The 214790-nt window shown below is 51.1% G+C and carries 208 protein-coding genes, 1 rRNA gene and 4 riboswitches; of the genes, 62 read left to right on the top strand and 147 right to left on the bottom strand.

Annotated features, from left to right (window positions below; translation table 11 throughout):
- The 14 genes from CLV36_RS07370 to CLV36_RS07435 form a co-directional block, all read right to left on the bottom strand.
- Positions 1-73 (bottom strand): 23S ribosomal RNA (locus CLV36_RS07370); the annotation flags it as partial.
- 857 nt (positions 74-930) lie between these two features.
- Entirely contained in the window at positions 931-1971 is a 1041-nt protein-coding gene (locus tag CLV36_RS07375; protein WP_106342221.1) for a cytochrome d ubiquinol oxidase subunit II, read from the bottom strand.
- Positions 1955-3325, bottom strand: coding sequence for a cytochrome ubiquinol oxidase subunit I (locus CLV36_RS07380; RefSeq protein ID WP_106342357.1), 1371 nt, complete (start codon positions 3323-3325; stop codon positions 1955-1957). The genes CLV36_RS07375 and CLV36_RS07380 overlap by 17 nt, the downstream gene beginning before the upstream one ends.
- 345 nt (positions 3326-3670) lie before the next feature.
- Positions 3671-4915 (bottom strand): dihydrolipoamide acetyltransferase family protein, encoded by a 1245-nt coding sequence (locus CLV36_RS07385; protein ID WP_106342222.1) that lies wholly within the window; start codon positions 4913-4915, stop codon positions 3671-3673.
- A 15-nt stretch (positions 4916-4930) separates the two neighbouring features.
- Positions 4931-5911: an alpha-ketoacid dehydrogenase subunit beta gene (locus tag CLV36_RS07390; RefSeq protein ID WP_284724425.1), complete on the bottom strand. Its 981-nt coding sequence runs from the start codon at positions 5909-5911 to the stop codon at positions 4931-4933.
- Entirely contained in the window at positions 5908-6987 is a 1080-nt protein-coding gene (gene pdhA, locus CLV36_RS07395) for a pyruvate dehydrogenase (acetyl-transferring) E1 component subunit alpha (RefSeq protein ID WP_245888313.1), read from the bottom strand. Before pdhA (CLV36_RS07395) ends, CLV36_RS07390 begins: the two co-directional genes overlap by 4 nt.
- Positions 6984-8156, bottom strand: coding sequence for a Leu/Phe/Val dehydrogenase (locus CLV36_RS07400; RefSeq protein ID WP_245888314.1), 1173 nt, complete (start codon positions 8154-8156; stop codon positions 6984-6986). The genes pdhA (CLV36_RS07395) and CLV36_RS07400 overlap by 4 nt, the downstream gene beginning before the upstream one ends.
- A gap of 323 nt (positions 8157-8479) precedes the next feature.
- Positions 8480-9274: an enoyl-CoA hydratase-related protein gene (locus CLV36_RS07405; protein WP_106342223.1), complete on the bottom strand. Its 795-nt coding sequence runs from the start codon at positions 9272-9274 to the stop codon at positions 8480-8482.
- 15 nt (positions 9275-9289) lie between these two features.
- The gene (locus CLV36_RS07410; RefSeq protein ID WP_106342224.1) at positions 9290-10063 is read right to left on the bottom strand and encodes an enoyl-CoA hydratase-related protein; all 774 of its coding nucleotides are present in this window, start codon (positions 10061-10063) and stop codon (positions 9290-9292) included.
- A gap of 242 nt (positions 10064-10305) precedes the next feature.
- Positions 10306-10572, bottom strand: a complete 267-nt coding sequence (locus tag CLV36_RS07415) for an AbrB/MazE/SpoVT family DNA-binding domain-containing protein (protein ID WP_022736964.1) — start codon at positions 10570-10572, stop codon at positions 10306-10308.
- A gap of 105 nt (positions 10573-10677) precedes the next feature.
- Positions 10678-11712, bottom strand: coding sequence for an anti-sigma factor domain-containing protein (locus CLV36_RS07420; protein WP_106342225.1), 1035 nt, complete (start codon positions 11710-11712; stop codon positions 10678-10680).
- 25 nt (positions 11713-11737) lie between these two features.
- Positions 11738-12448 (bottom strand): sigma-70 family RNA polymerase sigma factor, encoded by a 711-nt coding sequence (locus CLV36_RS07425; RefSeq protein ID WP_102993239.1) that lies wholly within the window; start codon positions 12446-12448, stop codon positions 11738-11740.
- Between the two features lie 279 nt (positions 12449-12727).
- Positions 12728-14677 (bottom strand): AMP-binding protein, encoded by a 1950-nt coding sequence (locus tag CLV36_RS07430; RefSeq protein ID WP_106342226.1) that lies wholly within the window; start codon positions 14675-14677, stop codon positions 12728-12730.
- A gap of 174 nt (positions 14678-14851) precedes the next feature.
- Positions 14852-16258, bottom strand: coding sequence for an amino acid permease (locus CLV36_RS07435; RefSeq protein WP_106342227.1), 1407 nt, complete (start codon positions 16256-16258; stop codon positions 14852-14854).
- A 322-nt stretch (positions 16259-16580) separates the two neighbouring features.
- On the opposite strand from CLV36_RS07435, the gene CLV36_RS07440 reads away from it, so the two are divergent.
- Positions 16581-17297: an alpha/beta hydrolase gene (locus CLV36_RS07440; RefSeq protein ID WP_106342228.1), complete on the top strand. Its 717-nt coding sequence runs from the start codon at positions 16581-16583 to the stop codon at positions 17295-17297.
- 45 nt (positions 17298-17342) lie between these two features.
- Here the strand turns inward: CLV36_RS07440 and CLV36_RS07445 are convergent, their stop codons facing one another.
- The 8 genes from CLV36_RS07445 to CLV36_RS17225 form a co-directional block, all read right to left on the bottom strand.
- Positions 17343-18374, bottom strand: a complete 1032-nt coding sequence (locus tag CLV36_RS07445) for a glycine-rich domain-containing protein (RefSeq protein ID WP_106342229.1) — start codon at positions 18372-18374, stop codon at positions 17343-17345.
- A 95-nt stretch (positions 18375-18469) separates the two neighbouring features.
- A complete protein-coding gene (locus tag CLV36_RS07450; protein ID WP_102993901.1) occupies positions 18470-18886 on the bottom strand; it encodes a BrxA/BrxB family bacilliredoxin in 417 nt (138 codons plus the stop codon).
- Positions 18887-18960: 74 nt separating this feature from the next.
- Positions 18961-20388 carry an RtcB family protein gene (locus CLV36_RS07455; protein ID WP_106342230.1) on the bottom strand — a complete coding sequence of 476 codons (1428 nt, stop codon included), beginning with the start codon at positions 20386-20388 and terminating at the stop codon, positions 18961-18963.
- 320 nt (positions 20389-20708) lie between these two features.
- On the bottom strand, positions 20709-21197 hold the full coding sequence (gene queF, locus CLV36_RS07460; protein ID WP_022736973.1) for a preQ(1) synthase: 489 nt from the start codon (positions 21195-21197) through the stop codon (positions 20709-20711).
- Between the two features lie 12 nt (positions 21198-21209).
- Positions 21210-21596, bottom strand: a complete 387-nt coding sequence (locus CLV36_RS07465) for a 6-pyruvoyl trahydropterin synthase family protein (protein WP_022736974.1) — start codon at positions 21594-21596, stop codon at positions 21210-21212.
- A 5-nt stretch (positions 21597-21601) separates the two neighbouring features.
- The gene (queC, locus tag CLV36_RS07470) at positions 21602-22291 is read right to left on the bottom strand and encodes a 7-cyano-7-deazaguanine synthase QueC (protein WP_054096270.1); all 690 of its coding nucleotides are present in this window, start codon (positions 22289-22291) and stop codon (positions 21602-21604) included.
- Between the two features lie 6 nt (positions 22292-22297).
- Positions 22298-22972, bottom strand: a complete 675-nt coding sequence (locus CLV36_RS07475; RefSeq protein WP_106342360.1) for a 7-carboxy-7-deazaguanine synthase QueE — start codon at positions 22970-22972, stop codon at positions 22298-22300.
- Positions 22973-23192: 220 nt separating this feature from the next.
- Positions 23193-23357: a hypothetical protein gene (locus tag CLV36_RS17225; protein ID WP_181352881.1), complete on the bottom strand. Its 165-nt coding sequence runs from the start codon at positions 23355-23357 to the stop codon at positions 23193-23195.
- Between the two features lie 101 nt (positions 23358-23458).
- Here CLV36_RS17225 and CLV36_RS17640 point away from each other — a divergent pair, with 101 nt between their 5' ends.
- Genes CLV36_RS17640 through CLV36_RS07490 form a run of 3 tightly spaced genes read left to right on the top strand, consistent with a single transcriptional unit; the run spans position 23459 to position 24306 of the window.
- On the top strand, positions 23459-23755 hold the full coding sequence (locus CLV36_RS17640; RefSeq protein ID WP_245888315.1) for a pyridoxamine 5'-phosphate oxidase family protein: 297 nt from the start codon (positions 23459-23461) through the stop codon (positions 23753-23755).
- Positions 23756-23761: 6 nt separating this feature from the next.
- Complete coding sequence (locus CLV36_RS17645; protein ID WP_245888316.1) at positions 23762-24070, top strand: hypothetical protein; 309 nt, start codon at positions 23762-23764, stop codon at positions 24068-24070.
- 56 nt (positions 24071-24126) lie between these two features.
- On the top strand, positions 24127-24306 hold the full coding sequence (locus CLV36_RS07490; RefSeq protein ID WP_102993248.1) for a hypothetical protein: 180 nt from the start codon (positions 24127-24129) through the stop codon (positions 24304-24306).
- A gap of 83 nt (positions 24307-24389) precedes the next feature.
- On the opposite strand, the gene CLV36_RS07495 is transcribed toward CLV36_RS07490, so the two are convergent.
- Complete coding sequence (locus CLV36_RS07495) at positions 24390-24740, bottom strand: hypothetical protein (protein ID WP_106342232.1); 351 nt, start codon at positions 24738-24740, stop codon at positions 24390-24392.
- Positions 24741-24872: 132 nt separating this feature from the next.
- A complete protein-coding gene (locus CLV36_RS07500; RefSeq protein WP_106342233.1) occupies positions 24873-25622 on the bottom strand; it encodes an IclR family transcriptional regulator in 750 nt (249 codons plus the stop codon).
- A 324-nt stretch (positions 25623-25946) separates the two neighbouring features.
- Between CLV36_RS07500 and acnA the strand changes: the two genes are divergently transcribed.
- Together acnA and CLV36_RS07510 are read left to right on the top strand one after the other, a co-directional pair.
- On the top strand, positions 25947-28670 hold the full coding sequence (gene acnA / locus CLV36_RS07505; RefSeq protein WP_022736982.1) for an aconitate hydratase AcnA: 2724 nt from the start codon (positions 25947-25949) through the stop codon (positions 28668-28670).
- A 124-nt stretch (positions 28671-28794) separates the two neighbouring features.
- Complete coding sequence (locus CLV36_RS07510; protein WP_106342234.1) at positions 28795-29469, top strand: site-2 protease family protein; 675 nt, start codon at positions 28795-28797, stop codon at positions 29467-29469.
- Between the two features lie 136 nt (positions 29470-29605).
- Here the strand turns inward: CLV36_RS07510 and CLV36_RS07515 are convergent, their stop codons facing one another.
- Positions 29606-30091 carry a GNAT family N-acetyltransferase gene (locus CLV36_RS07515; protein WP_106342235.1) on the bottom strand — a complete coding sequence of 162 codons (486 nt, stop codon included), beginning with the start codon at positions 30089-30091 and terminating at the stop codon, positions 29606-29608.
- Between the two features lie 18 nt (positions 30092-30109).
- Positions 30110-30916 carry an ABC transporter ATP-binding protein gene (locus CLV36_RS07520; RefSeq protein ID WP_106342236.1) on the bottom strand — a complete coding sequence of 269 codons (807 nt, stop codon included), beginning with the start codon at positions 30914-30916 and terminating at the stop codon, positions 30110-30112.
- A gap of 237 nt (positions 30917-31153) precedes the next feature.
- Positions 31154-31267: riboswitch (TPP riboswitch) on the top strand.
- A 289-nt stretch (positions 31268-31556) separates the two neighbouring features.
- Here CLV36_RS07520 and thiC point away from each other — a divergent pair.
- Positions 31557-33305, top strand: a complete 1749-nt coding sequence (gene thiC / locus CLV36_RS07525) for a phosphomethylpyrimidine synthase ThiC (protein ID WP_106342237.1) — start codon at positions 31557-31559, stop codon at positions 33303-33305.
- 29 nt (positions 33306-33334) lie between these two features.
- Here thiC and thpR read toward each other — a convergent pair whose 3' ends face one another.
- Positions 33335-33928 carry an RNA 2',3'-cyclic phosphodiesterase gene (gene thpR, locus CLV36_RS07530; protein WP_054096266.1) on the bottom strand — a complete coding sequence of 198 codons (594 nt, stop codon included), beginning with the start codon at positions 33926-33928 and terminating at the stop codon, positions 33335-33337.
- Between the two features lie 69 nt (positions 33929-33997).
- Positions 33998-34519 carry a thiol peroxidase gene (tpx, locus tag CLV36_RS07535; RefSeq protein ID WP_022736989.1) on the bottom strand — a complete coding sequence of 174 codons (522 nt, stop codon included), beginning with the start codon at positions 34517-34519 and terminating at the stop codon, positions 33998-34000.
- A gap of 215 nt (positions 34520-34734) precedes the next feature.
- Between tpx and CLV36_RS16970 the strand changes: the two genes are divergently transcribed.
- Both CLV36_RS16970 and CLV36_RS07540 read left to right on the top strand, forming a co-directional pair.
- Positions 34735-35046, top strand: coding sequence for a hypothetical protein (locus tag CLV36_RS16970; RefSeq protein ID WP_022736990.1), 312 nt, complete (start codon positions 34735-34737; stop codon positions 35044-35046).
- A gap of 79 nt (positions 35047-35125) precedes the next feature.
- Positions 35126-35704, top strand: coding sequence for a YdcF family protein (locus CLV36_RS07540; protein WP_181352883.1), 579 nt, complete (start codon positions 35126-35128; stop codon positions 35702-35704).
- Positions 35705-35744: 40 nt separating this feature from the next.
- Here CLV36_RS07540 and CLV36_RS07545 read toward each other — a convergent pair whose 3' ends face one another.
- Positions 35745-36146 (bottom strand): DUF309 domain-containing protein, encoded by a 402-nt coding sequence (locus CLV36_RS07545; protein WP_106342239.1) that lies wholly within the window; start codon positions 36144-36146, stop codon positions 35745-35747.
- 102 nt (positions 36147-36248) lie between these two features.
- On the opposite strand from CLV36_RS07545, the gene CLV36_RS07550 reads away from it, so the two are divergent.
- Positions 36249-36479: a DUF1128 domain-containing protein gene (locus CLV36_RS07550; RefSeq protein WP_102993256.1), complete on the top strand. Its 231-nt coding sequence runs from the start codon at positions 36249-36251 to the stop codon at positions 36477-36479.
- A gap of 96 nt (positions 36480-36575) precedes the next feature.
- Here CLV36_RS07550 and CLV36_RS07555 read toward each other — a convergent pair whose 3' ends face one another.
- From CLV36_RS07555 to CLV36_RS07590, 8 genes are all read right to left on the bottom strand, one after another.
- Positions 36576-36968 carry an acyl-CoA thioesterase gene (locus tag CLV36_RS07555; RefSeq protein ID WP_106342240.1) on the bottom strand — a complete coding sequence of 131 codons (393 nt, stop codon included), beginning with the start codon at positions 36966-36968 and terminating at the stop codon, positions 36576-36578.
- 26 nt (positions 36969-36994) lie between these two features.
- Entirely contained in the window at positions 36995-37462 is a 468-nt protein-coding gene (locus tag CLV36_RS07560; RefSeq protein WP_106342241.1) for a hypothetical protein, read from the bottom strand.
- A gap of 383 nt (positions 37463-37845) precedes the next feature.
- Complete coding sequence (gene lpdA, locus CLV36_RS07565; protein WP_106342242.1) at positions 37846-39267, bottom strand: dihydrolipoyl dehydrogenase; 1422 nt, start codon at positions 39265-39267, stop codon at positions 37846-37848.
- A 1-nt stretch (position 39268) separates the two neighbouring features.
- Positions 39269-40558 carry a dihydrolipoamide acetyltransferase family protein gene (locus CLV36_RS07570; protein ID WP_102993260.1) on the bottom strand — a complete coding sequence of 430 codons (1290 nt, stop codon included), beginning with the start codon at positions 40556-40558 and terminating at the stop codon, positions 39269-39271.
- A gap of 165 nt (positions 40559-40723) precedes the next feature.
- Complete coding sequence (locus CLV36_RS07575; RefSeq protein ID WP_022736998.1) at positions 40724-41704, bottom strand: alpha-ketoacid dehydrogenase subunit beta; 981 nt, start codon at positions 41702-41704, stop codon at positions 40724-40726.
- Positions 41705-41707: 3 nt separating this feature from the next.
- Positions 41708-42787: a pyruvate dehydrogenase (acetyl-transferring) E1 component subunit alpha gene (pdhA, locus tag CLV36_RS07580; protein WP_223248120.1), complete on the bottom strand. Its 1080-nt coding sequence runs from the start codon at positions 42785-42787 to the stop codon at positions 41708-41710.
- 713 nt (positions 42788-43500) lie between these two features.
- Positions 43501-44823: a hemolysin family protein gene (locus tag CLV36_RS07585; RefSeq protein WP_342748008.1), complete on the bottom strand. Its 1323-nt coding sequence runs from the start codon at positions 44821-44823 to the stop codon at positions 43501-43503.
- Between the two features lie 80 nt (positions 44824-44903).
- On the bottom strand, positions 44904-45767 hold the full coding sequence (locus tag CLV36_RS07590; protein ID WP_106342243.1) for a Cof-type HAD-IIB family hydrolase: 864 nt from the start codon (positions 45765-45767) through the stop codon (positions 44904-44906).
- A gap of 199 nt (positions 45768-45966) precedes the next feature.
- Between CLV36_RS07590 and mnmL the strand changes: the two genes are divergently transcribed.
- The gene (gene mnmL, locus CLV36_RS07595) at positions 45967-46950 is read left to right on the top strand and encodes a tRNA modification radical SAM protein MnmL/YtqA (RefSeq protein WP_425436573.1); all 984 of its coding nucleotides are present in this window, start codon (positions 45967-45969) and stop codon (positions 46948-46950) included.
- Positions 46951-46956: 6 nt separating this feature from the next.
- Positions 46957-47556, top strand: coding sequence for a tRNA 5-(aminomethyl)-2-thiouridylate-methyltransferase MnmM (mnmM, locus tag CLV36_RS07600; RefSeq protein ID WP_106342245.1), 600 nt, complete (start codon positions 46957-46959; stop codon positions 47554-47556).
- 119 nt (positions 47557-47675) lie between these two features.
- Here the strand turns inward: mnmM and CLV36_RS07605 are convergent, their stop codons facing one another.
- Positions 47676-48125 (bottom strand): S1 RNA-binding domain-containing protein, encoded by a 450-nt coding sequence (locus CLV36_RS07605; RefSeq protein WP_223247977.1) that lies wholly within the window; start codon positions 48123-48125, stop codon positions 47676-47678.
- A 437-nt stretch (positions 48126-48562) separates the two neighbouring features.
- Here CLV36_RS07605 and pckA point away from each other — a divergent pair, with 437 nt between their 5' ends.
- From pckA to CLV36_RS07620, 3 genes are all read left to right on the top strand, one after another.
- Complete coding sequence (gene pckA, locus CLV36_RS07610) at positions 48563-50143, top strand: phosphoenolpyruvate carboxykinase (ATP) (protein ID WP_106342246.1); 1581 nt, start codon at positions 48563-48565, stop codon at positions 50141-50143.
- A 165-nt stretch (positions 50144-50308) separates the two neighbouring features.
- Positions 50309-50938 (top strand): uridine kinase, encoded by a 630-nt coding sequence (udk, locus tag CLV36_RS07615; RefSeq protein ID WP_022737006.1) that lies wholly within the window; start codon positions 50309-50311, stop codon positions 50936-50938.
- Positions 50939-51095: 157 nt separating this feature from the next.
- The gene (locus CLV36_RS07620) at positions 51096-51860 is read left to right on the top strand and encodes a DUF3050 domain-containing protein (RefSeq protein WP_181352885.1); all 765 of its coding nucleotides are present in this window, start codon (positions 51096-51098) and stop codon (positions 51858-51860) included.
- Positions 51861-51907: 47 nt separating this feature from the next.
- Here the strand turns inward: CLV36_RS07620 and CLV36_RS07625 are convergent, their stop codons facing one another.
- From CLV36_RS07625 to CLV36_RS07670, 10 genes are all read right to left on the bottom strand, one after another.
- The gene (locus CLV36_RS07625) at positions 51908-52333 is read right to left on the bottom strand and encodes a hypothetical protein (protein ID WP_022737008.1); all 426 of its coding nucleotides are present in this window, start codon (positions 52331-52333) and stop codon (positions 51908-51910) included.
- 164 nt (positions 52334-52497) lie between these two features.
- Complete coding sequence (locus CLV36_RS07630) at positions 52498-52722, bottom strand: DUF2553 family protein (RefSeq protein WP_181352886.1); 225 nt, start codon at positions 52720-52722, stop codon at positions 52498-52500.
- Positions 52723-52811: 89 nt separating this feature from the next.
- A complete protein-coding gene (gcvH, locus tag CLV36_RS07635; RefSeq protein ID WP_102993268.1) occupies positions 52812-53192 on the bottom strand; it encodes a glycine cleavage system protein GcvH in 381 nt (126 codons plus the stop codon).
- Between the two features lie 18 nt (positions 53193-53210).
- The gene (locus CLV36_RS07640; RefSeq protein WP_102993269.1) at positions 53211-53660 is read right to left on the bottom strand and encodes a TlpA family protein disulfide reductase; all 450 of its coding nucleotides are present in this window, start codon (positions 53658-53660) and stop codon (positions 53211-53213) included.
- 74 nt (positions 53661-53734) lie between these two features.
- A complete protein-coding gene (locus CLV36_RS07645; RefSeq protein WP_102993270.1) occupies positions 53735-54274 on the bottom strand; it encodes a peroxiredoxin in 540 nt (179 codons plus the stop codon).
- A 635-nt stretch (positions 54275-54909) separates the two neighbouring features.
- Positions 54910-55266, bottom strand: coding sequence for an arsenate reductase family protein (locus tag CLV36_RS07650; protein ID WP_106342249.1), 357 nt, complete (start codon positions 55264-55266; stop codon positions 54910-54912).
- 48 nt (positions 55267-55314) lie between these two features.
- Positions 55315-55902, bottom strand: coding sequence for a cob(I)yrinic acid a,c-diamide adenosyltransferase (locus tag CLV36_RS07655; protein WP_106342250.1), 588 nt, complete (start codon positions 55900-55902; stop codon positions 55315-55317).
- Positions 55899-56714 (bottom strand): heme ABC transporter ATP-binding protein, encoded by an 816-nt coding sequence (locus CLV36_RS07660; protein ID WP_106342251.1) that lies wholly within the window; start codon positions 56712-56714, stop codon positions 55899-55901. The genes CLV36_RS07655 and CLV36_RS07660 overlap by 4 nt, the downstream gene beginning before the upstream one ends.
- 10 nt (positions 56715-56724) lie before the next feature.
- Complete coding sequence (locus tag CLV36_RS07665; protein ID WP_106342252.1) at positions 56725-57753, bottom strand: FecCD family ABC transporter permease; 1029 nt, start codon at positions 57751-57753, stop codon at positions 56725-56727.
- Entirely contained in the window at positions 57750-58700 is a 951-nt protein-coding gene (locus CLV36_RS07670; RefSeq protein WP_146130606.1) for an ABC transporter substrate-binding protein, read from the bottom strand. The genes CLV36_RS07665 and CLV36_RS07670 overlap by 4 nt, the downstream gene beginning before the upstream one ends.
- Before the next feature lie 137 nt (positions 58701-58837).
- A riboswitch (cobalamin riboswitch) is annotated at positions 58838-59034 on the bottom strand.
- A 90-nt stretch (positions 59035-59124) separates the two neighbouring features.
- Between CLV36_RS07670 and CLV36_RS07675 the strand changes: the two genes are divergently transcribed.
- Entirely contained in the window at positions 59125-59979 is an 855-nt protein-coding gene (locus tag CLV36_RS07675; RefSeq protein WP_106342254.1) for an alpha/beta hydrolase family protein, read from the top strand.
- A 129-nt stretch (positions 59980-60108) separates the two neighbouring features.
- On the top strand, positions 60109-60435 hold the full coding sequence (locus CLV36_RS07680; RefSeq protein ID WP_102993277.1) for a metal-sensitive transcriptional regulator: 327 nt from the start codon (positions 60109-60111) through the stop codon (positions 60433-60435).
- Positions 60436-60492: 57 nt separating this feature from the next.
- Here CLV36_RS07680 and CLV36_RS07685 read toward each other — a convergent pair whose 3' ends face one another.
- From CLV36_RS07685 to CLV36_RS07705, 5 genes are all read right to left on the bottom strand, one after another.
- A complete protein-coding gene (locus tag CLV36_RS07685; protein ID WP_106342362.1) occupies positions 60493-63036 on the bottom strand; it encodes a polynucleotide kinase-phosphatase in 2544 nt (847 codons plus the stop codon).
- A 32-nt stretch (positions 63037-63068) separates the two neighbouring features.
- Positions 63069-64427 (bottom strand): 3' terminal RNA ribose 2'-O-methyltransferase Hen1, encoded by a 1359-nt coding sequence (locus CLV36_RS07690; protein WP_106342255.1) that lies wholly within the window; start codon positions 64425-64427, stop codon positions 63069-63071.
- 142 nt (positions 64428-64569) lie between these two features.
- Positions 64570-66084: a class I adenylate-forming enzyme family protein gene (locus CLV36_RS07695; RefSeq protein ID WP_106342256.1), complete on the bottom strand. Its 1515-nt coding sequence runs from the start codon at positions 66082-66084 to the stop codon at positions 64570-64572.
- A gap of 215 nt (positions 66085-66299) precedes the next feature.
- Entirely contained in the window at positions 66300-67175 is an 876-nt protein-coding gene (locus CLV36_RS07700) for an SDH family Clp fold serine proteinase (protein ID WP_054096263.1), read from the bottom strand.
- A gap of 29 nt (positions 67176-67204) precedes the next feature.
- Complete coding sequence (locus CLV36_RS07705) at positions 67205-67384, bottom strand: hypothetical protein (protein WP_022737022.1); 180 nt, start codon at positions 67382-67384, stop codon at positions 67205-67207.
- Between the two features lie 364 nt (positions 67385-67748).
- On the opposite strand from CLV36_RS07705, the gene CLV36_RS07710 reads away from it, so the two are divergent.
- Positions 67749-68543 (top strand): DUF2797 domain-containing protein, encoded by a 795-nt coding sequence (locus CLV36_RS07710; RefSeq protein ID WP_245888318.1) that lies wholly within the window; start codon positions 67749-67751, stop codon positions 68541-68543.
- Positions 68544-68637: 94 nt separating this feature from the next.
- Here CLV36_RS07710 and CLV36_RS07715 read toward each other — a convergent pair whose 3' ends face one another.
- The 5 genes from CLV36_RS07715 to CLV36_RS07740 form a co-directional block, all read right to left on the bottom strand.
- Complete coding sequence (locus CLV36_RS07715; protein ID WP_106342258.1) at positions 68638-69198, bottom strand: glycerol-3-phosphate acyltransferase; 561 nt, start codon at positions 69196-69198, stop codon at positions 68638-68640.
- 15 nt (positions 69199-69213) lie between these two features.
- Positions 69214-70251: a YkvI family membrane protein gene (locus CLV36_RS07720; RefSeq protein WP_146130607.1), complete on the bottom strand. Its 1038-nt coding sequence runs from the start codon at positions 70249-70251 to the stop codon at positions 69214-69216.
- 186 nt (positions 70252-70437) lie between these two features.
- Positions 70438-73116 carry a transglycosylase domain-containing protein gene (locus CLV36_RS07725; RefSeq protein ID WP_106342260.1) on the bottom strand — a complete coding sequence of 893 codons (2679 nt, stop codon included), beginning with the start codon at positions 73114-73116 and terminating at the stop codon, positions 70438-70440.
- Positions 73117-74088: 972 nt separating this feature from the next.
- Positions 74089-75702: an esterase/lipase family protein gene (locus CLV36_RS07735; RefSeq protein ID WP_106342261.1), complete on the bottom strand. Its 1614-nt coding sequence runs from the start codon at positions 75700-75702 to the stop codon at positions 74089-74091.
- Positions 75703-76119: 417 nt separating this feature from the next.
- Positions 76120-77052 (bottom strand): RluA family pseudouridine synthase, encoded by a 933-nt coding sequence (locus tag CLV36_RS07740; RefSeq protein ID WP_106342262.1) that lies wholly within the window; start codon positions 77050-77052, stop codon positions 76120-76122.
- A gap of 206 nt (positions 77053-77258) precedes the next feature.
- Positions 77259-77368: riboswitch (TPP riboswitch) on the top strand.
- Between the two features lie 210 nt (positions 77369-77578).
- Between CLV36_RS07740 and CLV36_RS07745 the strand changes: the two genes are divergently transcribed.
- Genes CLV36_RS07745 through CLV36_RS07760 form a run of 4 tightly spaced genes read left to right on the top strand, consistent with a single transcriptional unit; the run spans position 77579 to position 80373 of the window.
- Complete coding sequence (locus CLV36_RS07745) at positions 77579-78589, top strand: ABC transporter substrate-binding protein (RefSeq protein ID WP_106342263.1); 1011 nt, start codon at positions 77579-77581, stop codon at positions 78587-78589.
- A gap of 2 nt (positions 78590-78591) precedes the next feature.
- Complete coding sequence (locus CLV36_RS07750) at positions 78592-78891, top strand: thiamine-binding protein (protein WP_106342264.1); 300 nt, start codon at positions 78592-78594, stop codon at positions 78889-78891.
- Positions 78875-79645 carry an ABC transporter permease gene (locus tag CLV36_RS07755; protein WP_106342265.1) on the top strand — a complete coding sequence of 257 codons (771 nt, stop codon included), beginning with the start codon at positions 78875-78877 and terminating at the stop codon, positions 79643-79645. The genes CLV36_RS07750 and CLV36_RS07755 overlap by 17 nt, the downstream gene beginning before the upstream one ends.
- Entirely contained in the window at positions 79642-80373 is a 732-nt protein-coding gene (locus CLV36_RS07760) for an ABC transporter ATP-binding protein (RefSeq protein WP_106342266.1), read from the top strand. Before CLV36_RS07755 ends, CLV36_RS07760 begins: the two co-directional genes overlap by 4 nt.
- A 146-nt stretch (positions 80374-80519) precedes the next feature.
- Here the strand turns inward: CLV36_RS07760 and CLV36_RS07765 are convergent, their stop codons facing one another.
- The 6 genes from CLV36_RS07765 to CLV36_RS07790 all read right to left on the bottom strand — a co-directional run bounded on the left by CLV36_RS07765 (position 80520) and on the right by CLV36_RS07790 (position 88528).
- Positions 80520-82211 (bottom strand): transglutaminase domain-containing protein, encoded by a 1692-nt coding sequence (locus CLV36_RS07765; RefSeq protein WP_181352888.1) that lies wholly within the window; start codon positions 82209-82211, stop codon positions 80520-80522.
- Positions 82212-82313: 102 nt separating this feature from the next.
- Complete coding sequence (locus tag CLV36_RS07770) at positions 82314-82979, bottom strand: hypothetical protein (protein ID WP_106342268.1); 666 nt, start codon at positions 82977-82979, stop codon at positions 82314-82316.
- 61 nt (positions 82980-83040) lie between these two features.
- Positions 83041-85056 carry an NAD-dependent DNA ligase LigA gene (gene ligA / locus CLV36_RS07775; RefSeq protein ID WP_106342269.1) on the bottom strand — a complete coding sequence of 672 codons (2016 nt, stop codon included), beginning with the start codon at positions 85054-85056 and terminating at the stop codon, positions 83041-83043.
- Between the two features lie 64 nt (positions 85057-85120).
- Positions 85121-87298 (bottom strand): DNA helicase PcrA, encoded by a 2178-nt coding sequence (gene pcrA / locus CLV36_RS07780; RefSeq protein ID WP_281257244.1) that lies wholly within the window; start codon positions 87296-87298, stop codon positions 85121-85123.
- Complete coding sequence (gene pcrB / locus CLV36_RS07785) at positions 87282-88016, bottom strand: heptaprenylglyceryl phosphate synthase (RefSeq protein WP_106342270.1); 735 nt, start codon at positions 88014-88016, stop codon at positions 87282-87284. Before pcrB ends, pcrA begins: the two co-directional genes overlap by 17 nt.
- Before the next feature lie 203 nt (positions 88017-88219).
- Positions 88220-88528, bottom strand: coding sequence for a YerC/YecD family TrpR-related protein (locus CLV36_RS07790; RefSeq protein WP_102993293.1), 309 nt, complete (start codon positions 88526-88528; stop codon positions 88220-88222).
- A gap of 583 nt (positions 88529-89111) precedes the next feature.
- Between CLV36_RS07790 and CLV36_RS07795 the strand changes: the two genes are divergently transcribed.
- The 3 genes from CLV36_RS07795 (at position 89112) to CLV36_RS07805 (ending at position 91317) form a co-directional block, all read left to right on the top strand.
- Entirely contained in the window at positions 89112-89399 is a 288-nt protein-coding gene (locus CLV36_RS07795; RefSeq protein ID WP_106342271.1) for a hypothetical protein, read from the top strand.
- 115 nt (positions 89400-89514) lie between these two features.
- Complete coding sequence (locus tag CLV36_RS07800; protein ID WP_181352890.1) at positions 89515-90843, top strand: UDP-glucose dehydrogenase family protein; 1329 nt, start codon at positions 89515-89517, stop codon at positions 90841-90843.
- Positions 90844-90879: 36 nt separating this feature from the next.
- On the top strand, positions 90880-91317 hold the full coding sequence (locus CLV36_RS07805; protein WP_022737042.1) for a peptidylprolyl isomerase: 438 nt from the start codon (positions 90880-90882) through the stop codon (positions 91315-91317).
- 68 nt (positions 91318-91385) lie between these two features.
- Here CLV36_RS07805 and CLV36_RS07810 read toward each other — a convergent pair whose 3' ends face one another.
- The 13 genes from CLV36_RS07810 to CLV36_RS07870 form a co-directional block, all read right to left on the bottom strand.
- A complete protein-coding gene (locus tag CLV36_RS07810; protein ID WP_181352891.1) occupies positions 91386-91973 on the bottom strand; it encodes an N-acetylmuramoyl-L-alanine amidase family protein in 588 nt (195 codons plus the stop codon).
- Between the two features lie 183 nt (positions 91974-92156).
- Complete coding sequence (locus CLV36_RS07815; RefSeq protein WP_106342274.1) at positions 92157-92789, bottom strand: nitroreductase family protein; 633 nt, start codon at positions 92787-92789, stop codon at positions 92157-92159.
- A 130-nt stretch (positions 92790-92919) separates the two neighbouring features.
- Positions 92920-94281 (bottom strand): 23S rRNA (uracil(1939)-C(5))-methyltransferase RlmD, encoded by a 1362-nt coding sequence (rlmD, locus tag CLV36_RS07820; protein ID WP_342748009.1) that lies wholly within the window; start codon positions 94279-94281, stop codon positions 92920-92922.
- Positions 94282-94406: 125 nt separating this feature from the next.
- Entirely contained in the window at positions 94407-95291 is an 885-nt protein-coding gene (locus CLV36_RS07825; RefSeq protein WP_106342276.1) for a diacylglycerol kinase, read from the bottom strand.
- A gap of 203 nt (positions 95292-95494) precedes the next feature.
- The gene (locus CLV36_RS07830) at positions 95495-96796 is read right to left on the bottom strand and encodes an NCS2 family permease (protein ID WP_106342277.1); all 1302 of its coding nucleotides are present in this window, start codon (positions 96794-96796) and stop codon (positions 95495-95497) included.
- A gap of 206 nt (positions 96797-97002) precedes the next feature.
- On the bottom strand, positions 97003-98418 hold the full coding sequence (gene gndA, locus CLV36_RS07835; protein ID WP_106342278.1) for an NADP-dependent phosphogluconate dehydrogenase: 1416 nt from the start codon (positions 98416-98418) through the stop codon (positions 97003-97005).
- Positions 98419-98478: 60 nt separating this feature from the next.
- Positions 98479-99573: a HupE/UreJ family protein gene (locus CLV36_RS07840; RefSeq protein ID WP_181352893.1), complete on the bottom strand. Its 1095-nt coding sequence runs from the start codon at positions 99571-99573 to the stop codon at positions 98479-98481.
- Positions 99574-99731: 158 nt separating this feature from the next.
- A complete protein-coding gene (locus CLV36_RS07845; protein ID WP_106342280.1) occupies positions 99732-100499 on the bottom strand; it encodes a sirohydrochlorin chelatase in 768 nt (255 codons plus the stop codon).
- Positions 100500-100531: 32 nt separating this feature from the next.
- Positions 100532-100843, bottom strand: a complete 312-nt coding sequence (locus tag CLV36_RS07850; RefSeq protein WP_106342281.1) for a hypothetical protein — start codon at positions 100841-100843, stop codon at positions 100532-100534.
- A 59-nt stretch (positions 100844-100902) separates the two neighbouring features.
- A complete protein-coding gene (gene gatB, locus CLV36_RS07855) occupies positions 100903-102336 on the bottom strand; it encodes an Asp-tRNA(Asn)/Glu-tRNA(Gln) amidotransferase subunit GatB (protein WP_106342282.1) in 1434 nt (477 codons plus the stop codon).
- Positions 102333-103799: an Asp-tRNA(Asn)/Glu-tRNA(Gln) amidotransferase subunit GatA gene (gene gatA, locus CLV36_RS07860; protein ID WP_106342283.1), complete on the bottom strand. Its 1467-nt coding sequence runs from the start codon at positions 103797-103799 to the stop codon at positions 102333-102335. The genes gatB and gatA overlap by 4 nt, the downstream gene beginning before the upstream one ends.
- A gap of 15 nt (positions 103800-103814) precedes the next feature.
- Complete coding sequence (gene gatC, locus CLV36_RS07865) at positions 103815-104102, bottom strand: Asp-tRNA(Asn)/Glu-tRNA(Gln) amidotransferase subunit GatC (protein ID WP_102993308.1); 288 nt, start codon at positions 104100-104102, stop codon at positions 103815-103817.
- A 331-nt stretch (positions 104103-104433) separates the two neighbouring features.
- Positions 104434-105309, bottom strand: a complete 876-nt coding sequence (locus CLV36_RS07870; protein WP_106342284.1) for a LysR family transcriptional regulator — start codon at positions 105307-105309, stop codon at positions 104434-104436.
- A 133-nt stretch (positions 105310-105442) separates the two neighbouring features.
- On the opposite strand from CLV36_RS07870, the gene CLV36_RS07875 reads away from it, so the two are divergent.
- The 3 genes from CLV36_RS07875 to CLV36_RS07885 all read left to right on the top strand — a co-directional run bounded on the left by CLV36_RS07875 (position 105443) and on the right by CLV36_RS07885 (position 108248).
- Positions 105443-105664, top strand: coding sequence for a hypothetical protein (locus tag CLV36_RS07875; RefSeq protein ID WP_106342285.1), 222 nt, complete (start codon positions 105443-105445; stop codon positions 105662-105664).
- A 282-nt stretch (positions 105665-105946) separates the two neighbouring features.
- Complete coding sequence (locus CLV36_RS07880) at positions 105947-108022, top strand: carbon starvation CstA family protein (RefSeq protein WP_106342286.1); 2076 nt, start codon at positions 105947-105949, stop codon at positions 108020-108022.
- A 13-nt stretch (positions 108023-108035) separates the two neighbouring features.
- Positions 108036-108248 carry a YbdD/YjiX family protein gene (locus CLV36_RS07885; protein ID WP_022737057.1) on the top strand — a complete coding sequence of 71 codons (213 nt, stop codon included), beginning with the start codon at positions 108036-108038 and terminating at the stop codon, positions 108246-108248.
- 60 nt (positions 108249-108308) lie between these two features.
- Here the strand turns inward: CLV36_RS07885 and CLV36_RS07890 are convergent, their stop codons facing one another.
- The 7 genes from CLV36_RS07890 to CLV36_RS07920 form a co-directional block, all read right to left on the bottom strand.
- Positions 108309-108557: a twin-arginine translocase TatA/TatE family subunit gene (locus tag CLV36_RS07890; RefSeq protein ID WP_106342287.1), complete on the bottom strand. Its 249-nt coding sequence runs from the start codon at positions 108555-108557 to the stop codon at positions 108309-108311.
- Positions 108558-108720: 163 nt separating this feature from the next.
- Positions 108721-109065 carry a hypothetical protein gene (locus tag CLV36_RS07895; protein ID WP_106342288.1) on the bottom strand — a complete coding sequence of 115 codons (345 nt, stop codon included), beginning with the start codon at positions 109063-109065 and terminating at the stop codon, positions 108721-108723.
- Between the two features lie 145 nt (positions 109066-109210).
- Positions 109211-109864, bottom strand: coding sequence for an amino acid ABC transporter permease (locus tag CLV36_RS07900; RefSeq protein ID WP_102993907.1), 654 nt, complete (start codon positions 109862-109864; stop codon positions 109211-109213).
- Between the two features lie 15 nt (positions 109865-109879).
- Entirely contained in the window at positions 109880-110539 is a 660-nt protein-coding gene (locus CLV36_RS07905; protein WP_029071915.1) for an amino acid ABC transporter permease, read from the bottom strand.
- A gap of 143 nt (positions 110540-110682) precedes the next feature.
- Positions 110683-111528: a transporter substrate-binding domain-containing protein gene (locus CLV36_RS07910; protein ID WP_106342289.1), complete on the bottom strand. Its 846-nt coding sequence runs from the start codon at positions 111526-111528 to the stop codon at positions 110683-110685.
- 72 nt (positions 111529-111600) lie between these two features.
- Positions 111601-112329: an amino acid ABC transporter ATP-binding protein gene (locus tag CLV36_RS07915; RefSeq protein WP_106342290.1), complete on the bottom strand. Its 729-nt coding sequence runs from the start codon at positions 112327-112329 to the stop codon at positions 111601-111603.
- Between the two features lie 364 nt (positions 112330-112693).
- Positions 112694-113362 (bottom strand): TetR/AcrR family transcriptional regulator, encoded by a 669-nt coding sequence (locus CLV36_RS07920; protein ID WP_106342291.1) that lies wholly within the window; start codon positions 113360-113362, stop codon positions 112694-112696.
- Between the two features lie 104 nt (positions 113363-113466).
- Here CLV36_RS07920 and CLV36_RS07925 point away from each other — a divergent pair, with 104 nt between their 5' ends.
- Positions 113467-114633: a DUF418 domain-containing protein gene (locus CLV36_RS07925; RefSeq protein ID WP_106342292.1), complete on the top strand. Its 1167-nt coding sequence runs from the start codon at positions 113467-113469 to the stop codon at positions 114631-114633.
- Between the two features lie 64 nt (positions 114634-114697).
- On the opposite strand, the gene pruA is transcribed toward CLV36_RS07925, so the two are convergent.
- A complete protein-coding gene (gene pruA, locus CLV36_RS07930; protein WP_106342293.1) occupies positions 114698-116242 on the bottom strand; it encodes an L-glutamate gamma-semialdehyde dehydrogenase in 1545 nt (514 codons plus the stop codon).
- A gap of 444 nt (positions 116243-116686) precedes the next feature.
- Here pruA and CLV36_RS07935 point away from each other — a divergent pair, with 444 nt between their 5' ends.
- The 3 genes from CLV36_RS07935 (at position 116687) to CLV36_RS07945 (ending at position 118911) form a co-directional block, all read left to right on the top strand.
- Positions 116687-117454 carry a DUF2935 domain-containing protein gene (locus CLV36_RS07935; RefSeq protein WP_106342294.1) on the top strand — a complete coding sequence of 256 codons (768 nt, stop codon included), beginning with the start codon at positions 116687-116689 and terminating at the stop codon, positions 117452-117454.
- 93 nt (positions 117455-117547) lie between these two features.
- On the top strand, positions 117548-118288 hold the full coding sequence (locus CLV36_RS07940) for a YheC/YheD family protein (protein WP_106342295.1): 741 nt from the start codon (positions 117548-117550) through the stop codon (positions 118286-118288).
- A gap of 233 nt (positions 118289-118521) precedes the next feature.
- On the top strand, positions 118522-118911 hold the full coding sequence (locus CLV36_RS07945; RefSeq protein WP_022737070.1) for a DUF2512 family protein: 390 nt from the start codon (positions 118522-118524) through the stop codon (positions 118909-118911).
- A gap of 51 nt (positions 118912-118962) precedes the next feature.
- Here the strand turns inward: CLV36_RS07945 and CLV36_RS07950 are convergent, their stop codons facing one another.
- The 3 genes from CLV36_RS07950 to CLV36_RS07960 form a co-directional block, all read right to left on the bottom strand.
- Positions 118963-120744 carry an acyl-CoA dehydrogenase family protein gene (locus tag CLV36_RS07950; RefSeq protein ID WP_181352894.1) on the bottom strand — a complete coding sequence of 594 codons (1782 nt, stop codon included), beginning with the start codon at positions 120742-120744 and terminating at the stop codon, positions 118963-118965.
- Positions 120745-120822: 78 nt separating this feature from the next.
- Positions 120823-122004, bottom strand: a complete 1182-nt coding sequence (locus tag CLV36_RS07955; RefSeq protein WP_106342298.1) for an acetyl-CoA C-acyltransferase — start codon at positions 122002-122004, stop codon at positions 120823-120825.
- Between the two features lie 20 nt (positions 122005-122024).
- Positions 122025-124400, bottom strand: coding sequence for a 3-hydroxyacyl-CoA dehydrogenase/enoyl-CoA hydratase family protein (locus tag CLV36_RS07960; protein ID WP_106342299.1), 2376 nt, complete (start codon positions 124398-124400; stop codon positions 122025-122027).
- A 529-nt stretch (positions 124401-124929) separates the two neighbouring features.
- On the opposite strand from CLV36_RS07960, the gene CLV36_RS07965 reads away from it, so the two are divergent.
- On the top strand, positions 124930-125928 hold the full coding sequence (locus CLV36_RS07965) for a ketoacyl-ACP synthase III (protein ID WP_106342300.1): 999 nt from the start codon (positions 124930-124932) through the stop codon (positions 125926-125928).
- Positions 125929-126019: 91 nt separating this feature from the next.
- Here the strand turns inward: CLV36_RS07965 and CLV36_RS07970 are convergent, their stop codons facing one another.
- The 13 genes from CLV36_RS07970 to CLV36_RS08025 form a co-directional block, all read right to left on the bottom strand.
- Positions 126020-126406, bottom strand: a complete 387-nt coding sequence (locus CLV36_RS07970; protein WP_106342301.1) for a hypothetical protein — start codon at positions 126404-126406, stop codon at positions 126020-126022.
- A 241-nt stretch (positions 126407-126647) separates the two neighbouring features.
- Complete coding sequence (bioC, locus tag CLV36_RS07975; protein WP_106342302.1) at positions 126648-127484, bottom strand: malonyl-ACP O-methyltransferase BioC; 837 nt, start codon at positions 127482-127484, stop codon at positions 126648-126650.
- Entirely contained in the window at positions 127477-128169 is a 693-nt protein-coding gene (locus tag CLV36_RS07980; RefSeq protein WP_106342303.1) for an alpha/beta fold hydrolase, read from the bottom strand. The genes bioC and CLV36_RS07980 overlap by 8 nt, the downstream gene beginning before the upstream one ends.
- The gene (gene bioF / locus CLV36_RS07985; protein ID WP_106342304.1) at positions 128166-129350 is read right to left on the bottom strand and encodes an 8-amino-7-oxononanoate synthase; all 1185 of its coding nucleotides are present in this window, start codon (positions 129348-129350) and stop codon (positions 128166-128168) included. Before bioF ends, CLV36_RS07980 begins: the two co-directional genes overlap by 4 nt.
- Entirely contained in the window at positions 129347-130327 is a 981-nt protein-coding gene (gene bioB / locus CLV36_RS07990) for a biotin synthase BioB (protein WP_102993328.1), read from the bottom strand. The genes bioF and bioB overlap by 4 nt, the downstream gene beginning before the upstream one ends.
- Positions 130320-131045, bottom strand: a complete 726-nt coding sequence (gene bioD, locus CLV36_RS07995) for a dethiobiotin synthase (RefSeq protein ID WP_102993329.1) — start codon at positions 131043-131045, stop codon at positions 130320-130322. The genes bioB and bioD overlap by 8 nt, the downstream gene beginning before the upstream one ends.
- Complete coding sequence (gene bioA / locus CLV36_RS08000) at positions 131042-132391, bottom strand: adenosylmethionine--8-amino-7-oxononanoate transaminase (protein ID WP_245888319.1); 1350 nt, start codon at positions 132389-132391, stop codon at positions 131042-131044. Before bioA ends, bioD begins: the two co-directional genes overlap by 4 nt.
- 243 nt (positions 132392-132634) lie before the next feature.
- Positions 132635-133549, bottom strand: coding sequence for an ATP-binding protein (locus CLV36_RS08005; RefSeq protein WP_106342305.1), 915 nt, complete (start codon positions 133547-133549; stop codon positions 132635-132637).
- A 293-nt stretch (positions 133550-133842) separates the two neighbouring features.
- Positions 133843-134616: a sporulation protein gene (locus tag CLV36_RS08010; protein WP_022737082.1), complete on the bottom strand. Its 774-nt coding sequence runs from the start codon at positions 134614-134616 to the stop codon at positions 133843-133845.
- 51 nt (positions 134617-134667) lie between these two features.
- Positions 134668-135543, bottom strand: a complete 876-nt coding sequence (locus CLV36_RS08015; protein WP_181352896.1) for a methyltransferase domain-containing protein — start codon at positions 135541-135543, stop codon at positions 134668-134670.
- On the bottom strand, positions 135512-135667 hold the full coding sequence (locus CLV36_RS17230) for a hypothetical protein (protein WP_181352897.1): 156 nt from the start codon (positions 135665-135667) through the stop codon (positions 135512-135514). The genes CLV36_RS08015 and CLV36_RS17230 overlap by 32 nt, the downstream gene beginning before the upstream one ends.
- Before the next feature lie 75 nt (positions 135668-135742).
- Entirely contained in the window at positions 135743-136381 is a 639-nt protein-coding gene (locus tag CLV36_RS08020; RefSeq protein WP_022737085.1) for a lytic transglycosylase domain-containing protein, read from the bottom strand.
- A 226-nt stretch (positions 136382-136607) separates the two neighbouring features.
- Positions 136608-138107, bottom strand: coding sequence for a carboxypeptidase M32 (locus CLV36_RS08025; protein WP_106342307.1), 1500 nt, complete (start codon positions 138105-138107; stop codon positions 136608-136610).
- 214 nt (positions 138108-138321) lie between these two features.
- On the opposite strand from CLV36_RS08025, the gene CLV36_RS08030 reads away from it, so the two are divergent.
- From CLV36_RS08030 to ptsP, 4 genes are all read left to right on the top strand, one after another.
- Positions 138322-140544 carry a sigma 54-interacting transcriptional regulator gene (locus tag CLV36_RS08030; RefSeq protein ID WP_106342308.1) on the top strand — a complete coding sequence of 741 codons (2223 nt, stop codon included), beginning with the start codon at positions 138322-138324 and terminating at the stop codon, positions 140542-140544.
- A 171-nt stretch (positions 140545-140715) separates the two neighbouring features.
- Positions 140716-141045 (top strand): PTS sugar transporter subunit IIB, encoded by a 330-nt coding sequence (locus CLV36_RS08035; protein WP_106342309.1) that lies wholly within the window; start codon positions 140716-140718, stop codon positions 141043-141045.
- A gap of 222 nt (positions 141046-141267) precedes the next feature.
- Positions 141268-141522 (top strand): HPr family phosphocarrier protein, encoded by a 255-nt coding sequence (locus tag CLV36_RS08040; protein WP_022737089.1) that lies wholly within the window; start codon positions 141268-141270, stop codon positions 141520-141522.
- Positions 141523-141542: 20 nt separating this feature from the next.
- Complete coding sequence (gene ptsP, locus CLV36_RS08045) at positions 141543-143246, top strand: phosphoenolpyruvate--protein phosphotransferase (protein WP_181352899.1); 1704 nt, start codon at positions 141543-141545, stop codon at positions 143244-143246.
- Between the two features lie 121 nt (positions 143247-143367).
- Here ptsP and speD read toward each other — a convergent pair whose 3' ends face one another.
- The gene (speD, locus tag CLV36_RS08050; protein ID WP_022737091.1) at positions 143368-143778 is read right to left on the bottom strand and encodes an adenosylmethionine decarboxylase; all 411 of its coding nucleotides are present in this window, start codon (positions 143776-143778) and stop codon (positions 143368-143370) included.
- 371 nt (positions 143779-144149) lie between these two features.
- Here speD and CLV36_RS08055 point away from each other — a divergent pair, with 371 nt between their 5' ends.
- From CLV36_RS08055 to CLV36_RS08060, 4 genes are all read left to right on the top strand, one after another.
- Positions 144150-144632 (top strand): DinB family protein, encoded by a 483-nt coding sequence (locus CLV36_RS08055; protein WP_106342311.1) that lies wholly within the window; start codon positions 144150-144152, stop codon positions 144630-144632.
- A gap of 16 nt (positions 144633-144648) precedes the next feature.
- Positions 144649-144771: a hypothetical protein gene (locus CLV36_RS17845; protein WP_281257245.1), complete on the top strand. Its 123-nt coding sequence runs from the start codon at positions 144649-144651 to the stop codon at positions 144769-144771.
- Positions 144772-144877: 106 nt separating this feature from the next.
- Complete coding sequence (locus CLV36_RS17235) at positions 144878-145054, top strand: hypothetical protein (RefSeq protein WP_022737093.1); 177 nt, start codon at positions 144878-144880, stop codon at positions 145052-145054.
- A gap of 61 nt (positions 145055-145115) precedes the next feature.
- On the top strand, positions 145116-145466 hold the full coding sequence (locus CLV36_RS08060; protein WP_106342312.1) for a L,D-transpeptidase: 351 nt from the start codon (positions 145116-145118) through the stop codon (positions 145464-145466).
- 1 nt (position 145467) lies between these two features.
- Here CLV36_RS08060 and CLV36_RS08065 read toward each other — a convergent pair whose 3' ends face one another.
- A complete protein-coding gene (locus CLV36_RS08065) occupies positions 145468-145851 on the bottom strand; it encodes a hypothetical protein (RefSeq protein WP_022737095.1) in 384 nt (127 codons plus the stop codon).
- 1 nt (position 145852) lies between these two features.
- The gene (locus CLV36_RS08070; RefSeq protein ID WP_181352901.1) at positions 145853-146764 is read right to left on the bottom strand and encodes an alkaline phosphatase family protein; all 912 of its coding nucleotides are present in this window, start codon (positions 146762-146764) and stop codon (positions 145853-145855) included.
- Between the two features lie 74 nt (positions 146765-146838).
- Here CLV36_RS08070 and CLV36_RS08075 point away from each other — a divergent pair, with 74 nt between their 5' ends.
- Positions 146839-147138 (top strand): DUF1811 family protein, encoded by a 300-nt coding sequence (locus CLV36_RS08075; RefSeq protein ID WP_106342314.1) that lies wholly within the window; start codon positions 146839-146841, stop codon positions 147136-147138.
- Between the two features lie 101 nt (positions 147139-147239).
- On the opposite strand, the gene CLV36_RS17240 is transcribed toward CLV36_RS08075, so the two are convergent.
- From CLV36_RS17240 to CLV36_RS17250, 9 genes are all read right to left on the bottom strand, one after another.
- Positions 147240-147377: a hypothetical protein gene (locus CLV36_RS17240; protein ID WP_181352903.1), complete on the bottom strand. Its 138-nt coding sequence runs from the start codon at positions 147375-147377 to the stop codon at positions 147240-147242.
- A gap of 73 nt (positions 147378-147450) precedes the next feature.
- Entirely contained in the window at positions 147451-148410 is a 960-nt protein-coding gene (locus CLV36_RS08080; protein WP_106342315.1) for a 4-hydroxy-3-methylbut-2-enyl diphosphate reductase, read from the bottom strand.
- Positions 148411-148574: 164 nt separating this feature from the next.
- Positions 148575-149036: a hypothetical protein gene (locus tag CLV36_RS16975; RefSeq protein WP_146130609.1), complete on the bottom strand. Its 462-nt coding sequence runs from the start codon at positions 149034-149036 to the stop codon at positions 148575-148577.
- A 736-nt stretch (positions 149037-149772) separates the two neighbouring features.
- On the bottom strand, positions 149773-151629 hold the full coding sequence (locus tag CLV36_RS08085; RefSeq protein ID WP_106342316.1) for a bifunctional homocysteine S-methyltransferase/methylenetetrahydrofolate reductase: 1857 nt from the start codon (positions 151627-151629) through the stop codon (positions 149773-149775).
- Positions 151630-151641: 12 nt separating this feature from the next.
- Positions 151642-155085, bottom strand: a complete 3444-nt coding sequence (gene metH, locus CLV36_RS08090; protein ID WP_106342317.1) for a methionine synthase — start codon at positions 155083-155085, stop codon at positions 151642-151644.
- An 80-nt stretch (positions 155086-155165) separates the two neighbouring features.
- Positions 155166-155275: riboswitch (SAM riboswitch) on the bottom strand.
- 54 nt (positions 155276-155329) lie between these two features.
- Complete coding sequence (locus tag CLV36_RS08095; RefSeq protein ID WP_106342318.1) at positions 155330-156655, bottom strand: tetratricopeptide repeat protein; 1326 nt, start codon at positions 156653-156655, stop codon at positions 155330-155332.
- Positions 156656-156948: 293 nt separating this feature from the next.
- Positions 156949-157287 carry a DUF2085 domain-containing protein gene (locus tag CLV36_RS08100; protein ID WP_181352905.1) on the bottom strand — a complete coding sequence of 113 codons (339 nt, stop codon included), beginning with the start codon at positions 157285-157287 and terminating at the stop codon, positions 156949-156951.
- 16 nt (positions 157288-157303) lie between these two features.
- Positions 157304-157645, bottom strand: coding sequence for a hypothetical protein (locus CLV36_RS17245; protein WP_181352906.1), 342 nt, complete (start codon positions 157643-157645; stop codon positions 157304-157306).
- A 77-nt stretch (positions 157646-157722) separates the two neighbouring features.
- Positions 157723-157863, bottom strand: a complete 141-nt coding sequence (locus CLV36_RS17250; RefSeq protein ID WP_181352908.1) for a hypothetical protein — start codon at positions 157861-157863, stop codon at positions 157723-157725.
- Between the two features lie 250 nt (positions 157864-158113).
- Here CLV36_RS17250 and CLV36_RS08105 point away from each other — a divergent pair, with 250 nt between their 5' ends.
- The 4 genes from CLV36_RS08105 (at position 158114) to CLV36_RS08120 (ending at position 162351) form a co-directional block, all read left to right on the top strand.
- Entirely contained in the window at positions 158114-158857 is a 744-nt protein-coding gene (locus CLV36_RS08105) for a DeoR/GlpR family DNA-binding transcription regulator (protein WP_106342320.1), read from the top strand.
- Positions 158854-159768 carry a 1-phosphofructokinase gene (gene pfkB / locus CLV36_RS08110; protein WP_106342321.1) on the top strand — a complete coding sequence of 305 codons (915 nt, stop codon included), beginning with the start codon at positions 158854-158856 and terminating at the stop codon, positions 159766-159768. Before CLV36_RS08105 ends, pfkB begins: the two co-directional genes overlap by 4 nt.
- An 11-nt stretch (positions 159769-159779) precedes the next feature.
- On the top strand, positions 159780-161624 hold the full coding sequence (locus CLV36_RS08115) for a PTS fructose transporter subunit IIABC (protein ID WP_106342322.1): 1845 nt from the start codon (positions 159780-159782) through the stop codon (positions 161622-161624).
- Between the two features lie 250 nt (positions 161625-161874).
- Positions 161875-162351: a DinB family protein gene (locus CLV36_RS08120; RefSeq protein ID WP_106342323.1), complete on the top strand. Its 477-nt coding sequence runs from the start codon at positions 161875-161877 to the stop codon at positions 162349-162351.
- Between the two features lie 84 nt (positions 162352-162435).
- Here CLV36_RS08120 and CLV36_RS08125 read toward each other — a convergent pair whose 3' ends face one another.
- The 8 genes from CLV36_RS08125 to CLV36_RS08160 all read right to left on the bottom strand — a co-directional run bounded on the left by CLV36_RS08125 (position 162436) and on the right by CLV36_RS08160 (position 172480).
- Entirely contained in the window at positions 162436-163671 is a 1236-nt protein-coding gene (locus CLV36_RS08125) for a tetratricopeptide repeat protein (RefSeq protein WP_181352910.1), read from the bottom strand.
- Positions 163672-163816: 145 nt separating this feature from the next.
- Complete coding sequence (locus CLV36_RS08130) at positions 163817-164563, bottom strand: thioesterase II family protein (protein WP_106342325.1); 747 nt, start codon at positions 164561-164563, stop codon at positions 163817-163819.
- Positions 164564-164718: 155 nt separating this feature from the next.
- Positions 164719-165345 carry a tetratricopeptide repeat protein gene (locus tag CLV36_RS08135; protein ID WP_102993354.1) on the bottom strand — a complete coding sequence of 209 codons (627 nt, stop codon included), beginning with the start codon at positions 165343-165345 and terminating at the stop codon, positions 164719-164721.
- 216 nt (positions 165346-165561) lie between these two features.
- Positions 165562-166344, bottom strand: a complete 783-nt coding sequence (locus CLV36_RS08140) for an SGNH/GDSL hydrolase family protein (RefSeq protein WP_106342326.1) — start codon at positions 166342-166344, stop codon at positions 165562-165564.
- Between the two features lie 135 nt (positions 166345-166479).
- Positions 166480-168519: a hypothetical protein gene (locus CLV36_RS08145; protein WP_146130611.1), complete on the bottom strand. Its 2040-nt coding sequence runs from the start codon at positions 168517-168519 to the stop codon at positions 166480-166482.
- Positions 168520-168572: 53 nt separating this feature from the next.
- Positions 168573-170708 carry a HelD family protein gene (locus CLV36_RS08150; RefSeq protein ID WP_425436574.1) on the bottom strand — a complete coding sequence of 712 codons (2136 nt, stop codon included), beginning with the start codon at positions 170706-170708 and terminating at the stop codon, positions 168573-168575.
- Between the two features lie 139 nt (positions 170709-170847).
- Complete coding sequence (lepB, locus tag CLV36_RS08155) at positions 170848-171312, bottom strand: signal peptidase I (protein WP_102993357.1); 465 nt, start codon at positions 171310-171312, stop codon at positions 170848-170850.
- Positions 171313-171640: 328 nt separating this feature from the next.
- Positions 171641-172480 (bottom strand): hypothetical protein, encoded by an 840-nt coding sequence (locus CLV36_RS08160; RefSeq protein WP_146130612.1) that lies wholly within the window; start codon positions 172478-172480, stop codon positions 171641-171643.
- Positions 172481-172608: 128 nt separating this feature from the next.
- On the opposite strand from CLV36_RS08160, the gene CLV36_RS08165 reads away from it, so the two are divergent.
- The gene (locus CLV36_RS08165; protein WP_106342329.1) at positions 172609-173316 is read left to right on the top strand and encodes an endonuclease/exonuclease/phosphatase family protein; all 708 of its coding nucleotides are present in this window, start codon (positions 172609-172611) and stop codon (positions 173314-173316) included.
- Here CLV36_RS08165 and CLV36_RS08170 read toward each other — a convergent pair.
- The 5 genes from CLV36_RS08170 to CLV36_RS08190 all read right to left on the bottom strand — a co-directional run bounded on the left by CLV36_RS08170 (position 173313) and on the right by CLV36_RS08190 (position 179569).
- On the bottom strand, positions 173313-173513 hold the full coding sequence (locus CLV36_RS08170; protein WP_106342330.1) for a YwbE family protein: 201 nt from the start codon (positions 173511-173513) through the stop codon (positions 173313-173315). The two genes, CLV36_RS08165 and CLV36_RS08170, sit on opposite strands and share 4 nt — an antisense overlap.
- A 135-nt stretch (positions 173514-173648) precedes the next feature.
- The gene (locus CLV36_RS08175; protein WP_106342331.1) at positions 173649-174404 is read right to left on the bottom strand and encodes a hypothetical protein; all 756 of its coding nucleotides are present in this window, start codon (positions 174402-174404) and stop codon (positions 173649-173651) included.
- Between the two features lie 189 nt (positions 174405-174593).
- Positions 174594-176150 (bottom strand): ABC-F family ATP-binding cassette domain-containing protein, encoded by a 1557-nt coding sequence (locus CLV36_RS08180; RefSeq protein WP_106342332.1) that lies wholly within the window; start codon positions 176148-176150, stop codon positions 174594-174596.
- Positions 176151-176419: 269 nt separating this feature from the next.
- Complete coding sequence (locus tag CLV36_RS08185) at positions 176420-178381, bottom strand: glycoside hydrolase family 15 protein (RefSeq protein WP_106342333.1); 1962 nt, start codon at positions 178379-178381, stop codon at positions 176420-176422.
- A 147-nt stretch (positions 178382-178528) separates the two neighbouring features.
- Positions 178529-179569: a LacI family DNA-binding transcriptional regulator gene (locus CLV36_RS08190; RefSeq protein WP_106342366.1), complete on the bottom strand. Its 1041-nt coding sequence runs from the start codon at positions 179567-179569 to the stop codon at positions 178529-178531.
- A 460-nt stretch (positions 179570-180029) separates the two neighbouring features.
- On the opposite strand from CLV36_RS08190, the gene CLV36_RS08195 reads away from it, so the two are divergent.
- The 4 genes from CLV36_RS08195 to CLV36_RS08210 all read left to right on the top strand — a co-directional run bounded on the left by CLV36_RS08195 (position 180030) and on the right by CLV36_RS08210 (position 183542).
- Positions 180030-181280 carry an extracellular solute-binding protein gene (locus CLV36_RS08195; RefSeq protein WP_102993366.1) on the top strand — a complete coding sequence of 417 codons (1251 nt, stop codon included), beginning with the start codon at positions 180030-180032 and terminating at the stop codon, positions 181278-181280.
- A gap of 114 nt (positions 181281-181394) precedes the next feature.
- Positions 181395-182315 (top strand): carbohydrate ABC transporter permease, encoded by a 921-nt coding sequence (locus CLV36_RS08200; protein WP_223247984.1) that lies wholly within the window; start codon positions 181395-181397, stop codon positions 182313-182315.
- Between the two features lies 1 nt (position 182316).
- Positions 182317-183144, top strand: a complete 828-nt coding sequence (locus CLV36_RS08205) for a carbohydrate ABC transporter permease (protein ID WP_102993367.1) — start codon at positions 182317-182319, stop codon at positions 183142-183144.
- Between the two features lie 173 nt (positions 183145-183317).
- Positions 183318-183542, top strand: coding sequence for a hypothetical protein (locus CLV36_RS08210; RefSeq protein ID WP_102993368.1), 225 nt, complete (start codon positions 183318-183320; stop codon positions 183540-183542).
- Between the two features lie 67 nt (positions 183543-183609).
- Here the strand turns inward: CLV36_RS08210 and CLV36_RS08215 are convergent, their stop codons facing one another.
- The 4 genes from CLV36_RS08215 to CLV36_RS08235 all read right to left on the bottom strand — a co-directional run bounded on the left by CLV36_RS08215 (position 183610) and on the right by CLV36_RS08235 (position 188639).
- The gene (locus tag CLV36_RS08215; protein ID WP_181352919.1) at positions 183610-184425 is read right to left on the bottom strand and encodes an undecaprenyl-diphosphate phosphatase; all 816 of its coding nucleotides are present in this window, start codon (positions 184423-184425) and stop codon (positions 183610-183612) included.
- A 485-nt stretch (positions 184426-184910) separates the two neighbouring features.
- A complete protein-coding gene (gene murQ / locus CLV36_RS08225; protein ID WP_281257246.1) occupies positions 184911-185816 on the bottom strand; it encodes an N-acetylmuramic acid 6-phosphate etherase in 906 nt (301 codons plus the stop codon).
- 58 nt (positions 185817-185874) lie between these two features.
- Positions 185875-187116 (bottom strand): (Fe-S)-binding protein, encoded by a 1242-nt coding sequence (locus tag CLV36_RS08230; RefSeq protein ID WP_245888325.1) that lies wholly within the window; start codon positions 187114-187116, stop codon positions 185875-185877.
- 86 nt (positions 187117-187202) lie between these two features.
- Positions 187203-188639 carry an FAD-binding oxidoreductase gene (locus CLV36_RS08235; protein ID WP_106342339.1) on the bottom strand — a complete coding sequence of 479 codons (1437 nt, stop codon included), beginning with the start codon at positions 188637-188639 and terminating at the stop codon, positions 187203-187205.
- Between the two features lie 303 nt (positions 188640-188942).
- Here CLV36_RS08235 and CLV36_RS08240 point away from each other — a divergent pair, with 303 nt between their 5' ends.
- Complete coding sequence (locus tag CLV36_RS08240) at positions 188943-189560, top strand: LysE/ArgO family amino acid transporter (protein ID WP_102993374.1); 618 nt, start codon at positions 188943-188945, stop codon at positions 189558-189560.
- A gap of 48 nt (positions 189561-189608) precedes the next feature.
- On the opposite strand, the gene CLV36_RS17850 is transcribed toward CLV36_RS08240, so the two are convergent.
- A complete protein-coding gene (locus tag CLV36_RS17850; RefSeq protein WP_102993375.1) occupies positions 189609-190379 on the bottom strand; it encodes a M23 family metallopeptidase in 771 nt (256 codons plus the stop codon).
- Positions 190380-190723: 344 nt separating this feature from the next.
- On the opposite strand from CLV36_RS17850, the gene CLV36_RS08250 reads away from it, so the two are divergent.
- Together CLV36_RS08250 and trxA are read left to right on the top strand one after the other, a co-directional pair.
- Positions 190724-191149, top strand: coding sequence for an RrF2 family transcriptional regulator (locus tag CLV36_RS08250; RefSeq protein ID WP_102993376.1), 426 nt, complete (start codon positions 190724-190726; stop codon positions 191147-191149).
- Positions 191150-191339: 190 nt separating this feature from the next.
- Positions 191340-191657, top strand: a complete 318-nt coding sequence (trxA, locus tag CLV36_RS08255; protein WP_106342340.1) for a thioredoxin — start codon at positions 191340-191342, stop codon at positions 191655-191657.
- A 379-nt stretch (positions 191658-192036) separates the two neighbouring features.
- Here the strand turns inward: trxA and CLV36_RS08260 are convergent, their stop codons facing one another.
- The 8 genes from CLV36_RS08260 to CLV36_RS08295 form a co-directional block, all read right to left on the bottom strand.
- Positions 192037-192804 (bottom strand): CAP domain-containing protein, encoded by a 768-nt coding sequence (locus tag CLV36_RS08260; RefSeq protein WP_245888321.1) that lies wholly within the window; start codon positions 192802-192804, stop codon positions 192037-192039.
- A gap of 245 nt (positions 192805-193049) precedes the next feature.
- Positions 193050-193322, bottom strand: coding sequence for a hypothetical protein (locus tag CLV36_RS08265; RefSeq protein ID WP_106342342.1), 273 nt, complete (start codon positions 193320-193322; stop codon positions 193050-193052).
- A 91-nt stretch (positions 193323-193413) separates the two neighbouring features.
- The gene (locus tag CLV36_RS08270; protein ID WP_022737138.1) at positions 193414-194046 is read right to left on the bottom strand and encodes a response regulator transcription factor; all 633 of its coding nucleotides are present in this window, start codon (positions 194044-194046) and stop codon (positions 193414-193416) included.
- Complete coding sequence (locus CLV36_RS08275) at positions 194043-195107, bottom strand: HAMP domain-containing sensor histidine kinase (RefSeq protein ID WP_106342343.1); 1065 nt, start codon at positions 195105-195107, stop codon at positions 194043-194045. Before CLV36_RS08275 ends, CLV36_RS08270 begins: the two co-directional genes overlap by 4 nt.
- Positions 195104-195814, bottom strand: coding sequence for a cell wall-active antibiotics response protein LiaF (liaF, locus tag CLV36_RS08280; protein ID WP_181352911.1), 711 nt, complete (start codon positions 195812-195814; stop codon positions 195104-195106). Before liaF ends, CLV36_RS08275 begins: the two co-directional genes overlap by 4 nt.
- Before the next feature lie 259 nt (positions 195815-196073).
- Entirely contained in the window at positions 196074-196361 is a 288-nt protein-coding gene (locus CLV36_RS08285) for a hypothetical protein (protein WP_022737141.1), read from the bottom strand.
- A gap of 166 nt (positions 196362-196527) precedes the next feature.
- Positions 196528-197157, bottom strand: a complete 630-nt coding sequence (locus tag CLV36_RS08290) for a PspA/IM30 family protein (protein WP_181352913.1) — start codon at positions 197155-197157, stop codon at positions 196528-196530.
- 34 nt (positions 197158-197191) lie between these two features.
- Entirely contained in the window at positions 197192-197569 is a 378-nt protein-coding gene (locus CLV36_RS08295) for a hypothetical protein (RefSeq protein WP_106342346.1), read from the bottom strand.
- A gap of 371 nt (positions 197570-197940) precedes the next feature.
- Here CLV36_RS08295 and CLV36_RS08300 point away from each other — a divergent pair, with 371 nt between their 5' ends.
- The 8 genes from CLV36_RS08300 to CLV36_RS08340 all read left to right on the top strand — a co-directional run bounded on the left by CLV36_RS08300 (position 197941) and on the right by CLV36_RS08340 (position 207329).
- Positions 197941-199026: a nitric oxide synthase oxygenase gene (locus CLV36_RS08300; protein ID WP_106342347.1), complete on the top strand. Its 1086-nt coding sequence runs from the start codon at positions 197941-197943 to the stop codon at positions 199024-199026.
- Between the two features lie 487 nt (positions 199027-199513).
- The gene (locus CLV36_RS08305; protein ID WP_219904894.1) at positions 199514-200209 is read left to right on the top strand and encodes an iron-containing redox enzyme family protein; all 696 of its coding nucleotides are present in this window, start codon (positions 199514-199516) and stop codon (positions 200207-200209) included.
- Between the two features lie 78 nt (positions 200210-200287).
- Complete coding sequence (locus CLV36_RS08310) at positions 200288-201523, top strand: ATP-grasp domain-containing protein (RefSeq protein ID WP_181352915.1); 1236 nt, start codon at positions 200288-200290, stop codon at positions 201521-201523.
- 9 nt (positions 201524-201532) lie between these two features.
- Positions 201533-202747: an ATP-grasp domain-containing protein gene (locus CLV36_RS08315; protein WP_106342349.1), complete on the top strand. Its 1215-nt coding sequence runs from the start codon at positions 201533-201535 to the stop codon at positions 202745-202747.
- 22 nt (positions 202748-202769) lie between these two features.
- Positions 202770-204023, top strand: coding sequence for an MFS transporter (locus tag CLV36_RS08320; protein ID WP_106342350.1), 1254 nt, complete (start codon positions 202770-202772; stop codon positions 204021-204023).
- A gap of 687 nt (positions 204024-204710) precedes the next feature.
- Positions 204711-205265: a DJ-1/PfpI family protein gene (locus CLV36_RS08330; protein WP_102993390.1), complete on the top strand. Its 555-nt coding sequence runs from the start codon at positions 204711-204713 to the stop codon at positions 205263-205265.
- A 341-nt stretch (positions 205266-205606) separates the two neighbouring features.
- The gene (locus CLV36_RS08335; RefSeq protein WP_106342352.1) at positions 205607-206770 is read left to right on the top strand and encodes a S8 family peptidase; all 1164 of its coding nucleotides are present in this window, start codon (positions 205607-205609) and stop codon (positions 206768-206770) included.
- A 304-nt stretch (positions 206771-207074) separates the two neighbouring features.
- Positions 207075-207329, top strand: coding sequence for a hypothetical protein (locus CLV36_RS08340; protein ID WP_106342353.1), 255 nt, complete (start codon positions 207075-207077; stop codon positions 207327-207329).
- A gap of 120 nt (positions 207330-207449) precedes the next feature.
- On the opposite strand, the gene CLV36_RS08345 is transcribed toward CLV36_RS08340, so the two are convergent.
- From CLV36_RS08345 to CLV36_RS17255, 8 genes are all read right to left on the bottom strand, one after another.
- The gene (locus CLV36_RS08345) at positions 207450-208082 is read right to left on the bottom strand and encodes a DedA family protein (protein WP_102993393.1); all 633 of its coding nucleotides are present in this window, start codon (positions 208080-208082) and stop codon (positions 207450-207452) included.
- 998 nt (positions 208083-209080) lie between these two features.
- Entirely contained in the window at positions 209081-209446 is a 366-nt protein-coding gene (locus tag CLV36_RS08350) for a beta/gamma crystallin-related protein (protein ID WP_106342354.1), read from the bottom strand.
- Positions 209447-210431: 985 nt separating this feature from the next.
- A complete protein-coding gene (locus tag CLV36_RS08355) occupies positions 210432-210896 on the bottom strand; it encodes a hypothetical protein (protein WP_102993396.1) in 465 nt (154 codons plus the stop codon).
- A gap of 326 nt (positions 210897-211222) precedes the next feature.
- Entirely contained in the window at positions 211223-211915 is a 693-nt protein-coding gene (locus CLV36_RS08360) for a hypothetical protein (RefSeq protein ID WP_102993397.1), read from the bottom strand.
- A gap of 212 nt (positions 211916-212127) precedes the next feature.
- Complete coding sequence (cdiI, locus tag CLV36_RS08365) at positions 212128-212514, bottom strand: ribonuclease toxin immunity protein CdiI (RefSeq protein ID WP_102993398.1); 387 nt, start codon at positions 212512-212514, stop codon at positions 212128-212130.
- A gap of 22 nt (positions 212515-212536) precedes the next feature.
- Complete coding sequence (locus CLV36_RS08370) at positions 212537-212941, bottom strand: CdiA family toxin C-terminal domain-containing protein (RefSeq protein ID WP_106342355.1); 405 nt, start codon at positions 212939-212941, stop codon at positions 212537-212539.
- The gene (locus tag CLV36_RS08375; RefSeq protein ID WP_106342356.1) at positions 212902-214035 is read right to left on the bottom strand and encodes a hypothetical protein; all 1134 of its coding nucleotides are present in this window, start codon (positions 214033-214035) and stop codon (positions 212902-212904) included. Before CLV36_RS08375 ends, CLV36_RS08370 begins: the two co-directional genes overlap by 40 nt.
- Before the next feature lie 410 nt (positions 214036-214445).
- Positions 214446-214790: hypothetical protein (locus tag CLV36_RS17255; protein ID WP_181352917.1), on the bottom strand; the 345-nt coding region annotated here is incomplete at its 5' end.

The following is a 214790-nucleotide window of genomic DNA, read 5'->3' on the forward strand; positions in this document are numbered from 1 at the left end:
TATCGGAGTTCGTCCCGTCCTTCATCGGCTCCTAGCGCCAAGGCATCCACCGTGTGCCCTTAGTAGCTTAACCTACTAGGTTTATTCGGCATATCGCTATGCCGCTCGGTATCTCCTCGGTGATTTGCAACATCGACGGTCAAAGAAGGATCTCCTTCTTAACCTCGTTGCTTTATTCCATATCTAATTTTCAAGGTGCGTTTTCTATTTGTGATCACCGCATCGCGGCGACAAGGATTAATTTATCACATACATAAAAAAACTGCAAGCTTTTTTTTATAAATTTTTTCTGGGTACAAAGCAATGGGACTTCCGCAAGCTCACCCCGTCGCAATGCATACTCTGCGCATGATAAAAGCCACAACCTTTGAAACGGAAAAGGCTGTGGCCCGCCCACCTGACTGAACCGCGCTTAGATGTTATTCGCCACACTATTGGCTCCGCCACTTTCGATGAGTCTACCTCTTCCGCCTCTTCCCCTTCTTCTACACACCAAAATAACGGATTCCCCTCGGTTTAACCGAATTGTTCGGGTGGACCCGCTTCCGCGTCCGCAAGTGACATTGGCGGAGCTGTTTCCACATTGGACCCTCACTGTGTCCCCACGCTGCAATCCAACGATTCTTGGACGGAACCTCAATCGACCGCATCTTACAAACGCGATTTCGCCACGGCGCAAACGAACGTCAAATTCCTCTCTCCGGTTTGGACGCAAAAGAATATGCCTCACTTGGGAGTGAGTCAGCTCAGAAGTTCTGATCATTTCACTTTGGCCTCCTATTTATTTGCTATACCATACTCTATAAAAGGAAGCAGGAATTTGACTCCGCCATACGTCTAGTTTAATGGAGAAAACTTAAAAATGGGTCACTGCAACCTATTTTCAAGCATCAGACACTATCAGACAAACAAGGCGCCGCCAACTCCAAGTCAGGGCCGCCTCTCTCCCTGCAAATAGCGCTTGTCTTTCATAAAGAGCCTCCAGAAAATGATAAATCCGGGTAACAAAATGGCCAGCCCCATCGCAAACACTTTTAGCAACGAATAAAAAGTGTTGATTTGGGTGAATGCCTCGTTAACAGTCAAATACGGATAAATGATATAGGGCAAATGTGCCGCTCCATAAGCGAAAGTGGCAATAGCATATTGGATGGCAACGGCGATGACCGCCACTCTCGGCCGGCCCACCTTTCCCCCCGGCGTCTTCCACCATAGCGCCAAGTACCCGATCAAAAATGCGAGAATCGACCACACATACCATACCTTAAATTCTTGCAGGCGCTTCAGCAGCCAAAATGCTTCCGGCTCCAATGTGTACAGCGTGAAGACAGCCACCAACAACGTGATCGGCCCGAACACAATCGCATGCTTGCGGTACGCGGCATAAGCTTCCTCATCTCCCGATTCTCTCGAGTAGTCGGCCAAAAAGAGCGCCGCCAGGAACAATTCCGAAGTCAAACCGAACAGGATATACAGATATACAGACGGGCTGGTTACCAATTTGTCAAACAAAAGCAGTTCCCGCCCATCTGCCCTTTGGACAAAACCGCCTTGCGTGACAGGCAACGCACTGATTAACAAGGCGGGGATGAACAGCGCGGTGATCCCAGACACCGCTTGGAGCAGCCGTTGATATCCTTCTACATAATAAGCGAAGACCATAAAGGAACTGCGGATGGTGATCAATAGCAATATGACACTGACCGGAACAATCAAAACGTTGCCTAGCATGTAGGCCGCGCGAGGAAAAAAGCCAACGCTCATGACCACCAACAAAACCAAGATGGTGTTGGTCACTTCCCATGTCGGCGACAGGAATCGATTGGCGATTTTGCCCGCTTGCGTTTGTTGGTTTCCGTATACCATCGCCCAAAAACTGGCGCCAAAATCAATGGAGCCTGCCATGCTGTAGATATAAAGTACAACCCAAACAGCAAGAATGGCGACAGAGGGTTCAATGGGTTGGACCATGGGCATTCACTCCTAACTCTCGGTTAAGCCGATGTAAATCTTGTGCCAAGGGATGGCGACGGAAATAGCGAATCATTACCACCGCCACGATCGTGGCCAAGAAGAGATAGACCAAGGTGAAGAGAACAAACAACACGCCTAAATTTTCCGCTTTGGTAGCTGCTTCGGCCGTGGTTTGAATGCCGTAAATGGTCCATGGCTGTCGGCCACTGCAACTGAAAATCCAACCGAATTCGATCGCGAGCATGGACAGTGGACCAGCCGCGACTAAACACCTGAGCAACCACTCCGGCCAATTCCTTGTACCGCGTTTCCGACGCCAATAAACATACAATCCCAACGCGGCCAACACTAGCAACAACATGCCTAATCCCACCATCACATTGAACAGGGTGTGCGTGTAAGCCGGCGGCCATGTCTCACGTGGAAAATCATTTAATCCCTTCACTTCCGTATCAAAACGATCGCCCGCCAGCACGCTCAGCATGTAAGGAATCTCCACTCCATAACGAATTTCTTTCTTTTGATAATCGACATACCCACCCACAGCCAACGGCGCATAGCGCTGGGTTTCAAACAAACCCTCAGCTGCGGCCAGCTTTTCCGGGCTATAACGGTGCAAATTTTGTGCTGAACCGTGTCCGGACATAGCCGTAAGAAAAGAGAAAATGAAGGCGACGACAAGTGACAAGAGCAACGCCTTGTGATGAACGCTCTGCTCCTCTTCCCGCCTGTCTTTCAACAAACGATACGCGGCGACCGACACCACGACAAATGCCCCGGTCATCAGGGCGCTGACCACGACATGATAGGCGCTACCGAAAAAGCTGGGGTTGAAAAATGCTTTCCACGGATTGACATCCGTAATCGTGCCGTCCGCTCGCATGGTAAAACCGGCGGGCGTGTTCATCCACGTATTGGCTGAAGTGATCAACACGGCAGAAGCAGTGGCTCCCAATGCGACTAGGAACACGGAGACCACTCGAAACGCCGGGGGCAAGCGATCAGCTGCGTACACATAGATGGATAAAGCCAATGCCTCTAGGAAAAAGGCGAAAATCTCCACCTGAAACGGTACCGAGATGACCTGGCCCACGATCTTCATAAATCCGGGCCACAACAAGCTAAGCTGCACAGCTACGATGGTTCCGCTGGGGATAGCCACGCCTAACAAAATGGCGACCGATTTGGTCCAGCGTTTAGCCATGACACTGTAATGAATATCTTTTTTCCACCAATAAAGAAATTCGCTAAGAAACACCATCGCCGAAATCCCGATTCCCAATGTGGCGAAAATGATGTGAAATGCGAGGGATGTCCCAAAAAAAGCGCGCGCCAGCGTAACTGTATCCATTGGCATAACCGCCCTTCCTGCCAAATAATGTAACCTTATTCTTGGCAGTCCGCTCGTTTTTATGCAAAAGCGGACGGCAATTCATGTCCTTTCTGATGGAGTTGACTGGCGCGCCTTGGAAGTCACCTTGCAGTCACCTCGCCCGCGTAGAAACTAGACGGAGAAATGCGACCGCATTGTCTCAATGCCCGGATCGATGACATGGTTCGTACAATACGCGAGGAGTGTAGAAGTAGGCATTCCCTTTGCTCCTTCGTTGCCCACGCGATTGCACAACGCATCATGCATGCAAAAAACACCGCCTTCGCAGATAAGGCGATGTCCACACGATAACAAATTCGATTGTCATATCAGCTCTTGCAACAACCGTCCGGGGTCTTTCGTAAACGTTTCAAGAGTCTGGATGAACCGGATGGCATCGGCCCCATCGACCACACGATGGTCAAAGCTCAAGGATATGTTCATCCGCCAGCCCACGGTCAATTGCCCCTCTTTCACAAACGGCTTTTGTTCAATCGGATGAAGCGCCAAAATCGCCACTTCTGGGGGATTAATAATGGGAGTGGCCCAAGTCCCTCCTAGCGCCCCTGCATTGCTGATCGTGAAAGTGCTCCCTTTCATCTGCTCCGGCAACAGCTTCCCTGCCCGTGCTGCTTGAGTCAATTCATCAAGCTCCCGCGCCAATTGCTCCATCGTTTTCCGTTCGACCTGTCGCAATACGGGAACCAGCAACCCTTTGGGCGTGTCGGCCGCAATACCCAAATGAACGGTATGGTGCTGCCGAACCATTTGCGTCTCTTCTATGAAGTGGGCGTTAAATTGAGGATGGCGCTTTAGAGTGTGCGCGACCAACTTGCTGATGATGGCTAGATAGGAAAGACGAGGTGAGCCCTCTTCTCGCTCTGTCATGCGGCGCTGGCGCCACTCCACCAAGCCATCCACCGCCAATTCGGCGAAGTGCGTCGCATGCGGCTTGCGAGTCACAGAAAACAGCAAGCGCTCCGCGATCACCTTTCGCACCGGAGACAAGCCGGATTCGCTCCACTCGCCGGTTTCCGCTGGGGTCGGCATGATGGATGGTGGCACCATCAACGAACTCTCCGCCTGTGCGACCTTCACGCTTGGTTGTTCGCCATGCATAGCAGCATGGTTGCGCACATCCGCGGCAGTAATCCTCCCATGGGCTCCCGTCCCTTTGACTTCAGTCAGATCAACACCCAGCTCACGGGCAAGCCGGCGTGTCGAAGGAGCAGCCAACACGCGCTTTTTCTTTTGCGGTACGGGTGGCGATGCGTTGGCGTGGGAATCATTCGGTTGGTGCGGAACTTCCTTCGGTTCCTGTTCTCGGCCCGCTTCCGTCCCGATCACATACAGCACCTCCCCGACAGGGACGACATCGCCTTCTTTCCATTTTAATTCCGCCATTTTGCCGCTTGCGGGTGCCGGCAATTCTACCACAGCTTTGTCAGTCTGAACTTCTATGACAGGTTGGTTTTCTTCCACTTCGTCTCCTTGTTTGACCAGCCAGCGGACCACCTCGGCTTCAGCCACACCTTCACCGATGTCCGGCAAGCGAAAGGCTAACGACATCCAAGCTCCCTCCTTCTATTCAAACGCCAACACTTGTTCAATCGCTTGGGAAACACGTTTCACATCAGGGCGGAATGCATCTTCCAACGCATACATCGGCACCGGAACATCATAGCCTGTCACCCGCGCAACAGGAGCTTCCAGATAGAGAAAGGCCTGTTCATTGATTAAAGCGGTCAATTCCGCTCCCAGACCCGCCGTTTTCGGTGCCTCGTGCACGATCACTACCCGGCCCGTCTTTTTGACCGATTCAATGATGGTTTCTTCATCTAGCGGATACAAAGAACGCAGATCAATCACGTCACAGGAGACACCTTGTCTCTCCCACTGTAGAGCCGCTTCGGAAGCGACTGGCACCATCGCACCCCAGGCGATCACGGTGAGCTCATCACCTTCGCGCACTTTGCGTGCTTTGCCCAGCGGCACTTCAACCCACCCCTCGGGCACTTCTTCCCGCACCGACCGATACAGCCTCATCGGTTCCAGATAAATGACCGGATCTGGATCGTTGATCGCCGCCAGCAACAATCCTTTGGCATCTCTCGGAGTGGCAGGAGTCACCACTTTCAATCCCGGAATATGAACAAAGAGGCTCTCTGTAGAATCGCAATGTAATTCCGGAGCGCGAATCCCACCGCCATACGGAGCGCGAATCACCAACGAAGCCGGATGGTTTCCTTGCGTGCGGGTACGAAGCCGGGCGGCATGGGTGATGATTTGTTCAATCCCCGGATAGATAAAACTCAGAAACTGGATTTCAGCCACTGGCTTTAGCCCGTTGATGGCCATGCCGATCGATGTGCCGACAATGCCCGCTTCAGCCAGCGGCGTATCGATAACGCGATCATCGCCAAATGTTTCCCATAGCCCTTCCGTCGCTCGGAACACTCCTCCGTTGCGACCCACATCTTCGCCGAGCACGATCACCCGCGGGTCATGCTCCAAGGCCACTCGCAACGCATCGTTGATCGCCTGCACCAATGTTAATTGCTTCATCCCACTTGCCCACCGCCTTGCTCGCATTGTTGCCGTTGCCGCCACTCATTGGGACCCATCTGGGCGTAAACATGCTCAAACATATGGGTTGCTGGGGGTGGGGTAGCCGATTCCGCCTCACGAATGCCCAAGTCGATGCGCTCTTTGCATTCCGCCTCCCAGGCCGACTCGTCCGCATCGGACAACAACCCTTCCGCCTTGAGTAACCGCACATAACGCTGGAGCGGGTCTTTTTGCTCAACCCATTCTTTCACTTCGGCTTCAGGCCGATATCGTTTGGCATCATCCGCCGTGGTATGGGAGCCTTTGCGATATGTGACCGCTTCGATGAGCGTTGGCCCACCCCCCGTTTTCGCTTTCGCCACAGCTTGCCGCATCGCGTCATAAACGGCCAAAACATCATTGCCATCCACACGGACGCCTTCAAATGCATAGGCTGCCGTTTTTTCTGCTACGGTTTCGGTCGCTGATTGCCTGGAGAAAGGCACGCTGATGGCATACCCATTGTTTTGGCAAAACAAGATGACTGGCACTTGAAACACACCCGCAAAATTGCACCCCTCATGAAAATCCCCTTCAGAGGTTGCCCCATCGCCGAAGTAAGCCACAGCCACACTTTCTTCACCTCTGAGCTTGGCGGCCCAAGCTGCACCAACCGCCTGCGGAATCTGGGTCGCAATCGGAACATACGGCGGCATCAAACGGACTCCTTCCGGCGCTTCACATCCCTCTACCCGCCCCATCCAGTACAGGAAGATTTGGGATAAGGGCATGCCGGCAACCATCGCCACCCCATGCTCACGATAACTGGGAAATATCCAATCAGCTTGGGAAAGGGCCAAGGCGCTACCCACTTGGGCCGCCTCCTGCCCTTCCAATGGGGCGTAGGTTCCGATCCGGCCTTGTCGTTGCAACAGGACGGCGCGGCGGTCAAACAGTCTCACCATTGTCATCCAACGGTAAAATTGAAGCTTGCTTTCATCAGGAAGCGCCCGCCAGCAGGAGCGGCCCTGCTCGGTTAAATACCCTTCCGGTGTCACATACTGCACCATCTCTTTATTCAATTGACCGATCACCCGCGTCCCACCTTTCTGTTTTGATTGCGGTCATAGCCGAGGATCATTCTGCGCAAATCCGCGATGTTTTCCATCCGCTCCACGACGATACGGTCGGCAGCACGACATGTTGGAATATTCTCTCTTTTGGAACGTTCGCATATTTCAAGCACCATGTCGTAAATCGCTTTGGTTTTAGCCAGGACGCGCTCCGCCTGGTAGCCTTCCAACTCATCGGCCACTTGGATCAAGCCTCCCGCGTTCACCAGATAATCGGGGGCGTACAAAATACCCCGCGCATGCAGAAGATCACCATGTCGATCCGCCTCCAGCTGGTTGTTGGCGGAACCGACCACAGCTCTACACTGCAATTCGTCAAGGGTGCGATCGTTGATGATCCCGCCCCGGGCGCAAGGCGCGAAAATATCACAGTCCACCTGATGGATGACATCAACCTGACTGATCTCAACCTGTTCTGGCGCCCGCTGTTTCCACTCCGCACAACGCTCTTCGCATAAATCGGCGACAACCACCGACGCGCCTTCCTCCAACAACATCTCCACCAGCTTGCTCCCAACTTTGCCGATTCCCTGCACAGCCACTTTCTTCCCTGCCAGCGACGACGTTCCCCACAGATGCGTCGCAATGGCCCGCATGCCCTGCAACACGCCCAACGCAGTCGGTATCGAAGTGTCTCCGCTCCCCCCATGGGACTGAGGCAGGCCGACAAAAGATGCTGATTCTCTGGCAGCATGAATAAAATCTTCCGGTTCGGTACCCATATCCGTTCCCGTGAAAAACCGGCCGTTTAACCCCCCGACAAACCTGCCGACCGCTCGGAACATCTCCGGAGACTTATCTTCTGCCGGATCACCGATAATCACCATTTTACCCCCGCCAAAGTCCACATCTGCCAAGCCGCATTTATAAGTCATTCCTTTAGAAAGACGCAGGACATCCTCCAGCGCCTCATCTGTTGTTTCATAAGGAATCATCCGACATCCGCCAATGGCCGGCCCCAATGTCGTGTTGTGAATGGCGACAATCGCTTTCAATCCCGTACGCGCATGCCGGCAAAATACCACCTGCTCATGGCCGTGTTCCTCCATCAGAGCGAAAACATCACGCATCTGGGCGATTTCTGCCCGTTTCTCTTTTAGCTCGAGGTGATCCATTTTCAGACTCCCCATGATCAACCATCTCCACTTTATTATTCAAAGTCATGCATGTTGATTAGCCAGTGAAACAGAAGGCGGTTTCCCATGCGAAAATGACCGGGAGCGCTTTATTCAAGCGGCATTGCTGAAGGCTAGGAGAAAGCGGGACAAAATTCTTCTACCCCTGGTTGCCCGCTTTCTCCGCCCAGTAAGCGATACGACTCCCAGACAAAGGCTTAGAAATGCAAACGCAAAACCCGCCTCCGTCAGTATGTTGAATATGGATATGGGTAATCAACACGCCCCTTCAAAAGTTTCTTGTTGATCCATCATATGACACTGTGCTAGCAAAGGGTTTATTTTCCCTTGAATTGTGGCTTTCTTTTTTCCGCAAATGCCTGCACACCCTCCAGGAAATCGTGTGTGCGCCCGGCCAATTCTTGCACCTTGGCCTCAAACTCCAGTGCCTCGCTAAGGCTAGACTCCATCCCGCGGATGATCGCCCGCTTTGTCAAACCGATTGCCACTGTGGGACCTTCAGCCAATTGCCGAGCAAACGCGAACGCCTCATCAAACAATTTTCCCTCTTCGACCATCCGCTCGGCCAAGCCAATGGCAATCGCTTCTTCCGCTTCCACGTCACGGCCACTCATCGCCAGTTCCAACGCCTTGCCCAAGCCTACCAAACGCGGCAGAAAATAGCTTGACCCACTGTCAACCGCCAAGCCGATGCGTACAAACGCTTCAACAAATCGGGTTGATGGAGTGATAAAACGAATATCGCAAGCCAAAGCCAAACTGCAACCGGCTCCCGCCGCCACGCCGTTCACTGCCGCAATCACCGGCTTGTCCAGTCCCGATAGCGTTTCAATCAAAGGGTTGTACCGCTCACGCACACTGTCCCCCAAGGCGAAATGGTCTCCCTTTTTCTGCATGGCGGACCGATCCCCTAGGTCTTGTCCCGAACAAAACGCTTTGCCAGCCCCAGTGATCAGAACGGAACGGATGTCGTCATCTTGGGCCACTTGTTGTAGCACTTCCACCAGCTCCTGGCTCAATTGCTGGTTGATCGCATTGTACACCTTCGGCCGGTTGAGGGTGATCACCCCTACGCCGTCTTGTTTATTCAGTAACACCGTCGCTTCACTCATGATTTGGTTCCTCCCTCATTTCCCTTTGAATTGGGGCTTTCGCTTCTCCATGAAAGCTTTCATTCCTTCCTGCTGGTCTTCCGAAGAAAACAGCAAGTAAAACGCGTGCTGCTCAAACTGCAATCCTTGCTCTACGGTCAATTCTTGCGCTCGGTTGACCGCCTGCTTAGCCAATCGGACGGCGATGGGAGGCTTTTGGGCAATCTCCCCGGCTAAAGCCAATGCTTCTTCCTCCACCTGCCCATCCGGCACAACGCGATTGACCAAGCCCCAAGCTAGCGCCTCGTCTGCCGTCAACATCCGGCCGGTGAGAATCAGCTCCATGGCCTTCGCTTTGCCAATCGCCTTGGTTAACCGCTGAGTACCGCCCGCTCCCGGCATCACGCCGATGTTGATTTCCGGTTGGCCGAACTTGGCCGACTCTCCAGCGATAATCATGTCACAGCACATGGCGAGTTCATTCCCACCGCCTAAGGCATATCCCTTGACTGCGGCGATGATCGGCTTAGCGACCCGACGAATGCGCTCCCAATCGGCAAAATAAGGCCGGTTGACAAAGTCGACCGCATCCATGCCGGCCAACTCCTGAATGTCAGCGCCAGCAGCAAACGCTTTGTCTCCGCCGGTCAAGACAATCGCGCGCACCCCGTCTTCCCGATCCAACTCTTCCAACAGATCGGCCAGCCGTTTCACCAATGCTTGGTTCAAGGCGTTTAGCACATGCGGCCGGTGCAAACGGAGCAATGCAACATGGTCTTTGGTTTCAACCATTATGCGCGCTTCGCTCATTTTGTCCCTCCTCCATCTTCCATTCATCCTAATCTGGTGTTTACTCAGCTTAGATATGTTGGAAGCGATTACAAATAAACTATTTTAAAAAAACTCTCTTTTCTGATGATACGATTTTATTTTACCAAACAAGCGATTGTTTGTCAGTTTGTTACACAACAGCTGTCCAGCATCACAGTACAAAAGCCTAGCGCTTCTAGGCACCATGAAAAAAGGCACCCCTTTCAAGGGTGCCTTGCCATTTATCTTTGCTCTCCGGATGCCAACACATATTTGGCGGTTTCTTCAACGCATTCTTCGCAAATGATTTTTTCTCGGAAATAAAAGAGTTTATCGGCGTTTCCGCATAAGACGCATGTGGGGTTATATTTTTTTAAGACAATACTATTATTGTCAACATATATTTCCACCCCGTCATGGGGATTGATGTTCATCATATCCCTCAATTCTTTGGGCAAAACGATGCGTCCTAGGTGGTCTACTTTCCGAACGATCCCGATTCCCTTCATAGGTTGGCCCCTCTCTTTTCTGTTGAAGCTGGTGGGAGGTGTCAGCTTGCAACTGAAAATGCGAGCCTTGCCGTGGACTAGGCTGGTATCGGACGGTGTAATGTACTATGGCGTCTTTTGCGTCGATCCAGTGTTCGTGTCGGTGCTTTGTGATGTGTCCGTATTGGTATTGTTATCCGTTGGCGGTTGATTTGTCCCGCCTGTGTCACCCGTACCCGAATGATCTTGCTCAGGATGCTCGTTATTCGGCTCAGGTTGCGGTTCTTGTGTTGGTTCATCCTGATTGTTCGGCGTTGTGGCCGGTGGCTTCGGCTCATCTGTCGTGCGCGGTTCCTGTTTAGGTTCGGTTGCCTTCGGATGCTCTTTCTCTATGATGTCCACAAGCTCCGGCAACACCTCTGGTTTATTCAACATCTCAGAAACAGGCGGCACTTCCAACGCCAGCTCTGTCAATGGCGTTTCTTCCATCTCTTCAGCTTCCAATTGTTTGCCTTCTTTTTTAGCTATCAGCCAAGCGGTGTACTTCACAGGAGACAAGCCAAATTGGCTTGCTTTGCTTTTCACTTTTTTGGGAACGACTAACGAACGCACTTCCAATTGCAAATTTTCCTGCTTGCTTTTGTTGTCCAGGATCGTTTTGAGATGATCCAGCGTTTCTTCACTATTTTTCTCTTCTTTATAACCGGACAACACCACTTGGTCTTTTTGTTGCACATAGCCGTGTTGCTTGGCTTTTCCCAAGAAGTCGATGACGAATTGGTTGAGGCTCTCTTTTTTCCATTCTTCCCCATCCAATAATTGTTTAGCTGCCTTGTTCAGCGGATGGAGTTCCACTATATTGCGCTCTTCATCTATGCCGATTTCCACACTCGGATTCACATCAACATAAATGTATGTTTGAGCATCGACCCGATCCGGAGCCATCTGCGGCAAAATGAAAAACATCCCCAGTACGGCGGCGGCTGCAACGGAGACAAATGCCGGGACAAGCCTCCGGCGATTGCGCTTCGTCGCTTGGAAAGTGATTTCCTCCCCAACCACTAAGGAAGGATTGGTTCTTGGTACTTTGATAAAATCGCCTTCTGGGGTGAGCACAATCCAATGCCGTGATTGCACTTCCATTATAATTCCTCTGTGCATAGGTCCGCCCCCCCTTTCTTCCCCGTCACAATCCAATATAACTTCGCAACAAACCAAGATCCTCCACTCGAACAATCGTCAACGCGATCAAATAATCGCGGTGCCTGCTCAGCGTTCGGCGATGCATGCCTAAAGCTTTAGCCAATTCTTTGTCAGGTCTTTTCTGTGTATAAAATTTATGTAGCAAGCTTTGATCCGCTACAAGCTGTCTGGCTATCTGGAAGAGATTTTCACGCGTGTCACGATGCTTGGGCTTTTTCTTGGCCAAATCATTCAAGCTGATGTCGAATTTGGCTAGAGCTTTGATGAAAATTTCAATTTCCATCCTGCGCATGCGATCCAACTCTTCATTGTTATGCCTTTCAAAGGATACGGATACAAGTTCTTGATTTTGGTTTTCATCAGCCCGTGTGCCAGTCCCGCCCATCGGCAACACTCGATGATGCTTGCCCTCTTGACGGAAATAATCGACTAGGCGGCGCTGGATTACTTTGTAAGCGAAGGATAAAAATGAAGCGTTAAAATCAGGTTTAAATTTCTCCAACGCTTCATCCAACGCCCGATAAGCAATCATATACTCATCATCTTGCTGCGTTATCACTCTCCGGCATACCCGGGAAGCGATTCGACGAACGTGAGGTTCCAATTCACGCAACAAATCGTCTCTCTGTTCAGGAGAGTGAGCAGTTTGCACCTGTAACACACGTGCTTCTAAATCTGTAGTTCCCCGGAACATGCAATACCGACACCTCTCCCTATCTATTTATTCGCATCGTCTCCCTTTTTTTGTGTCTCTCTTCGCGGAAGCAAAATCATTTTACCATGTTTGCCCACATATTTGACTAATTAAAAGTAAGATTTTTTAAAAACATAAAATAATCAACCCGTTTATTTTCGGGCATGCTAAAAGAAATTGGTTCCCTTTAATAGGAAACCAACGATTTTTACAAATTATTTAAAAATGAGTCGAAAAAGCACCCCAGTGTCCAAACATTCTGCCCCTATAGATCGATCTTCAGTCTATGTGATTATCTCCCATTTTTCGTATGATTTCAACAGCTGTATGATTCTCCAAAGACGATAAATCCCCAGTCTCCCGCCCCAGATAGGCGCTTCGGATGACGCGGCGCAAGATCTTACCGTTTCGTGTCTTCGGCAACTCGTCGACGAAAAGAACGCGTTTCGGCTTCAATGCTTTCCCCATCTTCTCGCCAACAAAGTGAATCAACTCCCGTTCCATCTCCTCTCCCGTGTCCGGCTCCGCTTTCAACACGACAAAACACACCGCGCATTCGCCTTTGACCGAATCTGGAACACCGATGGTGGCCGCTTCTAAAACAGCTGGATGATCCACCAGTACCGACTCCATTTCCGCAGGTCCCATTCGTTTGCCGGCGATGTTGAGGGTGTCGTCTGAACGCCCCGTGATAAACCACTGCCCTTCTTCATCAATGGCCACCCAATCCCCATGCACCCATGTTTGGGGCCAACGCCGCCAATACGCCTCTTCATAACGGTCGTCATCCTGCCAAAAGCCGCTGGTCATGCCGACCCAAGGCTGGCGCAACACCAACTCGCCCACTTCGCCGCGCACCGGTTTTCCCTGTTCATCCCACACATCGGCATCCATCCCTGGCAAAGGGCCGGCAAAACCGCACGGTGCAATCGGCTTGAAAAAGTGATTGCCCAAGATGCCCCCTGACACCTCTGTTCCGCCTGAGTAGTTGAAAATGGGGATCCGCTTTCGCCCCACTTGTTCAAACAGCCACATCCACGGCTCTGGATTCCATGGTTCGCCAGTGGAACCGAACACCCGGAGCGAGCTCAAGTCGTTCCCTTCCAGCCACGATTCCCCTTCTTTCATCAAAGAACGGATCAAGGTTGGGGATATGCCCAAGTGCGTCACCCCATGCCGCTCGACTAATTGCCACAACCGATTTGGCTGGGGATAGTCAGGAGTGCCTTCGTACAACAGCATGGTGCTACCCATCAGCAATGAGCCAAACACCATCCACGGCCCCATCATCCAACCCATATCCGTCACCCAGAACAGCACATCTCCAGGCCCCACATCAAAAGCGTACCCCGCATCAAATGCGGCTTTGAGCGGGAAACCGCTGTGGGTGTGAACCGTTCCTTTCGGTTTGCCCGTGGTGCCAGAAGTATAGATGATCATTAACGGCTCACTGGCATCGGTATCGACGGGTGGAAGCGGTTCCATCTTTTTCATCAACTCATCCCAACTTACATCCCGGGAATCATGCCAAGGACACGCTCTCCCCAGCCTCCGCACCACAATCACCTTTTCAATCGATGGAGACAATTGCGCAGCCCGGTCAGCTTCTTCTTTCATCGCCACCATCTTGCCGCGGCGCTTGTAACCGTCCGCCGTAATGAGCCACTTCGCTTCACAGCCTTGAATTCGAGTCGCCACCGCTTCCGCGCCGTAACCAGAAAAACACGGGGTGAAAATCGCGCCGAGCCGGGCAATCGCCAGCATCGCCACCACATTCTCCACGATCATGGGCAGATACAACGCGACCCGGTCACCCCGTCGGACGCCCAATTCACGTAACCCGCGAGCGCAACAGTTCACCTCACGCAACAATTCGCGGTACGTCAGTTTCTCCGTCGAGCCGTCGTCGCCTTCCCAGATCAGGGCAAGCTGGTTGCGTCTAGCTGGATCTTCCGCAAACCGATCTAGCGCGTTGGCAGAGATATTCAACCTCCCCCCGACAAACCAGCGCGGCCAAGCGATGCCTCGCTCCAAATCGACTGCTTTTGTGTAAGGTACCGTCCAAGCAAGCGACATGTCTTTGGCTACTTCATTCCAAAACCAACCAATATCCTTAATTGACGCTTGGTAAAATGCATCATAATCTTCATACCCCAACTTCTGCATCAGACGATAAAGCCTTGTCTGCTCGATCATCTCCCGCTTGGGAAACCAAACCGGTTTATACATGGTACCACTCCATTTCCCACATGAAATATCAGGGCTCGTTGTACATTCATTTTAACTTTCCAATTGAAAAATCACAATATTGAATGATTTTAGTCTTTAATTACACAAAAAAAACACCCCCTGTCTGTATGCCAGGGAGTGTTACGCACTGGAAAGGTGATTTGCCTAATCAATTTATTCGGTTACTCGCTTCTCTTGCAATGCGGCGAATTTTTTTCTGAAGAACAAGAAATACACAATGTAGCAGATGATGATCGCCGGCACGCCGAAGGTAATCGCACTGCGGGTGGCAGGATCAAACCACTGGCTCACCAAGACCACCAAGTTGATCACAAAGGCCAAGATCGGCACAATCGGGAACAGCGGAGTCTTAAATTTCAGATCTTCCACTTTCCCACCTTCTTTCACATATTTGATGCGGAAGAAGAATTGGGATGCGGCAATCGACATCCAAGCTAGCACCGCCGTCACTCCGGCGATGGAAAGCAAGCTCATGTAAATGGTGTCTTCTGCGAAACGGTAGGACAACAGGGACAGACAGGCAAAGCCCATGCTGAGGATCAACGCATTAAGCGGCACACCCTTCTTGGTCACTTTGCCGAATATCGGGCTCGCCATGCCATTGTGTGACAAGGAGTACAACATCCGGGTCGTCGCGTATAATCCGGAGTTGGCAACAGACAACAGCGCCATCAAGATGACGAAGTTCATTACGTCCGCAGCGTAAGGAATGCCCAGCTTCTCAAATGCTACGACAAAGGGGCTTTCCATCACACCGGCTTCTTTCCATGGAATCAAGCCAGCCAACACAAAAATCGCTAAACCGAAGAAAAGAATCGTACGCCAGACGGTTTGATTGATTGCCCGTGGGATGGTCTTATCGGGATTCTCACTCTCTCCCGATGCGATCCCGATCAATTCAGTTCCTTGGAATGAAAAGTTTACCGCCAGCATGGTCATCAAGACCGCACCAAATCCATTGGGGAACAAGCCGTCTTTCGTAAAGTTATTCAGCATCGGAGCAGCTTCTCCGCCTTTCAACGTGATCAAGCCGAACATTGCCGCTCCACCCAGGATGATAAAGACAATAATCGTTAACACTTTAATGCTGGAAAACCAAAATTCCGTCTCCGCGAAGCCCCTTGCAGAGAAAGCGTTTACAACGAACAGAATAATTCCGAACACCAAACACCATACCCATAGGGAAACATCAGGAAACCAACGATCCATCAACATTCCGATTGAGATCAATTCGAGCGCCACAGTTACCGCCCAGCCGAGCCAATACAGCCAGCCGATGGTGAAACCAGTCGCTGGATTGATAAATCTTGTCGTATAATCTTGGAATGATCCCGCAACAGGATAAGCGACGGCCAACTCCCCCAAACACAGCATGATCAGGTACATGCTCAAACCACCGATGAGGTAAGATAATACCGCGCCAAATGGACCGGCTTGCCCCACGGTATATCCCGTGCTCAAAAAGAACCCGGTTCCAATCACGCCCCCAAGGGCAATCATAAACAAGTGGCGGCTTTTCATTGTCCTTTTCAATTCTTGCTGCTGATTAATTTCGTGCATTAATCCTCCTCCTCGTCACTGCAACGCAATCTATCATATGTCGATATTATAATTTTTTTCAAAAAAAGAAAAGGTTCATTTTTATCCAACTCCAATAATTCCTTCATTTTGCCGTTATTATACCCTTTCGTAAGGAATATATTATATTAAAACTTTATTGCTTCGTAGTATAAATATACACGACAACCAAATAAATAATCAATAGGAAATCACTTCAAAAATAGGGTATAGTATTGAATACATATAGCGATTAAAGCTATTTTGACACGATTTATTGGATAAGAACCTGTATAAAATCAATGCAGAAAAGGGCGGAGACAACATGGCAAAACGCACCATTAAGAAAGAATTGGTAACGAGCCGCTGGCTGAATGAAACCAAAGAAATCCTCATCTATCTGCCTCCCGGCCACGAAACATTGACCGACTTGCCGCTGTTGGTGCTACACGACGGGCCCGATTATTTCAACTTGGGCCGCATCGTCACCCAAGCGACGCCATTGATCGAAGCCGGAGAACTTACACCCTTCGCCATGATGGCGATTCCGGTGAACAAAGAGCGCCGCACCAGCGAATATTCACCGATCGGAGAGCGGCAAGCGTCGCATATGAGCATGGTGGTTGAAGAATTGCTTCCCTTGGTGCGGAGCCGTTACCCCATCAGTCCGAAACGGGATGACCTGGTAGTAGGCGGCTCCTCTCTTGGCGGCACCGTCTCATTGCATTTGGCGCTTCAATATCCTGATGTCTGTTCCCGCGTTTTATCCCAGTCAGGAGCATTCCTGCAACAAACCATTGATGAAGTGATGCGGCAACCCAGCCTCTCACACCTTCAGATCTATCAATCGATCGGCTTGTCGGAGACTGCGGTTCCTACACATATGGGCACCCTTGACTTGGTTGCGCGCAATCGCGAAATGAAACGCCATTTGCTTGAAAAAAATGCAAAAGTGGCCTATTACGAGGAAGAGGGAGACCATACATGGGGGTTCTGGCAACGTGAACTTCCCCGTGCCTTGCGCCTATTTTTCGGGCAATAACCAAAAAAGCCATGACAAGTGAGTAAACTTGTCATGGCTTTTTGTTTATGATGAGCTACCGCAACTAGAGCTGGAACAGCTGGAACTGGAGCAACTGGAGTTCCCGGAATCAGAATCACCAGAACCACCAGAATCTCCCCCGTCGTCGATGCTGGCACATCCAAACTCATCCGAGCCGGAGCTCGAATGATTGGCTTTCGCGGACTGTGATTGGAGCCGTGCCAGTTGCGTTGCAAAGTCTTCATCATGATAAGCGGATAAAAACAAAACGCTTGTCAACATGAGCAACGCCTCATTCGATTGCGGTACCAAGCTCTTTCGGTAGCGCTTGAATTTCGTCACAGTGTGTCCTTCTTTGGCGACCGCCCCATCAATTTTGGCCAATTGCCCTTTCAGATACGCGATCAAACATGAAACCAGCTTGGCCACATGCGGTACCTGTTCTTGGGTGCGAGTATTGAAATAGCGGCTCGCAATCTCTTCTACATCATCTTCCTTCAACGCCCAGATCAGCTCACGGCGAAGCGGGTGACGCAAAAAGGCGCCCCATGTCTGCGAACTGTATTTGGTCGGTTTGAACAGGCAGACATAGATCACATCAAACCATGCCCGCTCGTAGGGGTCAGGCGCTTGATCACCATCATTTGGGGAGTGATGCAAGGTGGTTCTTAAGAAACGGCGTGAGAAATCTTCGTATTCGCGGGTAAACATCAGCATCTCATGCCATACTTCATCCACTTCCCGGCTGTACATAGGAACACTCTTCAACAGCGCGGTCATCACCAAGTACCGTTTCCACTCAAACCAGCGGTTTTCCCATTCGGTCAAACCCACTTTATGCTCGCGGAAAACGCGTTCCTTTACGCGCGCCACATAGGTTTCATCTAACGCGTTATCCAAGTGATCGATGAGCGCTTTCAATTCTTGCGCAAACTCTTCACTGTGCTCTTGCATCCCCAAGTCGGGCAAAATATACGACTGGCTGGGGCGGGGCTTTTTGGCTGAGCGGTACAGCGCATTGACCAAAATGATAATCGCAATGAAAAAGGCCAGTAAAATAAACGCTACTACCTCCACGTAAACCACCCTTTCGCTTTCACTGTCAAAGGCTCCCTCGTCCTGGGGCTTTCAAAAAAGAGAGCACTCCCCGGAAAAACAGGGGAGTCCTCACATCAATCGCAATATTTGTCGTAAGCGTTGGTCAGATTGGCCGCAATCTGTTCAAGCGGCACATTCTCAATCTCATGCCGGTGAACCATATGTACCAGTTGGCCGTCTTTCAACAACGCAAACGACGGAGATGACGGCGGTTGACCTACCAAATAGGAACGGGCCCGCTCCGTCGCTTCGCGGTCTTGGCCGGCAAACACCGTATACCAATGATCGGGAACTTTATCATGTTTCAACGACAGCGCGACGGCAGGACGAGCCAAACCGGCAGCACAGCCGCACACCGAGTTGATCACGAGCAAGGTGGTTCCTTTGGCACCTTCCCCTTTCAGCGCCTCATCCACTTCTTCAGGGGTGCGCAACTCCTTCACACCGATTGAAGTCAACTCATCGCGCATATGTTGAACCATTGTCTGCATTTGTTGCAAGTAGAAGTTTTCAGTCACTTGCTCTTCCCTCCTTTGCCCTTATTGTATCCCATCCCAGCTGGAACTTAAATCCCTTTGATCACTGCCATGGGATGACATTTGGCCACGACCGAAGCTAAACCTGCGCCAACGACGGAATCGATGATTTGATCTACATCTTTGTACGCCTGCGGGCATTCATCCAAGATGTCGCGCAACGTGCGTTGATTCACCATAATCTCCTCTTCCGTACCTACTCTCATCGACTGGGCAAATTGGTCGACCGTAACCACCTGTTTGGTCGCTTTGCGTGAGCGGACACGGCCCGCTCCATGGCAAATCGAATAGAAATTCTTTTCACCCGCTTTTTCTCCGACCATAATGTAAGAAGCCGTTCCCATCGACCCGGGTATGAGTGCAGGATGACCCGTCTCTTTGTACGGTTTGGCGTTGAGGAAATGACCGGCCGGCAAAGCGCGGGTCGTCCCCTTGCGATGTACCAGCATCGCTCTGTTGCGATGAAACTCTTGCAAGGCATAATTGTGCATCAAGTCATACAGAACCGGCATCTCAAGTGCGGAGCCAAACACATCTTTCAAACCTTGACGCACACCAAACGCGATCATGTGACGGTTGACGACTGCATAATTCAAAGCCGAATACATCAGGTTGATGTAGCGTTGCCCCTCAGCGCTCTGGATCGGTGCGTATACCAAGGTAGGATCAGGATTTTCAATTCCCCATAAATCCATCGCGTTGCGGAAGTCGCGGGTGTACTGTTTCCCCATCATCCCACCCCAGGCACGAGAACCGGAATGGATCATCACCACCACTTGCCCATCAAACATCCCCCACTTGGCGGCGATGTCACGCTTCGCTTCATTGATTTCCAAGGTTTGAATTTCGACGAAATGGTTGCCGCCCCCTAATGTCCCAATCGTTTGCCAAGCGCGTGCCCACACCTTGTCCGAGACGTCGGACAAGTAATCTTTGTCAAACTTGAACTTGGCATGTTCCACATGGGTGAGGGATCTGCTTTTTTTCGACGGCTTTTCGTCGGGGATGTAGGAGACCGGCAGGCCTTCAATCCCCTCGGTTACCACTTTTTCCACCTCTATATCGCTATAGGACGAAGATTGCCGTTCGTTGACGGGTACGTATTTCTCGATCGACTCAATCATTTCACGCCGCAACGACTTCGACTGGATGTCGGCCTTGGTGAGCGGTGTCAGATGCACCCTCATGCCGCAACCGATATCGGACCCGACGATGGACGGAGAGACAAATCCATCCTTCATGTTCCAGACCGCCGTTGTTCCGATGCACGTGCCCACCCCCACGTGGGCATCGGGGGTGTAGCTCATATAGACATTGCGCGGAATGCGCAAATTGTTATCGGCCATGTCGTAGACGCGTTGTTCCAAGGATGCGAATACTTCATCATTGGCAAACACATGTAATGTACCGTGCGCCAATGACAGTTCACGATGATTGTTTCCATGATCTTTAATCATACCTTTTCCCCTTTGCACCCGTTGCCGCTACGACCAGGCGGGGGAGAAATCCCTGAGCCCTGCTTGGTACGTAAGGGGCAACCGGTGATTTGAATAATTATACGAGAGCTTTTGTAAAGAACGATATTTTCCGATGATTTTTTTAAAAGTAAAATGGCCGGCGAGTCAAAAAAATTTTTTTTCAAAAACTACGATTGCCTATGAAGAACGTCCACATGTTCCCCTCTGATTTTCCACGCATATCCACTTTTGAAACGTCTAAAGCAAAAACAAAATCACACAAAAACCCCCGGAGCTGGCTCGCTCCGAGGGTGACATCCTCACCGGTTATCCACGCGTTCAGGATAGAGATCATGTTGCGCCAATCGCTGTTCGGCGATCCGTTCCCACCGCGTCCCCGGTTTGCCGTAATTGGCATACGGATCGATGCTGATCCCGCCGCGCGGCAGGAATTTTCCCCACACCTCGATATATTTGGGGTCCATTTTCTCGATCAAGTCTTTCATGATCGTCACGATGCAATTTTCATGAAAGTCTCCATGGTTGCGATAACTGAATAGATACAGCTTAAGCGATTTGCTTTCAACCAATTTCTGGTCCGGCACGTAACTAATATAAATCGTGGCGAAATCCGGCTGGTTGGTAATGGGGCACAAGCTGGTGAATTCCGGGCAATTGAATTTCACGAAATAATCCGTGCCCGGATGCTTGTTGTCGAAGGTTTCCAACACATCCGGATTGTATTGGAACACATAATCGGTTTTAGCGCCGAGGGCATGGAGCTGGAGCTCCTGTCGCTTCTCACTCATCTAGTTGCCTCCTTACACCCGTTCATAACGGGCAAACGCTTCATTGGTTTCTTCTACTTCCACCCATTTCACAATGGGGCGGTTTGATTTTTGCTCGCATAATTCTTCAATCGCTAAAAAGAACACTTCCGCCACTTTCTCCGTGGTCGGGGCATGTCCCCCTTGCGCGGGGTCAAACTCAGGGAATTCATTTAACAGATGATGATCATATTTCTTCTCGATGGCGTGTTTCACTTGACGAAAGTCGATCAACATCTGCTGTTCATCCAATTGCGTCCCTTCTACGCAAAAAGTGATTTTGTAATTGTGCCCGTGCAATCGATCGCATTTGCCCGCACCAGGCACGCGGTGGGCGCAAGAAATCCAAAAGTGCTTGACCAACGTATATTTCCCAGGCATGATTCTCACCCGATCTTTGTTTTATATGGGATAGGATCTTGTACGCCGTTCTCCTTGAAGCCCTTCAATCGCAAGAGACAGCTGTCACACTCCCCGCAAGCCTCCGCTTCCCCTTGGTAGCAGGAGGTGGTCAATTCATATGGGACGCCCAGTTCCAGGCCCCGCGCGATGATTTCACCTTTGGTCAGCGAAATGAGCGGCGTCGCGATCCGCAATTTCGCATCCGAGGTGACGCCCAGCTTAGTGGCCAGGTTAATGGTTTCTTCCATCGATTTGATGAATTCCGGACGGCAATCGGGATAGCCGCTATAATCGACGGCCGTGACGCCGGTGTACAGCACTTGCGCACCGATCACTTCCGCATAAGCCGTCGCCAACGACAAGAAGATCAAATTGCGGGCAGGCACATAGGTGGACGGAATCCCCTCACCCACTCCCTCCGTGGGCACTTCCATCGCCGTGTCGGTCAGGCTACTTCCGCCGATCTGGCCGAGGAAGGAAACATCCACCACCTTGTGGCGTTCTGCCACCCCATAGTGCGCCGCAACTTTGCGGGCATGCTCCACTTCCTTGTCATGGCGTTGGTTGTAATGAAACGTGATGGGGTACAGCTCATACCCTTCTGCCAAGGCTATCCCCATGCAAGTGGTGCTGTCTAACCCTCCGCTCAACACGATGACCGCTTTTTTGCTCATTCCTGCTCACACTCCTCTAGCATTTGGGTCCCAAATCACTTTATGCAATTGCAAATTCAACTTCACATGCGTCAAACGCTCTGCTAACATCCGCTCTACCAAGCGAGCCGGCGGCATGCTCTCCCACACCGGGCTGAACAGTGGGACGCCCCGTTCTATCCGCTGTCTCACCACTTCAACCGCCACGTCAAAATCCGTATCGTCGGCGATCACAAACTTCACTTCGTCCGTATCGCGCAAAAAAGTGAAGTTCTCTTCGATCATCTTGTCCTGTTCCCCGCTGGCTGGCAGTTTATAGTCGAGGACAAACCGCACCTTTTGCCCCCATTCGGGATTGGCTTCCCGCCAGGCATGAAACGGAGCCAAATGAATGGCGCCATTGGTCTCAATGTGGATGTCCGCCACTTCTTCCAGCTGCGCCAACGCCTCAATGAGCAAAAGCGATTTCTCCCCGTGGATGAGCGGCTCCCCGCCCGTCAAGCAAATACGGGGGTGACCGTACCTTTTCACTTCTGCCACAATCTCAGCGATGGTAGCAAAAAACTCCGGCTTAGCCGGCGCATAACTGTAAGGCGTATCACACCACGTACAGCGCAGGTTGCAGTTGAACACCCGCACAAACGTCGTCGGATACCCAGCCTGTGTCCCTTCCCCCTCTACGGTCTCAAACAATTCCACCATAGGGATTTTCACTTCATCTATCGTTTGATGCGCTTGTGGCACGAATGCACCTCTTCTCTTTTACAACAAAATGGGGCAACACCCTGCGGTCGCCGCTATGAAAAACATCTACTAGCCATGCTAGCAAAAGGGCTTCCCTCTTAGCAATAGGAAGATGATTGGCAATGCCAAAAAAGAAAAACAGCGGGCCGTAGCGATCTCTCGTCATACATTAAGCAAACTATACCACTTGCTTCAACACGCGAGCGATCTCTTCCTCCGGTGGTGTGGAAATACCGGACAGGAGAAACATCCCTGGCACACGGGTAGCCGCTCGGATGCGCTCCAACAGTTGAAATCGATTTTGCTCGCGCCTGGGGGAAACGAGCGGCACATGAACCGACAATCGCGGATTAACCACCGTACCATGGCGGGGGGCGGCTGATGATCCAATCTTCCTCTTGCAAGATGCGGTAGGCTTTTTGCACCGCTAGAGGAGGAAAGCACATGAATCCCAATCGGTCTACTTGCCCCTTTCACGCGTTGCTCAACAAAGAAACAAGCCGCCCGATCCGCCGCAAAACCAAACGTTTGCATGACGAAGAGCGGGTGCGGCAACTTCTTCATTCCACCCGCGTCGGCTATCTGGGCCTCGTCGATGCGGAAGGGACGTATGTCGTTCCGCTCAACTATGTCTGGTATCAAGATGCGATTTATTTTCATGGAAGCGAAATCGGTCGGAAGGCGGATGCGCTAAGCACCGCCGCCGGCCCGCTCTGTTTCACCGTAGCCCAAGAGTACTGAACCATCGTGTCCACCGTCCCGGCCAAGACCGGCACGTCTTACACCAGCGTCATGTTGTTTGGAAACGTTGCTCCCGGCATCGATCTCGCCAAAGCCACCGCGGCGCTGAATGCCATGCTAGCCAAATACGTGCCGGGGTATTTCCCAACTCCCTTGCGTGAAGCCCATGTGGAAAGATACCGTTCGACCATGGGTAGCAAAACCATCGTCTACCGCCTCGTACCAGACAAAATCATAGCCAAGCAAGACGTCGCAGAACCGGAAGCGCTTTTCTACGGCGGTCGTACCCAGCGAGATGACCTGAAAAAATCTTGACCGGCTTGGCTAACTGCCCACTTCCTTGTCCAGACTGAAAAAGAGGAGGGAGTCAGGTGGAAAAAACGACCGATGATATGTATACATGGACTTTTACCGCCGATGAGGCTGAAGTGATCAAGTTCGCCTTGGACCAAACTTACAAACAACTAAAAGACCATCGTGATGAATGGCACCAGCAACAGTGCCAGCGCATAAAGCAATTACTGTTAAACCGGTTTGAAGCCGAGCTGTAACGATGATAGGAACGCCGCTTTGCCAGGCGTTCTTCTTTTATTTTTACGTGGAATCGCGCCATGCCCATGGCTATCTTCCTCAGTCAATCGTCGTTGTCATGCTTGCGCTTTTTTTTATTCTCATCTTTATCGTGCTTGTCGTCATCCTCAAGATCATCGCTAGCCGACGTCCCTTTTGCGTCGATATCCGACTGGGAAGCGGGTGGATCAGAAACAGCCGGTTTTGCTTTGCCGTCATCCATCCCTTTGGCCGCTAGCAACGCGATAATGAAAATACCAAGAAACACAAAAGATGAGACATACATTTTACGGTATTTGGCCTTGCTCAAGGAAGGAAGTTTCCCATGTTTCGCTTTTTCCACTTGGGACCTGTACAAAGTGAAAAGAAAAGTGAAGATAAATCCCAAAAAGCATCCCATCGCCGCCACTTTCATAACGCCATGTTCCCCTTTCCCTTTTGCTCTCTAGTTTTTATATCACAATCGAAGCGCCTCTCTTCCCATTTTTCACGAACCCTCACCACACTGTCACAAGTGCGTGAGGCCCCTTTGTGTTTTTAAGGGGCCTCACGCACGCACCAACTTGCCCATCCGCTGGGCTGACTCTTTGAGACGGGGAACACACTGCACCATTTTTTTGACATTCATGCGGGAAACAGGGCCGGACACCGCCAGCGCCGCCACCAATCTCCCTTGCCGTGAAAATACAGGCACACTGACCGCCGCGGTGCCCGCTTCCCGCTCTTCAACACTGATGGCGTAGCCGTCGTCGTGGATGCGCTGCAATTGTTCCAAATACACTTCCTTGTTGACGCTGTCGGGCCAATCGGGATCGGCCAGCAACTCCTGTAGCTCTTCCTCGCTGGCGTAAGCCATCAGCACTTTGCTGGAAGCCCCCACATACAATGGCAACCGCGCCCCGACCGGCGCCACGCGGCGAATGGCTTGTTTGCTCTCGATCGCCTGGACGCGGACTCGCTCTTTGCCGATACGGTAATACAGGCTAACCGTTTCATCCAACTCATCTCGCAACCGTTCCATCTCCGGTAAAAACAGAACGGCCGGCTCGTCTGATTGGTTGAGGCTAGTGGCTAGTTCCCACACGCGGAAACCGAGCTGATACTTGTCCGTCTCCGAATCCCGCTTCACAAACCCCTTACCTTCCAGCGTCGCCAGCAAGCGAAATACTGTGCTTTTATTCAATCCGGTACGCTCGGCGATCTCCATCATGCCCAGGCTCCCTTCATCCACAAAGCAGAGAAGGATATCCAAAGCTCGTTCCGCCGCGCGCACGGTTGACTTTTTCTCATCACTCACCGTTTACCCCTCCGGTTTCACTCTACGAAACAACTTTTCACCCATTATACCAAAAACGCGGGATAAACCTACAAGCATGTTTAAGACCGCAAACAATCTCCTCAAACGGGCAGGATAATTGCGAAAACCCTTGTCAATACTGCATTCCGACCTTCTGAAAATAAAGGCCGCTCGTCGCTTGCACAAAGATTCCGGGATTTTTCAATGAAAGCACTCTATACAACTTTTCAAAACCGTTGTATAATGAAAGCGAATTTAGAAACTGAGTTTCACTAGATGAAACTCGCCTGCATCATTTTGCGTTCGCTAAAAGGAGGTTCCACGATGACAAACGACCTGTTTCACGTTCGTTCCAAACTGAAAGTCGGGGAGCAAGAGTATGTTTACTATCGTCTGAACGGATTGGAAGAGCAAGGAATCGGCCCTGTCTCCCGCTTGCCTTTCTCCATCAAAGTGTTGCTGGAAGCGGCCGTGCGTCAATACGACGGCAAAGCTGTAACCAAAGAGCACATCGAACAATTGGCCACTTGGGCTGACAAGCGCTCCGACAAGGAGATCGCATTTAAGCCTGCCCGCATCGTATTGCAAGACTTCACCGGTGTTCCGGCCGTGGTGGACTTGGCCGCGCTCCGTTCGGCTATGGCGCGCGTCGGCGGCGACCCAGAACGCATTAATCCGCTTATTCCCGTTGACCTGGTGATCGACCACTCTGTCATGGTTGACAAAGCGGGAACCCAAGACGCACTTGAGTACAACATGAATTTGGAGTTTGAGCGCAACGAAGAACGTTACCGCCTGCTCAGATGGGCAGCTGAATCTCTTGACAACTTCCGTGCCGTACCGCCGGCAACCGGGATCGTGCATCAGGTCAACTTGGAATACTTGGCCAATGTAGCAGCTACCCGCGAAGTCGACGGTGAAACTGTCGTTTTCCCTGATTCCCTTGTCGGAACCGACTCCCATACGACAATGATCAACGGCTTGGGCGTCGTCGGTTGGGGTGTAGGCGGAATCGAAGCAGAAGCTTGTATGTTGGGGCAACCGCTGTACTTCATCACTCCGGAAGTCATCGGTTTCAAACTGACCGGACAATTGCCAGATGGTGCCACCGCCACTGACTTGGCACTCACAGTAACCGAAATGCTGCGTAAAAAAGGAGTCGTTGGTAAGTTTGTCGAGTTCTACGGACCGGGACTTTCCAATCTCAGCCTAGCAGACCGGGCCACCGTCGCTAACATGGCTCCTGAGTATGGTGCGACCATCGGCTTCTTCCCCGTCGATGACGAAGCGTTGAACTACCTCCGCAACACCGGCCGGGATGAAGAATTGGTCACCTTGGTGAAAGAATATTACCAAGCGCAAGGCTTGTTCCGCACCGACGATACGCCAGACCCAGTCTTCACCGACACCGTGGAACTGGATCTCAGTACCGTCGTCCCCAGCTTGTCTGGACCAAAACGCCCGCAAGACCGCATTGAACTTACCGCTATGAAAGAAGCTTGGAATGAAACATTGCGCAAGCCTATCGATCAACGCGGCTTCGGCTTGAGCGAAGAAGAATGCGCCAAATCAGCGCAAGTCAGCCTGCCGGACGGTTCCACCTATCAATTGGATCAAGGCGCAGTTGTGATCGCTGCGATCACCAGCTGTACCAACACCTCCAACCCGTCCGTAATGGTCGGCGCCGGCTTGGTGGCGAAAAAAGCGGTTGAAAAAGGACTCACTGTTAAACCATTCGTCAAAAGCAGTTTGACACCTGGTTCCAAAGTGGTAACCGATTACCTCGATAAGGCCGGTTTGATCGAACCATTGGCCAAATTGGGCTTCACTGTCGCTGGTTACGGTTGCGCCACTTGCATCGGCAACAGCGGCCCGCTGTCTGATGAAGTGAGCAAAGCGATTGAAGAAAACGACTTAACTGTGGCATCGGTCCTGTCCGGAAACCGGAACTTTGAAGGACGGATTCATCCGCTGGTCAAAGCCAACTATCTGGCATCCCCACCACTGGTAGTTGCTTACGCGCTCGCGGGAACGGTCAACATCGACTTCGCTACGGAGCCCATCGGCCACAATGACGCGGGTGAAGCCATCTATCTGAAAGACATCTGGCCAAGTTCGCACGAGATCAGTCAAGTGATGAACTCCGCTATCAGCGCCGAGCAGTTCCGCAAACAATACGCGCAAGTCTTTGACGCCAACGAACGTTGGAACCAGTTGCCAACCCCCAAAGGCGTGCTGTATGAATGGGATCAAGATTCAACTTATATCCAAGAGCCCCCATTCTTTGTCGACATGTCCGCCGATGTGGAAGAAATCAAGCCGATCACGGGTGCGCACATCCTGGCGCTGCTCAACGATTCCGTGACCACCGACCATATTTCTCCCGCCGGCAGCATCGCACCGACCAGCCCAGCTGGACGCTACTTGCAAGATAAAGGCGTGGCCATCAAAGATTTCAACTCGTACGGTTCCCGTCGCGGTAATGACCGGGTAATGACACGCGGAACCTTCGCCAACATCCGCATTCGCAACCAAATGGTACCGGGGTCGGAAGGTGGCGTAACCAAACACGTGCCATCCCAACAAGTCATGTCCATCTACGATGCAGCGATGGAGTACAAAAAGTCAGGCACGCCATTGGTCGTGATCGCGGGCAAAGAATACGGTACTGGCTCTTCCCGTGACTGGGCCGCCAAAGGTACCAACTTGCTCGGGGTAAAAGCCGTCATCGCGGAAAGCTTTGAGCGGATCCACCGCAGCAACCTCGTCGGCATGGGCGTGTTGCCGTTGCAGTTTGCCAACGGAGCTAACTGGCAATCGCTCGGCCTTGACGGCACAGAGAAAATCGATATCGCCGGCTTGAACGACGAAGTGACTCCGGGTCAAACGCTCACCGTGACCGCAACCAAACCGGATGGCTCTTCCGTCCAATTTGATGTGACTGTGCGCCTGGACAGTGTTGTGGATATTGAGTACTACCGCAATGGAGGCATTTTGCAAACGGTATTGCGCCAAATCCTGGCCAACCAAGAAGGAAGCAAAGCGTAACCATGGAGATTCGCGATCCATTTGGGAATCGCGTTGAGATGATACAAATGCTATGATAAAAGCAGTGCCAACATGGCACTGCTTTTTTCTATATGCAATCCATTTGAGATGACAGGTGATAACCATGGATTTTTTGTCTTATTTCTCAGCCACGCTCAATCAATTGCCGTTTTTGCTGACAGCGGTATTGATCGGGTTAACCGTGCATGAGTTCGCTCACGCTTTTGTAGCGACCCGCTTCGGGGACCCAACCCCCCGAAACGATGGACGCCTAACTCTGAATCCAGCCGCCCATCTCGACCTGATGGGAACCTTATTCTTTATCTTCTTCCATTTTGGTTGGGCTAGGCCCGTCTTGGTCGACCGCCGTCACTTTCGTCGACCGCGACTATACAGCATTCTCGTCACCTTTGCAGGCCCATTCAGCAATCTTCTTGTCGCCTTGGTCACCATGGCGCTCTGGATGGTAGCCACCGCCGCGGGCTTAATGGAAGGGATGTCTTCTCAAGCCGGTTATATCGTCAACACCCTGTTCGGCACCATTGTCCATATCAATGTGTTGTTGTTCTTCTTTAATCTATACCCGTTCCCACCGCTGGATGGCTATCGCATCGTGGAAGACTTGGTCTCTCCCCGCCTACGAGCCAAGATGGGACAATATGAACAGTGGGGCATCTTTGTATTCCTTATCTTGGCCATCACACCGCTAGGTCAATTTGTCTTCGGACCTATGTTCAACTATGCGATCCCCATGACCATCGAGGCGATGAGTAGTCTCCTCTCATTCCTGTTCACGTGAATAACCTTCGCTATGGAAATCCGGATTGCTTTCTAAAAAAACCTTGTGCGAGACAAGTCTCCAGTCAAAAAGGCAACCCTCCTCCCTTCACGCACACCGTCAAGAGGGGGCGTTGCCAACCCTTGCATATTCACCGTCACCATGCCTTCGCCAACTCTAACTCATCGCGTAAAGGAATTCCATGGTGCCCGATGACCGGAATGGTCGGCTTCAGCCGGCGTGCGGCATCAACAGCCCCTGGAAAGAGGCGCACCAACCGATAGCCCCGCTTTTGATAAAAAGCAAGCGCATGTAGATTGTCATTGGTAGTGATCAGGTACAGGCGCGTCGTCCCCATGGCTTTCACTTCCTGCTCAGCGCGCGCCAGCAAAGCCCCACCGATGCCTTGACCTTCCCGCAAGGCATTGAGACTCATCAGTTCGGCATCTTGTTCATCCATGCGCCAAGTGACCGCTCCCACGGGTTCCCCGCCACTGTAGGCGATCACTGCCTGTACATCCGCCAAAGCGGTGCTGCGGCCGCGGGTGATCATCGTTGTTCCGCCCCATTCCTTTTGCCATAACGCTTCCAGCCACTGTCTTTCCTCATCCGTCTCTGCCAGCCTTAATTCCAATTCTGCCATGCTGATTCCCTCATCCCATTATCGTTCTTGTTGATAGGAAAAAGTCTGCATCGTCCGATACCATGCACTAACCGTGCCTTCCTTAACACCAGCAGTCAGCCATTTGCGCTTGCCGTGACGCCGGCATTGCCCACATTCCATCAAAATCAATTGATCAGCCAGTTCAGCCAAGGCCATATCCCGTTCTGTGGCGATCAGCGTAATCCGGCCTTTGGACGGGTACCGCAACTCTTGCCACAACAAAGCCCGCCCCAATGGGTCCAACCCCTCTGTAGGCTCGTCCAAAATCCATATGCGCGGCTTGCCGATCAATCCGTGCGCCAATAAAAAGCGCTTCAGCGCCCCACCGCGCAGTTGGTACAACGGTGTATGGCGCACACCGGCCAATCCCCAACGCGTCAGCAATTCCATCGCCCGTTTGCGAGACCGCAACACTCGCTTGCTCCGCGCTTGCAAGATCAGCGACTGTTCCACGGTCATATCATTGTCAAGTTGCTTAGCATGCGGAATATAGCTAATGATTTGTTTGAGCGGCGACACACTGGATATTCCCGATGCCATCAAGCATCCCCGCGACCATTCCACCGTTTCTTTGTCCGTCAGTTGATACAGCACATTGCCGTCATCCGGCACCATCACTGTCGCCGTCACCCGGAGCAAAGTGGACTTGCCCGCTCCCCGTGGCCCTAGAACCACTGTGATCCCTTCACTGACTGATGCTGAAAAATCAAGTAAGCCGATGTTCTTCATTTGGTTCCGAGCTGGGCGGGTCCGCGCATCAGATATTTCATAACATTTTCTGATATGAGACCATTCAATCCGCATGATTCACCCATCCCTTCCTAACCCAATTACGCTGAAATTCCATGTATGATTGTGTATGTTAATGTTCTAATCTCAGAATAAATTTCACTCTCCAACTACTTACAATTTAAGTATAGCTTGATAAAATCAGGCACCAACCCGCTTTTTTCGCAAAATAATGACAAATATGTGAACGGCATACCTATTCTTTGTTGACAGAAAATTATTGTCATGATACTTTAATTCTGGACACCTTCATATGTGAAAGACGGGAGCTTGGAGTAAGCCAGGCTGAGAGGGCGGAGCACTCTGCCGCCGACCGGTTAACCTGATCTGGGTAATGCCAGCGTAGGGATGGGTTGGAACCGCTTCATTGTGGGAACCTTGTCGGACAAGACCGCTTGTCGACGGATTTTCTGCTATGATGCGCTCCTTCACACTTTGACCATTCAAGTCATACGCGCTGGGCGTATGGCTTTTTCTATGCACACATACACACCACCGCATTCTCCTCACGGCGCATCGACTCGCCGCACATATCGGTTGCGCTTGCACGCGCCGCCATTTCCAATCGCCCCCCGACCATCGCCTCCGTTTGCCCCTGCGCGCCAAACTCCTGTCCATATGACCGTCCGAACAAGAGCGCAAGGAGTGTTGTGATATGGAACGATATTTTTTTCCAAATAGCCGCAAGGTATATGTGCCCGGTTCACGCCCGGACATTCAGGTGCCCATGCGGGAGATCCAATTGTCTCCGACCACCCATGCTCAGGGAGAAACCCCAAATGAACCGGTGCGCGTCTACGATACCAGCGGCCCGTACACCGATCCAGACGCTTCGATCAATTTGGAGCAAGGTTTGCCCAAACTGCGGCGGCAATGGATTCTGGAACGCGGGGATGTGGAGGAATACGAAGGCCGCAAGGTGCAACCGATCGACAATGGGTTCAAATCAGAGGAAAAAGCGAATCTCTTCCGCACCTTTCCCCAAACGGGTTCACGCCCATTGCGCGCGCGCCCTGGCCGAAGCGTAACCCAGATGCATTACGCGCGTAAGGGCATCATCACGCCGGAAATGGAATTCATCGCTATCCGTGAAAATGTGACGCCTGAATTCGTTCGGGAAGAAGTGGCCAGCGGACGCGCAATCATTCCGAGCAACATCAACCATCCAGAAGCGGAACCGATGATTATCGGCAAAAATTTTCACGTCAAAATCAATGCAAACATCGGTAACTCCGCCGTAACTTCTTCCATTGAAGAAGAAGTGGAAAAAATGACTTGGGCTACCCTTTGGGGTGCTGACACGATCATGGATCTGTCCACAGGGAAAAACATCCACAACACCCGGGAATGGATCATCCGCAACTCACCCGTACCAGTGGGCACCGTGCCTATTTACCAAGCACTTGAAAAAGCGGGTGGCGATCCGGCCAAGCTCACTTGGGAAATGTACCGCGACACGCTGATTGAACAAGCCGAGCAAGGTGTTGACTATTTCACCATTCATGCGGGTGTATTGTTGCGATACATTCCGCTCACTGCCAACCGTACAACAGGTATTGTGTCTCGCGGCGGTTCGATTATGGCAGCTTGGTGTCTCGCCCATCACCAAGAAAACTTCTTGTACACGCATTTCCGGGAAATCTGCGAGATCCTGCGGAGCTATGATATTTCCGTTTCTCTCGGAGATGGATTGCGTCCTGGATCGATTGCAGATGCCAATGATGAAGCGCAGATGGCTGAACTGTATACCCTGGGCGAACTAACCAAGATCGCTTGGGAATACGATGTGCAAGTGATGATTGAAGGGCCTGGCCACGTGCCGATGCATAAAATCAAAGAAAACGTGGACATTCAACAAGAAGTGTGCCAAGAAGCTCCCTTCTACACCCTAGGCCCATTGACGACCGACATCGCGCCAGGCTACGACCACATCACTTCAGCCATCGGCGCGGCAATGATCGGTTGGTTCGGGACAGCCATGCTTTGTTATGTCACCCCGAAAGAGCATCTGGGGTTACCTAATAAAGAAGACGTCAAAGAAGGGGTAATCGCGTACAAAATCGCCGCTCATGCCGCCGATCTGGCGAAAGGCCACCCTGGCGCCCAAAAACGGGACGATGCCTTGTCCAAAGCGCGGTTTGAGTTCCGCTGGCGCGACCAGTTCAACCTCTCTCTCGATCCCGTACGGGCGCAGGAATACCATGATGAAACCTTGCCAGCGGAACCGGCCAAGACGGCCCATTTCTGCTCCATGTGCGGCCCCAAGTTCTGCAGCATGCGGATTACGCAAGATATTCGCGAATATGCCGAGCAAAACGGGTTAAGTATGGCCGAAGCAGCGGAAGTAGGCTTGAAGGAAAAAGCGGAGGAATTTAAAGAGAAAGGTTCCTCTTTATACCAGTAACCCTGCCAACAACAAAGAAGAAACGCTGATCACGGCGTTTCTTCTTTTTTATGTTCAAATGGATACCAGCCGATTGCCTCATACATGGGAATGCGACCCAAGTGGGAGCGGTACAAGACCACGCCCTCTACCAACCAAGGCTCTTCAATCTCTGGCGACAAGCTTATTTCGTTCAGGCGATCATAGGGAAACCGACTTTGTCGGTATTTACGGGCCAAGGTGATGTGTGGGCGGTATGGACGATCATCGGGCTTAAAGCCGAGTGGACGCATTCTAGCTGTCACCAGCGATTGCAGAGCATGCAAGCGCTCCAGCTCACCTGTTGCACCTACCCATAAAATGTGGGGGCGATCTGGACGCCCAAACGTTCCGATCCCCTCCATTGCCAGCCGAAACGGAACCGTTTCCCGTGCCAACAGCGTTAACGCTTCTTTGACTTGATTTAGTTGCTGCGCAGCAACATTCCCCAAAAACTGAAGGGTGAGATGATAATCCGCCTCGTGCACCCATTTGGTAAACGGCCATTCTTCCTTCTTTTCGTATACCCACGCCTTCAATCCGGCTCGTTGTGCCGCCGGGATGGGCAAAGCCACAAAATACCGCTCAGTGGATGCTTCCTTCATCGCTCTTCCCTCCTGTTTAAAAACAAAGCCCAGCTATGCGGGTAGCTGGACTTTGGGTGCATATGTAGATTATGCATTTAATGCTTTTTTAGCCGCCAACACAGGCGCCTCATAATCAGGATGGTTGGTCACTTCTGGTACATACTCCACATAAACGATCTGATCGTTGCGGTCAACGACAAATACCGCGCGAGCCAACAGGCGCAGTTCTTTAATCGCTACACCATATGCGGTACCAAAAGAGAGGTCGCGATGGTCAGACAGGGTTTGGACGTTTTCCACTCCAGCCGCACCGCACCAACGCTTTTGGGCAAATGGCAAATCAACGCTGACGGTCAGCACTTTTACCCCATCCAATTTGGCGGCTTCTTCATTGAAACGGCGTGTTTGCATATCGCACACGCCCGTGTCCACAGAGGGAACGACGCTGATGATGCGCACAGAACCCTTGCTGCTGTCCAGCGTCACCGGGCTCAGATCATTGGCCAACACCGTGAAGTCCGGCGCTTTGTCACCCACTTTTAATTCCGGTCCCAACAGGGTCACCGGGTTTCCTTTAAAGGTCACTGCTGCTTGGCGTTCAATCGTCATGGTATATAGCCTCCTTTTTTTTGGCTCGTCTCCATCTTACCATGAGGCCGAGATCAGGAAAATCCCCCACCCAGGCGGATAAGCCCACCCCACTTGAATTCATCTACAGGATACCCACTTTTCCTTTGAACATGCCTATTGCGCCCCCATTTTTCATTCTTCTTCATCCATGCTATAGTGACAAAGAAAATGATCTAAAGGGGAGCGATACCGGAATGAATATCCAAGTGAGTGAATTGGCATTGGCAAAGATGAAATGGCTGATCTGGCAAGAACAAAGCACGGCGCCGCTGGCGTTCCGGGTCATTTCCCTGACCTCGGGTTGCGGTGCACCAACGTTTGCCTTGGAAATGACCGAACCCACACCTGCCTTTCACACCAAACGCATCGACGGCGTCCTGTTCGCATGGTTGCCGCAAGACGCCAAGTGGATGGATGGCTTGGTCATTGACCTCAATCGGGAAAACGGCAAATTTTCCATTTATCATCCCCACCCTTCATTCATGTCTTCGTGCCCATTTGAATGAAATAAATAGAAAGGGAAGCGGCCTAGTCAACGGATCGCTATTCCCCGTCAACAGATGTCAAATAGGAGTGGATAAAAAGATGCTGGCCAATAAATGGATGATCAGCGGAGCGATTACGCTCATCGTCTTACTCATCCCATTTTGCACTTTGTGGAACCTCGTCTCGCGTTATGACCATGCAGAACCTAGTGCAGAGCATCACCGCATCGCCATTGTCCTAGGAGCCGCCCTTTGGGATCAACAGCCCAGCCCCGCCCTCAAAGAACGGTTGAACCTGGCACTTCGCTTGTACAAAGAAAAACGGGTGGATTATCTCTTGCTATCTGGAGGATTGGGCGTGGGCGGGATCACTGAGGCGGAAGGCATGAAGCGTTACCTAATCGCACGCGGAGTGCACGCTGACCACCTCATATTGGAAGACCGATCTAACAACACCAAGGAAAACTTGAAGTACGCCGCCGAATTACTGAAACAATCAAATGGGGAAAAAGTCGCCCTCATCACCCACGATTACCACATGTACCGAGCCCTCAATTATGCACGGCAAGCGGGGGTGCGCGCCACTCCTGCACCGGTTCATTCCCAAGTGCTGTTCACACCTTACCACAAAGCGCGTGAATGCCTGGCCTTAATTAAGCAGAAACTGCTGCGGATGTGAGCTTGGCGCGGGTTCCACCCCCGCGTTTTTCCACATTCCGTCACTCGCCTTCCTCCGCCATGGAGCGTTGTCTTACTGCGGTCCACAACCTCTCATCAACGATGCGGATTTGCATCGTACCACATGTGTCAGGACGTCCTTCTTTGATTGCCGCCAACCGCGCTTCGGTCTCTTTTATCACCCCGGCCATATCAATTCCCATCCACTCCGGCTCAGGGTACGCCGCCAGCTTTTCCAGCGCCGCCGTCCACAACTTAACCGCCCCTCCCAAATTTCCGTTGCGTTGGTGGTACAAACCGACAGCCACTTGCAACAACCCTTGGTAAAAACGTTCCCGTCCTTCCTCTAGCCAAAGCTCTTCCAACACTTCATGACACTCATAATAATCTTGTTCCACGTTAAAATAATAAAGAAAATCAACATACAATCGCGGATAAGCCATCTGTTCACCTCTCGTGGGAGCAACCACCAATTGCTCCTATGTTTTTGCCCACGCTTCCGCTAGAATAGATAATAAGCGAACGACAGAAAGGATGGCGTCTACGTGAATTTGGAAACAGCCACGCGCGAAAATCTCGAACACATCGTTAAGGAGATCAAAGACAGCCTGAAAATCGTCAACGCCGCAATCATCACCGCGGATGACTTTAAGCTGGAACAATACGAGGAATTGCTAGACATCTATCGCATGATTGAAAAAAAACAGGGCCGTTTAACCATGATGGAAATCGAAGGCGTCTTGGACGAATTGCGAGATCTCAAACAAAACGGATAGCCCTGCTTTTCACACCATTGGCGCGCGAGCCGTTAAGAAAAGCCCCTCTCCAACCGCTGACCGGTTTGGGAGAGGGGTTTATTTCATCTATTTCATTTAGGCAAAGCATTGCGCCAAGGCATCCGGCAACGGCACTGCCTTACGCTCTTTCAAGTCGATGGTGCAACTGATCACTTCCGCATCAGCAACCAATTCTTCACGCTCATTCACAATCTCGTGCTTCAGCACAAAGCTGGTGCGCCCTTTGCGGATCGGCTCAGTGCTGACAGTCAGTTTCTGGCCCAACCGCGCCTCTTTTCGATAATTGATGTTGATGTTGACCGTGACCGTGCCCACGTTCTGCTCCGACAAAAGATCAAAGGGCAAGCCCGCCCGGTTGTACCAATCTTCCCGGCTCCACTCCATGTATTCCAGGTATTTGGCATTGTTCACATGCCCCATCACATCAATCTCCGTTGGACGAACTTCGATTTGAATCGCCGTTTTCATATCGCATGCCTCCGCTTTCTCGCTTCTCACTCGTAGCCGGCCTGTTCCAACGCATCCAGCAAATCAAGCAATTCCACCCATCCTTGCCGGTCGCGATGGGCACCCATCTTTTCCGTCAGGTGTTCTTGGTTCCACAAAAAAGCCCGCAAAGTGAAAATGTTCATTTCCAACCCCACTTCATGGTACTCCTCATGGAAACAAGCCTCAAATAGGCCGGCCAACTCCGCATACGCATCATGCGGAGCCAGACGCTCCAAGTAGAAAGCCATTCGAATCTTGCGCCAACCATGCAGTAGCCGTTGCTTCAAAAAGCTTTGCCGATAGCGCGACCATTCTCCATGCAACAACATGTCCGTCTCAGGTTGGTGGTCTGCGATTTCATTGATGATGTGAAAAACGGTATGCATTTGGTCAGGATTTAATTCCATTGTGCTGATGGATTGTACTTTAATATTCAACTTCTTCAACGATGGAATCAATTCCCTCATTTTCATTATGGATGCCCCCTATAATAAGACCGAAAACCATGTCACCATTTGCTTCATCTCTTTGCGAATGAAATGTGCGGCTGCCAAGTCGGCCCCGGATGAATGAAAATGACAAATGCAAGGGACGCCGACAGCAACCGCTTTATTCGCCCTGTCTTTTTGCCTCAATATCCGCTTCGCTTATTCGTTCCGATGTATTCGTTGTTTTCGTTGATTTGCGTTAAGTTAAAACGAACAGGGAGGCTGAATTTTTTCCCTGTTCAATTTATTATTATATCTGAAAACCTTTCCAATAAGAGGAACGGGGGATTATTTTTAAATTTTCGTCAAATGTGCAAAGGAAAAAGCCCCCAAGACGGGTTGGGGGCTTGGTTTGGCGCGTGTGTGTGTTACTTCTTGTTCACCATATGAATAGCGTGTCCCAACACACCTTCCGCCGCTTCCATGATCGTCTCTGGCAGAGTCGGATGAGCATGGATGGTCATTGCGATGTCTTCGGCGTTTGCACCCATCTCCACCGCAAACACAGCCTCGCCGATCAAAGTGGACGCTTCTGGACCGACAATTTGCACACCCAAGACTTGCTTGGTTTCTTTGTCCGCCACGATTTGCACGAAGCCGTCCGCATGGTTCATGGACAGAGCCCGACCGTTAGCCGCAAAGGCGAAACGGCTTACCACCGGATCATACCCTTCCTCCTTGGCTTGTGCCTCGGTGAGACCGGTATAAGCGATTTCCGGATCGCTGAAAATGACAAACGGCATCGCTTGATAATCGATCACGCTGTTCATTCCGCACATCACTTCCGCCGCGATTTTCGCTTCATAGCTCGCTTTGTGAGCCAACAGCGCGCCACCTGCGCAATCGCCAATCGCGTAAATGTGCTCTACGTTAGTGCGGCATTGTTTGTCGATTTTGATGAAGCCGCGTTCGTCCGTCTCTACTCCCGCGAATTCCAAACCTAATTCATCGGTGTTGGGTTTGCGGCCGACGGCAACCAAGCAATAGTCAGCAGAGAATGTTTTTTCTTCTCCATTTACGGTTGCGCGGACAACAACTTCGTCACCAGTGTTTTCCCCACCTTGCACCATCGCTTCGGTGATCACGGTAACACCCAGCTTTTTCAGCTTGCGGGTAACCATTTTGGTCAAGGCTTCATCCGTGCCAGGCAACAACGATTTGGTTCCTTCCAGAATCGTTACCTCTGCGCCAAGTTTGGCATAAGCGGTACCCAGCTCCAAACCGATGTAGCCGCCACCCACCACGATAAAGCGTTTTGGCACTTCTTGCAGGTTGAGCGCTTCGGTGGAGGAAAGAATCCGCTTGCCGTCAAAAGGCAGGATTTTCAGTTCGGCTGGACGGGAACCGGTAGCGATGATCACATCATTAAACTTGTATGTTTGGCTAGCATCTTCGCTCACCACGCGCAGGGAGTTAGGTCCGCTGAAATAAGCTTCCCCGCTGATGATCTCCACTCCGTTGCCTTTGAGCAGGCTGTTCACGCCGCCGGTCAATTTTTTGACCACGCCGTTTTTCCACTCGATCAATTTCGGCATGTTGACGTTGACGTCGCCGGACACCTCAATGCCCATCTCACCTGCTTCTTTGATCCCCATATACCGCTCAGACGCGGAAATGATCGCTTTGGAAGGGATACAACCGCGGTTGAGGCAAACGCCGCCAACCGTATCTTTATCTACAATCGCTACGGAACGTCCCAGCTGGGCCGCACGAATGGCCGCAACATATCCTCCTGGGCCGGAACCGATGACGAGAACATCCACTTCTTGTGCCAAATCACCTACTACCATCTTATCTCATCTCCATCATCAAGAGTTTTGGATTTTCCAAGAGCTGTTTCAAGCGGCTTAAGAACCGGGCAGCGACATCTCCGTCGATCAGGCGGTGGTCAAAGCCCAAGGAAACGTGCAGTTGCGGACGGATAACGATTTCTCCGTTATGCACAACCGGCTTTTCTTTGATCGCTCCGACACCCAAGATGGCCACTTCCGGATAGTTGATAATCGGGGTGAACAATTGGCCCCCAAGATTACCCAAGCTGGAAATGGTGAAGGTGCTTCCTTTCATCTCACTTGCATCCAGCTTCATTTGGCGCGCGCGGCTCGCTTTGTCAGCCGTTTCTTCCGCCAAGTCAAACATGGATTTGCGATCCACATCTTTGATGACTGGCACCAGCAACCCATTGTCGGTCGCCGCAGCCATACCGATGTGATAGTAATGCTTAATGACGATCTCTTGGTTTTCATCATCGATAGAAGCATTTAAGGTCGGGAACTCGCGCAGGGCCGCAACGACCGCTTTCATGATAAACGGCAGATATGTCAATTTGATGTTGCGCTCTTGCGCGATGCTTTTGCCCCAGCTGCGCAACTCAACCAGTTCGGTCACATCAAATTCATCCATGATGTGCACATGCGGTGCGGTGTGCTTGCTTTCCACCATGCGTGTCGCGATGGTGCGACGAATACCACGCAATGGGATGCGCTCTTCTGTGCCGACGGTTTCGATGGCTGTTTTGGACGGTGCCACACCAGATGCCGCTTTGGTCGCAGGCGCTTCAGCAACTGTTTCCGCCGGAGCAGCTGCTTGTTTGCCGCCAGCCGCAAAGTTGCGCACATCTTCAGCCGAGATACGTCCATGTTTGCCCGTTCCCGGCACTTGTGTGATGTCTACGCCCAATTCGCGCGCCAGCTTACGCACGGACGGCATAGCCGACACATTGCCGCGTTTAGCCGGTGTTTCCGTTTTGGCCGACTCCACTTGAACCGGTTCAGCCGGAGCTTTTTCCGCTTGCGCCGCTTCCTCTTTAGCAGGCGCTTCGGTTGCCGGAGCCGGTTCGGCGCCTTCCACATCGATCAGAGCGATGGTAGAGTGAACGAGGGCAATATCCCCTTCTTTCACTTTCAGTTCACGAACCGTGCCCGTAACTGGTGAAGTGATTTCCACTACCGCCTTGTCGGTTTGCACCTCTGCGAACACGTCAAACTCTTCGATTTTGTCTCCCACATTGACATGAAGCTTTACTATCTCACCTTCGTGGATTCCTTCACCAACATCAGGCAATTGAAATTCGTATGCCACGAGAGCAACCTCCTATCTGACTCAAGCTACTTAGTTTTGTTCAGTCTCGTCATGAAAAAGAAGGCGGTGACCCGACCACCGTTTTCGTGGCGGGTATGACCACCGCTCATTGCTATGTACCATGCCAAACATGCAACAGTACACAGGTTGTCCGTTCCAATCTCATCAGAAGTCGAGCACTTCGTTGATCGCCTTCACAACGCGCGCGGCATCCGGCACCCACTGATCTTCGATCAATTGGTAAGCCAAATGCGTATCCGGCGGTGTCACGCGTTTTACCGGCGCTTCCAATTTGAGAATAGCGTGCTCGTTGATCAGCGCAATCACATCTGCGGCCACGCCAGCAGAGTATGGCGCCTCTTGCAAGACGATGGCACGGCCGGTTTTTTCAACCGAGCTGACGATGGTTTCAACATCCAGCGGGCTCAGGGTGCGCAAGTCAATCACTTCTACTTTCGTGCCACGCTCTTTTTCCGCTTGCTCTGCTGCTTTCATCGCCGTATGCACCATCGCACCGTACGTGATCACGGTGATATCTGAACCTTCCCGCACAACGTTGGCTTTGCCGATCGGTACCGTGTATTCGCCTTCTGGCACTTCACCTTTCAATGCGAAGTACAATTTCAAATGCTCCATGAAGAAGACCGGGTCGTTGTCGCGGATCGCCGAGATCAACAATCCTTTGGCATCATAAGGGTTGGATGGGCAAACCACTTTGATCCCCGGCGTTTTGGTCAACCACGCTTCCAAGCTGTCGGCATGCAACTCTGGCGCCTTCACACCCGCGCCAAATGGCGTGCGGAATACGATTGGGGCGGAATAACGGCCACCGGAGCGGTAACGCATCCGCGGAGCTTGCACCGCGATAGAGTCAAACGCTTCTGGAGTAAAACCGATGAACTGAATCTCAGCAATCGGACGGAAACCTTGGACAGCCAGGCCTACAGCCAGACCGCCGATGCCAGACTCCGCCAGCGGGGTGTCAAGCACGCGGTGTTCACCAAACTCTTTTTGCAAACCGTCGGTTGCACGGAAAACGCCGCCGTTGGTTCCCACATCTTCACCAAATACCATGACGTTTGGGTCGCGCTTCAGTTCCACGCGCATGGCATCATTGATCGCTTTCACCATTGTCATTTGTGGCATGGTTTATTTACCCTCCTTTGCGAACTCTGCTTTCTGTTTTTCCAGATGCGGAGGAGTAACTTCGTACATCGCATCGATCAATTGATCCACCGTCATCTTCTCATAAGACTCGGCTTTCTTGATCGCATCTGTCACAGCTTGTTTCGCTTCTTCAATCACTTGGTTTTCATCCGCTTCCGTCCACAGACCTTTGGATTCGAGGTAACGGCGGAAACGAACCAACGGTTCTTTCTCGTCGTACTCAGATGGCTCATCTTTGGCGCGGTAGCGGGTTGGGTCGTCACCCGACATCGAGTGCGGTCCAAGGCGGTAGTTGATCGCTTCAATCAATGTTGGACCTTCGCCGTTGCGGGCGCGTTCTGCTGCATCGTGCACAGCTTGGTACACAGCCAGCACGTCAAACCCGTCTACTTGAATACTACGAACGCCGGCGGCTACCCCTTTTTGCGCGATAGAAGCAGCATTCGTTTGCTTCTTGAACGGTGTGGAGATCGCATAACCGTTGTTTTGCACCACGAAGATAGCAGGCAGTTTATAGACGCCAGCAAAGTTCATTGCTTCATAGAAATCCCCTTGCGAGCTACCGCCGTCTCCGGTGAAGGTGATGGCAACACGTTTCTCACCGCGTTGTTTGAAAGCCATCGCTACGCCGGAGGTTTGCACGTATTGTGCACCGATGATGATTTGCGGCATCAGCACATGCACATCTTCAGGGATTTGTCCGCCGTGGATGTGCCCTTTGGACCACAGGAACGCCTGGTACATCGGATAACCGTGCCAGTACAATTGCGGAATGTCACGATAGCCCGGCAGGATGAAATCGTCTTTGTTAAGCGCGAATTCACTACCGATCATCGTCGCCTCTTGACCCGACACAGGCGCATAGAAACCAAGACGCCCTTGGCGAGCCAGGTTGACCGCGCGCTGATCCCAGACGCGGGTAAACACCATGCGTCTCATCAATTCCCGCAGTTGCTCGTCGCTCAACTTTGGCATTGCATCTTTATTCACCACTTTACCTTCTACAGACAGAACGGCAAACGGCTCAATCGGTTGTAACCGAACTTCAGCATTTCCAAACATGTTGCGTTGTTTGGTCTTCGCCATGGTATCACCCCATTTTATAAGTCTCAGTGAAAACGTTTCACTGTTATAACTATAACCGCAATCTGTTTTAGTACAGGATGAGGATCACTCCGGAAATCAATTGCTATTCTTCAATTTCCCCTGTTGAAACAAACGCTCATAATTCAATAATACAACTGATAAAAAATTTGTCAATCAACCTCTCTCCTTTAAGATGTACATTAAACTTTTAAATCATGACCTGACTGTTTTCTGTTTCACCCTCTTGAATAAATTTACCAACCATAAAAGATTCCCTGCTCTTTTATTCTTCCTTAAACCGCTTCGCTATTTTCGCATAAACACAGAGAAAAATAAATACAGAATAATCATAATAATACAATTGCATTTGCACGATAAAGTAATAATTAGAAAAATGGATTGTCGCTATATAAAATGCATTTACTAATTATATTGAAAATTTGTTTCGAATTGAAGTACAATTACATAACAAAGACATAATGGATGTATTTCGCAGCAAAAGAGGTGACGTTAGATGAATTTTATTTTAGAAGCAGACCCTCCAAGCAGTTAAAACAATAAATGAACGGGTGTAGCCAATCAGCGCCATCTCCCTAATAATTACCAAGCCAAACTCAGGAGCCCTTTCCTGAGTTTATTATTTTATGGGATATAAAAAAAGGAACCCAAACTGGGTTCCAAACATCCCCCTAGGAAGAAGTCGGCAACAACTTCTCATCGGGCGCTTGATCCTCTTGCGTCAGCGGTGACGCCATAATTCGGGAGATCCGCAACTGATCCATTTCTTCCACAGTGAACAGCCATTCTCCAAAAGCGACCTGGTCACCCACGCTCGGCACCTTCTCCAATTCCGAAAACAACCAACCACCGATCGTGTCATTATCCTGGTCTTCAATCTGAATGTGAAGCAATTCATTCACATCTTCAATCAACAACCCCGCATCAATGGACGCATTACGTCCCTTCCGCAGGATATGAGGCCGTTCATTGTCAAACTCGTCTTGGATCTCACCGAAAATCTCCTCTATGATATCTTCGGTAGTCAAAATGCCGGCCGTTCCGCCATATTCATCAACGACAATCGCCATCCCCGCGCGATTTTTTTGCAATTGGCGCAAGATGTCCTTCACTTCCATCGTTTCTGGCACAACTGTAGCCGGCCGGGCCAACTCCAAGAGATTCGGCTCTATTCCTTCTGTCATCAGCTGATACACGTCGCGAATGTGCACAATCCCCTTGATGTCATCCTTGTCCCGGCCGCATAATGGGAATCGCGTATGCGGCGTCTGTTTGATCCGCTCCAGATTGGCATGAAACGGCTCATTCTCATACAGACAGACGATTTTGACGCGCGGTACCATCACTTCCCGGGCAACCCGTTCTGTGAAATCAAACACGTTGTCAAACAGGGTCAACTCGGTTTGATCAATCACGCCGCTCTTATGGCTTTGCGCGATCAGCATCCGAATTTCCTCTTCGGTGTGCGCCTGGTGGGTTTCATTGGATTCGACGCCAAACCACCGCAAACACAAGTTGGCCGCATTGTTCAGGACGTAGATAAAGGGGCGGAAAACGACATAAAACCAGTTGAGCGGCATGGCCGTCCACAAGGTGACGGATTCCGCTTGGCGAATCGCCCAGGACTTTGGCGCCATCTCACCCAAGACAATGTGCAGAAAAGTAATGAGGGTGAAGGCAATGATCACCGCCACCGCATGAATCATCCATTCGGGCATGCCCAGATAGATGAACAGCGGCGAGATCAATTTGACGATGGCTGGTTCCCCAATCCAACCCAACGCCAAGGAAGCCAGTGTAATCCCTAGTTGCGTCGCCGACAGATAGGCGTCCAGATTGGCCAGGATTTTCTGCGCGACCCGGCCGCGCCGGTCTTCCAATTGGGCGATCCGTGTCGATCGCACCTTGACTATGGCGAATTCGGCCGCGACAAAAAATCCATTAAGGAATACAAAAAACACTACCAAAGACATCATAAGAAGCGGTTCTATCACGTCTTCCAATCAAATTCTCCTCCTAAGAGCGCGAAAAGATATGTTTTCTCTGTATTATATCACCTTTTCCCAAGGTATGTTCAGTCCCCAACAAACTTACGAATCGCATGCGCCACACCGTTTTCCGTGTTGGTTTTAGTCACGAAACGGCAGATCTGTTTCACTTTGTCCTCAGCATTGCCCATCGCCACCGAAACACCTGCCACTTTCATCATGGATCGGTCATTCTGGTTGTCACCGATCACCATGACTTCTTGCATGGGCACACCGTAACGCTCCGCCAGCTTTTGCACCGCGATCCCTTTTTGCGCCTTTTGATCGTTCACTTCAAAGTTGTAGACAGAAGAAGCAGAAACCGCTACACCTGAAACGGCTTCGGCACGCTGCCTGACTCGCTTCAATTTAGGTAAGTCACTCGACAGCGCCACTGCTTTGTAGATGCCGATCGAGGGATCAGCCAGAATGTCTTCGGCGTACCGCCCTTTCACCCGATCTTCGATCCGATTACGCCTGCGTTCAGTGAAACTCTCCAACCATTGGTGCAATGAAGTGTCAACATGTTCAAGCTTGTCCATTTCCGCTTTGATGATCTCAATCCCGTCACGGTTGCGATAAATTCCATCTCGAGTGTAAAACTCATAATATGTCCCACCGTCTTTAAGCAAGTGCGCCAGTTCGTCTACTTTGCCCGGGGGCATGAAGATCTCTTCAACCAATTCACCATCTGGCAACTGAGTGCAGGCGCCATTCAAATAAATGAGCGGTCCCATAAATTCGATTTCATCCAACACCCTGCGGGCACCATGATACGAACGGCCCGTCGCGATGGCCACCACCACGCCTTTGGCCTGCGCCGCGGCGATTGCTTGCCGATTGGCCTCACTTACCCGCCCTTCATGGTCCAACAGGGTTCCATCCATATCGATGGCGATTAACTTCACCATACCATCCACCCTTTCCCTTTTTTATAACAAGCGTTTCATTCCCTTGTTTCATTCCGACTAAACAGCTTTAACGCACAGCGCGTCGCTGTTTAATCTTTCCATTCTGTCAGGAGCCGATGTGCTTCATGGTTTTAAACCGCATGGGCCGGGCAAATTGTGTATAATAGGGACAGACCTTTAATGGACAAGGATGAGTGCAATGCAAACGACAGAACAACAAACTCCCCGCCTGTGGGGAGATAAACGTTTTCATACATGGAACCACCATCTGCGCCAAGTATTCGGCGAAAAGATCTTCAAGGTGTCCTTAGATGGCGGGTTCACCTGCCCCAACCGCGACGGCAAAGCCGCTATCGGAGGATGCACCTTTTGTAGCGCCCGCGGTTCGGGTGACTTCGCGGGGAATCGCCGCGATGACTTGCTCAAACAATTTCACGATGTAAAAGAGCGCATGCACACCAAGTGGCCCGACGCCAAGTACATCGGATATTTCCAAGCATTTAGCAACACGTACGCGCCGGTGGAAGAACTACGGGAGATGTACGAAGTGATTCTGGAGCAAGAAGGAGTGGTCGGCTTATCGATTGCCACGCGCCCCGATTGCTTGCCGGACGAAGTGGTCGAATATCTGGCCGAACTGAATCAGCGCACTTACCTGTGGGTTGAGCTGGGCCTGCAATCGATCCACGAAGAGACATCTAAACTCGTCAACCGCGGGCATGATTACGAATGTTTCCTAGAAGGCGTGGCAAAGTTGCGCAAGCACGGCATCCGCACATGCGCCCACATCATTCACGGCTTGCCGGGCGAAACAGAAGAAATGATGCTCCAGACAGTGGAAGCTTGCGCCAACATGGATATTCAGGGCATGAAAATCCACTTGTTGCACCTGTTGAAAAACACCCCTATGGTCAAGCAGTACGAAGCGGGGCTAGTCCAATTTTTGGAGCAAGACCAATATGTCCGGCTGGTAGCTGACTCCTTGGAAATGCTGCCTCCCGACGTGGTGATCCATCGCGTGACTGGGGATGGCCCGCCTGATTTGTTGATCGGCCCGATGTGGAGCCGCAAAAAGTGGGAAGTGCTCAATGCGATCGATGCCGAGCTGGTGCGGCGTAACTCCTGGCAAGGCAAAAACGCCCAACCCCGCAACGCTGAGCGTCTCCATCCGAATAGGGTGTGATGAGCTATGATCCTACCTTCCATCTTGGCCAGCGCCCATGCCGCGGTGAAAGCCGCCTGCCCGCCTGGCTCCATCGCCGTGGACGGCACGATTGGCAATGGCCATGATACCTTATTCCTGGCTGAATGCGTGGGCCCAACCGGCCATGTTTACGGATTTGATATCCAACAGGCGGCGATCGACCGCACCCACACCCGGTTGCAACAAGCCGGCCGACGCGAGCGGGTAACTTTATTCCACACCAGCCACCACTTATTGGCGGAACAGCTGCCCGATGATACACGCGGACTTGTTCGCGCCTTCATGTTTAACTTAGGGTATCTCCCGCACGGAGATGAACAGGTGATCACCCAACCGCACACCACCTTACACGCGCTGGAAGCAGCGACCTCGTGGATGGCAACAGGGGGCATTCTCAGCGTAGCCCTGTACACCGGCCATCCCGGTGGGGCGGAAGAGGCACGCGCTGTCATCGATTGGGCCCGTTCCCTCCCCGCCCACGCCTATCAAGTGATGTGGCAACAAACCATCAACCGAAACCAAGCACCTTCCCTGCTATTGATCGAAAAGAAGCACGTGAAAAAAAAGGGTAACGGTCTTTCTTGACCGTCACCCTTTTTTTCCTGCCGGTGCTCACTTCACGCAGGCTTTTCATGCCACTGAATGCACAAAAAAACATCTCCCATCCGGAAGATGTTATGTTCAAATATTGAACTGCCGTCGCGTTAACGATTCCGTTTTTGTTTTGCCGCAAGTGCACTCAAGCGCTCTTCGCTGCTCTTCATCCATTTTTTCATCATGTCCTCGAAATCGCCCGAGTTTTTGTTGCGGCCGCCACCTCGACGGTCCCCGCCCCTTTTCTCGCGCGGCCGATCATCGCTCAGTGCTTTGATCGACAAGGAGATTTTGCCTGACGGATCAATGGACAACACTTTCGTTTTTACTGTAGCACCTACTTGCAATACATCTTCAACTTTTTCTACATACTTTGTCGAAATTTGAGAGATGTGAACTAAACCTGTTTCTCCTGATTCTAATTTAATAAAGGCTCCGAAAGGTTTAGTGGAAATCACTTCTCCCTGTACGACGGCCCCTTCCTTTAACTCGCTCATTATAACACTCCCGAAGTGGAATTCATTCTGTACAAAAGTACCATTTATTTTTTGAAAAGTCAACGGGTATTTATCCCAGCAAAGAATATGACTCGTAGAGTTATCAAGGCTTCGCGTCCTCTCCCCTATCAACAATATATGGAGAAATAGGCGGGAAATATGCCTCCACTCTCGGCCTTCCTTTAGTGTAACCCGTTTTCTCCAGCGCCATGAACCATTGATCGATGTTTGCAAATCACTCAATTTTCATAATGAATCCTGCATATTTAATCATTTATACCAACCTCCTTCACGAACGACAATCAATTATGTTATACTTTTTAACGATTGATACACCACATATGAACGAAAAATTAATTCGGGGTTTGAATGAGTTTCTTTACAATCGGGTCGTGTTTGCTTTAGCCACCAGTGAAACCTACCATTTCATCCCATTTGTATGGTTACCAGACACCCCTTTTGTAAGCTCACTCCCCAGAAAAAAAGGTGGATGCTTAAGAATGAGTATCGTCATTCCTACAGAGAAACCGGCACTTCAACTGTTGCGTAGCCAACAAGTGCACATGAATCTGTCCGTCGCGGAACTGGTTGAACACGCCGTCACCCGCGGAGAAGCCATCTTGACCAAAGAAGGAGCCTTGCGGGCGACCACGGGTTCATTCACTGGACGTTCCCCCAAAGATAAATACATTGTCAACGAGCCTACCATCACGGATAAGATTGACTGGGGCACGGTCAATCAGGCGATGGCGCCGGAACAATTTGCCCACATTCTAAAACGCTTACAATCTTATTTGAAAGAAAAAGAGCTTTTCATCTTTGATGGATTCGCCGGAGCCGATTCGACCTACCGCCTGCCAATCCGCGTGATCAATGAATATGCATGGCACAACCTGTTTGTGCGCCAATTGTTCATTCGTCCCGAGAAGGAAGAATTGGCCAACCACCAACCGGAATTCACCGTCGTCTGCGTGCCGCATTTCGAAATCGATCCCGTACAAGACGGCACCCGCTCCAGCACGCTGATCGCCATCAGCTTCGAGCATAAGATGGTTATCATCGCCGGCACTGAATACGCTGGTGAAATGAAAAAATCGATCTTCAGCGTGATGAACCACTTATTGCCAGAATACGGTGTTATGCCGATGCACTGCTCCGCCAATGTGGGCGAAGATGGGGATGTCGCCTTGTTCTTCGGTCTGTCCGGCACCGGTAAAACCACGTTATCAGCTGACCCTGAACGCCGCCTGATCGGTGATGACGAGCATGGCTGGTCCGACCATGGGGTGTTCAACTTCGAGGGTGGATGCTACGCGAAATGCATCGGCTTAACCAAAGAAAAAGAGCCGCAAATTTGGGAAGCGATCCGGTTTGGCACCGTTTTGGAAAACGTGGTGCTGGATGAGACGCGCCAAGCGGATTTCAAAGACAACAGCCTGACGGAAAACACCCGGGCCGCCTATCCGATCGATTACATTCCTGGAGCGGTGATTCCTGGAGTGGCCGGGCATCCTAACGTCATCCTCTTTTTGACTGCGGATGCGTTTGGCGTCTTGCCACCGATCGCCAAATTGACACCAGAACAAGCCATGTATCACTTCCTGGCTGGTTACACCAGTAAGCTCGCCGGTACGGAACGCGGCGTCACCGAGCCGGAAGCGACCTTCTCCACTTGCTTCGGTGCTCCATTCTTGCCACGTCCGGCCCATATCTATGCTGACATGCTCGGTAAGAAGATCGAGCAACACGGAGTGGACGTCTACTTGGTCAACACCGGTTGGACCGGGGGCCCTTACGGTGTGGGTCAACGCATGAACCTGGCCTATACCCGCGCCATGGTGCGTGCAGCGATTAATGGTTCGCTCAAACAAGCCGACTTCGAGACCGATCCCATCTTTGGCTTGCATATCCCGACCTCTTGCCCCGATGTGCCTGCTGAACTTTTAAATCCGCGGCACACTTGGCAAGATCCCGCTGCTTATGACCAAGCGGCGCGCGAGTTGGCCGAACGTTTCCACCAACACTTCGACAAGTTCACTGGCGTCAGCGAAGCAATCAAGCAAGCAGGCCCCATCCGCTAAGCCTGACACTTCTATCCTCATCCCAAGCCCGGCTCCATGAGCCGGGCTTCTTCTTTGCAAGAAGCCATTTCCATGATGTTTCACTTGAAAACGACCAATAATATTGGTATCATCACGAAAGTGAAACCGCACGGAGCAATGACAGCATGAAGGGAAGCATATGCCATGAACAAACCTGTAGTGATCGGCGTGGCGGGCGGATCGGGTTCCGGCAAAACCACTGTCGCGCGCAAACTGGTGGAGCAATTCGCCGATTCTGTCGTCTATCTAGAACAAGATTCCTATTACAAAGACCAATCGCATTTAACCTTAGAGGAGCGCCAAAAGACAAACTACGATCATCCGCTCTCCTTTGACACCGACCTGTTGATCGAACAATTGTCGCAACTGCTCCAATACAAATCCATCGACAAGCCGGTCTATGATTACACCGAGCATACGAGAGCACCGGAAACGGTTAGGCTTGAACCGAAGGACGTCATCATCTTGGAAGGGATTCTCATCTTAGACGATGAGCGTTTGCGTAACATGATGGACATCAAAATCTTCGTCGACACGGATGCCGATGTACGCATTTTGCGCCGGATTGAAAGGGATATCAAAGAACGGGGGCGCACGTTCCAATCGGTGATGGATCAATATCTTAACGTGGTTCGTCCCATGCACTTGCAGTTTATCGAACCCAGCAAACGTTACGCCGACTTAATCATTCCCGAAGGCGGACACAACCAAGTCGCCATCAATCTTTTGATCAACCACATCCGTATGTATTTGCACACAGCCAACACCCGTTGACCGGTCTTCCAGGAGCCGATGCCCTGGAAGATTTTTCTTGTTTTCGGCCTCCTGTTTTCAAAAATTTAAGAATAATGTTCTTGTTTTCAGCAGGGGAATGCAGTAAAATAAGCGATAGTTTATTTTATAATTCTTTCCAAAACAGGAGGAATTTATGGTGAATGCCATATATTCAGAAACGATTCAAACCACACGGGAAGATCTTCTTACCCACCCGGTTTATACGATGGTCAATTCGCCCGAACGTATTAAAATCTTCATGAAACACCATGTTTTTGCCGTTTGGGATTATATGAATGTGCTCAAACGGCTCCAACGACAGCTTACTTCCCTCACCATCCCTTGGATCCCGCGGGCGCACGCCGAGTATGTCCGCTATATCAACGAGATGGTGCTGACGGAAGAAGCCGACGAGGACGGGCAAGGAGGCTACGCCAGCCACTTTGAAATGTACATACAAGCCATGGATGAAGCTGGAGCCGACATCACCCCGATTCAGCAGTATGTGGAAATGGTTATCGCAGGATACCATCCGATTGAATCTCTATATTCCAGCGAAATCCCCCCCACCGTTGCCGACTTCGTCAGACAGAGCCTGGAATTATCGCTGAACGGTAAACCCCATGAAGTCGCCGCTTGGTTTATTTTCGGGCGTGATGATCTGATCCCCGACATGTTCGCAGCCTTATTGCGTTCTCTGGAACAGCAGGGAATCCACAACCTGTTTACCTCTTATTTGCGACGCCATCTCGCCGTTAACGGCATGCGCAACGGCCCGCTCGCCGAAAAACTGCTGCAATCCTTGTGCGGCAACGACCCCTTGAAACGCGAACAAGCCTACCGGATTGCGCAATCGGCGTTGGAAGCGCGCCTCCGCCTATGGGACGGCATCACCGACGAGATCAAGCGCACCGGAGTCTAACTACCGCACAAAAAAGCCCGGGCAGCGAAACTGTGCCGGGCCAACATTTATCGGCTTTCTTCTTTTTGTTGTTCCAATTTTTTGAGTTGTGTGGTTAGCACGCTGAGGCGGTGCTTCAATTCTTCGCCCCACTCTTTATCATTTAACACTTTGGATACTCTCAAGAGATCGAGTGAATGGTCGATTTGTTCGCGTAGGATCGGCTCCAGATCATCCGTTTCTTGGAAACTGATCCCAGCCTCTTTCCATTCTGCGATCATTTCCGGAGTGATCGTTTCACGGAGGGTGACCTCTCTCACACGGTCTTCCAGCGCATATTCAATCACCAATTCAAACTCTTCCTTAACCGCAGGATGCACTTCCATCGAATGACAGACTGGACAAAACATTAACGGAACCTGATGCACCATGATGGACTGCTGCCGATAAGATCCAATTAATCCAATCATGGAGGCGCCACAGCAGTAACCCATGGGCTTTCCCTCCTCTTCCCACTCATAATCGACCACATGTTTTAGGACATTTGATGGAAAAACAAAGAAGCTTGTGTATATATTTTACCACAAATCTGAGTAATCCAAACCATAAGACCAAAAGAAAAAAACATAGCGAATCTTACTCCGCTATGTTTTTTCTCTCACTGGCACCAATCCACATCACAGTCATCAGCATATCGCGGTTGTAATTTTGTTTTATTATCTGCGGCAAAAATTTGCGCGCCATCTATCATGTACCCCTCGCGCATGCTCATCTCTTTGGTTCGCAAATCCATTTCGCCTACCGGTTGGTGGTTGTGATAAAAGACCAACCGACCATCTTCCAAGCGACCCGTCACTTTGTCGCTGATATCAGCCCATCCCATAAAAAACATCCCCCTCCTTGCACCTTTTGGTTGTCCATAGTCTGTCTCGCACCGAAAGGCGATATGCAAGGAGGGGGATCGGCATCACTTTACTCGCTTATCATTTCTTCATACTTTTCTGCTGACAGAAGCTTTTCCAATTCAGCCTCATTGGACATTTCGACAACGATCATCCAGCCTTCTTCGTACGGCGAATCGTTCACGTTCTCCGGAGAATCGGTCAGCTCTCCATTGACTTCCACGACTTTTCCGCTGACTGGAGCATACAGCTCCGAAACGGTTTTCACAGACTCAACACTGCCGAATGGTTCATCGACGACAAGTTCTGTTCCTACTTCTGGCAATTCCACGAATACGATGTCACCCAATTCGGATTGCGCGAAGTCGGTGATCCCGATACGGGCCAAGTTGCCCTCCGTTTTTACCCATTCATGTTCTTTGGAATAACGTAGCTCTTTTGGCAAGTTCATGTCGATTCCCTCCGGATCTTAAGCTTCTGTTTCAGCCAGCACCCGTTCCAGCGGGCGTTTCAGCATCGAGAGCGCTTTCTCGCCAGCTGAACGGTGACGCAGCAGGCCATTTGCATCGAATAAGTAGAATGCAGGCACAAATTCGTTTTCGAACGCATCCACCACACGATGTTCGTTGTCGATGCCTTGTGGATGTTTCAGTTCGTATTTTACTATGGTTTCTTTCACCGCGTCCACATCTGTATCTTTCTCCGAGCGAGGCATATGAATTCCGACCAGTTTCAGATTAGGGATTTCCTCCCTCATTTTGTTGAGTTCAGGCAAACTTTCTTTGCACATGTGGCAACTGATCGACCAAAAATGAACGAGCACAGGGCTTCCTTTCAACTCTTCCTTCGTCACCTCTTGATTGACCCATTCCGTCACACCATTGATTTCAGGCATTTCTGTGCGTAAACGAAGCGCCATGTTCTCCATCCTCCTGTCATATATGGAAAGAAAGGACCTAACGCGACTGACGTTAGGCCCTCTACTCACTTATCTTAAAGCGTTTTTTGCCCCGGTTTCCAGTTGGCCGGGCACAAGCCGCCGGTTTGCAGAGCTTGCAGTACGCGCAGAGTTTCATCCACGTCACGACCGATGTTGTTGTCGTTTACCACTTGGTAACGCAAAATGCCGTCCGGATCGATGATGAACAAACCGCGCAGGGCAATGCCTTCCTCCTCAATCAGCACGCCGTAGTCACGGCTTACTTTATGAGTGGTGTCAGCAGCCAATGGGAAGTTGATGTCACCCAAACCGTTTTCGCTGCGAGGCGTGTTGATCCAAGCGCGGTGGGAGAATTTGCTGTCGGTGCTCACACCGAGGATCTCTGCATCGAGATCTTGGAACTCTTCATAACGGTCAGACAAAGCTGTAATCTCGGTTGGACAGACAAATGTAAAATCAAGTGGGTAGAAAAACAGAACCAGCCATTTTCCTTTGTAATCGGAAAGAGAAACTTTCTCATCCAATGTTTCCAGATTTTTGGTACTCTCCATTTCAAAATCTGGAGCTGGCAATCCTACAAGACGTTGAGCCACTTGAACAACCTCCTCAAGTTATGAAACTAGCCATTGCTATTTCATGCCACATTCTTTACCTTGCCCATCATAAAAGGGTCTTAAACAATAGGTGGCAATGCTTGGCACATATTTAACATACCATGCCCTTAGATTATAGTCAATACTATTTTATATTAATTATAAAATGAAAACAATTTTCAATTACGCACCTTGGTTTCCCATCTATTTATTTCCTATTCTTACCGATTTATCCTGCTGCCGCGCGAATCAGCACACACACCACAGAACCACAGACCCTTGCCACTCTATGCTTTCTATGAGGAGAAAGGGCTAAAGAACCAGGCAAAGGCTACCGCTATGCCATTAACCGACGCTTGCACTAACAACTTGAGCAAGCTCCCTGACTAGGGCGTGTCTGGTGAATCAAGTTGGTAGGGAAGAAGCGGCGGAAAAACCTTTCCTCGAGGAGCGTCGATGCACAAGTGAAGCAAATGAGAAAATGGTTTTGAGCCGATAGCCTATTCATCAGAGACGCTCTAAGCAAGAAGTTGGGACGTCTGCCTCCACATATCATCTTAATTTTCTGTCATCCCTTACACGAACAAACCGACCTCCCCCACCTGTGCAGAAGGGAAGGTCGGTGTTCTACCTATTCACACCCACGTCTCTTTAAATTGCTCTTCCTTAAAGCCGACGGTCACTTTCTCCCCATCGGTGACGATCGGGCGCTTGATCAGCATCCCGTCGGAAGCGAGCAAGTCTAGCTTCTCATCGTCGCTCATCTCTTTCAATTTCTTCGACAAGCCCAACTCGCGGTACTTTTGGCCGCTGGTGTTAAAAAACTTTTGGATCGGCAATCCACTTTTCTTAACCAGATCTGCCAACTCTTCTTTGGACGGCGGCGTTTCGACGATATGTTTCTCTGTCACCGCCACTCCGTGTTCCTCAAAAAACTTTTTCGCTTTGCGGCAAGTTCCGCATTTGGGATACCAATACATCACTAACGCCATACCTGTGTCCTCCTCACATCTCACTTTCGCGCACTCCGCAGTTTAACATCACGTTGTGCCCTGATCCTTTTTCTTGTCCGTGTGAAACACCCGCACGCCGCGCTTATATTCCACATCCGCCGTTCCTGCCCGCACATTGGCCACCCGAGCCACGGTGAAGAAGAAGTCCGACAACCGGTTCAGATAACGCCGCACTTCGACGTTTGTTTCTTGCTCCCGGCACAAGCTGACAACCAACCGCTCTGCCCGGCGCGTCAACACGCGGCACACGTGCAAAGCAGCCGACAGCGGGGAACCCCCAGGCAAAATAAATCGTTCCAGTGGTGGGCATTCCTGCTCATACCGATCAATCAACGCCTCCAACCGGGTCACCATCTCCGCTGTCACCATATAGCGACGATTTTTACCCGCTTGGGCCAAGTCTCCCCCGGCATCAAACAATTCATGCTGAATTTCGGTCAAATCTTGGAGCAAATCAGCATGGATCGCTGGGTCCAACCTGACGATAGCCTCACCGACAAACGCATTTACCTCATCCACCGTACCATACGCTTCCACGCGGATATCATCCTTCGACACACGTCCGCCAATGACTCCTGTCTTGCCTTCATCACCCGTCCGGGTATAGATTTTCATCGCTCGCGCTCCTCCCCGTTCTCCTGTGCTTGCATCGCTGTCAACAACACTTGCGGAACCCCGAGCAACGGATGTTCCACCACAATAGGAGACATGCCATAAACCGCTTCGACCATCTCCGGCACAATCACCTCGTGCGGAGTACCCTGGCGCACGATTCGTCCGTGCTTCAACACTAGCAGGCGGTCACAATATTGCGCGGCCAGATTTAAATCATGCAAGACCATGATCACGGTCAACCCGCATGACGCCTGCCACTGTTTAATCCAATTCAACAAGGCGAATTGGTATTTCAGATCGAGATAGGCGGTGGGCTCATCCAGCACGAGCAACACCGGCTCCTGTGCCAGCGCCCGCGCTAAGGACACCCGTTGTTTCTCGCCGCCGCTAAGGCCTGCAAAAATCCGCTCGGCCAAATGCTGGCTATCGGTCTGACGCAACACATCAGCCACGATACGCTCATCCCGCTCCCCGAGCCACGGCCAGTGTCCCAGATGGGGATGTCGCCCCATCTCCACTATTCCTTTGACAGTAAAATAGATTTCCCCTACCTCTTCTTGGGCCAAAACTGCAATTTGCCGCGCCCGCTCCTTGGCTCCCATCTCCGCCAATGGCCGGTCTCGCAGCCACACCTGTCCGGTGTCAGCTTTTTTCTCCCCCACCAAGCACGAAAGGAGGGTGCTTTTGCCGCTTCCATTGGGGCCAATGATGCCGACCATCTCCCCTGACGCCACTTCTAAGCTGATTTCATGGAGCACCCAGCGGCCGCCCAAGCGCTTGCCAAGCCCTTCCGCCCGCAACAACACGGTCATCCCTCCTCTCTTAGCCATGCCATTTATGTTGATGCTTGCGCAGAATCACCGCAAAAAATGGGGCTCCCACAAATGCTGTGATGACACCCAACGGCAATTCGCGCGGCTCCAGAACCACCCGGGCCAACGCATCAGCCCAAATGAGGAAAATGGCCCCCGCCAGCAGGGAGAGCGGAATCAGTGTCCGATGATCCCCTCCGGTCAGCATCCGCATGATATGGGGGATCACCAGTCCAACAAACCCAATCATACCCGCCACTGACACCGCCGCTCCTGTCATCAGCGACGCGAGCAAAATCAGCCCCAAACGAACTTGACTGACAGACAGTCCCAAATGCGTGGCCGAACGATCGCCCAGCGCAAATAAGTTCAACTCCCTGCTGAACAGCCAACACAGTGCAAAACCACCAACACAAAACGGCAAGACTGCTTCTACATGTTGCCACTCACGGAGCGCCAAACTCCCCATCAACCAAAATTGAATCCGGTTGAGCTCTTCTGGGGACAGCGAGATGATCAAGGTGAGCACCGCCCCGAAAAACGCCTGCACCACCACTCCCGCCAAAATCAACGAAGTCACCTGAAGATGCTTTCGAATCTGCGCCAAGCGCAACACAAGCAAAACAGAGACTGCGGCTCCGGCAAATGCGGCCAGCGGCAACGACCAACTGCCCAACAAGGACAGCCCCCAGCCCGTGATCACAATGAGCGCGCTACCAACCGCAGCTCCAGACGAAACGCCCAAGACATAGGGATCAGCCAGCGGGTTGCGCAAAATCCCTTGAAAAACGGTGCCGGCAACAGCGAGCGTTCCACCGATCAACGCAACCAAAATCACCCGAGGCAACCGCAATTCCCATATAATCACCGCATCCGGGTTCATACCTGCTCCATTTCCTGTTAGGACATGATCGACGATCACCCGCCAGACCGTGCCGATTCCGATCTCCGCGCTTCCCACCGACACGGCGGCGGCCAAAGAAAAAAGAAGGCAGAGGAACAATCCTCCGCCCCAAACAAACGCTTGCCCCTTACTCACTTCTGTTCACCGAATCTTTCAGGGTAAAATTGCTCGGCCATTTCCTTCACCCCTTGGAAGATCCGCGGACCGGGGCGGTTGGTCAGATTCGGGTCAACCACATAGACGCGTTTTCCCTTGATGGCATTCACCGTCGACCAGCCTTGGCGTTTCAGGATTTGGTCTGTGCTTCCATAAGAAGAAATGATAATATCAGGATTCCATTTGACCACTTGTTCGGCCGACACTTGGGGCCATCCTTTCAACCCGGCCGCCACATTCACGCCACCCGCGGTTGTGACCAATTCATTCATAAATGTGTCACCGCCAACAGTGTACAGTGTCGGGTCCAACTCCACAAACACTTTCACCCGTTGATCCTTGGGCACATTGACCACTTTGGCGTAAATGTCGCGATGCTCTTTCTGCATTTTGGCGATCAACAAGTCTGCTTCGCGCGCCGTATTGGTCGCTGTGGCGATGATTGCGATCGAACGGTAAATGTCTTTAAAACTCTTAGCGTCCAATACAAGAACAGGAATGCCCAGTTTTTTCAACTGCTCCAGCGTCGCTTTGTCATTGGCGCCGTTGGCCAGCACCAAATCCGGCTTCAAGCTAACCACTTTCTCCACATTGATCTTAAAGTCGCCTACTTTGGGCAATTTCTTCACTGCGGCCGGATAATCATCATTGGTCGTAACACCGACCATTTTTTGATCAAGGCCGAGCGCGTAAGCGATTTCCGTGTTGCTGGGCATCAGTGAAACAATGCGTTTGGGCTCTTGCTTGATAGTCACCTTGTTGCCCGCTTGGTCGGTCACCTCTACCGGGTATTTCACCGCTGCTGGTTTAACCGGCGTGTTGAGGCGTCCCTCCGTCCCTCCGGATGGCGCGCAACCCACTGCGCCAATCACCAGCAACAGGCTCAGGCACAGCAGTCCCCATCGTTTTTTCCACTTCACACTCATGACTTCCGCTCCTTTCTTGATGCACACATAAAAACCTGTGCTTCTTGAGGGCACAGGCTGGAGAAAGGCATGCGAAACAACGCGGGACACTGACCCGCCACGCACGCGGTTCTCCTTAACCCGCGAAGGAGAACGCAAGTGGACGTCTGGAAAAGGCAGGTCTCCTGGCTTAGGGTTCATCGTCCAACTGCGCCTTCCCATCGACGAAGCGACAGTGGCCAGCATACGCTTGCAGTTTTCCTCTCCCTTCACAGTGGCGGGACCGCGCCGGATTCACACCGGTCTTCCCTCTTCGCTCTCTTATATAAGAAAGACCTTTTCCCCTATTCACTTCGTTCGTTATCATTATAATGGAAAGGGAAATCCGTTGCAATTTTGCAATTTCAGGCATCTTATCTCATTCGACCATCACAGGAGGAATGTTATGAACCGCATATCATTTGCACTCGACCTGGGCAAAGAAGAACGCGTCATCCGCGGAGACTTGTTTCTGCCGGAAGACACCGGTCGGCCCGTTCCTACCGTGCTCGTCTGTCATGGATTTAAAGGGTTCAAAGATTGGGGCTTTTTTCCTGAGTTGGGGCGAAAACTGGCGGAAGCCGGATTGGCGGCCATCACGTTCAACTTCTCCATGAATGGCGTTGGAAAAGACCTCGAACATTTCACTGAGTTGGATAAATTCTCACGGAACACCTTTAGCCGCGAACAGGAGGATTTGGCCCGCCTTGTGCAAGCCCTGCGGCAAGGAGAAATCCCACAGGCAACATGGTGCGACCTGACGCGGTTGGGTATCATGGGCCACAGCCGTGGCGGCGGCAATAGTTTGCTGTACGCATTGGACCATCCCGAGGAGGTGAAAGCAGCTGTCGTCTGGAACAGCATTCACCGCGTTGACTTCTTCCAACCTGAACTGCTGGTAGAATTGCGAAACAAAGGCATTACCCATGTCATTAATGCCCGGACTGGCCAACGCTTGCCGATTCGGCGCGAAGTCTTGGATGACATTGAAACGAACCGCGACCGTTTTGATCTATTGGGACGATTGCCTCAACTCACCCAACCGCTGTTGCTGGTGCAAGGAGGCCAAGATCTGCCCGGCTTATATGAGGGAGCCGTGCGGATGGCTGAAGCCGCACCACAAGCCACACTGCATGTGATCCAAGAGGCCAACCACACCATGGGCGCTGTACATCCGTTTGCTGGAATGACCCCCGCGCTGGAAGAAGCGATCCGGGTCACCACCGAATTCTTCACGCACCAATTGGGGAAACAAGGATGAGTTGGGATTTCCAAGCCCGCAAAATTGCGCTTGCCAAGCAGGACGGGTAGACTAATATATAGGAAGGGCCATGGACTCACCACCGTGAAGACGGCCCAACGGCTTAACTACAGGAAGCGGGTGATATGAATGGAACCGCGTCAACCGGAAGAGCATCCCGCCTGTGCCAACCCAACCGAACGGAAAAGCCATCATTCCGAGAAAGTGAAAACCAACCTCACTTCCCGCCTAAATCGGATCGAAGGACAAGTGCGTGGGATCAAAAAAATGATTGAAAATGATACGTATTGCGATGATGTGCTTAATCAGATCTCCGCTGTACAATCTGCATTGAACAGTGTCGGCAAAATCCTCTTGGAAGGGCATTTGCGCAGTTGCGTCACAGAACGTCTCCAAGAAGGAGACACGGAAGTGATTGAGGAACTGCTCACCACCGTAAAAAAACTGATGAAATGAACGAAGCGGCTTGCTCCCAAAGAAGCAAGCCGCTTTCGTTTGCATCCATGCAATATATCACAACCGCGGATCGACCGGTTCCGATTCCAGCGCCATAACGCCAAATGCGCACGCATGGACGCGATGGAGCGGTTCCCGGTCAACAAAGCGCATCAACCCCTCCAAGCCAAGTGCGAATTCGCGTAAAGCGAGGGAACGCTTCTGTTTCAAGCTCCGGTTTCTCAATCGAGTCAGATTGGCTTCTTCTGTATAGTCCGGGCCATAAATAAGCCGCAGATATTCCCGACCCCGGCATTTGACGGCGGGCTGTAGCAACCCTTTGCCATTGGCGGCGATAAAGGAGAGCGGCTTGACCACCATCCCTTCTCCGCCCGATTCAGTCATCTCCAACCACCAAGCGGTCGCCGCTTCCACTTCATCCGAATTTTCAACATTGACCACCAGGTAACGGGTGGCCATCAACACCCCCGTATCCTCGCGACAAATCCGCCCGATTGTCTCCATATGCCACAAGTGGTCGCGATCAGTGTAAACCCGCCCCTCTGTTGCCAACAGGTGGAACGGCGCCAATTTATAATCGTTCAGATCATTGACCCGCCAGGAGTAGCGTCGGTACGCCGCCACAAACTCTCGGCTGTTCTCCTGTTTCTCTTGAAAACGAGACAACAGCTCCTCGACACCCCGCCCGGCGGCAGCCGCCTGTTTCAGCAGGGAGACAGCTCCTGCCAACGCCTGGCGGCTAGCGGCTCCGACCAGGGCGTACTGTTGTCGGATCAACTCCTGCGCTTTGGCGGACCACGGCATCAATTCACAATCCAAGCACATCCAATCCGTCTGCAATTCGTCCCACAAACCAGCACGGGTGATCGCTTGCTGTAACCGCTCAAGTATTGCCTGCTCCACCGAAGCATCCTCAAAAAAACGGCGCCCGGTTCGGGTATAGATGACACCCCAACCTGCGTCGGCCACATCAAAACGATTCACGGCCGTTTCTTTGTCGCGACACGCAATCACCACCGCGCGCGATCCCATATGCTTCTCCTCACATATGACCTGCTTCACGCCTCGTTGCGCATAGTAACCAAAAGCTTCTTCAGGGTGTTCTAGATACCCAGGCTGTTCCGATGTTTCCGACGGGGACATCGTCGGTGGAAGATAAATCAGCCATTTGGGATCGATCGCAAACCGGCTCATCGTCTCCAAGGCGGCCGCAGACTGCTCTTTGCGAATGTGTACTGGGCGTCGCAACAATCGGGTTTGAATCCGATCAGTCAGCACGTCCTGTACATCGATGCGCATTTCATCCCGATGTGAATTTGAAACCGCCGGGGACGCTTCCAGAGGACGCACCGGCTCCGCGTACACTTGTTTCGCCGCAACAGACACCAGCTCATTCTCAGGATAGCGGAGCGCCGTCAGCTTTCCGCCAAACACGCACCCTGTGTCGATGTTGAGCGTCCGATTGAGCCACGTTGGTTCTGGAATCGGGGTGTGCCCATATACGACCGTGGCCGATCCTCGGTACGATTCGGCCCAATTCAGCCGCACAGGCAGGCCGAACGCATCGATTTCGCCCGTCGTTTCGCCATACAAAGCAAAATCGCGAATCACGCCGGAAGCCCGTCCTTGATACTCTTCTTTCATTCCGGCATGGGCGACCACCAAGCGACCTTCATCCAGCACATAATGGCTAACCAAACCACGCAGGAAATTCCGCACCTCTTCAATCCATTCCGGCGGTTCCTTGTCCAATTGGGCCAATGTCACTTCCAAGCCGTGCTTAACTTGCACATTTCGTCCGTCCAACTTTTTCAACAGCTTCACATCATGGTTGCCCGGCACACACAATGCTGCTCCGCTCTCCACCATACTCATCACGAGCCGCAACACTGACGGGCTATCAGGACCGCGGTCGACCAAATCACCTAAGAAGATCGCCTTCCGCCCCACCGGCGGCTCCACGTGCACCTTGTCCTCCTTGTCTACCACACGGTAACCCAGTTGTGTGAGCAACTCCACCAATTCCGCATAGCAACCGTGCACATCGCCAATGATATCGAACGGCCCCGTCTCATCGCGTTTATCGACCCATAGCCGCTCCCTGACGATCTCCACCTGCATCAGCTCTTTCGGCTCATGCGCTTTATAAATGTAGCGGAACCCTTCCTTTTTTAAATTGCGCAACGAACGCTTTAACGCCTGATGTTGCCGCTTGATTACATGCGAGGGCAACTTCCGTTCTCGCATCGCATTATGTTCGTAGCAGACGCTTTCCGCCATATTCATCACAAACGCCACTGGGATCATGTGATATTTTTTGGCCAGCGCAATCAGTTCTTTGCGCCCGTCGGCGTGTACATTCGTCGCGTCGATCACAGTGAGCCGCTTTCGCTCCAGTCGCTTGGCCGCCACTTGGTGCAACAATTCAAACGCAGCGCTGGATGCCGACTGATCCCCTTCATCATCGCTCACCATGGCACGAAAGAAGTCCGACGACAACACCTCTGTCTCTTTAAACACCCGTCTGGCAAACGTAGATTTCCCCGACCCCGATGCACCGATCAACACGACCAGCGCACACTCTGGGATTTTCCATTGCATTCTGGTCACCTCCTCGCCTTCCCGGCTTTTCATCATGCTTCAATCTCCTTTCGAAATAGAGCCAGCTGAGTTGGGGCGCCCACAGCTTCGTCAAGCGGCCCGACCGGATGAAAAGACACCGTATAGCCGTTCCGTTTTGCAAGCGGTTCAGCCCACTCCGCAAACTGTGCCCGCGTCCACTCAAACCGATGGTCATGATGACGAAATTTCCCTTCCTCCAACCCCTCAAACAGGTCGTTGTACTCACGATTGGGCGTCGTCACGATCACGGTGGCTGGCCCCAACTCACCAAACACCAACTGTTCCAGCAGAGGCAGACGGTCCGGTTCGATATGCTCAATCACTTCCACGAGACTAACCGCCTCAAAGCCTTGCAACCGCTCATCCCGGTAAAGAAGTGAACCCTGAAACAGCTCCACCTCTTCTGGCAACCGCTCCCTGGCCCGTCGCAAAGCTTCAATGGACACATCCATTCCCGCCAGCTTAGCGAATCGCCGCTCCGAAGCGAGCAACCGCAACAACTTCCCTTCACCACATCCGAGATCCAAGATGCGAGATGCCCCAGATTCACGCAACAGCTGGGCCACTGTTTGCAGACGGATGTCATTTAAGCGCTGGGGTTTTTCGACTTGCTCTTCCCCACCTTCCTCCAGCGCGGACGATTCCGACCACTTAGCCAAGGCTTGGTCTGCCAACCTGCGCTGATATTTCAGATAGCGCATCGTAATCCATTCCCGCTCCGGATGTTGCGGCAACCACTCTTCGCCGTGACGCAACAGTTTAGCTACCTCATCTTCCCCCACCCAATAATGCTTTTCATGGTCAATGGCCGGGATCAGCACGTAAAGGTGGGACAACAAATCCTTTAGCCGAACCGTGCCACGCAAAGTCAATTGGACATAAGGACTGTTCCCCCACTCCGGGTATGCCTCATCCAATGGCAGAGGAGCAACTTCCACTTCATACCCCAATGGCGCGAACAACCGGCGCACGCGTTCGCATCCTCCAGAAGCGGACAATACCGGCAAGCGTGCTTCCAACGGAACCGCTTGCTCCACCAACTCTGGTCGCTCACTGGAGCGCCCCGCCAGCGCCGAAGAATACACCTGGCTCAAGGCTACACTGAAGAAAGAAGAGGCGACATATGGCCGGTCATTCACATACTGGTCCAAAGCGAAGCCGGAACCATGCGGGCCCCGACCACGAACCAATTTCACCGGGTCCAATTCCATCAACAGCACGGCCGTGCAACGTGTTTCGCTCACTTCAGGGTAAAACACATGCGCATGCCCATACGAAAGCGCAAAGGTGTGCACGCGTTCGGGATGCTTGTGAAGCAAGTAGCCCAAATCAGTGGCCGGCTCCCTTTGATATGTAATTTCCAGATACATATTACCAAATCTCCTAAAATTCAATCTATAAATAAGATAAACTATTCACTTAATCATCTTATATCCTTAAATATATCAATACAACACTTTATATCCAGAAAACGACAAACCGCCCTCCCGCGAGGACGGTTTGCTTTACCCATTATGAACGGCGCAACACCTGTTCTTTTAATCGATGCTTCATTACTTTACCCAAGCCGTTTTTGGGCAACTGATCCACAAACATCACTTCCGGTACTTTGTAAGCCGCCAACCGCTCGCGGCACAGATGAATCACCTGCTCTGCTGCAAGCGTGCTACCCGTTTTTTTGATAATGCATGCGCATGGCGCTTCTCCCATCACTTCATGCGGAATGCCAATCACCGCCACTTCTAACACATCTGGCAACTGATGAATCACTTCTTCGATTTCACCGGGATACACATTGTCCCCACCATACACGATCACATCTTTATAGCGGCTCGATATGTACAAGAACCCCTCTTCATCCACATAACCAGCATCGCCCGTATGAAACCAGCCATCGCGCAACACCTTAGCCGTCGCCTCTGGATTGCGCCAATACCCTTGGAACAGATACGGACTTCTGACCACGACCTCCCCAATCTCACCTGGCGGCAATGGCGCACCCGTTTCAGGATCGGCAATTTTCAGTTCCACGCCTGGAGCCAGTTTGCCGACCGAATCGGCTTTGTTCAGGCCCATGGTCGGATTCCACCCGCTGATGGCCCATGCTTCTGTGCTACCATAACCTTGCCCCATCACCAACCCCAGCTGGCAATACTCTTTGATAAGCGAAGCCGGCACATGCGTCCCACCGGAGGAAAGAAAGCGCAAGGAGGACAAATCCCAGTGCCCGTGCTTCAACTCCTCCAGCATGAAGCGGTATATTGCCGGAAAAGCGAACATGACGTTGATCTTCTCTCGCTCGATCGTATCCAAGATAGCAATGGGTCGATCATCGGCCAAAAATACCATGGTGACGCCATTCTTAACATTGCTGACCATCATCATGGTGCTACTCATGTGAAACAACGGATGCACGGCCAAAAACTTCATTCCCGGTGGAAAGGTCTGCCGAATCGACTCGACGCTAAAGTAAGCGTCCACTCCCTTATGTGAAATCATGCAGCCTTTAGGCAATCCCGTCGTTCCCGACGTGAACAGCATAAATGCGAGATCATCATCAGCCAGCAAGACATCACGTGGTTCCGTAACCGGATACTTGGTGAACACGGCTGCAAAACTCTCCACCAACGACAAGCCCTCACCCACCGGCAACACATGCGGCACGGTGGCTTTCTCTTTCACAAACTGCAACGCATCTGCATACTCTTCATCATAAAATAAAACCTTTGGCTCAGCGCTCTCCATAATGTTAGACAGTTCATATGCCGTCAATCGCCAATTCAGTGGGATCACTACCGCCCCCACCCGAATGGCTGCAAACAGAATCGTTGGAAACGGATGATGGTTTTTGCACAAGATACCGATCCGATCCCCTTTTTCCACACCCAGTTCGAGCAAGTAGTGCACCAATTGGTTAACCCGCTCATAAAATTGCCGATAGGTAAACCGTTCTGCTCCTCCGACTACCGCTTCCACTTCCGGTGTGAGCTCAGCGCGTTCCCTTAAGTATGATTGAATGGTTCCCATCGCCCATGTTCCCCCTTTATCTAATCTACTCCCTGTTCTATTTTAATAAACGAACCTCTGTATGTATATTTTAGATTACCGAAATAAATGCAAAACAAAAGACCGGCCAGGAAAGCGCCGGTCTCTTATGCGATAGGGTGTTATGGCGTATTCACATGCGTGTGCATCTCCACCTCACTATAACATAAAACTCTCATTATAAAAATGTATTTTCATTAAAACATCACTGAAGAGCTGGTACTTTCAAAAATTTTGATCGCCGTTTTCTCCCGCATGTAAACAAGGTACCTCGTGTACAAACGCCAAATGGCCTGCCACACTTCATCATTGTACGGCATGTAAGTGATCTTCAGCCCGATCGCCCTGGCTTCTTGGTAATTGATCACCGACCCGTGATTGGGGTACTTTTCGATGTTGGTCAGTGTTTCGGCAATCCGCTTAGCGGCGAGCGGGTTGTTTTTGTACATGGACCGGGACAGCCACTTGACGGCCAAACGTTTTGAATGTTCAATCGATTTATAACAAAAATCGATCAGGGCGGCATCGACGCCTTGCAAAAACGGTAGATACGCCGCATTGAGAGGTTGTCCGGCCGCATGCTCCCGCTTGATCATTTCCAGTCCGTTCAAAAAAGCTTGAGCCGGTCGATACTGATACCCAAAAGCAGTGGGTATGGAAATCTGTGGATCGATCGGCCCCAATTCCGAAGTGTTGCTCATCACGATCTCATCACCGGCGAGGCTGATCAACGTCGCTGCGCTTTTTGCCGCTTGCGGCACGATCACGCGCAAATGGCTCGTCTTGGACAACAACGTATGCACCAGCGTCTCCGCCGCATTCGGGTCCCCGCCCGGACTTTCAATAAGCAAATCCACATTGCAATCATCTTCCAAAGAAGCAACAATTTCATGAAACGGCGCAATATCCTCCCGGGTGATGGCACTTTCCGGATGTGTGATATTCGCGATGTACACCAACAGCCTGCGCCCCGTCACCGTCTCGATCTCTTTGATCAGCTCCTGCCGCTCATAGCGATCGCGATGGATAGCATGGAACAAAGGCGTTTGCTTCGGCATATGAAGTTGACTCATAGATTGGTAGTCTCCTTCACTTCGATAATCTATTCCCCTCTAAAAGGTCTGCCATATAACTTCTCCTTACTGGGCTTGATCCCCAGCACTTCCATGTCCTTCTTCAGCTTCTGTACGGACTTAGCGAACATCTCGTACTCGTTCTCTTGGTTGTTATGGCGTTTGGACAACAGCTCATCTCTGGCTGCCAACAGGGCGTGAAACATCATCATCTACCCTCCTTACCTCGTGAGCAACACTAATTACATTATACTATATGCGCACCATATCCAAAAGATACAGACAGTTGACATGGAGGATCAGCATGAACTTTTCCTTTCGCGCCATATCCGGGATCAATGCTAACCTCCCTACGATTGATCAAACAAAGTGTCACAAAAAAATGAATCTTTCATTCTATTATCACTTCCAAGTTATCCCAACCTTGCACCTTACAATAGCCTTCTGCTAGACTTGATGAATGATAGAGTCAAACCTGTCGCAATTTCTGAAGGCCTCCACTCTATAAGTAGCACATCCCAATGCGACGGCCACATTTTGCATACAGATGAAAAGCACAAAGGAGACATTCCCTTGAAACATATCGGATTTTTGCAAGCACTGGAACACGAGCCGGCTGATCCGATCGAATATCAGTTGCGGCTCGACGATGAAAAGATCGCCCTTAACGAACTGTTGGGGCAATCCATTGAGCTCTCCTTCTTGGACGAGCTTCAATGCATTTACTGCGGGCGCATAACCAAAAAGTTTTACGGCAAAAACAATTCCTGCTATCCTTGTTACCGCGATCTGCCAGAAAACGACTTGTGCATCGTCAAGCCGGAGTTGTGCCACTACCATCATGGCACCTGCCGAGACGCAGCTTTTGGCGAACTCCATTGCCTGCAACCCCACATTGTATATCTGGCTTTGAGCAGTGACGTCAAGGTCGGTATCACCCGCAAAACCAACATGATGAAGCGTTGGATTGATCAGGGTGCTTCCCAAGCCATGGCTATCATGGAAGTACCCAGCCGCAAAGACGCTGGAGACATCGAGATCATCCTCGCCCAATACGTCAAAGACAAAACGAATTGGCGCAAAATGTTAAAGAACGAAATCGCCGATTGCGATTTGCTCGCCATCCGGGAGGATCTTATCACCAAGTTGCCCGAACCATACCATGCTTATCTTATTCCCGATCCTGAAATTGTCCCGCTCACTTATCCATCCTTGTCCACTTTGGAGAAAATCACTCCTCTCAGCTTGGATAAACAAGCCACCATCAGCGGGAAACTGATCGGGGTAAAAGCGCAATATCTCATTTTAGACACAGGCGTTTTTCAAGTGCGCAAGCATGCTGGGTACAAAGTGGCGTTCGCGGTGTAAACCAACCATCGGCTCCAAGCCATGTTGTACAAGCGAAAAAGAAGCCGTTCGTTCGGCTTCTTTTTTTGTTCATATAACTCTCTCCTTGTCTCCCTCACCACCGCTTGCGCCACGGCGGTTTCTTATATCGAGAATAGCTGCGCGGCTTTTTTCCCCGCCATCGCGACCAGATCACCACACACAACACTAACACGATCAGCCACACCATCACATGCGTCGCCAACACCATGCCAAACAAGAACAACGCGACCCCTGTCAACAGTGTTGCCACAAACAAGCTTCGCACCAACAACATCGCCAATATGAAGATCATCACTCCCACCACGACCAAAATGGGGCTCAAGATCAACAGCACCCCCGCCGCCACGCCTAAGCCGGTTCCGCCGCGGAAATCGAGAAAACAAGAATACACACTGCCTACCACGACCAAGATCGCCGCCAGATAAGCGCCCACCCAGCCCAATAGCGCAAATCCGAGCAAAGTTGCCGCCATCCCTTTCACCAGATCGATCACCAAGAGCAAAAACGCCTCTTTGAGGGGAAGTTGCGCGTATCCCACTCCATTTTGTTCTGAATGGGGGCGGGAACACGCCCACCAATGGCAAGGAAAAGCCCCAATCACATAAGCTAAGCCAAGGACAAGCAACCAAGTCATGTCCGCTTCCCTCCCCTATCCCGCCGGCATCCGGCGAAAGACCATGAAGCCGAGCACGACCAAGCCGCAATAGCCAAACAGGGGATACAGATAATGCACCAACGTGGGAAAGCCGATCAAGGAAAACACATACCCCATCCCAAATATCAGCAGCATGATCAACGGCTTACGCAATGGCACCACCTGGCTTAAATTGGCGGCCAATCCGTAGACATTGCCGATGAGCGATGTGAAAATCTCTGCCCACATCATCGCCAAAAAGAAAAATTTCACGCCTACGCCGAGTGTGCTAATCACATGGCCCATAGGGATATCCAACCGCGACACTTCCTGCCAGTGCAACTGCAACGCCAGATTGCAGGCAAACAGCATAATCCCTAGCCCAATCCCACCGATCCAGCCCCCCAGCTTGATCGTCCGCTCATCGGCGACTTCCGCCCCTAGCGGCACCAACACCGCCTGCGTCAACACCAGGTTGAACGACACATAAACCAAGGCTGACGGCAACCAGTGGGCGTACCGGGGCTCGGGAATCAGCGAAACCACAGATGCCAGCTCACCCGCCTGCCACGCATGGGATGCCACCATCACGATAAACAAAAACATGACCGGCACCACCAACGAATTGACCGACAACACTCCATCGATACCTCGCAAGATAAAAAAAAAGGAAAAAGCCACCGTAAAAATCACGCCAGCATGGAACGACAACCCCAACTGTTCTTCAAACAGCGAGCCCGTCCCCGACATCATCGCTGCCGTGACTCCCAGCAACATCACACTGATCAGCGCTGCCATCATCGGGCCCCAGCGCTCTCCAAATAAATATTGGTTAAAATCTTCATACGACCGCGCCTGCAACCGGCATCCCAGCAACATCATCCGTGTCCCCAACCAGGCAAACAACACCGCAGCCACGAATACACCCCAGACGCCCCGCTCCCCAAACAACGTGAAAAACTGCATGATCTCCTGCCCAGAAGCAAAGCCCGCGCCCACCACTGTCCCGATATAAGTAAAGCCGATGCGACTGGCGAGCACCCACCGCTCCATCCCCAACACACGCCCCTTCTTGTCCTTCTGTTAGGACTAGTCTATGGGAGGAAGCGGGGGAATAGAACCTATACCAGTCATCGCTAATGAACATGAGCGCGATATAAAAGCGGCTACAGTACAAAAAAAGAGACTCCAGCATAAACTCGCTGGAGTCTCTCTTTGTTCACTTACGATGCTGACTCATTAAAATGGCCAACCACCGGTATTACCATTGTCATTGCCATTGTTACCATCATTGTTATTGCCATCGTCTCTTCCGGGACGGCCATTGCCGTTATCGCCATTACCGCCGCCACCATCTTGTTCCTTACCCGTTCGGGTCGGATCGTTCGGGAATTTGTCCTCATGGTCATTGACACCGTCGCCATCGCTATCTTGCTGGCGGTCGTCGATGCCATCATTGTTTTTATCGAATTTCGGCTTCTCTTCTTTCTTCCCGGACTTAAGCTCCACAGTAATTTCACTTGATTTCTCTTTGTTGGCCGGATCGGTCGCCTGCGTGTCAATTGCCACCACTTTGTAGCGGTAGACTTTCTTCTTCTCACCGCCGCCACCAAAGAGGTCGCCCAGATCAAAGCCGTCATCTTGCGGAGGCAAGGCAGACGAGTCTTTCCAGGATGTAGAGCCAGCTGGCAGATCAGCTACTTTCACGAAATTGCCGCCCTCAGCACGGAAGACTTGGTAAGTCACTTGCTCTGGTTGCTGTTGCCATTTCAACAAGACACCGTCTGGATGCGATTCATAAGACAAGTGTGGTGCTTGCAATTCGAATGGTCGTTTCGGCTCTTCCACACCCGGCGGTTTTTTGAATGAGTGTGGTGGAATTCCTTGGTGCGCCTCAGACATCACATAGCTGAAAATTTTAGCCGGCACACTACCACCCGTCACTTTTACAATCTCTGCGTCTTTTGTTGGATACATGACATTGACTGCTGCCACCAGATCAGGGGTGTAACCAACAAACCAAGCCGCTTTTTCTTCCTGGATCGTCCCAGACTTACCAGCCACATCCCGACCATCTCTCAGTCGCGCATTATGACCCGTTCCATCATCATCGGCGATGACATGCTTCAACATCCGTGTCATATACCAAGCCGTTTTTTCGCTGAATACTTGTTTCGGCTGTTTATATTTATCCGGATTTTTAGGTTCAATGACTTCATCGTTTTGTTTTACACTGACAATCGTGCGCGCTTGATAATATTTACCGCCATTGGCAAACACAGCATAAGCTTGCGCCATTTGTTTTGTAGTCACCCCGACGGATCCGCCGCCAAGCGCCAGAGCCGAGTACGACGCTCTGTCTCTCTCTTTCAATTCCAATCCCAGCTTTTGCGCATACTCGTAAGCTTTATCCAGGGTAACCACTTCATGTAACAGCCGCACGGTTGATTTGTTAAGCGACTTCTTAACCATTGTCAGCATAGGAATATTCCCCTGCGGCGGCATACCACCATAGTTAGACGGATTCCAATTTCCCGCAAAGTCAACGGGAATATCCTTAACGATCGAGTATTCATTGTAATCATGATCATTCACTGCAGGAGCATATACAGTTAACGGCTTAATGGTCGAACCCGGTTGCACGGGCAACAGGGCACGCTTTTGATATCCTGGTTGATAATGGCGACCGTTTCCAACTGCGACAATCATCCCGTTTTTCGGGTTTAGCATCACTATACTTGCATCCGCGTCTTTCATATACTGGCCTTTATTCACAAAAAGCGATTTGTCCTGCAATGCTTTTTCAACAGCCGTTTGTGCTTGCTGATTAAGAGACGTTTTAATCACATATCCACTTTTCCCCAGTTTTTCTGGGTTAATACTATAGTCTCGTTTCAGTTCCTCTTGTACAAAAGCTTTATAATGATCAAATTTGCCCGCTCTCAGCAGTTTATTCCAACACTTTGTTTTCGGGCATGTCTTGACCGGCAATTTGGCCCTCTCCTCGGCCGTCTGTTTATCCACAATCGGTGGGATCACATCATCGACTGGCAATACTTGAGTTAAAACCACATCGCGCCGCTCTTTGGCATTTTCCGGGTTTTTTAGCGGATTATATTTATATGGTGCTTTCGGCATTCCTGCTAACAAGGCAATTTCTTCGATTGTCAATTGATCCCGTGTGGGGTCCTTGCCGAAGTACACCTCGGAAGCAAGCTTGATGCCATTGACGCCACCAAAATCAATAAAGTTTAAATATGCTTCCAGAATCTTGTCTTTGCGCTTTTCACCCAGTTCTTTCTCCAAGTTTAGCGCACAGCCAATCTCTTTAATCTTCCGGGTATAGGTTTTATTAAAATCACCCAGTACAATGTTTTTACAAACCTGCTGGGTAAGGGTACTCGCCCCTTGGGCATTGCCCATCGCGATAATGTTTTTGATTATCGCACGTCCCAAGCCTTCATAGTCAATCCCGTTATGCTCATAAAAACGACGGTCTTCCACTTTGACGAAGGCTGTCAATAAGTCCGGATTCACCTTCTTAATTTTATCAATCTCAACCCATTCTCGATATTCGTTACCAAACACAGCTACTACATCGCCTTTGCTATCGAGAATTTTGGAGTTGGTCGGCATTTTCGTCGGATCTTTCGCTTTTTCTAAATCCAACGTTTCCGCCGACATCATCACCGCGGTACAGCCGCCGACCATAATCAATAACGAAGTCAATAAGACCAGCATCATCCATTTCCAGTTGAAAAACCGTTGCCACCCTTGCTTTTGCGGGCCGCGTCCGCCGGTGCCCCTCGGGCCGCCGCTGCGGCTGGAGCGGGAACGGGAGCCGGCGCGTTCACTGCGAGTCCGTGGTGGCATGGGGCTGTATCCGCTTTTCATGCTCACCTTACGAAAATCGTCCATCGCGTCTACCTCCTGAAATACTGATCGTTCATCGCAGTATCTCTACCTGTCTGGATTTTCCTTCTATTAACAACTTCTTTTTCGGCTTTTGTCGGCTAGTTCCTGCCTCCGCACTTGTGCTATAGTGAAGCGGGAGGTGAGGGATAAATGCACGAGCGAGCCGCTATTTTTGCGTGTCGCTTCACCGGAGTGGTCGGACTGCTATTTTCCCTGTTCTTATGGAAAGTCAGCGGTCTCCCCTCCTTCGTTGCCGGCTTAGTCAGCTCCTGTTTCTGGTTTGCCTTGGCGTGGTGGATTCAACGACGCGCAGGGTCTGCGATAAAATAACACATTCCATTATAACGGAAAGCCCATCGAAATGGTTTGTCATTTTTAAAAAATATTACAGTAATATTACAATGACTTATGTAGATTTTACATGAAATCCCCTGATAGTCAAACCCCCGGTTATTGGAATGCGGCACCGGCCATGACACTGGCACAGAGCGAGCGAAAAGGGAAACCAACCGAATCGTCCGGCCCGCTTCTAGTCGTGTCTGGCAGATCGCGTTGATGGATGCAAAACAGCAAAACCTTTTTTCCGAAGAGTGTCTCACCACGCGGGAAGCAAATGGGCAAACGGAGCCACTAGCCCTTGGGACCCATCATTCCTTTCCCGCCCAATGAGACGGCTAAACGCAAGACCGCCGAGCATCAGTGGCGATGAGCTGGTCTGGTTTGCTTCATGTGCCTCCTTCTATACATTCGACATACTCTGCCTTTTTATATTCTTTTTCGACACCTTGTCGATGATTGATCACATTTTAAATTCCCCGTTTGCTCACCGGCCATGGGGTCTATGTCTATTATTTATGTAGTATTCTTTCATATTAGAAGTGGTTTCCGCACAGCCAAACACTGGCAACAGTTAACATCAAACGCATAATCAAGAACAACCCCGGATCGTATCAATGCGATCCGGGGTTGTTTCATTCACTTACCGATGTATACTGATTTGACCAAAGTGCGGGCATACGGTTGCCCGTCTTTCGTTTTCCCGCTCAATTCCACGGTGATGTTATACACGCCAGCTTGCGATCCCGACACCGCACCAGTCAAGGTGGCGTCGGCTTTTTTGGTTTTGTTCAACGCCATTTCCTTAACTTGTCCTTGGGGATCGACAACCTTGATCTTACCAGTCAAGGAGGCGAGGTCCACGCTCTCTAAGCCCTTCAGCTTCAATTCTGCCGAAGACTGTTTGTTCAGTGCAGGCAGATCCAGTTCAACGGTAGCTTTGCCCATGAAATGGGTTGTCAGCAGATACGCGTCTTTCTGTTTGGAAAGCAACTTCACCTGCCAATTGCCCGCTTCTGGCTTGGCGACACGGATCACTTGGACCGTGGCACCGCGGAAGAACGCCTGATCCTTGCTTTTTAACACAGGCTTCAGCACTTTGCCGGAAGGAGAAACGAGTGTCACCTGGGTGTCAGCTGCTTTGGTGCGCACCGTGAAGATGGCTTCTTTCACGCCCGGTTCCACGGGAACTTGCTGAACAAGTTGTTTACTGATAGGCAAGGCGCCACCACGGACAAAAGTTTCTTGCTTGTCGGCGCTGTTTACTGCCGCCGATGGTTGGCTAGCTTTCGGCTCGGTTGCGGACGTAGCTGTCGCTGTGCGCAAGACAGACTCAATCTTGCTAAACACGGCACGGCCGATGCGAATCTCATCATGGTCGAGGTCAGAGGCAGTAAATAGATGGGTTCCATAAGGGAGGTCGGTGCTCCATACGTTGACTAACCCGTCATTCTCCCCGTATTGGGACAGATAGGCTCCACCCAAAGCCAAAGCGGAGAAAGTCGGCCCCCAGCTGGTTCCAGCAGCGGTGTAATACTTGTTCAGGCGAGCGTTGGCGTGGTTATCCGTCTGTGCGCGGTATTTGGCCATCTCCCCTACTTGCAGGGAGTACGTACCCGGATCTTGTTTGCCCAGCAAAGCAGCCAGCCAGCCGGCCCAGCTGCTGTACGCCAAGTCGGCCAAATGAGAACCTTCATGGGGCGAGCCCAAGGTGACTACTTTGTTAACATAGCGGTAAGCGCCATAATGGATCAAAGCGGCTTGAGAATCGGGGCCGCCCTTGCTGTGGGCGACAATATTCACTTTTTGGCCGAAGTGGTTATAGATTTTCTCCAGCATTCCAGCGAGCAGTCGCCCGTTGTCCATCGGAGTGGCCGCATCACCGCCGGGTGCGTCGTACAGCTGGACGAACGCCGTCCGATACCCTTTGTTGTATGCGGTTTCATACATATCATTCACACCGTGGTAGTTGGTTTCTTCCCACCAGCTTTGCGCCCTGCTGTGCAAGCCTTGCACAAAGACGATCGGTGGCTTGCTGAGGTCAGCATTGGCCGGGGTAGCCCCGATGAACCAAGTTCCAGGAGTGGTGCTGTTGCCCGGTGCTGGTAGCGCTTCCATTTGTGCCCCGTCGAAGGAGACTTGCCCCATCGGTTGCGGATCAGGAATTTTCCCGGTAGCTCCAACCGTTTGGTATGGCATGATCAGCAACACACTGACCAGCAACATCAACCACACTTGCCGGCGCTTTTGCATGTAACATCCCTCCATTTTTAATGAAAACGGCATCCGCTTATCCCTTTGTCGCTTTTGTGAAAATTTCCATAAATTTTCAAGCAACCCTGCTTGTAACAAAGGTAAAACAACAATGATTTCTTGCTTTAGAGCAAAAACGTTGCTGAGATAAGCGCATCCAATCCAATTGTATAATATTAAAAACATTAGTTCTATAAAGATTACATAAAATATTCGTTAATTAATTTAAATAATCAATTTATTCGGAACGAATAAACTAAAAAAGCCTGACCACCCCAGATGGGCGTGTCAGACTGGCGCTCACATTACCTTTACCTTTGTCAGGTTGGCTGGGCAGAATACATAAACTCACTTTTTTTAATAAATACCTCGTCATGCTGAACACATAGGAGAACCGTGTTAGAATCCCCACACTCCTCAACTTCTGCAATCCGTTTGCCGTAACCGCTCCACGAGTTGTTGCATATCGGCAGGCAATGGAGATTCCCAAGCCATCCATTCTTTCCGACGAGGGTGAAACAATTTCAAGTAAGTGGCATGCAGAGCTTGTCGGGCGATCAAATCTTGATCCCCACCCGTGCCATATACGTCATCACCGATGATCGGATGGCCGATAGAAGCGAGATGCAAGCGGATCTGGTGCGTCCGACCCGTTTCCAGTGAGAGCCGCACCAAGGTGGCCGTAGTCATCCGCTCCACCACTTCAAAATGGGTCACCGCCGGATACCCTTCACCAGACTCGCTGACAGTACGGCTGATTTTCTGTTCAGGATCGATATAAATCGCTTTGTCAATCGTGCCTCGGTCACTGGCGAAGCGGTGATGCGTGCAAGCCAGATAAACACGCTCATACCGTTTCTCCGCCATCTGCTCGGCCAAAAAGGCATGGGCATAGGCATGTTTACCGACGACCAGCAAGCCAGAAGTGTCTCGGTCCAGCCGGGTGACCGGGCGCATGCGGTGTTTCTCCCCTCGCTCAGACCAATACTGCATCAAGCCGTTGGCCAAGGTTCCGTCAGGATAACCCCTGGTCGGATGAACCACCAAGCCAGGCGGCTTGTCAATGACGATGAGATCCTCATCTTCGTAAACAACGGTGAAATCGACGGGCTGAGGCGGGATATGATCCGTCTCTTCCGTTTGCATGCGAATCACGATCTGATCGCCGGCCTTAACCCGAGCCGTAAAATAGATGAACTCCCCATTTACCGTCACCAGGCGGTTCATCTTCATCCGCGTCATAAAGCGCCTGGAAAAGCGGTATTGGCGGCGCAACACTTGATGAAGCATCAGGCCGTCTTCCTCGGAAGTGACAGTGTGTGTAAATGAAGCCTTGTTTTCTTGTTCCATGAACCGATTCAATCCTTCATCTCAGAGTATGAGTCGATCGCTCCTCAAGCGGCTGGCGGTGATACGCGGCCTCCTTGGGGAGGCTGGCTGATGGATGTAGTATATCACGCTCACCTCGGAAACGAAACGCACCGCTTCTTGTCTCTGCACATAAATCCCTATGGACAAGCAGGAAGAGTTTCCGTATAATGAGCCCGAAACAACATACAAACCCATGGGGGAGCTGGATAATGGCCGGCTGAGAGTGTGTGCCGACACACAGACCCTTTCACCTGATCCGGGTAATGCCGGCGTAGGGATTTGGATGGTGATGGACATATCTGTCTGGCTAAACCAACGCCTCCCGGTCAGGGGGCGTTTTTTTGTTACGTGCAGTTGGCCAATCTGTTGACCGAAAGTCGACCTTGCTCGCTGTGCATGTTCGGCTAAGGCACCCACCCGTTGCGCTGGCCAAAGCATGAAAACGCTATTACCACCTCCATGGGCACATCAGGGAGCCTGGTGAAAAGAAAAGGAGCGGTTGTTAATGAAGAAACAATGGTGGAAGATCGGACTTACCATTGCTCTCTGCCTGTCCGCCGTGGCTTGCGGCAACCCCGCATCGTCCGGAACGACAGATGGGCAAAACACAGGAAAGAAGATCACCTTGGTCCTTGATTGGACTCCCAACACCAACCACACCGGCCTTTATGTGGCCAAAGAGAAAGGGTATTTCAAACAAGCCGGATTGGATGTGGACATCATCCAACCAGGTGAAAGCGGAGCGGAGCAAATGGTGGCCGGCGGCAAAGCTGATTTCGGTGTGAGCTACCAAGAAGCCGTCACACAAGCCCGCGTGCAAAAGGTACCGATTGTTTCAATCGCCGCAGTGATCCAGCACAATACGTCTGGGTTTGCGTCTCCTGTTTCCGAAAACATCCAAAAACCGAAGGATTTTGAAGGCAAGACCTACGGCGGATTTGGCTCGCCGGTGGAAAAGCAGATGCTTGCTTCATTGATGCAACGGGAACAGGCCGATGTGAACAAAGTGAATATCATCAACACCGGAAACACGGACTTCTTCACCGCGGTAAAACGAAATGTGGACTTCATGTGGATTTATTATGGATGGACCGGCATCGAAGCAGAGTTGAAGGGTCAAAAGCTGAACATGATCTATCTCACTGATTATGCAAAAGAACTAGATTATTACACTCCTGTCCTCATCACCAACGAGCAGAAGATCAAACAGGATCCCGCAACCGTGAAAGCATTCATGAAAGCAGTCAGCCAAGGATACCAATTTGCGATCAAACAGCCGCAGGAAGCCGCCGACATCCTGAGCCGGGCGGAGCCTGACCTCGACCCGAAACTGGTGCAGAAGAGCCAAGCCTGGTTAAGCCCGCGCTACCAAGGAGATGCTCCCGCTTGGGGCGTGCAAAAGAAAGAAGTGTGGGCTGGTTACGCCGAATGGATGAAACAACACGGCTTGCTGGAAGGCACGTTTCAACCTGAGCAAGCGTTTACCAATGCCTTTCTACCTGAGGGGGGTAAATGAAAATGGCACAAGCGCTAGTCAGCGTGCAGATTCTGCCGCACACCCCAAATGGGGAGAGCGTCATCCCCTATGTAGACAGAGCGATCGAAATCATTCAGCAAGCGGGGGTGACTTACCGCGTTGGCCCGCTGGAAACGACGATGGAAGGGGAATTGCCTGAGCTATTGGCGATTATCGAGCGCATGAATGAGGCCATGATCGAAATGGGCTGTCCCAGCGTGTTGCATCAGGTGAAAATCTACTTTAATCCCGCCGGCGCATCGATCCGCGGGTTGACTAGCAAATATGATGAAAAACAGTAAAGCGTTGGCCCCATTCGGCATGATTTTGTTGCTGTTAGCCGGATGGGAACTGACCGTGCGCACCAAACAAGTGGAAGCGTGGCTGTTGCCGGCACCCTCCGCTGTATATGAGGCTTGGACGGCATCTGTGGATCGGACGCTGGAGCACCTTGGGGCGACAGTGTGGATCGCCTTGAGCGGACTGGGCTTTGGTCTTGTGTCTGGACTGCTCCTCGCCACGCTCTTTCATCTGTCGCCTTTGTTGCGCGCCATGTTCCAACCGCTGGTGGTATTGTCGCAAAACGTGCCGATGATCGCCCTGGCGCCGCTCTTGATCATGTGGCTTGGCTTTGGCACCATGCCCAAAATCTTGGTGGTAGCGATCGCTTGCTTCTTTCCGATCGCCGTATCTACCATGGACGGGTTCCGGCAGACCGACCACACCCTGCTCATCTACATGGAAATGGCCGGAGCCACACGCTGGCAACGCTTTAGCAAGCTGGAATGGCCTTCCGCCTTGCCTGCCTTTTTCTCCGGCCTAAAACTGGCGGCCACATACAGCGTGATGGGCGCCGTGATCGCCGAATGGCTGGGAGCCAAAGAAGGGCTCGGCGTCATGATGCAACTCGCCTCCGCATCTTTCCGCACGGACCGGGTCTTTTTGGCGATGTTTTTCATCGCCGGAGTGAGCTTGCTTCTGTACGCCGCCATCTGTCTCATCGAGCGGCTGGTGGTTCGATGGCGCCCGCAAGTGAAGGGAGGGGCACCCCGATGAAGCTGGAAGTAAATGGCCTTTCCTTCGCTTATGGACAACGGCCTGTGATCGACGACCTTCATTTTGTTGTGCGTCAAGGGGAGTTCGTCTCATTGATCGGCCCTTCCGGGAGTGGCAAAAGTACGTTGTTTTATATGCTGGGAGGCCTGCACTGCCCGCAAGCGGGAGAAATTCTCTTGGACGGCCAACGGATCAACGGCGAGCGAGGCCACTTGGCATACATGCCACAACAGCCCTCGCTGATGCCATGGCGCACGATTCTTGATAATGTGCGCTTGGCCCAAGAACTGAGCGGGCATAAGGACCCGACGCAACTCACAAATTTGTTGCGGGGGGCTGGATTGGCCGAGGTAGCCGACCGCTATCCGCACGAGCTAAGCGGGGGCATGCAGCAGCGGGTGGCTTTCATCCGCGCGCTGGCAAGCAACCGCGACTTGCTTTGCCTGGACGAACCGTTCGGCTCCTTGGACGCACTCACGCGAACCCGCATGCAAACTTGGCTCTTACGTCTCTTGGAGCAAGAGAAGCGCACCATTTTGTTTATCACGCACAGCATTGAGGAAGCGATCCTGCTGTCTGACCGCATCTTGGTGTTAAGTGCATCGCCGATGAAGGTTATACGGGAAGTGCCGGTGCCTTTCGCACGCGGACAGGCACGTTATGAACGGCGCGGCACGAAGGAATGGTTGGCATTGCAGCGGGAGCTTGAAACGATGTTGCTCGGTTAGGGAAATGAAAAAAGCGGGGAGAATGCTGTTTCGAAAGCGAACGCAAAGCATTCTCCCCGCTTTTTTTGATCTCAAACCCCAGTAAAGTGGATCACACCGGCAATACAAATCCCCTGTGCATCAACGTGCGCAGGGGATCAGAATGTTTAGTAGGAAACGCCGGTCCGCTTGTGTGTCCGTTTAAATTCATCGGGTAACGGATCAAAGTACTGCATATCCAGTCTTTTTACAAAGCGGCCATCCGGTGTAATATGCCCGGAACCCCAAGTCGGGTCCATCGTCACCCAACGTCCGTTCAACTTGGCTTCTACCCAGGCATGGCGTTGCCCTCCTGCTTCTCCTTCCACAAAGCGGCTGGGAATGTCTAAGCTTCGTAGCAAAGCGAGAGTCAAGAACACATAATCCTGGCACACTCCTTTGCGGGTGGACAACGATTTAATCGCACTGTCGTTCCAAGAGAACCGGTTATTCCGGAACTTATCCATGTCATAAGTCATATTTTTGGCTACATAGGTGTAGATGGCGCGGGCTTTCGCGCGGTCGGTCACTTTGCCGGCGGTGATTTCTTTGGCCAAATCGATGATCAGCGGATGATCTGATTGAATTCCGCGGCCCGGCAAAAGATCACGTCCATCCATTTGCGCCCGGCTGGTCACGCGAAAGGTCGCCACTGTGAAAAAGCGGAAGTAATCGCGGTTTTGTGAGGTGATCTCCGGCGCGTACAACGTCACTTTGTATTCTCCCGCTCCAAAGCGTAACCAAATCTTGCTGTCAAATTGATAACCTCCCACAGGCAGGAAATAGGTCGCTTTGTCCTTGCCTTTCTGTATGCGGACAATCATGTGCGTCGTTTGTTTGGCAAAAGGTGCAGATTCATCGATGCGGCCCGCGATACGGTAAGTCAGGTCGGCCTGCTCGCCACCCACCAGCGGTGCTGTAAGGTGAATCCCCCGTTCAGCGTAAAGCCTGGTGAAGCGTATGGGTTCCTTCTCCTCCGCCAGCGGGTGATTCACATACAAGGTGGCCCCGTCCAGATAGGTTCCTTTCCGCTTGCTGTCAGGCACCAATATTTTTAGCTGATGAACCCCTTGCCCGTAAGTCAGGGGGATTTGTTCTTCAAACTGCCCTTTTTCCACAGAGACGACCCGGCGCGTTTCCCGTGCCCCCCGCTTCAACTGCACCAATACGGTACGCACGTCGGGACGGATACGCCCTTTTAAGGAGATCGCTTTCCGCTTCTCGCTGTATCCCATGACCGGCTCATCCAGTTTGAGCTTCGCTTTTGCGGCCGCGACGCTGTATGACACATCCCGCTCCACATCATCGTTCAGATTTGCGGCGATAAACGAAGCCATCAAATAATAAGTATCTTCCTGTTCCTCACTTGGCAATCTCAGTGTGACCCGATATTCCCCTTTGCCTTGAAACAGGCGAATCTTCTCATTAAACCGTCCCTGCTTGACGGGTGCGTAAACATCCTGTTCATCGGGAAGGTCGGGGTTCCCTCCCTTGCCCAAGTATTTAATGTGAATCCATACGTACGGTTGGGACAGACGTTGATACTGGGTGATTTTTCCCGCCACAGGCAACATCGTGTCCACATGCATCCGATTGTGCGCAGGCTGGTTCAAGGTGGCGTCCATCTTTTTCGCATAAGGATCTAGGGTGATCACCTCGTTACTATGCCGTTTGTTTACATCTTCCAAAAGCTCTTGAAGCGTCGGCTCCTTCAACGCGGACGACACCCATTTGTCAGGGGCGAATCCCCCCTCCTCATACGCGGCCATGCCAATGACGCAAACTGTCAGCAGTGCGCAACAGGTCACTATCCATCTCATGTTCATCGCTCTCCGGCCTTTCCGTCATTCTTTTCGGTCAAGCTCTTCGAACAAACGCGTTTTTTTACTTCTCATCACATATTTAAAACAACTCAGAAAAGATTATTTGCGAACCATCCCTTTTCCCCCCACCGCGACGGTTGCCGAATCGATGCCTTCCACGGGTTGGTTCAACTTGTAAACTTTATGGTTAATCACATCGCTGATCGTCTGGATGTCCAATTCATCCCGCATCTGGTTGACCAGAGACTGATACAAGTTGGAAAATTGAATCGCCACTTCTCTTGTCTCCAAACATTTCGGGTTAAACAAAATCCCTCCTGTCTGTGAAACGGAGAAGAGGCTCTGGATTTTGGACAGCGTCGCCAAAATGTCTTCTGGCAGAATCCACATCGATTTGCGACGAAAGGTGCGCAACCGAAAGTGCGACTCAATGATCTGCGAGCGATACTCTTGCTTCTTGAGAAAAAAGTAAGCAAGCAATGCCTGATTGAGATCATGCATGATGGTGCTCAATTCCTTGTACAACTCCAATCGCTCCTGCATCAAGAGTTGCGTTTTGGGCCCCAACTTCAACGCTTCCGAAGTGAGCACCGTATTCACTACTATGGTACCGCAAAACAATAATGTCGAAAACAGGCTGGAGATGATCGCCGCATCGACTTCCGGGCTGAAATTGAGCTTCCATGATAATCCCACCAGCCCCAGCAACAACAAGACAAGCCCCACGCTGATGTATATCCACTTCTTGCGCAATCTCTTCTGCATGGTTTCTCCTCCGTCAAATGAAACGGGGCATGAAGACCCGCCTCACGCCCCGTTCATCTCGTTACTTCGGCAAATGGGCTAAGAATGTCTCTTCGTCCCAGACCGTGATCCCCAACTTATTCGCCTTATCCAATTTGGAGCCTGCCTTCTCGCCTGCGATAAGCAGGTCAGTTTTCTTGCTCACACTGCCAGTCACATGGGCGCCTAACGACTCCAGTAATTCGGATGCTTCCTTGCGCGACATGCGCTCCAACGTGCCGGTGATGACAACGGTCTTGCCCGCAAATGGGCTCTCCATCGCCCCATCCCCAGCTCGGACAGGTGCAGGGCCAGTATAATGCATATTGACGCCCGCTTCCGCCAAGCGACGCAGCGTCTCGCGCACTTCCGGCTTCTTCATGTAAGTGGTAATGCTAGCCGCCATCTTCGGACCGATCTCTTCCAATTGGGTCAACTCTTCCTCCGTCGCCGAAAGCAACGCTTCCATGGAGCCGTAATGTTGCGCCAAGATCTTGGCGCCCTTGGCCCCCACAAAGCGAATGCCCAAGCCAAACAACAGCCGCTCCAGCGAGTTAGACTTGCTCGCTTCGATGGCGCGCAGGAGATTGGCCACCGATTTTTCGCCCATGCGCTCCAAACGCAACAGATCTTCGCTTTTCAGATAGTATAGATCAGCCACACTGCGCACCAACCCCTGCTCAAACAGTTGGGTCACCACTTTTTCGCCCAGACCCTCGATGTTCATCGCGCCGCGCGACACAAAATGAATGATCCCTTCCCGTGTTTGCGCCGGGCATGCGGGATTGATACAGCGCAGGGCCACTTCCCCCTCTAGGCGGACCAGCCGGCTCTCGCATTCCGGGCAGTGCGTCGGCATGGTAAAGGGCCGTTCGTCCCCTGTCCGCTTGTCGGTGAGGACGGCCACCACTTCCGGAATGATGTCGCCCGCTTTTTTCACTATCACATGGTCTCCCAACATCAAACCCTTTTCCCGAATGATGTCTTCATTATGCAACGAAGCCCGTTTGACCGTCGTTCCCGCCAGCGAAACCGGTTGTAGCACCGCGGTGGGCGTGACGACGCCGGTGCGCCCCACATTCAGCTCGATCTCCTCCAGCCGGGTGACTGCCTCTTCGGCGGGGAATTTGTAGGCAATCGCCCAGCGCGGACTTTTGGCAGTGAAGCCCATTTCTTCCCGCAGCGCTAAATCGTCCACCTTGATCACGATGCCATCGATATCATACGCCAGGTCAGGACGGCGCTCCTGCCATTCTTGCACGTACTGGAGCATCTCTTCGACACCTTCTACCGTCCGCCGTTCGGGGTTCACTTTAAATCCGAGTTCGGACAGGAATGCCAATGCTTCGGTATGGGTCGTGAAAGAGAGTCCCTCGTTCTGCCCAATCCCATATAAGAAGATGTCCAACGTCCGTTCTGCGGCCAGCTTGGGGTCCAATTGCCGCAGGGAACCAGCGGCGGCATTGCGCGGATTGGCAAACAAGGCTTCCCCACGCTCCTCCCGCACGCTATTCAGACGCGCAAACGCGGCCCGCGGCATGTACGCTTCCCCGCGCACTTCTAAGCTGACCGGCTGGCGCAACTTAAGCGGCAACGAACGGATCGTTTTCAGGTTTTGCGTGATATCCTCCCCCACCGTTCCATCCCCGCGAGTAGCGCCGAGCACAAACCGGCCATCCTCGTATCGCAGGGAGACGGCCAAACCGTCGATTTTCAACTCGCATACATACCGCACCGGCTTGTCTCCGGCCGCCTTTCGCACCCGCTCATCAAATTCCCGCAAGTCTTGTTCGTTGAAGGCGTTACCCAGACTGAGCATCGGAGAAAGGTGCTCCACCTTCTCAAAATGGGGCAAGATTTCCCCACCTACACGCTGGGTCGGCGAATCAGGGGTGGAAAGCTCCGGAAACTCGCGCTCTAACTCAATCAACTCCCGTAGCAATTGATCGTATTCCGCGTCAGATATGGTCGGTTGGTCCAACACATGATACCGGTAATTGTGTTCATTCAGTATGTCATGTAACGCTTGTACGCGTGCTTGGGCTTGTTCCAAATTCAATCCGTTTCATCCTCCTAAACTTAAGGACTACATGTGAGTGGGTAAACGCAGGCTGCATGACACCCTACGCTTTTTTGATCGGGGCGTACTTGGCCAACAGTTTTTTCACGCCGATCGGCGCCGGAAAAGCGATGTTCAATTCCAAGTCCTCGCCTTCCCCTTGCACTTTTACCACTGTTCCTAGGCCCCATTTGGCGTGTTCGGCTTTATCTCCCACCCGCCAATCGGCCACCACATTTGGGGTCGGCCGCACGACTCTGCGCGGGGTGGCGTTGCTGGCCGATTGTCTGCCACCAACTTCTTCCACCAACTCCACCGGAATCTCCTTCAAGAAACGAGAAGGTAAGTAGGAGGTGGTTTGCCCATAGATGGTTCGCGTCCGGGCGCGCGTCAGATGCAACACTTTCTCTGCGCGCGTAATGCCTACATAGGCGAGCCGGCGTTCTTCTTCCATCTCGTCTTCGTCATCCAACGAGCGCATATGAGGGAAAATCCCCTCTTCCATACCTACCAAGAAGACGGTGGGAAATTCCAACCCCTTGGCACTGTGCAGGGTCATCAGCACCACTGAATCCCCCTTGTCCGCCTCTTCCTGCTCGTCCCCCAATGCATCCAAATCGGAGATAAGTGCCAAATCGGTCAAAAATGCAACCAGCGACTTATCTTCATTGTGCTTCTCAAATTCTTGGGCCACCGACAGGAACTCGTCGATATTCTCCAACCGGCTGGCAGCTTCCAAGCTGTTTTCCCGTTTCAATTCCTCGCGATAACCACTACGCTTCAAGACCTCTTCCGTGATCTCCACCGCCGACAAGTACTCGATCATGGCGTGCAGGTGGCGCACCAAGTCCACAAATTCGCTGAGCGGCTTCAATGTGCGTTGTGTCAGGCCGATTTCCTCCATCTCCAACAAAGCACCAAACAGCGACAATCCGTGTTCACGGGCATAACTGGCAATCTTGTCCAATGTCGCTGCGCCGATGCCGCGCTTGGGCACATTGATGATCCGCGTCAAGCTCAGATCGTCATGCGGATTGACGATAAGGCGTAGATAAGCGAGCACGTCTTTGATCTCTTTGCGCTCATAGAATTTGATTCCGCCGACAATCGAATAGGGGATGTTCGCCTTCATCATCACTTCCTCCAACACCCGCGACTGGGCGTTGGTGCGGTAGAGAACGGCGAAGTTTTTATAAGGTTGCCCTTCTTTGCGACCCTGTAAGATATGCTCGGCCACATAGTGCGCTTCCTCATGCTCCGTCCCCGCCTCAAACAGGTGAAGCATTTCTCCCTCATCATTGTCCGTCCACAACTCTTTCGGCTTGCGCTCGGTGTTGTGGGCAATCACATGGTTAGCGGCGGCCAAGATCTTCTTGGTTGAGCGGTAGTTTTGTTCCAATTTGATCACGGTCGCTTGGGGATAATCGCGTTCAAAATTGAGGATATTGGTGATATCCGCGCCGCGGAACCGATAAATGGACTGATCCGAATCGCCCACAACACAAAGGTTTTGATGTTTTTCGGCCAGCATCTTGGTAAGGATGTACTGCACATGGTTGGTGTCTTGGTATTCATCAACATGGATGTATTGAAACTTCCGCTGGTAATAATCTTTCACTTCGGGTTGGGTTCGCAACAACTTCACCGTCACCATTAACAAATCATCAAAATCGAGCGATTCGTTGGTGCGCAGTTTGTCTTGATATTTCTCATACACGTCAGCCGCTACTTCATCCATAAACGTCTGGGCATGCGCCTTCATGTCACCCGGTTCGTACAACATATTTTTGGCATGGCTGATCTTGCCCAGCAAAGTGCGCGGCTCAAACTTCTTGGGATCAAGGTTTTGCTCTTTTAACACCTGTTTGATCACCGTCAACTGGTCTGATGTGTCCAGGATGGTGAAATTGCGGGAATAACCCAGCCTGTCGATGTCTCTGCGCAACATGCGGACGCACATGGAGTGAAATGTGGAGATCCAGATTTCTTCTGCCATCGGGCCCACCAACTGGCCAATGCGCTCCTTCATCTCCCGCGCCGCTTTATTCGTAAATGTGATCGCCAACACATTCCAGGGATGAATCCCTTTCTCCGCTAACAAATACGCCACGCGATGTGTCAGCACGCGGGTCTTGCCACTGCCCGCTCCCGCAATGATCTGAACCGGCCCGTCGGTTGTTTCCACGGCCTGCTTCTGCATCGGATTCAGCCCCTGCAGAAGTTCTTCACCGGTTTTTAACACGCTGATCACCCTTTCTATCCGTCTCTTTCACCCACTTGACCGTCTTAGCCGCCCGTTCTGCATGGGTGTAGATCAAATTGCCGACGACGACGGTGTCGGCAAGCTCAGCCGCTGCGACCGTTTGCTCCTTTGTGGTGATGCCACCGCCGTAAAAGATACGGCTTTTCCTACATACACGTTGTGCAGCATCCACCAACGCCATATCGCCAAATCGTCCGCTGTATTCGATGTACAGCACCGGCCAGCAAAACAAATGTTCGACCAAACGCGCATACGCGACCATTTGCTCCTCCGTGCAAGCCGTCTCCGCCTGCGTGAGGCGCGCCACTTTGGCCTCTGGATTTAGCACCGTATACCCCAATAACAGCACTTTGTCCCACGGGATCAGATCTCCGTACTTGCGCAAGGCATCCACATGCGCACCGTGAATCCAGCGCGCTTCCTTCGTATTGATAACGGTGGGAATCAAATATCCGTCAAATCCCGGTACCACCGCATTGATCTCCGAAACCTCTTGCACACACAAAACTCCATATTCACGGACACGATGGAGCAAATCCCTTGTGTTTTTAAACGTAATACCATCCGTTCCGCCGACGATAATCGCATCCGTCCCCGCATTGCACACCAGCTTGAGGGCCAGATCGGAAATCGTCCGGTTCGGGTCTAATTTAAACACATGCCGCCACCTGGCGGCCCGCTCTCTCAATATTGTCATCTCTCATCTCGCCCCCAAACCTACAAGCATTATTATACACTGGGTATTGTGGCAAAAGAAAACCCCGCCTATATGAATAAGCGGGGACTATTTGGTGACAAAGGGCCGGAACCGATTTTTGCGCTTGCCTCCCGCGGTCACGTCGGCGAAAAAGCGGCTGTTGCCACGATCGCTCTTCGGGTTACCGGCCCTCTTACCTGCCGTCAGGCTTTGTCGCCCTCATCTTTATACAGGCGATCCAAAGCGAGCTTATACCCATCCGTGCCGTAATGAAGACACCGTTTGACGCGGGAGATCGTAGCCGTGCTCGCTCCCGTCTCCGTCTCAATCTGGTTGTAGGTGTAACCCTCTTCCAACATGCGCGCCACTTCCAAGCGTTGCGCAAGGGATTTGATCTCATTCACGGTGCAGAGATCTTCGAAAAATCGATAGCAATCTTCCATATTCTCTAGTTGAAGTACTGCATTGAACAATTGCTCGACTTCTTTTTTATTCAACTTGTTGAGTTGCATCCTTTTTCCTCCTCATGGCGAGGGCTTATAGCTTTTACTCTTTAAAGTAACACATTCTTTCATGTGTGAAAAGATTTTTGTCCTATTCCCTTTCAACCAAATGCCCTGATCCCTCCGCATGCTGAGCTTACCACGCGCGGGTGGGAGCAGTTGGCGGAAGCCCCACTATTCATAAGAGTAAGCGCTTTCTGTCTGTGTCCATTTACAGTATACAAGAACTACTTGTTTTTGGCACGTCTTTTGCGATCATCCCCGACGCCTCTGATTTGCTCGACGTCGGCGGCGGAAAAATTATTCGCGTGCGAAAGATGCGCACCGAGATGCACAATTGGTACAATAGAGGAAAGAGTTTCCACTGACGAAACGAGGTGATTGTCTGTGTATCAAGTTGAAACATGAGAGCTGGAGAAGTTCAAGTAATCCACTGCGTCAGCTAAGACGGGAAGCAGCAGGCGCTCATCCGTGTGGAGCGGCCAGGCTTCGCCGGTTTCGGCATAAATAAATCAAATCAACCTTTCATCCTTCCTCAACCCATTTTTTACAATGGCCACCTAATATAAAATATAGGGAATTTTTGCTTCCAATGGCGATGAAAGGCTTGTGCCGCCTCGTCCAACACCTTCACGGCCAAAGGGGCAACATCCAGCTCCTCGCTCCCGACGCCAATGAAGGCGAGTATGTCGTCGATCAAGTCGCTCTTTCACGAGTTTTCCTTTTTTTCTGTATCCTGATTGCTGGATTGCGATCTTTCACCCTTTTCGATGAAAAGAGTACCGTTGACGGATGCCTGAGAGGGGGCGCCGCGGAATCCATTGTGGGCTATTACTTTTTTGTCACGCGATATGATGGGGTCACGCCGCTCGGCCTTTAAATAGCCAACCCAACTGAATGTTCGTGCGGCGCCATCCGCGTATCGGACGGGGTGTCGCCGGGTTGATGGAACCATGTTTGAAAAGAACGGCTCAACTTGCAAGGGAGGCAGAAACATGAACATCGGAGTTATCGGATTAGGCTATGTCGGATTGGTGACTGCGGTTTGCCTAGCCACTCAAGGGCACCGCGTCATCGGCGTGGACGTCGCGCAAGCCACCATCGACCAGTTGCAAAACGGAAAACCGCCCATTTACGAAACAGGGCTTGCGGAGCTGTTGCGCCAAGCGCAGTCCGGCAGCGCGATCCGCTTCACGACGGATATCGCGCATGCCATCAAAGAATCAACCGTCCTGTTTGTGACGGTGGAAACGCCCTCCCTGCCAGACGGCTCGCCCGACCTCAGCCAAGTGTGGGAAATATGCGACCAGCTAGCCATTTACGGGCAAGCGGGGCAGCTGGTCATCATCAAAAGCACCGTTCCGGTCGGGACAACCGATGCCTTCGCCGAACGGCTGTCCAATAACCATCACATCCAATTTCTCGATGTGGTCCACAATCCAGATTTTTTGCAGCAAGGGCGGGCGGTGGACGATTTCCTTTCCCCCGACCGCATCGTTGTCGGCTACGAAAATGAATCAACCATCCCTTTGATCAACGAACTGTATCATTTCAATCAAACACCCATTCAATTTTGTCGGCGTACCAGCGCCGAACTTATCAATTATGCGGCCAACGCTTTTTTGGCGATGAAGATTTCCTATATCAACATGTTTAGCCAACTCTGCGAGACGTTTGGCGCAGATGTCGCTGATATCGCGCAAAGCATTGGCAATGATCCCCACATCGCCCCGCATTTTCTCAAAGCAGGTATCGGCTATGGCGGTTCATGCATCCCGAAAGACATCCACACACTGATCCAAACGGCCAGGGCGGAGGGAGTTCCCTTGCCGCTATTGGAAGCGGCTGACCAAGTCAACGCTTGGCAAATGACACGCTTCGTGGAAAGAATCGAACAACGGCTGGACGCGCTAGCCGATAAACGCATCGCCTTGTTCGGACTCTCCTGCAAACCGGGAACCGACGATATCCGAGAAGCCCCCTCCCTTCGGTTCACCGAGATCGCCTTGGCCAAGGGGGCCCGCATCGTTGCGCACGACCCATTGGTGAAGGCGTTCCCTTATCCTCAAGTGGAGCTATTTTCTGATCCATACACCTGCATGCAAGGGGCCGATGCCATAGTCATTCTGACGGACTGGCCCGATTTTCGCGCAATTAATTGGAAACGTATGTGTGAATTGCCCAACGAACCGCTCCTATTTGATGGGTGCAACCTATTCTCCATCCAAGAAATCAAGATGTTAGCCGGCTCTTGCCCGTTGGAGTACCATTCCATCGGTCGCCCCTGTGTGAAGACATTTGAATCCGAGAAACAGGTAAGGTAGAATGAGAAACGTATTGCGAAGAGAGGAGAGTTTTACATGGCGATCAAAGGCCGTATCGAACTGGAAAACGGGGGCCAAATCCTGATTGACTTTTTCCCCGAAGCTGCACCTAACACCGTGAAGAACTTCCAAAAATTAGCGAATGAAGGATTTTACAACGGACTCACCTTCCACCGGGTCATCCCCGGCTTCGTCAGCCAAGGCGGTTGCCCCCATGGCATCGGCACGGGAGACGCAGGATACACCATTCCTTGCGAAACGAAAAACAACCCACACCGCCATGTCCCAGGTGCTTTATCCATGGCCCATCGCGGCCCAGACACAGGTTCCTGCCAATTCTTCATCGTGCATGAGCCCCAGCCGCATTTGGACGGGGTCCACACGGTGTTTGGTCAAGTGACATCCGGCATGGAATACGTGACAAGCATGAAACAAGGCGAAAAGATGAAAACCGTAGAAGTATGGGAAGAATAAACCCAACAAAAAGACTGCTACCCTGATGCAGGTTAGCAGTCTATTTCAATTCTTTAGCTGAAAAATCACTAAACACTCGCCTCTTCTTTCCGTCTGCATTTATAAATGCGGGCAATGCCGTCAGCGATGCACTTGGCGTACTCTTCTATAAATGATTCATGGGATAACAGGTGATTGTCTTCTTCATGGGTGATAAATAATGATTTGACTGCAATCGCCGGCATCTTCACTTGTCTTAGCTCCAACATCTGTCCGTCAATCCACTCCGTGTCGTTCTTCTTTCCCAGATCAGCCACCCCGTGCTTGCGCATGAATAAGGCGATTTGATTATGCAGCCAACATTGGATCCGGCGCGTTTCGCATCCGGCGACCACGCTGACATAGGAAGCGAAGCCCGATGCTTTCGGATCAAGGGAAGCGTTGGTATGGATACTTAAAAATAAATCCGCACCGCACTGATTGGCCCACTGAATGCGCTCCTCTGTACTAGTAGTGACATCCATCGAGCGCGTCATCGTCACCTGAAGGCCATCATAGCGAAGCAGTTGCTTGCGGATGTGGCGGGCGATGTTTAAGCACACCTCTTTTTCCGATAACTTATTCCCAACCGCTCCGTAATCCGCACCACCGTGTCCCGGATCTAAGCAAACTAACACCACAATGTCACCTCACGACTCACCATTCTCCACTCCTCGTCGTCTTATCCATTTGTTCCCGTCTTACACTATACCAAAACACCATTCCCCGCCCAATCTTTTTCTTTTTTCGTCGAGCGGACTGATTCGGAAATGAAGGAAGGCGACATTCCACTTGGAACATCGCCTTAGAAACCCATCGCGTCAAAAACGGTCTTGAATCACCAATTGATCGAGCGGCAACCGGTTGGTCGGACGGGCCGGAGCTTCGGCTTTGCCCACAGATATCAACATAACAGGTACATACCGTGCGGGAATGTTAAACTCCTCGATCAGCGCTTGCCGGTTAAAACCGCCCATGGGGCAAGTGTCATACCCCTTCGCTTTCGCTGCCAACATCAGTTGCATAGCCGACAACGACGCATTCATTATCGCTTCATCGCGCGCAAATTGCGGGTTGTTGGTATACGCGCCATCGATTTGCGAAATCATGGTGTCGTGGATTTGTTGGGTGATGTGCCCTTCTTTCAACGCTTCGCCATAGATCTGATGCCCCGTTTTATTCGCTTCCAAATCCCCCAGCACCGCTACCGTGACGCAAGCGTCAACCACTTGCTCTTGGTTGTACGCGATCGGTAACAATTTTTGCTTTTGCTCAGGCGAAGAGATGACGAGATACCGCCAATGCTGCAAGTTCCAGGATGAAGGTGCTTTGGCCGCCAGTGTGAGGATTTCCTCCAGATCCGCTTGCGGCATTTCCACTCCTTTTTGGTACTTGCGCACACTGCCGCGGGCTAGCATCACTTCGATGGCCGACGCCGCTGTCGATTGTGTCATGAGCGCTTTCCACCTTTCCTAAAAAATAACTCGTTGAACTCATTTTACTATATTATAGTAACTAAGTATACAAAAATAATAAAGACCTCGGAAACAAAAAAACCTCTCTTTCACATACTGTCCACTCAGGTCATGAGCGAGGCTCCCTCACCAACAGCGCACAGCACTCCACATGGCCCGTTTGTGGAAACATGTCTACCGGTTGCACCTCCTGCACCCGATATCCCAGTTCTAGGAGCAACTTGGCGTCTCGGGCCAGGGTCGCGGAGTTGCAGGAAACATAAACCAACCGCTCCGGACGCATGTCGGCCACCGTCTTAAGTAACACAGGGTCACACCCTTTGCGCGGTGGATCAACAATGACCACATCCGGTTTGATCCCTTCCTCCAACCATTTGGGCATTACTTGCTCCGCGGCCCCGACGGCGAAATGAGCGTGGGTGATCCCGTTCAATCGGGCGTTGGCTTTGGCGTCGCGAATCGCCTCAGGCACGATTTCCACGCCGTACACCCGTTTGGCGTGTTTAGCCAAGTACAGGGCGATGGTGCCGATACCACAATAAGCGTCGATGACGGTCTCGTTTCCGGTCAAGGCTGCATAGCGCAAAACTTGATCGTACAGCACTTTGGTCTGGCTGGTGTTCACTTGGTAGAAAGAATGGGGAGAGATGGCGAATTTCACATCGCCAATGGTATCGTGAATCACTTCTTTTCCCCACAATCGCTTGTTTTTGGGGCCCAAGATCACATTCGTCCGTTTGCTATTGATGTTTTGAACCAATGATGTCAGCTGTGGAAACGCCGCCACCAGCCGTTTAGCCAACTCCTTGCGCTTAGGAAGGGATTCTCCGTTTGTGACTAGCACAATCATCATTTCTCCGGTGTTGGAACCGATTCGCACCATGACATGGCGCAGTACCCCCGTATGCTTCTGCTCGTTATAGATGGGGATGCCCAACTCCTCGGCCTGCGCCCTGACTAGGCTGATGGCCGCATCATTTAATTCGTGCTGGATCACGCACGATTCCATGTCAATGATGTCATGAGACCCCGGCGCGTAAAAGCCGGCGACTACTTTCCCCTGCCGCCGTCCAAATGGCACTTGCGCTTTATTGCGATAACGCCACGGATCACTCATTCCCAACACCGGATGGATCAGCACATCATCCATCCCGCCGATCCGCTTGAAATGATCAGCCACCTGTTGCCGTTTGTGCTTCAACTGCGCTTCATAGGAAAGGTGCTGGGACTGGCAGCCACCGCAAGCCTCATAGACGGGGCAAATCGGTTCGGTCCGGTCGGGATGAGCTTGCACCAGCTCCAACAGCTTGCCGCGCGCGTAATTTTTTTTGACGGACTCGATCCGCACCCGCACAGTTTCGCCGGGCACAGTCAAAGGGACAAAAACGGCGAATCCCTCATATTTGCCCACACCCGCTCCATCATGGGCCTGTCCCGTCACCTCTAACTCAATCAATTGTCCTGGCTGCACAACCAACAGTCATTCCTCCATTAGCTATCATAATCTCCCATGCTGTTCCGCCCACTACAAGGCTTGGTGGGGCGAGCGGCTTTTATCCATTCATGAAAAAAACGTCCACCGCTGTATGATGAACGCTAAGGGCAAAAAATCTCGAGACGGTGCGGCACAATCTCAAACCTTCCCACCAATTCGCCGCCATGTTCCCCATCCAAATTCAGCTTCAATGTTTCAGGCGTATCTACGTCGATTTGTTCCGTCTGGAAATAAACCACCCGCGAATCATGCACATGTTCCCCCTTCATGGCCAATGTGGCCAATTGCAGGAGATCGGCCATGTTGGTTTTGGGCACCACCAATACATCAAACAGGCCATCACTGATATCGGCCGTGGGCGCCAACCGTTCAAAACCGCCTACCGACACGCTGTTGGCAATAATAAAGAGCAGAACTTCCGCTTCCCACTCCCCGCGCGGTGTCTGCAAACGTAACGGAAATGGCTTATGCAAGGTTCCCAGCTTCTCAATCGCTTTCGCATAATAAGCGAAAGGGCCCATCATGGTCTTAAGGCGGCTGGGTGCTTCATAAGTGACTTCGGTGATTCTTCCCGCAGCGGCCACGTTGATGAAATAACGCTCACCGAATTTGCCCACATCAACCAAGGTGGTTCGGCTCCCAGTGATGACATCGCATGCCGCCAGAATGTCCCGTGGCAACCGCAACGCCCGCGCCAAATCGTTGGTCGTTCCCGCTGGCAAGATGCCCAATTTGGGTGGATGCTCGTATCCGGCCAAGCCATTGACCACTTCATGAATCGTGCCGTCCCCTCCCGCAGCGATCACGACATCAAACTGGCGTTCCGCCGCCTGGCGCGCTTCCTCCGCTGCCGTCCAACGTTCGGTCGTTGCATAGCAAGAGGTTTCAAACCCGGCTTGTTCTAATTTGGTCAGCAGCTGTGGCAATTGCTTAACGACCAATTCCCGACCCGCAGTTGGATTATAAATCAGGCGAGCGCGTTTCATTTCACTGCCACCCCCCTGTATGCTTTCACGGATGCATCCATTATGATTTTAGTTTACCCAACTTCCGCCCCGACTTCACATTCAGATCGAACAATCCTGTGTCGATTTCCCCCGCTGAACTGCTAGCTCCCCGTTATCATGAGCGCAAAAAAGCCTTTTCCCGTAGCCGAACAGCCGGGAAAAGGCCGGTACACATGTTTCAATCAGTGTGGCAAGTAAACCAATTGGAACAAGAACAACACAGCAAACACATAAACCAGTGGATGAACCTGCTTGCCTTCTCCTTTGCACAGCTTCATCAACGGATAGGAGACAAAGCCCAGCGCGATCCCGGTAGCAATGCTGGAGGTCAGCGGCATGCTCAGAATCACCAGAAAAGCAGGAAACGCTTCATCAATGCGATCCCACTTGATATGGGCCACATGCCCCATCATCAGTGAGCCGACCACGATCAGCGCGGGTGCGGTGATCGCCGACAGCCCTGACACGGCGCCGATCAACGGGCTGAAGAAAGCGGACACCGCAAACAGTAGAGCCACCACAACCGCCGTCAATCCCGTCCGTCCTCCTGTCGCTACACCCGATGCCGATTCAATGTAAGCGGAAGTTGGACTCGTTCCAAAAATCGAACCGATGAGAGTTGCCAGTGAATCGGCCAGGATGGTCCGCTCCCCGCGCGGCAGGTGATCCCCATCCATCAGCTTCGCTTGTTTCGCCACTCCCAACACGGTGCCGGTGGTGTCAAACAGCGTCACCAGCAAAAAGGAAAATACGACTGCGTACAAGCCGAAATCAATCACATCCTGCACAGCGGTGACCGGATTGGAGACCGCCAACTGTTCGGGAAAGCGAGGCAAAGCCACGATTCCCTTGTCAAATGACAATTTCCCCATCAAGGCAGCGATAATCCCCGTACCCAACATCCCGATGAACAGGGCGCCATTGATGTTTAGTGCTAGGCAGACCAAGGTAATCGCCAAACCGACCAAGGTGAGGATCACCGAAGGGGAGTGCAGATCGCCAAGTGCAACCAAGTTGCTCGGATGATCTACCACCAACCCTGACATGCGCAATCCGATGAACGCGATGAACAAACCGATTCCGGCGGTGATGGCGCTTTTCAAATTGCCGGGAATCACTTCGATCAGTTTGGTTCGCAGAGGAGTCAAGGAGAGCAGAACAAACAACACTCCCGCGACGAAAACGGCGGCAAACGCTGCCTCATACCCCAATCCCTTGTGCCCCTGCACCACAGAATAGGCAAAATAAGCATTCAACCCCATCGCCGGCGCAATCGCAATCGGATAATTAGCGAACAATCCCATGATCAGGGTGCCGACAATCGTTGCGATCACAGTGGCCATAAAGCTCATTTCAAACGGAACACCGGCATCTTTCAAAATGATCGGGTTGACCACAATAATATATGACATCGTGAAAAACGTCGTCAGACCGGCGACGATTTCATTTCGTACAGTCGAGCCAGCTTTTTTGATATTAAACATGAATGAGCTCCTCCGAAACACGAATATTAAACATCACAACAACAATATTATTCGTTTTTTAATCTTTTTTCAATGGGTGATTTTTCTATCTGCGCTAACCCGGTCAATAACAGGATGCATCCTCCCCTCCCAAACCATGCAAAAAAACAGCACCTTTCCCCAGTTGATAGGAAAAGGTGCTGTTTTCGCTTTCGTTCTTTTGCTGATTATTTATCCAGCCATTGGGTGTGAAACACGCCTTCTTTGTCCACCCGCTGGTAGGTGTGCGCTCCAAAATAATCCCGTTGCGCTTGCAACAGGTTGGCAGGCAACTGCTCAGAGCGGTAGCTGTCATAATAGCTCAGTGCGCTGGCAAACGCCGGTACCGGAATGCCATTGAGCACCGCTGCGGCAACCACTTCGCGCCATGCTTCTTGATATTCTTCCACAATGCCTTTGAAATAGGGATCCAAGAGCAGGTTGGTCAAGCCCGGGTCGCGGTCATACGCCTCCTTGATGTTTTGCAGGAAACGAGCACGGATGATACAACCGCCCCGGAAGATCATCGCGATTTCACCCGGCTTCAAATCCCAACCGAACTCGTCGGACGCCGCTTTCATCTGTGCGAATCCCTGTGCGTAAGAACAGATTTTGCTTGCATAAAGGGCTTTTCTAATCGACTCCACAAATGCTTTGCGGTCTTGAATCACGGTGCAGCCCGGTTTCGGTCCAGAGAGCAGCTTGCTCGCTTTGATCCGCTCTTCTTTCATCGCTGACAAAAAGCGCGCATACACCGATTCGGTGATGATAGTCAAAGGCACACCCAAGTCCAGCGAACTTTGGCTGGTCCATTTGCCTGTCCCTTTTTGGCCAGCGGTGTCCAAAATCTTTTCCACCAACGGCTCGCCGGTCTCTTCGTCCACTTTGGCGAAAATGTCAGCAGTAATTTCGATCAGGTAGCTGTCCAATTCGCCTTGATTCCACTCGGCGAACACTTCATGCAGTTCCTGGGCATCCATGTTCAAAAGGTGTTTCATCAAAAAGTATGCTTCACAGATCAACTGCATGTCCCCATACTCAATGCCGTTGTGAACCATTTTCACATAATGGCCGGCACCGTCCGGACCGATGTATGTACAGCAAGGCTCCCCATTTACTTTGGCGGAGATGGCCGTCAGAATCGGCTCCACCAACTGATAAGCTTCACGCTGTCCGCCTGGCATGATCGCTGGCCCTTTCAACGCCCCTTCTTCACCGCCGGATACACCCGCGCCGATAAAGTGAATGCCCGCTTCAGACAGCTCTTGGTTGCGGCGAACCGTATCCTGATAGAACGTGTTCCCACCGTCGATGACGATATCCCCCGGTTCTAGATACTTTTTCAACTGGGCGATCATATCATCCGTCGGCTTGCCCGCTTTCACCATCAACAAAACTCGTCGCGGCCGTTCCAACGAATCGATGAACTCTTGCATCGTGTAAGTGCCGACCAACTTCCGGCCTGCATGCTCTTCCAGCATTTGCTTTGTTCTTTCCGGCGACCGGTTGAACAGGGACACGGTATACCCTCTGCTCTCAATATTCAAGGCCAAGTTTTTGCCCATGACTGCTAGGCCGATTACGCCAATATCACTTTTCGCCATCAGGCTCCACCCTTTCTTCTCATCACATTGGCCTCACCGGTGTCAATCCACCGTGAGGCTTTACAAATCAAACATCGGAATGTCCCATGCAAATGCCCGTTCCACAAACCAAGCCAGCCCGAACAAGGCGATCACGACCGTCAAGCCACGCGCCACAAGGACAGATGGCTTGTACCGCCAGGCATAAGTTAGCAAAGGCCACACCAAAGCGACTAGGACGATTTGTCCCACTTCTATCCCAATGTTAAACGAAAACAATGCCGTCAACAAATGGTTTTTCGGCAACTGGATATCCGCCAAGGAACCCGCAAATCCCAAACCATGAATCAATCCAAAATAAAACGTCAGCACCCAGCGCTTCACCCACGGTTTCCCTTGGGCCAACCAAACATTTTCCAACGCCACGAACAAGATGCTGAGGGCGATCAACGCTTCCACCCACTTAGACGGAACAGCCAAGATATTCATCATCGCCAAGAACAATGTGATGGAATGCGCGACGGTGAACGAAGTGACCACCTTGAGCATCTCCCGCCAATGATCGCGCACCAGTAGAAGCGCCATCAAAAAAGCCAAGTGGTCAAACCCAAACCATATGTGCTCCACACCCAGCTGGAAAAATTCTTGAGCAGCTACCCACCAAGACAGGGCCGTTCCGGCATGAACCGTCAACTCCCTGACACTCTCGCTGAAGACAAATGTGCTCTTCGCCCCATTCTCCGAGAGGGTCAACACATTTTGGTGCTGTTTACCCGCCACGTCAAAAAAAAGGTCGTCCACAAAGGATAGCTTGCCCAATTTTTGATTGGATGAATAAACCAACTTCAGTTCCACGTGCGCATGGTTCTGCCAATCCGCCGCCACTAAACGCACCTGCATCAGCCGATCTTCATTGCTGATCTTGAAAGACTGACGGATCATGCGCTCCAGTTTGGATTTGGTTTCAGACGACAACGGTTCATTTTGTTGCAATCGAATCCCATCGATCCGCGCCAATAAGGCCGCTTCCACCAACATCTCCACGGTAAGGGATGTCTCGTGCAACGAGGCTTTCGTCGACACAATGGTCAACGGATGGGCGGACGTTTGATGCACAGGCAATAACAAAAATAAGGCCAGGACGACGATCAACCACCTGCGCCACCCGTTCCGCATCGGCATCACTCCTTGTCAAACATACTCACGATTATATCATGTTTGAACGAAGGCATTTGCCCAACTTGCGGAAATGTTCATACGCCAATGCACCTCGGGTGTTGTCCTTTTGCTTTGAAATCATTAGAGAGTAGCATAGTCTGAAGCCCCCCTTATAGTCAAGGGGGGCTTATCGGTTTCACTGCCCATACTTCCTGCACAACCGCCTCGATCCAGCGCGGAATCAAAGGGCTGGGCAAATAAGCTTGCCCCGTGTACACCACCTCGGCGCCGCTGAGTCGCTTTGGCAACTTGTTCCGGGTAAAAGTGCCTTCGCTCAAAAAGAGGGGCACGACCAACACCCGGTACCTTGTTGACAACGCTAAAAGCTGCTGTCGTACATTATCTGGCAACAAGGTGGCACAGGCAACAGCGGCAAATCCCAACTTGGCTTGCAATTGCCGAGCCAAACTCTTCATCATCGCTAGCCACTGTTCCTGAGATCCAGTCTGGTCACTCCCATGCCCCACCAATAATAATGCTTCTTCTGCTGGCTGGGTAGATAGAGAACTCGCCCGCTCGGCCAGTACTTCCACGATCAACGGATGATCATCCATGGCTGGGCACAAGCGAACAACCAGATCACCCGGCACTGCCTGCTGAATCATTTCCTTGTGAGATTCGCTCCCCATACCGAGCAGGTGACGGATCTCTTCTATATGGGTGCTTCCAGAAGAAACGAACAGTGGCACCGCGGCAAGGTCAGTAACCCCTTGCTGTTTCAGCGACGCGATCCCTTGCGCTACCGACCGTCCAGGCACATACTCCAAAAAACTGGTCGCCAGCGGGGCATCTACTGCCGCTTGTGACACAGCACAGTCAACCAGGTGCACCCAATCTTTGTTTTTTGAACCATGCGCGATCACCAGCACACCGCGTTTACCCATCCAGCCTCACCCCTGTGTTTCCATCTGCCCGTTTATGCCCGTTCTCGATAGATGCGGCGGTACGATTGCAGGCAGAGAAAAGCGAAAAACATGCTAACCATCCCGCTCAATATACTTTCAGACACCAGCAAAAGATTCACCAACCCGTCGGCCACCAGCAACCCCATTGTGATCAAATACACATGACGGGAAAACGGCTTCCCCCTCAGCTCATAGAAAGTGACATAAAAATAAAGTGCTACCAAAAATGAATGGACGGCAAAGACGGGCAATTGAGCGACAAACAATTGATAAAGCCCTCCGCCGAGAAACAAGACAGCGATGATCAGGTAAAAGCCCAGCATCTCTGTCGCCCCCTTTTTAAAAGGAGCCCGCCTCTTTGAAAGGCGAGCTCCCCAACCTTTTATAGTCCGATTTCTTCTTTAATCAATTTGTTGACCAGTTGCGGATTGGCTTTCCCTTTGGTCGCTTTCATCACTTGACCCACGAGGAAACCGAGTGCGCGGTCTTTGCCGTTTTTCAAGTCTTCCACCGACTCTTGGTTGGCCGCCAACACTTTGGTCACTTCCTCACGCAACTGCCCTTCGTCGCTGATTTGGACGAGGCCCTTCTCTTCGACAATCACATTTGGTTCTTTACCGGTTGCAAGCATCTCTTTAAACACTTTTTTAGCGATTTTGGTGCTGATCGTCCCTTTTTGGATCAGTTGGATCATGCCAGCCAGATGGGCAGGTGTCATCACGATATCCGTGATTTCTTTCCCTTCCGCATTGAGGTAGCCCAACAGATCAGTAATCACCCAGTTGGAGGCCAATTTGGGGTCGACATTGGCCGCGACCACTTGCTCATAATAATCGGCAACTGCCTTGGTATTGGTAAGAATCGTGGCATCGTAGTCGGACAGTTGGAATTCTGTCATATAACGCTCCTTACGAGCATCTGGCAACTCCGGCAACTCGCGACGGATCGCTTCTTTCCAAGCCTCTGAAATATGCAAGCGTACCAGGTCCGGTTCTGGGAAATAGCGGTAGTCATGCGCTTCTTCCTTGCTGCGCATCAATTTGGTGCGATTTTCATTTTCCAACCAGCGCAATGTCTGCTGGGTGATCTTCTCGCCCCGATCCAACATCTCCGCTTGGCGTCCTTGCTCATATTCCAACGCCCGCTCCACATTGCGGAACGAGTTGAGGTTTTTCATTTCCGTTTTGGTGCCAAACTCCTTTTGTCCCACCGGCCGCAAGCTGATGTTGGCGTCACAGCGGAGAGAGCCTTCTTCCATCTTCACATCGGACACACCGGTGTACTGAATGATCTGCTTCAATTTCTCCAGATACGCTCTGGCTTCCGCTGGAGAGCGCAAATCAGGCTCCGACACAATCTCGATCAATGGCACACCGACCCGGTTGAAATCGACGAGGGACCCTTCCCCTTCTTCCAAGTGGTTCAGCTTTCCTGCATCCTCTTCCAAATGAAGGCGTGTGATCCCGATTCGTTTTTTCTCCCCATCCACCTCAATCTCAATCCAGCCGTTTTGCCCGATGGGTTGGTCGTACTGCGAGATTTGATACGCTTTGGGTGAGTCTGGATAGAAGTAGTTTTTCCGATCGAACTTGCTGTATTCAGCGATCTCGCAGTTCAAGGCCATGGCTGCCTTAATCGCGAAGTTGACCGCTTCTTTGTTCAGCACCGGCAACACTCCGGGATGTCCCAGACACACCGGGCAGGTGTGGCTATTTGGCGGAGCCCCGAATTCCGTAGAACAGCCGCAGAAAATCTTGGTTTTCGTGGAAAGCTCCACATGAACTTCCAGTCCGATCACCGTTTCATATTTGCTCATGCTTGTTTCCCTCCCAACGGCGGAACAGGCAGTCGTTCCGTTTCTTGCTCAAACGCGTGTGCCACACGGAGTACGGTCGCTTCGTCAAATGCTTTGCCGATGATTTGCAGGCCGACCGGCAAGCCTTCAGCCAAGCCGCACGGCACGCTAATCGCGGGCAATCCAGCCAAGTTGACAGGGATGGTCAAGATGTCGTTCATGTACATTGTCAACGGATCGTTGATGTTTTCTCCGATCTTAAAGGCCGTCGTCGGCGTCGTCGGACCGACGATGACGTCATAGTCAGCGAATACCCGTTCAAAATCTTGACGGATCAAGGTGCGCACTTTTTGCGCTTTCAAATAGTACGCATCATAATAACCCGAGCTAAGCGCATACGTACCCAGCATAATCCGCCGTTTCACTTCCGAGCCGAATCCTTGGCTACGCGTTTCGAGGTACATGTCCAACAGATTTTGCCCTTGTTTGCGCACACCGTAACGAACCCCGTCATAACGGGCCAAGTTGGACGAAGCTTCCGCTGGAGCGATCAGATAATAAGCGGCCACGGCATAGTCGGAGTGAGGCAACGACACCTCTTCCACCACCGCTCCCATTTGTTCCAGCTTCTTGATCGCCGCTTGAACGCGCTCTTTGACCCCCGCATCGATCCCTTCGCCCATCATCTCTTTGGGCACTGCCACTTTGAGCCCCTTGATATCGCCAGTCAGGGCGGACAAGAAGTCAGGCACGTCCACTTGGGCCGACGTAGAGTCTTTGGCATCATGCCCGGAGATCGCCTGCAACACATAAGCGGCGTCTTCCACGTTTTTGGTCAACGGGCCGATCTGATCCAACGACGAAGCAAAAGCGACAAGACCGTACCGGGAGACCCGTCCATAGGTAGGCTTGAGGCCGACCACGCCGCAAAACGCCGCTGGTTGCCGGATCGATCCGCCTGTGTCGGAGCCCAAAGCGTAATAAACTTCCCCCGCTGCAACAGCTGCCGCAGAACCACCGCTAGAACCACCCGGCACCCGGGAGAGGTCCCAAGGATTGTATGTAGGATGGAAACCGGAGTTTTCCGTAGAGCCACCCATGGCGAATTCATCCATGTTCAGTTTGCCGACGGTAACCGATTCGGCTTCAGCAAGCTTATCGACAACCGTAGCATTATAAATCGGGTTGTAGTTAGCGAGCAACTGGCTGGCGCAAGTGGTCGTCAGCCCTTCCGTGCACAAGTTGTCTTTGAGCCCGGCTGGCAATCCTCCCAACAAGCCGCGTGTGGAGGAGTTGGCCCACTTTTTGTCTAGCTCTGCTGCTTGTTTGCGCGCCCCTTCTTCATCCACTTTCAAAAAAGCGCGCACGTCGCCGTCCACTTTCGCAATTTGCGCCAAGGACTCTTCAACCAGGTCACTTGCCGACAATTCGCGAGTGGAGAGTCGTTTATGTATTTCCTTCAATGAGTCACGCAATAAAGACATTCCGTTTCCCCCCTATTATTCAAATACAGCTGGCACGCGGAACATGCCGTCTTGCTGCTCCGGCGCATTGGCCAATGCTTTGTCCCGCTCAAGCGAAGGCCGAACCTCGTCTTCCCGAAGCACATTCTGCATGGGCAGGACATGACTCGTTGGTTCCACGGCTTCTGTATCCAACTCGTTCAGCTTTTCCACAAATTGAAGAATATCGTTAAGCTGGGTGGTGTATTGCTCCGCCTCTTCCTCGGACAACTTCAATCGGCCCAGCATCGCTACTTTTTGCACTTGTTCTTTGGAAATAGACAATTTTCTTCACCTCCGCAAACAATAAACCTTGCATCATAAGTCAAATCTTTTCACAGTATAGCACAAAAAGAAAGCCAACACTCACTAAGGAGTGTCGAGACGGATGACAAAGTGCCCCAAAGCGGGTTGTCAGACTGCATTCCCTAGCGGCCCCAAACGATCGAAGTCGCTTCCCTTCCATCACAGGGCCTAAGACGAACATGCAACTGACGGGGGTTGTCTACCATCTGAACACTCACAAAGGAATGTCGGCAAAAGCATGATTCACCTTTTACACTATAACAATCGAAATATTCCATCTCTTCCTGGCGACGCTTGCCTGCTGGTGAAATTATGATCTGTATTGGCGGAAGTAGTCCTTGATGATCGCCACAAACGGCTCTAGTGTTTCCACCGCTTCCTCTTTGCAAATGAATACGATGCTCTCCTTTCGGTATTGTTTGGGGATGGGATAACTGCGAACCCATCCTTCCTGCACCAGTTTGTCGCTCATGGAACGGGAAACAAGGGCCACCCCCATCCCGGAGCGCATGCACCCTAGCAGATTTTCTATCGTATAAAATTCTATTTTTTTATGGGGGATGATCTGTTCCTCAGTCAACCACCGTTCCAACTTGGCCCGGTATCGACATCCCGACCGCAAAAGAAGTAGCGTTTGATTTTGCAAGTCTTTATACAAGGTCAACGGGGGATGAGAAGCGTTCATAATCAAAACCAATTCTTCGTCGATAATGTGCTCTTTGGCGAGCTTCACTTCTTTGTCGAAGTCGATCACCAACGCACCATCCAATTCATTGGCAAGCACGGCATTGGTAAGCTCTTCGGTGGTGCCGGTCGACAAGGATAGGTTTACTTGGGGATGCAATTGATGGTAAAGGGAGATGATGGGTGACATGTGGAGGTTGGATGTAATGACTGTCGCACCAACAGCCAAGGAATCGGGGGCGGGTGGCAGGTGATGGATGGACTGTTTCATTTCTTCATAAAGGGCTAATATTTTTTTGGCGTATTCCAAAAAATCTTTTCCCTTCGGTGTCAATTCCACGCCCCGACCTGTTCGGTAAAACAACTGTGTCTGAAAAACCGACTCGATCTTTTTGATCCGGTTGGAGACATTGGCCTGAACATAATTCAAGCGGACGGCCGCCTTGCTGATGCTTTTATGGGTGGCCACGGATTTAAACACTTCCAAATCACTGATATTCATGTCCCAGCATCACCTGTGTATGATTTTTTTTATATCTATTATTAACACTAATAGTTTAACATAAATAAATTTAGACATTAAAATGCAACGTAAAAGGATTGTTTAAATATTCCGTATAATGGGAGTAGGTAGCATGGCTTTGACTTATCCAAAAGGATCTCAACCCCGCTATGAAAAATGCGAACTGGGCGTTTTTTTGGATGAAACGTTGCGCGAAGGTTCGGAGCGTTGCCTATATGCTGTAGACGATGACAAACAGTTTGAGCTGATCACCGAGTGGGCGGACTCTGGCATCCGTAACATCATCGTCGGTTCCGAAAACCTTTTCAACTTTGTTTGCCGACGCTTCGGATAGCAATATGAAATATTGGAGAAGCAAACGTCGATCGCGATCGCCATTTTGATCTCCTTGCTGATCTCCGTCGTCACCGTGTCAGCACTCCTCATTTCGCTTGGGCAAACCTTGATTCCATAATAAATGGCTTGCATAAAGAGAAGGGCTTTCCTTCTCCTTTTTTCTCTTTACCGCTTCCAGCGTGCATGATTACGATTCAAATACGATTTGCCATTTTAAAAATTGTATATATAATTAGAATAAAATCTCTATTTTAATACCGCTTTCTTGAGGAGGTATGGTATGATCCGTTCTCGTTGGCTTTCTTATCTGCTATGGACAGGCATCTCTGTGCTTGGCGCCGCCGCTTTCGCCATCCTCGCGCTACAACGCGGTGAGTCGGTCAACGCCATCTGGCTACTGACGGCCGCCATCTGCTCTTATGCTATCAGTTACCGCTTTTACAGCCGTTTCTTGGCCAGAAAAGTGTTTGAATTGGACGACAACCGCAAAACTCCAGCCGAGATTCACAATGACGGCAAAGATTTCGTCCCCACCAACAAATGGGTCTTGTTTGGGCACCACTTCGCAGCGATCGCTGGCGCCGGCCCACTCGTCGGCCCGATCTTGGCCGCGCAGATGGGCTATCTGCCTGGCACCCTGTGGATCATTGTCGGGGTCGTGATCGGCGGCGCCGTGCATGATTTTATCGTTCTCTTCGGTTCCATGCGCAGAAACGGAAAATCCATCGGTGACATGGTCAAAGAAGAGATCGGGCCAGTGGGGGGCTTCACCGCCCTGTTCGGCATTCTCGGCATTCTGATCATCTTATTGGCCGTGCTGGGCCTGGTAGTTGTCAAAGCGCTCGCCGACAGCCCTTGGGGCATGTTCACCATCGCCATGACCATCCCCATCGCCCTGTTTATGGGTGTTTATATGCGTTATTTGCGTCCGGGGAAAGTGCTGGAAACCTCATTGATCGGGTTTGCCTTGCTCCTGCTTTCTCTCTATCTGGGGCAATGGGTGTCCACCCATCCGACGCTAGCCGCCCACTTCACCCTGGAAGGCACCACCATTGCCTGGCTCATGATCATTTACGGCTTTATCGCTTCTGTTATCCCGGTTTGGCTGTTGTTGGCACCCCGCGACTATCTGAGCACCTTCCTGAAAGTGGGCACGATCTTCGCGCTGGCCTTCGGTATTTTGCTTGTACTTCCTGATTTGCAAATGCCCGCGATCACCAAATTCATCGACGGCACCGGCCCCGTGTTTGCTGGCGACCTCTTCCCGTTCGTCTTCATCACCATCGCTTGCGGCTCCATCTCCGGGTTTCACGCCTTGGTTTCATCTGGCACCACTCCCAAAATGATTACTCGCGAATCCCATGCGCGGATGATCGGCTTCGGGGGCATGCTGACGGAGTCACTCGTCGCGGTGATGGCACTGATCGCCGCCTGTCTGCTCACACCAGGCGTCTACATGGCCATGAATAGCCCAGCAGCCATCATCGGCACCGACGTAGCCTCCGCTGCTGCTACGGTTTCCAAGTTCGGCGAAGTATTCACGATCACACCGGCCGACCTGCAAAATTTGGCCAACGACATCGGTGAACAGTCGATCTTGTCGCGCACGGGCGGCGCACCCACGTTGGCAGTTGGCATTGCGACCATTTTCTCCAGCGTGATCGGCGGGAAGGCACTCATGGCCTTCTGGTATCACTTCGCCATCTTATTTGAAGCAGTGTTCATCCTGACGACGATTGACGCCGGCACACGGGTTGGCCGTTTCATTTTGCAAGATCTGCTGGGGCATTTCCATCCCAAGTTAGGAAAAACAGACTGGTATCCCGCCAACATCATGGCCAGCGGTCTGGTCGTAGCCGGATGGGGTTACTTTTTATACCAGGGCGTGATTGACCCGCTTGGCGGCATCAACACCCTGTGGCCGCTATTCGGCATCGCCAATCAGATGTTGGCGGTTGTGGGGTTAGTGATAGGCACGACGATTCTCATCAAGATGGGAAAAGCGGTGTACGCTTGGGTTAGTTTTGTTCCGCTCGTTTGGCTCACAACGGTGACGATGACTGCGGGGTGGCAAAAGCTATTCCACGACTCCCCCTCTGTCAGTTTCTTGCGAGCAGCCGAAAAATACGAGCAGGCAATCGCTTCCGGACAAGTGCTGGCACCAGCCAAATCCATTGCAGAGATGGAGCGCATCGCGTTCAACAACCACATTGATGCGGTGATGACACTCCTCTTCATGGCCTTGGTGGCAATCATCATTCTCGATGCGGTGCGCGTCTGGTATAAAGTGCTGGTCAAGCGGGAAAACCTCCCGCTGAAGGAGGCGCCCTATGTCCCACGCCAACCTGGAGTATAAGGGAGGGAAAGTCATGGAAAAACAAGCGACTTGCCCCATCTGGCTAAAAATGTTGAAAGCGCTGGCATCTTATCTGAACGGCATGGCCGGGGTGCCAGACTATGAGCGGTATCTCGCGCATTTTCACAAGCATCATCCTGGAGAAACCCCACTTACCGAAGCGGAATTCCATCGTCGGGCCACCGATGAGAAATATGGCGGCGGGAGCATTCGCCGGTGCTGTTGAACAAAAAGCCAGACGGCCATAAGGCTGTCTGGCTTTTTGTTTGCCGGCGCATCAGATCCCTTAGTTTGTTTGCGACTTCACTTCTTCTTTCTTCACTTCGGCTTTTGCGGAAGCAGGTTCCGTCACAGTCGCCGCAATTGCTTGGGGATTCTCTTTTTTGTCGTCATCATCCATCAGGCCGTTGGTCGCGTTTTTAAACTCACGAATCGACTTGCCAAGGGCTCGTCCCAAGTCCGGCAACTTCTTCGGTCCAAACAGAATCAATGCCACGATAAAAATCAGAATCCACTCAATCCCATTGATGCCCATGGTTTCCCTCCTTCCGGCAAAAAAGATCGGGCGCATTCTCAGTTGTATTATACAGCTATTTGCCGCCAATAGAAAAGAAAAGCCTATTTTCCCCTCGCACTGGGCTCTTCCTTTTAAATCTTCACCTAAACAAAAAAAGCACTGTCCAACAGCGCTTTTCACATCAACCCACGCTTTTGTCCATCAGCTTGGACAACTCCTTTTTTTGCTCCGGCGAACAGAGCGCCAACGCTTGCATGATTTTAGATTGCCATTCTTCCTCCCGCGCCAGCTGTTCATCAAATGTTTGTTGCCGATGTCGCATAGACGCGATCTCCTGTTTGATCTCCTTCATGTCCTTTTCCAATCCGACCCAATGCCGCTCCCACTTCTCCAAACGCTGTTCCAAACGCACCATATCTTCGTGCATCCGGTTCATGTCCGTCTTCAACTGCTCCACGCTCGCTCCTTGGACATCCAATCTTTCAAGCACCGCATAGATGAGCGATTTGATCTCCTCCATTACCATCAGCCCCAACCCTCTTAATTATTCTCATACGCTTCTCTTTTCTATCATCAACCTTCTACAAAAGCCTTGTTACCAATCGGCTCCTTCCCAACCCGCACGACAATCTCATGTATATTATATGATAACCTCAACATCCAAAATATGTCTATCCTGCTAATTTTTTCTCTAACTGCCTACTTGCTTGCGAGAGACTATAATTGATCACAAAATAGACCAACGACACAAAAATCAGCAAAGGAACGGTCATGTTGTAATAACGGCTGTACACGATTTGCGCGTTATGCATCAATTCGGGCAATGAAATGGCTACCGCAAGTGAAGTGTCTTTCAATAATGAGACAAATTGGCTCACCATCGGCGGAATCATGCGCCGCAATGCTTGCGGCAACACAATGTGCCACAAAGTTTGCACATAAGTCAAACCGGAAGCCCGCGCCGCCTCGATTTGCCCCTTGTCAACCGAATTCAGGCCACCGCGCACGATTTCCCCGACCAGCGCAGATGTAAAAATGGTCATGCTGATGATCACCGATATGGTGATCGGCAATTCCCAGCCCCACTCTTTGAAAGCGAAAAACCCGAAGAAGATGATCAACAAAAGTGGGAGGTTGCGAACCGTTTCGATATATAGCGCCGCCAAGTGGGATAGCACGGGTATTTTGGTGTAGCGTAGCGTTCCCAAGACAATGCCGCATATGAAGCTGAACAAAATCGAAAACAAGGCGACTTCCAAGGTGACCAACAGACCATCCAGCAACGTCTTCATAATGTCGGCGCGCGTCAAAAAGGAAAAATCCATCGCTTCCCCCTCCATTTAACTAGATTCCTTGCCCAGCCAACGGCGTTCTAAAAAATGGACCAACAGGCTGAGTGGAACAGTCAGCAGCAGATAAACGACCGCAACAAAAAGATATACAGGCGTCACATCTGCTTCCGTCGTAGCCACATCGGTGAAATACATCAATTCTCCGCCCGCGATTACCGCCAACACTGACGAGTTTTTCACTAGATTGATGAACTGGTTACCAAGCGGCGGGACAATCAGTTTAAACGCCTGCGGCAAAATAACGTACCACATCGCCTGGACATAAGTCATTCCCGACGACCTGGCCGCTTCCATCTGCCCGCGCGGCACGGATTGGATTCCGGCTCGAATCACTTCCGCGATATAGGAACTGGTGTAAATGGACAAGCCGATCGTCCCCACCGCAAACTGTGAGAGCTTGATCCCCACCGCAGGTAAAGCGAAAAAGACAAAGAAAATCTGCGCGACGAGGGGGGTGTTGCGGATGAACTCAACATACGCCGTTCCAAAACCGGCCAACGCCTTAACACCGGAGATGCGCAACACGGCAATCACCGTACCTAAGATCAGGCTGAAAACCAGTGCGAGCAAACTAACGGAAATCGTTGTCCACAACCCATCATAGAACTCTTGCTGATAAAACTCCAAAAAACTGAAATCCACCTGCACGCCACTCCTTTCTCATTCCCGCTCGGCTGAAAGCAATCTTCACACAGTGTCAGCGCCTCCTCATTTCATCGGAAAAGGATGTTTTCCGACCGCATACCAGTGAAACCGCTGGAAAACATCCTTCCCATCCTTTGCTTCCTCTTCTATTTCCCAGGAGAAGCTTGTACTGCCTGTCGGGGTAGATCTTGAGGCGGCGCTTGTTTAAACCACTTCATGTACAGTTTGGCATAGGTACCATCCGCGATGATTTGATCGAGAAATTGATCGACATAAGCCCGTAGCTCATTCGCCCCTTTTTTCAAGCCGATGCCGTAAGGCTCTTTGGTGAATTGACCCCCAACCAATTTGAAGTTGGGATCTTGTTGTTGCATGCCCATCAATATACTGTCATCCGTGGTCAAGGCGTCCACTTGACCCGCGCGCAAAGCGGTAAACGCATCGGCGTAATTTTCGTACAATTGAATTTGCGCGCCAGGCTCCACCGACTTCAGGTTGTTTCCGCTGGTCGCCCCTTTGGCCGTGGCCACTTTTTTCCCTTTGGTGTCATGCACTGTTTTGATGGGACTGTTGTTGGGGACGAGTAACGATTGACCAGCCATGAAATAAACGCGGGAGAAATCGACTTCTTTTTTTCGCTTCTCCGAGATGGTCATCGTAGCGCAGATCAGATCGATGTCTCCACCATTGAGCAGCTTGATCCGCGTTTTGGAATTCACTTCTTTTAACTCCAACTTGGACTCATCGCCCAGCATGCGCTTAGCTAGTTCTTTCATCAAGTCGATTTCAAACCCTTTGACCTGCCCGTCCGCGGGATCTTTATATCCAAACAGGTGCGTATCGTATTTGACGCCGGCAACCAGCTTTCCACGTTGCTTAATCTGTTCGAGCGAGTTGTCATCGGCTATCTTTCCCCCACCGCCGGTTCCGTTGCAAGCGGCGCCAAACAACGCCATGGCGGCTATCAGTAAAAGAGTGCACCATTTGCGCATGCTTATCTCCCCTTTTCATGTGCCTTCTTTCCACTCCACCGTTCTTTTAACACGTCCTGCCCCACGCGTGGCTCAGTGTTTTAAGATTTTGCTCAAAAAAACCCGTGTCCGCTCTTCTTTCGGGTGGTTGAAAAACTGGTCAGGAGTAGCGTCTTCCAAGATGCGGCCCCCATCCATGAAAATAATCCGGTCCGCCACTTCACGGGCAAATCCCATTTCGTGTGTCACCACGACCATGGTCATCCCTTCATTGGCCAGTGTTCGCATCACATCCAACACTTCGCCGATCATTTCGGGGTCCAGTGCCGATGTCGGTTCATCAAACAGCATGATCTTCGGCTTCATGGCCAACCCACGGGCAATAGCCACGCGTTGTTGCTGTCCGCCTGACAACTGAGCTGGATAGCTGTCCGCTTTTTCCGGAATGCCCACTTTGGCCAAGTATTGTCGCGCGATGCGTTCCGCTTCCTCCTTGGGCATTTTGCGCACTTTGCGGGGTGCCAACGTGATATTTTCCAACACCGTTTTATGCGGATACAAATGAAAATGCTGAAACACCATGCCGATTTCTTGGCGCAAGCGATTGATGTCCGTTTTTTTGTCCTGCACATTGTATCCATCCACAATCAGCTCTCCGTCCGAGATCGTCTCCAACTGATTAATGCAACGCAACAACGTGCTTTTGCCCGAACCACTCGGGCCCAAAATGACAACCACCTCACCGGCATTGATCTCAAGATGGATATCGCTTAAAACTTGAAAGTCGCCATACCATTTATTCACTCCCTTAAAACGGATGATGGCTAATCCCTCCCTTCATCGTGCAAAGAGTAACAATAGTCAATCTTTTATTCCGGTCACCCGGTCATGCTTTCATCTTACATTGAAGGCTTCAAAAAACGACAAATCGCTACAATAAGTTACAAATCGCCGCCATTTCTTTTTTCCGGCCACTCTGGCCCCCTCTCTTGCTTGCTCTTCGCACGAGGGCGTGTCTGGCAAATAACAAACCCCGAACCCCACCTACACAGGTGAGATTCGGGGCTCTTCCGCATGAAGCCGCATATCGATGTGATGAACGGGCCATATCAAGCTCGACCCAGTCGCTCGCGAGGCGTGACACACATCCCTTCCTCGCGTGAACGTCATCATCCCTCCTCTTTATTCAGTTGAGCAAGCCTAATCGATACGCTTTCAAAGCCTTCGAAATCTCCTCCATCACAAAATTATCCTGGCTGTCCCTATGAAGAAACAAAGGTTCCAGATGGTGCGTCAAAATGGCGTCAACCTTGGCTGGCGGGAACTTGTCCGGTAGGAGAATGCTATGTATCGCTAATCCGTCTACCAACGCATACAGTCGCTCCGTCTCCAAATCAAGGTCAAGATCAGGCTTTAACAAGTTCACCTGCGTCAGCAAGCGTAGCGCTCCCCGAATAATTTGGTGCAAGTCTTCATACATCTCTTCATTCAGCGGCTGTAGCTCAGGGTCATGTAGCGCCTTGGCTGAAAACGAATGCCACACTTCCACTTCCAACTGCCTGTCCTCATCCAATGGGATGAATTGCTCCAGCAACAGCTTGAGGTCATTGAAGGGAACTCCCGTGTAAGGAATGGTTTCCAACCGTTGCGCGATGCGGTCAATCAGATGCTTGGTGGCAAACACGAACAGCTGCGACTGGTTGGAAAAATAATAGCGCATCGAGCTGACCGGCAATCCCGCTTCTTTGGCGATGTTGCGCACCGTGCATTGCTCCAGCCCTTCGTTACGAATGACCCGCCAAGCAGCTTCCGCGATTTTCTGTTTTTGTTTTTCGTGATCCACTTTTTTTGGCATGACCTGATTATAGCACACTTGATTTATTTGGCACAATTGTGCTAATATTTATTTGGTACCCTTGTACGAATTAAATCCAAAGGATTGGAGAGGAAGCATAAAAGATGGCACACGCCAAGCGAATCAAAACGCTGGACATTTTGCGGGGGTTAGCGATCTTAGGCACATTGGGGACCAACATCTGGCTATTTGCGTATTTGGGTGACTTAAATTATCTTTTAACCTTTACCCACAACGAATGGTGGTCCTCAGCGGACACGTTTTGGCGCACCTTGATGCTTGCATTGGTCAACGGAAAATTGCTCGGTTTGTTAGCGATCATGTTCGGTATCGGATTAGAGTTGAAATATCGGCAAGCGCAACGATTGGGGCGCCCTTGGCCGGGCATGTATATATGGATTTCACTCATTTTGCTGTTGGAAGGATTTCTACACTTCACCTTGGTGATGGAGTACGACATTTTGATGTCTTATGCCGTGACGGCGATGCTAGTCTCCTTCATCGTCAAGGGGGGAGAAAAAGTGATGCGCATCGCCATGATCGTCTTCGCGGTCATTCACGTTTTCTTCATCGGCTTCGTCAGCTTGGGCGTGCTAGCTCATCAAGTCACCGCCGACACGATGGCCACTCCTCAAGCGGTGATCACCCTCTATCAAAGCGGAACCTGGTGGGAACAGGTGCAATATCGGCTCAGTGATTTTTGGCTCTTGCGCCTCGAAGCGCTCTACGCCATTCCTTACAATACCCTTCTGTTTTTGATCGGTGTCAAATTGATGCGAAAAGGGGCCTTCCAAGATGACATCAACGGACGGAACCTGCGGAAGAAATTGATGAAGATCGGTTTGCTCGTCGGCTTGCCTCTCAATTTGTTGTGGTTTGTTCCTGGCGGTTATTTCGACTTTCCGGTGCGGTATCTATTCGCCCCGATTCTATCGCTCGGTTACATGGGGTTGATCGGGTGGTTGGTAGACAAATTCCGTTCCTTGTCTCTGTGGGGCTTCTTGGAGAACGCGGGTAAAATGTCCTTGAGTTGTTATGTGTTGCAGAATATCGTGTGCTCGATTTTGTTTTACGGATGGGGAATTGGTTTGGGCGGCAATCTCAACTCACTTACGGTCATCGCCATTTGGATCGGCGTCTGCCTGTTTCAACTGCTTTTCGCCCACTTATGGCTCCGGCGCTTTCACATGGGGCCGATGGAAACTGCCCGCAAGGCGCTGACTGGATTGCTGGAGAAAGGAAAACGGACGGAAAAAAGCTTGCGCGCCTGATTGCAGGGCGCCACGACAAATAAGCCGCCGGGTCGATTCCCGACGGCTTATTCTTTGCACAAGCTTACAGCGCTTCGGATACCAATTTTGCTTGGGTGAACAGCAACAGGTAGTCACGGCCACCTGCTTTGGAGTCCGTGCCGGACATGTTGAATCCGCCAAACGGATGAACACCTACCAGCGCACCCGTGCACTTGCGGTTGAAGTACAGGTTACCCACGAAGAATTCCTCGCGTGCACGCTCCAAGTGCATGCGGTTGCGGGAGATGACGGCACCGGTCAAACCGTAATCGGTGTTGTTGGCAATCTCCAAGGCATCGTCAAAGTCTTTCGCTTTGATAAACGCCACCACCGGACCGAAAATTTCTTCTTGGGCAATCCGTGCGTCAGGTGCCACATCCGCAAACACGGTCGGCTGGATGAAATAACCGTTACCTTCGGCTTTGCCACCGCCAGCCATCAGGCGGCCTTCTTGTTTTCCGATCTCAATGTATTCAAGGATTTTGTTGTACGCTTTGTCATCCACAACTGGACCCAGGTCAATACCCAAGGTTTGTGCTTCGCCAACTTTAAGCTCTTTCGTTTTGGCAACCACTTTTTCCAACACTTCATCATACACATCTTGGTGGATGATGGCGCGAGAGCATGCGGAGCATTTTTGGCCGGAGAAACCAAATGCCGACTTCACAATGCTGTCAACCGCCAAATCGATGTCGCAGTCACTGTCTACCACGATGGAGTCTTTTCCGCCCATTTCAGCCACTACGCGCTTAATCCATTTTTGGCCTGGCACGGTTTTGGCCGCCAACTCGTTGATGCGCAAGCCGACTTCACGGGAACCGGTGAAGGAAATGAAGCGGGTTTTCGGATGGGTCACAAAGTATTCTCCCACTTCTCTACCTGGTCCCGGTACATAGTTGACTACACCATCAGGCAGACCGGCTTCTTTGAGGATCTCCATGAATTTGTAAGCAATCACGTTGGTTGGTGTCGCTGGTTTCAGCACGACGGTGTTCCCAGCCACTACTGCGGCGGTGGTCATACCTACTGTGATCGCGAGCGGGAAGTTCCATGGCGGAATGATCGCACCCACGCCAAGCGGGATGTAGTAAAGGTTGTTGTCTTCGCCCGGCAATGGGGTCAGCGGTTGACGTTCGCTCAAGCGAATCATTTCACGGCCGTAGAACTCCATGAAATCAATCGCTTCCGCTGTATCCGCATCTGCTTCTGGCCAGCTTTTGCCCGCTTCCAATACCATCCAAGCCGAGAATTCATGCTTTTTGCGGCGCAGGATGGCAGCAGCTTTAAACAGCACACGCGCGCGTGCTTCCGGGCTCACTTTTTTCCAGCTTTCGAAAGCGGTGAGAGCCGTTTGCATCGCTTTTTCAGCCAATTCGGTATTGGCTTCGGACACAATCCCGATCACTTCATCCACATTGGATGGGTTGATCGATTTTACTTTGCGATCGGTTTTGATGTGCTCGCCGCCGATGATGATGTCATATTCTTTGCCCAGCTCAGACTTTACTTTGTTTAAAGCGGTTTCAAAAGCGCGACGATTAGCTTCTTGGGAAAAATCCGTAAACGGTTCGTTGCGGTACTCGATCATTTCATAACCTCCTATAGCTTGATCGTTCCTTGATAGTGTAGCCCACTACCCACCCTACCATGAAACGACGGGCAAAACGAGCCTTGTTTATTTTTATTTCAAACTATATCCTTATCACCTAATACTATACAATAATAAAATCCCAAATGAAAGTAAGAGTTCCTTTAACCCGTGACCGCTCCAGCTTAAGCACCTATCAATAAAAAAAGCTGGCTCCCCATCAAGGCTGTCGCTTCCACTTTCCACTTTTCCTCCTATTCCATTTTATTCTATCTGGTATTCCATCAACCCCATTCACTCTCTCCGTAAAATAATATTATCATCCACCTTTAAAATTTTTATAATCATGCATCAAATTGCATAAACATTCGCTTTATTCCTGCGACTACTGTCCATTTTCTCCGCATAACATGGTACGGAAATCGCATGCAAGGAGGAACAAACATGTCCGATATCAAACAGGCCACACATTTTGAGCAGCGGTTTTGGCTGGCTGTGTTGCGGGATCATTGCCAATTCATTCTTGATGCACTCGGCCCCTCCGAGGAGAAAGAAATCGCCCAAGCGCAGGCGCTGTTGCAACGGTTTACCCATTTGGCTGACCACAACCCCTTTGATCTAAACGCGTCACAGGAAGCCGCTCAATCGTTGCGAGAGCTGAAACTCCATCTTTTGCGCCGCTTGTTAACCGAATCCATCACCTTTCATTTGCCGCCAACCTTCATCAACCATATGGTGAACGAAATCGATGAGTATCTACGCATTTTGGGCTGCCTGATCAACAATCAAGTTCCGCCCCTTGAGCATCCTTTGCACCACCACCTGCTTTGGTTGCCCGACGCGGCCGGACACGCGGAAGGGATTCAAATCAATACGGATGGTACGGAAAAAGAATTCAAACGCAAACAACGCTATTTCATTAAAAAATTTGAGGAATTTTACATAAAGGCCATCGAGTTAACCGGGTATTTGCGAACACAGTTGTCTCATTTTCCCGCCTTGTCCCGTTTTAACAAAGAGGTGGATTTGGAGATCCGCGTGTTTCAAGCATTTTTGCGAGAGGTAGAAGAGCTTCGCCTCAGCAACAAGTTGTTAGGCACCCTTGCCCCGCTGATGGCCGATCACATGTACAGAGAAGAATGCTATTATCTGCATAAGCTGGCACAAGTTTCGGAAATTAAAAAACCCCGTTGCCGCCCAATAGAAATTTAGGCGGGCCCCCTAGTCATTCCACCACACTTCATGTTCCTCCCTTCATAGGATATAGCAATACCAACATTCTCTTAGGGGAGGAACATAACCGCCATGGACAATATCATAAGCAAGCAGCATAACAAACGATTGCTTCAACAAGACCCTCTCTTGGCTCCCCACCTACCCAAGACGCTCCCCCTCACTTTGTCCAACCTCGATGACATGCTAAAACGGTACGCTTTTGTTTATTTGAAACCGGATAATTCCTGCCAAGGCAAAGGGTTATTTCGTGTCGACCGCCTCGACCCTTTCCATTATGCCTTGCGCTCACGCGAAGAGCATCGCCCCCGCATCTACCATTCCCTCCACACCCTATACACCGTTTTGCTCAAACATAAAATGCGCCGTCGATATTTGATTCAGCGCGGAATTCGCAGCCAGACATTGACTGGGCAAATGGTAGACATCCGCGTGCACTTGTCCCGTGTGCACGGCAAGTGGGTGGTAGCAGGGATCGTCGGTCGCGTCGCACCCCGTCGCCGCATCGCTACCAATGCCTACAGCGGCGGGAAGTCTGTTCATGTCTACCCCCTCCTGACCAGAGGCATGGGATACACATCTTACGCCGCGCTAGCTACCATCGACGACATGATCGCGCTATCCCGTCGGGCTGTTGCGGTCATGAGCGCCCGCTATCCCAAATGGCCGGAATATGGACTGGATATAGGCATCGATGGCAATGGTCACCTTTGGATCTATGAAATCAATATCAAGCCTGGCGGTTTGGTGTTCAAAAACTTAAGCGCCAAAGCGTATAGGCGGATTCTGCTGTTGCACAAGCTGGCTCGCTGACGAGGAGTCGGCGATTGATTCTGTCTAGGACGTGTCAGATGAATAGGCCAGTGGCTCCAAAACCATTTTCTCATTCGCTTCACTTGTGCATCGGCGCTCCTCGAGAAAAGGTTTTTCCGCCGCTTCTTCCCCACACAACCTTGATTTGCCAGATACACCCTAGCGGACGGGTATAAGGCTATTTCATCCGTGGCATGCTAGAAGGTGATGACAAACGCAAGGGGCGAAGGTTGATGAGCCATCCGTTTCAGTTATTAGTGAAATTCATTTATACCAGTCTCATTCTCTACCTCATATTAGGCTTTGCCTATCACGTCCCGACCGCGTGGATTTTGCTCACCAGCATTGTCTTGACTTTATCGGGCTATGCAATGGATGTCTATCTCCTGCCGCGGATCGGTAATCTGTTTTCAACCCTCTCCGATTTGTTTGTGAGCTTCACTTTGGTCTGGTTGATCGGCACCTACACATTTGATAGCGACATCGGACTGCAATTGTATAAGCTTCAAAACATCCCGCTTTTTCAGCTTTCGCTAACGGTTTCCATCATCTACAGCGCGATTGAATGGTTCTTTCACCGCTGGATCCATCGTCTGAGCGGAAAGGAAGAAATTTTTCCGTAAAAAAGCAACCCCCAGCCTTAGGCCGAGGGGTTGCTCTTTTTTCTCGTTCAATTATACAACGTATTTTTCCGCATCCAAGATGCGCGCAGCAATGGTCCGTTTCAAAGCCACTTCGTTCAGCGGTTCGAGGCGTGTGAGTCTCTTCAGGACAGACAGTTGCGTACGCAACACATCTCCCTCTTCCAACGCTGCCAGGGTGTGGCGAGCAAACGATTCCACCCGCTGGAACGATTCGTAGATGAACGCGCGAGTCAAATCGATTTTGGCTTGCTCTTTGTCTTCGCCATTTTTGGAGATGGCTTTTTTGGTGCGCAACAGCGCGCTTTCCATAGCGAACGTCTCAATCGCGATGTCTGCGATGTCACGCAGAATTTCCTGTTCTTTGTTCAATTCGGCCTCGTATTTTTGCACGGCCAGGCCTGCGACCATCAGGAACACCTTTTTGGCGTTTTCCACCAGATGCTCTTCCGCTTCCAAAGCAGGAGCGTCTTCTTCTGGGATGTATGGCATCATGGACAGCAGCTCTTCTTGAAGTTCCATTCCCGCTTGCAGGAGCGCCAGCTCGCCTTTCATCGCTTTTCTCATCAGGGTCGCCGGAATGAGCAGGCGGTTGATTTCGTTGGTGCCTTCGAAGATGCGGTTAATCCGCGCGTCACGGTACATGTTTTCGATCTCATACTCATTCATGAAGCCGTAACCGCCGTGGATCTGCACCCCTTCATCCACCACATAGTCCAGCACTTCCGAACCGAACACTTTGGCGATCGAACACTCAATGGCCAATTCTCCGATCGCTTCAGCGACAGCTGCACCTTCAGCGTCTTCTACACCTTCCAGTCCGGCGTCAAACATGCCGCCCACCCGGTAGGCCAAGCTTTCCAACGCGTAAATTTTGGCAGCCATCGTCGCCAACTTCTCACGAATCAAGCCGAATTTGGCAATCGGAATGTTAAACTGTTTGCGCTCTTTGGCGTATTTGGCGGAGATCTCCAATGCCCGCTTAGCAGAACCCAAGGTGCCGACAGCCAGTTTGTAACGGCCGATGTTCAGGATGTTGAAGGCGATTTTGTGCCCTTTGCCTACTTCACCGAGCAGGTTTTCCACCGGCACCTGCGCATCTTGCAGGATCAGTGTACGAGTGGAGGAACCTTTGATCCCCATTTTCTTCTCTTCCGGACCGACGGATACGCCCGGGAAATCGCGTTCAACGATAAAAGCGGTAAACTTGTCACCATCTACTTTGGCATACACGACAAATACATCAGCAAAGCCGGAGTTGGTGATCCATTGCTTTTCACCGTTTAAGATGTAATGCTTACCGTCTGGGCTCAAAACTGCGGTGGTTTTGGCTCCCAGCGCGTCGGAACCGGAGCTCGGCTCGGTCAGTGCGTAAGCGGCGAACTTTTGTCCCGTAGCCAAGCCGGGTAGGTATTTTTTCTTTTGTTCTTCATTACCGAAGAACACAATCGGCAACGTACCGATTCCGACATGGGCACCGTGGGACAAGCCGAATGCACGACCCAGGGAGATCTTTTCGGTGATGAGGCTGGAGCTGATTTTATCCAAGCCGAGTCCGTCGTATTTCTCCGGCACATCGGCGCCAAGCAAACCCAATTCGCCCGCTTCGCCCAAGAGGCGTACCGTGTGCTCAAATTTGTGCTCTTCGATTTCGTGCAACACCGGCCACACTTTATCTTTAACGAAGTCTTCTGTTGTTTTGGCAATCATCTTTTGCTCTTCGTTGAACTCTTCCGGAGTAAACACATCTTGCAAGTCCGCCTGTTCCAGCAGAAAAGCGCCGCCTTTTACTTTTTTATCCGCCACTTTTGTCATCCTCCCATAGTCGAAGTGAATATAAGATATGCTGAAGTTTGCCGGCGCCGTGCTGTCGCGCCGGCATGGTTGCCTCTGTTACGAAACCCGTTCGATCAAGCCGGCCGCGCCCATACCGCCGCCGATACACATGGTGACGATTCCGTATCTTCCATTTCTCCGTTCAAGCTCGTTTATGATGGAAACAGTCAGCTTCGCTCCGGTACATCCCAGCGGATGGCCCAACGCAATGGCACCACCGTTGACATTGACGATCTCCGGATTGATGCCCAGCTCCCGAATCACCGCTACCGCTTGCGAAGCAAATGCTTCATTCAGTTCAACCAGGTCGATCTCATCCAAGGAGACTCCCACTTTGTCGAGCAACTTCGGTACAGCTGCCACCGGTCCGATTCCCATGATCTCCGGAGCTACTCCGCCCAAAGCGAACCCGCGGAAAATGGCTAGCGGTTTCACACCCAATGCTTCCGCTTTCTCGCGGGACATGATGATTACCGCTGCCGCGCCGTCACTGGTTTGCGATGCATTTCCCGCGGTCACCGTGCCATTCACATGGAAAACGGGGCGCAACTTGCTGAGTGTTTCCAAGTTGGTATCCGGACGAACCCCTTCGTCGGTGTCAAACACTCGCTCCGTAAACTGCAACTTGCCTTTGGCATCGAAGGAATGCTCTTTCACCGTGATCGGTACAATTTCGTCTTTGAATTTGCCCGATTGGATGGCCGCATACGCTTTTTGATGGCTGGCGAGCGCGAACCGGTCTTGGTCTTCACGGGTTACATTAAACCGCTTCGCCACTTCCTCGGCCGTGTGTCCCATGGACATGTACGCCTCCGGCAAGTGCTCCATCAAATAAGGGTTGGGAGCTGGCTTGTAGCCGCCCATCGGCACCATGCTCATGCTTTCTACACCGCCGGCGATGATGATATCGGCGAAACCGGCCATGATTCTCTCCGCGGCGATTGCAATCGTCTGCAAACCGGAAGAGCAGAACCGGTTTACTGTCATCCCCGGCACATCGTTTGGCAATCCGGCGCGCAAAGCGACGAGCCGAGCCATGTTCATGCCTTGCTCCCCTTCAGGGAAAGCACATCCCAACACCACATCTTCAATCTCTTTCGGGTCCACCTGCGGGACGCGGCGCAATAAATCTTTTACCACCTCTGCGGCCAAGTCATCTGGGCGGGTATGTTTCAACGAACCTTTCCCCGCTTTGCCGACCGCCGTTCTCGCCCCGGCGACAATCACAGCTTCACGCATAATCTTTCCTCCTTCTCCCTCTAGTTGCGCAACGGTTTGCCTTTTTTCAACATGTATTGCATCCGCGCCTGCGTTTTCGGCTCCCCGATCAAGCTGAGGAACGCCTCCCGCTCAATGTCAAGCAGATATTGCTCGCTCACCAAGGTTCCTTCTGGCACATTGCCGCCGGATAAGACGAACGCGAGCTTATCTGCGATCTTATAGTCATGTTCGGAGATGTGGCCGGATTTCAACAGGCCGTAAGCACCCAATTTCAAGACGTTGTACCCCGTTTCGCCGACTACGGGAATCATGCGCGGCTTCGGAGCTTGGTAACCGGCTTTATAAAGACCCAAGGCGACTTGTTTCGCGTCGTGAACGAGATGGTCGCGATTGGCGGTGATGCCGTCATAAGCGCGAAGGAACTTATACTTCCGCGCTTCCAAGGCGCTGGTCGACACTTTGGCCTGACCGATAGCCATAAAGATGTGATTGACCAGCGGTTGCAACGAGATGCGATCCTTCGGGTCAACCCCTTCCGTCCAGCGCAACAGCATCTCTTTGTTGCCGCCGCCACCCGGAATGAGACCCACGCCTACTTCCACCAATCCCATATACGTTTCTCCCGCCGCTTGGATGCGGTCGCAAGGCAGGCACATTTCCACACCGCCACCCAGCGTCAAGCCATACGGAGCAGCCACAACCGGACGATCCAAGGTACGCAGGGAACCCATCGCGTTTTGGAATTGGCGCACCATCAGGTCGAGTTCAAACCAGTTTTGATCTTGCGCCTCCATCAGCATCATCATGATGTTGGCCCCGACGCAGAAGTTAGCGGCTTCCGCCGAGATCACCAATCCCCGGTAATTGGCGGCTACTTCTTTGACGGCAGCGTTGATCATGGAGATGACGTCTCCACCGATGGCCTGCTTCAGCGGATGCAATTCCAGGCAGGCGATGTCGTCCCCGATGTCGATCAAGCTAGCTCCGCGATTGCCTTTGATAAGCTTGCCTTGCTCTTTTAAGCGGGCGAGGGAAATCACTTTTTCATTTTCTTCCACTTCACCCCACTTGCCGCCGATATGGAAGGAATGCCGCTTGCCTTCCTTCACTTCGTAGAAGCGGGTGTTTCCGTCCGCAATCCACGCCTCTACCCAAGCCGGGATGGTCTCTCCCTCTTCTTTCATCCGTTCCACCGATTTAACCAACCCGATCGCATCCCAGGTTTCAAAGGGACCCAAATCCCAGTTGAAGCCCCATTTCATCGCTTGGTCCACACTGACGATGTCACCAGCGATCTCTTCCAGGCGCTTGGCGGAATACAGCAACACTTTCTTAGTGATGGTCCAAGCCAATTTGCCCGCCACATCGTCGGCGTACACCAGTGCTTGCAATTGCTCCGGCAAGCTTTTGGCCTTCTTGGCCTGCTCCAATGAGCGCGTTTTCAACTTCTTGCGCGGCCGATACTCCATCGTCGCCAGATCCAATGCGTGAATCTCTTTTCCGGACTCGGTTTTCACTTTCTTATAGAAGCCTTGGCCCGTCTTTTCACCCAGCCATTTTTTCTCCACCATCTGTTTCAAGACGGGGGAAACTTCAAACGCCGCTTTTTCCTCTTCATCACTCGCGTTTTCATGGACATTGCCTGCCACATGCACAAAGGTATCCAAGCCGACCAAATCCAGTGTGCGGAACGTGGCGCTCTTAGGACGGCCCATCGCTCGCCCGGTTACGTCATCCACTTCATCCGGCCCCATGCCCAGATCGACCATCGCTTGCAAGGTGATCTGTAAGCCGTAGGTACCGATGCGGTTAGCGATAAAGTTTGGCGTATCTTTGCAAAGCACAACTCCTTTGCCCAGCACCTCTTCGGCAAAGTGTTTCATCTCTTCAACAATCTGAGGATCCGTATCGTTTCCGGGAATGATCTCCAACAACTTCATATAGCGGGGCGGATTGAAAAAGTGTGTCCCCAAAAAGTGGCGGCGAAACGCTTCGCTTCTTCCTTCCACCATCTTATTGATGGAAATGCCAGAAGTGTTAGAACTAACCACGGTTCCCGGTTTCCACACTTTTTCGAGGCGTTCGTATAAGCCCTGTTTGATAACGAGGTTCTCCACGACCACTTCAATGATCCAATCAACTTCTGCCAATCGGTCGAAATCATCTTCCATGTTGCCGATTTCAATAAGTGCCGCCACGTCCTTGGTATAGAGCGGTGCAGGCTTCTCCTTGAACAAGCGCTCTTTTCCTGCTTGCGCCAACCGATTGCGTTCTTTCTTATCCTTGCTCTCCACCGACTCGCGAGGCACGATGTCCAAGAGCAAGGTGGGGATGCCCACATTAGCGAGATGGCCGGCAATGGCTGCCCCCATGACGCCTGCGCCCAAGACTGCCGCTTTTTTGATGCGTGCCAACGATGATTCCTCCTCTCAAAGTCCGCCCCTCATCTGAATGAACAGTCATTCATTAAGAGGTCTGAAAAAAACCCCTCCAACCGGATAGAGTTTCGAGTAAGCGTTATCATTTAGAAATGGGTAAATTTTATATCATTTAATAATATTATTTCTCTGTTTTTTTCATGCGTCAAGGGGCTAATAAAAATTTTTTGCCAATTTCTTTTCTGAATAAACAAAAACCCTTGCCACCGAAGGTATATCCTCTTTTTCCTAAACATCATCTCTTTGGTGTATCTGGCAAATCAAGTGGATGGGAAAGAAGCGGCGAAATGATGAAAATGATTTTGGAGCGCTGACCTATTCATCATACACGCCCTAGTGAAAATAGCACGGACATTCCCGCACGTCCTACCGGTTTAGCGGCTTGTAGCGCACACCTTGCAAATGCCCCTTTTCCTTTGCACAGGAATGAGGTATACTCAGCGTATAAGTTTATAACCTAGTACTAATACAAGGTATTAATACCAGGTATCAAGGAGGCCCCATGATGCATTCCCTAGCGAAAATCACCGGCATCGGTACACATGTGCCAGAAGAACGGCTCACCAATGCCGATTTGGAGCGAATGGTTGACACCTCTGATGAGTGGATCGTCCCCCGCACCGGCATTAGAGAGCGGCGCGTCTCGGCACCTGATGAATGGTCAAGTCATCTGGCCATCAAAGCGGTGAACAATATGTTGGCACGTTATCCAGTCACCTTGGACCAGGTCGATCTGATCCTGGTCGCCACTGCAACGCCCGACACCACGTTTCCCAGCGTCGCCTGCCAGATACAAGACCATTATGGGTTGCCGGACACGGGAGCCCTTGACATCTCTGCCGCTTGCGCGGGTTTTGTCTACGCCCTTCACCTCGCCAATGGCATGATTACATCAGGACTTCACCGCAAAATCCTCGTCATCGCCGCAGAAACTCTGACCAAAATCACAGACTACACGGACCGTAACACCTGCATCCTGCTGGGGGATGGCGCCGGCGCAGTCATGGTTGAAGCCTGTCCAGCTGACCAAGCGAGTTTTATCCACACCCGCACGACAACGGACGGCTCAGCGGGCATCCATTTGTACAAAAGCGACCTCGCCACCCATATTCGGGGGAAGGAGATCATCAAAAACGGATACATGATCCAGAACGGACGAGAAGTGTTTAAGATCGCCGTCAGCACCTTGTCGCGCGAAATCCCGCGCTTGTTGGAACAAACAGAATACACGCTTGACGACATTGATTGGTTTGTGCCACACAGCGCCAATTTGCGCATCATTGACGCTGTCTGTGGGCGACTTGATTTTCCGACAGAAAAGACACTGTTTAGCGCGGAGTATTTTGGTAACACCTCCTCCGCTTCGATTCCGCTGGCATTGCAAATGGGGTTGGATGAAGGCAAAGTGAAACAAGGGAATTTGTTGTTATTGTCCGGCTTCGGAGGGGGATTTGTTCACATGAGCTCACTGATTCGCTGGACCGCATCAGGGCGTCGAGTCTGAAAACAGCGCACAAAAAAAAGGGGTTCTACCTGTTTGGTAAGACCCCCTCTCTCTGGCACGCTTTCCTGAATCTGCCCATCCAATCCCTTCCTTACGCTTGTTGCACCCGCGAAGGTGACGTCCGCGGTCGCAAGGCAGGTGTTTGTGGGATGTACTTTTTCATTTGCTGAAACGACAAAAAGACCCACCACAGATAATGAATCAAACCAAAAACAATGGCGTGTATCCACCATTCCATCTGCGGCAAGATGTCTATCGCAATCAAGTAGGAAGGCAAGATGGCCCATTGTGCCTTTTCACCAACCGCTTCCGCCATATCCCAATAGTACACCTCTTCCACCCGATTCACTCGGTCGCGATAGGCCAGTTTCAGAAACGGACGGACACAGTTGTAATAGAAAAAGCCGGGGATGCCCAACAATCGGCGATTCGCGGCCATCATCAGATAGGTCAGGATGATGAGCAAGAGATAGGTCATGTGATCACCCCGATGCGAAAGTTATTATTTAAAATAGTACTATACACTCTTCTTTGTTTTTGACTGATTTCCTGCTTTAATCCGTTAATTTCACACCGATTCCATATCATTTATAAGAAAAGGGAAAAACAAAATACAATTTAATAAAATAACAAATTTTCTCCGCAAAAGCAAGTGGCAATCACAGTAGCCCATCATGGGGCTTAACATCCTTTTCATCACAACACAAGCCGGGTAGTGTTCAACGCACCACCCGGCTTGTTTGGCATGTTTTCTCCGTTTTTTTCCCTTCCATCAGCAACACGTGATAAGTGGCAATCACCCCGTCCGGTACTGCATATTCGCGGTCATACCGGTTCATGACTTCTTTGAGCAACCGCCGTTCGGTCGCCAGGGGCAAGCGAGATTGGCTGTGGCTGGCCCCCGTCTTTTTCAGCGCCGATAAAAATTGACGACAAGATGCGAACTCCACCTTTACCCTCTCTTCCCGTACCTCTGTCTCCATCCAGCCTGCACCATCTAGCCACACTTTCCAGCGCGCCGCCGACAACAGCGGCAAGCCATGCGTCTGCGTCGGCAAGCCCCACTCTTTTTCAACCGTGGCACAGATGCGGTGCAACTCCACAAATGTATCTGATCCAAATGTGCCCGCAACCATCCGCCCACCCGGACGCAACAAGCGGAACCAGTGTTCAAGCACCGTTTGCGGCTGGGTAAACCACTGAATGGCGGCATTGGAGATGATCAGGTCATAGCTTCCCTTGGCCGTAGCCGACCATGCTTCCGCATCGGCCACAATAAATGTGACCCTATCGGTCGCCACCCGCCGTTTCGCCTCGCTCACCATCGCTTCGGCCAAGTCGAGCGCCACAATCTCTGCTCTCGGGAATGCCTCCGACAACAGCGCCGTCAAATATCCCGTCCCGCAACCCACCTCCAACACCCGCTGAGGCGATGGCCCCCCTTGTATGACGGAGTCGAGCAATTGGCGAGCCATCTTCCGCTGCACGTCCGCATATCGGTCGTAAGTGGCCGCGGCCGCATTAAAACTACGGGCGACTCGTTGTTTGTCAATCAATGTTGCACCTCTCCTTCATCCATGCGACAAATCGGTCCGGTTGGCTCAAAAACGGCACATGACCCACCTCCGGCCAGACCGTCAGATCGCCTTGCGGCAACAGTTCCGCCAACTCTTCCGCGCCGACAACAGGGCAAATCGGGTCGGCAGCCCCACTGAGCAAGTGAACGGGAAGTTGCAGCCAAGGCGCAAGTTCACGAACGGAAACCGTCCGCAAATAACCAAGGCCGTCCAGCAACGTTTCCGCATCAGGCGCACAGCCGCGAATCACTCGTTTTGTAGCGGGAATGCGCTTGACTTCCGTAGTGGTGAACAAACGCCCGTCAAACTCCTGCAACACCTGCTCCGGGTCTTCAGTCACTCTGCGCATCATCCTCTCAAGCAGGCGCGCATCCCGTTTCTGTGTGATGAATTGGCTTGCACCACTGACCACGCACACCTCCGTCACGTGCTGTGGATAAGCGGCTGCATACTGGAGCGCCAGAAAAGCGCCCATCGACCATCCAATCAGCACAAACGGGGGCGCAATGTGAAGGCGGCGCGCAATCTCCTCCGCAGAGGGCGCCACATCGAGGAAAGATATCACCTGGTGTTCAGCCTCTGGTAAGCGCTCGATGACCAGTTGCCAACAGCGCCCATCCGCCGACCAACCCGCCAGCCAAAGACAGCGAACCCGCTGTTTCATCGCACCGCCCCCTGTTCGGCCACCCGCAGTACCGCCGCTACTGCCCGCTCCACATCTGCTTTCGTATGAGTGGCCATCAGGGAAAACCGCAGGCGGCTCTGCCCTTCCGGCACGGTCGGCGGACGGATGGCTACAGCCAACACGCCTTCCTCAGCTAAAGCTTGGCTCAACTTGATCGCCAGTTCGCTCTCTCCCACAATCCAAGGGATGATCTGGGTGGTCGATCCGCCGATGGATAGACCCGCCTCTTGCAACTTTCGTCGAAACCGCGCGCTCCGTTCATGCAGATCGCGGCGCAGATTGTCCCCCGCTTCCACCAAACGCAAGGTCGCGCGGATCGCCACCACTAACACCAGCGGCAAGGCGGTGGTGTAGATCAATGGGCGGCAACGGTTTAGCAGATATTGAATCCACTCCTTTTTACCAGCTACATATGCGCCGTACACGCCAAACGCTTTGCTAAACGTACCCATATGCAGATCGACGTCCTCCGCCACTCCCAGATGGTGGGCCATACCCGCCCCGCCGGGTCCCCACACCCCTGCGGCATGTGCCTCGTCCAACACCAGTGCGGCGTTATACTTCCGCTTCAACTGCACCAGATCGGATAATGGCGCCACATCGCCGTCCATGCTGAACACCGAATCGGTGACAATCAGCTTGCGCTTAGCTCCTTTAGCATCGGCCCGCTTCAACAGAACTTCCAAATGATCTAGGTTCAGGTGGCGGTAACGATATGATTGGGCGCCGCTCAACCGAATCCCGTCCACGATGCTGGCATGGTTGTACTGGTCGCTGAACACCGCGTCTGACGGCTTCAGCAGAGCGGACAACAGCCCTAGGTTGGCCATGTACCCGTTGGGAAACAACAAGGCCGCTTCGGTCCCCTTGAAACGGGCGATTTCCCGCTCCAGCGCCTCCGTTTCCTCGTTGTGACCGATAATCAGCCGGGACGCCACCCCGCCAATCCCTTGGGATACCGACTCGGCCACAGCCATCCCCAACTCCGGATGAGTGGCCAAGCCGAGATAATTGTTAGACGAAAAATTGAGGAGACGCCGTCCCTCCCGGATGAGAACAGTTTGGCCCGCCTGTTGTGCTGGAATGAGCGTGCGGAGCAAATGCCGCTCCGCCCACGCCCCCGTTTCCTCGCGTAACGTGCTCTCCCAACTTTCGCTCACAGTGCGCACTCCTCAATCTCAAAGCCCATGTCCTTGATCATCTGATGATCAGTCAAAACGGCTTGCCCTTCCGTCGTCAAATAATCACCGACAAAGATGGCGTTGGCGGGGTATAGAGACAACGGTTGCAATTGACGCAAATTGGATTCGCGCCCTCCGGATACCCGGATCTCTTTGTCGGGCAACAGGAAGCGGAACAGAGCCAACACTTTGAGGCAATAGAGCGGGTTAAGCTCATCCAGATGTCCAAGCGGTGTGCCCGGGATGGCGTGCAAGAAGTTAACCGGTACCGAATCCGCATTCAACTCCCTCAACCCGTATCCCATCTCAACCACTTGTTCCATCGTCTCGCCCATGCCGATGATGCAACCCGAACAAGGGGAGATTCCGGCCGCTTTGGCCATCTCCACCGTGCGCACCCGGTCTTCATACGTATGGGTGGTCGTAATGTTGGCGTAATGTCCGGCGCTGGTGTTCAAGTTGTGATTATACCGGTCCACACCGGCTTCTTTGAGCTGGTGGGCTTGCTCTTCGGTCAAAATTCCCAAGCAGGCGCAGATCTTTAACGGCATTTCTTGCTTAATTTCTTTCACCGCGGCGATTACTTCCTCCAATTCACCTTTGGTCGGTCCCCGGCCGCTGGCCACAATGCAATAGGTTCCCGCTTTACGGCGTTGCGCCTCTTTGGCCCCTGCGATCAGCTGGTCTTTCTTTAGCAAGGTATACTTCTCGATGGGTGCCGTGGAAACGATCGATTGCGAACAGTAGCCGCAATCCTCGGGACACAAACCGCTTTTGGCGTTCATGATCATGTTGAGCTTTACTTTCTTGCCGAAATACGTCCGGCGCACGCGGAATGCCGCCTGCAACAGGGGCAACACCTCATCGTCCGGCGCTTTTAGCACCGCCAATCCTTCCTCCAACGACAATCTTTCCCCCGCCAAAGCCTTATCCGCCAGCTGTTCCCAATTACCCATTTGCGTTTCCCCCTTTTAACGTTTCCATGACCAGTCCGACATCCAGGTTCGCGCATCCCGCTTCTTTAAGCACTGCCCCGGTAAGCTCCCCCTCCAGCCAAGGCAGACTTCCCCAGACAGGGAGTTTCGCCACTTGCCTGATCAGGCGCGGATTGTCCGCCGCGCTCGGATCGTCCAGCTCCGCAGGCCAGCCGTTTAAGATGACCCCAGCCGGCGTCAAACCTTGTTGGCGAATAGCTAGGGCAGTCAGCGCCGTATGGTTGACTGTTCCCAACCGTCCATGCGCAACGATCACCACCGGCCACCCGATTGCAGTAGCTAAGTCGGCGATGGTCCAATCCGCGCCAAGCGGAACCAGCCATCCGCCCGCCCCCTCAACCAGCACCACATCGCATGCTCGCGCCTGTTCTCCCAGCATCCGTAAGATCGGCTCGCGCGCAATCTCCACCCCGGCCCATTCAGCCGCCAGCCCCGGTGCCACCGGTTCCGGGAAGTGGTAACAGACGATCTCATCCACTGGTTCGGAAAGATCCAGCCACGTCTTCAGCCGCATCCCATCCGTGTCAGGGTCTATTAAGCGGCCTCCGCTTTGCACCGGCTTCATCACCCCGACGCGGAGTCCCTGCTCCCGCAGAGCCCACGCTAAGGCTGCCGTGACCACGGTTTTGCCAACCTCCGTTCCCGTTCCGGTGATAAACAAGCCGTTGCCCGGAATCACGCTGTCCCCTCCCTGATCGCCTGTTCCAGAATCCCAACCATCGCTTGCAAATCGGCGAGGGGGGTAGCTAGCGGCGGCATAAAGGTGACGACGTGATCCAGTGGACGGGTGATCAGCCCCAATTCCCGCGCCCGCCGGCAAACCCGCGCCCCGATCGCTTCCTCCCACGGATGCGGCTCTTTGGTCACCTTATCCTTCACCAACTCGATGCCGACCATCAAGCCGAGTTGGCGCACTTCTCCGACGTGGGGCAGGTCCTTAATCGGCTCTAGCCACTCCGCCAGGTGCCGGCTGGCCTTAGCCACATGCTCTAGCACGCGCTCTTCTTCATACAGCGCCAAATTGGCTAGCGCCACCGCGCACCCCAGTTGGTTTCCTGTATAAGAATGTCCGTGATAGAACGTTTTGCCTTCATGGTGTTCGCCGTAAAAAGCGTCATACACCTCATCGGAGGTGAGTGTCGCTGCCACCGGCAAATATCCGCCGGTCAGCTTTTTGCCGACCATCATGATGTCCGGCTGCACCGCTTCATGCTCACAGGCGAACATCCGCCCGGTTCGTCCAAATCCGGTGGCCACTTCATCAATGAGCAACAACACCTCATGCGCCCGGCAAAGCTTTTCGATCTCAGCTAGCGTTCCTGGCGGCATTATGATCATGCCTCCCGCACCCTGCACCATCGGCTCGACGATCAATCCTGCCACTTTGTCCCCATGTTCCGCCAACACGCATGCCAACTCATCCAAACAGGCTTGCCGGCAGGCCTCCGGTGAACCATCAAAACGATAAGGATACGGGTAAGACACTTTCAGCGTTGGAAACAGCATCCCGGAAAACGTGGCGTGAAACGTATCCATCCCTCCTACGCTCACCGCTCCGACCGTATCGCCGTGATAAGCATTCTTCATGCTGATGAACACTTGTTTCTCCGGACGCCCCCGCAATTTCCAATACTGGTAAGCCATTTTTAACCCGATTTCCACCGCTTCCGCCCCGCTGTCGGAATAAAACACTTTTTGCAACCGCTCTGGGGTCAACTGCACCAGCTTTTCCGCCAGCAGCAACGCGGGGACATTTGACATCCCCAACAACGTGCTGTGGGCCACTTGATCCACCTGTTCCCGTATCGCAGCATTTAGCTTCGGATGCCCGTGGCCATGCACATTGAGCCATACTGACGCATTGCCATCGTAATACGCCCGGCCCCGCACATCGTAAAGCTTAACCCCTTCTCCCCGTTCGATGATCAAGGGCTCATCTTCCAAATACCCCTTCATCTGTGTAAATGGATTCCATAGGAAGCGCCGATTTTTCTCCAGCAACTCGTCATAACTCCACGTCGCCAAGCCACCATCCCCCTTTATGTAAACCAATAACAAACAACATGTTTACATTAATGATAGGAATGATCTCGCTATATTGTCAACAAAATTATAACATCTAGTTTACAATCATTAGACAGGCACCCACTAAATGAACATAAATTAAATAGGTGCCTTGGCTTTGCATTTGGGAAAATTCTTTACTATGCACATCTGCGTGCAAGGAGAAAAAATGATCGAACAAATAGAAAAAGGAGATCGACAACATCAGTGTAGGCGAGATTCAACCATTACCTCCGCGTTGTGCCGCTTAGGAAGCCAAACCGAAATCTTCGTTCCCCGTCCAATTTGGCTACTGATGTGAATTTCACCCCCATGCGCCTCAATCAACTGCTTGGCGATCGCCATTCCCAGACCCGTGCCTTGAGAACGCTTTGCCGTATTCGTTCCGCGATAATACCGCTCAAACAACATCCCTTGTGTCTCCTCATCCATTCCTTGGCCGTCGTCTTCCACCACGATCACCATCCGGTCCGTCTCTGCCCGCACGGATACCTTCACTTCGGTTCCCGGTGGATTATGCGTCACCGCATTGGCCAACAAATTATGTAACGCACGTTGAAACCACTCTTTGTCCAACCGCACCATCACGCGATCCACAAACGGTTGAAATGACAAAGCATACGCCTCCGAACATGGATCGTTCATCACATCGATCACCGTCTGCCGCACCACCTCTACCAGATCATGCTCCGCCAACTGAAGCGGCAAAGCCGCATTCTTCAAGCGAAACGTCAGATTGAGATCCGCAATCAACTGTTCCATATAATGCGCCTTGTCTCGGATCACCCCGGCATAGCGGCGAATCTCTGCCGGCTCCCAGTCGTACTGCTCTTCCGCCAGCAAATCAGCGTATCCTTTCACCGAACTGCGCGCAGTCAAAAACAAAATCGGCGCTTCCGTCCGTTCCCGGATCGTCCGGCACAGATCATAGCCGTTGGCGTCGGGCAACATGACATCAAGCACAATGATGTGCGGTTGGAACTCGTCGATCAACCGCAAGGCTTCGCGGCCGTCTTCAGCCAATGCCACATGACTAAACCCTTCTTTTTGCAACACAATCTGGATCAATTGCGAGATCTCCCGTTCATCATCGACCAACAAGACACGAACCTCTTCCACGGTCTCCGCTCCTCCTTTGACAGTTGCGATCTAGCCTAATCCAACCGTTCACTGACAAATCCCCTCTGAAAACCGCATTCAAACACCTTCAATCCTGCCAATACGCACAAAAAAAGTCACCCGTTTGCAAGATACCTTTCCATCACGACTCCCCCAGGATGCGGCTCGAACAACGTAAAATGCCACGTGATAAGCGGCGTAAAAAAAAGCAAAAACCAAGCCTGATCTCACATGGCTTGGTTTTTGCGTCTTTATCAGCGCCTGTCGGCATCTTTTGCTGGCCACTTAGCCAGTTAGCCGATCAAGTCTTTAGCGTGGTGATTGATAAACTGCCGAATCGTTTCCGCGGCGTACTCGCCAGAAGTGAGATCGGCTTTGGTGAACACAAACCGCCCCTTCTTTTCATCCAAATCCAATTCGTCAGCCAACAGACCGAGTAGACCTTTGCCTTTTTTGTCCAGCTCGAAAAAGCCAGCCACCCCGTTTTGCGTATGTGCCGGCTGGAACATAAAGACGATCTCGTCATATTCGCCGCGCAACCATTCCGTCGGCCGGAACTGTATGATTTGGAAGCCGCCGCCTTTCTTACCGGTGTAACCTTCTTCGTGCGGCACAAAGCCGAGCTTGTTAAACCCATCCCAAAAATATTCTTGCAGGCCGGATGGGTAAACATCCACAAAGTCGCGATCCTGCGCATCAATGCCGCTTTTGATCTCCAGGTTGGTTTGGAAATAATATCGCGTATTCACTGATGACGCCGGAATAAATTCTGGGCAAACAAAAGTGAATGGATACTCTCTCGTTTCTTCTGGGGCCACATGAAAGGTTTCCTCTGTAACCGGAATGGTTGCGATCGTTTCGTTGACATTGACGATATTGTCCCCGCGCTGATAAGCGGAAGCCAAGCGAAACTCCACTTCCAACCCTTCGATGGCTTGTTCGACCTGCCCTCCGGTCAAGACGATTTTCCCCGTCACAGGCTGTCCCATTTTCAGCCGAAAATCATCTAATACCAGGTCGACCTTTGCAGCGCCGAACCCAAAAGAAGCAAAGATGTTTTTTAACATTCATTTTCAGCCCTTTCGATGTTTTCAACCTAATCCTATCATAAATTCATGTTATTTAAACAGCATTACCTCTGATGGGTCATCTGTCTTTTCAAAAAGAAACTGTAAAAAATGCATGGTGGCATACACCCCGTTTCCACATCGGTGTGCCCGTTCATAACGCCGGATCACCTCTAGGAGTATGCGCCGTTGGAGCCAAAGGGGATGGCTCGTCCGACCAGCCGCTTCCCCCACCGCCTTGATCGCTTTCAAAAAGGAAAGGCCATTCGCATATTCCAAGCGCATCCAACTCTCCCACGAGTCGATTTTGACGAGTCCAGCCGCCGTCAATAACTCTTCCCACTCTTTCGATGAACGGGTGGGAAACAAGTGTTGCTCGCGGGGGAGATTCCATTCTTCCTCCACTTGGCCAAACAGCGCACCCAGTTCAGCGCAGTTGTCCGGCCCGTAAATGGAAGCTAGCAGGCGTCCGCCCGTTTCCAGATTGTCCGCCAATCTGCCGAACGTCTTCAGCGGCTCCCGAAACCAATGGCACACCGCATTGCACACAATCAGGCCAAACGGCCCCAACTCGCTCAAGTCGACATCCTCCACATCGCCGACCACCACTTGCAGCCGGGAGCGATCATCCCCCACTTTCTCACAGGTGGCCCGCACCATGCGGTCGGCGATATCCAAAGCGACGACCTCCGCTTCCGGAAATGCTTCCAGAATCAATTGCGTCATATGGCCCGTCCCACATCCGACATCCAATATCCGACGCGGTGGCGGCCACCCATGGCGATCCAGTTGCATCAGAAGGCGGCAAGCGACTTTCCGGTAACTCTCCGCATAATCGTCATAAATGAGCGAAGCCCGGTTAAAGCGATTGACGCGCTGTTGCTTCTCCTTCTCCCTATCCACCGGCTTCTCCTCCCCTTTTGACACCTTTGTCGCCATCCTCGTCGGCAACCGGATGCTGAAGCCGCTTATAGCTGCTTCTCCGGCGGTCATCCCGCCCAAGGGGCGCTAGAAGCAAGATCGCCTGCCGACGGGATAACTTTTCTATCATCTGTCCCCAATCTCCTGCACTTCCCCGAAAAGGGAAAAATCCGGTGGAATCCCAGCCGGATTTTTATTTTTGCTTCTATTTTTTCTCCTTCTGTTCTCTCAGATACTCTTCGTAATTATCCTTGTACAACTGTTTGTACTTTTCGTAGTAATAGCTTACGCGTGCCACGTAATGGCGTGTCTCGCCATATTTGATCTGATCGAGGTTTTGCCTCGTCCCGTCCCAGACACCGGAGCGTAACCATTTATCCACATTTCCTAAACCGGCATTGTACGCGGCAATCACAGCTACATAATTCCCTTTGTAACGGTCACTTAAAAACTTGATGTACCAGCTGCCCATTCGGATATTCGTCGCCGGGTCAAACACATAGTCTCGAAAAGCTGGCGAAAAATGTCCGTCCCGAATGATATCATTGACTGTCGACGGCATAAGCTGCATCAGCCCTTGCGCGCCAACCGCCGATTTCTTGTCTGGATCAAACTTGCTCTCCTGGCGGATCACCGCCATGACCAGAAACGGATCCGCTCCCGTCTCTTGTGCACTATCAAAGATATACTCTTCATATTCAAGCGGATACATCAAGCGATTAAACAAGGGAATGGCCACCATCACAAACACTAGCAGCACGGCAAACGCCAGCAGAATCACCCGCTTAGACGGAAGAGCTTCCACCGCTGGCTTGATCCACTTTTTTATATTCATCTGCTCCATTATTGATCAACCTATCTTTCCCCTTGTGGAAGTCCGATTGTCATGCTTGTAAACATTACCGTCAATAATCTACCTTCCACGATAAACTTAATTTTAAGCGGCGTCAATTCACAACCTTCGCGATGAATTAAACGATTTGTGTATATTTTTCGCACACAGACGCAGACGGCCCAGCACCAAACCGCCCCACCCCCGCGAGATCGGATGCGCAGGGGTGGGGCGAGGCTTAACGCCCGAGGTGCAATTCGTCTGCTTTCCGCTTCAGATAAGCGATGTAAGGGGTGATCGTCATCTCAGAGCCGGTCGCTCGCCGCACCAACTCCTTCGCCGTCCACCTGCTTCCGTGGCGGTATACGTTCTCCTTCAACCAACCATGGAGGGTCGATACGTTTCCGTTCGCAATTTCGTCCGGTATCTGCGGATGGACGCGGCATGCGGCCTCATAAAATTGGCAGCTGAGGATGTTGCCAAGGGTGTATCCTTGAAACATCCCGCCGATGAAGTCTGCGTACCAATGAATATCTTGAAGCACCCCGTGGTTATCATCCGTCGGACTGATTCCAAGATCACTTTGGTAGCGGGAGCGCCACATCTCCGGCAAATCTTTGACATCCAGTTTTCCTTCCAACATGGCCATTTCCAGATCGAAGCGGATGATAACATGCAGATTGTATGTAAATTCATCCGCTTCAATGCGAATGAGCGACTTCTCCGCCCGGTTGATCGCCCGCACGTAGTCATCCAAGGAAACATTCCCCAGCTGGGATGGAAAAGCGGCTTGTAAAGAAGGATAGTGCGCTTGCCAGAATGCCCAGCTCCGGCCGACGACATTTTCCCACAAGCGGGATTGGCTTTCATGAATCCCTGACGAGGCTCCCGTGTGCAACGGTGTTCCTTCCAAATCAGGGTCTATACCCAACTCATAAAAGGCGTGCCCCGTCTCATGGATGGTGCTAAACAGCACCTCCGTCACATCCTCTTCATTGACCCGCGTTGTGATTCGCACATCATCGTGCGCCAATCGAATCATGAACGGATGAGGTGACAAGTCAAGCCGCCCGCGGTTGAAGTCGAAGCCCATAGCGCTGATCAGCTGCTTCACATAAGCCAATTGCTTTTCTTTAGGAAAGTGCTGTTTAATGCAGGCTTGCGACACCTCCGGACCGGATGTCACCTGTTCCACCAATGGTACCAACTGCTTGCGCAATTCCCCGAACAACGCTTGTAGCTCTTTAGCTTTCATGCCATAGTCAGCGCGGTCGATCAGCGGATCGGCCACATGATCAAATCCAGAGAAATAATGGGCGTATTCCCGGCTCAGCTCCAATGTCCGTTCCAGATGCGGAGCCACCTTGTCAAAACAATTTTCCTCCCGGGCGGCCACCCAAGCCTGATACGTTTCTGAAGTATTTTGATAGAAGCGGGAAACAAAATCTGCCGGCACCTTTGTTTCCCTGTCAACCTCTCTTTTCGCCGCGCGGATCAAATCCGCTTCAAGGGAATCAGACGGCCATTGGCCATCCAGTTCTTCCAAAAGTTCACCCAAGCGGGGATCAGTCAGCTTATCATGCGCAATCCGCCCCAATGTCGCCAATTGGCTACCCCGCGCACCTCCTGCCGCTTGGGGCATATATGTATTTTGATCCCAATTCAACAGTGAGATTGCAGATTGCAAATCATAAATTTCCTTGAGCCGCTTTTTCAACTCTTGCCATTTCTCTTCCATTTTGTTCCCTCACTTATCTTATGCGCTGAATCGTTCATTCTTAATTGAATTTCTTCATATAAAACATTCTTCCTGCTCCCGAAATGATTTCCGCAGAAAACAACGCTCCTTAATCCCTTAACTTGCCAATCAATCCTAAGGAATCCAATCGACAATTACTGTGCAAAGTGTGTATGATAGAATCACCAACTTTTACACGGAGCGAAAAGGAAGTATGAAAAAACTTGATGCCATCCATCAACAACTGAACAAACAGCCAGCAGGAACCACTGCGGGAGAGTTGGCAAAACAATTGGACTTAGACCGTTCAACCGTCAGTCGTTACCTCAACCAACTTGTCAAACAGGGGTTGGCGGAAAAAATTGCCGGGCGACCAGTTCTGTACCGTCCAACCCAGCCAGAGGCTCCATTTCCGATGCAAGCGGCCCATTCCGGGATCGCCGACCTGTTGAAAGAAGCATTAGCAGCTTTATTGTATCCCCCGAACGGATTACCCATCTTGCTCACCGGTGAAACAGGGGTGGGTAAAACACACATGGCGCAAACACTGGTTCAAGTCGCCACGGAAGCAGGCCACTTATCGCCGGGCACACCGTTTATCACCTTCAACTGCGCCGAATACGCCCAAAATCCGGAACTCTTGCTGGCCCAGCTATTCGGGGTGAGAAAAGGCGCCTTCACCGGAGCCGTAGAAGACAAGCCGGGCTTGGTGGAACGGGCCGATCGCGGCATTCTTTTTTTGGATGAGATCCACCGCCTTCCCCCATCGGGTCAGGAAATGCTGTTCTCCCTGATGGATCAGGGGAGCTTTCGCCGGCTAGGGGAGACCCATGCTGAACGAACGGTGGCCATCCGCCTGATCGGCGCTACCACGGAAGCACCGGATGCCGCCTTACTGCCCACATTGATGCGCCGTTTTTCAGTCAAGCTGACCATTCCTCCGCTACGTGAACGCCCACCGCAAGAACGGGCGCGGCTACTCTCCACTTTCTTGAAAGAGGAAGAAACGCAGATGGGGGTACCCTTGACTGTGACAGAGGAATGCCGGGCCCGTTTTTTGTCTTATCCCTGCCCGGGCAATATCGGCCAATTGAAGAGTGACATTCAAATCGCTTGCGCCAGAGCCTTTCTGCGTCAGCTTGGTCACCGCAAAGACCAAGTGATCGTCACCATCAACGATTTGCCGACACACCTGCGCCAACAAGGGCCAGTGACCACGGCCATCGCTTCCCGCTTGAAACAGGTGCCCTCAGACAATATTTATGAGCAACTGTTGCATCGCCATGCCCTGTTGTCACAGCAAGGCGCGACACCGCTGGAAATGGAACGGGAACTTCAGGAAACTGTCAATTCCTACATCCGCCGCTTGGTCACCTCATTCAAACCGGGCGATTCCCAAGAAAGCGAACCACCGCTGGACCCGCAATTGCTCCAATTGTTGGAGCAGACGCTCTCACCGTGGCGTGATAAACTCCCGCAAGCGGCACAGCCATTTCCACTGAAAGCGTTGGCATTGCACATCCAAGCCTTCATCCGGCAACCGGAACGGCGCCCAGCCCAACCCGTGCCATCCGACTTGCCTGTCCTTCCTCTGCACAAAAAAATAGCGCGGCAAATTGGCCGTGCTTTGGAAGAGCATTACCAGCTGCGCCTGCCTGAATATGAATTGGACTTGATCGCCCTCTTTTTCTCGCTGGATGGACAAACCGATCAGGCCAAGCAGCGGTGCATCGCCACAGTCTGTCTCACCGGGGAAGGAGCCGCGTCCACTCTGGAAAGTTGGTTAACAAAGCGCCTGCCGCCCGCCGACAGCGATGTGGTGATCCGCTCGGCGCAAATCGATCCGTTTACGCGCCAGTCCCCAGGGTTAGAGCAACTGCGGGAAACCTATGACTTGATCGCCATCGTGGGCACGGTTCCGCCTGCCCTGACGGATATCCCTTATTTCCCAGCATGGGAGTTGTACCAGCCAGAAGGATTCCGCAAGTTGGCGCACCATTTGGCCAAGACCCGCAAACCACAGCCGGTGCAAGAATCGGAAATCCCGTTAACGCCGGAACGGGTGCCAGAACTCATCCTTCAAGGGCTTTTGGACACAATAACCCATTATAACCCCAAACGGTTGGTGCGATTGATTGAGCAAGAAGCGCCCCGCTTTCGGGAACTGTTTGACTGGACGCCCGAACGGGAGATGGGCATGTGGATGCACGTGGGCATTTACATGGATCAACTCCTTGCTGCCCAATTACACCGGACGCAAGCCAAAGTAACCTCCCAAAGTCCACCTGCTCCCAAACCGCCCACCGCCTATCTGACGCTGTGGGAGGGTTTTCTGCAACAATTGGAACAAGACATGGGTGTCCGATTTCCGCCCGCCGCCGCGCATGAACTGGCTCGTTTGTCTGCCGAAACAACAAACAGATCCATTTCTTCATGAACCGTGCGAAGTGTGCAACCTGTTTTTGCACACTTTCCCGGTTCATCTTCATTTACCGCCCGTTACAAGGGTTGGCATCAAAATTGCACGTCATGTGGGTGCCATCCCCCGAAAGCGGGTTTTCCATCTGGGAGAGAAGTAAAAAACCTGTCACCGGGGAGGGATAAACCGATGGGTCGCACCATCCGTTTATTGCTTGTGTGCAGTTGGGGCGCCTCTTCTGGCGTGCTTTGCCGAAAAATCAATGATGCCGCGCAGGACAAAGGGGTTCCCTTGGTGGCAGAAGCCGTCGGGATCCATGAGTGCCAAGCGAAGTTGCCGCTAGTTGATGTGATTTTATTGGAGCCGCAAATCGGACATCATAAGCGTGACCTGCAAAAAAAGGCGGATGCCCATGCCATCCCCTTGGCCATGGTGAACCCAGTAGCCTTCGCCACCATGAACGGCGAAAAAGTGTTGGAGCAAGCAATGGCGCTCGTCTCCATTCCTTTCTCCTCTTGAAACATAACGCCTTTGGCACACAGACAAATGAAAGCGTACAACAAAAAACGCTGTTTCATCCGACACCTTAAACCGTCACAAACAGCGCCAGAAGATGAAGAAAACCATTGCGGGTTTTCCCGCCAAACGGGATCATCCATTCTGGCAGGCATGCGAGCCATTCTCGGAAACGGCCGCACGCCCCCATTCAAATAAACCGTAAGAAAGGATTTGTGAAGATCAATGGAAAAAACAGTAACAATTACCAACGCAAGTGGATTACATGCACGTCCAGCAGCACTTTTGGTGAAAGAGGCTTCCGCGTTCAAAAGCGTTATCAAATTAGTGAAAAACGGAAAAGAAGTGGACGCTAAAAGTTTGCTCGGCGTAATGTCCTTGGCGGCCAAACAAAATGATGAAATTACGATCCGCGCTGAAGGCGAAGATGCAGAAGCAGCTGTCAACAAATTGGCGGAAATCATCGCAACGCTTTCGTAATGATTAAGGGGGATTCCACAGTGAGCCAGACAATCCAAGGCGTAGGCGCCGCACCGGGCATCAATCTGGGCACCGCTGTATGGTGGCGCAAAGAGCAACCCACGGTCACGGTGAAAACGGTTGCCGACACGCAAGCGGAAACGGCAAAGTTAAAACAAGCGATCGATCAAACCAAAGAGCAAATCAACACTTTGCGCCAAACAGCGGCGGAGCGCATGGGCGAGGAAGAAGCGCAAGTGTTTGACGCTCATTTGGCGTTTTTGGACGACCCCGGTTTCACCGGTGAAATGGAAAACCGCATCCATAGCCAGAAAAAAAACGCAGAGGCGATCTGTCAAGAAGTGACGGAAGAGATGAGCGCATTGATGGCGTCGCTCGATGACGAATACATGCAAGCCCGCGCCGACGACATCCGTGATGTGGGCTCTCGGTTGTTGCTGAACCTGCTTGGCAAAAAGCCGTTCGACCCCTCGCAGTTGAAAGCGGGAGATGTGGTTGTCGCCGAAGAATTAACCCCATCAGACACCGCACAGTTTCCGGAAGGCATCGCCGGCATGGTGACGGCCAAAGGGAGCAAAACCGCTCACGCGGCTATCATGGCTCGCACCTTGGGCATTCCGGCAGTGCTAGGGTTGGGCGCATTGATTAACAACATTCAAGATGACGACAAATTGATCGTGAACGGGGATAAAGGAACGATCATCCTCAACCCTAGCGAAGCAGAAGAACAAGAGGCTCGGCAACTCATCGCCGCCCAAAAAGAAGCACGGGAAGCCGCTTTGAAAGAGGCAGCGGCTGATGCCTATACGGCAGACGGCAAACGGATTCAAACATTCGCCAACATCGGTAGCTTGAATGACATTGAGCTGGCAGTCAAAAACCATGCTGAGGGAGTCGGCTTGTTCCGCACCGAATTCTTGTACTTGGAAAGCGACCACTGGCCAACCGAAGAAGAGCAATACCAAGCTTATGCCAAAGTGCTCTCCGCCTTCAACGGACGACCGGTGGTGATCCGTACCTTGGATATCGGCGGGGACAAAGACCTGCCATATGCTGATTTGCCGAAAGAGGAGAATCCTTTCCTCGGCCACCGCGCCATCCGTTATTGCCTAGCCAACCCAGACGTCTTCAAAACGCAATTGAAGGCGCTGTTGCGGGCAAGCGTACATGGTAACTTGTGGATCATGTTCCCAATGATCGAGAACCTGTCTGAAATCCGTGCGGCCAAAGCCTTGCTGGAAGAATGCCGGCAAGAACTCACCGGTGCAGGGACAGAGGTCGCCGACGATATCAAAGTCGGCATCATGATCGAAGTGCCGGCAGCAGCCGTCACCGCCGATCTCTTGGCGAAAGAAGTAGACTTCATGAGCATCGGCACCAATGACTTGACTCAGTACACCTTGGCCGCCGACCGTGGCAACGAGCAAGTGGCCCATCTGTACGACGCCGCCCATCCCGCGGTGCTGCGCTTGGTCAAAATGACCTGTGACGCTGCCGATAAAGCGGGCATCTTGGTAGGCATGTGTGGAGAGCTGGCCGGAGACGTAACCATGACGGAAATCTTGGTCGGTCTCGGATTGCATGAGCTGTCCATGAGCGCATCCGCGATTCCAGAAGTGAAGCAACGCGTGCGCCTCATCGACAGCGCCAAGGCCAAAGCGCTGGCGGACAAAGCCCTTCAGTTGGAAGATGGCGATCAAGTCCGCGCACTGATTCGTTCCTAACAATAAAAACGAATAAAACCGACTCGCTAGCGAGTCGGTTTTCGTCATTCGCAAAATTAAGTAAAGCCGACTAAAATCTCCCATCGTGAGACTTCAGTCGGCTACCACATGTTCTCTATGTTCAAACAGTAACTTCTTCTCTAGTCAACGTAGCTACGTCTGGTTGGATGACCTCAATCGGCCCTACACCTCTGCGAAGCACTTTCGAAAATGCTTGCGTCGGCTTCAGCACATCGATCATGTATTTGATGGCGATCATGGGATCAACAGTGTGACCACAGGTGTAACAATCCAGGGCAGCGAACCCTTTTTCCGGATAGGTATGAATCGTCAGATGACTTTCCGAGAGCATCACAAGCACTGTGGCCCCCTGGGGCTCAAATTGTTGGGATTGTACTGACAAAATCGTCGCCCCACATGCTTTAGCAGCTTCTTTCATATGATGCTCCAAAAACGCAACATCATTGATCAGATCAAAGTCAACGCCCCACGCGTCCATCGCTACATGTCTTCCGAAAGTAGAAAATTCCATATCTTTCGGCCCCCTTCCTAGCAAAAAGTTGGTGTGAGCCAAATTCCGCTAGGATCTGCTTGTTCACCACGGGGGAAGGTTAGTCCAGTGAGGTCCCAACCCTTTAAGTGAATCCTGGATCCTACTAGCTCAATGTCACAATCATTAACTTAACACATCTCTTTATGAACTGCAACAGTTATTTTAGGCAAAAATGATCTCACTCCTGCCCTGTATTTTGCCACAGCAAGAAGGACACACCCATCCCCTCTTCATTGTTAATTAATGTCACTTCAGCCGTTTGCTTTCAAAGGGTTTCATGCTCCTAGTAGAGAATTAATCCGATTAACCGTTTTGCCATTTCCAATACACAACAGAAAGGATGAGGAGCATTGACCGCCATTTGCCAAATCAGGCAACACCTCTTTGAAGAGTTGGATTTAATGGTTCGCACCACTGCCGCATTGATTGAAAAAATCGAAGACAAGGATTGGCATTACCAACCGCAATCCGCGATGCGCACTCTCCTTGAAGTTGTCAATCATCTCGTCCAAATCCCCACTGTCGATTTAGCCATTATTCAGGAACAAGACGAAATCTCCATACGTAAACTGGAAAAGGAACTGTTCACCGACAATGCGACGGAGCTACTGAATCTCTTGCACTCCGGCGCAGACCGCCTAAAATCGTACATGGCAGCCTTAACCGTCGAGGACTTTGTCCACAAAACGGGCAAACCGTTTTACAGCCAGGAAGGCATTGCCTATTCCAAATGGCTGATCGAAATCCTGACCCACCTGTCCCATCATCGTTCCCAACTCTTCGAGTATTTAAAGCAATTGCACTACAACGTCAATATGTTTGATCTATATTGATTCTAGGGCGTGACTGGTGAATCAAGTTGGTAGGGAAGAAGCGGCGGAAAAACCTTTTCTCGAGGAGCGCCTAGCAACGCGTGAAGCGAATGAGAAAATGGTTTTGGAGCCGCTGGCCTATTCATCAGACACGCTCTAGTCCCGAATGTCTAAAACCCTTTGAAACGGGAAGGATAAGACATTAGGGTAATCGGATTCGCCGGATACGACCCATACGCACATCCTTCACCGCAGGAGGCTGAACGATGTACTTATCCCCCAGAGAGCGAGGTATCGTCATTCGGGCGCTAATCAAAGTGCTGGCGATGGAGCCGCGCGCAAATGAATATAAAAAATTGTTGGACCGCTTGCGAGAAGAACATGAACGGGAAGGGGAAATCTTGTTGATTAACGGTTTCCTCTGCAACATGGACGATGGCTAAAATCATGGGTGCATGCATCACTCCTTTTCTTCGTATGTTGTAGAAAAGGAGTGATTTTATTATGTATTTGATTGTGATTGAATTAAAACGGTTCCGGCTATACCTATACCAAAACGGCAAGCAGATCAGATCTTATCCCATCGCAATCGGCCGGGTGGCCAGCGCCACCCCCGAAGGCACTTACCGGATCATCAACAAAGTCCCCTACCCTAACAGTTATCCCGGCGGCCCCCTCAGCCCCTTCGGCACATACTGGCTGGGATTGTCTCGTCCCCATTATGGCATTCACGGCACCAACCGCCCGTCTTCGATCGGCAAACGAGTTTCCAGAGGCTGCATTCGCATGTACAACCATCATGTAAACGAATTGGCCCGCATGGTTCCGATCGGCACCACTGTCATCATCCGCTGATTCACCATCCAGCCTTGGGGTGTTTTTTCAACACCACGTCAGAGATCAGCAAGTAAGGGGAATATTCTTCAGCGGCTAATGGCTGCGCCGTGATCAGCATAGCAAACGGCTCCTTCGTCCGCTCGTCCGCCAACAGCACCCCGGCGTGTTCTTTGGCAAAAGCGATCGCATATTCTTGGCCATCAGCCAATTTGAAACAATACAAATAAGCGTCATTCGCTCGATCATACAACCAGACGGACTGCATCTCCCGGGTCAGTGCCTGATTCGATTCCGTCCATTCCGGAATGGACAATATCAGCACCGCGCCGTTGCTCAATTCCGCCCATCCTCCGTCTTCCGGTATGACTGCCTGCCGAATCTGTGGAATATACCTTGTCGACATCTTAGCTTTCCCCTTTCTGGCGCCGTTCCACCAACCGCTGTAGTAGCGGTGCAATACAGCATAAATTCCACTCAGCCACTTGCCCGTCTTCAATCGCCCCGACATCTCCAACCACCAACGTCGGAACCGGGTTCATGGTATGGGTGCGCACGCGCAAGTCCTCCATATTCCCATGGTCGCTCACCAGCACAATCGTGTCCTGGCGTTGGCGCAACCGAAGCATGGCCCCCAGGAATCGGTCCAATGTCTCAACCACCCACCGCACCAACTCGGGATCATGCTTGTGCCCCGCGCGGTCACTCAAGAAAAATTCATGCACCACCAAATCATGGTCGCGTCCCAAGCGAGTGAGATGTTCGGCCGCCGTTTCGGGCGTGATCTCGTCCACCTCGGGCAAATGCTCTTTCAACGTGCGCCTGGTCAAATCATGATATACCGCTTCCCCCCGCAACAACTCTGGCAGGTATCGAACCGGCACCTGCGCCGACAGCATCGTCGCAGTCGACACGGAAATCCAGCCGCGTTTGGTCGCCGGCCGCTCAAAATATTCCTGAGTGTAGCTATTCGCAAATGTAGCTTTCCAACCTTTGCGGACAAATTGCTTATAGATGTTGTCTTCCTGAACCCAGTCGCGCAAACGGCGAAACGGTAGTCCGGCCATATGCATCCCCATTGCTTGCGGCGCATTTCTGCCGGTAAAAATGGCCGCTTGGCCTGTTGCGCTCTGCGGCAATCCCTCCACCCCAAGCCGGGTATCCGTCGCGATCAGGCGCACTTCTTTTCCATGCGCACCAACCGCCGCGCGGCTAAGCGGCAATCCGCTCAACCAGCTTCTGAAATGCGGCGTCGGCTCAGTCACCCAAGGATTGTATTCCGCATCGTCGCCCAACCCTACTCCATCAACAAACAGCAAGAAAACAGTAATCCCCTTCACCTCCAGTCTTTTTCATTGTAACATGTGATTGTGATACAAAGGAGGAAACGAAGATGCGCTTCAGCGAGATGGACAAAGAAACCCTTACCGAAACGATTCGCCAGCTGGAACAGGAAGAGAAGTGGGCGAGAGAACACGGACTAGACAGCCAAGTTCATATCATCAGCCAAAAACGCAAACTGGCCCGCTCGTATTTGGTCGATCCCGCCACCATCCCCCCGAAACGGTGGTACGCGGTGGAAGGGGAAACGCGCCGCTTCTATGTGGATTATCTCAACGGCGTGATGGCTTGGGGGAATTGGGAAGGGACTGAAGATTGGGTCGCTCTTCCATTGGCCGTGCTAAAAAGTTAATTTTTTTGGCAAATCCGGGTTAAATTTCGTCTTTTTGAACATACTACATCTAGGAGGTGTGTTTAAAAAAGATGTATTATGTCATAAGAGATTCTGAAAAATTACCACCATCCATCATTCACGAGGACAACTACTTCGCCTGGTATAATCCCATGAAAAAGGATCATCAGGTGGAATTCCGCGGTACCATGAACCAATGCTACGACTTCATGGCTACCCGCTACCAACAAAGATAACATGCTTGCGTTTCGCCTAATTGTTAGAATAATCAAGCACATCCACCCAACAAAAAACCGGGGTTGCCCCGGTTTTCTATTTTTGCCGATTCAACTTTTTCTCACGCACTGGCGGCAAGATTTTCTTCATGTCCACTTTGCGCTCAATCACCCAGGTGCTTGGATCGCTCTCTTCAAACTGCTCCAGAAACTGAATCACTTCGCGGGTAATCGGCGTCGGGGTGGATGCGCCCGCCGTCACGCCCACCTTTTTCTTCCCTTTCAACCATTCGATGTTCAATTCCGTCACATCGCTGATCCGGTACGCCTCTACGCCGGCGATCTCTTTGGCCACCTGTGCCAAGCGGTTAGAATTGTTGCTGCGCGGATCTCCTACCACAATCACCAAATCCGTCTGCTTGGCTTGTTCGGCGACCGCTTCTTGCCTCTCTTGCGTTGCGAGGCAGATTTCATTGTGAATCTCGACCGTCGGGAATTTGGCACGCACTTTATTCATCAAATGCGCCGTATCCCATTGGCTCATGGTCGTTTGGTTGGTAACCAACAGCCGATCTGTGTTTAGTTCCAACTTCTCGATGTCTTCTTCCTTCTCAATCAGGTGCACGCGCCCCGGAGCGACGCCCATCGCCCCTTCCGGCTCCGGATGGTTCTTCTTGCCAATGTAGATCACTTCATATCCGTCAGCCACTTTTTCGCGAATCAAATCATGGGTGCGAGTTACATCCGGGCAAGTGGCGTCCACGATCGTCAGCCCTTTTGCCCGCGCCTTTTTGCGCACCTCTGGCGAAACGCCGTGGGCCGTGAAGATCACCGTCCCCTTGTCCACTTTATCAAGAAGCTCGAAGCGATTTTCCCCATCCAGGGTGATGATGCCTTCATCTTCAAAGGCGTCCACGACATGGCTGTTGTGGACGATCATACCCAAAATGTATATCGGACGCGGCAAGTCCAAATTTTTGGCGGCTTGTCGAGCCAAAACCATGGCATCGACCACGCCATAGCAGTATCCGCGCGGTGTGATTTTCACTACTTCCATTCCTGTTTCCCTCCCGACCCCGTTTGGTCCGAGGCATAGTCCATCTCATTATAGCTTATTCTCCAACTGGAACCAAGGGAAGGTCGCCCGGCTCTGGCCATCCCAAAAGATGGGCTGGTCTGCACGGTACATTCGCACGGGGGCATTCATAAGATACACTGTCATCACAAATGAAGGAAGTGAAAACATGGAAAGACCACAAAAACCTTACACGCCGCCAGCACCACCTGCAAAGCCGATGCCACCGATGCCGCCCATGCCACCCATGAAACCGATGCCGCCATGCCCGCCCATGAGACCTTGCCCGCCGGCGCAACCGATGCCGATGCCAATGCCCATGCCGTATCCATATCCAGGGCACCATCATATGATGCACCGTTTGCCGTGTGATCCCCATGCTTTGCGAAATCTGTATATGCAATTGAAAATCTGCCATAAGTTCGAAATGGCAATGCTGAAGTGGCATATGAAATATTGTTGTAGCCGCCGCCGTCCCCATCCCGTTCCCCCGCGTCATTGTTCTTCCTCACACGTATCTTCATCAAGACGGCACGAAAGCAGTTGCTGTTGTTAACAACCCGCCTTCCCTCCAAGCAATTCGGGAGGGCATCCTTTCTTTTTTGCACAAAAAAACCCCGCCATGCTCCGCGAGGTTTTTAAACCAATGATAAGTGCTTATAAAAAAACGGGTTCCGCCGGAGCAGAGCGGGTCCGGCGATTGTGGCCGGGTGAAGTTGCAGGCCTAGTTCTCCTTGTTTTTAATGCGTTCGCGTATGTACAGGCCCGCCAAAATAAATGAGATCAGCATGGAGAACAGCAACAGGCCATGTTCCAGAATATTCGCATACATCTCCCCGGCTTCCCTCCTTCGACTCATTCGCCTTTAAATTTATACTATATAACAGAATAAACGTAAAGATAAAGCCACTTTAATTCAAAATATGGACAATTCATCCCTGTTTCTATTCAATTATTGCTGTTGATAAAGTGAATTTTCCACTATGGAAATGATTGGTTCCAGGGGTACGACCAACATCTTACCCAGAAGACCAGCTTTCTCTCATCCGATGCAAAATCCATCTTTTTGTATGATTTTGACATCTCTTGTCTTGTTGTGTCGAATGAAAGGAATGCAACGAATGGTCGTCAAATAGTTATCCGAGAATCCAATCATTCCAATGGTTGTAGCATAAAATCTAAAAAATTGATAAAAAGTTGACACAAAATCGTTTGTCGCATCGAATGATTATGTACCTGAACTTTTTCATCTCAGTTTTGGTTTGGTTTTGGGTGTTTCCATGTTTATCCCCCCTGTAAAAACAGGGGGGGATTTTTTTCTTGCCCGTACAGAACCTGTTTCCATCAGGCCCGCAAAGCAATGTGCTGACTATCGTACTGATGGATGAAGCGGATCAGCTCCTCAGACATCTGCCAATATGAGAATGGAGTAATCAAGTAAATCCCATTGAAACGGGATAATGCCACTTCCAGCAATTCCTTCGCTACCGCCACGCCTTCCCGGCGCCCTGCCGCTTTGTCTGGCTGTTGCTCCATGCGCTTTAACACTTCCGGCGAAATTTTTATCCCTGGCACTTCATTATGCAAAAATAGCGCATTGCGATACCCCGTCAACGGCATGATCCCGATGAAGATGGGGATGGGGATGTGTTTCGTCGCTTCATGCACATCGATGATTCCTTGGGCGTCATACACAGGCTGAGTCATGATGAAATCGGCTCCTGCCTCCACTTTTTTCTCCAGGCGACGCACGGCAGCGTCCAACTGGCGCACATGCGGATTAAACGCTGCTCCGACGACAAACCGGGCTTTCTGTTTCAATTGGCGTCCAGCAAAGGAGATTCCCTCATTCAGTTGCTTCACCATGCGGATCAGCTCAAACGAAGTAACATCATAGATGGAGCTAGCCCCCGGCAAGTCGCCCATCCGCGTCGGATCTCCGGTGATGACGAGGATTTGGTCGATGCCCAAGGCATGAAGGCCCATCAAGTGTGATTGTTGCCCCAACAGGTTGCGGTCACGGCAGGCAACATGGACAAGTGGCTCAATTCCCATCTTCTCTTTTAAAATCGCCCCCAAGGCCAAATTGCTCATGCGGGCAGTGGCCAAGGAATTGTCAGCCATCGTGATCGCATCAACCCCTGCTTGGTGCAACCGGCTGGCACCATGCAAAAAAGCGGAAATGTCCAAGTCCTTGGGTGTGTCAAATTCGCACACGATCGTCCGTTTATGGCGCACTTTCTCTACGACCGTCGGTTTGACGCGCTCGGTTATCTCCACCGCTACCGGTTGTGCTGTCTCCCGATTCTGCGGATTGCGGCGTGGCACCGGCTTTCTTCCTTTCAGGCTTTGGGCTAGCAACCGGATGTGTTCAGGGGTAGTGCCGCAACATCCCCCCAACAAGCTAACCCCTTGCTCCACCAACAACTCCGCCGTTTGTTCAAAATAGGCGGGATTAGATTTATAAGCCAACTCCCCATCGGTGATCCCTAACCGGCTGGCATTGGGAAACGCGGTGATGACCAATTGTTCTGGCACCACCGTTTTCTCCAATCCGCGCAACAATTCCATCGGCCCCAAACGGCAATTGAGACCAACTCCATCTACCCCCCGCTCAGCCAACAACTGAAACGCGGTAGAGATGGAAAACGCATCACGCGTCCGGCCCACTTCCAACATTGAAAACTGTGCCAGTAAGGGAAGTTTGGTAAGAGGACGGATCACTTCGACAGCCAACAGCATTTCCTTTACATCGAGAAATGTCTCCAACAGAATGCCATCCACCCCGGCATGCAACAGCGCCGTGGCTTGTTCTTCATACATGTCGCGGTATTCCTCTTCATCATAGGCGGGCATGCGCCCGGCACAGATGGAGCCGATCGAGCCCAAGATGTAGGCATCATCCCCCACCGATTCTCGGGCCAAACGCACCGCTTCCCGGTTGAGGCGCGTCACTTTCCCTTCCAACCCATACCGCGTCAACCGCTCCCGGTTGGCTCCATACGTATGCGTCTCAATCACCCGCGCTCCCGCTTCATAATAAGCTTGGTGCACTCCCACCACCAGTTTGGGGTCGCTTAGCACCAACTCTTCGGTACAATCGCCGATGGAAACGCCCTGCTGGTACAAATAAGTGGTCATTGCCCCGTCGCCCACGAGCAACTCGCTCCGCAACCGTTCAATCAAATTTGGTTTGCCCATCTATTTTCCTCCTCACACCACACTGAAATAACGGGCTTCAGGGTGCGCAAACACCATCGCCGACACCGACGCTTCTGGCTCCATCATAAACCCTTCCGTCAGCGCAACCCCGATCTCTTCCGGCTCAAGCAATCGGAACAGCTTGGCTTGGTCTTCCAGATCGGGACAAGCTGGGTATCCAAACGATACGCGAATTCCTTGATATCTGGCGGCAAATCGTTCTTTCATGGTCATGGTGACCGGGTCGGGGAAGCCCCAAGCACTACGCATCACCTGATGAATCCGTTCCGCAAACCCTTCCGCCGTCTCCAACGCCAATGCTTGCAACAAGTGGGAACGCAAGTAGTCGCCCTGCTCTTTCCACTTTTCCGCTTGCTCGCGCACTCCCAAACCGGCGGTGACGGCGAAAAAGCCGACGGTATCCATCTCTCCCGACTCCACCGGCCGCACAAAGTCAGCCAAACAGAGATAGGAGCCTTTCGTCTGTCTTGGGAAAGTAAACCGTTCAATAACCCGACTGTGATCGTTGGGGTCATAAATCAGAATCGTGTCGCCATCCGCTTGTGCCGGGAAAAACCGATAGCAACCGTGCGGCCGGATCAACCGGTCGGAAATAGCCGCGGCAAACAACTCATCCACCTGAGCTTTCAATTGGCAAGCTTTCTCATCACCAGCGGCCAACAGCTCCGCCACATTCCCCTTCAGGCCCAGATGCTTGCCCAAGAGCATCTGCTCATTGATATAAGGGCGCAGTTGCGCGAGCGGCACGTCCCGATACACATGCTTCTCATAGTCGGGTGGGACGAACAACGGAGCTTGACGGTTGATGTCGCTGACACGCCGCTCAGCCACCTGCACACTCGCTTTCACTTCGGTGTTCGCCGCTTGCGATTTGACCCGCTTCGCCCGCAACTCGGCCTCCAGCGCATCCCGTTCTTCCGGATTCATCAAACGGTTTGCCAATTCAAGGCCATTCATGGCGTCTCGGGCATACAAAACCGGGCCATTGTATTCGGGAGAGATGCGGGTATCCGTAAATTTACGTGACAACGCCGCCCCACCGACGAGCATCGGCACATGAATATCCGCTTTTCGCAAATCCTGCGCAGTCACTACCATCTGTTGGGCGGACTTCACCAACAAGCCGGACAACCCGATCATATCTGGACGCTCACGCCGCGCTGCTTCGATCAGTTGTTCCGGCGGCACCTTGATGCCGAGGTTCACCACCTCATAACCGTTATTGGCCATGATGATTTCCACCAAATTCTTGCCGATGTCATGGACATCGCCTTTTACTGTAGCCAAGATCACTTTCCCCCTGGCATGCGTCTTCGCTTTGTCCATATGGGGCTCCAGATAAGCCACGGACGCTTTCATCACTTCGGCGCTCTGCAACACCTCGGCCACAATCAGTTGGTTGTCGTTGAACAAGCGCCCCACTTCATCCATGCCCGCCATGAGCGGCCCATTAATAATGTCAAGCGGCTTATATTTAGTCAGCGCCTCATCCAGGTCGGAAAACAGGCCGTCTTTGCTTCCCTCCACCACATAACGCGCCAAGCGCTCCTCCAATGTCAGATGGACTGATTGCTTTTTCTCTTCCACTTTTTTATCTCGATAAAAGGCCGTGAATTCAGCCAGCACTGCATCGTAATTAGCTTGGTTGGTGTCAAAGAGCAATCGCTCCGCCAAACGGCGTTCCTCTTCCGAAATCGAAGCGTAGCGCTCCAGTTTTTCGGTATTCACGATGGCATAGTCCAAACCGGCTTTGGTGCATTCATACAGATAAACGGCATTAAGGACTTCGCGACCCGCCAATGGCAAGCCGAAGGAGACGTTGGACACACCCAAGATGGTGGCAGTGCCGGGAAGCGCTTCTTTGATCAGGCGGATCCCCTCCACCGTTTCCACGGCCGACCCAATGTACTGTTCATCACCTGTGCCCACGGGGAACACCAATGGATCGAAAATGATGTCCTCTGGCGCAATGCCGTATTTCTCCACCAACAATTCATACGATCGCAATGCCACTTCCAGTTTGCGCTCCCGTGAAACAGCCATGCCCTGTTCATCAATGGTTCCAACCACCACCGCGGCTCCAAATCGCTTCACCAGCGGCAACACCTCTTGGAAGCGCTCCTCGCCGTCCTCCAAGTTGATGGAATTGATCACTGCTTTGCCTTGCGTATAAGTTAATGCCCGGGCAATCACTTGGGGGTCAGTAGAGTCGATCATCAGCGGCGCTTTGACTTTCTTGGTGACAAACGACAAAAACCGCTCCATATCAGCCAATTCATCACGGTCAGGATCGGCCAGGCAGATGTCGATCACCTGGGCTCCCCCTTTCACCTGCTTGCGGGCGATCTCTGATGCTTCCTCATAACTCCCTTCCACGATCAAGCGTTTAAACTTGCGCGAACCGATAACATTGGTCCGCTCCCCAACTAAAATGGGGCGGTTGTCTTCTAAGAAAACGGCCTCAATTCCCGATACAGCGGGAGCATGTGTGGCTTGCAACTGGCGTGGTTTAATGCCAGCCAATGCTTCGCTCATCGCCCGGATGTGATCAGGCGTGGTGCCACAACAGCCCCCGGCAATATTGAGCCAACCGTTAGCCGCAAAATCGGCCATTTTACGGGCCAGCGCTTGCGGCGTTTCCAAATAGTCACCGTTTTCATCAGGCAAACCGGCATTCGGGTAGCAACTGACGGCGCATCGAGCCATCCCCGCCAGGGTGCGGATATGGTCGGTCATGAACTCGGGGCCGGTCGCGCAATTCAAGCCCACGGCAAACGGTTTGAGATGCTCGATCGACACATAAAAAGAGTCAATCGTCTGTCCCGCAAGCATGGTTCCCATCGGTTCAATCGTGCCGGAGACCATCACCGGCAAGGTGACACCTAATTCAGCGAACGCCCGCTCAATACCCACACTCCCCGCTTTGACATTTAGCGTGTCTTGCGATGTTTCCAACAAGAGAAAGTCAACGCCCCCTTGAATCAAAGCTTTTGCCTGCAAATAATAGCCTTGGGCCAGCTCGTCAAAGGTGGTGCCACCGGTCACGGACAGCGTTTTGGTAGTCGGACCCATCGCCCCGGCAACATAGCGCGGCCATTCCGGCGTTGAGAACTTGCGGCATGATTTCACCGCCAACCGCGCCGCCGCTAAGTTGATCTCTTCCGTCAATTCAGGCTTTTCATACTCTGCTAACACGATGGGAGTCGCCCCAAAGGTGTTGGTTTCTACAATATCTGCCCCCGCCGCGAAATAGGCATCGTGAATCGACTCGATGAGATCAGGGCGGGTCAGGTTCAACATCTCGTTGCACCCATCTAAGGCTTCCCCCCCAAAGTCCGCCGCCGTCAACGCAGCTTGTTGCAACATCGTCCCCATCGCACCATCCAAGATTAGGATCTTCTCTTTCAGTCGTTCAGACACACACTGCTTGGCCATGCTGGCTCCACCCTCTCCTCAAAATAAAAAAAACACCATTCATCTCCGAAAGATGAAAGGTGTTTGCCGCTCGCTTATCACTCTCATCTTTCAGAGAGAACACTCTCTGACAGGAATTAGCACCACATTGGAATAACCAACAGGTTGCCGGGCTTCATTGGGCCAGTCCCTCCGCCACTCTGGATAAGAGATTATTTTTATATCTCAATAATATAGCTATTTCGCAAAACCGTGTCAATCAAATTCACAAATACAGTTTGTTTTTGTTGAGCTCTTTTTGCGTTTGATACATCCGTTGGGTCGCTTCCTGGAATTTCGCTTCTTCACCAATTTTTTCATAACAATCTGCCAGTTCATAATAACACTGGTAGACGCGGTCTTTTAACTTATTTTTGTCCGCAATCTTGCCAGCGCTTTGAAAATATTCGATAGCATCCAGATAATGGTTCATATTTTTCATCGCTTGCCCCAACAAGATCAGTGCTGTGCTGGTCAACAAACCATGGTGAATGCGTTCCGCCATGTCCAAAGCTTGCTTTAGTATATCTCGCGCTTGTTCCATTTTCCCTTGCATGAGATAAACCTGTCCCAACGAACAGCTCGCTTGCACCAAATCCTCTTTGTCGTTCACATGCTCTCCCAGCTCCAGCACAAACTCAAATGCAACCTCCGCATCAGCCAGTTGGCCCGCGTCTTGATAGGAGTGAGCCAACACCAACCACAACCGGAACATCCCCTCATATTCCCTGCTACCCACGGCGATTTGGCTTCCTTCGCGGGCATAGCGGATCGCATCTTGGTAAAGCTTCATCTTACGCAGGAGTTCCGCCCGAAGCGCATACGTCTGGAGGATCAGCTGGCGTGAGCGAATCTGCGGCAACAGAGCCCACACCTCATCGACACCACGCAATGCCTCATCGGCCCGATCCAGTTTTTGCAGATTTTCGATCCGAGCGAGCAAAAGCTTCACATGCATTTGTTCGAAAATTTCTTCTTCATCAGTTAAAGCGTCCAGCCCTCGCTCAACATATTTCAGCGCTTGCTCCCAGTCCTTGTGTTGCATACGGCATTCCGACAGACACAAGTAACTGGCCGCCTCCAAGTTGACTTTGGGGGAGTAGGGGTCCTGATAAGCGAGACGGATGGCTTCGCTCAGTTCCCTTTCTGCTTTGCGCCAATCCCGCTTGATAAAATGAATGCGCCCTTTGAGGTAGTGAATCGTCGCTTGGTGTTGAGAGGTAACCTCATCGGATAAATCGGACAACAGAGCTAAAGCGCGTTGATAGTTGCCAAGTTGGATCATGGTTTCAATCGCGGTGAATTTCACTTGCAAGCTTTCGATGCTCCCAGTGTCCTTTTCGATCATGTCGGGCACTTCACTCAGATCCAAACCCAGTTTGTTCATGAGATACAACACTTTGTCTTTGTTCACATGAGGTACGCCACGCTCGATGTTACTGATAGTGGCAGTGGAGATGTGCTGGTCAGAGAGATCTTCCAGCCGCAATCCCCGTTCCTTTCTCACTTTACGAATGTATTTGCCCACTTCACTCATTTCCAAAATGTTCATCGCGACCTATCCTTTCCGAATTCTTGTTATTTCTATATTACTCCATCTATTTCATTTTATAAAGGAATAAACATATAAATTTTTCCATATAAAGGAGTGTAATTTTTTCCAACTGCTTTATTTTTTATTTCTTACCCACGACTGCCCCCGCAATATCACATAAAAAGATAAATAATCTGAAAAAACCACAAAAAGAAACCGATTCCTTATCTCTTTCGGGACAAGAAATATTTTCCCAATACCTCTATCTTCTCCATAAAATGAATCTTTATGCCAAATTTATGTTTTTTGTTTTATTTGATCAATTGGACCAACTTTAGTGCACCATCTACCACGATGACAGAGAGACCCCAGCCGCTGAGCAGGCCCGTCGCCACGCGGAGCAGGTTGTTGCTCTGGCGCCAACCCAGCCATTGCGTTCCCCCGTCGATCAGCATCGGCATCTGTGCCAACAATCCAAACGGCCAAGGCGGCGCTAGCGGGATCAACAGCAGGATCGGAATAAACAAATAACCCATCATAATGCCCAGACAGCGCGCACAGACGGGCAAAGGTTGTCCCCCCATATGAAAACACCGTTCTGGCTTGCGGTGGCAGGGCACGAACTTCAGCCAATCAAGCCATCGCCCCATTCGCTTCCCCCTCGCTTTAGTCCGAACAATTGCAATCGACACAATTGCAGTCCACGCAGTTGCAATCCACGCAGTCACAGTCAAACACATCGCATCCATCGCATCCGCAATCAAAGTCGTCACACTTCTTCCGGCGCCGCTTGTAATAGATGAACCACACCAAAAAAAGGACGCCACTCGCAACCAAACAGGCACTCCCTTCCAAGATCAGCCCCTGCACCAACAAGATTCCCCCGGCGACCGCCAACAACAGAATCAACGTCAGACTCACGAAGAACAATCCGCTAGCCCCTTTCTTACCAAAGTGTTCGCTTGCCGCGGCGATCGCAAGCCAAATCGAGCCAACTGCGCCCGCCATACAGTAAACAAAACATCTTGAAACAAGCTTTACGGCAATCATGTTGTAATCAATGGACAATCAGGAGATCATGCTGTTCATATCCCTTGTGCGGGACTCACTTCATTTGTCAACGCTCTTCCCATCCCTTCGTCTTGACCATCATCGGCCACGCGGATGAAAGGAATGCCGTTGCACCAACAAGTGTGACTCATCGCTGGGGACTGGCGCTTTCTCACTATCCCTGTTACCTCAATTCATAATCAACAGAAGGCAATCTGTTTGTCAATATGATTTTGTTTACCGTCATGATATTTCCTCTTTTGATTTTGCTGATTTGGTTACAAATTTATCTGTAAAAGTTTGTAGTTGATGTAGATTCATCCCATTTAATTGAATGAAAAAGATAGAAAATGAACGAAATTGATTGATTAAGCAAACAACATCCGCTATGATAAGAAGGAAGCGAGGTGAACGAAAACGCTTACAATTCAACGACACCAAGTGATCTTGGATCTGCTGAAACAGAAGGGTGCTGTCAAGCTGCAAGAGCTTGTCCAAGCGACGGATTCGTCAGAATCCACCATCCGCCGCGATTTGATCGAGTTGGAACGGCGCCGTCTTCTCAAGCGGATTCATGGCGGAGCCGCCTTGCTACAAACCAAGGGAGCCGAACCAACCATTGCTGAAAAATCAACCAAAAACCTTCAAATCAAACAACGCATCGCTGCAACCGCTGCTTCCTTGGTTGAGCCCGGTGATTGCATCTATCTCGATGCGGGTAGCACCACATTGGAAATGGTGCCCCACCTGCAAGCCAAAAATCTGACCGTTGTCACCAACGGCTTCGCGCAATTGGAAGCACTGGCTGAACGGCAAATCCGCGCCTACTTGCTGGGGGGAATGATCAAATTGTCCACCCGCGCGATGATTGGGAGCATGGCCTTGGAGTCCTTGCGCCTCTATCGTTTTGACAAGTGTTTTTTAGGCACCAACGGCATTGATTTGGAGCTGGGATACACCACACCCGACCCCGAAGAAGCCATGATTAAAAAAACGGCGGCGCGCTTGGCCAGCCAGGCATATGTGCTAGCGGACGGCCAGAAGTTCCATGAAGTGGCCTTCGCTAAAGTCGCTGACATCCATGAGATGCGCATCATCACCGACAAGCTCCCGGAAGAGCAGCGGCAATCCTATCTAAATCAGACCGACATTATTGAGGTGGACACATGATTTATACAGTAACACTCAATCCATCAATCGACTTCACCGTCCATGTTCAAACCTTGCGCCGAGGCGAATTGAACCGCATGGATCAGGAACAGAAATACCCAGGCGGCAAAGGAATCAATGTCTCCCGCATTTTAGCGCGGATAGGGGTGGAAACCACCGCCCTCGGCTTTGTCGGCGGGTTCACCGGAACCTATCTCACCGAAGCATTGACGAGTGAGGGAGTGGCGCATGATTTTGTCCGTATCGACGGGGATACCCGCATCAACATCAAATTGAAGGAACAAAGTGGGGAAACGGAAATCAATGGCGCAGGCCCTTCCATCCCCCCCGATCGCCTACAGCAATTCATGCAAAAGCTGGAACGCCTCCGGGCCGGGGACATGCTGGTGCTCGCCGGCACCATTCCCCCTTCGCTCCCGCCAGACCTGTACCAAACATTGCTGGTCACCTACGGCAAACGCGGTATCAAGGTGGTAGTCGATACGAGCGGTGAAGCACTCGCGCGGGCAGTTCGCCACCATCCCTTTCTAATCAAACCGAATCACCACGAGCTGGGTGAATTATTTAACACGACCTTCACCTCGCTCGACGAAACGATCCCTTATGGCGAAAAGCTGTTGGCCCAGGGGATCAGGCATGTCATTGTGTCCATGGCCGACAAGGGCGCCCTATTGTTCACCGCCGATGGGATCTACCGATCCAACGTGCCACGCGGCACCGTAGTCAACTCTGTGGGCGCGGGTGATTCCTTGGTCGCTGGCTTCATCGGCCACCTGTCGCAACACGGTTCAGTGCCGGACGCATTCCGCTATGGTATCGCAACCGGCGGTGCTACCGCTTTTTCAGCTGACTTGGCCAGCCTAGACACAATCGAAGCCGTTTATCCACAAGTCGAACTAACCAAACTGTAAGGAGGGGCCTCATGAAGATCACAGACTTATTAAAACCGGACACCATCATCATGGAACTTCAAGCGACCACCAAAGAGGCAGTGATCGAAGAACTGGTCGCTAAATTAGATGAAGCGGGGCGGCTCACTGATCGCAACAAGTTTAAAGAAGCGATTCTCAAGCGGGAAGCGTCGGGATCGACGGGCATTGGCGACGGCATCGCCATCCCCCACGCCAAAACGGATGCCGTCAAAACACCGTCGATTTGCTTCGGCAAAAGCATTCAGGGCATCGATTATGAAGCGCTTGACGGCCAACCAGCCCACTTATTCTTTATGATCGCCGCTGGCGAGGGGGCTGATGAAGCACACCTTGAAACTTTGTCGCGCCTGTCCGTTCTCCTGATGGACAGCACCTTCCGCCAACAGTTGGAACAAGCCCGCACTGCGGAAGAGTTGGTAGCGCTCATCCAAGACAAAGAATTGGAAAAAGAGCCGGAAGAAACAGCGTCCACCCACGCCACCGAACAGCTCATATTGGCAGTGACAGCCTGCCCCACGGGCATTGCCCACACATACATGGCCGCTGACGCGCTCAACGCAAAAGCGCGGGAAATGGGCCTTACCATCAAAGTGGAAACCAATGGATCAACCGGTGTGAAAAACAAGCTCACACCAGAAGATATTGCCCAAGCCACCGCCATCATCGTAGCCGCCGACAAACAGGTCGAGATGAGCCGTTTTCATGGAAAACCCATCATTCAAGTGCGTGTCGCCGAAGCGATCCATCAACCGGAACGGCTCCTTACAGCCGCCCTCCGGCAGGAGGCTCCTCTCTATGTCGCGGACAACGCAGCGGGCCGCACTGAATCCTCTCAGGGAGGAGCTGGTTTCTACAAGCACTTGATGAATGGCGTGAGCAACATGTTGCCGTTTGTGGTGGGGGGCGGTGTGCTGATCGCCTTAGCCTTCGCCTGGGGTGGCATTGAGGCCAAAGGACCCGTCGCCGAGATGTTGATGAAAATCGGAAGCGAAGGCGCGTTCCATTTCCTCGTGCCCATCTTGGCCGGCTTTATTGCAATGAGCATTGCTGACCGTCCGGGCTTCGCTCCCGGAGTCGTCGGCGGTTTTTTGGCAGCCTCAGCGCAAGCCGGTTTTTTAGGAGGGTTGATCGCTGGTTTCTTGGCCGGATACATCGTGGTCGGCCTGAAAAAAGCTTTGGCCTTCTTGCCTGAACAGCTCGACGGGATCAAACCGGTTCTCTTGTATCCTGTGCTGGGCATCTTGCTCACCGGCATCCTGATGATCACCGTGGTCAACGGCCCGGTAGGCGCGCTAAACAAGGCGCTATCCGCTTGGCTTAGTGGCCTCTCCGGCACCAACGCCGTCCTGTTGGGCGTGATCTTGGGCGGCATGATGGCCGCGGATATGGGCGGCCCCATCAACAAAGCGGCTTTCACATTCGGCCTCGCTTGCATGGAAGCGGGCAACTTCGGCCCACATGCTGCGGTGATGGCTGGCGGAATGGTACCACCACTGGGTATCGCGTTAGCCACCACTTTCTTCAAACGCAAATTTAGTGACTCGGAGCGGAAAGCGGGTTTGACCAATTATCTCCTGGGGGCCTCATTTATCACAGAAGGAGCGATTCCCTTCGCGGCCGCTGACCCCTTGCGTGTCTTGGCAAGCTGCATAGTCGGGGCGGCCGTCGCCGGCGGATTATCCCTGTGGCTTGGTATCACACTGCCCGCGCCTCACGGCGGATTGTTCGTCATCCCCCTCGTCAACAAGCCGTTCCATTACGCGGCGGCCATTGTGGTGGGTTCTCTCGTTACTGCCTTCGCACTAGGCGTTTGGAAACGGCCAAGGCAGGATTGACACTACGGTGTGTCTGATGAATAGGCTAGCGGCTCCAAAACCATTTTCTCATTCGCTTCACGCGTGGCGAGGCGCTCCTCGAGAAAAGGTTTTTCCGCCGCTTCTTCCCCACAAACTTGATTTGCCAGACACGCCCTAGCGGCATACGGACAACGGATGGCTGTTTTTTTGCAAAAACTGATCTCATCTCCCCTTTTTTCAGCTATAATATACTTTTGTAAGCAACTTCTAATTTGGAAGGTGAATCTTGATGAGCAAAGCAAACGGTTTTGTCAACAGTTGGTTGCGTCACCGCCTGGTCATCTTGGAGTTGTTGGAGCAATTGCAAGACGAGCATTTGGATTATCGCCCTTGGGAAAAAGGCATGTCCCTGAAAGAATTGGTCTTGCACATACTGCAATCCGCCGACATGTTTGTCAATTCGGTTATCGCAGGACATTTTGTATCCCCTGCTGAGCCGGAAAAGGCTGTGAACACCGTCGCCGAGTTGCGGGAATTGGCGCAAGCACTGACCGACAAAAACCGCCAATCCTTGTCCAGCCTGCCGGATGAAAAGTTTGCCGCTATGGTGGACGTGACCAAACCATTCGGCCGACCGCTTTCGGGTGAAGTGCTTTTGCAAATGATGCGGGATCATGAGATCCACCACAAAGGACAACTGTACACTTACGCGCGGATCGTCGGAGTAGAAACGCTACCGCTGTTTGTCAAGTTGCAATTGGATTAAGGGTGCGCGCAAAGGGATCAACCTTGGCGCGTGCCATCGCTATTCAGCCGAGTCGTGGATTTCCTTCCATGACTCGGCTTTTTCTCATAACCTGAACAGATTCCAAAGGCCACCTTTTTTCTTTTTCAACCATTGTCCGGCTTCGGCATCCCCTGCATCCGCCTCCTTGGTCAACCATCTTTCCCCCGCGGCAATGTCTTGCGCCATGACCTTTCCTTCGATTAGCGCGTACCCATATTCCCGCATCGCAACCACTTCACCCGCTTCTACCGCTTTGCGGAGCCAGAACTCCCCCTGTGCCTGATCCCGCTCATACCCGACGCCGTGCAACAAGCGGTAGCCTAAAATGCGCATAGCAATCGGCTCTTCTTTCTCCGCCGCCCGCTGAATCCACCGTTTTCCCTCCGCCTCGTTTCGCTGGAGGCCGTCCCCTTCCAGCAAGCGGTAACCCAAAATCCGTATCGCTTCTGGATATTCCGCTTCTGCCGACCGGCGTAACCACATCTCCCCTTCAACCGCATCCTGACGCAACCCTTCCCCGACTATCAAGCGATAGCCCAATTCCATCATCGACCAGCTGTCACCCGCTTGCGACGCTTTTCTGAGCCATTTTTCCCCTTCGACCACATCTTGCTTCACTTGCTTGCCCGTCAATTTCCGATAGGCCAACTCCGCCATCGACCACACATCCCCCGCCTCTGCCGCCTTAGCCAGCCATTTCATTCCTTCTGCGACTTTGTCTTTGTTCTCCGCCGGGTTTGCTTGGCCTGCAATCGCCGACTCCTGTTCCATGGTGCCGGTCGCTCCGGGGTCGGTAGACATGACCTGTTTCAATTTCTTCTCCAGCGCCTTTTCCAAGATCTCTTCAATTCGATCCAGACTGACGCTTTCCGGCCACGACGGGCGAGGATGAACATACCCCTCATGCATGAATGATGGGTTTACGTACTGTTTCATAAACCATACGCTTAATTCATATAGGATGCGGTGTGCGCGCAAAGCCTGTTCAATGCTCTCGTATTTAGGATTGTGAACTGCCTTATTCCCTTCTGTCCGCACAAAATCAAAATGGCTCCGCATCTCTTCGGTGATCGCCCCTTGTTGCGCCAACGCTTTCAGCCTTTCGTATTGGGTGGCGGAAACTAGCCTGATTCGCCCTTCCTTGGCGGCGATGAGCTTGGCCAATTCTTCGCCGAACACCCTCGCTTTGGCCAACGATGCGTGGGGATCGTCAAATAGATTCCGTTCTAACTGTTCACCTAAGCTCACCAAATCGACGGATACATCCGCTAAAAAAGAAAACAATCCATGCTTGCTCACCATCAAACTCTCCCTATTGGATTGATCATGCATGAAGTATATCCTTATATTTATACAATATCATGAATAATTCATCAGTTCGTATAAAACGAATAACCCGGCATTCCCATGACGGGCGAATGCCGGGTCTGGCCACAGCGCACGGCTACTTCTCCACTGCCGCCACAATCTGTTCCAAAGCGTCCGTATTTTCTTGAAACAAATAAAAGTGGCCCCCTGCAAACTGCTGCATGAAAAAGCCGCCCGCAGTCATCTGTTGCCAAGCCGCCAACTCCTCCTGTTTCACATCCGGGTCCTCGATTCCGCCAAACGCCAAAATGGGGCAGGCTAATGGCTCCTCTTCGCGGTAAACGTAGCGGTCCACCAATGCAAAATCGGCCCGAATGATGGGAAGGATCAATTCCATCAGCTCCCGGCTCGCTAATACTTCTTCCGGAGTACCATTCAATTCGCGCAACTGATCGATCAATTCCTCGTCGGAAGAGTCATATCCGAGTGGTTTGCTCCGGGGGATGTGCGGCGCCTGTTTGGCAGAAACAAGTAACTTCTGCGGCAACGGACGGTTCCGCCTGCGCAATTCCCGCGCCAGCTCAAACCCGATCAACGCCCCCATGCTATGTCCAAAAATAAGAAAGGGTTGGTCCAGATAGGGCTCCAATTCATCAGCCAGTTGCGGCACCAGCCGCTCGATCGAGGACACCGGCTCTTCCAATAGGCGATTTTCACGGCCCGGCAACTGAACCGGACACACCTCGATCCGTTTGGAAAACCGGGCTTGCCATTGGGTGAAAATCGAGGCGCTGCCCCCTGCGTATGGAAAGCAAAACAGACGCATCTCCGCTTGCGGATTCGGCTTGCGGTACATCAACACCGGATTTGTTTTGCTAGTCATCCCGACACTCTCCATTCTATGTAAACGCAATTTCTAACCTTGCTTGCCCCATGAAGGGCTTTGGCATCGACTGGCTGCGAATCCGGAGGAGTGGCGACCTACGCCCACTCCTTGCTATGTCAGACCGTTCTTCTTGCAGGGCGTGATGGTTGCGGTTACTTTTTGGAGACGCCGTTGATCAAGTAATTGCCCCACTCACGCATGGCCACCACTTCACCCGCTTCAGCCGCTTTTTGCAACCAAAGCTCACCTTCTTCGATGTTTTGCGGGAAGGTGATGCCATTGAGCAGACGGTAACCCAAAATCCGCATCGCAATTGGTTCAGCCGCCTCAGCTGCTCTGCGAATCCAGACTTCCCCTTCTTCCAAGTCTTGCTCCAAACCGTCACCTTCCAACAAGCGGTAACCCAAGATGCGCATGGCCACCGGATAATTGGCTTCAGCCGACAGTCGCAGCCACTTTTCCCCTTCGACTGCATCCTGAGCCAATCCTTCTCCCACGATCAACCGGTATCCAAGCTCCATCATGGCCCACTTGTCATTGGCCTCAGCCGCTCTGCGCAACCACTTTTCACCCTCAACCAGGTTTTGCCGCACCTTGTTACCTGTTAAAAGCAGGTATGCCAACTCCGCCATGGACCATACATCCCCCGCTTCGGCGGCTTTGATCATCCATTTAATGCCTTCATCCTGGCGCAGGCGTTCCTTCTCTTCATGAAAGTCCAGCACTTGCCCATTTCCTTGTGCTTCGGCCTCTTGATTTTCATGTTCAAATTGACTCACAGCCCAATCTCCCCCTATAAAAAAATGAATAAATACCTTTCAACGATTCTATTATACTAAACCTGCACTGATTAAAAATCTTAATTTTGTAAAATACAAGTCAAAATAGGAACGATTTAACGCTGAACATCACCTTTTGAAGCAGGTAACACGAAAAAATGTTTCCGGTGCGCGCTACATGCCGCTTACCAGAAACACTTCCTCTTGCGATCAACGTCAATGAAGCGATGCATAACCCAATTTGCGAAATGCCTCAGCAATCAGCCGTTGCCCCTGGTCATTGGGGTGGACACCATCCCAAAAAAGCAATCCTTTGGCACCTGGGTCTTGATCATGATTCGGGCCATTAAAGGCATCGTAAACCTTAGCTACGTCATACCCCTTGGTTTGCCGCTCGTGAATATGGCGGTTGATCTCATCGAGATAAGGCTTCAATATTTCAAACCGGGTTTTGCTTCGGTCTGCGCCGACGGCATGTTTGTCTTCATCGACAAAGGGATTGTACACATCTATCGTCCGGTACAAGGTTGGTTGCCCAGCGCGCAAGCCTTGGATGCTGTCGACGATCTGATCCCAATTCCGCTTGAAATGAACAACAGCTTGGCGCAGGCAGTCCTCTTGGTCAACGCCCCCGCACGTCCCTCTGATATAGCGGTTGCGCGCGCCAAGCAGATCATTGCCGCCGATATTCCATGTGACCACTTGGGCGCTGGCAACCGCATTGCGCAGATCTGCATCCGTTTGTAACGCGTTGGCCAAATCGGCGCTCGTCCAGCCATTTACACTATGATTGGTCAACAAAACATCATTTCCCGTATCAGCTACGATATAATCCCGGTAGCGATACACATACCCATACCAAGAACCAAAACCGGTGCCAAGCGAATCACCCAAAGCAGTGTAGCGCCAGGTGGTAGCGGCAAATGTCGGAGAAGTGGTCGACAGGAGGGAGACAAGCGTTGTCATCAACACCAGCAGCAACAGGCGGCCTTTGTTCACAACAGTCACCTCATTTATATCGAGCTGGGTATTATGCTTATTTTATCATATTATTCTGAATAATTATCGGTAACACCCCTTTCTCCTCCCGGCCGGCCGCAAGTGCATGTACGCATCCTACAGCCGGCAAGCCGTTCACTGCCGCATCATCCATTGTTTCTCCTGTTTGGCACCTTTTCGCACATATCGATTCAAAGCCAGGACACTAACTGCGGACAGAATGACGAACAATCCTAACCCCACCCAATGAATCCCCCACCATTTGGGACTGGGCAAATCCTCGAACACGATTTCAAACAAACCGCTAAACAACGCCATGGGAAACCCGAAAATCGTTATCAAGTTGATCAGCCGGCCGGCGCGCAATTCGCTGTGGCTTTTGATGATGTTCTCCAATTCGGACACCGTGTTGTACAACTCATTAAGCTGCGTGCCCAATCCCCATCTCTTCTTCACTGTCTCACGGAATTGGTCGAGGTAATAATCAACGGAAGATGGCATCGTCGCCAATATCTTGTTGCGAATCTCCACCTTCTTGACGGTAATCCAGCGATTCAGCTCCATCAACTTCTTCCCGGATAGGGTTTGATTTTGCCGCAACAGCTCCTCCACCGACTCCATCACCTCCGCACATTCTTCGCGGATGCGTTGGAATGTGTTCACCCTGTCGACCAGTTTTTTCACTTCTCCCGCATAAAGCGCAAAATCAAGCGGTTCGCTGTTCCAATCGTCCAGGATCAAGATGCCCCCAGGATGAATGAGCGCATAGCCGCACGGCAATTCAATAAAATCAAATGAATGCTTCGGCGGCAAGGGATGGATGGGTGGCACCCGGTTCTGGTATGTGCCTGAAGCGCAAACCGCCAAATATCGCTGCATCGTCGGCGAACTGACAAACACTTGTTGTTTCCCCAATGAATTCCACTTGGCGGCGATAAATACTTTTCCGTTGTGATAAATGGGTTCGCACTCATAAATGTTGCAAGCAGCCCCGATGGAGCCATCGGCCAGATAAGGGTTCACCTTGATGGAGTTAGCAGGGTTGTACAACTCCCAGATCGCGCCGACCACCTCGGCCCATTCCAACTTGGAGCCCATGGTGCCATCATCCAACTGCCGCGGCGCGAATAAAGCGGTCATGTTTTCGTTGGAAGCCATCCATGGGCGATTGGCCGGTGATCGCTCCGGAACCAGCGGTTGGTCGCAGGGACGCTCGCCGCCCCAGCGCTCATCCTCCATCTCTTCCAATTTTCGCCACAAATCCTGTAGATGGAGATTCATCGTGGGGTCAACTTGGATTACCATGTCTCGACCTGTCCCTTTTAGATCAGGACGGTAGATAGCGATAAACTGGAAACCTGACTGGAGCCAAGTCCGTTCTTCATCATGAATCAGAAAGGATTTCAACAAGCCGATGTTCGTGTTCTCCCTGGTGATAAAAGCATCGACCAGCACGGTCCGGTTCGCATGGATCACTGGAAGCTCCAACTGCGTCACCGTCGCGTTTTTCAAGCCTTGCAAATATTTTTGATACTCTAGGCGCAAATGGGTGATCGCCGCATTGTATTCTTCGATGTGATCCACCTCAGGCACTTCATATGGCGCCACCTCTTCCAGAAGCAAAAGAATGACCAAATAAAGGCAGGAAAGCAACCCACGTTGCACATGCTCCGGATCGATCCGCACCGCCATCTCCCCGGTCGCGTGCAACTGTTCTTCCGTCACATAGGAAGCGTAAGCCAAGGCACTGTGTAAGCAACCCCAAGATTCAAATGGTTTCCCCGTGGTTTTCACATCGCCCATTTCCCAACGGATGCTGTAATCCAACCACTCCAGCGGAAACTCTTGCGCATCCACTCCCTGATGGCGGCAATAAAACAAGACAAAGGCCAAACAGGCGTCCGGGGAGAGATCGGCAAAGAAAAATTGCAACTGTTTGACCGGTAAATGGCGCCGTAATTCCAACGAGGGGAGTTCCCGCACGAATTCAGTTGTTGAACCGGCCTCCGTTCCCCAATGGGTTAACATCAATCCATTTGTCGGAATGGGGAACTCATCGGCAAAGAGGATTTCATGTTCTTCCTGCACCTTTCGGTGGGGGGCGTAAGTGATCGACAACTCTTCCAATTCGTCATACAGTTGTTTCAAACATTCGTTCAGCTTCATTGTTGTCACCCATATTCTCTCTTTTTTTTGGCGTTTTTTCGGGCGACGAAAAAGCATCCACGCTAACGTAACACTTCCTCACCGCCCAATTCACCCAGCCCATGCCGCGCCGCTTTTTCCAACAGCGGAGAAGAGCGCTCAGAAGACATCATCACCAAATGATGCAAAGCCCGGGTGCAACCTACGAACAACAGTTTAGCATGGAGCTCATCTACAGGATAGCGCCCCTCATCCACTTCCACCAAAATGACGGCGTCAAACTCCATTCCCTTGGTCAAATAAATAGGGATCACCGAAATGCCCCCGTGATATTCAGCCTGCGTGGAAGTGATCAGATGCGCCTCCACCCATTGGTCGCGCAACTCGGCCGCTATTCTCTCACTCTCCGCTTCTGTCCGCGTCACCACGGCCACGGTGCCAACCCCTCGCTCGATCAAGGCCTGCACTTCCCGAGCCAACAACACATTCCGCTCCGCCGCCGACACGGACAACATCCGCACCGGGTCCCCACTTCGATAAACAGGAGTAGCCACTGCCACACCTTTGGCATAATCCCGGACAATCTCATTGGCAAACTGAATGATTTCCATGGTTGAACGATAGCTCTTGTTCAATTGCACATACCGGCACGTGCCTTCCGCAAACAAGTCCATCAATTCACGCCACACTGTAATCCCTTTATGGACATGGATGTTTTGTAACAGATCGCCCAATATAGTGAAAGAGTTGCTTTGGCAAAATCGTTGCAACACCGCCAGCTGATAAGGAGATACATCTTGCGCTTCATCGATCACCACATGATCAAACGTTTTTTCGTTAGAAATCCCGTGCAACGCAACATGGATGTGCAGCAATGGAGCCAAATCGGTAACGCCGACCTGCTTTCGTTTCAACTTTTGGACAAACGCCGCGGGTGGCGCAACATCGAATTCGGCTGACTTCGTGCTGATTAGGTGCTGATACCATGACCAAGGAGTCGGTTGGGGCCATGCCTTCATATAGGTGCGCAACCGCTGGTTGGCTTGTTTGCGAATCTTCCCCCGCGGATCGATATCACGCAACTCTTTCAACTCCATCTCTAACCAGCGCTTCAATCTCGCAAATACGCGTTCTTTCCGCTTCAGAAGTGGATAATGCCGATACTCTTCCGCAAACCAACGTCGGATCTCCTCCGCTGACAACACTTTGCCTTCCCAAGGCGAAAACGGCTTTTCCGGCACAAACGTCGCTTCCAGCTCCGTCAAAGACGCTGCGACCCGATCATGAAACGCAAGGCTTCCTTTATATCGGAACCAGGCCAACTCCGCTAGATCGACGGTACCCCCCATCGTGAATTCATCCGCCCATTCCTTTTCCACAGGCGGCGGCAACTCGTCGTCAAAAAAATCATAGGCCCAGTCGGCAAAGGTGAATTGCTGCACATCGCCCACGCCCAATTCAGGCAACACGTCCGAGATATAATCGACAAACATGCGGTTGGGAGCAAAGATGACAAACCGTTCCGCCCGTAGCTGTTCTTGATACTGGTACAGCAAATAAGCCAAGCGGTGCAAAGCGACCGTGGTTTTACCACTCCCTGGCACCCCTTGAATTACGAGCGGGATGTTACGTTCGGCGCGGATGATTTGGTCTTGTTCATGCTGGATCGTGGACACGATATCCCTTAAGCGGTTGTCTTTCTTTTCACCCAAACGGTAAAGCAAAAATTCATCCACCATCCCAGATGACTTTTCTCCCCGCACATAACTGTCAACCACCCGCTGAATCTGTTGCTTGCGAATCGCGATATTCCGCTTCAAATACACCGTCCCCTCAATCACTCCTTCAGGGGAGGAGTACTCAGCGCGGTCCGTCTCTCCTGTGAATGAATAAAATAAGCTGGCGACAGGAGCCCGCCAATCAATGACCAGCGGCGCGTTTTCCTTGTCATCCTGCACGCCGACTTTGCCGATATAGAGCGGTGTCGGCTCGTCTTTGCCGTCCTCTGCAAAATCCAACCTTCCAAAATAAGGCTCATTTCGGGCGATACGCAATTGTCTTAACCGATTTTGCCGTTGATGGTCGAGCGCCTGTTCCACCAAGTCCTCGCCTCGGTAACGCGGCATTCCCTCCAACTCAACCAGTTGCTTTTCGATTTTTTCCAACATCACTTGCAATCGGGCTTCTTCCTGTGCGTAAGCCTCGTTCAACCTTACCACAACCCTTCCCTTTTGCTTATGGGACAGTGAAAAGCACCCGCTCTGCGCTAGGTGCTTATGCTATAGATGTATCCGTTTTCAATTTTGCGTCTTGAAAGACATCATCGGAAATATAGCATAAAAGAACAAAAGCCAAAAATCAATAGATGATCTTGCCTAACAACTGATCCTCGTGGATGGTTCCCAGTCGGCGGCTGTCAAGCGTGTCCAGCCGGTCGTCGCTCAACAGATAATACTCATCTTCGGGAATTTGGACAGGCGCGGTGTCGATAATGCCTTTGGCTCGGGCCACGTAAGGCTCACGCACCAATTGCCCGTTGATATAGACCTTGCTATCTTTGATCTCAACTTTTTGTTTAGGCAGGCCGATCACCCGCCTAACCAGCGGTTTGCCCGAATTTGAACGAAACACGACCAGATCCCCTTGTTCCAGGGACAGCGGATAGTTCGCCACCAGGCAAAACTCTTTATTCTTCAGTGTCGGTTCCATTCCGACACCATGCACCTGGTAAATTCCGAAAAACAACCGCAAGCCAAGCGCCAGGCCGGCTAAACCGATAATGGCATACAACAAAAGGTGGAGTGTTTTGGGTGAATCGGACAAATGGGATCCCTTCCTTTGTCTCTACATGTGTGATGGCGTTGGCAACGACACTTTCTTTTCATCATAATATAACAACGGTTAAAAATAATCGAACATTTATTGAAGTATAATAGCGAATATTATTCATTTTAAAATAATTATTTCATATTCGTCTATCCGCTTTCATGTGTTACAATGCCATGGAGAAGTTTTCTAGGGACTGGACGGAGAAAAAACACGCGGCTTAAGCCGTGTACACAGAGCAACAAAAGCCCGGGAGGATATCAACTAGGATACCTCCCGGGCTTTTTACGCCATCGGCGTTTTTACCCATTCAACCTCTGTTGCGTCAATCACTGACAAACTGTCCACTCAACCAAAAAACGCCCTTGCAAATTCCACCGACCTGCGGGTGCCCATCGACGGTTTGCGGCGCGGACACCACATCGATCGTCCCCCCCAGCGTCTTGACTAACAACGCCCAATAATCTTGGCCGGAATACGCGTTGGTTTTCCGCTCACAGGCCAGCACGCGGCCCGACAGCATCGCTTCTGCCCGGGGTTCGCCGCCTCCATCCGGATCGGCAAACAATCCGGTCGGGATAAATGATTCCACCGTCATCGGCATGTCCGGATCATTTGCGGCTTGATACTCTGCTTCATCTGCATAGCAACTCAATTCATAAGCAAATGCGGCGATCTGCACGGAGACCGTCTGCGGCAACGATTGCAAGCGTCGCATCGGCCCGTACTCCGGCACCTCGAACAAGAAAGGATAATCGCCCCTCGCTTCCTCCCCCACCAAACCGGCTTTGGGATTTGCCCAGGCGAAGTAAGAGAGCTCCAACGGCAACTGATCGCGGGTCAGCACTTTTTCCAGCCGGGCGGTCATCCGCCCCTGTCCCCGATAATGGGGATGGAGATCGATGATACGCCCTTGCTCATCGAAAGGTAACGTTAATTGCTCCCCGCCGGGCAACAAATACTCCACATAGTGGCTGTCCGGCGTCTTCACTTCCCGCCCTGCCCCCTGCAAAATGTGCTGGTCAACCAATGCTTCTATATCGTCGTCTGTGGCAATGCGAAACCCAATACTACTGTAATGATTGGACACGTCATCCGCTCCGTTTCTGTTAAAGTCGAAGTCCATTGTATACAAAGACCCGCTACACGCGCCAGCCGCTTCCATAAAAAAACACGCCCGGCGCATTGCCGGGGGCGGGCATCCCCTCCGGCGCCAGTAGGTTTCCCGCCTGGGCCAATTTACTTGATTCAAGCCAGCGAACATGGTAAAGATGAGAGGTGGAGGGATGAAGCGTGAGATTAAAAGTAATGTTGTTAAACATGCACCACGGCCGCGGATGCGATGGACGGTGGGACATGGAGAGGGTTTTGCATGTGCTCAGAACCGCCAAAGCGGATGTGATCGGATTGAATGAAGTGGATCGGTGCTTTTCCAGACGAAGTTGCTATCTGGATCAAGCCCATTGGTTGGCTCAACGGCTGGGGATGCACCATTTATTCGGCAAAGCCCAAACCCTTGGCCCCGACCGCCAATTTGGCAACGCCATATTATCCCGTCTGCCCATTCTCGCGTCACAGAACCATCTTTTTCGAAGCCGCATCGCCGAAAACCGGTCATTGCTGGAAGCCAAGCTGAAGTTTCATGGGCGGGCGATTAAGGTTTATCTCTCCCATCTTCCTCTCAACCCTTGGCTTCACCGCAAGCAAACAGATTTCATCCTGCATCGGGTGACACAAGAGACCCACCCTGTCATTCTGATGGGCAATTGGAACATGCGCCCCGATTCCGCCGCTTGGCGAAAGCTGTCATCCCACCTGACGGACATCAGTCGAGCCAAAGGCAAAAAGTTGCTCACCTATCCGGCACCCCATCCACGCTGGCAATTGGACTATATCTTTGTCAGCCCGGAATGGCGAGTGATCCAGGCAGAAGTCTCCACTCCCCTGCCGCAAGGTTCCGACCATCTCCCCTTAATCGCCAAACTGCGGCTGGATGATTAAGTCTTAGACAAAATTTCCTTGACCCGACCCACCTGTCCATCTTGCAAGCGTACCTTGATCCCGTGCGGATGTGTCGGTGAATTCGTCGAGATCTCCTTCACCACTCCCTGAGTTAACTTCCCTGTCCGCTGATCCCGCTTCAACACAATCCGTACTTCCATCCCTGGTGCAATGTTAGCGCGTGTCCGTCCATCCATCTGGTGAACCTCCCATGAGAAAAGCTTGCCATGTGGCAAGGCAAGCTTTTTCCATAGTATATCCCGATTCACCCACCCCTGCGAAGCAAAAGATCCCCATCCTCCGCTCCGCCACGGGACAACTGCCCTTCATCGCTAACAGCAATCCCAGAAAAAACTCCCTTCAGGTCGCTCGCGATCGGGCCGGATGAAGAAATATCCCATTCCCGAATCGCCAAAGTTGACAAAGTCGAGGTAAGCGATGCCTTCTTCCTTACTGCGGCTCATGAAGAGCGGTCCCTCTGTGGGCGACTGATAAATCGAACGCCCAAGCTGATCCTTCCGCCACAACTCCGGTGGAATGTTGTCTATCACTTTCAAAAAGCAATCGATCTGCCCGGCAAAAGTAGCCGCATCCCCACCCGGCTTTTGGATGAATGTGGGGGTTCCCTTCAGCTTGGTCTCCATCTCAGGTAGGCTCGGACAGGCTTTCCCACCTTCCTCCAAGCGCTGGAAAATACGAACATAATCCTCCGGTGAAATGCCATCCTCCTTCTCCCGCCAACCGACAACAGTGACTGATGGCAACAGCGCGGAGGCCGAAGTGGGCCGCTCCGTCCATCTGCCTGTGCACTGCTCTGCCTCTAGAAAAACAAAGGCATGTTCCTCATAACAGTGATCCTCCTCATTTTGGCACAAAAAAAGATAGACACGTCTGCCCTCGCGCCCGAGATCGATCCGCTCCGGATGATGGGCAAACTGTGCCAGCAAAGGCATCGCCCGACCACAATCCGAACAAGACGGCCACAACGCTTCCGGCAATCCCCAAGGCCGTCCCCCATACTGATCGACAAAAGAAAAAGGTTCGGGCCAACATTCACTCATAACCAAAGTGGGAACGAAGCTTTTCATCGCTGATCAACCCCCGAATACGAATACATGTTCGCATTCCATTTTATAAAAAAAACGCAGGCGGAACAATCCCATTTTTCCAGCCATAAAAAAGGCGGGGAAACGTCCCCACCTGTACTTGCCCATAAAAAGATTCCTAAGCCGATGTGAAATTTTCGCCCCAGGTGGTCAGCATCCCCATGTGACCTATTAAAACACTTTTGTCGTCCACGCTTCGCAATTCCACACATCGGTCACCACGTCACGATAAAACTCCGGCTCGTGGCAGATGATCAGCACGCTTCCTTTATACGCTTTTAATGCCCGCTTCAGCTCATCTTTGGCATCCACATCCAAGTGGTTGGTCGGTTCGTCCAACACCAGCAGGTTGGTTTCTCTGTTGATCAGCTTGCACAGGCGCACTTTGGCTTTCTCCCCGCCGCTTAGCACCTCCACTTTGCTTTCGATATGCTTTGTTGTCAAGCCGCACTTAGCAAGGGCGGCGCGCACTTCAAACTGCGTAAATCCGGGAAACTCATTCCAAATCTCTTCGATGCATGTGTTGTGATTGGCCGTCTTGATCTCTTGTTCAAAGTAGCCGATGTGTAAATACTCCCCCCGTTCCACCGTGCCAGAGAGGGGTTGAATCTCACCCAAGATGCTACGCAACAACGTCGTTTTCCCGATCCCGTTCGCCCCGATCAAAGCGATCTTCTGCCCACGCTCCATCCGCAAATCCAGCGGGCGGGACAAAGGCTCATCATAACCGATGACCAATTGGCGCGTCTCAAAAATTAATTTGCCGGATGTACGTGCTTCTTTAAAGTGAAATTCCGGTTTCGGCTTCTCCTTAGCCAGCTCAATCACTTCCATTTTGTCTAGCTTCTTCTGGCGGGACATCGCCATATTCCTTGTGGACACCCGCGCTTTGTTGCGTTGTACAAAATCTTTCAGCTCCGCGATTTCTTGCTGTTGCTTTTTATAGGCCGCTTCCAACTGTTGTTTCTTGGCTTCGTATACCTGCTTAAAACGATCATAATCACCCACATATCGGTTCAGCTGCTGGTTTTCCATATGGTAGACCAGATTGATCACACTGTTCAAAAAGGGAATATCATGCGAGATGAGGATAAACGCATTTTCATATTCTTGCAAATAACGTTGTAGCCATGTGATATGTTGCTCATCCAGATAGTTCGTCGGCTCGTCCAACAGCAGGATATCCGGCTTCTCCAGCAGGAGCTTGGCCAAAAGCACCTTTGTCCGCTGCCCCCCACTTAACTCATGCACATCCCGATCTAAACCGATATCCTCCAATCCGAGTCCTCTGGCGATCTCCACCACCTTGGCGTCGATCGTGTAGAAATCGTTGTTGGTTAGCAAATCCTGCAAGGGGGCCACCTCTTCCATCAGCCGTTCCAGCTCGTCCGGCGTGGCCTCCGCCATCTTGGCATATATTTCGTTCATTTCCGCTTCGATATCAAACAAATATTGAAACGCGCTTTTCAGCACATCACGAATCGTCATCCCTTTTTTCAGCGCGGCATGTTGATCAAGATAGCCGACGCGCACTTTGGAAGCCCACTCGATTTTGCCCTCATCCGGCTCCAGCTTCCCAGTGATGATGTTCATGAAAGTGGATTTCCCTTCACCATTGGCCCCGATCAGGCCGACGTGTTCCCCTTTGAGCAACCGGAACGACACATCTTGGAAAATCGCGCGGTCGCCAAACCCGTGGCTTAAGTTTTTAACTGTCAGAATGCTCATGTGCGACACTCTCTTCCATTTATACTGAAGCTTCTATGCTAAAGCTTTCATCCACACCCAATAACCCCCGACCGATCAGGAGCGCATCCATTTGAGTGTAGCATGTCTTTCCTACTAGCACCATCCCGGATTTGTTAAAAACCAAGCGCCAAAAATCGGGCGAGGGGGAAGTCATTTGATAGCGGAGTGACTTGAAGCCAGCCTCAAAGCAAAAATCCCCCATCGGCTACAGTTGCCGATAGGGGCTTCACTTATAGGGCCATGGTTGTTTAGATCGTTTCCACGCCCGCTTCTGCGAGCATTTGGGCAGTCAGCACAAACATCGCGTGCGACCAAGTGAGCGGCACTACCCATGCTGGCTCCCCGGTCGCTTTATCGACTTGCTCCGGCAAAAGATCTAACGCTGTGGCATGCTCTACCGCCCAAGTGAAATGTTTTTTGGCTTCGCTCAAACGGCCTTGCAAGATGCGATATTGCGCCAGCCACAGAGTGGTCAGGATCCACGGGTTCCCCCCGATGTACGTATCATCTTCATAACGGCGAATCCCTCCCACCACCGGAGCGGTGCATGTCTGTTCGATCGCATCCGCCGTGGCAACCATCCGTGGATCTTCGGGATCAAACACCTGGAAGGGAACAGACAAACCGATCAAGCTGATATCCTTCACATCATCTTGCGCCAACTGGCGGCGAACGTAACCCTTGTCGTCCGTCACGGTGGCGACTGGTTTGCCTTGAGCCACTGCTTCCTCATACTCCGCTTCGCTCACGGAGCGCTTGATCCCACGCAGAAACGTTTGCGTCCGTTCATCAACGGTGTTCTGTTCCATCCCCCGCTTGATGCTATCGGCCGCCGCAAGCCAAGCGTCCGCCAAGGAGGCGTGGCCCAACTCTCGCGCGATGGCAGCCGCGCCAGTCAAGCCGCCGAACACAGCTGCCGCCGAATACGTGTGCTCCGCTTCACGCTCTTCCCAAAGATCCTTGCTGGGAAGGGGCAATCCTGTCTCTTCATCTAGAAAGTTGAGCAAAAAGGTGGCCCCTTTCTCCACAGCCGGCCACATTTCTTCTAGGAAAGCGCGGTCACCGGTCACAAGAAAATGTTGATGCAATCCCCATAAGATCGAACCGCCTTCATCGATCTGCAACCCCCACGACGGAGCCAAACGGCCGTCATGATAATGGCGCTGTTGCCAAGAACCGTCCGGGTCCTGTGCGAGCACCGCCCAACGGTAAAACGCCCGGGATAGCGAAGTTAGTCCCGCTTGGTCAAACGCCGTGGTGATGTAAGCGGCGTCGCGCCCCCAACAGTATGCGTAACCGCCGCAGCGGGTAAAGGCTTCATCAAACTCCGGCGCCGCAATCACGCACCCTGTCTTCTGGTCGGACATCAGCTTAAATACGAGCAACGATCGCTCATAGATCGCTTGCACCCGTTCATTCGCCAAGGCTAACGGTTTGGCCTCCTGCAAGTATGCGCGCCAATATGCTTCCGTCTGGGCCAACCATTCGTCGGCAGCTACCTGCTTGGCCTCCTGCATGTTGGCAATCGCCTCATGCACAGTCGAGCCCGCGGCCAAGTAGAGCGGCAACACCTGCGTTTCTCCCGGAGCCAAGGTCATTCGAAATGACAGAGCCCCGTGCGGCACCATGCCAATCGCATCACCCGGCAGATAGCCTGCGGACGCATGATGGAATGCATCACCGATCGCATAGCCTGCGCAATCGTTTGCACCAGACAGCGCAAAAGCATACTGGTGGCGGAAATAAAGCAATCCGTCGATCTGCCGCTCAAACGCTACGGTGTTGTACAAGGTATGCTCGGCGATCTGTAGAGAAGCGTACACGAAAAACGAAAGGGACAAGGGCTCTTTTCCTGTATTGGTCAACGTGACATGACGCACGAGCAAATCTTTATCCGGCACCGCGAAGTCGGTTGTCGCCACCACCAAGGGAACATCCCGTCCTGTCGCCTGCGTGCGCAGGATATTGGTTCCGGGCAAATAGGTTTGCTCATGGCTCCACGCTTGTTCATTCTCCAGCCAGCTCGTCGCCGACTGCATTCCGTCCACCAATACCCCCATTTTCATGGTTTCCACATGTTGCGGCATATCCACATGCGGCCACCACAGCCGATGAATTTCGCCGCGGGCGTCCAAAGCGGCCAACATGGAAGAATTACCGATCACAGCATCGTTGAGATAAGGTTTTTGGGTGATGGGCGATCTGTTCATGGATGATGCTCCTTTCGATACAATCGAGATGAGATTTTGGTTGCCGGCGGAGCGGCACGCGAGGAAAGTTCCCCCCGATGAACGCCCCGCCATCCTTGCGGCGAATGAGGTTACAGCGTTGGCACCGACGGCTTGCATCGGCAAAAATCAAAGGGAATCGTCTGTATGGGATAAAAATCTGACCGATTGGCGAATCACCAGCCGATGCGGCACAGTCACATTTGGTTCAGGCACTTTTTCCCCTTGCAATATCCGGATCAAGTGGCGCGCTGTCTGATAGCCCAGATGGTAGATGCCGATATCTACTGTCGTCATCGGCGGATTGCTCAATTCCGACAGCACGATGTTGTTAAAGCCGACGACTGACACATCCTCAGGAATCTGATAACCAGCTCCCACCAATTCACGAATCATGCCAAAGGCGACCACATCGTCCGACACCACAAACGCAGTGGGCCGGTCGGGTGCGTTCATCACCATGGAGACAGCGTGAAATCCGTTTTTGGGCAAAATGTCTGATGCGATCACCCATTCATCCCTAAGTGGCAATTTCACCTGGGATAACGCTTTTTGATAACCAGCCAAGCGGTCGCCCGACACGACCAACTCCGGCGGGCCGCTAACAAACCCGATGCGGCGGTGCCCCTGGTTGATCAAATGAAACGTCGCATCAAAAGCCGCGGCGATGTTATCATTGTTCACCGCCGGCACGTCAGGATGCTCAAGGGAGCGCCCCAACACCACAAACGGAAAATCCAACGCTAGCAATTTTTCTATTACGGGGTCCGCTTTGCGGGGCTTGATCAGGATCATCCCATCCACCTGACGCCCCAACACCATGCGGGTAACCGTTTCCATTTCTTCTTTCGGATTATTGGCCGAAGACATCAACAAGTCATATTGTTTTTGATTCGCGCAAGCCAGCATGCCCCGCAACACTTCAGAGAAAAAGGGGTTGGCAAACAGCTCTTCGGCCGAACGCGGCAACACGAGCCCCAACGTTTTGGTGCTTTTGGAGACCAGTTTCTTCGCTGTCATGTTGGGATGGTAACCGAGCGTTTCCATCGCTTGCCGCACTTTTTCGGCGGTGGCCTTGCTGATACGCGGATGATTAGAGATGACGCGGGAGACAGTAGAAGGGGATACCCCCGCCAACCGCGCCACATCTTTAATGGTTACAGAAGGCATCGCTTTCTCTCCAAATTTGTGCAAACGTTTGTATATCCTATCCTAGCGGAAAGGCCGAAGATTGTAAACCTCCCCTTTTCCGGCGCGCAAAAATCTTGTGATCACGTGTAAAATAACACATTTCACGCAAGCTATCATTAATATAACGAAGAAATATCTAGAAAACAGACGAAATTTAAAGACAACCTCTACATATCGCTGTTTACGCCTTATTTTGGCAATATTTGATCGTGTGCAAACGCTTTCCAACTCCCTCTTTTTGGTGTAGGATAAGTCATACAGGAGAACTGCCTCATCACGTCTTTTTGCGAAAACGTTTGCACTGATGTTGAAATGTTGGGCTAGTCATTATCATCGATCCTCTTTTACCCTTGTCCCCTGCCTTCATCAAGAAGCGGCATGGGCTGATAACCTCCCGGACATTTCAACAGTACATCCACAGAAAGGGGCTAACAGGTACATGAAAAAATTTTTGCGCACCTTTGCTTCCGTCGCGCTCGCGGGTTCGTTGCTGGTCGGTTGTAGCCCTTCTGCCACCGAACAGTCATCCGGACCGGTCACCATCACTTTCTGGAACACGATGAATACAGAAGAGACAGAAACATTGAAAGAAATTATCGCCAATTTCGAAAAAGAGCACAAAGACATCAAAGTCAAAATGGAAAACGTGCCATTCGCCGAAGGGCAGAACAAATTTAAAACCGCAGCCCAAGCGGGCAAAGGCCCTGACGTCCTTCGTTCTGAAATCGCTTGGACACCGGAATTCGCCGCATTGGGCCTGCTAGAACCCCTCGATAATTACTTCAAAGACCAAGACGACTTTTTGGATAATGCCCTCAAATACAGCAAGTGGAACGGAAAAACCTGGAGTGTACCCCAAGTAACCGATGCACTCGGCCTGCTCTACAACAAAAAACTGCTGGCGGAAAAAGGATTTAAGGAACCACCCAAAACCATGGACGAATTTTACCAAATGGCTAAAGCCTTGTCCGACCCGGCCAAAGATAAGTGGGGATTCTATTACCGCCAGTCGGACGCTTACTGGTTTCAGCCCTTCATGTGGGCCTTTGGCGGTGGGTTAATCACGGAGAATAAAGAAATTCAAATCAACAACGCCGGATCGGTCAAAGGATTGGAATTTTTGCTCAAACTTCGGGATGATAAAGTGATGCCCGACGAGTTCAGCGCCGCCAACGATTACAACAATCTGCAACAAGCGTTCAAAACCGGGCGCGCTGCAATGGTCTTCCAAGGTCCTTGGGCCACGTCGGATCTCTTGCAAGGTGAGCAATTCAAAGATCCAAACAACCTGGGCATCGCCCCAATTCCAGCCGGCCCGGAAGGCAAAACCGGATCTCCGGTCGGGGGGAACGGCTTCGTCATCTATGCTGGTTCCAAACACAAAGAAGCCTCCTACAAATTTATCGCTTACTTGACCAATGCGGAAAACCAAGCCAAGTTCGCCTCCAAAAACGGGCTTATCCCGACCCGCAAATCGGCGTTTGAGCTTAAAGAAGTGAAGGAAAATCGCTTGGTCAACGACTGGCGCCCCGTCCTCGACAAAGCGACCAACCGCCCAGTCATCCCGGAAGGCGGCCAGATCTACACCACGTTCAATCCGGAAATCCAAGCTGCCTTCAAAAAAGAAAAAACACCGCAACAAGCGTTGGATGCAGTGGCCGAATCTTGGAAAAAGTTGCTTAAGAAATAATTGTCCGCCCGCATTCATTCCGCTGGCGGGCCAAAGGGAAGAGGAGCGAACAGCCCTCTTCCCTCTTCACACTCTTTGCGCAAAAGCGCCAATGATGGAAGGAGGCGGGCTAAAGTGAGTACCCGTAATAATGCGTGGATCGCATATGTCTTCTTAGCACCTGTGTTCATCGTTATGACCTTGCTCGTTTTTATTCCGCTGGCACAAGGCATCTCGTACAGCTTTACCAACATGAACCAATACAACATGGGCAACCAATTCCTGCCGCCCAGCTATGAATGGATCGGCTTGAAAAACTACAGCGACCTCTTCGGCACCATCTTCCAACCCAAATCCGTCTTCCGTGACGTTTTAGTACAAACTGCGATCTGGACTTTCGTCAACGTGTTTTTCCACTTCACCTTGGGCTTGTTCCTGGCTTTGCTGCTGAATCGCAAGATCAAAGGCAGAGGCATTTACCGGATGTTGCTCATGGTCCCTTGGGCGGTGCCTTCCTTTGTTGGCGCTTTCGCTTGGCAATGGATGTACAACGACAAATACGGCTTGTTTAATTTGGTGCTGAAAAACCTGGGCCTCCCTGCCGTGCCCTGGCTGGGAGACAGCTTCTGGGCGATGTTTTCGGCCATTTTGGTCAATGTTTGGATCGGCATTCCGTTCATGATGGTCACCCTCTTAGGCGGCTTGCAGAGCATCCCGGAGTCGCTATATGAGGCAGCGCGCATCGATGGCGCCACCTGGTGGCAACAGTTGAAAAACATCACGTTGCCCCTGCTGAAACCCGTCGCCGCTACTGCCACCACACTTGGGATCATCTGGACATTTAACATGTTCAACATCATTTATCTGATTACGGGCGGCGGTCCGGTTCACTCCACCGAAATCCTAGTGACCTACGCGTACCGAGAAGCGTTCCGCAATTGGAATTTGGGAATCGCTTCAACCTACGGGGTTGTGATCCTGAGTGTGCTCATCGTCTTCACTCTCTTTTATCGACGCGTGCTAAAAGCCAATGCCAACGAGGGGGTGTATTACTGAGATGCGCCAATCAAACGGATGGGTACACCTGATTTTGATCATTTCCTGCTTTCTCGCCGTGTTTCCAGTTCTCTGGATCTTGGCGACCAGTTTCAAGCCGGAAGCGGAGGTCTTTTCCAGCTCAATCCAATGGATTCCTGAAACCTTCACCTTGGAAAACTACAAGACTGTCTTAACCCGCTCGAATGGAATCTTCCTAACCTGGTTTAAGAACAGCGTCCTGATCGCCCTGTTTACCACCTTGGTCGGCTTGGTCTTGTCGACGACGGCGGCTTACGCCATTTCGCGCTATAAATTCCGCGGGCGAAGCGGCGTGGAACTCAGCGTGTTGATCACGCAGATGTTTCCTGGCGCGCTGCTGATCATCCCGCTCTATCTGATCATCAACAAACTGGGGTTGCTAAACAGTTACTTTGGTATTATCTTGGCTTACTCCACAGTTTCGGTGCCTTTTTGCATCATGAACTTGAAAAGTTTCTTCGACACCATCCCTTATGAGCTAGAAGAAGCGGCCCGGGTAGACGGGTTGTCTCACTTGGGTACCTTTGTGCGGATCGTCCTGCCGCTCTCCTTGCCCGGCCTGGCTGTGACGGCGTTTTATTCCTTCATCACCGCCTGGAATGAATTTTTGATCGCCATCACCTTAATGAATGAAGAAACGATGTACACCTTGCCGATTGGCTTGCAGCAGTTCGTCAATCAATTCAACACCGACTACCACCTGATGGCGGCTGCCGCAATCCTAATCACGTTGCCGGTCTTGTGCTTCTTCCTGTTTGCGCAACGCTACTTGATCTCCGGCATGACCGCCGGTGGCACCAAAGGGTAATTTTCAGCCCAAGACAAGACCAGCAAACAAAGAGTTGAATGTTAAATCCAACCGTTCTAAAACCCCAACCATTGGGGTTCTTTTTTTGTGTCCTTCCTTCTTCTCGGGTATGGCCAAGCACCAACAAACGCCCCCAGAATAGAATAATCATAAATCCATGGGAGGTGCCTATCATGACTCAAAACCAGCCCTATGCACATGAATATGAAGAGCAGCATGCGCCTTATGCGTTTGGGGAGGAATTGATGACGCACAACGCTTGGCCGACGCCCGACGCCCAGACGCAACAATTTTATCCGTTCTTCTTCTTCACCTTTCCGTTCCCGCGTCCCTTTCCGTTTTTCACCGCTCCTTTCTTTCCATATCGGAGACCTTATCGGAGATATAGATATTGGTAATGTCGGCCCAATACAAAAACCACCCCAAGCCTGGCAACCAGGCATCTGAGGTGGTTTTTTGGTATGGTCAAGATACGACAAAGAACAAGATCAACGCCAGCACGATGCGGTAAATGGCAAACGGCACCAGCTTGATTTTGTTGATCAGCTTCAGGAAGTAACGGATTGACAGCAGGGCAAAGATAAAGGCACTCACAAAGCCAGCGATGAAAAACGGCAATGCATCCATTGTGAAATGCTCCCAGTTTTTGAGCAAGGATACGGTGCTAGCCCCCAACATGATCGGTACAGCCATGATGAAGGTGAAATCCGAGGCCGCACGGTGGCTCAAGCCCATCAACACCCCGCCGGAAATGGTCGACCCAGAACGGGAAAAGCCCGGCCACAACACGGCGATGCATTGGAACAACCCGATCCCGATCGCATGCTTGTATGTAATCTGATCCACTGTCTCCACTTTGGGTCGAGCCGGACGGAACCAGTCTGCGGCAATCATCAAAATAGCGCCGCCGATCAAAGAGTAGATAACCAAATTAACAGTAAAGAATTCCTCAATTTTATCTTCAAACAACAGCCCCAAGATGCCAGCCGGCAACAGACCGACAATCACTTGGGTCAATTTGAGGCGACTGCCTTCTCCATCTGTCTTCTTGCCCAGTCCCAGCAGGTCGATAAAGCGGTCTTTCATCACGACGACCACAGCCAGAACCGAACCCAACTGGATGCAGACTTTGAATGTCACCGCCACGTCATGTCCGAATATCTCTTTCGATTTCAACCACAGATCATCGACAATAATCATGTGTCCCGTGGACGAAACCGGGGCAAACTCTGTCAATCCTTCAACAAGCCCCAAGATGATGGCTACGATAATGTCCCACAAGTTCAATTCCTCACCTTTCCTGACACGATGTGTGTGCATTATTCTGTTTCAATTCAAACCTATTCTGATTATAACAGTGTTGCAAGAAGGAAGTTGGTTCAATTTATTGAACCTATGCAGACAAACTCACAATCTGAATCAAGCGGATGCAACAGTCGCAGGAAGATGTGAAAAACCCCAAGAAAGACAAGCACTTTGCTCGCGGCTGGAGGTTGTTGGTAACGCACCTTCCCGTGGAGCTGCTCATCAACGGCTTGTTTCTTATGTATGCTAATTATGCCGCATTGATGAGCACATTCTGTTTCACCCTCCCCACAAAAAATTCGGACCTGTGAATCCATCTGCGTGAAACACCTTTTTCATCAACTTCCCAGCTTATTATCGAATCAAAGATTTAATTGCGCCTTATCTTTTTCTTAAATCATTCTTCATTGTGCATACGAAAGCGAATGAAAAATCGGATGTAAAGCGGCTCCGACGACGAGTCACCGCGCCAGCGAAAGCGCTCGGCGCACATTGCCATTTGCCCGCTCTAGCAACCTGACGGCCCTTTCGTAAGTGGTTTCCGCCTTGATCATGACGATCGCCGTTTTCACTTCATGACGTGCTTGTTCCAATGATTCTTCCGCCCGTTCACGGGAAACGCCTGTCACGGTGCGGATGATTTCGATGGCCCGCTCCTTCAGTTTGCGGTTGCTGATGTTCACATCCACCATTAAGTTTTCGTACACTTTGCCCAGCTTTACCATGGTGGCGGTGGAAATCATATTCAGAACCATCTTCTGCGCCGTTCCCGCCTTCATCCGGGTGGAGCCGGCCAACACCTCCGGCCCCACAACCACTTCAATCGCCTGATCAGCCTCCTGACTGATACGGGCACGCTCATTGCAGGAAAGAGCGACCGTACGAGCGCCAATGCGGCGGGCATACTTCAGCGCGCCGATCACATACGGCGTACGTCCGCTGGCGGCGATCCCCACCACCGTATCCCGATCGGTGAGGCCGATTTCGCGCAAATCCCGCTCGCCCCATTCCTCATTGTCTTCGGCGCCTTCCACCGCTTGGACAAAGGCTTTTTCACCACCGGCCATCAATCCCAATACCGTTTCGGGACTCGTGCTAAACGTAGGCGGGCATTCCACTGCATCCAAGACGCCCAACCGCCCGCTAGTACCGGCTCCCACATAGATCAACCGCCCGCCCAAGCTCAACGACTGCACCGCATACTCCACAGCCACTTGGACATCAGGCAGTACCTTTTGAACAGCCAACGCCACTTTTTGATCTTCTTCATTAATGATGCGCAAAATCTCCAACGTGTCGGCGGAATCCAACCTCATAGACTTTTCATTCCGCGACTCTGTCGTCAACGTGCTTAACCGCTCATTGATTTGCTTCAATCTCGTCCACCCTCCCATGCTTAATCCGTTCCCATGTCATCCCACGTCCTCACAGGGCGCGGTCTAGCAGTTCCATGAGATGTACCGCTTCCATCTTTCCTGTTAGCCCCGCCCGGATGATGCCCTGCCTCATCTGCAACAAACACCCTGGATTAGAAGTCGCGATGAAGTGCGCACCCGTTTTCTTCACAGCTTCCATTTTTGCATCCAATATCTCCATCGATTGGTCAAAATGCGTGATGTTATAAATGCCCGCCGATCCGCAGCATTGATCCGCCTGTTCCAACTCCACCACTTCCACTCCGGGAATGAGGTTGAGCAATTGGCGCGGTTGGCCGCGCACCCCCTGACCATGAGCAAGGTGACAAGAATCTTGGTAAGTGACCCGCGCGCTAAGCTCTTTAGTGAAAGAAAGCGGTGGCAATGCCGCCAACAATTCGCTGGCATCCCGCACCTTGGCCGCAAACGCTTCGGCACGCTTTTGCCAGCTTGGGTCATCCTCAAACCAATGAGGATACTCCTTGAGCGCGGCCCCGCAACCGCCAGCGCTGTTGACGATGAAATCTACCTGGCTTTGTTCAAACGCTTCAATATTCCGCTTCGCCAACTCCACCGCCCACGCCTTCTCCCCAGCATGAGCATGGAGCGCCCCGCAACAAGTCTGGCCGCCGACAAAAACCACCTCACACCCAGCCTTAGCCAACAAACGCGCTGTCGCTTGATTGGTCTCGAAAAACAAGACATCCATCACGCAACCGGTAAAGTAACCAACCGTATACAAGCTCTCCCCTTCCGCCCGCATCCGTTGTTGGCGCTTGCCACGAATAAACGGTGAGGCCACCAGTTCCACCGCCTGTTGCATTTCCGCCAGTGCCCGTGGTAACACCCGGGCCCAACCTGTGCGCGTGGCCAGTCTTTGCAATCCAAGCGCTTGCACCGCCCACAACACCATACCTAAGGCTTTCATCCGGTTCGGGTGGGGAAAGACGTGTTCAAACACCAACCTCCGCAACAAGGAATGCTTGGCTGTCTTTTTGTTCTGATCTTCCACCACCTCGCGCGCCGTTTCGAGCAAGCTACCATAAGAGACGCCCGCTGGGCAAGCCGTCTCGCAAGCGCGGCAACCTAGGCAAGCGTACATGTTTTTGGCAAACTCCGCATCTGCTGGCAATTGCGCTTGCGCTACCCCTTTCATTAAAGCAATCCGGCCGCGTGGGCTGTGCGATTCCAAACCCGTCTGCCGATACGTTGGGCAAGCAGGCAGGCAAAAGCCGCATTGCATGCAGTTCATAATTTCATCCAAATTAAATTTGCCCGCGGTCACAGGCGTCACCTCATCCTGACCGATAGCCAGATCACATGCTTTGTCCGTTTGGTTCATTGTTTGATCACCACCCGCCGGCGGGCACTGTTGGCAAACATTTTGCCCGGATTCATGATGTGGTTGGGGTCAAACGCTTCTTTGATCGCTTTCATCAAGGCAATGCCCCCCTCTCCCACTTGCAAGGGCAGATAATCCCGTTTCGCCAGCCCGATTCCGTGTTCGCCAGAGATCGTCCCGCCCAATCGGAGCGCAGCCAGGAAGATTTCCTCAAAAGCCTGTTCCACGCGGGCAAGCTCTTCTTTGTTCCGTTCATCTGTCAGACAAGTGGGATGCAAGTTGCCATCCCCAGCATGGCCAAACGTGCAGATCTGCACATCGTATTTTTCCGCGATCCGCTCAATCTCTGCAACCATCTCCGCCAAACGGGAACGGGGCACCGTGGCGTCCTCCAGTATGGTGGTAGGCCGCAAACGCGACAACGCCGACAATGCCGCGCGCCGAGCCGCCAGCAGGTTAGCACCCTCTTCGGGCGTCTGAGCCACCCGTACTTGCACCGCCCCTTCTTCCTTGGCGATCTCCGCGATCCGCTCTATATCTCGCTCTACCCATTCTTCCGGACCATCCTGCTCGATGAGCAACATCGCCTTCATTCCCGTCGGCAAACCCAGCTTCGCAAATTCATCCACTACCCGCATCGTGGCCTGGTCGAGAAACTCCATCGTCGCCGGGATAATTTTGGCAGCGATCACCCGCTCGACCGTCCGCGCGGCATCTCCTAGGCTAGCGTAATAAGCTGCCATGGTCCGTTTCGCTTCCGGCAGCGGAAGCAATTTGAGCGTCAACTGTGTGATGACGGCCAACGTCCCCTCCGACCCAGCCAATAGGCGCGTCATATCATATCCGGCCACATCTTTGACGTTTTTACCGCCGGCACGCAACACTTCGCCCGACGGCAAAACATATTCCAACCCCATCAGGTAGTCCTTGGTGACCCCATACTTCAATCCTCTCATCCCTCCTGCGCACTGAGCCACATTTCCGCCCACCGTGGAAATGCGCATACTGCCCGGATCAGGCGGGTAAAACAAGCCTTCCGCTTCCACCGCTTGGTGGAGATCAGCCGTCACCACACCTGGTTCCACCGTCACTGTCAGATTCTCGCGATCAATCTCCACAATCCGGTTAAACCGTTGCATATTCAGCACAATCCCTCCCGCCGTCGGTACCGTGCCTGCCGCCAAGTTGGTACCCGAACCGCGCGTCGTGACAGGGATCCGGTGTTCATTGGCGATCTTCAGGATTTTCGATACCTCTGCAGTGGTTTGCGGCATGATCACTGCGTCCGGCATCGCCTGGAAAATCGGTGTGGCATCATATGAGTAAACATATCTTTCATTCAAGCTGTCCAAAAACCGCTCTTCACCCACGACCGCGATCAAGCGCCGCTTCACATCCGGAGCCAGCTTCCCTTCAAGTCTGTCCGCATTCATCCCAAACCCCTCCTCGCGCATAAAATGAGATGGATTGCTTCCTCACCCTAAGTTATTCCTCTACCCACGCGCAAACTCCTGGAACGAAGATGCGCCGGCGCCCGAAGCACTTGGGCCAATGTTCGCCATGCCCCCTTGAAAACGAGCTATCACACCCAAGCCAACCCGAAAATTTTTATTTAACATGTCATTTCATATAAAATAAATATTATATCTATTTCGTTTTTCCATCACATTGGTTTTAATAACACTCACCACACGCCCGGGAGCCGAGTTTAGCTTAACCAAGTGGAGGTGCCAACGATGATTCAAGCTCTGATCCATGGCGCGCTTCTCGCCTTTGGCCTCATTTTACCCTTGGGCGCGCAAAATGTGTTCGTATTCAACCAAGGTGCTACCCAAACGCATTTTCGCCGGGCCTTGCCCGTCATCTTGACTGCGTCGTTGTGCGACACATTGCTCATCACCTTGGCGGTGCTGGGCGTCTCCGTTCTCATCCTTACAGTCAGCTGGTTGCAAATCGTTTTATTCTCGATCGGCATCTTGTTCTTACTCTACATGGGTTGGTCCATCTGGCGGGCAGAAACAGGCCCGGCTGAAAAACATGCAGAGCAGATGTCGACCAAGCAACAGATTTCCTTTGCCGCTTCTGTATCCTTATTAAATCCCCATGCGATCTTGGACACGATTGGGGTGATCGGCACCAGTTCCATCCAATATCAAGGAATGGAGAAATGGGCTTTTAGCCTCGCCTGTATCTCCGTTTCCTGGTTGTGGTTTTTCGGATTAGGCCTGTGTGGAAGGTGGGTTGGCCAACTGGATGCGTCGGGCAGAGTTCTAGGCTTCATCAACAAGATTTCCGCCTTGATCATTTGGGGCGTGGCTGTCTATATGATCCTTCACCTCACCAACCCAAATTAGTTGCAAAGCAAAGCGCCAATCCGCGGATTGGCGCTTCAACTTCACCCATTAACTACAAGTGGGAGCCACTTGCCCATCTGAACCGGTGTAAACATACGTATCGGAAATATAGCCTGTACCAATGTAATCCCACAAGTTACTGGTGCCATATGTTCCCGTCACGGTTTCTCCCCGTTTTTGGCACTTGATGGTGACTTTTTGCCCATCAGCCACAGAGCCAACAATGGCATAGTTGGTTCCCGGGCCGGAACGCACATTGACCGAAACGCCGCTGTTCGTGTTCACCGTGCCAGTAACTCCGCCCGTGCTACAACTGTTCTTGCTGGTGTAATTTTTGGTGCCGAAGTAGTAAATTTGCGACCCGTTCCACACGATTTTTTGCGGGGACCCGTTCAGGCGTTGCTCATAATGCAAGTGCGGCCCCGTCGATCCCCCCGTTGAACCGACCGTTCCGATTTTTTGTCCTTGTGACACCGATTGCCCAACACTGACACTAAACGCGTTGAGATGCGCGTACAGGGTCGTCCATCCGCTTCCGTGATCAATCACCACGTACTTGCCGTAACTGGTCGAGCCCAAATCGCGCACGGTAGTCACCTTGCCCGCGGCAGACGCGACAACCGGGTCTCCCAAATCATCGGCCCGATTCAAATCAACCGAGTTCTGAGGATTATGATTGGTACGCGTCTGTCCTTCCCAAACTTGGCCACAAGGGAACGGCATTTGAAAAGCCGGAGCGGCGAGAGCGCTTTGCGGAAAAAATGTAACAACAACCGACAATAGCAGGGTCAACAATGAAAACCGCACGATGTGATTCATCACAGCATCTCCTCCAAACGATGATTGCCAAACCCATTTCTCCTAGCCGGGAAAGGATTTGTCATTTTTGCTGTTCGCGAAATGCCCTAAACAATTATGTCCTTTTTCGCCACCATTTGCTCTCCTGTTACGAATAAACCGTCCCTACTTTTCTTTTGCCCCATCTCCTCCTTTGTTGGCACAAGATAAAGAGAAAACGCATATATAATTATTCAAAAGAAACATAATTCCCTCTATTAAAACCGGTAAAAATAACATTAAATTTGTGAATTTTCCTGCCACCCTCGTTTGACAAAGCCAAATGTAACTGTTATGATTACATTTACCCGAGGAGGATGGCTGCATTGAACAGTGAATTTCACATCGCCGTACACAGTCTGGTCTTTTTGGCCTATCTGCCCTCGCGCATGGCTTCCAGTGAATTGCTCGCCTCCAATATCTGCACCAATCCCGTGCGGATCAGGAAAGTGATGAACCTGTTGAAAACAGCTGGCTTGGTCGACGTGCAAAAAGGAACGGGCGGCGGATACATTTTACGTGGCAATCCCCGCCAGATCACATTGGGATCGATCTACCGCCTGACATCTGCAGGCTCGCTGGTTTCTGACTGGCGCTCCGGCGACCCGACCATGGATTGCATCGTCGCCTCGCAAATCGGCCAAGTGATGAGTCACATCTTCGAGGGCGCAGAGGAGCAATTCGAACGCCATTTGGATCAGTACACGATCCAGGACCTACTCAACCAAATGCAAATGAATAAAAGAAATTAGGGGGCGTGTCTAGGTAGCACATATTCCCGCTTTTCCATGCGATAGCTTGGTTTGCCAGACACGCTCTGGACCCCTCATTCACTTTGAATCATTTGTGGGTTTGCGGCCCTTTGTTTCGGGTAAAGTGTAACTGATACAGTTACAATTCAATATTTCTTTATCACATCAATTAAAAGGGAAGTGACACCTGATGTCTGTAATCAACATTAATGATGCCACGTTTGAGCAAACCTTGAAAAGCGCCCCCTTGGTGCTCGTCGACTTCTGGGCTCCGTGGTGCGGCCCATGCAGAGCCTTGGCCCCGATCTTGGATGAATTGGCGGCTGAATTGCAAGGCCAAGTCGTCATCGCCAAGCTGAATGTAGATGAAAATCCGCAAACGGCTGCCAACTTCGGGATCAGAAGCATTCCGGCCCTGAAGCTGTTCAAAAATGGCAACGAAGTGGATTCACGTGTCGGTTTGCAATCACTGGAAGAGCTGAAAAAACTGGTTCTCCAACATCAATAACATCCCCTTCAAGACCGGCAACGCCTTCCCTATCGGACCGTTGCCGGTCTTTTGGCTATGTTTTAGCACCCGTATATAAAACCAATTCTTTTTTTATAGTAAAAATACCGATTCGAAATGGTATAATGACAGTAAATACCTAGGAATCCCATCACGCTTCCCCATTTCGCATCGCACTATCACCCATGCTAGTTTTCTTTGCCTATCACTTTGAAGGAGGGAGCGCGCATGGTTCGTCCACAATTGTCCAAATGTTCCAAATGCGGCAAAGACGAGTGCGAGTGCTGACTGGGTAACCTTCTAAACAGCCAAGCGACAGCCCAACAGGGGCTGTCGTTTGGCTGTTGTATATATTGTATATCATTAACACCCACTTGGATTATTTAGCGATAAATTGCTGAGTCCAATAGCATCCGTAAGAACCGCCTTTGACATATCCGACACCAATATGCGTGTAATCCGGATTCAAGATGTTGGCACGGTGTCCATCGGAATTCATCCAGCTCTCCATCACTTTCTCGGCCGTGGTTTGCCCGGCGGCGATATTTTCTCCCGCCATCCGGTATTTCACCCCGAACCGCTTCAACATATCAAACGGCGAACCGTAAGTGGGCGAATCATGGCTGAAGTAATTATTTTCTTTCATGTCTTCTGATTTTTTGCGAGCGACGCGAGATACGCTTTCGCTAATCTCCAATTTGCGCAATCCCCGTTGTTGCCGCTCTTTATTTACCAGTGCAACAACTTCTTTTTCAATTGCCAACATCGCGGACTGGGATTTGTCAGCGACGGATTGGTTAGGCTTGTCATCAGCTTGATTCGTTGTTCGTTTGCTTGTGCTCTTCTCCCGGTCGGTGCTTTCTGCTCTCTTTTCCTGTTTGGACGGAGATGGTGCGGATGGCTTGGCTTCTTCTTTTATCTCTGGTTTTGTTTGCTTCTCAACTTGTTCGCTTGGTTTCTCCGCTTTTTCCAGGGAAGGCGGTTCCTCCATAGCCACCGTCACATCATTGGTTTCCGTTACAGGCTCAGCTTCTGGAACAGGCTTGGCAACGGACTTGGTCTCTGTCTCGGTTGACTTCGCTTCTGGCGCACAGCCGGTTAGCGCAACTAACACAGCTAAACCCAGAGTGGACATGGCTAGGCGCATCATTGACCTCCTAAAGCAAAATATTCTTATATGAATGAGTATAGCTCAAACAACAAAGTGACAACGGTGTGAAATATGCAATTTCATTGAAAGATGGAAAACTAAAATCAAGGCGATTCCATGTTACATATCCATGCTTCGCAAAAGAGCTACTCTAAACCTCGCCAACCGCTCCCACTCTCTTGTTAAAAAAACAGCACAGGTCAAATCTCGACTCTGTGCTGGCTGGGCTGTACCAAACGCCCTCATGATTTCTTCCGCTCTTCAATTTGACGCAACAACATCTGCGCCTTAAAATAATACAAATTTCGCCGCACTTGCCCCGCATCCGGTTTTTCCGAAGACTCTCCCACATTCGGGTCGATTTGCTTCAATTGGTGGCAAATCAAATTCAAGGCGATCTTTTGCCGCTGGAGGGTGAGCCATTTTGGCTTCTCCCCTTCTTGGTTTAACTGGGCTTCAATCCGCTCCAACTCCCGATTCACTTGCTGCAGAAAAAGGTCCTCACCGATAATCATCATGTGTCTCCCTTGCGATGTTTTTGTCCTATATATATTAACCTTTTATTGATGCAAAGTGAATGCGAAAAAAGACCGGATCTAATATCCCTTAGGGCACCAAGCGGTTGCGGTGGGCGTAGATAGCCGCTTGGGTGCGGTCTTCCACTTCCAGTTTAGAAAAGATGTGGGTGACGTGGGTTTTCACTGTTTTCACGGTGATGTGGAGCAGATCGGCAATCTCCTGGTTCGTCTTCCCTTCCGCGATCAAGCGGAGTACCTCTATTTCCCGGGCGGTCAGGGATTCATGCGGCTTGCTTTCTTCCGCGCGCCGCATTTTGGACAGCATCTTGCCAGTCACTTTGGCCTCCAAGACCGGTTCCCCCTTCATCGCCGCCCTGACCGCCTCGGCGATTTCATGCGCCTTGGATGTTTTTAACAAATAACTAAAAGCGCCGGCCTCAAGCACAGGATACAACTTGTCATCATCAATAAAGCTGGTCAGCACAATGATCTTCGGATTCTCCATGACGCGGCAGATCTCCTTGGTAGCCTCGATTCCATCCATCACATCCATGACCAGATCCATCAAAATCACATCTGGCTGGGTCTCTTGTGCCAGCCGAACGGCCTCGAGGCCATTGGCTGCTTCCGCGACAATCGTGATGTCCGGCATGACCGACAAATAGGAAGCCAAACCCATCCGCACCATCTCATGGTCATCCACGATCATGACTCGAATCACGCTTTCTCCCCCTCTCCATCAACCACAATGGGCACTTTCACTTCGATTTGGGTCCCTTTGCCCGGCACGGAAATCACTTCAGCGATGCCCCCGATTTCACTGGCCCGCTCCTGAATGGACTGCAAACCGTATGAAGAGGACTTCACTTTGGACATATCGAAACCCACGCCGTTGTCAATCATCCGCAAATGGACATGGCGTCCCCGGAACACCAAACGCACGGTGACTGACGTCGCTTGCGCGTGGCGAAACACATTGGACAACCCTTCTTGCACAATCCGAAACAAATGATCCTCTACTCCTTTGGGCAAGCGAGGCAAATCCCCTACTTCCCAGTGCAACGAAGCGGGATGCTTGGCGCCAAACTCCTCAAGCAACTCCGCCAATCCCTCTTTCAGCCCTTTGCCCTCCAGAGTTACCGGGCGCAATTGCAACAACAGCGCACGCATCTCGTTTTGGGCAATCCCGGCCATTTTCTCAATCATCGCAATTTGCTTGCCCACCGAGTCCTCCGCTTCAGGCAAGGTTTCTTTCATCGCCGAAGCCATCAAGGAGATGGCAAAAAGCTGTTGACTGACAGCGTCGTGCAACTCCCGTGCCAACCTTTGCCGCTCTTCGGAGATAACCGCTTGTTTCTGGGCTTCTACCCATTCCGCTTTCTCCGTAGATAATTTTTGCAATGAGGCGACTTGCTTTTCAATCCGTTCTGCCATCTGATTGAGCCGGGTTCCCACCAAGCCGATTTCATCTTCCCCAAGATCGGGCAGGCGATAGGAGAAATTACCTCGCTCAAAGCGCAGAATGGCCTCAATCAAGCGGGACAGCCTCCGTTTAATCGCATACCCGTAGAGAAAGCCAGCGCAAGCGCCCACAAGCAGAACCAAAACAAACGCCACCAACAAAACAGGCACTTTCGACAACTTGGTTGTCCACAGCGTTTCCCAACCCAAGCGATAGGCATTGAGAAACACGGTCAGCAACAAGAAGGCCAAAACGGCGCAAACCCAGATGGTATACTGTGTCATGCGCCAGTGGATGTTGGTCGGTCGGTTTCCGTTCATAATTGCCTCACGCCCACGTCCCCTACCAACAGGGAAATGCTGATTTTCACTTTCCGCCTAGCTTGCTCATATCCTTTGGTCTCCAACATGATTTGGCGGTTGACGCCTCCTTGGTGGTGGCCTAGAATATCCAGATAGCCGGCGCTAACGGTTGCGGCAACAGACACATCTAGGTCATCTGGGACATAAATGTCCACATCTCCGATAAGCCCGCTGATCACGATCGCACTTTCCCCTTCGGGAATGATCGCTTTTGACAAATCCAATTTGATATCGTTAACCACGGCGGACCGATTGAGATCAACCAAGTCATAACGCAGATTCATCAAGTGCAGGGTTCCCGCCATTGCATTGGGGGAGCCGGATTTCTTTACGATCAAATCAGCCGGCGGCACATGGGCACCTCCATCCATTTCCGGCGTCTCCTCTTGGCTACGGCCAGTGAACAGGCGGTAGCCGAAAAAGACCAGCAGGATGGAGAAGGCAATCCATCCCCACTCCACTTCAGCAAGGTGACTGATAAATACAACCGCGGATAAAAGCAAGAAGCCATAACCCCATTTGCGGCGGTGATTGCGCAACAAAATAATCCCGATGATAAATAAAACCAATGAACCGACAAAAAACCAATCAGTCAACCCCCATAAAATCAAAGCCCCGGCACCCAAGATAATCCATCCCGCCAACCTGTTTTGAAACAGGCGCACAATGCTCCCCCCTTCATTCCCGTATGGCCGAGTGCTCAATGCACACGGATCTTGCCGCTCAGATTCTCCAACATGATGGCATGTCTCCTCTATTCGTTGGTCGCACTTCCATCCTGTTTGTTTTCGGTTATGCGTATAGGCATACTTCACACCACCATGGGCCATCCTCCGTAACCACCAACGAACATCCCGCTTATTTTCAGGGATCATATCCTTCTATTATGGACGAAGAGCCCCAGCCTTGAAAACAGGGCAACGGTCAATCCCGGATCATGCGCCATCCCCAATACAAGCATGCCGCGCCAAAGCAAAAGCCGATTAAAAAAGGGACCCCGGGCAAAAACAGAAGGATACCGAAAAGAAAAGTAAACAGTCCCACCCGTTTTTCCTCCGTCGATTCCGCCCTTTTCATCAAGCTGACACCAATAACGATCACGGCCCCAGCAAGCAAAGAGCCCGCTATGCCATCGGGAATACCATTCATGAACGCCAGCGCCCCAAGAATCATGAAAAACAAGCCAGCCTGCTTTTTTTTGTCCCGCTTCATCTTTCCCCACCTTTATCAGTTATGTTCCCATTGCCCTAAGACCTCTTCTTGGTAAAACGTATCATAAAACCACCTCATGCCCGAGCCCTGACCGGGCAAACCAACAGCCAACGCACAAAAGACTCCGGATTCGGACGGAGTCTTTTGTGCGCGTGCCCTCTTGTTCTTATGAACTCCCTTCAGCCGGATTAAGAGCGATCTGCGCGGCGGATGACGATGCCGGAATCAGCTTGGCCTCCGTGGGATTCTCACCAGCTAGCTCTCGCGTCTTAATCTCCATTTCCACAATGCGCTGGAACTCTTTCAGCAAGGTGTCAGAGGTGGTGAAATGAAGCATGGCTTGAACGCGCTGATTCGCTTTAGCCATCTCAGCGCGGGCCACCAATTCATTTTTCTTGTCTTTCAGATCAAGATATTTTTTCTCCAGTTGGCTCACTCGGTGCCGTAAGGCTTCTGTCTGCGTGGTGGATTTTTGCGCATATCCTTCGTATTCTATCACTTTTTCCCGATAGTATTCTTCTTCCGCCAAGGCTCTGTTCGCCAACTCTTCTTCTCCCGCTTCCTTGGCGATTCTGGCCTGTTCTGCACGCTTTTCAGCCAGCTTGTTCGCATCACTCGCTTGCCGGCGGTATTGTTCAGTCAGCAACTGTTGTTTGGCAAGCATCGCTTTGCCCGCGGAAATCTCCTTTTCAATGTTGCGCAGATGCCGTTTAAGCATTGCTTCTGGCTTGTCCGCATCATTGATGATTTCATGGTAGGTCGCCACCAAGTAATCCCAAATTCGTTGCAAAGACATAAGCCATTCCCCCTCATGATGATGTGATTTTATGCTATTGTTTGTTTTGTTTATCCATAAACGCACGCCAATCGGCATCAAAAGAAGTATCGTTTGTCGGCGTTCTTGGAGCGGTCACCTTCTCCAAGGAGATGGAGAGACCCCCGTTAAACACCTTCCATCCCAGATAAAAGAGCACTCCGCCAATCAATAAACCGACCACCGAGGGGAACCATCTGAATAACAATAGCGCCGCCACCCCCATCACTAGTACGGCTACTACCTTTTGCCCTTCAGTGGTTGCCCGTTTCCACCGTTTCAATCCGTATACCATGAGGGCACCCGTCAACAACAAGACGAGCAAGCCGCCAATGTCATCGAGACAGATAGCGATCCCGATGAGTAACAACAACCCTCCAAACAATTTTTTCATCTGTTTCCCTCCCTTGCACCTGCTCGACTCCATCATACCGAAGCGTCCTTGTGCACAACACGACCCTGAGTGCCATTTTGGACTACGACTTGAGTCGGAGGGGCGCTTGCGACCATAGCGCGATTCCCTCTCAAACCGGCATTCCGCTTTAGGCTCTTAATATGTATCTCTCCAATCCACCAGCATCACCGTCGCATTGCCAGCTGACCAACTCTCAAACCTTCTATGCACCATCTGCTTTGCCAAAACAAACCGGCTCTTTTTTATCACCAAAAGAAACTGATATGATGGACATGCATTTCATATCACCGATTAGGTAACCATTTGATCAAACCTACATTGTGTTTATTTAGGAGGACGCTCATTTTCATATGAACAACGCGCTACATCATGCGGCAGAACAATTCATCCAGACTTGCTACCAGGAACTGGGCAAACCAGCAACCGAAACACAGGCGAGACTGAAAGAAGTGAAACGGCACATTGACCGGTTCGGCTATTATGAACACACAGACGAAGAATTGGCGCATGGCGCCAAAGTGGCCTGGCGCAATGCCAACCGATGCATCGGTCGCCTGTTCTGGAATCGCCTAAACGTGATCGACGCCCGTCATCTCCAAAAAGAGGCGGATGTGTTTCAAGCCTTGCTCAATCACATTGAAATAGGCACCAACGGCGGAGAAATCATCCCCACCATCACCATCTTCCAACCAGAAATAAATCAAGTCGCCCCTGTGCGTATCTGGAATCATCAACTCATCCGCTATGCGGGATATGACACACCTTCCGGCATCGTTGGTGACCCTTCATCCCTGACTTTCACTCGCGCTTGCCAATCCTTGGGATGGCGCGGAGCAGGCACGCATTTCGACCCGTTGCCCCTCGTCGTCCAACTGAACGGGCAAACGCCGCGGTGGCTGCAGATACCACGGGAACTCATCTTAGAAGTGCCGATCCTTCATCCGCTCCACGACTTATTTGGCGAGTTGGAGGTCAAATGGTACGCCGTGCCAATCATCGCGGACATGCGTTTGGAAATCGGAGGGATCAACTACCCGGCAGCTCCGTTTAATGGTTGGTACATGGGCACAGAGATTGGAGCGCGAAATCTGGCAGATGAAGCGCGCTACAACTTGCTTCCGCGCATCGCGGCCAACCTTGGTTTGGACACGCGTTCCCACGCCTCCTTATGGAAAGACCGGGCCTTGGTTGAGTTGAATATCGCCGTGTTGCACTCCTTCAAACGCCACGGAGTGACCATCGTGGATCACCACACAGCCGCCCAACAGTTTAAAGCCTTTGAAAAAAACGAAGAAAAAGCTGGACGGGACTTGACCGGAGACTGGACTTGGCTGATCCCGCCCCTATCTCCCGCAACCACCCACATCTTCCACCGAACCTACGAAAATGCGATTGTTTCACCCAATTTTTTCTATCAACAGCCGCCTTATCTCTAATAAGGCGGTTAAATCTTGTTGTAAGGAGTCCTGGAACCAACACACAGGGCAGGCGCATGATCAAATAGTAAAATTTTAAATTTATATTCTAAATCAAACAAAAACACCTTCGTTCACAGCCCGTCATCAGTAAATGATCAGTTTTTAAAAAAACATAAAATCAATAAATGACAGAAATAACTTTCTAACCATTCTAGGGCGTGTCTGATGAATAGACCAGCGACTCCAAAGCCATTTTCTCATTCGCTTCACGCGTTGCGAGGCGCTCCTCGAGAAAATGTTTTTCCGCCGCTTCTTCCCCACACATCTTGATTTGCCAGACACATCCTAGCATCACTCATTCAATTCACAATAAAAATAATGAATGTACATATAATTAAATTTTATATATAACTGATTCGACTAAATTTATTGAATATTTTATCGGCGGGTGATATATTGTACTTGTGAATCCAAACATCATGAAAAGAAGGGTGGATGCCAAACCATGGCCGTAACAACGGGTATTCCGACAAGAGAAGAAATGGAAAGCATCGCTAAGGAAGAAATGGAGAAGTTGTTTGAGACTGTTCCGATGACCAAAGAGTTTCACGCCGGACAAGCTATCGATCGGGAATATTACAAGCGTCACCTGATGGAAACGATCATTCGCATCGGACTGAACAATGAAGTCGACTCCTACTGCTTGTACAAAATCGGCTACAGCGACAACAAACTAGCGCAACTCCTCTCCACTTACCTCGCGGAAGAATTCGGCCATGACAACCTGTTCCTATCCGACCTGGAGAAATTCGGCGTGACCAGGGAAGAAGTGAAAAACACTCCCCCGCTCTTTTCTACCCAATTGCTGATCGGCTACATGTACTATTCCATCGACAAAGACGGCCCCATGCCCACCATGGTGTGGAACTGGTTCGTCGAATGGTATTCCGACCAGTACAACATGAACATCGCCAAAAAAGCCGCTGACGAATACGGTACAGAATATGTGAAGGGCTCCATGGCCCACCTGGGCGTGGATGAGCACGAAGATCACGTCGGGCTCATGTATCAAACAGTCGAGCGGGTGATGAAAACCCCAGAAGACGGTGAAAAAGCAAAAGATTATCTGCGCAAATTCATCCACCTCATCAGCATGTACTTCCAAGAGCTGCATGACACAACAATTGGCCAAAACGCTTAAAGCAAACCCAAGGGAGAAAATGTTCTTCATTTTCTCCCTTCTATATAATCCCCACATATTGAAAGGATGAGAAAGGCAATGAACGTGGTAATATTAGAGCCTGTTTCTTCGGGATGGAAGCTGATCCCCAAAGCGAAAGAGTTGAACCACACCGTGATTGTTCTGACCTATGACCAAGGGGAACGGATCATTCCCGCCGAGTTTCTGCGACTGGCCGACCGGATTGAGCGCGTTGACACAAACGACGACCAGGCAGTGATAGACCTAGCATGGAAACTGGATAAAGAACTGGGTATTGATGCGGTCATTCCCGGATTTGAGTATTATGTCCCCCTGAGTAACCGGATTAACCACTTGTTGGGCAATGCGGGATTAAATCCTGAAGTGGTCGATCACCTGCGATACAAGGATTTGATGCGAACTGCCCTTGCCGATGCTGGAGTGCGTGTCCCACGCTACCGCTTGGTGACTGACGCAGAGGAACTGGAAGCAGCGGCGGCGTATGTCGGCTTTCCCCTGGTCGCCAAACCGGTCGACTGCTCGGGAAGCTTCAACGTGCGAAAAGCGGACAACCACTCGGAATTGGAAGAAGCCTACCGGCGCATCGCAGAAATGGAGGTTAACGATTTGGAACAGACGGCGCGCGGGGATGTGCTGCTTGAAGAATATTTGCAAGGGCCGGAATACAGTGTGGAAGGCTTGGTAGCAGGGGAAACGATTCACTATTTCAGCATCACCGAAAAACTGCTGGGTCCGGAGCCTTACTTTGTGGAAGTGGGCCATATCGTCAGCGCTCCCTTGGACGCAGAAGCCGAAAAGAACATCCATCATTACGTAAGCCAAGTCATCAAAGCACTTGGCATCAACATGGGTCCATTCCACGCTGAAATCCGCCTGACGTCAACAGGGCCCGTCTTGATCGAAATCGGGGTTCGCTTGGCTGGAGATTACATCTGCGATTTGATTTATCATGCCAAAGGGATCGACCTGTACAAGCTGATGATAGACAGTTACTTGGGCAACCCTTTGTCACTGCCGGAGCAAACCGCCCAGCGGGTGGCGGGAGTCCGCTTCTTCGTTCGCGAAAATCTCAAACGCTACGACACGGTGGAAGGGTTGGAGCAACTTCGCGCCCTTGACGGCCTCATTGACTGCAACCTCACCATCCCGACAGGCCAGGAGATTCCAGAAGCGAACAGTTTCATGGGCAGAATCGGATTTTTTGCCGTGGTTGGCGACGACTATGATCGCCTGAAAGAAACCTTGTTGCAAGGCGACCGTCAAATCAAATTTAAGCAGCTCACCAAAAAATAGGAGGAACCGATGAAAGCGGAAAACATCGTGGTGATCAACCGTTGGGATGACGACTTCGCCGCATATGATCGCTTGTTAGACCACCAGCAACACCGCATCTTCTACATTGTGAATAAAGCTGGTAGCGAGGGTATCCGCCATATTAAACAACATACAAAAACCTTTGTGGTGGACGATCTCGAAGATATAAGCCAATTGATGGGTCCCATGCAGGCGATCAGCGATGAACATGGGCAAATCGACCGGCTCTTAGCCCTGTCGGAATTTGATTTGATCCAAGCGGCCGAGTTGCGTTCTCGCTTTCGTATCCCCGGTGTGGACAGGGAGCAAGTCAAACTGTTTCGAGACAAGGTGAGCATGAAGGAGCGCCTGCTCGCCAAAGGTTTGTCCGTTCCCCGCTTTCTTGACTTGCGTGACAGTGAAGAGGCCATCCGTTTCGCTGCGGAAGTGGGTTACCCGCTGATCCTCAAACCCCGGACAGGCGCCGCGAGCCAAGGGGTGTATAAGGTCGACACGGAAGCAGACCTCCGCCGCCTCCTTCAGGCAATCGACATCACCGATTACGAGTGCGAGGAGTATGTGGACGGCCCCATCTATCATGTAGACGGTGTGATTCATCAACAACAGTTGCTATTCGTCCGACCCTCCCGCTATATCCACACCTGCCTGGATTTCAACCATGGCCAGCCGCTTGGGTCAGTCATGCTGCCTCCAGGCGAACAGAACGACACCATCACGCTGTTTACCAAACAAGTACTCCAAGCCTTGGGTCTTGAACGCGGCATTTTCCATTTGGAGATCATCATGCGGCACGACTCCGAGCCGGTCTTTCTGGAGATTGGAGCCAGAATCGGCGGAGGGGAGATTCCCTTTTTGTTCAAAGACCTCTACGGGCTGGACTTGGTCAAAGAATGGGTGGATCTCGAGCTGGACCAGTTTAAGGGCCTGCATATCAAAAACTCGTCTTGGTACGGAGGCTTCCTCATGGTGCCGGAGCCGGCCGAAACCCCTTGCGAAGTGGTAGAGCGAACAGATCTGATCCAAACCATCGGTACCTTGTACAAACAGATCCTACCCGAACCCGGCCAGATCTTGGATGGGAACGGCGGATATCTAAAGATCGGTGGCCGTTTCCGATACAAGTCCCTAGATCCCATGCAAATTGAGCGGGATATTGCGATGACCATCGAGAAATACAAATTGATTACCCGTTTATGTGACTAGAAAATGAGAAGGTGGTTCATGCATGTCTCGTCTAAAAGTGTTTAAAAACAGACATTTCAACTTCTTCTTTTTAGCCACGCTTGTGGGGCTACTCGGCGAAGGGATGTTTACCTTGGCCACACTCGTCATCATGACCAAAACAACTGGCTCAGTCATTGCGATCGGCTATATGCTCATCCTGCAATTAACGCCGTCCCTGTTTCTCTCCCCCTTCGCTGGCGTATTAATCGACCGGATCAACAACGCCAACATCGCCATTTGGTGCAACCTACTCCGCTTCCTGTGCATCGGTGCCTTGCCATTGCTCACCTATCTGGGCGCTTTCAGCATGCCCCTGTTTTATCTGTCTGTCTTCTTAAATTATATCGCTTGGTATATTCTGGCTCCAACCACAGAAAGCATGTTGAAAAAAATACTGAAAGAAGACGAATACGTTTACGGCGTGTCGCTCACCGAATCAGCTTGGCAAGTGGGGTTGCTGTCAGCGGCGCTGTTCGCGGGACTGTTTATGAAAATGTGGGGCGTCGATGTGACGCTGATCATCACCGCGGCCACTTACCTGCTTGGCGTCGCTCTCTTCATGCCGTTGAAAAGAGTCTACGCCGACCGCCCACAAGCGGCTTCGCTTTCCTTGACGGCCTATTTCAACGACATGAAGGAAGGCTGGGATTATCTCGTCAACCACAAAAAAATGTTTTACTTCAGCTTGGCTTCAGCCATCTCCCTCCCTTACCTGATGACCATGAATGTGCTGATCTCTCCGTTCAACTACAATCTGATCAACGGCAATGAACTGACGCTGGGAGTCATCGATTCCGCAGCGGGGATTGGTAGCTTGATTTCCGCTGCCATCTGCATCATCTTGGCCAATAGCAAGCGCTTGCCTGGTTTGTTGCTGGGGTCAATTCTGTTCACCGCATTGTCCACCTACCTGTTTGCCGCGTCACCAAATACATTGTGGGCTTTTTTCTATTACCTGCTACTGGGCATGTTTGTGGGGAATACGAAAGTCTTGTCCAAATCGCTCGTGTTTACTTATGTCCATCCTGATTATGTCGGACGCACCATGACAGCCATTTCCATGCTCAGCCTTTTGTTGGCGATCGTCAGTTGTTGGGTGGTGAGTTACATTGGGGAAATCGACTTGAAATTGGCTTACTACGCATTGGCTGGTACATTGGTGTTTCCGCTCATCTGCACGTGGTTGGGCAAAAGACGAGTTGAATCGGACAGCCTCGTTCACACACAACAAAGAAAGGCGGTATCCAATGATTGAGCCGAGAGGCAATCCGCTTGCCTCTGCGCGTCATTCCACAGGCCTGATCACAACCAAGAAGACGTGACGGCAAATAAGCGTAGCAAACCTCGATAAGGCCGTCTTTTGGCGGCCTTCAGAGCTTATGTTCCTTCTCCAGCCCGCTTCCGCCCACCGGCAGACTAGGCCGATTTCCATTCGCCATGTGCGAGAATGACCAGCGCCTTTCCCTCCAAACAGCGTTCCTTCAAGCCCTGAAAAAGACAACAGACATGGAACCCACTTGCATTCCCCTTTCCGGCTCGCGCATTCAACCTTCTTCGAGAGATAACGTCTAGAGCGTGTCTAGCCATTCAAATAGACGGATAGCGCCCATTTATCAGACACGCACTCTAGAGGGCAGAGGATGTGAATCGATTGATTTACTCTTGTAAAAAGCATCTGTTACAAGCGGTAAAACAGTATCTGGTCCCCCATGTTAATCAAATGAACAAGAAGACTCGCCCCTGTTTCATGTGCAAATCCAGGGCCGATTACACTGTTTATATCTTTTCCATCCACAAAAAGCACACAAAACGCGGACAGGCGGAAACACTTTTCGACCATGGGGCAAAACAGCTAAAAAAAGACGTTTCATCCATGCGCCGAGAGTGAAAAAAATGAGGGGGAATTCACCTCCCACAACCAAATGCAAAAGGGGGACCAGCCATGTCCAAAAAAATACTGATTGTCGCCGGTGACGCTGTTGAAGCGTTGGAAGTTTATTATCCGTACTACCGGTGTTTGGAACAAGGCTATGAAACAGATATTGCCGCACCAACCAAGAAAACCATTCACACGGTGGTGCACGACTTTGAAGCTTGGGAAACCTATACCGAGAAAAAGGGGTATGGTTTGGCGGCCACCCTCTCCTTCGCAGAGGTTGATCCCAACCAATATGACGGACTCATCATCCCAGGCGGGCGAGCTCCCGAATACATCCGCCTCCATCCCGATTACGGTCGGATTTTGCGCCCGTTTTTCGAAAACAACAAACCGATCATGGTTGTTTGCCATGGGGGCATCTCCTTCGCTCCAGTTAAAGACCTGGTCCAAGGTAGATCCATGACCGCTTATACCGCCTGCAAGCCCGATATCGAAGCTTTAGGCGCTACCTATGTAGAAAACCATGTACACGTGGACGGCAATCTCATCTCCGGCCATGCTTGGAACAACTTGCCGGATTTGATGCGAGAATTCATCCAACAGGTAGAAAAGCGCTGAACACACTACCAGATCAGCGCCATGTCCGACACCTGAGCAGCATTAACAACAAGGGAACCAATCGGTTCCCTTTTCTTATACATCCTCGCATGCATTGTAGAATCCTCTCCCATTTCGCCCGCATATCTTGTAAAAAACTCCTGCCCCAAAATGGAAATAATTTAAAAAATAAAGCAATACAAAGCAACATATAGCATTTATAATAGTAAAAAACATTCCTTGTTCATTAAATTAAATGAAATAACTTCCACAAAACCACATAATTGCCGAAATACTTTCGTAACAAAATTTGATTATTTTCATTTTGTAGAATATTAATCCAATAACGAAAGGATGAGCTGATGTTTAAGCATCCATTTGCTGTGGTCACCGCTTTGGCCCTGAGCACCATGATGGTCGTATCGCCCGCCATTCCCCAAGCCCACGCAGTCGCCAAAGACCAAATGCCGCAAGAAATCATCGTTAAGTTCAAACCTGGCACGTCTTCAACCAAAGCCGCTTCCATCCATGCGACTGCCAAAGGCAAAGTGGCCTCCAAACATGCCAAATTGGGTTACCAAGTGATCAAACTGAACAAAGGGCAAAGTGTCCAAGAAGCCATCAAAGCCTATAAAAAGAACCCCAACGTCGAATATGTTGAACCCAACGGCGAAGTGCATGCCACCTTCATCCCAAACGACCCCAAATATCCTCAACAATACGCTCCGCAAAAAGTGGGGGCGGAAGCTGCTTGGGATGTAACGAAGGGTTCCAACCAAGTGAAAGTGGCCATCGTGGACACCGGCGTGGATTACAATCATCCTGATCTGGCCGGCAAAGTGGAAAAAGGGAAAGACTTCATTGACAATGACAACGATCCCATGGACGAAAACAGCCACGGCACCCATTGCGCCGGGATCACCGCTGCCAAAACCAACAATGGCGAAGGGATTGCCGGTATGGCTCCTGAAGTAACCATCTTGGCAGAGCGCGTCTTGGATGCCAACGGTTCCGGCACGTGGGATTCAGTCGCCAATGGCATCACCCACGCCGCTGACGCCGGTGCGCAAGTCATCAGCTTGAGTTTGGGTGGACCGCAAAGCTCCCAAACTCTAGAAGATGCGGTTAAGTACGCTGCCAGCAAAGGCGCCGTGATTGTGGCTGCGGCTGGCAATGAATCAACCAGCGCTCCCAGCTACCCCGGCCGGTATGATGAAGCAATCGCTGTTGCCGCCACAGACCAAAACGACAAAAAAGCTTCTTTCTCCAACTACGGTGACTGGGTTGACGTAGCAGCTCCAGGAGTGAATATTCTCTCCACCGTACCTGGTGGTGGTTATGAGGCGATGTCCGGCACCTCCATGGCTACCCCGTTGGTCGCCGGTGAAGCCGCATTGCTCGCATCCCAAGGCAAAAGCGCCAGTGAAATTCGCCAAGCCATCGAAGGAACCGCGGACAAAATCCCCGGTACCGGCACTGATTGGGCTCACGGACGCATCAACGCCGCTAACGCTGTAAAACAATAAGCACGGATAGTGGAAACAGACATTTTCTAGTTAGAGTACGGTATCTCCTTCCCAACCAAACCACACTTGAATGATAACGCAAACAACTCCTCCAAACACGTGATCCAAGCAAAACAGCGGGTTCCCTACGACCCGCTGTTTCGCATTTGCTTAGTCCAAACATTAGCAACTTATGCTATGATATCTTTTATACCTTTGATGAAGGAGGAACAAGTGCATGATCGTTTGGAGAGGATGGGGTATTTTAATCCTTCCTATTGTGGCATTGTGTGTGGCTCCGTTGCAATTCCTTACCGTCGAATGATTGAAGTTTCCTGAACAATCCTTGCCGGCAAACCTCGCCCTCACTGTGGGCTTTTTCCTATCCGCCATCATTATTTGGTTTTTGGGAAAACGATTGAACAGCAAAACGGCTGAACGGGTGTTTGTGGACAAGGAGTCAGGACAAGAATTCAAATTGGGTCCCCAACATTTGTTTTTCTACATCCGCATGGAATACTGGGCCTTCATTCTTCCCGTCATCGCGGTAATCATCTTTATCGCCAGACTGGTGGGCTAAATTAACTTCTAAGCCGAAACGGATGGTTCCGGCATTCTCCGCATCCCCTCCAATCCCCGGCAACCTTTCTCGTTACCATGCCCCAAAACGAGTTCACCCTTCATTTGCTTGTACTGTCATTTACTCTGTCCCATTGTCCACCTGTTTGGACGGATTGAGGCGGGTTCCCCATTTGACCAGCGCAAATACCGCCACGGCAATCCCCAAAACGATGAACAAGTATTTCAAATATTTTTCGACCAACAAAAAAACTTCCTCCCACTGTTCACCGAAAACATATCCAATAGCAAAAAACGCCATCACCCACATCAGAGCTCCCGGATACGCATACAAAGCAAACGTGCGGTACGGAATGCGGATGATTCCCACAAAATAACCGATAAACTGGCGAATACCAGGCACAAAGTAACTGATGAGCAACAATTTATTCCCGTATTTACGATAAGATTGCCGCGTTTTCTCCAAGCTTTCCGGCTTTATAAACAGCCATTTCCCATAGCGCTCAACCAATGGCGCCCCCAGCTTATAACCAAGTGCATAAGTGGCGGTCATCCCCAATACTGCCCCGGCATAGGCGGCTCCGATGGCCGGCAACCACGACAGCACCCCTTTGAAAGACAAAAAGCCGGTGTAAGTCAATGTCGTATTGCCCGGAGGAATCGGCAAAGCAATCGCATCCAGAGGCAACCCGATCAACAGAACCCAGTAACCATAGTCTGCGAACAATTGTTCAATCAATTCCATAAACTTCATTTCAAGTAGCGCTCCTTAATGATGACTGACTGGCATCGTCTATTGTTTTCATTTATTTCGGAGTAAAGGTTCCGCACATAGATCACAACCGATAATCTTCTTCCGGGTTCGCTGAAATATGGGCAAACCTTTTTATCGCTTTTGGTGAAGTGGACTCCAACCGGGGCCTATTTCGTCCAACTGGAATCACTGCAAAAGTCCTGCTCCCTCCTCATCAAATACATATAACAAATAAATTCATACTAAAAAACGCAAATATTACTTAAACAAATCAAAAAAACCTATTCTAAGGTGTGTCTGGCAAATCAAGTTGGTGGGGAAGAAGCGGCGGAAAAACCTTTTCTCGAGGAGCTCCGATGCACAAGTGAAGCGAATGAGAAAATGGTTTTGGAGCCGCTGGCCTATTCATCAGACACGCCCTAGCAACCGAACTGATCCAGTTGTCCCGTTATTTTGAAACAGTCATGATTTATCTTGCCAAACCATAATACCCAAAAGCGGAGAATTAAACACCTTTCCTTTTTATGAATTTTTTCCCACGATATTATGTTCTTCGAGCAAATTAACAGTTTTCAAGCAATGCGGTTATTTCCCATTCAGTTTATCATCGGTTTCATCCATTTCAACTTCCATTTAAATACAATTAAATCAAAAGAAATGAATTGCAACAAAGTGACAACGCATACTCTAACAAATAGCCGCAACATATCATAGGCAACTTATGAAACAAGCGAAGTGGGCCAGAGAACCTACAAGCAAGCGAGCCCATGACAAAAGGTTCTTACTCTTATACCACAAGAAGAGTAAGAACCTTCTGTCAAATCAGGAGGAGGAACCTCATTCAGCTTAGGGCATGTCTGGCGAATCAAGCTAGTGGATCGAAGCGGCGCATAACCCTTTTCCCCGACAAGCACCTCGTCACATGAGGCGAACGGGAAACCATTTGGGGAGCCGCACTCCTATTTCCATCAGACACGCACTAGAATACCACTTTTTCCTTAGTCGGCACGCAAGGAAGTGAGCATATCATTGAAGCCCCAGCTGCCCAAGTCGGGACTGCCTTGGCAGAATCTGAGCGAACGTCCGCCCCAATAAGCATGCTCAAACACTCTTACACATCCACCGGAAACCTTGAGAGAAGAGGCCATATCATTAAACCAGCCAACCCCTCTGTAACCCGCACTGTCAACGCACGCACTCCAAGTGCGACCACCATAATTGATATGCTCGTACAAAGTGACATTGACACAAGCCTTAGTATTGACTTCATCGGTACTCTCCGCAGCGCTCACAGAACTGAACCCAAGGGAAAACACCGTAACCACAGCCATGCAAACCGCCAACCATTTTCCGAAGATTTTCATGATTGATTCCTCCTATCACACTTTTTAATGGTCAAAAGAGGAAAACAAACCAAGTAAACCCTCCTCCTTAATCCAAATTTTATAAAATACAGAACATTTATTCAATGTGTTCTAAAACACATTGCTCAGTGACAGTCATAATATCTCATCTTCTGAAAATATTTCATTCCATTTATTAAATAATTAACCTGCTCCTTTATCTACTCATCCACTTCACTTATATCAGTAAACGGCAAATTCTTCTTATAAAAACACCCAACCCTTGAACTGTCCCTTCGCATCGTTCAAGGATGTTCAAGGATTGGGTGTGTTGCTCTATGATTCTGTCCTCTTCATACCTTTTTTTCATTTCTCTTAATAGCTTCAACAACTTTTTTAGGGTGTGTCTGACAAATCAACTTGGTGGGGAAGAAGCGGCAACAAACCATTTTCTGAAGGAGCGCCGATTATCGCACTTGGATCAATTCTAAACAGTTTGGGGTAATTTGGACAGATTGAATGGAAAGGTGATATAGAGTGTCTAACATAGCAAAAGCCTTACTCATCGTGGTCATCATCATAGTGTTGATAGTGGAGAGCATTTTATCCGGCTTTGAGTATTTATGGGACAATTCATTCCAGCTCGAATAATAGATACAGTCCACTTGATCGGGCCTGTTTTCTTCGATTAACATATCCATGATTGAAATCCAGTTAGCGGGTAAGAACACCTGAAATTAAGTAAGAAAAACAACAGAGGATACAAGAAATACATCGTTAGTAAATACTTTAAAATCTCCATTATTCAAAAAAACTGAGCGTATAAGTAACGGCATTAATAGAAAAGTAAATGTACAATGACTTCAAAAAAATACCTCCTAATAAATACTCATATGATAATAATAACCTAACCCAAAATAAAATAACTCTTAAAATTTGGTCAAGTGTGACCACGCCTAATTACTAATTACTAAAAACCCGGTTCTCTTTCGGATTCAACTAAAATCTACCGACCTCGTTCTTCATTGAGCTTTTCTTCCATTCGTTTCATCTTCTTTCGAAAAAGATTATAAATATACTCACCTCTTCTACGGTCGACACTAGCTGTGACTTCTGTTAATGGACAAATTGGTGGAACTGATTCGGTTTCAACCACGATGACTGGTAGCTCATAAAACACATTATCCGGTTCATCTAAATAAAGCTTCCACTTTCCCTTCAACTTTCTACGATATACCTCCCCAACATATCGTGCCAATGAGTCCAACATCGTCTTCTCACTATCTTTTAATATATCTCCTACAGTAGCATAGTTTTCCAATATCCAGCTTTCGAGTCGCAATAATGAGTCAGGACTGTAATTAAGTTGTAGCTCCTTCGGCAGCTTTTCAATTAATTCATCTAATCTATCCTCCATTTCCATTAGCCAGTATTGAAATAAGTCTTTATTTGCTTCATGATCACTTTTCATCTGCCATGCTGCTTCCTTTCTCAATTTCGACTACAGATTTAGCAAGTGGGCAAACCAGAGAGAACTCATTTTCAATCCCTCTCATTCCCTCTTAACCAGTCACTCATACTGCTAGAGAACGTGCCTTCTGTTGCCTTCATTGCTCCCAAGATCCTACGTATTTAATAGTTTTTTTCAATAAAATGCCCCCAACACTTATTGCTCCTTCCATTAATAGAGCGTGCCTGATGAATAAACCAGCGACCGCAAAATAGCGTCCCCACTGACCAAGCGGGCCCTCATTGAAGAAAATCCGCCAGTTTTATTCGCCAGACACGCCCCAGATTTCAGCCTATGATACGACCCTTTTCATCTATTGGAATTACCTCTCCGTCAATATCTCTAGCATTATCCAATCGATAACCGTTAATGTGACAAAACTCATTTGCATCATCTATAATCGGTTCAACTCCAAGCGCAGCTTCTATTTCATAAAGTGCTTTTTCCAGCCTCGGTGCATTCCATTCATAGATCTCTTGTTGAGGCTCCCCTGCCAACGTATATGGCAACCACGCCGTACTATACGTTATGACATCAACTATTAATGCTCCAATAAACATGGCTTTTATACTTACTACATTCTCAAATCCCTGTTTTACACCGTCCTTATTTATAAGTTTTCCTTCACCAACAAATTGAAGAGAACAAGGATATACGTATCCGGTCGCGCCTTGTTCTTTCTTCAACCAATCCAAAAAATACGTTGCTAACTCATTCTCATTGTGACTAGGATAATCTATTGAAATGTCTGCCTTTTGAACTCGTCGCCACTTTACTTGTTCTCCTACATTCTCATTGAATATCCAATTTTTAGACAAAAGGATTTTTGAAGGAGATAATAATTCATACCGTTTCAAGATTGAAATACATTTCTCACACATATTTATAAGTGATCTCACCCGTTCGGGTCCAACAAAATCCGTTATCTCAGTCTCATCCTCAAACCACCAATCCGCTACGGGTAAATCTAAAATAACCATGACTTAGTCACCCCATCCGAGAAATTTAGTTTCATACCTGGAAATCTCCCGGCAGTATCTTCTAGACTTTGAAGTCTATTCTTTGCTTAAAATTCTTCCCACATTCCATCTTTGATAATTTTGTTATTAGCTGGGCATTTACTAGTTGCTTTGTTGCACTAGTAATGTTTGAATTAATTTTTTTATTTGATTGAAGCTATACCTCTGTTCTTTCATTGTGATATGTCAAATTTATGTTTAATTTCTTGTAAGTAAGCTTTAACTTTATCTTTATCATGATGATTTCGGGTTAAATAATTATCACTTGCTTCTTTTAAATATTGATAAAATGTTTCATAGTCTACAATTGCATTTTCCTCTATCTCAACCAATGGAGGATGTATACTAAAATTCACTCCACTATCTCCAAAATACCCTTCCTCCCAAGGTTCATAATCCATAGCAAAGGTACAGCAAACTGGACCTATACCAAACCCCTGTCCTAACCTAAATTCATTCAACGCTTGTAAAAATTTACCATCACCTATTACTTGATAATAAAACCTCATAACGTCCACTTTTTCCTCAAAGTCTTCTATTATCAGAACATCATTTTCCATTTCTTAAGGCCCCCTAATATGTTTAATTAATCACAGGAAAGAAGTTAATAATCTCATCTGTATTTTTGTCTTTAAAACCTATAAACTTTAACTTTTCTCCATTTATCTCTGCGAAACCTTCAACCGTATCACTAGGAGATCTACCTTTACCGAGACTTATCCTTTTACTATCGATTCCCTCTGCCATAGCTTCTTTACCTAATTTTAAAATCTGTTCATCAGATATTATGTTTGGATCGTAAACCGTTTTAGGGTTCTTATATACTTTCCAATTCCCTGTAAAATTTCCCTTGCCGCCATTAGCCATACTTTTGCCATCATAGACTGGTAATTTATACTTGATCTCATAAATACCTTTTACCTTGGGATGCTGTGTTTTATAGACAATTACTTGACTGATATCTGTAACTTGGTCACTAAAATGAATTTTTCAAAGTTACTTAGATTATGACCACCTTTTATTCCAATCGATGGCTTTGCTCTAAATCCTTCTACCTCTATTAAATGTTTATCATAACCCTTTTTAAATTTAACTTTGTTCGCTATATCTTTAGTAATTTCACTCGTCGTTCCCTTACTCCCACCATTCGAAGCAAACCTCTGCAACCAAGCACCAAACGGTGTATCCCCAACAGTTTTCGGAGCAGAAGTCGTCCCATCCTTAAAAACAGAAACGGCCGTTAACGGAATATCATTGATTTTGGATACAACAGCAGGACCAATGAGTTTTCCTCCGTATTGAGCAACCCCCAAACCAGCAAACCCAATCGCAACACTTAATAATCCGGCAAGTCCTGCTTTCTTCCAGTCCACCTTCCCATCACGCATATAATCGAAGGATGCACTGTCCGCCACTCCGGCCACACCACCTGATCCGACGAACGGAAGCCATTTGCCTAGCCACGGAGGAGCCATTGTTGCGATTCTCCCCCCAATCAACCGAAAGGCAAGCGCACCGGCCCCTAATCCAATCAAACCGGCGATTCCCCCAATTAACGCCTCTTGGGCTATGCTAGAAACATCCTTATCAGCCATCCAAGCACCAAATCCGCTAACCGCCATTCCCATCACGATCGAAGTGCCTACAAGGGGGTTGGTACTTAGTAAAAACAGTCCCAGCCCCAGACACAGCAGCGCTAAAATCAAGGACAACTGCTTTTGCAGCCATTTCAATAGTTGATCAATAAAACCGGTCGATTCTTGCACCGGGGCTTTAGGAATTTCCGCCTTCGGCACCTCAACCTTATTTTCCGGTATCTTCACTTTAGGTATCTCAATTGGATCACTCGGTATCTCTACTTTTGGTATCTCAATTGGATCACTCGGTATCTCTACTTTTGGTATCTCAATGGGGTCATTGCTCGGAATCGTTGGTAATTCAATGCCATCTGCAAGTAATATCTGCTCTGATTTTGAGGCCATCCATGGATGGGTCTGCGCAAATGTTAAATGGGGTATATATAAATTTATGACAAATAGTAGAAATAGAATAGTAGCTATCTTCCACTTGTCCTTAAACAACAATATTCCTCCTTCGCCCTAAACTACCTTCATTTCTGAAAGCGATGATTTGGTTCAACAACATGGCAAGAGCCCCTCCACAGGCGATTACAATGATATATTCCCACATTGGTGACTCTTTACAACTTACTGATTCGTACCTTACCTCAAAACTTAGCTGCAATTTATTTCAAAGAAATAGGTAAGAAAACACATATTTAATCAAAAAGGGGTCCGTTCGCAACCAGATTAACTGTCCTAAAGTTGGTGCATCTTAATGGTTACTAACCATCCGTTTATGAAACTCCCTTATATAAAAATAATAAGGGCTTCAAATGTAAGAAGCCCCGATCAACTTAATTCGTTCTCTTCATTAATTTCAAACCACTGAAGATCCAAGTTGTTCTCTTTAATCATTGCACCAATTAAGCTTACTTTTTTTCAATCATATCACTAAAATACTCATCAATATCAAAACCTGGTGGATATTTCGGTCCCGATGTACGCATCCATTCTTCTACAAACACTTTTTGAATCTGTTTTTTGTTTTCTTTCTTCCCACGAATAATGACATAATCATAATCAGGAGTATGAAAATCTATATGGTACAACAAGAAAATGTTTTTATCCTCAGGGTGAGAAATGACCAAATTCGTAAATCGATCTTCGGATTCCCAAGCTTCCTCAAACTTTTTTTCAACCTGATATCGATCAAATGGAATCTCCAAAACAGACAAAATACGATCCAATTGATTATTGAGCGTCGTAATTTCGTA

Source organism: Laceyella sediminis (genome assembly GCF_003003125.1).
Classification (GTDB): domain Bacteria; phylum Bacillota; class Bacilli; order Thermoactinomycetales; family Thermoactinomycetaceae; genus Laceyella; species Laceyella tengchongensis.

Coding starts and splice junctions, on each gene's coding strand:
- trxA (WP_106342340.1), top strand. CDS start 191,340: ATGTCTGTAATCAACATTAATGATGCCACGTTTGAGCAAACCTTGAAA.
- CLV36_RS08355 (WP_102993396.1), bottom strand. CDS start 210,896: ATGAAAAGTGATCATGAAGCAAATAAAGACTTATTTCAATACTGGCTA.
- CLV36_RS07955 (WP_106342298.1), bottom strand. CDS start 122,004: ATGCGTGAAGCTGTGATTGTCGCCGGGGCGAGAACGGCGGTCGGCAAA.
- pckA (WP_106342246.1), top strand. CDS start 48,563: ATGAGTATCGTCATTCCTACAGAGAAACCGGCACTTCAACTGTTGCGT.
- CLV36_RS07435 (WP_106342227.1), bottom strand. CDS start 16,258: ATGCACGAAATTAATCAGCAGCAAGAATTGAAAAGGACAATGAAAAGC.
- CLV36_RS07770 (WP_106342268.1), bottom strand. CDS start 82,979: ATGCAGAAGAGATTGCGCAAGAAGTGGATATACATCAGCGTGGGGCTT.
- CLV36_RS08085 (WP_106342316.1), bottom strand. CDS start 151,629: ATGGGCAAACCAAATTTGATTGAACGGTTGCGGAGCGAGTTGCTCGTG.
- CLV36_RS07815 (WP_106342274.1), bottom strand. CDS start 92,789: ATGACACAATCGACAGCGGCGTCGGCCATCGAAGTGATGCTAGCCCGC.
- tpx (WP_022736989.1), bottom strand. CDS start 34,519: ATGACGATTGAACGCCAAGCAGCAGTGACCTTTAAAGGAAACCCGGTG.
- CLV36_RS08240 (WP_102993374.1), top strand. CDS start 188,943: ATGATTCAAGCTCTGATCCATGGCGCGCTTCTCGCCTTTGGCCTCATT.
- CLV36_RS08235 (WP_106342339.1), bottom strand. CDS start 188,639: ATGAATGCGGACAGACTTGAAGGGAAGCTGGCTCCGGATGTGAAGCGG.
- CLV36_RS08160 (WP_146130612.1), bottom strand. CDS start 172,480: ATGGAAGCGGCTGGCGCGTGTAGCGGGTCTTTGTATACAATGGACTTC.
- CLV36_RS07725 (WP_106342260.1), bottom strand. CDS start 73,116: ATGGACGATTTTCGTAAGGTGAGCATGAAAAGCGGATACAGCCCCATG.
- CLV36_RS08180 (WP_106342332.1), bottom strand. CDS start 176,150: ATGAGCATTCTGACAGTTAAAAACTTAAGCCACGGGTTTGGCGACCGC.
- CLV36_RS07670 (WP_146130606.1), bottom strand. CDS start 58,700: ATGAGTGTGAAGTGGAAAAAACGATGGGGACTGCTGTGCCTGAGCCTG.
- CLV36_RS08360 (WP_102993397.1), bottom strand. CDS start 211,915: ATGGTTATTTTAGATTTACCCGTAGCGGATTGGTGGTTTGAGGATGAG.
- udk (WP_022737006.1), top strand. CDS start 50,309: ATGAACAAACCTGTAGTGATCGGCGTGGCGGGCGGATCGGGTTCCGGC.
- CLV36_RS07660 (WP_106342251.1), bottom strand. CDS start 56,714: ATGACCGTGTTGTTGCGGGCGGAAGGGCTTGGCAAGCGCTTGGGCGGC.
- CLV36_RS07555 (WP_106342240.1), bottom strand. CDS start 36,968: ATGAAAACGGCGATTCAAATCGAAGTTCGTCCAACGGAGATTGATGTG.
- CLV36_RS08075 (WP_106342314.1), top strand. CDS start 146,839: ATGCGCTTCAGCGAGATGGACAAAGAAACCCTTACCGAAACGATTCGC.
- CLV36_RS07950 (WP_181352894.1), bottom strand. CDS start 120,744: ATGACAAAAGTGGCGGATAAAAAAGTAAAAGGCGGCGCTTTTCTGCTG.
- CLV36_RS17640 (WP_245888315.1), top strand. CDS start 23,459: ATGAATCCCAATCGGTCTACTTGCCCCTTTCACGCGTTGCTCAACAAA.
- CLV36_RS07790 (WP_102993293.1), bottom strand. CDS start 88,528: ATGCAACTCAACAAGTTGAATAAAAAAGAAGTCGAGCAATTGTTCAAT.
- CLV36_RS08265 (WP_106342342.1), bottom strand. CDS start 193,322: ATGATTATCGGTGAGGACCTTTTTCTGCAGCAAGTGAATCGGGAGTTG.
- bioB (WP_102993328.1), bottom strand. CDS start 130,327: ATGGGTAATTGGGAACAGCTGGCGGATAAGGCTTTGGCGGGGGAAAGA.
- CLV36_RS07925 (WP_106342292.1), top strand. CDS start 113,467: ATGGCACACGCCAAGCGAATCAAAACGCTGGACATTTTGCGGGGGTTA.
- pruA (WP_106342293.1), bottom strand. CDS start 116,242: ATGATCGAGTACCGCAACGAACCGTTTACGGATTTTTCCCAAGAAGCT.
- mnmL (WP_425436573.1), top strand. CDS start 45,967: ATGCAAACGACAGAACAACAAACTCCCCGCCTGTGGGGAGATAAACGT.
- CLV36_RS07680 (WP_102993277.1), top strand. CDS start 60,109: ATGGAACCGCGTCAACCGGAAGAGCATCCCGCCTGTGCCAACCCAACC.
- CLV36_RS17235 (WP_022737093.1), top strand. CDS start 144,878: ATGTACTTATCCCCCAGAGAGCGAGGTATCGTCATTCGGGCGCTAATC.
- CLV36_RS07800 (WP_181352890.1), top strand. CDS start 89,515: ATGAACATCGGAGTTATCGGATTAGGCTATGTCGGATTGGTGACTGCG.
- CLV36_RS07430 (WP_106342226.1), bottom strand. CDS start 14,677: ATGTATAAACCGGTTTGGTTTCCCAAGCGGGAGATGATCGAGCAGACA.
- queF (WP_022736973.1), bottom strand. CDS start 21,197: ATGAGTGAGAAGCGACAGGAGCTCCAGCTCCATGCCCTCGGCGCTAAA.
- CLV36_RS07845 (WP_106342280.1), bottom strand. CDS start 100,499: ATGGGTAAACGCGGTGTGCTGGTGATCGCGCATGGTTCAAAAAACAAA.
- CLV36_RS07690 (WP_106342255.1), bottom strand. CDS start 64,427: ATGTATCTGGAAATTACATATCAAAGGGAGCCGGCCACTGATTTGGGC.
- CLV36_RS17850 (WP_102993375.1), bottom strand. CDS start 190,379: ATGAATCACATCGTGCGGTTTTCATTGTTGACCCTGCTATTGTCGGTT.
- CLV36_RS07495 (WP_106342232.1), bottom strand. CDS start 24,740: ATGAAAGTGGCGGCGATGGGATGCTTTTTGGGATTTATCTTCACTTTT.
- pdhA (WP_223248120.1), bottom strand. CDS start 42,787: ATGTTTGGAAATGCTGAAGTTCGGTTACAACCGATTGAGCCGTTTGCC.
- CLV36_RS17240 (WP_181352903.1), bottom strand. CDS start 147,377: ATGTTATCTTTGTTGGTAGCGGGTAGCCATGAAGTCGTAGCATTGGTT.
- CLV36_RS07980 (WP_106342303.1), bottom strand. CDS start 128,169: ATGAAACAGCGGGTTCGCTGTCTTTGGCTGGCGGGTTGGTCGGCGGAT.
- CLV36_RS08310 (WP_181352915.1), top strand. CDS start 200,288: ATGAACGTGGTAATATTAGAGCCTGTTTCTTCGGGATGGAAGCTGATC.
- CLV36_RS08030 (WP_106342308.1), top strand. CDS start 138,322: ATGAAAAAACTTGATGCCATCCATCAACAACTGAACAAACAGCCAGCA.
- CLV36_RS08285 (WP_022737141.1), bottom strand. CDS start 196,361: ATGAAGCGGGACAAAAAAAAGCAGGCTGGCTTGTTTTTCATGATTCTT.
- CLV36_RS08065 (WP_022737095.1), bottom strand. CDS start 145,851: ATGTCGACAAGGTATATTCCACAGATTCGGCAGGCAGTCATACCGGAA.
- cdiI (WP_102993398.1), bottom strand. CDS start 212,514: ATGGAAAATGATGTTCTGATAATAGAAGACTTTGAGGAAAAAGTGGAC.
- CLV36_RS08305 (WP_219904894.1), top strand. CDS start 199,514: ATGGCCGTAACAACGGGTATTCCGACAAGAGAAGAAATGGAAAGCATC.
- CLV36_RS07420 (WP_106342225.1), bottom strand. CDS start 11,712: ATGCACAGAGGAATTATAATGGAAGTGCAATCACGGCATTGGATTGTG.
- CLV36_RS07515 (WP_106342235.1), bottom strand. CDS start 30,091: ATGGCAGAATTGGAATTAAGGCTGGCAGAGACGGATGAGGAAAGACAG.
- CLV36_RS08095 (WP_106342318.1), bottom strand. CDS start 156,655: ATGAACATTTTGGAAATGAGTGAAGTGGGCAAATACATTCGTAAAGTG.
- CLV36_RS07400 (WP_245888314.1), bottom strand. CDS start 8,156: ATGGGGAGTCTGAAAATGGATCACCTCGAGCTAAAAGAGAAACGGGCA.
- CLV36_RS07825 (WP_106342276.1), bottom strand. CDS start 95,291: ATGAAACGCGCTCGCCTGATTTATAATCCAACTGCGGGTCGGGAATTG.
- CLV36_RS08195 (WP_102993366.1), top strand. CDS start 180,030: ATGAAAAAATTTTTGCGCACCTTTGCTTCCGTCGCGCTCGCGGGTTCG.
- CLV36_RS07685 (WP_106342362.1), bottom strand. CDS start 63,036: ATGCAATGGAAAATCCCAGAGTGTGCGCTGGTCGTGTTGATCGGTGCA.
- CLV36_RS07520 (WP_106342236.1), bottom strand. CDS start 30,916: ATGCGGATTGAATGGTCTCATATCAGAAAATGTTATGAAATATCTGAT.
- mnmM (WP_106342245.1), top strand. CDS start 46,957: ATGATCCTACCTTCCATCTTGGCCAGCGCCCATGCCGCGGTGAAAGCC.
- CLV36_RS07640 (WP_102993269.1), bottom strand. CDS start 53,660: ATGGCGCTTCGTTTACGCACAGAAATGCCTGAAATCAATGGTGTGACG.
- CLV36_RS07910 (WP_106342289.1), bottom strand. CDS start 111,528: ATGCGCAAATGGTGCACTCTTTTACTGATAGCCGCCATGGCGTTGTTT.
- acnA (WP_022736982.1), top strand. CDS start 25,947: ATGACAAACGACCTGTTTCACGTTCGTTCCAAACTGAAAGTCGGGGAG.
- CLV36_RS07390 (WP_284724425.1), bottom strand. CDS start 5,911: ATGAAGCAATTAACATTGGTGCAGGCGATCAACGATGCGTTGCGAGTG.
- CLV36_RS17245 (WP_181352906.1), bottom strand. CDS start 157,645: ATGGCGGGCGCAGTTGGCTCGATTTGGCTTGCGATCGCCGCGGCAAGC.
- CLV36_RS07765 (WP_181352888.1), bottom strand. CDS start 82,211: ATGAGATGGATAGTGACCTGTTGCGCACTGCTGACAGTTTGCGTCATT.
- CLV36_RS07655 (WP_106342250.1), bottom strand. CDS start 55,902: ATGAAAATCTATACCCGGACGGGTGATGAAGGCAAGACAGGAGTCATT.
- CLV36_RS08210 (WP_102993368.1), top strand. CDS start 183,318: ATGACTCAAAACCAGCCCTATGCACATGAATATGAAGAGCAGCATGCG.
- CLV36_RS07795 (WP_106342271.1), top strand. CDS start 89,112: ATGGCGATGAAAGGCTTGTGCCGCCTCGTCCAACACCTTCACGGCCAA.
- CLV36_RS07735 (WP_106342261.1), bottom strand. CDS start 75,702: ATGCAAAAGCGCCGGCAAGTGTGGTTGATGTTGCTGGTCAGTGTGTTG.
- CLV36_RS07890 (WP_106342287.1), bottom strand. CDS start 108,557: ATGGGCATCAATGGGATTGAGTGGATTCTGATTTTTATCGTGGCATTG.
- CLV36_RS07740 (WP_106342262.1), bottom strand. CDS start 77,052: ATGGAACAAGAAAACAAGGCTTCATTTACACACACTGTCACTTCCGAG.
- queC (WP_054096270.1), bottom strand. CDS start 22,291: ATGAGCAAAAAAGCGGTCATCGTGTTGAGCGGAGGGTTAGACAGCACC.
- lpdA (WP_106342242.1), bottom strand. CDS start 39,267: ATGGTAGTAGGTGATTTGGCACAAGAAGTGGATGTTCTCGTCATCGGT.
- gatB (WP_106342282.1), bottom strand. CDS start 102,336: ATGAGCAAATATGAAACGGTGATCGGACTGGAAGTTCATGTGGAGCTT.
- CLV36_RS07465 (WP_022736974.1), bottom strand. CDS start 21,596: ATGCCTGGGAAATATACGTTGGTCAAGCACTTTTGGATTTCTTGCGCC.
- CLV36_RS07945 (WP_022737070.1), top strand. CDS start 118,522: ATGAGCCATCCGTTTCAGTTATTAGTGAAATTCATTTATACCAGTCTC.
- CLV36_RS07625 (WP_022737008.1), bottom strand. CDS start 52,333: ATGGGTTACTGCTGTGGCGCCTCCATGATTGGATTAATTGGATCTTAT.
- CLV36_RS08025 (WP_106342307.1), bottom strand. CDS start 138,107: ATGGAAGAGAAATGGCAAGAGTTGAAAAAGCGGCTCAAGGAAATTTAT.
- CLV36_RS07560 (WP_106342241.1), bottom strand. CDS start 37,462: ATGAAAATGAGGGAATTGATTCCATCGTTGAAGAAGTTGAATATTAAA.
- CLV36_RS07440 (WP_106342228.1), top strand. CDS start 16,581: ATGGCAAAACGCACCATTAAGAAAGAATTGGTAACGAGCCGCTGGCTG.
- CLV36_RS08315 (WP_106342349.1), top strand. CDS start 201,533: ATGAAAGCGGAAAACATCGTGGTGATCAACCGTTGGGATGACGACTTC.
- gndA (WP_106342278.1), bottom strand. CDS start 98,418: ATGGCGAAAAGTGATATTGGCGTAATCGGCCTAGCAGTCATGGGCAAA.
- CLV36_RS07895 (WP_106342288.1), bottom strand. CDS start 109,065: ATGGTAATGGAGGAGATCAAATCGCTCATCTATGCGGTGCTTGAAAGA.
- CLV36_RS07755 (WP_106342265.1), top strand. CDS start 78,875: ATGATGAAAAACAGTAAAGCGTTGGCCCCATTCGGCATGATTTTGTTG.
- CLV36_RS08260 (WP_245888321.1), bottom strand. CDS start 192,804: ATGCGCCTAGCCATGTCCACTCTGGGTTTAGCTGTGTTAGTTGCGCTA.
- thpR (WP_054096266.1), bottom strand. CDS start 33,928: ATGAAGGAAGCATCCACTGAGCGGTATTTTGTGGCTTTGCCCATCCCG.
- CLV36_RS07575 (WP_022736998.1), bottom strand. CDS start 41,704: ATGCCACAAATGACAATGGTGAAAGCGATCAATGATGCCATGCGCGTG.
- CLV36_RS07870 (WP_106342284.1), bottom strand. CDS start 105,309: ATGAATATCAGTGATTTGGAAGTGTTTAAATCCGTGGCCACCCATAAA.
- CLV36_RS07375 (WP_106342221.1), bottom strand. CDS start 1,971: ATGGTCCAACCCATTGAACCCTCTGTCGCCATTCTTGCTGTTTGGGTT.
- CLV36_RS07675 (WP_106342254.1), top strand. CDS start 59,125: ATGAACCGCATATCATTTGCACTCGACCTGGGCAAAGAAGAACGCGTC.
- CLV36_RS07760 (WP_106342266.1), top strand. CDS start 79,642: ATGAAGCTGGAAGTAAATGGCCTTTCCTTCGCTTATGGACAACGGCCT.
- CLV36_RS08350 (WP_106342354.1), bottom strand. CDS start 209,446: ATGAAAATCTTCGGAAAATGGTTGGCGGTTTGCATGGCTGTGGTTACG.
- CLV36_RS07720 (WP_146130607.1), bottom strand. CDS start 70,251: ATGGAGCGGTGGGTGCTCGCCAGTCGCATCGGCTTTACTTATATCGGG.
- thiC (WP_106342237.1), top strand. CDS start 31,557: ATGGAACGATATTTTTTTCCAAATAGCCGCAAGGTATATGTGCCCGGT.
- CLV36_RS08275 (WP_106342343.1), bottom strand. CDS start 195,107: ATGAACGGAAACCGACCGACCAACATCCACTGGCGCATGACACAGTAT.
- CLV36_RS07885 (WP_022737057.1), top strand. CDS start 108,036: ATGGAAAAACAAGCGACTTGCCCCATCTGGCTAAAAATGTTGAAAGCG.
- CLV36_RS07750 (WP_106342264.1), top strand. CDS start 78,592: ATGGCACAAGCGCTAGTCAGCGTGCAGATTCTGCCGCACACCCCAAAT.
- CLV36_RS07510 (WP_106342234.1), top strand. CDS start 28,795: ATGGATTTTTTGTCTTATTTCTCAGCCACGCTCAATCAATTGCCGTTT.
- CLV36_RS07875 (WP_106342285.1), top strand. CDS start 105,443: ATGGCTTTGACTTATCCAAAAGGATCTCAACCCCGCTATGAAAAATGC.
- CLV36_RS07425 (WP_102993239.1), bottom strand. CDS start 12,448: ATGTTCCGGGGAACTACAGATTTAGAAGCACGTGTGTTACAGGTGCAA.
- CLV36_RS07455 (WP_106342230.1), bottom strand. CDS start 20,388: ATGATTAAAGATCATGGAAACAATCATCGTGAACTGTCATTGGCGCAC.
- CLV36_RS07850 (WP_106342281.1), bottom strand. CDS start 100,843: ATGCTGGGCTTTTACCTGATCATCGCTGTCTTGTTTCTCGGCGGAGGG.
- CLV36_RS08190 (WP_106342366.1), bottom strand. CDS start 179,569: ATGCCTTCTGTAACCATTAAAGATGTGGCGCGGTTGGCGGGGGTATCC.
- CLV36_RS07650 (WP_106342249.1), bottom strand. CDS start 55,266: ATGGCGTTAGTGATGTATTGGTATCCCAAATGCGGAACTTGCCGCAAA.
- CLV36_RS07830 (WP_106342277.1), bottom strand. CDS start 96,796: ATGTTTAATATCAAAAAAGCTGGCTCGACTGTACGAAATGAAATCGTC.
- CLV36_RS07805 (WP_022737042.1), top strand. CDS start 90,880: ATGGCGATCAAAGGCCGTATCGAACTGGAAAACGGGGGCCAAATCCTG.
- CLV36_RS07745 (WP_106342263.1), top strand. CDS start 77,579: ATGAAGAAACAATGGTGGAAGATCGGACTTACCATTGCTCTCTGCCTG.
- CLV36_RS08035 (WP_106342309.1), top strand. CDS start 140,716: ATGGGTCGCACCATCCGTTTATTGCTTGTGTGCAGTTGGGGCGCCTCT.
- CLV36_RS07415 (WP_022736964.1), bottom strand. CDS start 10,572: ATGAAGGGAATCGGGATCGTTCGGAAAGTAGACCACCTAGGACGCATC.
- CLV36_RS07545 (WP_106342239.1), bottom strand. CDS start 36,146: ATGGCTTATCCGCGATTGTATGTTGATTTTCTTTATTATTTTAACGTG.
- CLV36_RS07405 (WP_106342223.1), bottom strand. CDS start 9,274: ATGAGTGAAGCGACGGTGTTACTGAATAAACAAGACGGCGTAGGGGTG.
- CLV36_RS16970 (WP_022736990.1), top strand. CDS start 34,735: ATGAATATCCAAGTGAGTGAATTGGCATTGGCAAAGATGAAATGGCTG.
- CLV36_RS08185 (WP_106342333.1), bottom strand. CDS start 178,381: ATGAACAGATCGCCCATCACCCAAAAACCTTATCTCAACGATGCTGTG.
- CLV36_RS07700 (WP_054096263.1), bottom strand. CDS start 67,175: ATGAGTCAACTTCATATGCCGAAGCAAACGCCTTTGTTCCATGCTATC.
- CLV36_RS08330 (WP_102993390.1), top strand. CDS start 204,711: ATGTCCAAAAAAATACTGATTGTCGCCGGTGACGCTGTTGAAGCGTTG.
- gatA (WP_106342283.1), bottom strand. CDS start 103,799: ATGTCTTTATTGCGTGACTCATTGAAGGAAATACATAAACGACTCTCC.
- CLV36_RS07385 (WP_106342222.1), bottom strand. CDS start 4,915: ATGTCGTTAGCCTTTCGCTTGCCGGACATCGGTGAAGGTGTGGCTGAA.
- CLV36_RS07590 (WP_106342243.1), bottom strand. CDS start 45,767: ATGGTGAAGTTAATCGCCATCGATATGGATGGAACCCTGTTGGACCAT.
- CLV36_RS07450 (WP_102993901.1), bottom strand. CDS start 18,886: ATGCAGACAATGGTTCAACATATGCGCGATGAGTTGACTTCAATCGGT.
- CLV36_RS08080 (WP_106342315.1), bottom strand. CDS start 148,410: ATGGAAGTAGTGAAAATCACACCGCGCGGATACTGCTATGGCGTGGTC.
- CLV36_RS08205 (WP_102993367.1), top strand. CDS start 182,317: ATGCGCCAATCAAACGGATGGGTACACCTGATTTTGATCATTTCCTGC.
- CLV36_RS07880 (WP_106342286.1), top strand. CDS start 105,947: ATGATCCGTTCTCGTTGGCTTTCTTATCTGCTATGGACAGGCATCTCT.
- CLV36_RS07935 (WP_106342294.1), top strand. CDS start 116,687: ATGTCCGATATCAAACAGGCCACACATTTTGAGCAGCGGTTTTGGCTG.
- CLV36_RS08010 (WP_022737082.1), bottom strand. CDS start 134,616: ATGTTAAAAAACATCTTTGCTTCTTTTGGGTTCGGCGCTGCAAAGGTC.
- CLV36_RS17230 (WP_181352897.1), bottom strand. CDS start 135,667: ATGATAGAAAAGTTATCCCGTCGGCAGGCGATCTTGCTTCTAGCGCCC.
- CLV36_RS08300 (WP_106342347.1), top strand. CDS start 197,941: ATGAACAACGCGCTACATCATGCGGCAGAACAATTCATCCAGACTTGC.
- CLV36_RS08345 (WP_102993393.1), bottom strand. CDS start 208,082: ATGAAGTTTATGGAATTGATTGAACAATTGTTCGCAGACTATGGTTAC.
- CLV36_RS07475 (WP_106342360.1), bottom strand. CDS start 22,972: ATGGTGGAATTGTTTGAGACCGTAGAGGGGGAAGGGACACAGGCTGGG.
- gcvH (WP_102993268.1), bottom strand. CDS start 53,192: ATGAACTTGCCAAAAGAGCTACGTTATTCCAAAGAACATGAATGGGTA.
- CLV36_RS08290 (WP_181352913.1), bottom strand. CDS start 197,157: ATGTCTTTGCAACGAATTTGGGATTACTTGGTGGCGACCTACCATGAA.
- CLV36_RS08060 (WP_106342312.1), top strand. CDS start 145,116: ATGTATTTGATTGTGATTGAATTAAAACGGTTCCGGCTATACCTATAC.
- CLV36_RS08100 (WP_181352905.1), bottom strand. CDS start 157,287: ATGGGGCGATGGCTTGATTGGCTGAAGTTCGTGCCCTGCCACCGCAAG.
- speD (WP_022737091.1), bottom strand. CDS start 143,778: ATGGAATTTTCTACTTTCGGAAGACATGTAGCGATGGACGCGTGGGGC.
- CLV36_RS08130 (WP_106342325.1), bottom strand. CDS start 164,563: ATGACTAGCAAAACAAATCCGGTGTTGATGTACCGCAAGCCGAATCCG.
- CLV36_RS08020 (WP_022737085.1), bottom strand. CDS start 136,381: ATGGAGCAGATGAATATAAAAAAGTGGATCAAGCCAGCGGTGGAAGCT.
- CLV36_RS07715 (WP_106342258.1), bottom strand. CDS start 69,198: ATGACTTGGTTGCTTGTCCTTGGCTTAGCTTATGTGATTGGGGCTTTT.
- pcrB (WP_106342270.1), bottom strand. CDS start 88,016: ATGACAATATTGAGAGAGCGGGCCGCCAGGTGGCGGCATGTGTTTAAA.
- CLV36_RS07940 (WP_106342295.1), top strand. CDS start 117,548: ATGGACAATATCATAAGCAAGCAGCATAACAAACGATTGCTTCAACAA.
- CLV36_RS07970 (WP_106342301.1), bottom strand. CDS start 126,406: ATGACCTATCTCTTGCTCATCATCCTGACCTATCTGATGATGGCCGCG.
- CLV36_RS07695 (WP_106342256.1), bottom strand. CDS start 66,084: ATGGGAACCATTCAATCATACTTAAGGGAACGCGCTGAGCTCACACCG.
- metH (WP_106342317.1), bottom strand. CDS start 155,085: ATGGCCAAGCAGTGTGTGTCTGAACGACTGAAAGAGAAGATCCTAATC.
- CLV36_RS08040 (WP_022737089.1), top strand. CDS start 141,268: ATGGAAAAAACAGTAACAATTACCAACGCAAGTGGATTACATGCACGT.
- CLV36_RS07410 (WP_106342224.1), bottom strand. CDS start 10,063: ATGAGCGAAGCGCGCATAATGGTTGAAACCAAAGACCATGTTGCATTG.
- CLV36_RS08170 (WP_106342330.1), bottom strand. CDS start 173,513: ATGGATGGACGGACACGCGCTAACATTGCACCAGGGATGGAAGTACGG.
- CLV36_RS07965 (WP_106342300.1), top strand. CDS start 124,930: ATGCATTCCCTAGCGAAAATCACCGGCATCGGTACACATGTGCCAGAA.
- CLV36_RS07540 (WP_181352883.1), top strand. CDS start 35,126: ATGCTGGCCAATAAATGGATGATCAGCGGAGCGATTACGCTCATCGTC.
- CLV36_RS08335 (WP_106342352.1), top strand. CDS start 205,607: ATGTTTAAGCATCCATTTGCTGTGGTCACCGCTTTGGCCCTGAGCACC.
- CLV36_RS08230 (WP_245888325.1), bottom strand. CDS start 187,116: ATGAACTGCATGCAATGCGGCTTTTGCCTGCCTGCTTGCCCAACGTAT.
- CLV36_RS08120 (WP_106342323.1), top strand. CDS start 161,875: ATGAGCAAAGCAAACGGTTTTGTCAACAGTTGGTTGCGTCACCGCCTG.
- CLV36_RS07630 (WP_181352886.1), bottom strand. CDS start 52,722: ATGGGATGGGCTGATATCAGCGACAAAGTGACGGGTCGCTTGGAAGAT.
- CLV36_RS07920 (WP_106342291.1), bottom strand. CDS start 113,362: ATGCCAAAAAAAGTGGATCACGAAAAACAAAAACAGAAAATCGCGGAA.
- CLV36_RS08115 (WP_106342322.1), top strand. CDS start 159,780: ATGAAGATCACAGACTTATTAAAACCGGACACCATCATCATGGAACTT.
- CLV36_RS07900 (WP_102993907.1), bottom strand. CDS start 109,864: ATGGATTTTTCCTTTTTGACGCGCGCCGACATTATGAAGACGTTGCTG.
- pfkB (WP_106342321.1), top strand. CDS start 158,854: ATGATTTATACAGTAACACTCAATCCATCAATCGACTTCACCGTCCAT.
- CLV36_RS07380 (WP_106342357.1), bottom strand. CDS start 3,325: ATGGATACAGTTACGCTGGCGCGCGCTTTTTTTGGGACATCCCTCGCA.
- CLV36_RS07840 (WP_181352893.1), bottom strand. CDS start 99,573: ATGCGGAACGGGTGGCGCAGGTGGTTGATCGTCGTCCTGGCCTTATTT.
- CLV36_RS07705 (WP_022737022.1), bottom strand. CDS start 67,384: ATGATGTTTCACGCCCTGTTGGCAGCCAGAGATGAGCTGTTGTCCAAA.
- CLV36_RS08320 (WP_106342350.1), top strand. CDS start 202,770: ATGTCTCGTCTAAAAGTGTTTAAAAACAGACATTTCAACTTCTTCTTT.
- CLV36_RS08295 (WP_106342346.1), bottom strand. CDS start 197,569: ATGAAAAAATTGTTTGGAGGGTTGTTGTTACTCATCGGGATCGCTATC.
- CLV36_RS08175 (WP_106342331.1), bottom strand. CDS start 174,404: ATGAAAAGCTTCGTTCCCACTTTGGTTATGAGTGAATGTTGGCCCGAA.